At 43.7% G+C, this 230,686-nt stretch carries 184 protein-coding genes, 1 tRNA gene and 2 pseudogenes; 76 read left to right on the top strand and 111 right to left on the bottom strand.

Features of this window, described 5'->3' with window-relative positions:
* Positions 1 to 43 precede the first annotated feature (43 nt).
* From JMX50_RS03820 to JMX50_RS03810, 3 genes are all read right to left on the bottom strand, one after another.
* Entirely contained in the window at positions 44 to 946 is a 903-nt protein-coding gene (locus JMX50_RS03820) for a formylglycine-generating enzyme family protein (protein WP_227670897.1), read from the bottom strand.
* Between the two features lie 209 nt (positions 947 to 1,155).
* On the bottom strand, positions 1,156 to 2,685 hold the full coding sequence (nirK, locus tag JMX50_RS03815; RefSeq protein ID WP_227670896.1) for a copper-containing nitrite reductase: 1,530 nt from the start codon (positions 2,683 to 2,685) through the stop codon (positions 1,156 to 1,158).
* Positions 2,686 to 3,058: 373 nt separating this feature from the next.
* Positions 3,059 to 3,715, bottom strand: a complete 657-nt coding sequence (locus tag JMX50_RS03810) for a DedA family protein (protein WP_201628498.1) — start codon at positions 3,713 to 3,715, stop codon at positions 3,059 to 3,061.
* A 358-nt stretch (positions 3,716 to 4,073) separates the two neighbouring features.
* Here JMX50_RS03810 and JMX50_RS03805 point away from each other — a divergent pair, with 358 nt between their 5' ends.
* The gene (locus JMX50_RS03805) at positions 4,074 to 4,382 is read left to right on the top strand and encodes a hypothetical protein (protein ID WP_201628497.1); all 309 of its coding nucleotides are present in this window, start codon (positions 4,074 to 4,076) and stop codon (positions 4,380 to 4,382) included.
* Between the two features lie 150 nt (positions 4,383 to 4,532).
* On the opposite strand, the gene JMX50_RS03800 is transcribed toward JMX50_RS03805, so the two are convergent.
* Positions 4,533 to 5,234, bottom strand: a complete 702-nt coding sequence (locus JMX50_RS03800) for a hypothetical protein (protein ID WP_201628496.1) — start codon at positions 5,232 to 5,234, stop codon at positions 4,533 to 4,535.
* A gap of 298 nt (positions 5,235 to 5,532) precedes the next feature.
* On the opposite strand from JMX50_RS03800, the gene JMX50_RS03795 reads away from it, so the two are divergent.
* Positions 5,533 to 6,477, top strand: coding sequence for a bestrophin family protein (locus tag JMX50_RS03795; protein ID WP_201628495.1), 945 nt, complete (start codon positions 5,533 to 5,535; stop codon positions 6,475 to 6,477).
* Between the two features lie 145 nt (positions 6,478 to 6,622).
* On the opposite strand, the gene JMX50_RS03790 is transcribed toward JMX50_RS03795, so the two are convergent.
* On the bottom strand, positions 6,623 to 7,036 hold the full coding sequence (locus JMX50_RS03790; protein WP_265088580.1) for a di-heme oxidoredictase family protein: 414 nt from the start codon (positions 7,034 to 7,036) through the stop codon (positions 6,623 to 6,625).
* A gap of 238 nt (positions 7,037 to 7,274) precedes the next feature.
* Between JMX50_RS03790 and JMX50_RS03785 the strand changes: the two genes are divergently transcribed.
* On the top strand, positions 7,275 to 8,027 hold the full coding sequence (locus JMX50_RS03785; protein WP_201628493.1) for a hypothetical protein: 753 nt from the start codon (positions 7,275 to 7,277) through the stop codon (positions 8,025 to 8,027).
* Between the two features lie 208 nt (positions 8,028 to 8,235).
* On the opposite strand, the gene JMX50_RS03780 is transcribed toward JMX50_RS03785, so the two are convergent.
* The 9 genes from JMX50_RS03780 to pstS form a co-directional block, all read right to left on the bottom strand.
* A complete protein-coding gene (locus JMX50_RS03780; RefSeq protein ID WP_201628492.1) occupies positions 8,236 to 9,243 on the bottom strand; it encodes a glycosyltransferase family 2 protein in 1,008 nt (335 codons plus the stop codon).
* Positions 9,244 to 9,314: 71 nt separating this feature from the next.
* The gene (locus tag JMX50_RS03775) at positions 9,315 to 10,529 is read right to left on the bottom strand and encodes a hypothetical protein (protein ID WP_201628491.1); all 1,215 of its coding nucleotides are present in this window, start codon (positions 10,527 to 10,529) and stop codon (positions 9,315 to 9,317) included.
* Positions 10,529 to 11,887 (bottom strand): glycosyltransferase, encoded by a 1,359-nt coding sequence (locus tag JMX50_RS03770; RefSeq protein WP_201628490.1) that lies wholly within the window; start codon positions 11,885 to 11,887, stop codon positions 10,529 to 10,531. The genes JMX50_RS03775 and JMX50_RS03770 overlap by 1 nt, the downstream gene beginning before the upstream one ends.
* A 211-nt stretch (positions 11,888 to 12,098) precedes the next feature.
* Positions 12,099 to 13,829, bottom strand: coding sequence for a glycosyltransferase family 2 protein (locus JMX50_RS03765; protein WP_201628489.1), 1,731 nt, complete (start codon positions 13,827 to 13,829; stop codon positions 12,099 to 12,101).
* Between the two features lie 423 nt (positions 13,830 to 14,252).
* Positions 14,253 to 14,993, bottom strand: a complete 741-nt coding sequence (phoU, locus tag JMX50_RS03760; protein WP_201628694.1) for a phosphate signaling complex protein PhoU — start codon at positions 14,991 to 14,993, stop codon at positions 14,253 to 14,255.
* Between the two features lie 117 nt (positions 14,994 to 15,110).
* A complete protein-coding gene (pstB, locus tag JMX50_RS03755) occupies positions 15,111 to 16,037 on the bottom strand; it encodes a phosphate ABC transporter ATP-binding protein PstB (protein WP_413786811.1) in 927 nt (308 codons plus the stop codon).
* Between the two features lie 66 nt (positions 16,038 to 16,103).
* On the bottom strand, positions 16,104 to 17,018 hold the full coding sequence (gene pstA / locus JMX50_RS03750; RefSeq protein ID WP_201565612.1) for a phosphate ABC transporter permease PstA: 915 nt from the start codon (positions 17,016 to 17,018) through the stop codon (positions 16,104 to 16,106).
* A 103-nt stretch (positions 17,019 to 17,121) separates the two neighbouring features.
* Positions 17,122 to 18,072, bottom strand: a complete 951-nt coding sequence (gene pstC, locus JMX50_RS03745) for a phosphate ABC transporter permease subunit PstC (RefSeq protein WP_201628488.1) — start codon at positions 18,070 to 18,072, stop codon at positions 17,122 to 17,124.
* A 280-nt stretch (positions 18,073 to 18,352) separates the two neighbouring features.
* Entirely contained in the window at positions 18,353 to 19,498 is a 1,146-nt protein-coding gene (gene pstS, locus JMX50_RS03740) for a phosphate ABC transporter substrate-binding protein PstS (protein ID WP_201628487.1), read from the bottom strand.
* Positions 19,499 to 20,011: 513 nt separating this feature from the next.
* On the opposite strand from pstS, the gene phoB reads away from it, so the two are divergent.
* Positions 20,012 to 20,710 (top strand): phosphate regulon transcriptional regulator PhoB, encoded by a 699-nt coding sequence (gene phoB, locus JMX50_RS03735; RefSeq protein WP_201628486.1) that lies wholly within the window; start codon positions 20,012 to 20,014, stop codon positions 20,708 to 20,710.
* A 222-nt stretch (positions 20,711 to 20,932) separates the two neighbouring features.
* Positions 20,933 to 22,003, top strand: coding sequence for a phosphate regulon sensor histidine kinase PhoR (gene phoR / locus JMX50_RS03730; RefSeq protein ID WP_201628485.1), 1,071 nt, complete (start codon positions 20,933 to 20,935; stop codon positions 22,001 to 22,003).
* 43 nt (positions 22,004 to 22,046) lie between these two features.
* On the opposite strand, the gene JMX50_RS03725 is transcribed toward phoR, so the two are convergent.
* The 6 genes from JMX50_RS03725 to otsB all read right to left on the bottom strand — a co-directional run bounded on the left by JMX50_RS03725 (position 22,047) and on the right by otsB (position 28,089).
* The gene (locus tag JMX50_RS03725; RefSeq protein WP_201628693.1) at positions 22,047 to 22,745 is read right to left on the bottom strand and encodes a glycosyltransferase; all 699 of its coding nucleotides are present in this window, start codon (positions 22,743 to 22,745) and stop codon (positions 22,047 to 22,049) included.
* Between the two features lie 43 nt (positions 22,746 to 22,788).
* On the bottom strand, positions 22,789 to 23,463 hold the full coding sequence (locus tag JMX50_RS03720; protein ID WP_201628692.1) for a class I SAM-dependent DNA methyltransferase: 675 nt from the start codon (positions 23,461 to 23,463) through the stop codon (positions 22,789 to 22,791).
* An 82-nt stretch (positions 23,464 to 23,545) separates the two neighbouring features.
* Entirely contained in the window at positions 23,546 to 24,367 is an 822-nt protein-coding gene (locus tag JMX50_RS03715) for a PIG-L deacetylase family protein (protein ID WP_201628484.1), read from the bottom strand.
* Positions 24,355 to 25,506, bottom strand: coding sequence for an acyl-CoA dehydrogenase (locus JMX50_RS03710; RefSeq protein ID WP_227670895.1), 1,152 nt, complete (start codon positions 25,504 to 25,506; stop codon positions 24,355 to 24,357). The genes JMX50_RS03715 and JMX50_RS03710 overlap by 13 nt, the downstream gene beginning before the upstream one ends.
* A gap of 19 nt (positions 25,507 to 25,525) precedes the next feature.
* Complete coding sequence (locus tag JMX50_RS03705; RefSeq protein WP_201628483.1) at positions 25,526 to 27,184, bottom strand: alpha,alpha-trehalose-phosphate synthase (UDP-forming); 1,659 nt, start codon at positions 27,182 to 27,184, stop codon at positions 25,526 to 25,528.
* Positions 27,181 to 28,089: a trehalose-phosphatase gene (gene otsB / locus JMX50_RS03700; protein ID WP_201628482.1), complete on the bottom strand. Its 909-nt coding sequence runs from the start codon at positions 28,087 to 28,089 to the stop codon at positions 27,181 to 27,183. The genes JMX50_RS03705 and otsB overlap by 4 nt, the downstream gene beginning before the upstream one ends.
* 323 nt (positions 28,090 to 28,412) lie before the next feature.
* Here otsB and JMX50_RS03695 point away from each other — a divergent pair, with 323 nt between their 5' ends.
* From JMX50_RS03695 to JMX50_RS03685, 3 genes are all read left to right on the top strand, one after another.
* Positions 28,413 to 29,552: a M14-type cytosolic carboxypeptidase gene (locus JMX50_RS03695; protein WP_201628481.1), complete on the top strand. Its 1,140-nt coding sequence runs from the start codon at positions 28,413 to 28,415 to the stop codon at positions 29,550 to 29,552.
* A 155-nt stretch (positions 29,553 to 29,707) separates the two neighbouring features.
* Entirely contained in the window at positions 29,708 to 29,992 is a 285-nt protein-coding gene (locus JMX50_RS03690) for a YciI family protein (protein ID WP_201628480.1), read from the top strand.
* A 175-nt stretch (positions 29,993 to 30,167) separates the two neighbouring features.
* Entirely contained in the window at positions 30,168 to 30,542 is a 375-nt protein-coding gene (locus JMX50_RS03685; protein WP_201628479.1) for a hypothetical protein, read from the top strand.
* A 557-nt stretch (positions 30,543 to 31,099) separates the two neighbouring features.
* Here JMX50_RS03685 and JMX50_RS03680 read toward each other — a convergent pair.
* From JMX50_RS03680 to JMX50_RS03620, 13 genes are all read right to left on the bottom strand, one after another.
* Positions 31,100 to 31,798 (bottom strand): VIT family protein, encoded by a 699-nt coding sequence (locus tag JMX50_RS03680; protein WP_201628478.1) that lies wholly within the window; start codon positions 31,796 to 31,798, stop codon positions 31,100 to 31,102.
* A gap of 94 nt (positions 31,799 to 31,892) precedes the next feature.
* Positions 31,893 to 32,585, bottom strand: coding sequence for a ferric reductase-like protein (locus tag JMX50_RS03675; protein WP_201628477.1), 693 nt, complete (start codon positions 32,583 to 32,585; stop codon positions 31,893 to 31,895).
* A gap of 75 nt (positions 32,586 to 32,660) precedes the next feature.
* Entirely contained in the window at positions 32,661 to 33,764 is a 1,104-nt protein-coding gene (locus JMX50_RS03670; protein ID WP_201628476.1) for an FAD:protein FMN transferase, read from the bottom strand.
* Positions 33,765 to 33,817: 53 nt separating this feature from the next.
* On the bottom strand, positions 33,818 to 34,144 hold the full coding sequence (locus JMX50_RS03665; protein ID WP_227670894.1) for a hypothetical protein: 327 nt from the start codon (positions 34,142 to 34,144) through the stop codon (positions 33,818 to 33,820).
* The gene (locus JMX50_RS03660) at positions 34,134 to 34,685 is read right to left on the bottom strand and encodes a PepSY domain-containing protein (protein ID WP_201628475.1); all 552 of its coding nucleotides are present in this window, start codon (positions 34,683 to 34,685) and stop codon (positions 34,134 to 34,136) included. The genes JMX50_RS03665 and JMX50_RS03660 overlap by 11 nt, the downstream gene beginning before the upstream one ends.
* Positions 34,686 to 34,767: 82 nt before the next feature.
* Positions 34,768 to 36,213, bottom strand: coding sequence for an ATP-binding protein (locus tag JMX50_RS03655; RefSeq protein ID WP_201628474.1), 1,446 nt, complete (start codon positions 36,211 to 36,213; stop codon positions 34,768 to 34,770).
* Between the two features lie 59 nt (positions 36,214 to 36,272).
* Positions 36,273 to 36,947: a response regulator gene (locus JMX50_RS03650; RefSeq protein WP_201565587.1), complete on the bottom strand. Its 675-nt coding sequence runs from the start codon at positions 36,945 to 36,947 to the stop codon at positions 36,273 to 36,275.
* Positions 36,948 to 36,969: 22 nt separating this feature from the next.
* On the bottom strand, positions 36,970 to 37,578 hold the full coding sequence (locus tag JMX50_RS03645) for a cytochrome b/b6 domain-containing protein (RefSeq protein WP_201628473.1): 609 nt from the start codon (positions 37,576 to 37,578) through the stop codon (positions 36,970 to 36,972).
* Between the two features lie 269 nt (positions 37,579 to 37,847).
* Positions 37,848 to 38,564: a PAP2 family lipid A phosphatase gene (locus JMX50_RS03640; protein WP_227670893.1), complete on the bottom strand. Its 717-nt coding sequence runs from the start codon at positions 38,562 to 38,564 to the stop codon at positions 37,848 to 37,850.
* Positions 38,561 to 38,968: a diacylglycerol kinase gene (locus tag JMX50_RS03635; protein ID WP_201628690.1), complete on the bottom strand. Its 408-nt coding sequence runs from the start codon at positions 38,966 to 38,968 to the stop codon at positions 38,561 to 38,563. The genes JMX50_RS03640 and JMX50_RS03635 overlap by 4 nt, the downstream gene beginning before the upstream one ends.
* Before the next feature lie 198 nt (positions 38,969 to 39,166).
* Positions 39,167 to 40,495, bottom strand: coding sequence for a sensor histidine kinase (locus JMX50_RS03630; protein ID WP_413786810.1), 1,329 nt, complete (start codon positions 40,493 to 40,495; stop codon positions 39,167 to 39,169).
* A 99-nt stretch (positions 40,496 to 40,594) separates the two neighbouring features.
* Positions 40,595 to 41,281: a response regulator transcription factor gene (locus JMX50_RS03625; protein ID WP_201628471.1), complete on the bottom strand. Its 687-nt coding sequence runs from the start codon at positions 41,279 to 41,281 to the stop codon at positions 40,595 to 40,597.
* 64 nt (positions 41,282 to 41,345) lie between these two features.
* Positions 41,346 to 43,085 carry a phosphoethanolamine transferase gene (locus JMX50_RS03620; protein ID WP_201628470.1) on the bottom strand — a complete coding sequence of 580 codons (1,740 nt, stop codon included), beginning with the start codon at positions 43,083 to 43,085 and terminating at the stop codon, positions 41,346 to 41,348.
* Positions 43,086 to 43,333: 248 nt separating this feature from the next.
* Between JMX50_RS03620 and JMX50_RS03615 the strand changes: the two genes are divergently transcribed.
* The 5 genes from JMX50_RS03615 to JMX50_RS03595 all read left to right on the top strand — a co-directional run bounded on the left by JMX50_RS03615 (position 43,334) and on the right by JMX50_RS03595 (position 49,175).
* On the top strand, positions 43,334 to 44,221 hold the full coding sequence (locus JMX50_RS03615; protein WP_201628469.1) for an ABC transporter ATP-binding protein: 888 nt from the start codon (positions 43,334 to 43,336) through the stop codon (positions 44,219 to 44,221).
* Between the two features lie 96 nt (positions 44,222 to 44,317).
* Positions 44,318 to 46,000 (top strand): ABC transporter permease subunit, encoded by a 1,683-nt coding sequence (locus JMX50_RS03610; protein ID WP_201628468.1) that lies wholly within the window; start codon positions 44,318 to 44,320, stop codon positions 45,998 to 46,000.
* 232 nt (positions 46,001 to 46,232) lie between these two features.
* Positions 46,233 to 47,225, top strand: coding sequence for an ABC transporter substrate-binding protein (locus JMX50_RS03605; protein WP_201628467.1), 993 nt, complete (start codon positions 46,233 to 46,235; stop codon positions 47,223 to 47,225).
* A gap of 73 nt (positions 47,226 to 47,298) precedes the next feature.
* Positions 47,299 to 48,441 (top strand): TIGR03364 family FAD-dependent oxidoreductase, encoded by a 1,143-nt coding sequence (locus JMX50_RS03600; protein WP_201628466.1) that lies wholly within the window; start codon positions 47,299 to 47,301, stop codon positions 48,439 to 48,441.
* Positions 48,441 to 49,175: an HAD family hydrolase gene (locus JMX50_RS03595; protein WP_201628465.1), complete on the top strand. Its 735-nt coding sequence runs from the start codon at positions 48,441 to 48,443 to the stop codon at positions 49,173 to 49,175. Before JMX50_RS03600 ends, JMX50_RS03595 begins: the two co-directional genes overlap by 1 nt.
* Positions 49,176 to 49,324: 149 nt before the next feature.
* Here the strand turns inward: JMX50_RS03595 and JMX50_RS03590 are convergent, their stop codons facing one another.
* On the bottom strand, positions 49,325 to 50,209 hold the full coding sequence (locus tag JMX50_RS03590; protein ID WP_201628464.1) for a LysR family transcriptional regulator: 885 nt from the start codon (positions 50,207 to 50,209) through the stop codon (positions 49,325 to 49,327).
* A 100-nt stretch (positions 50,210 to 50,309) separates the two neighbouring features.
* On the opposite strand from JMX50_RS03590, the gene JMX50_RS03585 reads away from it, so the two are divergent.
* The 6 genes from JMX50_RS03585 (at position 50,310) to JMX50_RS03560 (ending at position 57,662) form a co-directional block, all read left to right on the top strand.
* Positions 50,310 to 50,756, top strand: coding sequence for a PACE efflux transporter (locus tag JMX50_RS03585; RefSeq protein ID WP_201628463.1), 447 nt, complete (start codon positions 50,310 to 50,312; stop codon positions 50,754 to 50,756).
* Between the two features lie 390 nt (positions 50,757 to 51,146).
* Positions 51,147 to 52,907, top strand: a complete 1,761-nt coding sequence (locus tag JMX50_RS03580) for a TrkH family potassium uptake protein (RefSeq protein WP_201628462.1) — start codon at positions 51,147 to 51,149, stop codon at positions 52,905 to 52,907.
* Positions 52,908 to 53,019: 112 nt separating this feature from the next.
* Complete coding sequence (locus tag JMX50_RS03575; RefSeq protein ID WP_201628461.1) at positions 53,020 to 53,721, top strand: potassium channel family protein; 702 nt, start codon at positions 53,020 to 53,022, stop codon at positions 53,719 to 53,721.
* Between the two features lie 17 nt (positions 53,722 to 53,738).
* Positions 53,739 to 54,281 (top strand): DUF3124 domain-containing protein, encoded by a 543-nt coding sequence (locus tag JMX50_RS03570; protein ID WP_201628460.1) that lies wholly within the window; start codon positions 53,739 to 53,741, stop codon positions 54,279 to 54,281.
* A 54-nt stretch (positions 54,282 to 54,335) separates the two neighbouring features.
* On the top strand, positions 54,336 to 55,223 hold the full coding sequence (locus tag JMX50_RS03565; protein WP_201628459.1) for a hypothetical protein: 888 nt from the start codon (positions 54,336 to 54,338) through the stop codon (positions 55,221 to 55,223).
* Between the two features lie 219 nt (positions 55,224 to 55,442).
* Entirely contained in the window at positions 55,443 to 57,662 is a 2,220-nt protein-coding gene (locus tag JMX50_RS03560; RefSeq protein WP_201628458.1) for a PhoX family protein, read from the top strand.
* Between the two features lie 160 nt (positions 57,663 to 57,822).
* On the opposite strand, the gene hutI is transcribed toward JMX50_RS03560, so the two are convergent.
* The 4 genes from hutI to hutU form a co-directional block, all read right to left on the bottom strand.
* Positions 57,823 to 59,157, bottom strand: coding sequence for an imidazolonepropionase (gene hutI, locus JMX50_RS03555; RefSeq protein WP_201628457.1), 1,335 nt, complete (start codon positions 59,155 to 59,157; stop codon positions 57,823 to 57,825).
* A 201-nt stretch (positions 59,158 to 59,358) separates the two neighbouring features.
* On the bottom strand, positions 59,359 to 60,462 hold the full coding sequence (locus JMX50_RS03550) for a formimidoylglutamase (protein ID WP_201628456.1): 1,104 nt from the start codon (positions 60,460 to 60,462) through the stop codon (positions 59,359 to 59,361).
* Between the two features lie 103 nt (positions 60,463 to 60,565).
* Entirely contained in the window at positions 60,566 to 62,128 is a 1,563-nt protein-coding gene (gene hutH / locus JMX50_RS03545) for a histidine ammonia-lyase (protein WP_201628455.1), read from the bottom strand.
* A 55-nt stretch (positions 62,129 to 62,183) separates the two neighbouring features.
* A complete protein-coding gene (gene hutU / locus JMX50_RS03540) occupies positions 62,184 to 63,917 on the bottom strand; it encodes a urocanate hydratase (RefSeq protein WP_201628454.1) in 1,734 nt (577 codons plus the stop codon).
* A 284-nt stretch (positions 63,918 to 64,201) separates the two neighbouring features.
* On the opposite strand from hutU, the gene JMX50_RS03535 reads away from it, so the two are divergent.
* On the top strand, positions 64,202 to 64,933 hold the full coding sequence (locus JMX50_RS03535; RefSeq protein WP_227670892.1) for a UTRA domain-containing protein: 732 nt from the start codon (positions 64,202 to 64,204) through the stop codon (positions 64,931 to 64,933).
* Between the two features lie 17 nt (positions 64,934 to 64,950).
* On the opposite strand, the pseudogene JMX50_RS03530 reads toward JMX50_RS03535, so the two are convergent.
* The 5 genes and pseudogenes from JMX50_RS03530 to JMX50_RS03510 form a co-directional block, all read right to left on the bottom strand.
* Positions 64,951 to 65,657: pseudogene (locus tag JMX50_RS03530) on the bottom strand (DUF1003 domain-containing protein).
* A gap of 74 nt (positions 65,658 to 65,731) precedes the next feature.
* The gene (locus JMX50_RS03525) at positions 65,732 to 66,403 is read right to left on the bottom strand and encodes a c-type cytochrome (protein WP_201628452.1); all 672 of its coding nucleotides are present in this window, start codon (positions 66,401 to 66,403) and stop codon (positions 65,732 to 65,734) included.
* A 72-nt stretch (positions 66,404 to 66,475) separates the two neighbouring features.
* Entirely contained in the window at positions 66,476 to 68,092 is a 1,617-nt protein-coding gene (locus JMX50_RS03520) for a flavin monoamine oxidase family protein (protein WP_201628451.1), read from the bottom strand.
* Between the two features lie 73 nt (positions 68,093 to 68,165).
* Positions 68,166 to 69,566, bottom strand: a complete 1,401-nt coding sequence (locus tag JMX50_RS03515) for a cytochrome c (protein ID WP_201628450.1) — start codon at positions 69,564 to 69,566, stop codon at positions 68,166 to 68,168.
* An 84-nt stretch (positions 69,567 to 69,650) separates the two neighbouring features.
* Positions 69,651 to 70,265: a YceI family protein gene (locus JMX50_RS03510; RefSeq protein WP_227670891.1), complete on the bottom strand. Its 615-nt coding sequence runs from the start codon at positions 70,263 to 70,265 to the stop codon at positions 69,651 to 69,653.
* Between the two features lie 513 nt (positions 70,266 to 70,778).
* Here JMX50_RS03510 and JMX50_RS03505 point away from each other — a divergent pair.
* Entirely contained in the window at positions 70,779 to 72,143 is a 1,365-nt protein-coding gene (locus JMX50_RS03505) for an MBL fold metallo-hydrolase (protein WP_201628449.1), read from the top strand.
* A 117-nt stretch (positions 72,144 to 72,260) separates the two neighbouring features.
* Here the strand turns inward: JMX50_RS03505 and JMX50_RS03500 are convergent, their stop codons facing one another.
* The 3 genes from JMX50_RS03500 to JMX50_RS03490 all read right to left on the bottom strand — a co-directional run bounded on the left by JMX50_RS03500 (position 72,261) and on the right by JMX50_RS03490 (position 75,877).
* Positions 72,261 to 73,106, bottom strand: coding sequence for an IclR family transcriptional regulator (locus JMX50_RS03500; protein WP_201625588.1), 846 nt, complete (start codon positions 73,104 to 73,106; stop codon positions 72,261 to 72,263).
* Positions 73,107 to 73,301: 195 nt separating this feature from the next.
* Positions 73,302 to 74,567, bottom strand: coding sequence for an MFS transporter (locus tag JMX50_RS03495; RefSeq protein ID WP_201625587.1), 1,266 nt, complete (start codon positions 74,565 to 74,567; stop codon positions 73,302 to 73,304).
* Between the two features lie 155 nt (positions 74,568 to 74,722).
* Entirely contained in the window at positions 74,723 to 75,877 is a 1,155-nt protein-coding gene (locus JMX50_RS03490; protein WP_201628448.1) for an acyl-CoA dehydrogenase family protein, read from the bottom strand.
* 335 nt (positions 75,878 to 76,212) lie between these two features.
* Here JMX50_RS03490 and JMX50_RS03485 point away from each other — a divergent pair, with 335 nt between their 5' ends.
* From JMX50_RS03485 to JMX50_RS03460, 6 genes are all read left to right on the top strand, one after another.
* A complete protein-coding gene (locus JMX50_RS03485; RefSeq protein ID WP_201628447.1) occupies positions 76,213 to 76,989 on the top strand; it encodes an enoyl-CoA hydratase in 777 nt (258 codons plus the stop codon).
* Positions 76,990 to 77,054: 65 nt separating this feature from the next.
* The gene (locus tag JMX50_RS03480) at positions 77,055 to 78,647 is read left to right on the top strand and encodes a 3-hydroxyacyl-CoA dehydrogenase (protein ID WP_201628446.1); all 1,593 of its coding nucleotides are present in this window, start codon (positions 77,055 to 77,057) and stop codon (positions 78,645 to 78,647) included.
* A 92-nt stretch (positions 78,648 to 78,739) separates the two neighbouring features.
* On the top strand, positions 78,740 to 79,942 hold the full coding sequence (locus JMX50_RS03475; protein ID WP_201628445.1) for a 3-oxoadipyl-CoA thiolase: 1,203 nt from the start codon (positions 78,740 to 78,742) through the stop codon (positions 79,940 to 79,942).
* 65 nt (positions 79,943 to 80,007) lie between these two features.
* Entirely contained in the window at positions 80,008 to 81,729 is a 1,722-nt protein-coding gene (locus tag JMX50_RS03470) for a fatty acid--CoA ligase (RefSeq protein ID WP_201628444.1), read from the top strand.
* 109 nt (positions 81,730 to 81,838) lie between these two features.
* Positions 81,839 to 82,309, top strand: coding sequence for an acyl-CoA thioesterase (locus tag JMX50_RS03465; protein WP_201628443.1), 471 nt, complete (start codon positions 81,839 to 81,841; stop codon positions 82,307 to 82,309).
* A 125-nt stretch (positions 82,310 to 82,434) separates the two neighbouring features.
* A complete protein-coding gene (locus JMX50_RS03460; RefSeq protein ID WP_201628442.1) occupies positions 82,435 to 83,466 on the top strand; it encodes a hypothetical protein in 1,032 nt (343 codons plus the stop codon).
* A gap of 124 nt (positions 83,467 to 83,590) precedes the next feature.
* Here the strand turns inward: JMX50_RS03460 and JMX50_RS03455 are convergent, their stop codons facing one another.
* Both JMX50_RS03455 and JMX50_RS03450 read right to left on the bottom strand, forming a co-directional pair.
* Complete coding sequence (locus tag JMX50_RS03455; RefSeq protein ID WP_201628441.1) at positions 83,591 to 84,127, bottom strand: peroxiredoxin-like family protein; 537 nt, start codon at positions 84,125 to 84,127, stop codon at positions 83,591 to 83,593.
* A 47-nt stretch (positions 84,128 to 84,174) separates the two neighbouring features.
* Entirely contained in the window at positions 84,175 to 84,873 is a 699-nt protein-coding gene (locus JMX50_RS03450; protein WP_201628440.1) for a haloacid dehalogenase type II, read from the bottom strand.
* A gap of 210 nt (positions 84,874 to 85,083) precedes the next feature.
* On the opposite strand from JMX50_RS03450, the gene JMX50_RS03445 reads away from it, so the two are divergent.
* The gene (locus JMX50_RS03445) at positions 85,084 to 85,683 is read left to right on the top strand and encodes a TetR/AcrR family transcriptional regulator (protein WP_201628439.1); all 600 of its coding nucleotides are present in this window, start codon (positions 85,084 to 85,086) and stop codon (positions 85,681 to 85,683) included.
* A 160-nt stretch (positions 85,684 to 85,843) separates the two neighbouring features.
* Here the strand turns inward: JMX50_RS03445 and JMX50_RS03440 are convergent, their stop codons facing one another.
* From JMX50_RS03440 to JMX50_RS03370, 15 genes are all read right to left on the bottom strand, one after another.
* Positions 85,844 to 86,398, bottom strand: a complete 555-nt coding sequence (locus JMX50_RS03440; protein ID WP_201628438.1) for a carboxymuconolactone decarboxylase family protein — start codon at positions 86,396 to 86,398, stop codon at positions 85,844 to 85,846.
* Between the two features lie 243 nt (positions 86,399 to 86,641).
* Positions 86,642 to 87,448 carry a sterol desaturase family protein gene (locus JMX50_RS03435; protein ID WP_201628437.1) on the bottom strand — a complete coding sequence of 269 codons (807 nt, stop codon included), beginning with the start codon at positions 87,446 to 87,448 and terminating at the stop codon, positions 86,642 to 86,644.
* Positions 87,449 to 87,498: 50 nt separating this feature from the next.
* Complete coding sequence (locus tag JMX50_RS03430) at positions 87,499 to 88,140, bottom strand: CDP-alcohol phosphatidyltransferase family protein (protein WP_201628436.1); 642 nt, start codon at positions 88,138 to 88,140, stop codon at positions 87,499 to 87,501.
* Positions 88,141 to 88,190: 50 nt separating this feature from the next.
* Positions 88,191 to 88,835 carry an ATP-binding cassette domain-containing protein gene (locus JMX50_RS03425; RefSeq protein WP_201628435.1) on the bottom strand — a complete coding sequence of 215 codons (645 nt, stop codon included), beginning with the start codon at positions 88,833 to 88,835 and terminating at the stop codon, positions 88,191 to 88,193.
* Positions 88,836 to 88,881: 46 nt separating this feature from the next.
* Complete coding sequence (locus tag JMX50_RS03420) at positions 88,882 to 90,642, bottom strand: ABC transporter permease (RefSeq protein ID WP_201628434.1); 1,761 nt, start codon at positions 90,640 to 90,642, stop codon at positions 88,882 to 88,884.
* Positions 90,639 to 91,958, bottom strand: coding sequence for an ABC transporter substrate-binding protein (locus JMX50_RS03415; RefSeq protein ID WP_201628433.1), 1,320 nt, complete (start codon positions 91,956 to 91,958; stop codon positions 90,639 to 90,641). Before JMX50_RS03415 ends, JMX50_RS03420 begins: the two co-directional genes overlap by 4 nt.
* A gap of 52 nt (positions 91,959 to 92,010) precedes the next feature.
* Positions 92,011 to 94,215, bottom strand: coding sequence for an FAD-dependent oxidoreductase (locus JMX50_RS03410; protein WP_201628432.1), 2,205 nt, complete (start codon positions 94,213 to 94,215; stop codon positions 92,011 to 92,013).
* A 434-nt stretch (positions 94,216 to 94,649) separates the two neighbouring features.
* Positions 94,650 to 94,880 (bottom strand): hypothetical protein, encoded by a 231-nt coding sequence (locus JMX50_RS03405; protein WP_201628431.1) that lies wholly within the window; start codon positions 94,878 to 94,880, stop codon positions 94,650 to 94,652.
* 412 nt (positions 94,881 to 95,292) lie between these two features.
* The gene (locus tag JMX50_RS03400; RefSeq protein ID WP_201628430.1) at positions 95,293 to 95,976 is read right to left on the bottom strand and encodes a response regulator; all 684 of its coding nucleotides are present in this window, start codon (positions 95,974 to 95,976) and stop codon (positions 95,293 to 95,295) included.
* Between the two features lie 107 nt (positions 95,977 to 96,083).
* Positions 96,084 to 98,894 carry a DUF4118 domain-containing protein gene (locus tag JMX50_RS03395; protein WP_201628429.1) on the bottom strand — a complete coding sequence of 937 codons (2,811 nt, stop codon included), beginning with the start codon at positions 98,892 to 98,894 and terminating at the stop codon, positions 96,084 to 96,086.
* A gap of 31 nt (positions 98,895 to 98,925) precedes the next feature.
* A complete protein-coding gene (gene kdpC, locus JMX50_RS03390) occupies positions 98,926 to 99,669 on the bottom strand; it encodes a potassium-transporting ATPase subunit KdpC (RefSeq protein WP_201628428.1) in 744 nt (247 codons plus the stop codon).
* Positions 99,670 to 99,690: 21 nt separating this feature from the next.
* Positions 99,691 to 101,829, bottom strand: a complete 2,139-nt coding sequence (gene kdpB / locus JMX50_RS03385) for a potassium-transporting ATPase subunit KdpB (protein ID WP_227670890.1) — start codon at positions 101,827 to 101,829, stop codon at positions 99,691 to 99,693.
* Positions 101,830 to 101,956: 127 nt separating this feature from the next.
* On the bottom strand, positions 101,957 to 103,669 hold the full coding sequence (kdpA, locus tag JMX50_RS03380; RefSeq protein WP_201628427.1) for a potassium-transporting ATPase subunit KdpA: 1,713 nt from the start codon (positions 103,667 to 103,669) through the stop codon (positions 101,957 to 101,959).
* Entirely contained in the window at positions 103,669 to 103,749 is an 81-nt protein-coding gene (kdpF, locus tag JMX50_RS13315; protein ID WP_193005043.1) for a K(+)-transporting ATPase subunit F, read from the bottom strand. The genes kdpA and kdpF overlap by 1 nt, the downstream gene beginning before the upstream one ends.
* A gap of 411 nt (positions 103,750 to 104,160) precedes the next feature.
* Positions 104,161 to 105,714 carry a TerC family protein gene (locus tag JMX50_RS03370; protein ID WP_320157650.1) on the bottom strand — a complete coding sequence of 518 codons (1,554 nt, stop codon included), beginning with the start codon at positions 105,712 to 105,714 and terminating at the stop codon, positions 104,161 to 104,163.
* Between the two features lie 550 nt (positions 105,715 to 106,264).
* Here JMX50_RS03370 and JMX50_RS03365 point away from each other — a divergent pair.
* The 9 genes from JMX50_RS03365 to JMX50_RS03325 all read left to right on the top strand — a co-directional run bounded on the left by JMX50_RS03365 (position 106,265) and on the right by JMX50_RS03325 (position 116,586).
* On the top strand, positions 106,265 to 106,849 hold the full coding sequence (locus tag JMX50_RS03365; RefSeq protein ID WP_201628426.1) for a TetR/AcrR family transcriptional regulator: 585 nt from the start codon (positions 106,265 to 106,267) through the stop codon (positions 106,847 to 106,849).
* Positions 106,850 to 106,914: 65 nt separating this feature from the next.
* Entirely contained in the window at positions 106,915 to 108,345 is a 1,431-nt protein-coding gene (locus tag JMX50_RS03360; protein WP_201628425.1) for an MDR family MFS transporter, read from the top strand.
* A 306-nt stretch (positions 108,346 to 108,651) separates the two neighbouring features.
* Positions 108,652 to 109,149 carry a BLUF domain-containing protein gene (locus tag JMX50_RS03355; RefSeq protein ID WP_227670889.1) on the top strand — a complete coding sequence of 166 codons (498 nt, stop codon included), beginning with the start codon at positions 108,652 to 108,654 and terminating at the stop codon, positions 109,147 to 109,149.
* Between the two features lie 194 nt (positions 109,150 to 109,343).
* Positions 109,344 to 110,048 (top strand): 2Fe-2S iron-sulfur cluster-binding protein, encoded by a 705-nt coding sequence (locus tag JMX50_RS03350; RefSeq protein ID WP_201628424.1) that lies wholly within the window; start codon positions 109,344 to 109,346, stop codon positions 110,046 to 110,048.
* Positions 110,045 to 111,037 (top strand): FAD binding domain-containing protein, encoded by a 993-nt coding sequence (locus JMX50_RS03345; RefSeq protein ID WP_201628423.1) that lies wholly within the window; start codon positions 110,045 to 110,047, stop codon positions 111,035 to 111,037. Before JMX50_RS03350 ends, JMX50_RS03345 begins: the two co-directional genes overlap by 4 nt.
* Before the next feature lie 2 nt (positions 111,038 to 111,039).
* Positions 111,040 to 113,493, top strand: coding sequence for a xanthine dehydrogenase family protein molybdopterin-binding subunit (locus tag JMX50_RS03340; RefSeq protein WP_201628422.1), 2,454 nt, complete (start codon positions 111,040 to 111,042; stop codon positions 113,491 to 113,493).
* A 117-nt stretch (positions 113,494 to 113,610) separates the two neighbouring features.
* Entirely contained in the window at positions 113,611 to 114,975 is a 1,365-nt protein-coding gene (locus tag JMX50_RS03335) for an XdhC family protein (protein WP_201628421.1), read from the top strand.
* A gap of 39 nt (positions 114,976 to 115,014) precedes the next feature.
* Positions 115,015 to 115,707 (top strand): nucleotidyltransferase family protein, encoded by a 693-nt coding sequence (locus tag JMX50_RS03330; RefSeq protein WP_201628420.1) that lies wholly within the window; start codon positions 115,015 to 115,017, stop codon positions 115,705 to 115,707.
* Between the two features lie 195 nt (positions 115,708 to 115,902).
* On the top strand, positions 115,903 to 116,586 hold the full coding sequence (locus JMX50_RS03325; protein ID WP_201628419.1) for a hypothetical protein: 684 nt from the start codon (positions 115,903 to 115,905) through the stop codon (positions 116,584 to 116,586).
* A 196-nt stretch (positions 116,587 to 116,782) separates the two neighbouring features.
* Here the strand turns inward: JMX50_RS03325 and JMX50_RS03320 are convergent, their stop codons facing one another.
* The 3 genes from JMX50_RS03320 to JMX50_RS03310 all read right to left on the bottom strand — a co-directional run bounded on the left by JMX50_RS03320 (position 116,783) and on the right by JMX50_RS03310 (position 119,655).
* Complete coding sequence (locus JMX50_RS03320; protein ID WP_227670888.1) at positions 116,783 to 117,130, bottom strand: hypothetical protein; 348 nt, start codon at positions 117,128 to 117,130, stop codon at positions 116,783 to 116,785.
* Between the two features lie 331 nt (positions 117,131 to 117,461).
* Entirely contained in the window at positions 117,462 to 118,934 is a 1,473-nt protein-coding gene (locus JMX50_RS03315) for an ATP-binding protein (protein ID WP_201628418.1), read from the bottom strand.
* 1 nt (position 118,935) lies between these two features.
* Positions 118,936 to 119,655 (bottom strand): heavy metal response regulator transcription factor, encoded by a 720-nt coding sequence (locus JMX50_RS03310; protein WP_201628417.1) that lies wholly within the window; start codon positions 119,653 to 119,655, stop codon positions 118,936 to 118,938.
* Positions 119,656 to 119,991: 336 nt separating this feature from the next.
* Between JMX50_RS03310 and JMX50_RS03305 the strand changes: the two genes are divergently transcribed.
* From JMX50_RS03305 to JMX50_RS03260, 10 genes are all read left to right on the top strand, one after another.
* The gene (locus JMX50_RS03305) at positions 119,992 to 120,318 is read left to right on the top strand and encodes a hypothetical protein (RefSeq protein WP_201628416.1); all 327 of its coding nucleotides are present in this window, start codon (positions 119,992 to 119,994) and stop codon (positions 120,316 to 120,318) included.
* Between the two features lie 147 nt (positions 120,319 to 120,465).
* The gene (locus JMX50_RS03300; protein ID WP_201628415.1) at positions 120,466 to 120,738 is read left to right on the top strand and encodes a hypothetical protein; all 273 of its coding nucleotides are present in this window, start codon (positions 120,466 to 120,468) and stop codon (positions 120,736 to 120,738) included.
* 74 nt (positions 120,739 to 120,812) lie between these two features.
* Entirely contained in the window at positions 120,813 to 121,406 is a 594-nt protein-coding gene (locus tag JMX50_RS03295; RefSeq protein WP_201628414.1) for a c-type cytochrome, read from the top strand.
* 164 nt (positions 121,407 to 121,570) lie between these two features.
* Positions 121,571 to 122,203 (top strand): DUF411 domain-containing protein, encoded by a 633-nt coding sequence (locus JMX50_RS03290; protein ID WP_201628413.1) that lies wholly within the window; start codon positions 121,571 to 121,573, stop codon positions 122,201 to 122,203.
* 148 nt (positions 122,204 to 122,351) lie between these two features.
* Entirely contained in the window at positions 122,352 to 124,067 is a 1,716-nt protein-coding gene (locus JMX50_RS03285) for a copper resistance system multicopper oxidase (RefSeq protein WP_201628412.1), read from the top strand.
* A gap of 31 nt (positions 124,068 to 124,098) precedes the next feature.
* Entirely contained in the window at positions 124,099 to 125,073 is a 975-nt protein-coding gene (locus JMX50_RS03280) for a copper resistance protein B (RefSeq protein WP_201628411.1), read from the top strand.
* A gap of 27 nt (positions 125,074 to 125,100) precedes the next feature.
* Positions 125,101 to 125,586, top strand: coding sequence for a DUF305 domain-containing protein (locus JMX50_RS03275; RefSeq protein WP_201628410.1), 486 nt, complete (start codon positions 125,101 to 125,103; stop codon positions 125,584 to 125,586).
* 129 nt (positions 125,587 to 125,715) lie between these two features.
* Positions 125,716 to 125,892 (top strand): hypothetical protein, encoded by a 177-nt coding sequence (locus JMX50_RS03270; protein WP_201628409.1) that lies wholly within the window; start codon positions 125,716 to 125,718, stop codon positions 125,890 to 125,892.
* Positions 125,893 to 126,006: 114 nt separating this feature from the next.
* On the top strand, positions 126,007 to 128,664 hold the full coding sequence (locus JMX50_RS03265; RefSeq protein ID WP_227670886.1) for a copper-transporting P-type ATPase: 2,658 nt from the start codon (positions 126,007 to 126,009) through the stop codon (positions 128,662 to 128,664).
* A gap of 194 nt (positions 128,665 to 128,858) precedes the next feature.
* Positions 128,859 to 129,026, top strand: a complete 168-nt coding sequence (locus JMX50_RS03260; protein ID WP_201628408.1) for a hypothetical protein — start codon at positions 128,859 to 128,861, stop codon at positions 129,024 to 129,026.
* A gap of 223 nt (positions 129,027 to 129,249) precedes the next feature.
* Here the strand turns inward: JMX50_RS03260 and JMX50_RS03255 are convergent.
* The 3 genes from JMX50_RS03255 to JMX50_RS03245 form a co-directional block, all read right to left on the bottom strand.
* A tRNA-Arg gene (locus JMX50_RS03255) sits at positions 129,250 to 129,325 on the bottom strand.
* Positions 129,326 to 129,397: 72 nt separating this feature from the next.
* On the bottom strand, positions 129,398 to 130,240 hold the full coding sequence (locus JMX50_RS03250) for a hypothetical protein (RefSeq protein ID WP_201628407.1): 843 nt from the start codon (positions 130,238 to 130,240) through the stop codon (positions 129,398 to 129,400).
* Positions 130,241 to 130,306: 66 nt separating this feature from the next.
* Positions 130,307 to 130,873 carry a hypothetical protein gene (locus tag JMX50_RS03245; RefSeq protein ID WP_201628406.1) on the bottom strand — a complete coding sequence of 189 codons (567 nt, stop codon included), beginning with the start codon at positions 130,871 to 130,873 and terminating at the stop codon, positions 130,307 to 130,309.
* Between the two features lie 545 nt (positions 130,874 to 131,418).
* Between JMX50_RS03245 and JMX50_RS03240 the strand changes: the two genes are divergently transcribed.
* The 3 genes from JMX50_RS03240 to recD all read left to right on the top strand — a co-directional run bounded on the left by JMX50_RS03240 (position 131,419) and on the right by recD (position 142,936).
* Entirely contained in the window at positions 131,419 to 135,951 is a 4,533-nt protein-coding gene (locus tag JMX50_RS03240; protein WP_201628405.1) for an exodeoxyribonuclease V subunit gamma, read from the top strand.
* Between the two features lie 74 nt (positions 135,952 to 136,025).
* On the top strand, positions 136,026 to 140,627 hold the full coding sequence (locus JMX50_RS03235) for a UvrD-helicase domain-containing protein (protein ID WP_201628404.1): 4,602 nt from the start codon (positions 136,026 to 136,028) through the stop codon (positions 140,625 to 140,627).
* A 101-nt stretch (positions 140,628 to 140,728) separates the two neighbouring features.
* Entirely contained in the window at positions 140,729 to 142,936 is a 2,208-nt protein-coding gene (gene recD / locus JMX50_RS03230; RefSeq protein WP_201628403.1) for an exodeoxyribonuclease V subunit alpha, read from the top strand.
* A 98-nt stretch (positions 142,937 to 143,034) separates the two neighbouring features.
* Here the strand turns inward: recD and JMX50_RS03225 are convergent, their stop codons facing one another.
* Together JMX50_RS03225 and JMX50_RS03220 are read right to left on the bottom strand one after the other, a co-directional pair.
* On the bottom strand, positions 143,035 to 143,598 hold the full coding sequence (locus tag JMX50_RS03225) for a hypoxanthine-guanine phosphoribosyltransferase (RefSeq protein WP_201564134.1): 564 nt from the start codon (positions 143,596 to 143,598) through the stop codon (positions 143,035 to 143,037).
* A gap of 90 nt (positions 143,599 to 143,688) precedes the next feature.
* Entirely contained in the window at positions 143,689 to 144,357 is a 669-nt protein-coding gene (locus JMX50_RS03220) for a hypothetical protein (RefSeq protein ID WP_201628402.1), read from the bottom strand.
* A 301-nt stretch (positions 144,358 to 144,658) separates the two neighbouring features.
* Here JMX50_RS03220 and JMX50_RS03215 point away from each other — a divergent pair, with 301 nt between their 5' ends.
* The 3 genes from JMX50_RS03215 (at position 144,659) to JMX50_RS03205 (ending at position 147,865) form a co-directional block, all read left to right on the top strand.
* Positions 144,659 to 146,338, top strand: a complete 1,680-nt coding sequence (locus JMX50_RS03215) for a carbon starvation protein A (RefSeq protein WP_201625566.1) — start codon at positions 144,659 to 144,661, stop codon at positions 146,336 to 146,338.
* Positions 146,339 to 146,471: 133 nt separating this feature from the next.
* Positions 146,472 to 146,786 (top strand): cory-CC-star protein, encoded by a 315-nt coding sequence (locus JMX50_RS03210; protein ID WP_227670885.1) that lies wholly within the window; start codon positions 146,472 to 146,474, stop codon positions 146,784 to 146,786.
* Positions 146,787 to 146,842: 56 nt separating this feature from the next.
* The gene (locus JMX50_RS03205) at positions 146,843 to 147,865 is read left to right on the top strand and encodes an ArsA family ATPase (RefSeq protein ID WP_201628401.1); all 1,023 of its coding nucleotides are present in this window, start codon (positions 146,843 to 146,845) and stop codon (positions 147,863 to 147,865) included.
* A 60-nt stretch (positions 147,866 to 147,925) separates the two neighbouring features.
* Here the strand turns inward: JMX50_RS03205 and JMX50_RS03200 are convergent, their stop codons facing one another.
* The gene (locus JMX50_RS03200; RefSeq protein WP_201628400.1) at positions 147,926 to 149,554 is read right to left on the bottom strand and encodes a DUF3482 domain-containing protein; all 1,629 of its coding nucleotides are present in this window, start codon (positions 149,552 to 149,554) and stop codon (positions 147,926 to 147,928) included.
* A 56-nt stretch (positions 149,555 to 149,610) separates the two neighbouring features.
* Positions 149,611 to 151,050, bottom strand: coding sequence for a DUF2868 domain-containing protein (locus tag JMX50_RS03195; RefSeq protein ID WP_201628399.1), 1,440 nt, complete (start codon positions 151,048 to 151,050; stop codon positions 149,611 to 149,613).
* 237 nt (positions 151,051 to 151,287) lie between these two features.
* On the opposite strand from JMX50_RS03195, the gene JMX50_RS03190 reads away from it, so the two are divergent.
* Entirely contained in the window at positions 151,288 to 152,058 is a 771-nt protein-coding gene (locus JMX50_RS03190; RefSeq protein ID WP_201628398.1) for an SDR family oxidoreductase, read from the top strand.
* A 63-nt stretch (positions 152,059 to 152,121) separates the two neighbouring features.
* Here the strand turns inward: JMX50_RS03190 and JMX50_RS03185 are convergent, their stop codons facing one another.
* The 10 genes from JMX50_RS03185 to JMX50_RS03140 all read right to left on the bottom strand — a co-directional run bounded on the left by JMX50_RS03185 (position 152,122) and on the right by JMX50_RS03140 (position 166,692).
* Positions 152,122 to 153,639 carry a bifunctional 2-methylcitrate dehydratase/aconitate hydratase gene (locus tag JMX50_RS03185; RefSeq protein WP_201628397.1) on the bottom strand — a complete coding sequence of 506 codons (1,518 nt, stop codon included), beginning with the start codon at positions 153,637 to 153,639 and terminating at the stop codon, positions 152,122 to 152,124.
* 232 nt (positions 153,640 to 153,871) lie between these two features.
* Positions 153,872 to 154,462, bottom strand: a complete 591-nt coding sequence (locus tag JMX50_RS03180) for a GNAT family N-acetyltransferase (protein WP_201625976.1) — start codon at positions 154,460 to 154,462, stop codon at positions 153,872 to 153,874.
* Positions 154,463 to 154,580: 118 nt separating this feature from the next.
* Positions 154,581 to 156,428: an ABC transporter ATP-binding protein gene (locus JMX50_RS03175; RefSeq protein WP_227670884.1), complete on the bottom strand. Its 1,848-nt coding sequence runs from the start codon at positions 156,426 to 156,428 to the stop codon at positions 154,581 to 154,583.
* A 110-nt stretch (positions 156,429 to 156,538) separates the two neighbouring features.
* Positions 156,539 to 157,807, bottom strand: a complete 1,269-nt coding sequence (gene prpF, locus JMX50_RS03170) for a 2-methylaconitate cis-trans isomerase PrpF (protein ID WP_201628396.1) — start codon at positions 157,805 to 157,807, stop codon at positions 156,539 to 156,541.
* Between the two features lie 62 nt (positions 157,808 to 157,869).
* Positions 157,870 to 158,361, bottom strand: coding sequence for a hypothetical protein (locus JMX50_RS03165; RefSeq protein WP_201628395.1), 492 nt, complete (start codon positions 158,359 to 158,361; stop codon positions 157,870 to 157,872).
* 184 nt (positions 158,362 to 158,545) lie between these two features.
* Positions 158,546 to 161,179: a Fe/S-dependent 2-methylisocitrate dehydratase AcnD gene (gene acnD, locus JMX50_RS03160; RefSeq protein ID WP_201628681.1), complete on the bottom strand. Its 2,634-nt coding sequence runs from the start codon at positions 161,177 to 161,179 to the stop codon at positions 158,546 to 158,548.
* Positions 161,180 to 161,471: 292 nt separating this feature from the next.
* Positions 161,472 to 162,599 (bottom strand): 2-methylcitrate synthase, encoded by a 1,128-nt coding sequence (prpC, locus tag JMX50_RS03155; protein ID WP_193031173.1) that lies wholly within the window; start codon positions 162,597 to 162,599, stop codon positions 161,472 to 161,474.
* Between the two features lie 156 nt (positions 162,600 to 162,755).
* Complete coding sequence (gene prpB, locus JMX50_RS03150; RefSeq protein ID WP_201541503.1) at positions 162,756 to 163,646, bottom strand: methylisocitrate lyase; 891 nt, start codon at positions 163,644 to 163,646, stop codon at positions 162,756 to 162,758.
* 406 nt (positions 163,647 to 164,052) lie between these two features.
* Complete coding sequence (locus tag JMX50_RS03145) at positions 164,053 to 165,345, bottom strand: NRAMP family divalent metal transporter (protein WP_193031177.1); 1,293 nt, start codon at positions 165,343 to 165,345, stop codon at positions 164,053 to 164,055.
* A gap of 303 nt (positions 165,346 to 165,648) precedes the next feature.
* Entirely contained in the window at positions 165,649 to 166,692 is a 1,044-nt protein-coding gene (locus JMX50_RS03140; protein ID WP_201628394.1) for a LysR family transcriptional regulator, read from the bottom strand.
* Between the two features lie 257 nt (positions 166,693 to 166,949).
* On the opposite strand from JMX50_RS03140, the gene JMX50_RS03135 reads away from it, so the two are divergent.
* Positions 166,950 to 167,999 carry a hypothetical protein gene (locus JMX50_RS03135; RefSeq protein WP_201628393.1) on the top strand — a complete coding sequence of 350 codons (1,050 nt, stop codon included), beginning with the start codon at positions 166,950 to 166,952 and terminating at the stop codon, positions 167,997 to 167,999.
* Between the two features lie 167 nt (positions 168,000 to 168,166).
* Positions 168,167 to 168,946, top strand: a complete 780-nt coding sequence (locus tag JMX50_RS03130) for a hypothetical protein (protein ID WP_201628392.1) — start codon at positions 168,167 to 168,169, stop codon at positions 168,944 to 168,946.
* Between the two features lie 129 nt (positions 168,947 to 169,075).
* Here the strand turns inward: JMX50_RS03130 and JMX50_RS03125 are convergent, their stop codons facing one another.
* Positions 169,076 to 169,960, bottom strand: coding sequence for a LysR family transcriptional regulator (locus JMX50_RS03125; RefSeq protein ID WP_193031186.1), 885 nt, complete (start codon positions 169,958 to 169,960; stop codon positions 169,076 to 169,078).
* A 194-nt stretch (positions 169,961 to 170,154) separates the two neighbouring features.
* On the opposite strand from JMX50_RS03125, the gene JMX50_RS03120 reads away from it, so the two are divergent.
* The gene (locus JMX50_RS03120) at positions 170,155 to 171,282 is read left to right on the top strand and encodes an alkene reductase (RefSeq protein ID WP_191690031.1); all 1,128 of its coding nucleotides are present in this window, start codon (positions 170,155 to 170,157) and stop codon (positions 171,280 to 171,282) included.
* A gap of 147 nt (positions 171,283 to 171,429) precedes the next feature.
* Complete coding sequence (locus tag JMX50_RS03115) at positions 171,430 to 171,645, top strand: hypothetical protein (protein ID WP_201628391.1); 216 nt, start codon at positions 171,430 to 171,432, stop codon at positions 171,643 to 171,645.
* Positions 171,646 to 172,025: 380 nt separating this feature from the next.
* Here JMX50_RS03115 and JMX50_RS03110 read toward each other — a convergent pair whose 3' ends face one another.
* Positions 172,026 to 172,499 (bottom strand): hypothetical protein, encoded by a 474-nt coding sequence (locus JMX50_RS03110; protein WP_201628390.1) that lies wholly within the window; start codon positions 172,497 to 172,499, stop codon positions 172,026 to 172,028.
* A gap of 248 nt (positions 172,500 to 172,747) precedes the next feature.
* Between JMX50_RS03110 and JMX50_RS03105 the strand changes: the two genes are divergently transcribed.
* Positions 172,748 to 173,422, top strand: coding sequence for a hypothetical protein (locus JMX50_RS03105; protein ID WP_201628389.1), 675 nt, complete (start codon positions 172,748 to 172,750; stop codon positions 173,420 to 173,422).
* Between the two features lie 150 nt (positions 173,423 to 173,572).
* Here JMX50_RS03105 and JMX50_RS03100 read toward each other — a convergent pair whose 3' ends face one another.
* The 7 genes from JMX50_RS03100 to JMX50_RS03070 all read right to left on the bottom strand — a co-directional run bounded on the left by JMX50_RS03100 (position 173,573) and on the right by JMX50_RS03070 (position 182,487).
* On the bottom strand, positions 173,573 to 173,989 hold the full coding sequence (locus JMX50_RS03100; RefSeq protein WP_201628388.1) for a hypothetical protein: 417 nt from the start codon (positions 173,987 to 173,989) through the stop codon (positions 173,573 to 173,575).
* A 60-nt stretch (positions 173,990 to 174,049) separates the two neighbouring features.
* Positions 174,050 to 174,793 carry a zinc-dependent peptidase gene (locus JMX50_RS03095; protein ID WP_201628387.1) on the bottom strand — a complete coding sequence of 248 codons (744 nt, stop codon included), beginning with the start codon at positions 174,791 to 174,793 and terminating at the stop codon, positions 174,050 to 174,052.
* A gap of 96 nt (positions 174,794 to 174,889) precedes the next feature.
* Positions 174,890 to 175,882, bottom strand: coding sequence for a RhuM family protein (gene rhuM, locus JMX50_RS03090; RefSeq protein WP_201628386.1), 993 nt, complete (start codon positions 175,880 to 175,882; stop codon positions 174,890 to 174,892).
* Between the two features lie 85 nt (positions 175,883 to 175,967).
* Positions 175,968 to 177,068 carry a helix-turn-helix transcriptional regulator gene (locus tag JMX50_RS03085; protein WP_201628385.1) on the bottom strand — a complete coding sequence of 367 codons (1,101 nt, stop codon included), beginning with the start codon at positions 177,066 to 177,068 and terminating at the stop codon, positions 175,968 to 175,970.
* Between the two features lie 218 nt (positions 177,069 to 177,286).
* On the bottom strand, positions 177,287 to 179,368 hold the full coding sequence (locus tag JMX50_RS03080; protein ID WP_201628384.1) for a hydantoinase/oxoprolinase family protein: 2,082 nt from the start codon (positions 179,366 to 179,368) through the stop codon (positions 177,287 to 177,289).
* Positions 179,369 to 179,408: 40 nt separating this feature from the next.
* The gene (locus JMX50_RS03075; protein ID WP_201628383.1) at positions 179,409 to 181,172 is read right to left on the bottom strand and encodes a hydantoinase B/oxoprolinase family protein; all 1,764 of its coding nucleotides are present in this window, start codon (positions 181,170 to 181,172) and stop codon (positions 179,409 to 179,411) included.
* A gap of 364 nt (positions 181,173 to 181,536) precedes the next feature.
* Positions 181,537 to 182,487, bottom strand: coding sequence for an EamA family transporter (locus JMX50_RS03070; RefSeq protein ID WP_201628382.1), 951 nt, complete (start codon positions 182,485 to 182,487; stop codon positions 181,537 to 181,539).
* Between the two features lie 182 nt (positions 182,488 to 182,669).
* Here JMX50_RS03070 and JMX50_RS03065 point away from each other — a divergent pair, with 182 nt between their 5' ends.
* Positions 182,670 to 184,082 carry a PLP-dependent aminotransferase family protein gene (locus JMX50_RS03065; RefSeq protein ID WP_201628381.1) on the top strand — a complete coding sequence of 471 codons (1,413 nt, stop codon included), beginning with the start codon at positions 182,670 to 182,672 and terminating at the stop codon, positions 184,080 to 184,082.
* Between the two features lie 11 nt (positions 184,083 to 184,093).
* On the opposite strand, the gene JMX50_RS03060 is transcribed toward JMX50_RS03065, so the two are convergent.
* The 4 genes from JMX50_RS03060 to yghU all read right to left on the bottom strand — a co-directional run bounded on the left by JMX50_RS03060 (position 184,094) and on the right by yghU (position 190,340).
* Complete coding sequence (locus JMX50_RS03060) at positions 184,094 to 185,338, bottom strand: DUF819 domain-containing protein (protein ID WP_201628380.1); 1,245 nt, start codon at positions 185,336 to 185,338, stop codon at positions 184,094 to 184,096.
* Positions 185,339 to 185,587: 249 nt separating this feature from the next.
* Entirely contained in the window at positions 185,588 to 187,252 is a 1,665-nt protein-coding gene (locus tag JMX50_RS03055; RefSeq protein WP_201628379.1) for a DEAD/DEAH box helicase, read from the bottom strand.
* 597 nt (positions 187,253 to 187,849) lie between these two features.
* Complete coding sequence (locus JMX50_RS03050; RefSeq protein ID WP_227670881.1) at positions 187,850 to 189,124, bottom strand: DUF1176 domain-containing protein; 1,275 nt, start codon at positions 189,122 to 189,124, stop codon at positions 187,850 to 187,852.
* 334 nt (positions 189,125 to 189,458) lie between these two features.
* Positions 189,459 to 190,340, bottom strand: a complete 882-nt coding sequence (yghU, locus tag JMX50_RS03045) for a glutathione-dependent disulfide-bond oxidoreductase (RefSeq protein WP_201628378.1) — start codon at positions 190,338 to 190,340, stop codon at positions 189,459 to 189,461.
* A 454-nt stretch (positions 190,341 to 190,794) separates the two neighbouring features.
* On the opposite strand from yghU, the gene JMX50_RS03040 reads away from it, so the two are divergent.
* The gene (locus JMX50_RS03040; protein WP_201628377.1) at positions 190,795 to 192,171 is read left to right on the top strand and encodes a DHA2 family efflux MFS transporter permease subunit; all 1,377 of its coding nucleotides are present in this window, start codon (positions 190,795 to 190,797) and stop codon (positions 192,169 to 192,171) included.
* Positions 192,172 to 192,308: 137 nt separating this feature from the next.
* Here JMX50_RS03040 and bfr (JMX50_RS03035) read toward each other — a convergent pair whose 3' ends face one another.
* The 3 genes from bfr (JMX50_RS03035) to JMX50_RS03025 all read right to left on the bottom strand — a co-directional run bounded on the left by bfr (JMX50_RS03035) (position 192,309) and on the right by JMX50_RS03025 (position 193,938).
* Entirely contained in the window at positions 192,309 to 192,791 is a 483-nt protein-coding gene (gene bfr, locus JMX50_RS03035) for a bacterioferritin (RefSeq protein WP_201565891.1), read from the bottom strand.
* A gap of 77 nt (positions 192,792 to 192,868) precedes the next feature.
* Complete coding sequence (gene bfr / locus JMX50_RS03030; protein WP_201565893.1) at positions 192,869 to 193,357, bottom strand: bacterioferritin; 489 nt, start codon at positions 193,355 to 193,357, stop codon at positions 192,869 to 192,871.
* A 389-nt stretch (positions 193,358 to 193,746) separates the two neighbouring features.
* A complete protein-coding gene (locus JMX50_RS03025) occupies positions 193,747 to 193,938 on the bottom strand; it encodes a bacterioferritin-associated ferredoxin (RefSeq protein WP_149489495.1) in 192 nt (63 codons plus the stop codon).
* Positions 193,939 to 194,224: 286 nt separating this feature from the next.
* Between JMX50_RS03025 and JMX50_RS03020 the strand changes: the two genes are divergently transcribed.
* The gene (locus JMX50_RS03020) at positions 194,225 to 194,545 is read left to right on the top strand and encodes an ArsR/SmtB family transcription factor (protein ID WP_201628376.1); all 321 of its coding nucleotides are present in this window, start codon (positions 194,225 to 194,227) and stop codon (positions 194,543 to 194,545) included.
* Positions 194,546 to 194,800: 255 nt separating this feature from the next.
* Here the strand turns inward: JMX50_RS03020 and JMX50_RS03015 are convergent, their stop codons facing one another.
* The 5 genes from JMX50_RS03015 to JMX50_RS02995 form a co-directional block, all read right to left on the bottom strand.
* Positions 194,801 to 195,523, bottom strand: coding sequence for a sulfate/molybdate ABC transporter ATP-binding protein (locus JMX50_RS03015; RefSeq protein WP_183618246.1), 723 nt, complete (start codon positions 195,521 to 195,523; stop codon positions 194,801 to 194,803).
* 81 nt (positions 195,524 to 195,604) lie between these two features.
* Positions 195,605 to 196,573 (bottom strand): sulfate ABC transporter permease subunit CysW, encoded by a 969-nt coding sequence (gene cysW / locus JMX50_RS03010; protein ID WP_227670880.1) that lies wholly within the window; start codon positions 196,571 to 196,573, stop codon positions 195,605 to 195,607.
* Complete coding sequence (gene cysT, locus JMX50_RS03005) at positions 196,573 to 197,457, bottom strand: sulfate ABC transporter permease subunit CysT (protein ID WP_183618248.1); 885 nt, start codon at positions 197,455 to 197,457, stop codon at positions 196,573 to 196,575. The genes cysW and cysT overlap by 1 nt, the downstream gene beginning before the upstream one ends.
* 226 nt (positions 197,458 to 197,683) lie before the next feature.
* A complete protein-coding gene (locus JMX50_RS03000) occupies positions 197,684 to 198,787 on the bottom strand; it encodes a sulfate ABC transporter substrate-binding protein (protein ID WP_201628375.1) in 1,104 nt (367 codons plus the stop codon).
* A gap of 304 nt (positions 198,788 to 199,091) precedes the next feature.
* On the bottom strand, positions 199,092 to 200,273 hold the full coding sequence (locus tag JMX50_RS02995; RefSeq protein ID WP_201628374.1) for a sulfate ABC transporter substrate-binding protein: 1,182 nt from the start codon (positions 200,271 to 200,273) through the stop codon (positions 199,092 to 199,094).
* Between the two features lie 382 nt (positions 200,274 to 200,655).
* On the opposite strand from JMX50_RS02995, the gene JMX50_RS02990 reads away from it, so the two are divergent.
* On the top strand, positions 200,656 to 201,189 hold the full coding sequence (locus tag JMX50_RS02990; RefSeq protein WP_201628373.1) for a hypothetical protein: 534 nt from the start codon (positions 200,656 to 200,658) through the stop codon (positions 201,187 to 201,189).
* 92 nt (positions 201,190 to 201,281) lie between these two features.
* Here JMX50_RS02990 and JMX50_RS13310 read toward each other — a convergent pair whose 3' ends face one another.
* From JMX50_RS13310 to sat, 3 genes are all read right to left on the bottom strand, one after another.
* On the bottom strand, positions 201,282 to 201,665 hold the full coding sequence (locus JMX50_RS13310) for a transposase family protein (RefSeq protein ID WP_413786809.1): 384 nt from the start codon (positions 201,663 to 201,665) through the stop codon (positions 201,282 to 201,284).
* A 34-nt stretch (positions 201,666 to 201,699) separates the two neighbouring features.
* Entirely contained in the window at positions 201,700 to 202,113 is a 414-nt protein-coding gene (locus tag JMX50_RS02980; RefSeq protein WP_201628372.1) for a transposase family protein, read from the bottom strand.
* Positions 202,114 to 202,200: 87 nt separating this feature from the next.
* Positions 202,201 to 203,469 carry a sulfate adenylyltransferase gene (gene sat / locus JMX50_RS02975; RefSeq protein ID WP_201628371.1) on the bottom strand — a complete coding sequence of 423 codons (1,269 nt, stop codon included), beginning with the start codon at positions 203,467 to 203,469 and terminating at the stop codon, positions 202,201 to 202,203.
* A gap of 267 nt (positions 203,470 to 203,736) precedes the next feature.
* Between sat and JMX50_RS02970 the strand changes: the two genes are divergently transcribed.
* The 9 genes from JMX50_RS02970 to JMX50_RS02930 all read left to right on the top strand — a co-directional run bounded on the left by JMX50_RS02970 (position 203,737) and on the right by JMX50_RS02930 (position 217,506).
* The gene (locus JMX50_RS02970) at positions 203,737 to 205,428 is read left to right on the top strand and encodes a nitrite/sulfite reductase (RefSeq protein WP_201628370.1); all 1,692 of its coding nucleotides are present in this window, start codon (positions 203,737 to 203,739) and stop codon (positions 205,426 to 205,428) included.
* A complete protein-coding gene (locus JMX50_RS02965; RefSeq protein WP_201628369.1) occupies positions 205,421 to 206,017 on the top strand; it encodes a DUF934 domain-containing protein in 597 nt (198 codons plus the stop codon). The genes JMX50_RS02970 and JMX50_RS02965 overlap by 8 nt, the downstream gene beginning before the upstream one ends.
* Before the next feature lie 65 nt (positions 206,018 to 206,082).
* Positions 206,083 to 206,721, top strand: coding sequence for a phosphoadenosine phosphosulfate reductase family protein (locus JMX50_RS02960; protein WP_201628368.1), 639 nt, complete (start codon positions 206,083 to 206,085; stop codon positions 206,719 to 206,721).
* Positions 206,722 to 207,036: 315 nt separating this feature from the next.
* The gene (locus JMX50_RS02955; protein ID WP_201565907.1) at positions 207,037 to 207,987 is read left to right on the top strand and encodes an acetyltransferase; all 951 of its coding nucleotides are present in this window, start codon (positions 207,037 to 207,039) and stop codon (positions 207,985 to 207,987) included.
* 277 nt (positions 207,988 to 208,264) lie between these two features.
* A complete protein-coding gene (gene cysG / locus JMX50_RS02950; protein ID WP_201628367.1) occupies positions 208,265 to 209,881 on the top strand; it encodes a siroheme synthase CysG in 1,617 nt (538 codons plus the stop codon).
* 236 nt (positions 209,882 to 210,117) lie between these two features.
* Positions 210,118 to 210,663, top strand: coding sequence for a DUF3841 domain-containing protein (locus tag JMX50_RS02945; protein ID WP_201628366.1), 546 nt, complete (start codon positions 210,118 to 210,120; stop codon positions 210,661 to 210,663).
* A 137-nt stretch (positions 210,664 to 210,800) separates the two neighbouring features.
* Positions 210,801 to 212,351 (top strand): exonuclease SbcCD subunit D C-terminal domain-containing protein, encoded by a 1,551-nt coding sequence (locus JMX50_RS02940; protein ID WP_201628365.1) that lies wholly within the window; start codon positions 210,801 to 210,803, stop codon positions 212,349 to 212,351.
* A gap of 91 nt (positions 212,352 to 212,442) precedes the next feature.
* The gene (locus JMX50_RS02935) at positions 212,443 to 216,396 is read left to right on the top strand and encodes an AAA family ATPase (RefSeq protein WP_201628364.1); all 3,954 of its coding nucleotides are present in this window, start codon (positions 212,443 to 212,445) and stop codon (positions 216,394 to 216,396) included.
* Positions 216,397 to 216,450: 54 nt separating this feature from the next.
* Positions 216,451 to 217,506 carry a WG repeat-containing protein gene (locus JMX50_RS02930; protein ID WP_201628363.1) on the top strand — a complete coding sequence of 352 codons (1,056 nt, stop codon included), beginning with the start codon at positions 216,451 to 216,453 and terminating at the stop codon, positions 217,504 to 217,506.
* Positions 217,507 to 217,661: 155 nt separating this feature from the next.
* Here the strand turns inward: JMX50_RS02930 and JMX50_RS02925 are convergent, their stop codons facing one another.
* Positions 217,662 to 222,551, bottom strand: a complete 4,890-nt coding sequence (locus tag JMX50_RS02925) for an NAD-glutamate dehydrogenase (protein ID WP_201628362.1) — start codon at positions 222,549 to 222,551, stop codon at positions 217,662 to 217,664.
* A gap of 485 nt (positions 222,552 to 223,036) precedes the next feature.
* Here JMX50_RS02925 and purD point away from each other — a divergent pair, with 485 nt between their 5' ends.
* Both purD and JMX50_RS02915 read left to right on the top strand, forming a co-directional pair.
* Positions 223,037 to 224,362, top strand: coding sequence for a phosphoribosylamine--glycine ligase (purD, locus tag JMX50_RS02920; RefSeq protein ID WP_201628679.1), 1,326 nt, complete (start codon positions 223,037 to 223,039; stop codon positions 224,360 to 224,362).
* Between the two features lie 503 nt (positions 224,363 to 224,865).
* Complete coding sequence (locus tag JMX50_RS02915) at positions 224,866 to 226,275, top strand: ABC1 kinase family protein (RefSeq protein WP_201628361.1); 1,410 nt, start codon at positions 224,866 to 224,868, stop codon at positions 226,273 to 226,275.
* A 173-nt stretch (positions 226,276 to 226,448) separates the two neighbouring features.
* Here JMX50_RS02915 and JMX50_RS02910 read toward each other — a convergent pair whose 3' ends face one another.
* Positions 226,449 to 227,111 (bottom strand): DUF938 domain-containing protein, encoded by a 663-nt coding sequence (locus JMX50_RS02910; RefSeq protein ID WP_201628360.1) that lies wholly within the window; start codon positions 227,109 to 227,111, stop codon positions 226,449 to 226,451.
* A gap of 248 nt (positions 227,112 to 227,359) precedes the next feature.
* Here JMX50_RS02910 and JMX50_RS02905 point away from each other — a divergent pair, with 248 nt between their 5' ends.
* Positions 227,360 to 227,572: a DNA gyrase inhibitor YacG gene (locus tag JMX50_RS02905; RefSeq protein WP_068405332.1), complete on the top strand. Its 213-nt coding sequence runs from the start codon at positions 227,360 to 227,362 to the stop codon at positions 227,570 to 227,572.
* Between the two features lie 64 nt (positions 227,573 to 227,636).
* A complete protein-coding gene (locus JMX50_RS02900) occupies positions 227,637 to 228,818 on the top strand; it encodes an aspartate aminotransferase family protein (protein WP_201628359.1) in 1,182 nt (393 codons plus the stop codon).
* A 116-nt stretch (positions 228,819 to 228,934) separates the two neighbouring features.
* On the opposite strand, the gene JMX50_RS02895 is transcribed toward JMX50_RS02900, so the two are convergent.
* Together JMX50_RS02895 and JMX50_RS02890 are read right to left on the bottom strand one after the other, a co-directional pair.
* Complete coding sequence (locus tag JMX50_RS02895; RefSeq protein WP_201565011.1) at positions 228,935 to 229,834, bottom strand: LysR family transcriptional regulator; 900 nt, start codon at positions 229,832 to 229,834, stop codon at positions 228,935 to 228,937.
* Positions 229,835 to 230,069: 235 nt separating this feature from the next.
* Positions 230,070 to 230,686: pseudogene (locus JMX50_RS02890) on the bottom strand (DNA polymerase III subunit gamma/tau); the annotation flags it as partial.

Below are 230,686 nucleotides of genomic sequence, written 5' to 3'. Positions count from 1 at the left end.
GTTAAAAGGGTAATATGTTAAAAGGGCGCTTTTTTGAGGTAAATTAATTACTAGCGCAACGAAAACCAAGACTGCTAACCGTGTATTTGGCTTCTAAGCTTGAGCGAAAACCATAACGCATAAATGCCGCATAATCACTTGGGTCGACCGCACCTGCTGCGCCCGAGCCGCAAAACATCTGTTGGTTCAGGTTGCTGTCTGAACGTGATTCGCCAGTGACTAAGCTATTGTTAAAATTCTCTGTCCATTCCCAAATCAAACCGTGCATGTCTTTTACGCCCCAATAGTTAACAGGGCTTTGTCCGACATCAGCAAGTTGGTCTTTGCTACCAGATGATTTGCTATACCAATCAAGGATGCGTTGGTTGTAGCGGGTCTCCAAGCTACCGTTTTTATTGGTCGTAGAAGCCTGTGCGACATATTCCCACTGTTCAACGGTTGGCAAGCGCTTGTTTTGAGCGCGGCAATATTGATTGGCGGCATACCATGACACATTGACCACAGGCTGACGAAAATCAGCCTTTTTAGGCACAGAGATATCTTTGGTATTAATCCAGTGTTTTAAATAACCGGCATCGGCAAAAATAGGCGCAATCGCCCGTTGGCGAAACTTTGGGTTTTCTTTTAAAAACTGATAAAACTGTATGTTAGTAACTGGTAACTCATCAATTTTGAATGTATCGACTGCCACTAACGGTGAATTTTTACTCAAATATAACGGACGATAAGTACCGGGCTGAATGGTCAGCTCTTTTGCTTGCGCTTGTGTGCTCATAAACCCAAAGTCTGTTGTTACGGTCAGTACGCTAACGACCAATAACAGTGCTAGCGGGCGAGCAGTCGTATTCAGAATCTTTTGGGTGTTAATTTTTAAAGTTTTGTTTTTGTAAATTTTAATGCTGCGAGTGTTGCTTTTGTGAGTGTTAGTGATGTGAGTCCATAACATAACTAATCTCCTAGTAGTCCCAAAAAAGGGCGGGGCGTATAGCAGTCAATCAAGCCGTTATTCATTTAGCCATTTAGTCATTTAGTTAATGAGCCATTTAGTCAATAAACCACTATCAAAGCTTTCTGTTTTTAAAGCTTTATTTATAGTGACGGTGCCAAACTCTGATTGAGTCAGACACCGTTTTGATGTAACGATAGAATATTTGGTTATTTACGAGCGGCTTTGACATCTGCTGGGGTGACTTCACCACCTTTATTGCCCCAACTATTGATGATATAAGTGACGACGTTAGCGACTTTTTCATCATCTAAGGCGACCGCTGGCATGACACTGTTGTACTCTTCACCGTTGACGGTGATTTTGCCTGTCAAGCCATGCAAAATAGCATTGATAGCACGTTTGGGGTCTTGGTTGAGGTAGTCTGATTTGGCCAAGGGTGGGAATGCTTTTGGTATACCAGCACCATTTAATTGGTGACAGGCCGCACAGTTACTGGCATAAACAGATTCACCCATTTTAATTCTTTCTTGCTTGTTGGTAGCGGTCACTACGGGAGCCGGTGCATTGGTTTTGCCAATGCTTTGCGCCGCTGAGCCTTCAGGTAAATAGACCTCTTCACGTACTTTTCCAGAGTAGATTTTTGCATTTTCAGGACCTTCGACATCGATGATACCAAGTGCCCCTTTGTTAAATGCTCGGAAAATAGAGTGGTCAACCATCACAAGTTCACCTGGTACATCTACCTTGAATTCGGTAATAGCCGCGCCACCTGCGGGGATAAGCGTGGTTTGAACATTATGGTTCTCAGCGCTACCGCCTTCCATATTTACCTTATCAAAAATCTCACCGATGACGTGGAAGGATGAAACCAAGTTAGGACCACCGTTACCGACAAACAGACGAACCGTTTCACCAACTTTCGCTTTAAGCGCGTTTTCACCTGTTAGCGCACCTACTGAACCGTTAAATAACACGTAGTCAGCTTGTTCCTTCACCGCTTTTTCCATATCAAAAGGTTGTAACCCTTTATCACCATAGTTACCTTTGGTGTAGAAATCGCCTTGCATCACGTAGAATTCACGATCAACTTTTGGTAAGCCTTCTTCTGGCTCAACCAAAATCAGACCGTACATACCGTTTGCGATGTGCATTCCGACGGGCGCTACCGCACAATGATAAACGTATAAGCCGGGTTTTAAGGCTTTAAAGTTAAACTCAGAGGTATAACCAGGTGAAGTAAAGGAAGAGGCGGCACCGCCCCCTGGACCAGTCACGGCGTGTAAATCAATATTGTGCGGCATTTTAGAGTCAGGATGATTTGACAAATGAAACTCAATTTCATCACCTTGACGCACGCGAATAAACTGTCCTGGTACCTGACCGCCAAACGTCCAGAAATTATACTCAACGCCATCCGCTAAGCGCATGGTTTTTTCCACAGTTTCCATTTTTACGATGACTTTTGCTGGATAGTCACGATCGATGGGTGGAGGCACATCAGGCGCATGGGTGATAATAGCGTCAATCACTGGTAACTCACCATTTTTAGTATTTGGCGCCTTGCTATCCTTTTTGGCTTGAGTAGTCTCTGTTGTGGTTGCAGTAGCATCATCATCAGGGGTTGATTTATCACAACCAACCATCCCTGCTGTGCCAAGAGCGAGTAGACATGCTAGGGCAAGCTTAGAGTAGGTAAGTGATTGATGCTCAGAAGATGTTGAATTAAAAAGGCGCATAAGACTCTCCAAAAATTAAAAATAAGTGGCTCATTTAACAAAGCTCGATTTTTATTTCTTCTAATCATCCCAATGTTAATTGTGATGAAAAGCAAATATCACTATCAAAACAAAAAAATTAAATAACAACATTATAAAAGTTGCGAGCTTCTAAATTGGCTTCTATAAGATTCATTTTAAATGAATGTTATAGAATAAGCGAATTATTCCAGTAAGATTTATTCACGCTTTTTGTACTGGCGAGTTATGAATTTAGCTAGGTATTTTTACAATTTAGTGCACTAGAAAGTAATGTTCTGAATAGTCTAAACGTTGAGAGTTTTTAACCTCTTAATCAAGCGTAATTACCGGTTCGACAGTAAGAAAAGCTTTTTTAACGCTCATTACTATTACTACTACTGTTTTTATCATTCGTACTTTCTTGACTGGATAAACGGCGTTTAATAAGTAAACCAATCACAGCGACCACTATCAGTATGCCGATTGCTTTGGAGTAAGGTGCTAACATGCCGGCGACGGCGTCATAGTTTTGACCTAAGTAATAGCCCGCTAAAGCCAATATCGCTGTCCAAATACTAGCCCCTAAAGCCGTCAATGCCAAAAAGGGCAATAGCGCCATTCTATTCATGCCAGCTGGGATAGAAATCAGCGAGCGCACCCCCGGCACCATACGTCCAAAAAACACTGCCATCTTGCCATGTTTATCAAACCATGCATTTGCCGCGGTGATATCAGCAGGCTTTACAAACAGATATTTACCATACTTTTCCGTAAATGCGACCAAACGCGGCTCATCAAATACGCGACCCACATAGTATAAAGGCAGCGCACCCAGCACCGCCCCAAGCGTACCGGCCAATATCACCAAAATAATGCTTAAATCGCCTTTGGCAGCGGCAAAACCAGCGGCTGGCATGATGACCTCAGAAGGGATAGGTGGAAAGATATTTTCAGCAAACATGGCAAAAATAATGCCAAAGTAACCGAATTTTGCCATGATACCGAGTACCCATGCACTCATTTGATCCATTGTAAAGACTCGCTCAAGGTTGGAATAAAGAAACAATAAATCATACGGGCATTTATCAAAATTATTTGTACTAAATTACGGGCTTAGTATGTATTAAATATTGCTAAAAGTCCGTCATTTAATGCGTTTATCTGAGAGCGGTCTGAGGACAGAGCGCAATCTGTACAGGCTTAGTATTTTATTTATCTTAATAAATAGTTAATAAAAACACACAAGAAGCTTCTATTTACTGTCAAGTTTATGGCATAAGGTCGTCTTAATCGTGCTTATTTTAGACTATTGATATTTCATAAAGGTTTTTTAGCACAAAAAACCTCATTAAGCGTTTAGTATTTAGAGAGCTATCAAGGAGATTAAGATGAATAAAATAACAGCAAATGTAGGATTAACCAAAGCGCGGCAGGCGTTATGGATCGCATTGTTTGCCAGTATTGTCGGCGTTACGGCTTGTAGTAATGAGAGAGAAGATGTGGCGGCAGATTCGACCGAAGTGACAGATGATGTGGCTGTCGACGAGGCGAGTGAAGAAGGTACTGAAGTTGTCGAAACGGGTATGACCGCAGATGGAATGTCGGGTAATGATGGTGAGCAGAAAGGCGATGACACTGTGACTGTCAACGAGAGTAATGCAAATTTGGATCAAACCCCAGCAGATGGCGTGCAGTAAATACTTAAATTACTCAAGCTTTTGACGGGCAAGTTTTAAATGTTCAAGTGTTTGATTTGAATAAGTTACTAAAAAAGAGCTGCAAATTGTTTGCAGCTCTTTGTATTTCAGTTTTATTAAAACTATAGCTCTTTAGAGATAGTATGATAACTATCGACTGGTAAAGGTAATTGTTTTAGCGCCATTAGAAGATGGTTGGCTGATGGTTACTTTACTGTCTAAGATATCGCCGCGCGCATTGATTTTATAGCATTCTGACGAGCTGCCATTAGGATCGTTATTGAGCAGCAGATTGCTTGAGGTTTCTATACAAAACCACGCGGTATTATTGCTGTCTCTAGTCAAAGACCAATCTTGATTATAAGTGCCTATTTTTTTACGCATACTTCTATCAGCGTAAACGTCTTCAGTAATCAATTTGCTTGATGAGCCAACCGTTGCCATTTTGGGAATGGTTGTGGTCTGATTCGACAGTGAATACTTACCTGAGCTATCAGTGAAACCATGGAATACCAATGGATTAAGGGTAAAGTAATTAATGGCGACCGATTGATCAGTGACTTGATTATTTACTTTGTTAATGGTATTTACTTCAGCGCCTTGTACTTGTTTATTATTAAAGACCATACTGCCTTTGGGCGTAACTTTGATATCCGCAGAGGCCGTTTGATTGCCGACGGTCGCCACTAAGCTCTGGCTACGGGCTTTGGTATAAATATTGAGCATGGCCGCTTCAACTGGATATTGAGTGACGATGTTGTTTGAATTGCCCGGTGTGGTGCCACCGTTCATACCACCCGCACAAGCGCTTAAGCCTACCGATACAGCGACAAGTAATCCTAATTTTTTCATGGTGTATTCCCTCGATTTATTTAACTTCAATTTATTAATAAGTGATAGACCTATCTACTATAATCGAATTTTTAAGCGATAACATCTGCTGTGTATCCCTGCGCCTGCTATCCTTACATCATTATAACAACCGATGATTTTGCAGAAATTTATTGAATAAATGGGCGATAAGAACTACTAGCCAATTAAAACAGGATTAATAGGTGTTTTTGCTGTTCATACCTACTTAGTCTGTTATCATTTCGTCCTGCAAAAACGATAGTTATTTTCTATAAGCACCATTCGTTAGGACGTTAAAATGATCGTCAAGCAAAAGCCAAGCGCCATCAAACTGCTTTTTACCTTGCGTGGCTCCATCCTGCCAAAGGTCTATCCGCAGATTTTGCTCATTAGTTTGATTAGTGCCTTTATCACCAATATTCAGCATGGGTTTCCCAGCTCGTTTTCTTCTTACAGCGTCGCGCCGTTTACCTTACTTGGGATAGCCTTATCGCTGTTTTTAGGTTTTCGTAACAATGCCAGTTATCAGCGCTGGTGGGAAGCTCGTGGGCTATGGGGTCAATTGGTCTATGATACGCGCAGCTTTACCCGTCAAGTGCTGTCTTATATAGATGAAAGCAGCGAAGAGGGGCGAGAAAGTGAGGAGGGGCGAGATAGCCAGCGCCGATTGGTGTATTTAAGCATTGCTTTTACCCATGCCTTACGTCATCGACTGCGTGACAGCTCGCCTTGGCAAGATGTTGGGCGTTTTGTAGAACCTATCTATCATGCCAGTATGCAGCAAGCGCAAAATTTACCAGATTATCTACTGCGTTTGCTAGGTAAGGAGCTTGGCTATTGTCGGCGGCAGCGCTTGACCTCAGAGCATATGATACAAAATATGGATGAGCGCCTAAATTCGATGACGGTGGTTTTGTCCGCTTGTGAGCGTATTCATAGCACGCCATTGCCGTTTGCTTATACGTTACTGGTGCATCGCACGACGTATCTATATTGCTTTATGTTGCCTTTTGGTCTGGTTTCTTCTTTAGGCTGGGTGACGCCCTTGATTTGCGGCGTTATTGCTTATACCTTTTTTGGTTTGGATGCGCTAAGTGAAGAGTTGGAAGAGCCTTTTGGATTGGCGGCCAACCAATTACCGCTGACGGCCTTATCTCGTACTATCGAGATTAATTTGCTAGAAGCTTTGGGCGAAACCGAGTTGCCGCCGAATATCACCGCTAAAAATGGCTATTTACAATAAGTGATTTATAATAGGTAATTTGCAAAAATCGCTCTGTTATAAATAGCGTCTGCGGCAGTAGAATATCGGTTGCCAAAAAATATACTGCATAAAAAAGACCACTCAATTGAGCGGTCTTTTTTATTTTACCTTGTTATCATTACAATTAAATGCTGTTTAAAAAGCTTAGCAGGGTTTGTTGTTGTGTGGCAGGTAATTGCCTAAAGCGTGTCTTGGCGCTTTCTGCTTCACCGTCATGCCAAAGTATCGCTTCTGTCAAACTGCTGGCGCGACCATCATGCAAAAACCGTGCTTCTGGGTCACGCGCCACAATACCAATACCCCACAATGGCGGTGTACGCCACTCATAGCTTTCGGCATTTTTTTCCTTGACGCCGTCATCTAAGCCTCTGCCCATATCATGCAGCAATAAGTCGGTATAAGGATAAATGGTTTGCTGGGCGAGTAGCGGAAAGCGCACACTAGCGCCCGTTTTTTGTTTTGGCGTATGACAGCTTGCACAGCCCACTTGGGTAAACAGCTGCGCGCCTTTATTAAAGGTCGATAAAGTTGATTTGATATTTTAATGATAGGTGTTTTTTATATAGAAGGGTGGTTAATGGTTTTATAGGGTGAATCGTAGAGCAGCATCCAAGGCAGGCGAATAAATATTATTGTTAGATAGGCTTTTATCTATGAAAAAGTAAGGTATATTAAGGAGGAAAGTAACTCATTTATACAGACTTGAATTTTTGAAAATTTGGTTCAATAACAAGCTATTAACATCATAATCAACCGCCCATAATTATGAGGATAATTTGAATAAAATAAGCAAAGAAGCCGCTGCATTTACGGCCTTGCCACTCAACATCCAAAACGCGTTAAAGCAAAATAAACGCATCGTCTTTATCGCCAATAATCCTTCTATCAGTATTGATAAACTTGAGCAGTTATTACGTTCGGATGATGTTTTGGTATTATTTAACCATTTCATCCACGCTGAGTTTTTTGCCAACCATCCGCTAGCCAGTAGCCTGCCTAAATTGTTGTTTTTTCGCCAAATTGGGGATAGTAAACTGCATTTTGGTTTGCCACCGAGGAGCAACAATGTCGCGGTGATGAAGCGCATGGCAAAAGCGGCACCATTAGGTATTTTACTGAGCAATCAGCCTTATCAATTTCCTTTGCCCAGTGATGACCCAAGTCCCGATGATGACCCGATTGATGATGATCGCATACTGACGTTGCCACCAGCAGTGCAAGTGTTGTTGCAAGATGCGGCGCATCATAGCGTGTTATCGGAGCGCCATCCGGTCGTTGACGACTATCCTTACTTTACAGATATTCACTCTTCAGCCCCTTCGTCAGGATTTTTGTTGTATCGCTTGTTGCTAGCGGCGCGCGAGCATGTGCAGCTAGTGCAAAAAGCACCGCTACCGCTACAATTATTAATGATAGGTTTTAATGACAACGATAAAACGGCGCACTTTTGGCAAGGGCATAATTGGGAATTTGAGCGCCATGAAATGAGTTCGCCGCCGCCAGAGGTGGAGATCATACGCCAGTATTAGGGCATGTCCTCAATTCAAGCGCTAGACATCTAAATGGGCTAAAAATGGCCAAACTTCGTCAAATAGCTGGGTAATATCCCGATATTAACGGCGCTATTTTCCTTGTTTGACGGCAATTTATCTCATTTTTATCACCATTTTTTAAATGAGAACACACCCTAAGTATGGATATATCTGTTCGAGCATTTGCTGTTGTAACAAATGCCCTCTAAACGTAGGCGGCATCGGCACAATAAGCCAGCTCTATCTCTTTACTGCTAGGTTGTCGTAACAGCGTAATTGAATTTGATTGCTCGTTCGTCCAATCAATTAAGCCCATTTCAGAGAACTGCTCAAGCCAGCCGCCCATAGGCCAGCATTGCCATTTTTGATAAAAACGATTGGCATTGATGATAATACTTTCTAAATGATTGAGAGGCGGGCGATAGACAGCGTGCTGCTGATGATAAATAAGGTCGGCGGTCAGATAAAAATCGATATCTAACTGACGGGCAGTAAACGCAAAGTCGGTATCTTCTGCGCCATAACCGGTGTACTGCGTATCAAAACCACCTATTTGCTCAAACTGTTCACGTTTAATCGCAAAGCATAAACTCCAAAAAGCGCCGTAGTCATTTGTTTTTTTAATAGCTGTCGGTGCTGACTCAGTAGAAATCGATTGTTTCGCATCGAAGTTATCACGATAAGGATTATAAACAGACAAACGATTCAAGTAATCATTAGTCAGCGCGCCCTTTTGCAACTCTAAGCTTTCCTCGTTTGATAAAGGTCGCGTCAGATAGCGCGGTTGTCCCATAAGTAGGGCGTTTGGATACTGGTTTAACTTTGCGCTTAGTTGTTCAATAAAGCTCGGCGCTACGATGCAATCAACGTCCAGAAATATCAGCGTCTCATGAGTAGCACGCGCGGCGCCAATATTGCGATTATGACCGATATCAAATTCGGTTTTGTCCGATTTTTCTAACGTTTGATGGTCTGCGCTGTCCACTAAATCTACAGTTGTGGGAATCTTGACAATGTTTAAAGCAAAATCAGCCAGATGTTTGGGGTCAGCATCATCATTGACAATAATGACTTCGTCGGGCTTAACGCTGCCATTCGCAAGGCTACTGAGCAGATTATACAGGTGACGATTGCGTCCATAACAAGTCGTAATCACCGTTACCGGCACATGCTCAGAAACCGCATTAGGATTGGTGGTGGGTTTTACGGTCATTGTTTGTCAGCGCCTCTCGTATTAATTTGGCTTTTATGTTTTTACTACGACGTTATTGATAACTATTGCATTTAACGTTCAGGCTTTAATGTAAGCTGCGGCAGCAACCATTGTTCAAACCAAGCTTTAGTCGTTCGATACTCGGCCGTACTCTGCATAAACGCTTGGGCTGTAGGTATAGATTTTTGCTTAAGCGTTGCACTAACAGGCTTTGATAAGGAATGGGTTTGAGTGGATTGGTTAGCCGTTTCTCCACTTAGCTTATGTGTGCCGCTTGCATTTATTAACGCTTTAAATTGCTGCCAACTTAATGCCCGTCCTTGGGCTATCAACGCCTCTGCCATTACCTCTTGCTCTTGGTGTGGGCGGTCGTCAGGTAGGACGACCAGCGCCGTGGCATAATCATAGGCTTGGGCGACGGCATTTAGACCGCAAGCCATCAGTAGATAATTGCTATGTTCGATAAATGGCGTTACATCATTTACGTCGGCTGCGATGTCAACATAATGCCGTTTATCATCGTCGATAGGACCAAGCGATATAATAAAAGCATGTGGTAAAAGCTGCCGCAGCTCGGGCAGTTTTGCATCAATAGCTTGATGTCCGCCGTAGCCTTTAATGACGGTAACGATAGTTGGCGTATTTTTACCCTCTAGCATTGAAGAGAGCGCTTCTTCATCAGTAGTAAGCTGCATTAAGGCTTTTATAAAATCTTGGTAATTTTGCGCATTCCTTTGCTCAGTGTTGATAAAATCAAGATAGAGGGTTTTTTTAGCCAGCCAATCAGGTGTCATCGCAGATTCTAATGTGCGAGGATAAGGGGCAAGTAAAGCAAGCGCACCAGCGAAAGCGTTTAGATGCGGCTCATCATCGCGAATACCAGGCAGTCTGATATAAAGGTAAGGAACACTGGCGGCGCGGCATAGCATTGCGACTTCAACGCTGACATCAACAATCATCAAATCAATGTGCCGCTGATGGATGGTATCCATTATTTTATGGCTGCGCTGCTGAATATCGCTATTACCCACGGGCGAATAATGTAGGCTGGCTGGTTGCCAATATTGTCCTGCGCGCCCAGCGAGTACATCATCTGCACGCTCATCCTCTGCTGGCAGTCGTACAATTTGCGCCTCATCTATAGCCGCAAACGTATAAGTATCAGATGTTACGCTAGTAAATACCGTTAATTGCTGTCTTGCTTCAGCGGGTAATAGGGCAGCAAGCTTATCGATTTGGCGGCAATGCCCTGAGCCGTGATGATGGGCATAATAACCAAGCCGCATTATCCTCGCTCCATCATGTTATTTAAGCAGCTGCTTGAACCGATTATCGGCTCTGCTTTATTGTCTTTGCCCTTTTTATGGTTAAATGAATTCAGTTTTAGATTTGCATCTGTTGGAGTTTCAAGGTCTTTTTTCTGCTGAATTTTCTGCTGCTCGCTTTCTACTACTGCCGCTCTATACAAGGCTAAATAGCCTTCTACCATGGCTGCTACGGAACAAAACTGTAAGGCGCGTTCTCGGCAGGCTTGACGTGAGATGCTTTTAATCTTAGTAAAGCCTTTGATAAAAGCGTCTTTATCTTCCTTAGCGACGATAACGCCAGTATTTGGTGTAACAATCTCAGCGCTAGCACCGACATCAAAGCCAATCACTGGTGTACCGCAGGCTAGGCTCTCAGCCAGTGTCAAACCGTAAGGCTCATCCCATGTGCTGGTAAATAGCATGGCAGTCGCTTGACAAAGGTAGCGATTTACCTCGTCTTTGGTGACATGACCGACATAATTAAACAGTCTTTGCGCGCCATTTTCACCATCCTGAGCCAATAGTGGTGCGACTTGTTCATCAAAATACGCTTCGTTGCTTTTGGGACCAGCAATAATGAGTTTTTTCCCAGCTTCCATACAGTATTGCATGGCCAAATGTGTGCCTTTTTCGGGGCAAATACGTCCAAACCAAAAATAAATTTCATCATTTTCACGGGTAAAATCATCCATAGATTCAATATTGGCGTCAAAGGATTTTACATCAATGCCGTTATAAACCACCGTTGAGGGCACAAACTCTGAAAAAAGCTGCTGTTGGTGTTTGCTGATAGCGGTAAACTGGGTGGTTGTACCGTGGCGCAAGGTCAATAGCGCCAAACGCAATTGCGGGAAAATAGGCGTATGAAAGGTCGTAAAAAACCGCGCGCCAAACGCTTGACCGGTCATCATCGGTATATGATGCAGGCTGTGATTATGCACGATGTCAATCTCACCACGTTCATTGCGTTCAATAATATCGCGTAGGACATCTTGATAGACCAAATACTGATACATCTCCTCGCGGCTCATTCCTAAAGTCTCATGCTCATTCGGATAGACGGTGTTATCAAATTTTTCTCGGGTTAGCATTGGGACGAGGCGAGCCTGCGTTTGACTGTCTTGATGCGCATAAAGTAAAACCTCATGGCCTTGGGAGACAAGCTCATCACATATAAGCTGAGTAATCATCTCAAGCCCGCCAGCAAAGGGTTGAGCAATAGGGTATAAACAATGAGCAATCATCGCAATACGTAAAGGTTTATCAGCTAACAGGGCAGGGCGTTCAGCATCATTATCAATAGAATCTATAAAATTAATAGGATCAGCAGCGGGCATAAGCACCTCAAAGTAAAACGAACGATTATTGTAAATAAGTAAAAAAGGGAGTCTTAATAAAACAAATGCTTAAAACGCTCTAAAACGCTCTAAAACGCTCTAAAACGTTGATTCGCTATCAATAAACTGCTGCAGGCGTTTTTAAGCACTATTAAATTAATACGCTAAATTTTGAATTAATAAGCTGAAAATAAATGCCTAAAGCCAATCATTAAGAATTAATAATTTTTTTATCTTCAAATACCGTATGGATTTCAGGTTGTAATGGCTTTAGACTTTTGGTTTGTTTACGAGGCTGATTAATAGCCAAGGCAACCGCAGGTTTAGATTTAATGCTAATACTAGACGGATTTTTCTTAGGAACCGTAAAGTTATCAAATGCCACTTTTGCTGCGCCAATTTTTAACGTACAAATTATCAAAGCACAGATAAATAATAGCGGAGAATAAAGCGGCGAAAACGGTGCCACTATAACGGCAGTGATGATGTTGAGTAGCAAAATAAGCTTGGGTAACGCCACCACATTTGCACGACGTAATGAGCTTTGAGTACGAATGTATTCTTGCTTTGGCGTGCAGACAAAGGGTTTTTCGCTACCCCATAACACGGGCAACCACGATAGTGCTCCAAGCTCCCAAAAATTTAAATGCATGAACCATGCCCTGACACGCATTTTGATACTAGACTCATGGTTTTGACTGAGCTGTTTATTCAGCGGCGCTTTATCCTGTAAATATGCCCATAATCGCCTTATGATAAAAACGCCATAGCTGGCATAGACTAAGTACAAGGGCGTGAGTAGGGATATATCAGGCGTGGCGTCCGAAAGTTGAGCTTTTAGAAGTGCATAGCCAAGGATAAATAAGGTCGCTATCTGCAAAAAAATAAATAAACCGGTGAAGTTTATCCAAGCGCTTAGCTGAGATAAATGCGCACGCGCATATCCTAAACGTTCACCCATATTTTTTAGGTATTGGCTACTGATAGCGGATGAGTCAAAAGAAATAACTGGGCGGTTTATGTGTTCAACCGTTTGTCGCGTGCTTAATGATTGAGTGTTTACGGTCTCTTGGGGGTTGGTTGGCCATGCTATCGAAAAATAGTTGCTTAACACCTGCATATTGCCATAGATCCAGCGCCGACGTTGACACATCAGATCATTTAACGAGGTAGGTAATAGGCCAGTCGCAATGACTTCTGGTATGAACTGACTGCGAAACCCTCTTTTATGCATCAATACACCCATTTGTGCATCTTCGGTAATCGAGGCACCTGACCAACCGCCTAAGCTCAAAAGATCGGAGCGACGTATCACCGCATAAGTGCCTGTTGATAGTGCACGCTTACGATTAAAGGGACGGTATAAATGATGATTAAAATAATGGTTAAGCTCACTGTGCGTGTCCAATTGCCCAGCACTGCGGTAAAACTGGGGGAACTGTAAAAGCGTATGGTTTGGATATTGCTTAATAGCATTGGCAATCGAGTCTCTAGCGTGGGCCAAGGCTTGGTAATCACTGTCGACCACCACAAGGTGAGAGCAGTCTGGATTCATAAGACCCAACGCCAAATTTAACGCGCCTGCCTTAAAACCTGCTACCGCGTCGATATGATAAAAACGCACATTGAGTGCTGGATCTAGACTGGCGCAGAAAGCTGCCACAGGCTGATACATTGACGTATCTGTATTATTGTTATCAATAATAAGTATCTCATCAGTCGCCTGTTTTACAGCCAGCAAAGATTGTATGGTCGCCATCACCAGCTCTGGTGGTTCAGACCGGGTCATTAACTGAAAACTTAAAGTAGCATTAGGAAGGGCAGGGGCAGCTTTATATGAAAGCCTTTCACGTAAAGAATCGTTTTCCGGATACGGCTTTTTAGGGGAAGCCATAATAGCGTCTAGTATCGTTTTATAAGCCACTCCATTATTGACCATCATGATTTGTCCTTAGTTATTATTATTCACGCTATTAGTTAAATAATGACAAAAACCGTTTTATTCCATTAGAAATAGTAGCGTTATAAAAATATAATTAGACGCTAATGAACGGGTGCATATTTATTATTTGAATAATCATAACTCAGAGCATAGTAAGAACTTGATGGTTAAGTGTTTAAGAATACTTAATAATGTAAGGCTAGGTAAATATTGTAAAAATACAAGCAATTCAAGTGCTTATTTATATATAGGTAGAAAAAATACGGTTTATATGAATAGCGTGAAGACTTTAAAAAAGGCGAGGATTTGAATAGAGTTGATGGAAAAGTGCTCAGAAGTTAAATGCTGAACTTAAAAATGCAAAGAGCGTGTTGAGCATGATGGATATATATCCAAAATGCTCAACACGCTCGTCAAGATGGGCTATTTACTCTGATTACTCATGCCAGCATCAGTCGTTTGCTGAACGATTTGTTCGACTTGCATAAAGTCCGTATGCCGCACATCTTTACCGCTGGTGCAAAAAATAACCAGCTCAGCAATGTTGCGAGCATGATCGCCCACCCGTTCTAGGGCGCGCAATACCCATAGTATATTAATCACCTTAGACACATGCCGGCTGTCCTCCATAATATAGGTCATCAAGGCGCGCGTGGCCGATTGGTACTCTTCATTGACCGCGGTATCGCTTTGCAATACTGAAAATGCCTGCTGCGGATTCATATTTGAGAAGGCGTCAATCGCATCGAGCAGCATCAAGCGTACCTGATTGGATAAATGCTGAACCTCTGAATAACCTCTTGGTGACGCGCCATCTTCAATCAACTGGCAGGCCATACGGGCGATTTTTTCTGCTTCGTCGCCGACACGTTCAAAGTCGACAATGCCTTTGCTCAGCGCCATTACTAAACGCAAATCATTGGCGGCTGGCTGGCGCTTGGCGACTAACAAAATAATTTGCTCATCGATTTTAATCTCTAACTGATTGATCAGATAATCATCTTCAATCACTTTTTTTGCGGTCGCCTCATCTGCGGCTATCAAGGCGCGTGTCGCAACCATGACTTGCTCTGCTGCCATATGACCCATTTGCATAAACAGCTCAATCACGTCATGTAAGTCATTATCAAAACTCTTTGATAAATGCTTTGCCGTTATCGCCATGCTTACCTCCTTAATCGAATCAGTCTTAATCGTATTGGTGTTGCTCATAAAAATATTGCCAAAATGAGTAGCGTGATAAATGACTGCTAGAAATGATAGCTTTAAGCGAACAGCGACTTAGCCATAACGACCGGTAATATAATCTTCAGTCGCTTTTTGTGCTGGGTTGGTGAATATTTGATCTGTTTCACCCATTTCTACCATGTCTCCCAAATACATATAAGCGGTGTAGTCAGAGACGCGCGCGGCCTGCTGCATATTGTGGGTGACGATAGCAATGGTATAGTCGTTTTTTAAATCGGTAATCAAATCTTCAATCGCGCCAGTAGAGATGGGGTCGAGCGCTGACGTTGGCTCATCTAATAGCAAGACTTCAGGCTTCGTTGCTACTCCGCGGGCAATACAAAGTCGCTGCTGTTGACCGCCTGATAGTGACAATCCTGAGGCTTTGAGTTTATCTTTGACTTCCAGCCATAACGCTGCTTTTTTGAGTGCCCACTCGACACGCTCATCCATCTCTGCTTTGCTCAGCTTTTCATAGAGACGGACGCCAAATGCGACGTTGTCATAAATGGACATCGGGAAGGGCGTGGGCTTTTGAAAGACCATACCGACACGCGCACGCAGTAAGTTAACATCCATGTCTTTGGCCAAAATATTTTGGCCATCAAGGGTAATTTGACCTTCAGCATGCATGCTTGGATACAAGTCATACATACGGTTAAAGGTACGTAGCAGCGTTGATTTACCGCAGCCTGAGGGACCAATAAAAGCGGTGACCTTTTTTTCTGGGATATCGATATTGATGTTTTTTAACGCTTGAAAATCACCATAATAAAAGTCCAAATCGCGAATGGTAATCTTGGCAGGCGGCATATTGTCGGGCATGTCCGCCATGGTTTGCTTGATAAGATGGGCGATATCTGGCTGTTTATGCTGACCATGGTTAAACATAGCGTCATCTAGTAAACGGCGTTTGCTGCTGGTATCTGTCATCGGCTTAGTCGCTTTTCTCTCTAATACATCAGTCATAATGGTATCCATCTGTTTTAAAGTTTTGTTAAATGGGGGTGTTTTTTTGCTCTTAACTGTGCGTTTGTTAGCCTTAAATTATCTGCTATAGTCTTTGCCACCGATAAAGCGGGCGGCGATATTTAAGAATAATACTGTCGCAGTAATGAGCAGCGCCGCCGCCCAAGCCAGTGCATGCCAGTTGTCATAAGGGCTCATGGCAAACTGATAAATCGTATTGGGTAAGTTGGCCATCGGTTGGCTCATATCGGTACTAAAGTATTGGTTGTTTAGCGCGGTAAATAGCAAGGGCGCGGTCTCACCGGTAATACGCGCAAAAGCCAGTAGCACACCGGTAGTCAGACCGGCTTTGGCAGCTTTCAGTGTCACAGTACTGACCAGCTTCCATTTTGGTGTGCCGAGTGCGTAAGCAGCTTCGCGCAGGGTATTAGGCACTAGGTTTAGCATATTTTCCGTCGTACGCACGACAATAGGAATCACAATCAGCGCCAATGCCAAAGCACCAGCCCAACCCGAAAAGCTCTGTCCTTTGACCATCAAGGCATAAATAAACAGACCAATCACGATAGATGGGGCCGACAATAAAATATCGTTTAAAAATCGGGTGACTTTACCCAGCATACTGCCATGTGAAAATTCCGCTAAATAAATGCCAGCCATCATGCCTATTGGCGCACCAATCGCCAAGCCCGAAAAAGCCAACATCACTGAGCCAACAATGGCATTACGTAGACCGCCTTCACCCATCGGTGGCGGGGTATCTGCCATAAAGACAGGCATCTCAATTAAACCTTGAAAGCCTTCAACAAACAGCGTAATCAAAATCCAAATCAGCCAAAACAAACCAAATACAATCGCTGATAAGGCAAACCCAAGTCCCAATCTATTGATAAAACGGCGCTTGTTATAAAGACGCTTGTTGTAGCGGTCTTCAAAGCGTACAGAAGGCTGGCTTGGCTGGGTCGTTTGAGTAGTGACTGGTGCTAAAGTCATGAAGTGTTTGTCCTTCTTAGGTCAAATAATGGCTGCAAATGGCATGTTTCAGTTTGTTTAGGCTTGTTTTTATTTGCTTTGTTGGCTATTTAAAATAGGGTGTTTAATTACCTGCTTTTTGGTCAATACGCATGAGCATCAGCTTAGATATTGATAAAACGATAAAGGTAATTACAAACAATATTAAGCCTAAATGTAATAATGACGCTAAGTGCAGCTCACTTGACGCTTCGGCAAACTCGTTGGCCAGCGCTGAGGTAATAGTCACCCCAGAGGTAAATAGGCTTGGGCTGATATTGAAAGCATTACCAATTAAAAAGGTAACGGCCATCGTCTCGCCAAGCGCCCGACCAAGTCCCAAAATCACGCCACCAACCACACCTGCTTTGGTATATGGCAAGATAATTTTGAACATCACCTCCCACGTGGTGGCGCCCATGCCGTATGCCGATTCTTTTAGCAGGTCTGGCACCACAGAGAAAACATCGCGCATAGTAGCGGCGATAAAAGGAATAATCATAATTGCCAGTATTAACGCGGCGGTAAACATTCCCAATCCCATCGGCGCACCGGTAAAAACCTTGCCAATAATAGGTAGGGGGCCAATATTTTCAATAAACCAAGGCTGAATGTGGTCACCAAAAAACGGCGCAAAGACAAACAAGCCCCACATGCCGTAGATGATAGAAGGGATACCTGCCAGCAGCTCGATAGCAATACCCAATGGCTTTTTCAAAAAATTGGGGCAAAGTTCCGTTAAAAAGATAGCAATCCCAAAGCTGACTGGTACGGCAATACAGATAGCGATGAGCGAGGTGACCACCGTTCCGTAAATGGGGGCAAGTGCACCGTATTGATCGTTTACCGTATCCCAGTTATTGCTGGTATAAAACCCCAAGCCAAACTCAGTGATACTTGGCCATGCGCCGACAATCAATGACAGCATGATGCCACCAAGCGACAAGAGCACCAAGATTGCAAATGCTTTGGTGGCATTAACAAAAACCGCGTCAAAGCGTTTTTGTTTTGCCAGTTGGGATTTTAGGTCTGCCATAAAAGCCTCTGTTGTTTATCGCTCTACTTTTCATTATGTTAATGATGAATGGTGTTAACGCTTGCTAGTGTGAAAGCTTGATTGTAAAAAACCTTAGGGGTTTTAGCTTTAGCGTCTTACCGTAATAAACTGTGTCATCTAACAAGCAGCCATTAAGCTCATTACGGCTAAGACGTCACCAAGCAAACACGCTTTTCAGTATTTGCTTGATGGCATTAGTTAGCTTATTCTCGACTGGCTTCTTCTCGAATTAATAAACCTTGAATTAATAAGTTTCGAGCTACTGTGCTGAGGTATAGACAGGCTTACCTTCGCTGTCTACCACCTCGTTCCATTTTGCTTTAAATAAAGCCACAGCCGTATCAGAAAAAGGCACGTAATCGAGGCTCATCGCGTCATCATCGCCCTGAGCATAAGCCCAGTCGAAGAAGTTAAGGACGCCTGCCACTTGCTTAGCATCTTGCGGCTGTTTGTGGACTAAAATAAAGGTCGCAGCAGCGATAGGCCATGCTTGGTCGGTCTCAGAGTTGGTGATGACTTTATAAAAGCCTTCTTGCTTTGACCAATCAATGTCCCCAGCGGCGGCGAATGTTTCCGCAGACGGTTGCACGACGTTGCCGGCCGCATTTTTCAGGGCAACGTGTGACATGCCATTTTGCTTAGCATAGGCATATTCAACGTAGCCGATAGAGTTTTTCATACGCGTCACATAGCTTGAAACGCCTTCGTTACCTTTACCGCCCGCACCGGTTGCCGAGGTTGGCCATTTCACGGTTTTATCGACGCCAACGCTGTCTTTCCAGTCGTTTGACACTTTGGCTAAATAATCGGTAAAGTTAAAAGTCGTACCCGAACCGTCTGAGCGGAACACTGTGGTAATGGCGGCGTCAGGAAGGGTTAAATCAGGGTTCATGGCTGCGATGGCAGGGTCATTCCATTTGCTGATTTTGCCAAGATAGATGTCAGCGAGCATTTTCCCATCGAGCTTTAATTGACCAGGTGCAACGCCATCGATATTGACGATAGGTACCACGCCGCCGATAACGGTCGGGAATTGAATCAGACCGGCTTCGTTTAATTCAGCTGGCGTCATTGGGGCATCAGATGCCCCGAAATCAACGGTTTTTGCGACGATTTGTTTGATACCACCCGATGAACCAATCGACTGATAGTTCACTTGACCGCCTGTTGCTTTATTGTAGGCATCTGACCATTTAGCATAGATAGGCTGCGGGAAAGAAGCGCCCGCGCCGGTGATGTTCATCGACACATCGTCTGTCGACTGAACGCTTGCGCTGTCGGTAGAGGCGGTGGTTGATTGCGCCGAAGTAGCCGGCTTATTGCTTTCATTACTATTGGGGGTTTGATTACAAGCAGCTAAGGTAAAGGTACTCGCGACTGCTAAAGCCATTAATGAATAACGCATTATTTCTCCTAAAAAGTAATCAGATTTAAGTATGGGGCGTTTATGAATAACAATGTCGCTGCCCAGGTTTTTAGTAATGTATTGCTAACGATGTTTGGTTAGCAAGGTTTTGCTACAAAGACGCTCGGTGGTCAATGAGCACATTGTGCCGAGCAAATATGACAGTTTGATGAAATAAGACATTTTTATGAAAAAAGTTGGTCAATTAAAAACGCAGCCTAATAAAGCAGTCGTTTAAGCGCATTGCAGCTGCTATCTAGCGCAAAATTCGTTATGATGAGCCGTTGGTTCTTTTTGCGGCGTAAGGCTTTAAGGCTAAGTTTTTAAAGCGCCATTTTTAAAGTGCAGTGATTAAAAAGTCATGTTTGAGCTGCAATGTTTAAGGCGCAGCATTTAACGTATCGAGTCACTGTGTCATCAAACTGTCATAATTAAGCCGTTTAATGGGCAGGCGTTGATAAGGGCTTAGTATTTTTTTTCCAATTTTTTGTCTTTCAATAATGAGGCGATGGTATGCGCAATGAGCAGATTTTGATTGTCGAAGATGAACCTGCAATTCGTGAGATGGTGGTAATGACGCTAGAGATGGCGGGCTTTGAGAGTTTACAAGCGGCTGACGTTGCAGAGGCGCATCAACAAGTGGTAGACCATAGACCCGCGTTGATTTTGCTAGATTGGATGTTACCGGGTGATAAAAGTGGTATTGATTTTTGCCGCATGCTTAAAAGCGATGAGATGCTGGCTGAGATACCGGTGATTATGCTGACGGCCAAAAGTGAAGAGGATAGCAAGGTTCATGGCCTTGATGCGGGCGCTGATGACTATATGACCAAACCCTTTTCAACGCGTGAATTAATCTCCAGAATCAAAGCCGTGTTACGTCGTAGTCGTGCCCTTAGTAGTGATAAGCCAATTGAAATAGGCAAGCTTAGCCTAGATCCCAAAAGCCAGCGTATCACCGCTGATAGTAAAGTCATTGATATCGGGCCGACAGAATATCGCTTGCTGGCGTTTTTTATGAGTCACCCCGAGCGTGCTTATACGCGCACCCAGCTGTTAGATCAGGTCTGGGGCGGCAATGTCTATATCGAAGATCGCACGATTGATGTGCACATCCGGCGTTTACGCAAATTACTACAGCCTTATGATTGTAGTGCCTTGATTCAAACGGTTCGCGGTACAGGTTATCGGTTTTCGAGTCTGGTTGAATAACGCTATCGATTTTGAAAAAATAACCCATTATTTACAAGGCAGCTTACAAGGTAGTTTATAAGGTAGCGAAATAGCGGTAAGAACATTCAGTGCTAAGAGTCATAAATATTTAGAATAATAAGAACTAAGAAGCATAAGTACTGAGAATATTTGGTGCTAAGAATAGTCAGTGCTAAGAATAAGTGCTAAGCATCATACTGGTAATAAAAAAGAGAGAAATACATGATAACGCCAAGGGACATTGAGCAACAGGACATCGAGCAATACTCCACCGATCAGCTGAAAAAAATCAGAAGTGCCTTACGCGCATTGCGAGATGCGGTTATCTTGCTAAATGACGATGATGGTTTGGAGTGGTGGAATCAGGCCGCCGAGGATTTGTTATTGTTGCAGTCAGCGGATCATGGCAAAAGTATTTTTGACTTTATTAACGTTCCTGAGTTTCGGCAATACTATCAGAGCATGGTGACACCCAATGATGGTGTACATATGAAGTCATGGCAAGACCCTAACCGTTATCTTAAATGTGAGCTCACGCCTTTTGGCGATGAAAAGCTGCTGATTATTTATGATGTGACCCGCTTACAACATCTAGAGCAAATGCGCCGCGACTTTGTGGCAAATGTCTCGCATGAGTTACGAACGCCATTGACTGTACTGATGGGCTATCTGGAGAATTTTTCAGATCAGGAAGATATGCCGCGGCAATGGCGACGCGGCTTTGAATTAATGACGCAGCAGACCGCGCGCATGAATAGAGTGGTCAATGACTTGCTGCTGCTGTCTCGGATTGAAATCGAAGAGACGCATGAGCTGCATTATATTGATATGACCAAGCTGCTTACCCATGTCTATGACGACGCACAGGCTTACAACCAAGAATATGGCCATACGCTGCATTTACAGATAGATACCTATGATGGTCTTTATGGCTCGGAGATGTATTTGAACAGTGCGTTATCCAATTTGGTGATTAATGCGATTAAATACACGCCAAAAGCAGGTAATATCGTCATCAGCTGGGCAAAAACTGCAGAAGGCTGTCGGTTTGCCGTCACCGATGATGGTATTGGGATTGCGCCGGAGCATGTCGCACGGTTGACCGAGCGTTTTTACCGAGTGGATAGCGGGCGCAGCCGTGCAACAGGGGGTACGGGGCTGGGGCTGGCGATTGTAAAGCATGTGTTATATCAATATGACACGACTTTGCAAATTGAATCGTCAGAAGGCAAAGGCTCGACATTTAGCGCCGTTTTCCCCGCCGCTCATATTCGCTCTGCTCCTATAAGCTAACTGCTAAACTCGTAGCCGTTAGCAGGATTTTTAAACATTACTGTCAATTATTAGTTTCTAAATTGGCTAAAAACGCGGCAAAACCTTCTGTTGCTCGAGCTTGTAAGCGGCTGCTAGTAATAACTCGAACGCGATTGCTCCAAGTGATGGCATAGCCTTTACTCTCAAACCTTTTTACCAAATCGACATCTTCGTGGCAGCGTAATGGCGCAAAACCACCAACGGCAAGATAAGCCTCAGCGCTAAAACTTAAGTTTGCCCCATGAATATGACGATGTCCCATTTTATCTTGATAATGAGCCATATAATCCTCGCGCGTCTGCGGCGTTAAATGCGCCCAACTATCAACGCTCACTACGCCGCATATCATATCAGTAGGCTGAGTGTTGATATGGGCGATTTGCTGTATCAGCCAATCTGAGGTGACGACTGAATCAGCGTCTGTACAGGCAAGCCATGTCGCGCCAGAGGCGATAGCATGGCGAATGCCTAAATCCCGTACTTGTCCCACACATTGGTAATCACAGCATAGATAGCCACAGCATAGATAATCCACGTCAGCGCTCTTGACCCGCATACTTTCAACCAATGTAAGCGTATTATCGCGACAGCTATCGAGCACGACAAGCATAGTCGCGGTAATGGTAGAAGGCAGCTGCTCAATGGCAGTTTGCACCGATGCTAAGCATTTAGTAATAGTCATTGCTTCGTTATGAGCAGGAATGACAATGCCAATTTTCATATCATCCATATATCCGCCTAGGTTTACTCGTTGTCATATCCTCTTATACCAAGTTCTCTTGCATGGCGACTGATTTGGGCGAGTACTGCCAAACGTCTAATAAAAAATCGCTATCGTTAATTTCACTTTGATGGGTAAAGGCTGAATTTTTAGTATCGATGTGCTGTCCCTGCTTAGGTTCTACCTCATTACTTACTTTGTTAAACGCTTGGCATAAACGTTGATGTACGGTTTCACCCGTCATCACAAAGCCATCAATGGCATAACGCCAATGACAGCATAGTAATGTACCACCTACAGTAAGGTTTTTCTGAATCCAAGTAATAACTGTCTCAATATCATTGGGCGATAAATAATATAAAATTTCACTAATAATAATTAAATCAAAGATTGGCTGAGCAGTCGGTAAGGCGTCAGGAATGACTCCTTGTATGACATTTACATGCGCGGACTCTGCCAAATGTTGTTTTGCAAGCTGAACTGCTTGGCTATTACCGTCCATACTTAACAAAGCATGGCAGCGAGGCGCAAGTAACGCACTAAACACGCCATTTCCGCAGCCTAATTCAATGGCATTGTGATATTGTGCTTTTGGTAATACAGCAAGACACATATCGCGTTTACGCTTTTCGTACCAGCGGGTCTGATACTGCCAAGGGTCATTATTATCGCTATATAAAGCATCAAAATAGGTTTCTGCATAGTTGGCAGCTTGCATTTGCGTATCAGTATGGGAGCAGTCAGCCGTTTTATTTTTAGAAACCATTGAGGGCTTTGCAAAATCTATTTCCGGCGTAGATTTATGGTATTGGCTCATATAAATAAACCTCCCATGGTTGGCTAATTCTGGCAATGGTTTGAGCCGATAAAATGGGCGGATTGCCTGTACTTTCATCAATGGTAATTTGGCTGGTAAAGCAATGAATGGCTTGGGATTTACGCTTTAATTGTTCGGGCGTTAAATCTACTTTGAAAGCACAGCTCCAAGGAATAAGGCTGTCAGCAGGTGTTGCCCAATGCCACGCCCAAATTAATACTTGATAACAGGCTAAACGGTGCTGCTTGGCAAATGCAGCGACCACTTGCCCTGTTGCCTCGTGGTCAGGATGCCCGTCGTGAATAAAGGGCGTTACCAAAACATCCTCAGGTTGAATAATTGCTGCTAATTTTTGGTGAAACTGTGCCTGCTCAGCAAACACGTCGCCATCGGTTAGATGCATAGAAATAACCTTGACTTGATGAGATATACCTAATGCCTCTAACGCTGCAATGCTTTCTTGCGGCCTGATAATATCAAGCGCTTTCGGAGGATAAATCTGCGAGTCAGGATGGCTTTGCGTGCCATTGGTTACATGGACCAGTAGGATTGGATTACCATTATTGGCTAAATGTTGTAGCAACCCACCGCAGCCCAAAACCTCATCATCGGGATGTGGCGCAAAAATACACACCCGCTGATGCGCCGGAAAGCTTGTCGCTACATTTAAGCGCGGCATGTTTTGCAGCCCTGACCAATTTTGCCAAGCGTCGCAACTGGTGCCATCACCTTCAATAACGCGGTCACCAACAATCGGATGGTTGTTTTTTATAGGTGCTGGCTTACTAGGAATTACAGTTGCCATATATTTTCCTGCCTATTTATAAAGTCACTGGTGTCGTCGTTAGTCAGTGTGCTAGCGGATTCACTCGCTAACATACTAGACAGCTCACCGATTTTCTGTAAATCAAAAGCGCCATGACTTTGGCGAATAAATACGGTTAAATCGGCAGATAATCTGGCGAAATGAGGGTTATTACAAAACGGTGCGGCGCCCAATGCTTGCCCGACGACCTCTATAACCTCGCGAGCTAATTGTTCAACGTTTGACCTTAATTGGCGGATGGCAAGCTCATGGCTTTGTGTTGGTTCATTATCTATTAACTCAGCAAGATGATGAAAGTATTGCTGAGTGACAGCCAGTGCTGTGCCAATTTGTCCCAAATACATGGCTTTATAATCGTTTGGTTTTTGCTGATAAGCGCTGATTAAATAACTGGCGAGACAAGTCGCCGCCCCATACCAGCAAGCAGCAACGCCAGCCGCACCATGCCAAAATCCTACGCGTTCTAGATACGCATTTGCCGCGCCAACGTTACTGGCTACTACCTGATCGAGATGTATGGTTGCCGTATCAGTAGCCTGCATGCCGACTGCTTGCCATGCACTATTATCAATCTTAATGCCATTTTGATGCATATCCACCATAAGCAATTGCGCCTGACCATCCTTATCGCGATAAGTCATTAGCCCATGGTCAACAATATTTGCGCCTGAACACCATGCTTTTGTACCGCTGACTTTGTCTTGCTGATAGCTCAGAGGATGACCCTCTGCTGCCCAAACCGCCCATAATCCTTGTGTTGCTTGCTCATAGCTCAGTTCATATAAAATGCTTAACGCGTCTAAATGCGATTCAAACCATTTGGCAATCGTTAAATCTACACTGGCCACATAAGCTAAAATTTGCCAACGAATCAATGTGTTTGAGAAGGTGTTTAAGTGAGCCTTATCAGCTTTGTATTTATCTCCTTTGATACTTCCAGTGCCGCTGGCAGGATGAGGAATTTTATCGCTATAGCTCACTAAGATTTTTAATATCTCATGGCGCAGCTTATCGGTTATCAGCCATCTGCTGCTGTCTTGATTACCAGTAAATATGATATTTTCTATGGCAGATTTTATGTCTGATAATAAAGGGTTTTTTGCCTCGAGCGCGAGCATAAGGGTCTCCTAGTTATTTTTATGAGCCAGACATTTGGACGGCTTCTGGGGAATCGCTGTCTGTTTGATGTCCTTTATTATCATATAAGTTATCTAAATATAGGTCGTCTAAAAAGCTTTGCTGCCAAGCATGTAAATTCTCTTGCTGCAATCCTTGTAATAATGCCTGATAGCGGAACTTTCGCTCTCCTAGTGGCATTATTAAGGCGGCTTTTAAACCCTCTATGATGCTTTTTGGCTGGTGCGGATCGATAATGACCGCTGCTTGCATTTGCTCGGCTGCTCCTGCATAACGTGATAGCATCAGCACCCCAGGATTATCAGAATTTTGGGCAGCAATATATTCTTTGGCGACCAGATTCATACCGTCTTGCAGCGAATTTACCCAACCGATATCACTTTGGCAAAATGCCGTCATCACGGTCTCATGGCTTAATACTTCTTCGCTATAATCAATTGCTTGCCAAGAATCTGTATTAGGCAAAAATTGCTGGTTAACGTTATAAACCGCTTGTTTAACTTCTTTATAAAGTCGCTGATAAGTCGGTAAATCTAAACGGCTAGGGCAGGCAATTTGTAATAATTGCAGCCGATTTTGATAGGCTGGATATTGCTGTAAAAAGTCGCGATAGCCCGAAAAACGCTCTAATAAACCTTTGGAATAATCAATCCTATCAACCGCAATAATACGCTGTGAGATGGGCTTTACCGTATCGTTATTCTGAATATGCTTGATAGATGATAAGGATAAAGGTGAGAATAAATGGCTAACCTGCTGCTGAATCTTTGTGACATTGACGCCGATAGGATAGGCATTAATTATTAAAGTATGCTGGGGTTTTAACTCTAAATGAAGTTTCAATTGCGTACCAGATGCAGTATGCGCTCTAGTAACAGACTGTTTGGAGTATAAAACGTTGATGGGTAAAAAATCTAAAAGACTGTTTTTTACCAGACTATCTTCGAAAGGGTTTTCTTCTACCAAATTCTCTTCGACAAAGCTATCTTCTAAAAGGCTATCTTTTAAATAATGCTGAAAAACGGCAAGACAATGGGCTTTATCTTGCTGAGTTTGGGTGCCAAGCACATCATAATGTGCCAAATGCTTAATCAGCTCACAGCTTTGAGCAAGCCGTTGCCAAAAGGCTAATGGCGCAAACGGAATATGTAAAAAAAAGCCAATACGATTTTTTATTCCAAGTTTCTTACAATGATAAGCCACACTTAAAAAATGATAGTCATGCACCCAAATCACATCGTCAGGCTGAATAATGCTCTTTAATTGTTGAGCAAACAGGCGATTTACATCTTGATAGCCTGCATAGTCCTCTGGTGCTTGGCTAATTAACTCAGGTTGCTCATGCAGCATTGGCCACAGCACATTATTGGCAAATCCGCAGTAAAAATGCTGATATTGTTGGGTGGTAAGGGCGGTGGTCATATAAGTAACTTCGGCATGCGTTCCTTGCATACGAGGACTTGCTATAGCAGCTTGTTTATAATTGCTAAAGTTATTGATTTCACCGGCATCAGAGCTATCAATAATGGCACCATTCCAACCCATCCAGATGACTGAACTGCCCGTTAACATATCTTGCAGCGCTACTGCCAGCCCGCCTGCCATAGGATTATTATCGGGCATCTTTACTCGGTTAGATAAGACGATTAAACGGCTCATATCAGTTGCCTCGAATGTTTGCTGACTATCTGAACATTGGAATTAGTTAGGTCAGACAATAGCGTGCTGCGTTTTTGACAAAAAGTTAAAAAGCGCTCAAGTAAAACTGTTACGTCATGAATATTATTAACATAATAATGGGCGCACGTTGGCTGCTGGTACTCGTTACCTACCCTGATACCCATGCCTTTGGTTAAATGGATTTTTTCTATGAATCGCTTGCTGCCTTGTACGGCAACAAACCCTGCTTCATCGGTTATATCATCACCGATAAAAATAGGGCATAGAGTATCATTGGTCTGCATTTGTTTTAATAAGGTTAAAATTGCAGTGCCTTTATCGGCCTCTTTGGGCGCTATCTCCCACACGTATTTGCCCTGTTTTAATAACCAATCAGCATGATTTTTTGACGTGGTTGACATAATGGCGTACGCCACATCAGCTAACGCAGGATTTTGCCGATAATGTAGGGCAATAGAATAAGGTTTATCTTCTATTGTCAAATCATCGTAAGGCGTACAAGATTGACGAATAGCCTGCTTAATGGCGTTCAGTTCAATAAGGTTAATCTGCGTAAGGCTGGCGCTGATACCATCAAATGCCATTTCTAATCCATGGGTTGCGGCAATGGGCAGCTTTATAGGAGATAGCATTTGCTTCGCTTCAGTTAGACTGCGTCCGGTGACAATAGCGATGTTGACGCCATGACTTTGTATTTTTTCTAAAAGTGTTAGGGTGGTAGTAGGAATGAAGCTGTCTTTTGGATTCAAGGTAAAATCTGCAAGCGTGCCATCTATATCTAAAAACAGGCAATAGCCTTGCTGAGGCGATAAGTAATCGGCAAAGTGCTTGGGTGAGATGTATATAGGTGCGCTATGCACGCTGGCGCTTCTTCCTGAAGTCACATATATTCCTTTATTTATCTTTGGTAATAGAGCAGCAGATTTTGCTTTAAGGCGCACGAATTATTGAAATAAAATGTCTACTACAAGCTAATATGTGTTTGATGTTCGAGAATGTACGAATTTACGGTGTTCTCTTAGTTTCTAGTTATACGCAATCCAAGAATCAAGCTAATAATAAAAGAACAAGCGCTATAATAAGCAACCAAACTTGATCACGAGTGTGCCATAAACTCCGTTACACTATGATGGACAACCTATTGAGTTTAGTATAAGTTTTTTTAACATAAGTCTTTAAATTTACAAAAAACCATTAAGGAAAGATTATGCATATCACTGCAAATTTTGACGCAGGTAATATTGACGTTATTAGTCTAGAAGATAAAAAAGATATCCAATTAGCGATTCGCCCAGACGTTGGTGAAGAGTTTTTCCAGTGGTTTAACTTTCGTCTATCAGGTGAGATTGGCGAGCAATATGTGCTCAATATTGTCAATGCAGGGGAGGCGTCATACCTTGAGGGCTGGGAGAATTACCAAGCGGTTGCTTCCTATGATCGGGAGTACTGGTTCCGTCTGCCAACCTCTTATAAAGACGGCAAATTAACCATAGTGGCAGAGCTTGAGTGCGAGACCATTCAAATTGCGTATTTTGCCCCTTACAGTTATGAGCGTCATCAAGACTTATTGGCAGCCGTACAAATGCACCCATCAGTGAGTGTAGAGCATTTAGGTGAAACCCTTGATAAGCGCGACTTAACCTTGGTAAAAATTGCTGATGGCGATAGCAGTAGTGATAAGAGCAAACGCAATATTTGGATTACCGCGCGTCAGCATCCGGGTGAGACGATGGCGGAGTGGTTGGTAGAGGGGTTGTTATATAGCTTATTAGATAGTGATAACGCCACTGCTAAGCTGTTATTAGAAAAGGCTAATTTCTATATTGTGCCAAATATGAACCCTGATGGCAGTGTGCGCGGACATCTACGTACTAATGCTGTCGGAACGAATTTAAACCGTGAATGGTTAAATCCAAGCTTAGAGAAAAGCCCTGAGGTATTCCATGTCATTAATAAAATGCAAGCAACGGGTGTGGACTTGTTTTATGATGTGCACGGTGATGAAGCGCTGCCTTATGTGTTCTTAGCCGGCTCGCAAGGGACGCCAAGTTATAACGACCGTCTTGCGCGTTTACGTGATAAATTTTCAGACGTATTAAAGCTCGCCAGTGCCGATTTTCAGTCTGAGTTTGGCTATTACATCGATGCGCCGGGCACCGCGAATATGACCATCGCCACCCACTGGGTAGCGGAACGGTTTGATTGTCTGGCCAATACCTTAGAGATGCCATTTAAAGATAATGATAATGTACCTGATGCAAACACAGGCTGGTCACCAGAGCGTTCAATTAAGCTAGGTGAAGCCTCGTTGGTTGCCATGCTGGCGGTCGCGGATGATTTGCGTTAATTATTGATGTGTCATATTTAAATCATATATTTTATTAGACTTCTTGCATAAGTCGTCGCCAGTCTTTGAAACTCTGTTATTAGAAATCAATAGAATGGGGCTTTTGTAAGAGGTCTATTATCTATAAATTTTAATAAAAAAAGATGCTATTAAAGATGATTGTGACTACTTTAACTTATAAAAAACCTCTATCCGAAGTCCAAAAGTATTTAAATGAGCACATTGTATTCTTAGAAAAATTTTACGCTAAGAATATTTTTTTAGCATCTGGTCGTAGAGACAATCGTATCGGTGGCGTTATTATCGTATTCTCTAACGATCTGCAAGAAGTTAAAGAAATCATGGCACTAGACCCGTTTTATAAGCATGAAATAGCGGATTATAGTTTTATGAGATTTGAGCCTACAAAATATTTGGATGAAATTAAAAAGTTCGTTTAACAGAGTTTATATTAAGTTATTTTTACGCAAAAAATCACCGGCATAGGTGCTCGAAAATAGACTTTTCGTACACGTCAGAACTTGACAAAACATGACATAAAATCAGAGGATAAAAACGACAGCTCGATGCCTTTACAGCGTACCAATCACGATTTAATACTCACAAAGAAATAATATGAAAAACATAATCACATTGTCACTAGCACTATGGCTCACAGCTTGCAGCTCAGACAAAGTTGAACAAGTAGCAGCTGATAGCGAGCAAGCGGTTGCTAATGAGTTTACAGACGCTCAAAGACAAGAAATAACTGATTACTTTTTGAGTGATGAAGAGCCGACCGTGCTAGATGCTACATGGACAGATGACAGGATACTCAAGATTGGTGTGAAAGATGATGGTAGCCGTCGTGATGGGTTTGCAGAATATGCTTGTGGTGAGATAAATAATCAATTTGACGCTAAAGAACAAGGCATCTGGGTTCAGATAATCGACTACAACAAACTTATGAAGACTAAAGAGTGGGTTAAACTTGGCGAGGCTCATTGCTAAATAAAGAGCGATTGTTGGTATTGAGAATAAATAAATTCAAGAAATCCCGTAAAAACTGGGTATACAGCCCACAGTCTGTGTTTTAGTATAGGAGTCAAACTGCAATTTCAGGACAAGTCACCTTGTCATTTTGCGGTATATTTCAAAGACAGAAATTGAGCAGCCTTATCCATCAAAGGTTAAGGCTGCCAGTTTGGTTCACTGCGTAGGAGTCACACTGCAAAATCGGTCAGCATCAAGATCACTACAGCATCCTGAAAAATCTAATCGCAAGCACCGCCGTTAATATAAGAATCAGACCGCATACCGATAATGACTGCAAGATAAATTTCTTATCATCCATGATTAATCACCATATATTCTTTTGTATGAATATACAGGTTAATTATCTTTTTGTGTGAAAAAACACTCGTGCTAAGTACATCATCAAGTACGCTGGTAGCGACCATCAATAAATAAGCATTTTAATATCAATAGCCTACAGCCTAAGGTTCAAGTCCTCACTAGGGAACCTCTCTTTGCTTCTATAAGAGAGGTTATAGTAACGAAGACAGAAATTAAACCGCGACACCAAACAACCCGCCGATAAACGAAGTTGCCAGCATAGCCAATACACCCCATATTACTACCCGAGCAGTAGCAGGAATGATAGGGGCACCGCCCAAGCGTGCGGATACGACACCAAGTAAAATTAAGCCTACGACAGTCAACGAGGCCAACGACCATACTAATGTCTCTGCTGGCAATAGTAGAATACCCATAACAGGGACGATGGCGCCTACTATGAATGATAAGGCAGAGGCAATAGAGGCTTGAAGTGGCTTGGCGGTACTTATGTCAGTCAAACCAATCTCATCACGCGCATGGGCTTCTAGGGCGTCGTGCTCAGTCAAAGCCACGGCAACTTGATGGGCTAAGTCTTGCTCAAGTCCACGCTGCTCATAAATTTTCGTCAGCTCAAGAAGCTCGCGCTCAGAGTTATGTGTTAACTCATGATGCTCTTTTGCCAAGTCCGCTTTTTCAGTATCTGCCTGTGATGACACGGAAATATACTCACCCGCCGCCATTGACAAAGCACCCGCAGTCAATGACGCAAGCCCCGTCAGTAGTAAAGTCTGGCTATTGGCGTTTGCCGCAGCAATACCAACCAATAAACTGGCGGTAGAAATCAATCCATCATTTGCACCGAGAACGGCTGCTCTGAGCCACTGGCTACGGTTGCTTAAATGCACTTCATCATGAATAGAAAGGGACATAAATAACCTCAAAAATAACTAAGCAAGAATAATAAACCAAAAATAATGAACCAAAGATAGTGTATTACAGTTTACCCTGTAAATTGCTCAGAGATTAGCTAACTTGCCTTAACGCATATAAACGATAGGCAATCAGTACAAAGACCACTGTCTGACTACCGGCATAAAACAATAATAGCGCTAGCAGTCGGCTATCAGAGCCCACCATAAACACATGGATACTAATGCCCATATAAGCTAAAAAGGTTAAAAAATGCAACCATCGCCATGCTGATTGACCCATGTATTTTTTAAGGTAGAAGCTAAACGCGCTGATGAATAAAAACCAAAATCCCAATTGTCCTAATGCGACACCGATACGGTCAGTCTGAAACCCAAGCGGTAATAATACCTGCCAAATATTCAGATTCATATAGTTATCAGCCAATAAAATAGCCGCATGAAAAGTAGCAAAACCTACGGCGAGCAAGCTTAAATATTGATGTAATGCAAATACTTTTGCCGCATTAAAATACCGACATAGGCGCGTACTGAGCAACAAACCAAAAACAACTGCCAACCAAAATAAAGCATAGGCAATCACACCACTTGCGCGCGACAGATACCAAAAGTGCTTATCTGTGGTCATAAGGATTTGCGATAGGCTTTCTCCCCACAACGAAAAGGCATAAACGCCACCGACTATGCCAGCACTTAAAATAAATACTGTCCATAGCGCCTGAAAGACTTTCTTAGTTAATTTAACTATCAAGTGATTGCTAGAATCAGGGTGAGAGTCAGTATGCATGGCTATTCTCCAATCAAGGTAACAACTTAAGATAGTAAAACCTTAAATAATAACGACTTAAATATTTTTTATGGATTAAATGGCAATTAAGTTTGGATGAATGGCGGGTGAAGCCGTGACCTTATAATCAGTATCGACTAATACGGCGGCAATATGCTGTTCGGACAGCCATTGCAGCGCTTTTTTCGCGCCTAGGATGACACAGTATTTGGCATATACCTCTGCGGTCAGCGTATCATCAGCAAGTATGGTGGCACTTAAAACGTCACTTTTTGCAGGACAAGCATAATAAGGGTGTATCAAGTGATGTTGCCAATGGCCTTTATGCCACCAACGGCGATAGTCTTGACCTGAGGTTGCAACAGCGCCCGCACTGATATGAATAATGGCGATATCTTCTTCATCTTGAACCTGCTGGCTATCAGCAATATAGGGTTTGGCGATAGCAATGGCCCATGTAATAGGTTTGGCAAATTTTTGCTCATTTGGCACACCAATCGCTATGTCGCCTCCCATATCAATTAAGCAAGGCAATTGCCAGTCAGAGCGTTGACTGATGTATTCGGCCAATTGCATCGCGCACCATCCTTTGACATAACCATTTAAATCGAGAGCTGTGCCAGTCGGGAGAAATACTTTGCGCTGTCCATGAGCTGACGTGCGAAGCTTGATATTTTTTATGGATTGATTGGCAGCGTCGTTTTTAGAAGCATCAGAAGTATCTTGCAAAGTCGGCTGAGCAGTTTGCACAGACGGCGTCGGTTGTTTTGCTAAGGTCTCAAATGAGTGTTTATAGCCAATATCCCACAGGGTGTTTAGTAATGTTGGGGTGACTAAGCCTTGGGTTTTTGGCACAAAAGCAATGGCGCTTTCTAAAACTGCAAACAATTCTGGGCTGATATCTGTCCATTGATTGGTATGACTATTGAGTCTCATCAGCTCGCTGGTGTTATCAAAACGACTGAATATATGCTCCCACTGCAGCAGTTTTTCTTCTACATAGGCTTTAACCAAAGCGATTTTTTGGTCAATTTTTTGGTCTATCTCTTGGTCTGTGTTGCCTTGCGTTTGCTGCAAGCTTAATTGCGTAATATTTAGACTGATTTGGACGTGACAACCCATCGCCGGCAACATAAAGGTCGCTAGTTGTGGCGTGCTGCTATTCATATTTGCTTGCATAAGAAGTCCTTAGTTGCACGATTGGTCATCATCTTAAGCCCATCATTTTTTATTTATCGAGAAGAGCGGGTACGAGCGACAACCGCTATCGCTTCAACCGCTGGGCTTTCTACTTCATTCACTTGTCTTAATTGCGTGATATCAACGCCACTTGGGGTTTGAGCCACTATGACGTTAGGGTTTGAGATGCTAGTGCTGACAGGAATAGCGGTGCTGGCAGGTAAACTATCGGCTTCTTGATCAAGTAATATGAGCCAACCTGCCATGGTGCCAACGACCGAGACGATGAGAATGCTATTTTTAAACGTCGCAATAGGATCGGCTTTTTTCAGGTTTTTATGAGTGGCTTTAGTAGCAGGTACGTTAGAATTAATCATCATAGTCATCCTCATCGTTATCATGCTTATAGCTCGTAGCAATCAGACGCTCGCTTTCTTTATCGTATTTATCCTTATGCTTTTTCTTATGGTGTTCCACCTCATCATTATCGTGGTCTTCGTATTTATCTTCGTCATCATCATAATCAGAATAGTCGTCATTAACAAAGGCAGCACTGGTGTTAACAGGGTTCAAGATAGAGCCGAGATTGGCATCAATATAAGTGGTGTTGGTATCTAAGCGCACCTCATAGGCGACGGCACCGTTGTAGTTAACCAGCTCTGGAGTCGCTTGTAGGGTTGCATTAGGAAGGTTCTGCTTGGCTAAGGCGATTGCTTGGTCGCTTGTAAGCATTGCAGCCGATAGCGGCTCAATAGCAGTGTTCTGTTTAACAGCAGCAGTCAGCTGATTGGTGATATTTGCTGCTGATAAGACATCAGTAGAATCTGATGACGCTGTCGTTAATGCGATGACACCGCCAAAGAAGACCAGTGAAGAGGCACCGATAGTCAATAACAAGGGTTTTAATAGTGGCAGGCTCATAAGTTGTACTCCGTATGAAATCATGAGGGAATACAAGTAGCATACGCGGTGAAGATTAACTCAAACTTAAGACAAGGCGGCTTTATTTACTGATAGTGACCATAAAGCCGGTTTCTGGAGAAGGGCGGTTGGCAAATGCTAAGTTCAGGTTATGTAGCTCGACAATCCGATTGGCAATAGATAGACCTAAGCCGCTGCCCATTTGGCTTTGACCAGCTGGTCGATAAAAGCGTTCGCTGAGCCGTGCTAACTGCTCAGGCGCGACGCCATTGCCATTATCGAGCACTCGGATAGCATTTATATCTAGCTGTAATTCCACCAAAGCGCCTTCTGGGCAATAATGAATGGCATTCTCTAAGAGGTTGCGAATTAATAATTTGAATAAGGTGGGGTTTACTAGAATAGGTAAAATATCGGCAGGATGGTCACACAGCACCGTGCGCTTGAGTTGGATATGTTTTTCCCGTGCCAGCCGATTAACCTCACTAAGTACTTCGTCGGTTAAAGCCAGCCAATCAGGTTTTTCTAATTGTTCAGCAGGCAGGTGTTGCTGTGGCTCTATTTTTGCTAACGTCAAAAGTTGCTCAACCAAGTGATTGGCGCGCTCAATACCCTCACTGATTTTTTGAGTGTGATAGAACAGTTGGCTATCGTCCTCTATCTCTGACAGTTGCAGTAATTGCTGTTGTAATAAATCCGCTTGTAACTTTAAGGCGGCAAGCGGACTTCGTAGCTCATGTGACGCATCAGCCGTAAAGCGTTGCTCACGCGCTAAAGTGTCAGCTACTTTTACAAATAACACGTTTAAAGCGCTCACCAAAGGCTGAATCTCTTTAGGAATATCTGCTGTGATGGGGCTGTCATCTTGTGGCTGACGTTGTTCAAGCTCGGCGCTGACCTCTGTTAAAGGTTTAAAGCCACGGCGAATGAGTAGAACGACAAGACCCATGAACGCCAGCAACCCAATCAACATAGGCAGTAGCTGCACCGACATAGTCTCAACAATCATTTTTTGGCGAGAATCAAGGTTTTGACCAACCGCAATCACGCGGCTTTCGTGCTTATCAGAATGTTCATCGTGAATATAAAACAAGCGCCATTGATGGTTAAAAGGGTTTAAGCGCTGATAGGCATGATGATGGTCTTCTAAAAAACCATGTTGATCGGGGAGAAATTTAAATGACTGCCCATTTTCGTCCGCCATGAGCAGCCGACCGTCTTTATTCCAGATGGCGAACCCCATGTAATCATCTTCAGCCTCACCAAGATCACCGGATAGCTGCTTACTTTTTAAGTGATATATTTTGGCAGAGCGTGACTGTTTCTTATGGTCATCATCGTCATCGTCGTCATGTTCCTCGTCAGCAGATACCCCGATTAAGTAACGGGCGACTTGCGTGATTTGGGTATCATTCATCTCATTGATTTCATGCCACAGTCGCCAAGCGATAAAGCTGGAGGTGAGTAACCAAAGCAAAGGCAGTCCAATCAATAAGGACGTCAGTAGTCGTTGTTGGATGCTTTTCATAGGCTCACAGGGCAAAAGGTGACGGAGGATTTTAAGTTTAAGTTTAAGCTTTTATATTACTATAGATGATTGTAGGTGGGATTTAAATAATAACCCACCCCACGTTTGGTTAAAATAAAATCATTGCCAAGCTTTTTGCGTAAATGATGAATATGTACTTCAATGGCATTACTTTCTATATCTTGTTGCCATCCATAGAGCTTGTCCTCTAAGCTTGCCCGACTGTGAATCTGCTTAGGATGCGTCAGCATTTGCTCTAGTATCGCCACCTCTTTAATCGTAAGCTCAATAAGATTGCCTTGATGGTAGAGTTGTTGGCTATGCGGCTGATAAGTCACGTTACCGTAGCGAATTTCAGGTTGGCTACGTCCTTGACTGCGCCGCATCAGTGCTTGCAGACGAGCGATAACTTCATCCAAGGCAAAGGGTTTAATCAAATAGTCATCAGCCCCTGCATTGAGTCCGGCCACGCGATTGGCGATGGCATCGCGAGCAGTGATGATTAATACAGGGGTGTCTATCTGTTTGCCGCGCCAGTTTTTTAATACTGTCATACCGTCGCCTTGCGGCAAGCTTAAATCTAACAAAACCGCATCAAACATATTATCTTGTAATGCCAGCTCACCTTGCTTTGCATTATCGAACCAATCGACCATCATTCCATGACTTTTTAAACCCAGAATAATACCGTCGGCGATAGTGCTATCGTCTTCTATGAGTAATATACGTGCCATATGCCATGCTCCATCATTTTGCTTATTCTGATTTAGAGGGTTCATCTACTATGGTTTTATTACCAGTAATCATGGCTTTAATCAGATTCTGTCGTTGCCAGTAACTCATGACAAGCGCCGCGATAACGTGTAGAGGAACCAATAGATACAAGCTATTTGCTAATAATTCATGCACCTCTTCAAGAAAATCTTCGTTACCCATCATTCCTGATTCCATCAGATAGCCTGTGATTCCAAGCCCTATAATCGCCGCCCATAATGATAGCATCATAATAGCGGCCAATGGATTATGACCAAGATGCTGTTTATCGGTACGACGGATGCTGAGTGCTGATAAATGGCGCTTGATACGTAAAGGAGTAGGAAAGAAACTGCTAAATCGAGCGTAGCGTGTCCCTACAAAGCCCCATAATAAACGTATGACAACTAACCCCACGACAGTATAGCCAACGTATGCGTGCAGCTCGCTACCGTCTTCTGTAAACAATAGGTTTGCAATAACACCAATAGCGACTGCCCAATGGGTGATTCTGACAAGGATATCCCAAACTCTTACTTGCTTCGTTTTAGACGGTTGTGAAAAGGGTTTACTTGCGTCGTTGGTTATACCGCTATGATTGTTCTGGCCCATCATTATACCCCGCTTAGTAGTCAGTTTATTTGCTGGCGATAACACGCTATTAAAATAAACGTGTCTATCGCGATGAGGCTAGATTTATTGTAAATAGCCTGTGTTAGCACTATTAAAACAAACCAACCTTAAGCTGAGCTTAGAGGGCAATAGAAACTTGAGTGATAAAAGATAGTATTTGATGGAGGGTATAAAGAGTAAGGGTTTGCGTTGCCAGAATTTATTGATTTTAATTGAATGCGTTTTAAGAAATTATCTTATTCTGGGAATTAATGAGTAGTAGACCTTTTAAAAAATATGCTGGCAAGCGCGCAGGCTATCGTCAATGACAATAGCATCGACACTAAGGTATGACTGAAAAAATGGTCGCCAAAGAGCATTTTGTAAAGTCCCATTGTCCAGCCTAAAACAGTGACCGCTGCAAATATTTTATAGCGATACTTATGCAGAGTAGGTAAAAATGCTAATCCATATAAAGAAAACCCTGCACTTGCATGGGCGGCTGGGAAGCACTTGGCTGGCGTGTTCGCAACCATATTTTGCCAAAGGTTAAGATAGGGCAGCTCACCACTAAACAGCGTCAAATGATTGGGGCAGCTAACATGGGTGACACCTTTTAATAAGGCAATGCTGGTGGGTACTAAGATAATAATAGTTAGTAGATAACAGATTTCCCGAGCTGGTAGGGGAATCATCAATCTATGAGGTTTTACGGTATTTAGTGACAGGTTTGCATCGACAGGTTGTTTATATCTAATGATTAACACAATCAGCAAATAAATCGCCAATACAATTAACAAAGCTTTGGGTCCATCATAAAAAATAAAGGCATAAGGCTGAGCGCCTTTTTCCAAAAGCCAATGTCCGTTTAGGTAGAAAAGCTCGCTAATACGCACATCTAACGCGCTATGCTCAAATGTTAGCGCTGCAATAATGGTTAAACACAGTAGCTTTAACCAGACCCAATTAGCTGAATAGGCTTTCAAAGTACCACACTCATTAACGCCATTGACCATAAGACGAATAGTAGCAGTAACGCCAAGAATTGTGCCGCTGAACCGACATCTTTGGCTATTTTAGCTAAGGGGTGCTTTGCCGTTGACGTATGGTCGACACTGGCTTCAATACCGGTATTAATAAGCTCGACAATCAAAGATAAAAACGAGGCGATGACTAGCATCATTTTGATACTGGTGCCAAAAGGCATAAATATAATGACAGTGAATAAGATTAGATTGAGCCATAGCACTTGTCTAAACGCTGCTTCAAATTTATAAGCCGCTTTAAAACCATCTAGGGAGTACCCTGCGGCGTTAACGATACGAGAAAGCCCCTTTTTACCTTTTGCATGACTGGCAAAGCTATTAGCTACAATGAAAGTATGAGGCATTTCTAGGTTTTTAGAATGGGAGTTTGTTTGATTGTTACTGATATGAATGGGGTTGACTTGGTTCATATTGGATTCTTAATAGTCTATTAAAATCAGTGCATACGGTAGATTTCGAACCATTTAAAAAGAGTAAATGGAACCAGTGAGCACTGAGTATAAAATAGGGCGTATTAAGAAAGCGTTAAGCTTCTCCTAAAACTATTGATAATAAATACTAAAGGTACTGCCGCCTGTAGTATTGGCTTGGTGGGTTAGCTTCCAGCCCATATGCGTCATAATGCGTTGCACAATACTTAGCCCTAAACCTGTACCTTCAATCTTATCCGACTGCTTATCATTATGCGGTAACTCTAAACGCTCAAATCTCTCATATAGCAATGGCATCATGGCTTCAGGAATGCCAAGACCTGTATCGGTGACGGTGATTTTCTCAGCGTCAATACTGATAATAACTTCCCCTTCGTCGGTGTATTGAAAGGCGTTTTTTATCAAGTTTCCTAATGCCATTTTTAGCAGTTCAGGTCGTACGTAGGCGAAATATTCTTGTTCAGCGACGACGGTGCACGTGACTGACTTGTAGCGTAACAAGTACTTTAAACGCTCAGCTTCATTAACCGCAATATTGTTGATAGGCGTCTGCGGTGTGTCCAGTTTTTCAGGTGCACGAGAGAGTAATAGCAAAGCGGTGATAATCTCAGAGGTTTCTTTGGCGGTATTGCTAATGCGATTGGTAAATTCGCTCAAGTGACTGTCGTCGGCCAATTGTGATGCCAGTACTTCTGATGCGCCCATAATAATGGTCAAGGGCGTGCGCAATTCGTGGCTGACATCACCGGTAAATAATTGCTCACGCTTTAAGTACTGCTCAAGCTTTTGGTTTTTCTCATCAATGGCGCGTGCCAAAACGCCAACCTCGGATGGCAGATGAGTCAGTTGAGTTAGGTTTTGATGGTCGGTTTCTACGGCTTTTTTTAAGTCTAATAAAGGCTTGGTGATTTGCCTTGAGGACAGCTGAGAGAATATCGCAGCAATGAGCAGGCTTAAAATAACAGCAACTCTTAAGGCGTTGGCAAATATGTCTTCTAATTGCTCAAATATGGCCAAAACGGGATAGCTTTCCATCACCAATTCACTGTCTTCTAAATAGGTTAAAAGATAGCGGTGATTGTTTTTATGATAGAGGAAAAAATGCAAGTTGGTGTTGATACTGCCTGCTTCGGTATCTACGGTGACCGGCGTTTCTTGCACCGTATCAGTTGCCATGGCTTTTAGATTAGCAGGTGCATTATCATAGTCATAGATTTTGATACCGGGGTTGGCAATATAAACCGGCTGCTCACCTTCTTTTTCCTGACTGAGTGCCAATTGTTGAATCAAGCGCGCTTTGACCAGCTCTTGCTCGAGCTTCATTTCAGCATACATAAAAATACTGACGAAAGTGGCGCAAAGCAATAGGGCAAATAGAAAGTAGGAGATGCGAAATTTATTGGCGATGGAGTCGATGCTAAACATTGTCTTTACTAACATGGTATTTACTTCTTAATGACAAGCAGTAGGTAGAACGAGATGAAAGAGTAGCAAGAGCATTCATAATAGCGTTGAGTCGCTCAATCTTATGATCGTCTTTTATTCTTTGTCCGGATCGATAATTTGATAACCAATCCCAGGCACAGTCACTATCATTGTTTTATCAAACGGCTTATCGACTTGTGCGCGTACGCTATGCACATGGGTTCGCAGCGCATCGCTACTTGGAATATCCTCACCCCATACTTTTTCTTCTAACTCGTTTTTGCTGACCACTCGCGGCGCCGCGCTCATCAGTATCTGTAATATCTTAAACCCAGTTGGTGTCAGTTTTATAGGTTTGCCCTCACGAACAATCGTGTGTACTTCCGTATTTAAAGACAGTTTGCCGACTGTGATACTGTGCTCAAAGTGACTGTCTTGATGGCGGCGTATCAGAGCTTTTATGCGTGATTCCAATTCAACCAATGAGAAAGGTTTGACCAAATAATCATCCGCGCCACTATCGAAGCCTGCCACTTTATCCGAAATAGTATCGCGAGCAGTCAGCATCAATACGGGGGTTTTATCATGCAGCTCCTCTCTGAGCTTTTTACACAGTTTGGTACCATCCATACCCGGTAGCATGACGTCCAACAAGATAACGTCATAACGGTTATTCGAGGCGAGCGTCAAACCACTAATACCGTTATGAGCATTGTCCAGCTCAAAGCCCTTGTGCTCAAAAAAAGCGTAAATATTGGCGACAATATCAGGATTGTCTTCAATAACGAGTATCTTGTACATACATGTCTCGTGCATAAATGCCAACAGGGCGCTAATAAAATAGGTTTAAAAATCCTAAAAAGGTCTAATTGGCAGCCTTAAAGAAAGTCGGTGCGGCAGCTACCTCATCGGTCGTAATATCAAAAAAGCCAAGTAAGGTTGGGGTAATAAAATCATGAGATACGGGCTGCTCAATCATGTTAGCAAGGCTGCTTTTATTGCTGCTAGTGCTGTCGATGCCATTACTCGCAGGTGACCAGACAATCACCGGCACTTGCTTTTGAGCATTTGGCGCCATACTGTACGGCAAGCCATGCAAGTAGATATTGTTTTCACCCAAACTTTCTCCATGATCGCTGATGTATACCATCACCACATCATAATCCTGCTCATAAGCTTTTAGCGTATTGATAACGTTATTCAAAAAATAATCAGTATAACGAATCGCATTATCATAGCCATTGATAATAGACTGACCATCACATTTAGACAGCTCATTGGTCATACAAACGGGTTTAAAAACTTCAAAGGTTTTAGGATAGCGTTTGTAATACTCAGGACCGTGATTACCCATTTGATGCAATACGATAAGCGTGTCTTTTGGCAATGTATTCGAATTTACTGTATCGGGCTTTACTGGTGATGCCTCTGGCTTTACCAGTTTATCAAAGCCACTAAGCATACCAATATCACGGCATTCGCCATCGCAATCAGGGTTAAGTTTAGGCGTTTTATAATCCTCAAAAGTCACCCTATCGGCGACGCCTTTAGAGCTAGAATTATTATCACGCCAAATGACGTTGACGCCTTGTTTATGCAAGGTATCAAGCACATTTTCATTATAGTCCGCACTACTGGCATCGTAATCCTTTCTATTAGCATAGCTGAACATGCATGGAACCGAATAAGCGGTAGAGGTGCCGCAGGAGGTTGCATGCTTAAAGCTATAAATATCTGGCTGGCTAGCAAGCAGTGGCATAGTCTCACGCTGATAACCGTTTAAGCCAATATGGTCAGCGCGAACCGTTTCACCGACGACAAATACCATCAATTTAGGTTTTGCAGTAGGTGTGCTATTGCTAGCGACGGGCGTGGTGCGTTTGGCATCTGTTGCATGCAGGATTAAGGTGTCAGGACGACGCAATTCATCGACGTAATCGGTGCCAAGTTTGACCACAGAATAAATAGGGGTAATAGGATTGGTATAACTACGCACCACTTTATGTTGGCGAAAAAAGGTGGCGTATTGGTCGCCAAAGGGTAGTAGGCAGATGGCTATTAATAGGATAGAGAGTATCAAAGTAAGCGCTCGTTGCCATAATGCGCGGCGTAAAGGCGTACGCTTGATACGAATGTTAGCAATGATAATAGCTGGCAATACTCCTAATAAAAGAACGCGAACAAAAAAACTCGGTGCCATCAAGCCCATCGCTTCTGCTTGGTCGGTCTGCATGCTATTGACCAGCATATTATGATCAAATATCGTTCCATAGCCATCGGTAAAATAACCACATACTGCCGCTATTAATACCATCGCAATCAGCACTAACTTTGCGATTGGCCGATAACACAATAGTTGCAGCACTAGCCATATCAATCCAAACAGTAAGCCTGTGATAGAAATCATAAAGCCAATATTACTGCTAAAAGGATAAATATTTAACACTTGCTCAAAAAAGCTCATATTGGCAGTAGCCACCAAATATAGCGCAACGATAACAATAAGATAATTAAGATGAATTTCACGATTAAAGTATCTGCTAATGATGCTTTTTTTGGTATCAGCTTTAGTGGCATTGGTGCTAAGTGCTTGAAGTGTCAACATACACAGACTTCTCAACAGAGTTATAGGGAATATATATTCCTTACATTAACAACTAGCTTGTTAAGAAGACGTTAAGGTGACGGGGTCAAATAATGGGTTGTTGATATTAAGAAAACAAAAAATGCCAAAACCTTTTACGCGATTTTTTATCATTTTTTTCATCGAAGTGTCATATCTGCTAGATACACTGCTGACCTATCCAAGATAAATAATTAAATTTTTAATCATAAGCGATTAGGTGAGTGGATATGTTAGAGCTAAGACACGTTACAAAGAGATATGATGATAAGGTGATATTCGAGGATCTTTCACTCAAAATTAACACGGGTGAGATAGTTTCAATCTTAGGGCCATCCGGCTGTGGCAAGACTACTTTACTGCATATGATTTTGGGCTTAACTGACATTAGCGGCGGCCGTATTGCCTATAACGGCGAAGATATTACCCGCGTCTCTATGAGACAAAGAGGCTTTAATATCGTCTTTCAGGATTATGCGTTATTTCCCAATCTCAATGTCAAACAAAACATCGAATACGGTCTGCGTAACAATCCTAGTGTCAGTAGACAACAAGAAGTCGATGAACTGATCGATTTACTCGATATTAAGGCGCACCTAAGTAAGCGTATTCATCAGCTATCAGGCGGTCAAAAGCAACGTGTTGCGCTGGCTCGTACGCTGGTCATGAAACCCAAAATATTATTGTTAGATGAGCCTTTATCGGCATTAGATGGGGTAATTAAGGAAACCGTCAAAGAGCGCATTCGTGAGATTGCCGTGCGCTATCAGCTGACTACTTTAATTGTCACCCATGACCCAGAAGAGGCGATGACGTTATCTGATCGCATCCTACTGCTATCAGATGGCAAAGTGGCGCAATTCGCTGAACCCGCTGAAATCATACACAATCCTGCCAATGATTTTGTCACCAACTTCATTCTCAATCAGCTCAATATCAAACGTCGCAATATCTTAAGCTTATTTGCCAACGGTATATCTGAAGCTGATCCGCTAAGTAAATACACTCAAACCCAAAACTATGGACAATATGAGGCTGATATTAGCCCTCGTCATACTGATTCTAAAGTTATCACTGTCCATGATAAGCAAAAGTCAAAAGATACGGTGAAAGGCTGATTTTGTAACAGCTTGCAGTGACTGAATCGGCAACTGAGAGACTGACTATAGCTGTCATTCAGTAAAAACCTGACCATTTGATTGTTTTGGACGTTTATGAAGCTTAGTAATCCACCCCAAGCAAAAGCCATTTGGCTATTTGTGACGATTTTATTCATCGCTTTTCTGTTTGTACCCTTAGGTAAAGTGCTGGCGTTATCATTAAATGTCGGCGATGGCATTGGCTTAGATAACTATAAAAGTATCGCAAGTAGTGATAGCTTTAAGCAGGTGATGTTTAATAGTTTTTTTGTGGCGACGGTAAGTGCTCTGAGCGCCACCATGCTCGCTTTCATCTTAGCTTATACCGTGCATTGGACTAATTTACCGAAGGGCTTTAAAAAGGTTATTAAAGTTGCCGCCTTATTGCCCATGTTATTGCCAACGGTGACCTATGGCTTTGCCATTATTTATACCTTTGGCAAGCAAGGTTTGCTGACGCAAATACTCGGCTTTCAGCTGTTTGAAAATATATACGGCTTTCAAGGAATGTGGCTTGGCTATACCATTTATACCTTACCCATCGCCTTTTTATTACTCAATAACACCTTTCAGTATTTAGACAAAAAATTCGTGATCGTCTCAGAATTAATGGGTGACTCGTCTCTGCGCCAGTTTGATATGACGGTTATTCGCCCGTTGATTGGTACTTTTGCGGCGGCAATGATTCAATGTTTCTTTTTAGCCTTTACGGATTTTGGTATCCCAGCGTCCATTGGTGGGCAATATAAAGTCATCGCCATTGAGCTTTATACACAAATATTAGGCGCGTCTCCTTCGTTTGAAAAAGGGGCGGTGGTCGCACTGTTTATGCTCATTCCATCGGTATTGAGTATTGCCATACTCTGGTATGTCGCGCGCTTTAATATCCGCTACGATTCGGTTGAAAATATCGACTTGCCTTCTTCGAAAATCAAAGACCGAGTATTAGCCGTATTATCGAGCGTTATCTTGTTTTGCTTACTGATGGTCTTTGCGGTGATATTTATCATTCCATGGATAAAGACATGGCCTTATCAAATGCAATTCAGCACGGAAACCGTCAGCAAGGTTTTAGAATCTGCCAATCTAATGCGCGTCTATAAAAACTCACTCATCGTAGCGGTATTGACGGCTATCTTCGGTACCTTAATCACTTACTTTTCAGCGTTATTATGCGAGCGCTCAGGTTTATTCAGAATTGGTAAATTCAGTATCCAGAGTTCAGCTTTGGTCACCAACACCGTACCAGGGATGGTCGTGGGAATTGCCTATCTTATGATGTTTTCAGGCTCAGCAATTGCCAATACTATTTTTATTATCGTGATAAGCAACATCATTCACTACTTCGCCACCCCTTATCTGATGAGTAAAAACGCACTGGCTAAAATGAACTTAGGCTGGGAGACGACGGCGAGTTTATTGGGTGATTCATGGTTTACGACCCTGCGGCGCATTGTGATTCCCAATTCATTTTTTACCTTAATTGAAGTGGCCTCGTTTTATTTTATCAGTGCCATGGTAACGATTAGCGCGGTTATCTTTATCTCTGGTGCCAAAACCATGGTGCTCACCACCAAAATCGTAGAGCTACAGCATTTTGCACGCTTTGATGAGATTTTTATCTTATCGCTCATGATATTACTGACCAATATCTGCGCCTTGATACTGTTTGCCATCATTCGTCATATACATAGCCGACGACTCTACGGGACACCGAAAGCAACGGACGAAACGCTTGTTGCGCCAACGACGGCTTAAACATAGTTATAGGCAGTTCAAAATAAAAGGGATACGTTAAAAATTGCGTTCAGCTGGTATAAATTTTTCTCGCTTGCTGTGCGCTTTACACCTCAGAGGCTTCAAAAAATTCATCCCAGCAGTACTGTGTTCTTTTTAAATTGAAATGACTATGGCAATTAATAGCCAATCGCTATCGAACATATAAACAAACTCTAATCATTAAAACTCAATAAAATCTATAGGATAAAAAATGTTTTCATTAAAAACGTTAATGATAGGTCTCACGTGCGGAATGATTTTGACCGGTTGTAGTTCAGCTTCTTCAGAGGGAAATAGCGCAGAGGAGGTCATCATCTATAGCAATGCCGACGAAGAAGCGGTAGAAGTCATCCAAGAAGTGTTAAACGAAGCAGGGTATGAAGGGCAATATATTTTTCAATCCTTTGGCACCGGTGAGCTTGGCGGGCGTTTATTGGCTGAAGGTAAGAACATAGAGGCAGATTTGGTCACCATGAGCTCATTTTATTTAGAGAGCGCGCAAGCAAAACATTCGATGTTTAAGGATGTCAGCTTTGAGGTTAATCCCCAAGTAGCGGTTCCTAGTTACTATGCACCCATTCTAAGCTTTACTGGGGCGATTATTTTAAATACCAAAGAGATGGCTGCGCAAAATTTGCCTAGACCAACCAGTGCCAAAGATTTGGCAAAACCCATCTATAAAAACAAAATTGCGATGGTTGATCCCAATGGCTCATCGACCGGTTGGTTGTTTGTGCAGAATATTACTGCTACGTATGGCATGGATGCCGAGGGGCAAACCATCATGAATCGTATTCGTGAAAACGCCGGACCAAATTTAGAATTATCAGGTTCAGGTCCATTAAAGAAAGTAATGGCAGGTGAAGTGCCTATTGGCTTTGGCATGCGTCATCAAGCAGTTGTTAATAAAGCAGAAGGATTGCCTATTGATTACATCGATCCTAGCGAAGGTAACTATACGCTGAGTGAGTCGGTGGCTGTCATCGATAAAAGAGATAAAACCAATCCGAATGCAATGAAAATGGCCGAAATCATCGTCAAAAATGCGCGACCACAGCTGTTAGAAATATACCCAAATATCATCTATGACGGTGAAACTGTTGCATCTGAGAACCAAATCAAAAATGTAAAAACCTATGCTGAGCCGCTTACCGCTGAGTTATTAGATAAGCACAGGGCATTTTTCCACGGTCAAAAGCTATAAGCGTTGCAACCAGTGCGAGCTAAATTTGAGATATAAGTTCTAATTTTACATTCTAAGAATAAGGAACATCAAAGTGCAGTTAACAAGCAAATTGTCTGAAAAAAAATACGATGTAGTGGTAGTCGGTGGTGGCATTGTCGGCCTTGCCAGCGCTTATGCCGCGGTTAAAAAAGGACTGAGTGTCGCACTGGTCGAGCGTGAGTCACAAAATAAAGATGCCTCAGTACGTAACTTTGGTTTTGTCACCGTGAGTGGGCAGCAAAGTGGCGAGCATTGGCAGCGAGCCATGCATACGCGTAATATCTGGGCAGATATTGCCCCCAAGGTAGGCATCGACGTCGAGCATAGTGGTCTGCATATGCTTATTCAGCGCCCAGAAGCGATGGATGTCGCTGAAGCTTTTTTACAAACAGAGATGGGCGGATCTTGTCGATTGCTGACGCAAGCTGAAATAGCAGAAAATACCCCTTATCTTAAAGACAGTTTAGGTGTGTTATATAGTCCTCATGAGCTCAGAGTCGAATCAAAAACTGCCATTGGCAAACTGGCGAATTGGCTAAGTCGAGCGCATGGCGTAGATTTTTATAATAAAACCACTGTGCATTCCATCGAGCTACCTATGGTTCATACCAGTCGTGGTACGCTGCAAGCAGAGCATTGTGTCGTCTGTCCCGGTATAGATTTGCATAGCTTATATCCAGAGACTTTAGCGCAGGCTAAGGCCAAACTTTGCACGCTTAATATGATGCGTGTCATGCCAAAAAAAGCATTTAAGCTAAATGCAGCGGTAATGTCGGATTTAAGCTTTGCTCGTTATGATGGATTTGCCCAATTACCTGAAGCCCAAAGGTTAATCTCATTGCTGGATAATATTCAGTCAGCTGAGCGCAAAGCAGGCGTTCATCTAATCGTGGTGCAATCCGCCGATGGCTCTCTCATCATTGGTGATAGCCATGATTATAGCGATAAGGAGTTGCCATTTAGAGATGTGCGAGTTGATGATTTAGTCATTAACGAGTTCCATCAAGTCATGGATGTTGGCGAGATTGATATCGTGCAGCATTGGTTAGGTGTTTATCCCAGCGGTGATAACGTAGTTTTTAAAGCCTCACCAGAAAAAGGCGTGGTTGTCGGCTCTGTCACTAGCGGCACTGGCGCATCGACAGGCTTTGCATTTGGTGAAGAGTTAATTCATTTCGTATTGGAGTCAAAATAATGAGTACAGATATTAATAGTATTAAAGAACAATTCGATCATATCAAACTATGTATTTTCGATATGGCGGGCACTACTGTCAGTGAAGACAATCTCGTCTATAAAACGGTACGTGATGCGATCAATCAAGCGCTTAGCGATGACGATAAAGTGGATAAAGAAGTTGATTTAGATATCTGCTTAGAATTTGGTGCTGGCAAGGAAAAACGCCAAGCGATCAATGACATACTGAATGAATTGGACATCGCTGAGGATGAGGTTGAACCACTTACAGACGCAGCCTTTATAATCTTTAAAACCAGTTTGGCAGAGGCTTATACAGCAGATACTTTGGCTACCTTTGATGGCATGCTGGAGCTGTTTAATAAGCTAAAAGCCAGTGGTAGAACAGTGGTTTTAAATACGGGCTATGACGCAAAGACTGCCAATAAGATATTAACTATTTTAGGGTGGTCAGTAGGTCGCGAGATTGATGCACTAATTACAGCTGATGATGTGGTGAATGGTCGCCCTGCGCCAGATATGATTACGCTCGCGATGGATAAGTTTGGTATTGAGGATTCACAGCAGGTGTTAAAAGCAGGGGATAGTGGCATCGATATTGAAGAAGGGAAAAATGCCAATTGTGGCTTATGTATAGGCGTATTGACTGGCGCGCAGACCAAAGCACAGCTTGAAAAGTCCTTGCCAGATATAGTATTGGATAAATTGACTGATCTGGCTCAGTTGATTTAAAAACAATCTATAAGGCAAGTCTATAAAGTAATACTCTGCTGAAAGCCTTCTACGTTATGTAAAAATAGCGAAGAGGGCTTTTCACCATTTTAACGAATGAATAATTGATAGGGTATCAGCCCTTGATTGATAGCTATAAAGAAAGGCTATTATGCTTGCTGGTCTAAGGTAATAACCGCCTGCTTTAACCACGTGCCAGCCTTACCTAACGGCTTTTCTTTATGCCAAATCAGCTCAACCGCAACGGGCCAACTGTGCTTATCAAAATCCAGTTTTGGCGACACCAAAGAGCCATCCTTTAACGCATCAACGATAATATGCTCAGGCACCAACGCCCAACCAAGGTTACGTTGCACCAGCTCAATAATCACCCACTGACTCTCAACCCACCATACATCGGCGGCAACCCGTAGGCGTGATTTTTCTTTACTCTCGTTGCGCGTTGCAACAATGAGCTGACGGTATCTTTTTAAGTCCTCCCAGCTGACCACTCGGTTTGCTATATCATGTTCAGGCGCACAAACCATCTTAAGCGGAATCCAGCCTAAGGTATGAAAACTAATAGCCGATGGCAAATCCTCTTGGCTCCACATAATACCCAAATCCGCGCGCTTTTCTAAAATCAAACGACTGACATCTTCCATGATGGGCAGCAGCAATTCTAACTCCACAGTAGGAAACAAGTTATCAAACTCATCGAGCAATCGCGCCAGCCACTCTGATGGATAGAGATCATCGACTGCCAGCACCAAACGGCTTTCGACACCTTCACTTAAGCTTTTGGCCACCCCGAAGAAATGCTCGCAGCGCTCCAGTATTAAATAAGCTTCAGCTAACAGCCGTTTACCTTCCTCAGTCAATTCAGGATAGCGACTATTTCGAGTAAATAACACATTGTCCAAGTCGATTTCTAAATTTGCCACCGCCGCACTAACCGATGATTGTGCTTTGCCAAGCCGCCGTCCTGCTGCCGAAAACGAGCCCGTCTCTACCGTTGCCACAAATGCTTGTAGTTGCTCTAAAGAAAAGTTCATGTATCGGTTTTTCCTATAGACAGTAACTTTGATCTATTAGTTTAACAGATACAATAGAGTCAACTAAGTACTATGAATGTATATTCTATAAGGATTAATTATGCGAACTCATAGAGATCGTATACGTCACGCTGTTGGATTTGAAATAATTGCATTAATACTATCCATTCCCATTATGAACTTCTTTTTTGATTTTGACATAAAAGATATCGGTGTTATTGCCATCGTAGGCTCTATCATAGCGACTATATGGAACTATGGTTTCAATATTGTCTTTGATAAAGGCATGGTAAAGTTTAAACGCAGCACATTTAAGACCCCAGCGATTCGAGTGCTTCATGTACTGCTATTTGAGGGTGGTCTGCTGCTTCTATATCTGCCCATGGTCTCATGGTATCTTGGCATTAGTTTATGGCAAGCCTTTATTATGGATGCGTCATTGGTTGGATTTTATTTGGCTTATACCTTTTCTTATAACTGGGCTTATGACAAGATTTTCCCGATACAGTATTTTAAATATGTAAAAAATAGCGCGGTTTCTATATAAGTCGAGCTAACAATAATTTAGGTTATGTCTGATATTAATAACTGTTATAAAAAATCGGTGTAAATAAGTGCTGTAAATAAGTGCTAAAAAAGCTTTCAAGCTATATATCTTATAGCTTGAAAGCTTTTTTGCTTTAAGGTTAAGCAAGTCTGTATATGACGCCTGTGCTTGGTATCGATTTTGAAATCCTAGTCATTTTATTCAAAAAATATAGATTGCCTATCGGTGCAGAATAATTGTATTCACAATAAAGGCTGCGAGGTTAGATATTGAACAAAAGACAAGCATAAAAGATGTCATAACTGGTTACGATTCTTTAAAAACAGTCTTAGTGGATGGCGAAAAAAAGGCGTATAAGTATTATCGTTACTCCTTTCATGGAATTAGGCTATGCATCCAGCCCTACCGTATCGGCTGTTGAATAAGTTCACGATTGTTATTGGCGCCATTGGCGTTGGAATTGCCTTAGTCGATAGTGGTTTTACGCTCACGACATGGCTACAGCATATTTTTCATATTTTTTATTTAACGATTATTTTATTGGGTTTTGTGGCCACGGTAGGGCGCTATATGCGCTCAAAGTCACGATTGTCGGTCAATAAAGTCGCGGTTTTCGATTTACTAACCAGTATCGCTATTGTTGTGCTATTGGCGGTGCATTTCTTTGAGCTGGCGCGCTCCGGATTATCGATGCCGGTAGATGGTTTTATTGCGATTAAGATTGCTGTTTTTGTCACTTTTATCCGTGAGATATCGGACAATAACTTTAGCCTTAATCGGGCTTTTTTAAACCCAGGTCAATTTTTTATCTTAAGTTTTTTGTCCGTGGTATTGGTCGGAGCATTGCTGCTGATGATGCCCAATGCCACCACTGAGCCGATATCCTTTGTCGATGCGCTATTTACGGCCACCAGTGCAGTCTGTGTGACAGGGCTGATTGTGGTGGATACGGCGACCCGTTTTACCACGTTTGGGCAGCTGATTATCATCGGGCTGATTCAAATTGGCGGTTTGGGTATTCTGACCTTTGTGACCTACTTTAGTTACTTTTTTAAGGGCGGCGTCAGTTATGAGACGCAGCTTAGTATCAGTGAAATGAACGTTTCACGAAGGATGGGCGATATGGTCACCACCCTTAAGTCCATTTTATATGTGACTTTTGGGGTTGAGGCACTGGCTGCGATTTTGATTTATATTAGTATCTATGATTTACCCGGGATGAGCTTTGCAGAAAGACTGTTTTTCGCGATATTCCATGCCATCTCTGCTTTTTGTAATGCAGGGTTCTCGACCTTTAGCGCCGGCTTATACGATGAGTCACTGCGCTTTAACTATCCTTTACAGCTTATCATTAGTACCACTTTCTTATTTGGCGGCATGGGTTTTATCATTGTCGTCAATCTATTGCGCTTTCTGCGTCACCGTGCCCAAAGGGCGATTTTCCAAAATGATCCACGTTACGGCTATCAGCCGTGGCTACTGAGTATCAATAGCCGTATTACGTTAATTACCTCTGGCGCTTTATTGTTAATTGGTGTGGTCGGGGTCATGCTGTTTGAATATAACGGCATCCTTGCTGAGCATCAGAGTTTTTACGCTAAGCTAATCACAGGGCTATTTACGGCGGCAACTCCGCGTACCGCAGGTTTTAATATTGCCGATATGGATGCGCTTGCGTTTCCGACTATTATGCTGACGATTTTTTTGATGTGGATTGGTGCTTCACCAAATTCTACCGGCGGTGGTATAAAAACCAGCACCTTTGCCATTGCGGTGTTAAATACCTTGAGCTTAGCCCGTGGTCAGACCAAGGTTGAAGTGTTTCAGCGCGAGATTGCTGACATCTCTATCCGCCGGGCGTTTTCCATTATGTGGCTGTCTTTATTTGTGATTGGCATGGGGGTCACCCTTATCAGCTACGATCAGCCCGAGCTTGATTTGATTAAAGTCATTTTCGAATGCTTTTCTGCCTATAGCACGGTTGGTTTGAGCTTAAATTTAACCACCGAGCTATCGACCTTTAACAAACTTGTCGTTTCGGTGATTATGTTTGTTGGGCGGGTGGGGATGTTGACGATATTTATTGCCTTACTTAAAAACAGATATCAGCGTAACTATCGTTATCCGACTGAAGAGATTACTATCAATTAACTTAATGTTAATTAAAAAATGTTAATTAAAAATAATAACTTATAACTCATTAGGCATTAACTAAATACGTCGCAATTGCTCTTTTCGAATGGCATGAGTGACAAGGAATATTATGAAATATATCATTGCAGGTTTGGGCAGTTTTGGTTCTTCGTTAGGCATAGCGCTGACGAGCCAAGGTCATGAAGTCATCGCCATTGATAGCAGCATGCAAAAAGTTGAAGCGTATAAAGAAGCCATCACTCATACTATCTGCATGGATGCCACCGACGAATATACGGTCAATGGCTTGCCTATTATGGATACCGATATAGTGGTGGTGGCGATTGGGGAAAACGAAGGGGCCAACATTATGGCAACGGCGTTGTTTAAAACTTTAAAAGCCAAGCGCTTAATCAGTCGTAGTATCAACCCCTTACATGAAAAAGTACTGCAAGCGATTGGGGTTGACGATATTTTTCATCCTGAAAAAGAATCGGCGATGCGCTGGGCAAAACGGCTGTCATTGCGCTATTTCGTTGATTCTTTTGAATTGACTGACAACTTTAGTATTGTCGAGATTGCTATTCCTGCTCCTTTGATTGGCAAACAAATAGCGACATTACAGCTAGAAAATAAGTTTAATATCAAGCTATTGAGTACCATGCGCTATGAGCATTATGAAGACAGCTTTGGCCGTCAGCGAAGCAAACCCAGTATTCAGGGATTGGCCACACCAGAGCAAGTGCTACAAGAAAATGATGTGCTAGTGGTATATGGCGCTAACAAACATATCAATACTTTTTTACGTAGTGTAGGGGTTAAAGTACACTAATCGCTAGGGATAACGTTATGAATAAGTGCTGCATATCCGTGCTATGTCTTACCAGTCTCATGCTGTTCAGCGGCTGTGATGAGTCGAAACAAAACCCAAATGTGATGTTTTCAGAGAAGCATCAAGACCCCATTCAAGAGCTTGAGAAGCGGTCTAAAAAAGTCGATCACAGCCAGTTTGGCTATAAACAAACCTTTTATGTGCCGATTTACTCAGATATTTATACCGATAGGGATAATCGTAAGGTTTTACTATCAGCAACTTTGAGCGTACGCAATACCACCTTAAAAAAATCACTCTATATTAATAAGATAGATTATTACAGTACCGATGGCGACCTTGTAAAGTCGTATTTAAAAGAACCTATCGAGCTGCCCGCTATGGCGACGTTAAATTATATCGTCGAAAAAGAAGAGGATAAAGGGGGTTCTGGGGCAAAGTTTATCATTGAAGTTGAAGGCATGGATGAAACCGTCAAGCCCGTCATCGAGGCGGTAATGATTGGTAATTTTAGCAATAAAGGCTTTGCTTTTAGCACGCAGGGTACGCCGGTTTTGTAGTGATGGTTGTTTATGCTTTATTAATATGGATAATCCAAATTTAGGAGAGTTGCCATGTTAGATTTTACCCAAGGCTCATCTTTAGCAACTATTAAAACAGTACTATTTACTACTGTATTGCTCGGTACGGCGCAACTGCTGGCAGGCTGTGACTCGCAGCCTGCAAATTCAAATAAAAATGATAATGCCCCGTCGCAAACGGATAATATAGATAAAAATACGGCTGAGAAAGATAAGGCGTCCATCAATTCTAGTTCTATAAGTCCTGCGCCTATAAGTCCTGCTAATGTGGATAAAGCACAGAATAACGAAGCAGAAAAGTTATCTAATGATAAAACCGTCAATCCATCAGGCTACCAAAAGCTAAGCTTTGGGCAGATTATTACTCCTGAATTACTAAATGAGCTAGGACTGAGCAAAGAAAAAACTGACAACGAGCAATGCTATTACGTCAGTAATCCAGCCCTAAGCTATGTGGATAAAGAGTACGGTAAACGTGCCTCTGTGCTCTATCAAATCATCGATAACAAAGTTGCTCTTATTGCTATTCAGGATCCAAACATACCCTTTTATACAGACATCCATGTTGGTGATTCAGTGACAGAGGTGATGAAAGCGCATAATAACGAGCTGAATTATGAAGTCGATAAGTATGCGGTTGATGGTGACTACTATAGCCTGATTGCTAACGTTAACTTCGAGGTGCTAAAAGAGCCACAACTCGGAGAGTTGTTAAAAGCCGAAAACATCAAGCTGAATAATGAAGAAGACAAGTTGCCCATACAGATTGAATATCATATCAAGGGCGGTCAAAAGCTGAATGATTATAGAATTAACTCAACAGAGTGGACGGCAGACAAGCAAAGTTTATTAAAGGGAGAGGTCGAAAGTATTGATATTGGGTTACCAGATGCTATCTATTTGGTCGAAGGTTGCTCTTAAGGCGTAAATATAAACAACGTAGCGCTTTATATACTTAGATTAACATATCAAAAACAGCATGGTTTGTTATAGATTATTATCTAAAAATTTGTCATCAAGTTGTCATGGAGTTTCAGTAGACTCAAACATAAATCGTATTTTGGTCGTTACAACGATAACGCCGCGATATTTTTTATGCCAAATCAGCCTACTAAATCTAGCCTAACAAGGTGACTGAACATGACCTCATTGAATAACAAGCAAACGCTTGCGCACGAAGTTGTTGAAGACTCTAACCCGACTGATAATATCGACTTTCAAACCATTATTAATCGCCGTATGAATCGCCGCAGTATCCTAAAAGGTGGCACAGGGTTGACGGCGGCGGCGTTTTTTGGGGCCCTACCTTTGGTCGGCTGTAGCGACGATGATGATAGCAATTTACCTGTTAAACCCAGCGACGATAACAGTGCCGCTATTCCTGCGCAAGGTGACTTAAAACGTCCTGAGACTTTGAAGTTTACAGCCGTACCGCATTCAAAAGCTGACACGATGAGCGTGGCAGCAGGTTATAAAGCCGAGATGATATTACCACTAGGCATGCCGCTGATATCTGGTATCGATGATTGGAAAGACAATCGTGAGCAGTCCGCTGAGTCGTTTGAGTGGCGTATGGGTGACAACCATGATGGCATGTGGTTTTTTGGTAAAAACGGCAATGCATACGACGCCAAAGCGTCAGAGAACGGTTTGCTAGTCATGAACCATGAATATGTAAACAGTAGTGAGCTGAGCCCGTTTGGTTATCATGTCATCCAAGATAATAATGCTGCGGCAATTTTTCAAAACCGTCGCCTCGCAAGCGACGTGCGCCGTGAGGTCAACTGTCATGGGGTCGCTGTGGTTGAGATGCGCCGCCGCGCTGATGGTATGGGTTATGAGATGGTACCCAATTCGAAATACAATCGCCGCATTACCAGTAGTACGACTGCCCAATTAACAGGTCCTGTTGCGGGATCTGATTTGGTTAAGACCAAGTTTGATCCGACAGGCTTTCAGACTCGCGGTATTAATAATAACTGCGGTGCAGGTCTCTCACCTTGGGGCACTTATCTGACCACAGAAGAGAACTTTTTAGGCGTATTTGCCCGCGGGCAAGATGCCAATCAATTGAGCGCTGGACACAACTACGGTCGTGAGCGCTACGGGGCGACAGAGGATTTCCCCGGTTGGGAATATCTGTGGCATACGCCTGATGCCAAAGATGCTGCTATCCCTGACGAGTTTTCACGTTGGGATATGACCGCCGTCGGTGCCAGCGCTGCCGATGACTACCGTCATGCATTCAATACCTTTGGTTATATCACCGAGATTGACCCTTTTGACCAACATTCTATACCGCAAAAACGCACGGCATTGGGTCGTTTTGCTCATGAAAACTGTGCCTATGCGCCTGTTGAACAAGGTAAACCCGTGGTCTTTTATATGGGCGACGATGCCCGTGGCGAATATATTTATAAGTTCGTCTCCAAGTCAATGTGGTCAAATGCTGATATCGGCGGCGGCTTAAAAGCGGGCAATAAATATTTGGACGATGGCACGCTATATGTTGCTATTTTTAATGAAGATGGCAGCGGGGCGTGGAAAGCACTTGTCCATGGTCAAAATGGACTGGATGCCTCTAATACTGTCTTGCCGTTCCATGGACAGGATGAGGTGTTGGTCTTTGCCCGTGCCGCTGCTGATGTCGTTGGGGCGACTAAGATGGATCGACCTGAATGGGTATCGGTCAGCCCGATAACGGGTGAGGTATATGTGACCTTGACCAATAATAAATATCGCGGCGTAAGTGATGATCAACCGCTCTCAGCGTCGAATCCACGCAGCTATCAAGTTGGCGGCAAAGTGCGCGGTAATGACAATGGTCATATCATTCGCTGGGCAGAAGCAGGTGGCGATCATGCGGCAACAAATTTTGAGTGGGATATTTATTTGTTTGCTTCGCCAAGTGATTTGTCAGCGGAGAACTTATCACAGCTAAATGACAACAACGATTTATCATCGCCAGACGGGCTGTATTTTGATCCGCGCGGGGTGTTATGGATTCAGACAGATGATGGCGCTTATACGGATACCAGCAGTTGTATGTTGCTCGCGGCACTACCGGGCAAAGTCAGCGATGGTTCGCTTATGACCACTTCAGCAGGGCAGCAAACCCGAGTCGGCATGCCTGCCAGTAATGACAATATCAAACGCTTTTTCGTCGGTCCTGAGGGCTGCGAAGTGACTGGTATCACTATGACACCAGACTTTAAAACCCTCTTTATTAATATTCAACATCCAGGCAATAGCTGGGGCGCCGTCGCGGGTGGCAGTACCCCGCGCTCAGCGACGGTCATGATTACGCGTGAAGATGACGATGTGATATTGGCTGAGTCATTTGATACCGCAACCACTTAAAACCAGTAGCACTTAAGAATCCTCTTAATCTTCAACAAAAAAACCAATATGCTTGATATTCTTTTATCCGTTTATAGAGAATAAGGATGCAAGTATATTGGTTGTTGTGTTTTTAAACGACGGTTTTAAGAATATATTATGCGTTCAGTTATTACTTCGATTAGGTATGCCACTGACCTTGAACCATAACACCTGCAATAGGATTTAGCCCCATTTGATAAGCTAGGTCAGCAGGGCGCGCGATATCCCATAATACCAAATCAGCGTCGTAACCCACTTCTATTTTGCCTTTTTTGGCTAGACCTAACGCTTGTGCCGCATGAACGGTTGCGCCTGCCAACACTTCTTCAGGGGTTAAGTAAAATAGTGTACAGCCCATATTCATCGCTAATAACAGCGAGGTGAGTGGCGAAGTGCCGGGGTTGCAATCTGTTGAAACGGCAATCGGAACTTGGTGTTTACGCAATTCTTCAATCGGTGGCAACTTAATATCACGCAGCGTATAAAAAGCGCCCGGTAATAGCACGGCAACTGTGTTGCTTGCTGCCATTTTTTTAATATCGTTTTCTACTAAATGTTCAAGATGGTCGCTTGATAGCCCTTGGTATGCTGCTACCAAAGCACTAGCGCCTATGTTTGAGAGCTGCTCGGAATGCAACTTAACTGGTAAGTCTAATGAACGAGCGACTTCAAAGACGCGCTTAATCTGCTCAGCAGTAAAGGCGATGTTTTCGCAGAATCCATCGACCGCATCGACCAAACCCTCGCTATGCAGGATTGGCAACCACTGGCAAACTTGTTCGATATAATCATCCGCGCGGTCCTTATATTCAGGCGGTAGGGCATGGGCGGCCAAATAAGTGGTGCTAACATGAATGTTGTGTTTATCACCGAGTGCGCGGGCGACTTTTAGCATTTTGCGTTCAGTTTCTAGGTCCAGTCCATAGCCAGATTTGATTTCGACACTGGTCACGCCTTCTTTGATGAGCGCGAGCAGACGTTTTTCACTTTGCGCAAACAATTCTTCTTCGTTCGATGCGCGGGTGGCGCTAACGGTTGAGACAATGCCGCCACCTTGTGCCGCGATATCTTGATAACTGGCACCTTGCAATCGCGCTTCGAACTCGTTGCTGCGGTTACCGCCATAAACGATATGGGTATGGCAATCGATGAGTCCGGGCATGACCCAGTTGCCATCAACGTCTTTGATTTGATCGCTTTTATAATGAGTAAGATGCGGCTTTATTTGCTCATGCGTACCAACCCATGCAATTTTGCCGTCTTTGATACCGATAGCAGCGTTTCCTAATTGACCATAAGGTGTGCTTTCATTCTGATTGTTGTTTTGATCACTGCTTTGATTGGCGCTATAAATATCAAACCCGTATAGCGCTGAAAAGGTGGCGAGATTGGCATTGATGATGATGTGGTCAAATGATGTCAGGGTGGAATTGTTTATAGGCGTTTGGTCTGTAGGATTTGTAGTATTAGTCATGATGTGCTCCTGCTTATTTTAGTTTAGAGCTAGCAATTTTGAGTAAGAAGCTACAGTCAGTTCAAATAATAGCGTTATAACTACTATAACGTGCTACTAGAGTAAATTTTCCTTGCTTGCTGTGCCTACGCAAACAGAGGCTGCGAAAAATGTACTCTAGTAGCACTGTAACTTGTTTATAATGAACTGACTGTATTTCGTCTATGTTAATAGTAGATGCTGCTCGATAATAGTCGCTAATAGTCTTGCCGCAACTTTACAGCTGCGTCCATCAACATCAAAGGTCGGGTTAATCTCGGCAATATCAGCCATCTTTACTTTGCCTGATGCCATGATACGTTTGACCGCGCGCTCAACGAAACTGAGCTCGATACCATAGGCGGCGGGCGCACTGACCCCAGGAACGACGCTCGATGGTAAGCAATCCATATCAATAGTTAAGTAGACCACATCAACTTCATTGATAAAATCCTCTATTTGAGCCGCAATTTTTTTCCATTTTTTATTGGTGCAATCTTCATCACTGATAATGTGTACGCCTAACTGCTCAGCACGGTCGAAGAGCGCGGCAGTGTTGGAAAACCGACTGACGCCGATACAGCAATAGTTAAATGGCTGACCCTGTTCATCAAGGTGCTCGGAAATCTGGCGAAATGGCGTACCAGACGTGGCGACATCAGATTGACGAATATCTAGATGCGCATCAAAGTTAATCACCCCGATGGTAGACATTGTGCTTGCATCATTTTCAACATTGCTTTTGACATGATTTTCGATATTGCTAACGTCATTAGTAGACTTATAGGTTTCTGATGACAGCGCTTGCCACAATCCTAAAAAGCTGCCATAAGCAATGGCATGACCACCACCAAGCCCGATAGGTAGACCGCCTTGCTGGATAATATCACTTATCTTATCGGCATATTTTACTTGGGCTTGTTCAAGGGTACGCTCGGCAAAATCATCATTATCATGACAATGGATATCGCCAGCATCACCCAGCAGGGTTGGTAATTGACCCTCATAGCGTTGTTGTAACTCAGCGATGACCGGCAGCGCCGCAAATGCCTGACGAATCAACGGCGGCGCAGCTCGTGCACCCACGCGTCCTTGATTACGTCTGACGCCTTGGTCACAAGCGAACCCGACCAACCCAATGTGCTGGCCGTTTTGCTGACTGGTGCTATCAAAGGCATAAGGCTGCGCTATTTGATACCAGTAGCAGGCGCGCGCAGACTCAAACGGCTCTGCACGTCCTGTCCACCGACTCATATCAGCTGCAGTGTGGCTAACGGCTATTGTCATTGTAGACCTCCTTTCATAATATAAAACCTGAATCTCAATTTAGTATGGTCTACACCAATAAAATTAGATAATTGAGAGTGGGTTTTAAATATATAAAACTTTCCTATTTAGACTCGTACCAATCGCTACGCAGTGATTGCCAATATTCGGTGAGCGTGCCATCTAGTACTAGTTGCTTTGCTGCTTCAATATCAGGCGCTAGGTAGCGGTCTTTATCATAAAAAGTGACTTGCTCGCGTAGTTTCTGATGCGCTGTCTGTAACGGCTCTGAGGTATCTAGTCCACGATGGAAGTCGATACCTTGACCAGCAGCCAATAGCTCAATGCCGATAATGGTGGCGGTATTTTGCGCCATCTCATATAGGCGGCGCGCGCAATAGGTTGCCATCGATACATGATCTTCTTGGTTGGCAGAGGTTGGAATACTATCGACACTGCCTGGATGGGCGATAGACTTGTTTTCTGAAGCCAGAGCCGCTGCCGTCACATGAGCAATCATAAAGCCTGAGTTCACCCCAGCATTGTCAACTAAGAATGGCGGTAAGCCGCCTGACAAGGTTGCGTCAATCAATAAAGCCACACGGCGCTCAGACATAGAACCAATCTCAGCAATCGCCAAGGCTAAAATATCTGCGGCAAAGGCAACTGGCTCAGCATGGAAGTTACCACCTGAGATAGCAACAGGGCCATCATCGTTGTTAAAAATAAGTGGGTTATCAGTTACTGCGTTAGATTCAATTAATAAAGTCTTTCCTGCTTGGTTAATGATATCAAGGCAAGCGCCCATGACTTGTGGTTGGCAACGCAAGCAATAAGGGTCTTGTACTCTATCGTCTTGCTCGCCATCATGCGATGCGCGGATAGCACTGCCTTTAATCAGCTGGCGATGCGCTTTAGCGATTTCTATTTGACCATGATGACCACGCACTTCATGAATACGTGCGTCAAATGGGGCATCTGAGCCTTTGGCGGCATCAATAGACATGGAGCCGACGATGGTGGCTGTTTCGAGTAAATCTCGTGCTAAGAAATAACCCCGTAATGCCAGTGCCGTTGAGACTTGCGTACCGTTGATAAGAGCAAGACCTTCTTTTGCCGCTAAGGTAATGGGCTCAAGACCATGCTGCGCTAACGCATCAGCAGCGGGTACTTTTTTGCCGTCAACATAGACGTCGCCTTCGCCCATCATGGCCAGCGTCATATGCGATAAAGGTGCTAAGTCACCAGATGCACCAACGGAGCCTTTAGCCGGAATATTTGGCGTAATTTGATTATTAATTAAGCCGAGTAGGCTATCGACCACGACGCGGCGGACGCCAGAAACGCCTTGCGCGAGGCTTGCAACTTTCATCACCATAATCAGTCTAACCACGTTGTCTGGTAGCGCCTCACCCGTACCCACTGAGTGAGAAACGATAAGGTTACGCTGGAGTAGCTCAAGCTGATCATCACTGATACGGGTTTTTGCTAATAGGCCAAAACCGGTATTGATACCATAAGCGCTCTTATCACGCGCAATGATGGTGCGTACATCTTCATGCGAGGCATCTATCGCTTCATAAGCGCTTTCAGGTAGTGTCAATATGACAGGTCGCTCATAAATATCGCGCAACATCTCGAAGCTTAATTGGCGTGGGTGTAGGGTTAGTTTTTTGATAGTGGTCATACGAGTTATCCTAGTTATATAATTATTTATTTTTATAGTGTAAAAGTGGTTTGTTCTATTTAATCATCGGTAGATTTAAGCCATAGTCTTTCGCTGTTTTGATAGCCAGCTCATAACCTGCATCCGCATGACGCATCACACCTGAGCCGCAATCATTGACCAGTACTCGCGCCAAGCGCTTGGCAGCCGCATCTGTGCCGTCAGCGACGATGACCATGCCAGAGTGCTGCGAGTAACCCATACCAACACCGCCGCCATGGTGCAATGACACCCAGGTGGCGCCGCCTGCGACATTGAGCATGCCGTTTAATAGTGCCCAGTCAGATACCGCATCTGAGCCATCTTTCATGCTTTCTGTTTCGCGGTTTGGGCTGGCAACAGAGCCAGTATCTAAATGGTCACGACCGATAACGATAGGACCTTTTAGCTCACCATTTTTAACCATCTCATTAAAAGCTAAGCCTGCTTTATCACGTTCACCAAGACCTAACCAGCAGATACGTGCTGGCAAGCCTTGAAATTGAATGCGTTCTCTCGCCATATCAAGCCAGCGATGAATATGTTGGTTTTCTGGGAACAACTCTTTGATTTTTTGATCGGTTTTGTAGATATCTTCTGGATCACCTGATAATGCGACCCAGCGGAATGGCCCTTTGCCTTGGCAAAACAGCGGACGAATATAAGCAGGAACAAAACCCGGAAAATTAAAGGCATTTTTTACCCCTTCATCAAATGCCACCTGACGAATGTTATTACCATAATCAGTCGTTGGAATGTCCATTGCTTGCAAGTCTAGCATCGCCTGTACGTGTACGGCACAAGACGCGGCGGCATCTTTAGTTAAGGTGGCGTGTTGGTCTGGATTTTCTTGTGCCGCTTTCCATTGTTCAACTGTCCAGCCACTTGGCAGATAGCCGTTGATTAAGTCATGAGCGGAGGTTTGGTCAGTGACCAAGTCAGGTTTTATCTCGCCTGCATTGGCGCGTTTGACCATCTCAGGCAAGATGTCTGCAGCATTACCAAGTAGCGCGATTGAGACGGCTTCACCCGCGTCCGTATGTTGTTTAATAAGCTCATAAGCATGGTCAAGATTGTCGGCTTGCTTATCGACGTAACCCGTACGCAAACGGAAATCAATACTAGACTGCTGGCACTCGATGTTTAGAGACGTCGCACCAGCAAAGGTCGCGGCTAGTGGTTGCGCGCCGCCCATACCACCAAGACCAGCGGTCAAAATCCAACGTCCTGCCCAGCTGCCATCATAATGCTGACGACCAGCTTCGACAAAGGTCTCATACGTACCTTGCACGATGCCTTGCGTGCCGATATATATCCAGCTACCAGCGGTCATCTGGCCATACATAAATAAGTCTTTACGATCAAGCTCATTAAAATGCTCCCACGTTGCCCAGCGCGGGACAAGGTTGGAGTTGGCAATTAATACGCGCGGCGCATTTTCATGAGTTTGAAAGACGCCAACCGGTTTGCCTGATTGCACCAATAGTGTCTCATCGTCTTCTAATTCTTTGAGTGACGCGAGTATTTGATCATAGCTTTCCCAGTTACGGGCTGCGCGTCCGATACCGCCATACACGACCAAGCTTTTTGGGTTTTCGGCCACATCAGGGTGTAGGTTATTTTGCAGCATGCGATAAGGCGCTTCGGTCAGCCAACTTTTGCAGTTTAATGTACTGCCAGTAGGTGCAGCGATATTGCGACTCTCGTCACGGCGGGTGAATTTATTATTGTTGCTTGTGGCGTTTCTGCTCAATCCATTATCGGTAATCATATTCAAATCCTTGTGATTGTTTATACAGTTTGCTGGTGACATTGTAGTAGTAGCATTATTAAGTATAATGAATAAGTTGTATATACAAATTATCAAAGATTATTTTCTCATGCAAGCATTTTTTTATAAATAGTTGAATTATTTATAAGATTACTTCGTTCGATAGGTTGTTCTCATGGTGATTATGATAATTGTCATGATATTATGTTGGCACTTTTACAGCTGTATGGTTACACAATCGAAGACGACGGTTGAAGACGAGCATGACAAAGGTGAAACGTGACATGACAAAAGCAGTCCCAGCATATCAGCGGATTAAAAACGCAATTTTAGATAATATCCATTCTGGAAAATGGCAGGCGGGCGCAGCTATCTCTACCGAAATGGCCTTGGCAGAAGAGTTTGGGGTATCGCGGATGACAGTGAATCGCGCCTTAAAAGAACTAAGCGAGGAGTGGGTATTAGAGCGTCGGCAAGGGTCGGGGACATTTGTCGCACAGCAGCAGTTCAATCATACCTTTGTAGAAGTGCGCAATATCGCTCAAGATCTAAAGTCGGCCAATCGCGACTATCAGGCACAAGTGGTGAGCAAACGCGCTATTACCGCGAGCATGTTAGATGATGAAATGCGCCGTAAATTTGATATTGATGCACATGAAGTTGATAGTACTGAAGCGGCTATTTTATATGAAGTAAAAATCATCCACTTTGCGGATGGTCAGCCGATACAGTTTGAAGAGCGTTGGGTCGATGCGACAAAAGTGCCAGAATTTATTGAGCAAGACTTTAGTGTGGTCAATACCAGTGATTATCTCATTGCTAAGAGTCCACTTGAGCGTGGTAGCTATACCATTCGAGCATTAGCAGCGCCTGATGAGATTGCTGATGCACTACAGATTGCCCCGCAGTCACCGACGTTAGTATTGTGTCGTCAGACTTATTCGGCTGGTCAAGTATTAACCTTTGTGAAGATGTGGCATGCAGGCGATCGTTATCAGTTCTCGGGAGAGTTATAGTTTTTATTGAGGTTGTCCTATTGCTTTTTGCTCATTTCAGATAATAAGTCGAGTTGTATTTCTTGTATCTCAGCGAGTCTATCCCATTGATGCATTAAAAGATGATCCAATTTTTCATGCAAGTGTTGGATTTCAAGCTCAGCTTTTAAGTTAATTTGATAGTCATTTTCTGAACGTAACCGGTCTTTGGTTTCTTGCCTGTTTTGGCTCATCATAATCACAGGTGCTTGAATGGCAGCGATACAGGATAATATTAAATTCAATTCAATAGAATAAACGGGTAGGGATCAGCAGGACGGGCGACCATCACCACAGTATTGACGATGATCCAAATGGCTAGAAAAATAGCAAAACAGATGAGAAATGACCAACTACCACCAAAGGTTGCAATTTTATCTGCCAATCGTTCACCGAAAGTCCATTTTTGCTCTAGAGTCTTATCAATATTTTTGGTGATGAGTTCATGCTGTTGCATGCTTTTAATCAATTCAGATTCAAGAACGGTCACCTCGCCTTTTTCAGACGTTAGCGATGAGTGCACATACTGCATTCGATACTTACTTAAATCATTTTGGCAAATATAATCTGTAGGTAAGCATTCAGGGAAGTCCTGCAAAATGTCTTCTGTAATTGCCTGTCGTATGGTGCCTATAGGGGTAAGGGCTTTTATAGGATAATTTTGCCCACAGACAATACAGTGATAAACGCCACTTTTTTTATTCATCGCCATATTCCCTTTCATCGCTATATTCCTTTAATGAAGCTGTTTTTACAATAAAACCATTTTTTATAATAAAACTATTCACTAGGGTCTGCACCCGGCGGGAAGTCATGACGTAGCTGCGCGACATTGGCAGCAGTCACTTTATCTGTAAAACCATTTAAATCACTGTGTACATATTGAGTGACCGCTGCAATTTGCTCATCATTCATCATGCTATGAAAGGCGGGCATACCGCGCAAGCCATTGATGACGACGCTAATAATGTAGTATTTAGACTGCATCTTGCTGTTGTTCGCGAGTGGCGGATAGTAACCCGCTCCTTGTGCGCCTTCGCCTTTAGACATATGACAGCCTGCGCAAGAGTCGTCGTAAAGTTTTTTGCCATCATTACTAAAAAACCCCGTTTTACCTTGTGCGCTGCCTTCAAATTTGGTCAGCCACTTTTGCAAATTTGTATCATCACTCATCTTTGCTATCGAGCTGACATCGACAATATTCATGGGCGGGCGCGTAAGTTCTTCTTTGGACATATAAACCGCGCCCCAAGCGCCATTATTACGGCTGGCCTGATTGTCAAAACTGTCATCCAAGACCATCGCCGTTGCTTGCAGGCTAGCAATGGTAGGAGCGCTGCTTTTAGTATGTTGACTACAGCCTGATATAAAAGCCGTGCCACTTATTATTAATATAACCGGCAAGTGAGATGACTTATATAAGTTTAAATGCTTTGATTTTACTATTATCATGCCTGCTTACCTTAATTTTATACTGACTAAATACTGTCTGCTAACCAATGATTCTAAAAGTTGTTTATTAAACTAGCCTAGTTTTTTGGCTTTTTGATGTAAGCGTTTGGCGGCATCTAGACCCGAGAGTATGGCGCCTTCTTGCCAAGCAGGAATGTGCGAGCAGTGTTCGCCTGCTAATACAATTCGGTGGTCGATGGCACATAACGTATCGTAGTATTGCTCGCGGCTTGACTCACTCCAAAGCCCATAGCAGCCAAGTGACCAAGGGATACGATGCCAAGCGACTGAAGTACCCGAGCGAAACTCTTTGGTATATTGCGGATGAATGCGTTTGCCATATTCTAATGCCGCGTTGATGCGCTCTTTTGGCGTTAAGGAGTTAAACTTATAAGACGCTTCGCCAAAGCCATAAGCGCCAAGTAACACGCCCGATCCTGAGGTAAATAAATCTTGTGAAGGATAAGAGATTTGGGTAATCGGCAGATCAGTATAAGTGATACCGCCATAAATCCATTCGTCCTCCTCCCAAAAGCGCCGTTTAAACTCAAGCCCGACTTTAAAGGAGCTATCGTAAGGGACAGCCGCCATCGCTTGCTTCATCGGCTCTGAGACATTGATATCAATTTGCGTCAATACTGACAGCGGAATATTGCAAATACACCAATCGGCGCGAATGCTTTTAGTGCTACCTTCAGAATTACTGCTTTTAGCGTTAGCTGTATCGACATAATCAACGGTAACGCCGCTTTCATCTTGATGGATCTTAGTAACTTTGGCATTAAACGTAATCATATCGCGACACACGCGGGTGAAAGCATCGCCAATTTTCCCCATACCGCCAACAGGCTGGAACATCGCGGGTTGATGCACGTAAACGGTATAGTTGGTGTAGAGATCTGCCCACATGCCTGAATCTAATAGTTTATGCATCGGTATCGGTGTTGAAGGCTTGGCAGCAGGCATGAGTCCGCCACCGGGATAAACGCTATAGCCGCGATGTTTACTGGTCTCGGCGCTTTTGACATAACGATAATTATTATCCAGCACACCCCAACCTTTAAGACCTTTTAATAGTTTTTCTTTATCCTCTTGAGTAACGGTATCATCTAGGCGGCCTTTATTGACGGCTTTGGATAATAGCTCAGAGACATAGCCACGAATATCGCTTTGCACTTCACCCAAGCGCTGCGGTGCGCCATTAAAATGATTGGTACGGTGCAAATAGGCGCGGTCATTGGTTTGGATAAATGGTTGCAGGGCGACATTAAACTTTTTGCAATAATGAAACACCGCATAGTGATGCACGGGCAATCGCCAAGGTCCACCGTTGAAGTAATTGCCTTTTTTAAAGTCGCAAGTGACTTCTTCGCCGCCAAGCTCGGTATATTTATCGCCGCTATTTAGCGTCCAGCTGCGTCCGCCACCACGATTTTGGTATTCAAGTACCGTTACTTTATAACCTGCTTTACGTAACTCGTAAGCTGCTGTAAGCCCGCCCAATCCTGCACCAAGGATAACGATGCTAGCGCCAGCAGGTGCGCCTTTCAGCTCTATCTCTTGTTTAAAGCTCGACTCGGAGGCGAAACCTAATGCAGTCATCGCTTGATACATAGCGGTTGCGCCAGCGGTTTTACCTATCATTGCGAGCAGTTGTCGCCGTGTCGGGGAGGACAGCAAGTCTTTCATTTAATCATCCTTATCGGGCTTATCATAAGTAGTAACGCAATGAGAAAGTCGGGAGGTTTGGGTTTCTATAGGTTTAGCGTTTCTCTTTGATTACACGTTTAACCTCTGCAGCAGTGACTTCGCTACTAGGCAAACCGCCGAAATTGACGCGTACATAATTGGCAATACTGGCTATCTGTGTATGGCTTAAGTCTTTCTTAAAACCGGGCATTTTGGGCGCCGTGTTAAAAGCACCTTTTGCGCCAAAAGCAATCACGCCAATAAGCGCGTCAGGCTTAGCACGGCGAATGCTACTTAAGCCAACGATGGATGCATAACGGGCATCAGGCTGCGCATAACCGTCAACGCCATGACAACTAGCGCAGTGAGTGAGATATAAAGATTTTGGCGAATCGCTACTATTAATAGAGCTGGTGCTTACGCTACTAGTAGCAAGGGTCGCATTGGCTTTTGCCTCGGCCAGATGGTCTTTTTGCTCAAGTAAGTTATAAGTAATAGAAGGGCTGATAGGATTTGGCAGCTTTGCAACGTTGACGGGTATCAAATAATCATCCGTCTTAATGGCGGGTACGACTTTTAGATAATTGGCCATTGCGCTCAAATCTGCATCTGTAAGATAACGCATACTATGAGCAACCGCTTCCGCCATAGGCCCGCCCGCGTAGGCACGTTTATCAAGCTTGCCAGTACGCAAATAGATGACGATGTCGCGCTCACTCCAACGCCCAATACCAGTCTCATTATCAGGAGTGATGTTAGGCGCGAACCATTTACCGAGTGGTGCACCAGAGAGATAGCGAGCGTTATCAAGACCTTGGGTGAGATTGCGCGGCGTATGGCAGGTACCGCAGTGCTCTAGGTTATTAACCAGATACTCGCCGCGCTGCTGAATTGGCGTCAGATCATCACGATTCTCGGTAGCGGGCACATTGATAAGATTCCAAGCCAGCATTAAGCTGCGAATGTTTAAAGGGAAAGGTAGATGAGTTGTTTTTTCAGGCGGTTTGTCGACGATAGGAACAGTCTGAAAATAAGCAAATAAGGCACTGATATCAGCATCGCTCATGCCGTGATAAGACGGATAGGGCATAGCGGGATACAGATGATGGTTAGGAGAGCGACCTTTGCGTAGTGCTTTCTTAAGGTTAGTTTCGGTATAGTTGCCAATGCCATAGCGCTTGGACGGCGTGATATTGGTCGAATAAATATCGCCGATAGGCGTTTCGATGGCCACGCCGCCGCTGTAATCCTCGCGGTGGCACGCCATACAGTCAGCAGTTCGCGCCACATAAGCGCCGCGATTGGCTAAATCGCTGTTACTAGGGCTGACATTAGGCAAGCTAATTCTAGCAGGCAAGTCAGTTATAGAAGGGTCTATATCTTTAGCCATAGCAGCGCTCGAATCAGGGCTGTAGGTCGCGCTAAGAATCAAGCTAAATGCCAATGCTGACATCGTGATAGAAAGTGGCTTCATAATATCCTTATAACCCTAAGCAAATAATGCCTGTCAATCATCCTTGATTGCTCTTACTAAAATAAAACTATTTGCCCGTAATAGCTACTGTTTCATCGCTTCAACCTCAACGTTTAAATCAAGATTTTTGCTGAGACCAAACCATGAATATTTATTTATATTCCAATTGGTTCGGTCTATCGTGGTGGAAAACGCCCCAATACAAACCTCATTTTTGGCAGTAGCGCTTAGATAACAGTCGAATGCATTGGCAGTGAGACTGATAGGATGGGTCACACCATGTAAGGTTAAATTGCCATCGACACGCGTCACCTTACTTTTATTAAAGTGCCAGCTGGTGGATTGAAAGTGAGCAGAGGGAAAGCGCTCTATATCGAAAAAATCGACCCCTTTTAAACTTTTGCTAAAAATCTTACTGCCCGTATCCAAAGAGTTAATAGGTATAATTAATGAGATATCACCTGCTTTTAAAATTGCATCGTATTGCAATTGTCCTTTGACCTGATAGAAGCCGCCGGTCATAGCAGGACTTTTAAAACGTTTAATAGCAAAGCTTACCTTTGTGTTATTCGGATTAATGATATAACTGGCCGCATAACTACTACCTATGGTGTTCACCATAATTAATAATATTAAGAACATCGATAAGTAGCGGCTTTGTTTAATCTCTAATTTTTTATTCCTTAATATAGTGCTCATCGCCAGCTTCCTTTTAGTATTTAGCCGTAAGTATTCATCCATAAATGACGAGCGTAATCGATGCTTTTAGCCAGTCTAGTCTAGAAGAGGGTTAGGAGTTAGCAGTTGAATAAGAGTATAGGCTGGATGTTATTAAGAAAGCGTTAAGATAGTTTAATGAGAATGCTATAAAAATATAAGAAAGCGTAAAAGACGCCATTTTTGATAGACATGTCTTCGCTGAGAATATCGTAATAATTCTAAATTTCCGCAAGTCGTTAGCCTTGGCTATAGATACGAAAGAGCAACTACGAAAGAGAAATTATGAAAGGCGAATTGTTAATATGTGTTGTTGTATATTGATATATGACAATTATTCGTGCTAGCTTTAAAAACAGCTAATCATTTATCGTATTTGAGGTTTTCCAATAAAAACCGCTTTATTTTAAATTGATTATTTAAAATAATTTGTTTGCGCAAAATCAAATGCAATCTGCGGTTGAAAATTGGTCTACCTCAAACAAGGAGGCAGCTATGCTGCTCGAAAAAATAAAAACACCTGGTCTTGCTCATCTGTCTTATTTAGTGGGATCAGGTGGGCAAGCGGCGGTGATAGATCCACGTCGTGATTGCGCGATTTATGTGGAGAAAGCTCGCGCAGCAGGTCTTGAAATTACCCATATATTTGAAACCCATCGCAATGAAGATTTGGTTTCTGGCGCCCCCATTTTAGCAAACATGACAGGGGCGACCGTATTGCATGGGCCTAATCCTGAACAGCCCATAGTCTATGCTCAAACAGTACGTGATGGTGATTGCTTCACCATTGGTCAGCTTAAAATCCAAGTGCTAGAAACGCCCGGCCATACCGATGATCACCTTGCCTACGCGCTATTCGATACTGCTTATCCAGACAAGGCGGTGGGTGTTTTTACAGGTGATGCTTTATTTGTGGGAGATGTTGGTCGAACTGACTTTTATCCTGAACGGCGCGAGGAAGTCGCGGGTCTGCTGTATGATTCACTACAAAAAATACTGGCGCTGGGGGATCAGGCGATTATATATCCCGCTCATGGTGCGGGATCTGTGTGCGGCTCTGGCATGGCAGAACGCGAGTTTTCTACTGTTGGCCACGAGAGAGTGAATAACCCACGTTTACAGATGACGGATCGTGAGGCCTTTATTCGATTTAAAGTCAGTGAAAACCATTATCAGCCGCCGTATTTTAGGCTGATGGAGCGGCTCAACATGGAAGGTGGTGATGCGCCACCGCCGGTGATGCGCCCGCGTCATCTGTCGCTAAAGCAACTTCAAAGCTGCACGGCTGACCATCTGATCGATATTCGCGAGCCGATGGCGTATGCTGCTGGTCATTTTCCGCGGTCAATGAGTTTGCCTGTCGGCATGATATCTGCTTTTGCTGGCTGGTTCATTCGTGAAGGGGAAAGTATGGTGCTGATTGCCTCAGATGAAGAGCAGCTTGCCACGGCAATGGCGCATCTGGTAAGAATCGCCTTTGATAACATTATGGGTGGTTATGTTGGCGTAGTACCGGCAGCGGCTCAGGGTCAGGAGATGCAACGAACCCCTATGATAGATACCGCTGAGGTTGAAGCACGTTTGATGAATAATAAAGGCAAAGAGGACAATAGCTGGACACTGCTTGACGTCCGCGACGCTGACGAGCGAGCTGCTACAGCGATTGAAGGGTCACAGCATATTTATGTCGGTCAACTGAACGAGCGCTGGCACGAACTTGATAAAAGTCATCACTATACTCTGATGTGTGCCAGTGGCGCGCGGGCGACGGTAGCCGCTGGGTGGCTAGCAAGCCGAGGGTTCGATAATCTTGATATTTATCTCGGCTCTATGGGTGCATGGAAAGCAGGGCATGATTGATATAAAGTGGCTTGCATATTTATTGAAAATTGAATAGGGATATTAAATATACGCGACCATAGTCACTGAATCCATAGTCACTGAATCCATAGCCAATTAACAACCAATAGTGCCGTCTTAGCTGATATAAAGGTTGTCTTCAATACTGTTTTTCATATGCAACAGACGTGGGGCGATATCTTCCTCTAGTTTGTCACGGCTAAGGACAAAGTTTGGTGCGCCGCAATTAAAGGTCAGTAGACCTTCAGTCGGATGCATCAATGCCGTGGCAACTGCATTGACGTCTTTTTGCCATTCGCTAATCGAAAAACAGTACCCATAATCATCATAATCTTTAAAGGCTTTGTCCAGTCCTCGCCTAATTTTTAGCCAATCATCTTTATGCTTAGTACGAATAGCATCAAGAATAAACTCTTGCTCCGCTTGCGGCATACTGGCCAAACAGGCTCTTCCCATTGAGCTTAAATGAATAGGTAAGTACGAGCCGACATTGCGCCGCATCGTAGTGGTGCTTGAGCCTTGTACGACATTGAGATATACCATCGTCAGGCGATCACGAGTTGCCATAGCAACGGCACTGTTAGCATAATCTGCCAGCTCTTCCATGTACGGCGTGACCAAATTATTGATAGAGATATTCGCCATCATTGTATAGCCAAATCCCAACACACCTACAGAGAGTTGATATTTACTACTGTTCGTCGATTGCTTTAAATATCCTAACTTGACTAAGGTATAAGTGAGACGCGTGATTGTGCCTTTCGGAAGCCCTGTTAATTGGCTTAAGTCTTGGTTGCCAAGATAAGGACGCTGCGGGGTAAAACAACGCAGCAGCTCAAGTCCTCGAGCCAAAGCGGTGACAAATTGCCTGTCATTTTGATCTCTCATCTCTGCAATGGGCTCTAGCAATTCAATATGCGTTGTATTGTTAGTGCCTTCATCCATAAGGTTTTTAGTTGTCATATATTATTTTTAATCTCAATCAAGTTAATATAAATATGATAGTAAACGCACTATTTACCGTACTTTATAATCAAAAAAAGGATTCTAGGCTAATAGTAGTCGGCATCTTTAATCATACTATATTAAAGATGCCATTAAATTCTTAACACAGTTATTATAAGCTATTTCGCTATGCGGTATATATATTGAGTAATATTACGCCTTTTGTGGGTCGTACTGTTGTTCTTTAATGAACAAGGTTGGGATAAGACCACATAAGAAGTACGCGCCTGCCATCAGCAACAAACCTGCGCCGATAGAGTTTTGCATGGCCATATAACCAATGGCGACGGGCGCAATAACCGAGCCCAAGCGTCCGATATTGAATGCCCCGCCAATAGCAGTACCTCGAATAGCAGTAGGAAAGCTTTCTGTTAAATAGGTGGCATTGATAGCATAAGGGATGCCATATAAGAAACCAAAGGTTAACATGAGCCAACCGATGTTTTCGGGGGTATGGAAATATACCAATACTGGAATAAAGAGCGCCGTACCCATAGTACCGAATGCAAAGACTATTTTACGCCCAATTTTATCAGCTACTAGACCTGCCACGACTTTAGCAAACATCATGGTCAGATAAGTGCCCGCCATATATAGCGCCATCTCTTTAAATTTGATGCCCAATTCAGTTTCTAGATAAGAAGGTAGCCAGTTGCTGACTCCGAAATAGCCAAATAGTAAAAGACCTGAACTCATTGACCATAAGATGAACATGATGCGATGTTTGGGATTTTCAAATATGGCTTTATAAGGATTTTCAGGTTTTTGTAGCGAATCTTTTGCACCGCTGAGTTTAAGAGCACGTGCCGCTTTCCAAGAATTTGGTTCAGGTATAAGAAAGTACATGGCTATCGATAGAATAATAGGTAAAAACGTTAACAGGTATAGTGTGCGCCAACCATAACTTGGAATAATCCAAGCTGAGATGCTGGTGATAACCAAAGACCCTAAGGTAAAGCCTGTCATCAATGCAGCAAGTACCGTCGTTCGATGTTTGGTAGGTACCATCTCAGACATCAAGGTATTGGTAGCAATATATAAGCTGCCAAGACCCAAACAAGCGGTGAATCTTAATGCTACAAACTGCTCATAGCTTTGCACAAATCCACTAAAGCCAGACAGAAGGGAGAAGAGCGCTGTCGCAAGCACGATCACACGCACTCGTCCAAAACGGTCACAGGCCCAACCACCAAAAAACCCACCGATGGCCATGCCAAATAAGGACCAACTGCCTAAAGCACCCGCTTGTACATTGGTCAACCCAAATTCTAGCTTTATACTTGAAAGTGTAAAGGCGAGAATACCAATATCGGCTCCATCACATAATAAAACTAGAAAACAAAAAAAGAAGGCCAATTTCCAAGGCTGTTTTTGCACAGGAATTAAGCTCGGATTTGAAATTATAGCGGCACTTTTCACAATTTATATCCTTATTGTTGTGAGAGTAAAAGACTATGAGCATATGGGTATAGTGACGTTACTCAGGTATCTGCATCCCAGCAAATACCTCAATACGCTTTAATAATGTAAATACTTGTTACTAATCAAATAACTAGCATTTAAATAAGTGAAAACTACTCGCTCACCTCTTTAATCATATTGCGAGCAATGATGATTTGCTGAATCTGAGTAGTCCCTTCATATAAACGATATAAGCGCACATCACGATAAAAACGCTCAATACCATAGTCGGCGATATAACCAGCACCGCCATGAATTTGCACCGCTCTATCAGCGACGCGGCCGCACATTTCAGTGGCAAACATCTTGGCACATGACGACTCGGTAACGACGTCTTTACCTTCATCGCGCAGGCGTGAAGCATCTAATACCATAGATTTGGCCGCATAAATCTCCGCTTTTGAATCAGCAAGCATCGCTTGAATAAGTTGGAAGTTGGCAATCGGTTGCCCAAATTGCTTACGTTCCACCGCATAACGTAGCGCATCATCTAGCATTCGAGTAGCTGCTCCGGTACTTGCGGCGGCGATATGTAAGCGCCCTTTATCAAGGACTTTCATGGCAGTTTTGAAACCTACACCTTCGACACCACCTATCAAAGCACTAGCAGGAACGACGCAGTTATCAAAAATCACATCACAAGTATGAGCGCCTTTTTGCCCCATTTTTTTGTCAATTTTGCCAAGCGTAATACCAGGGGTATCGCTCTCAACGATAAATGCTGAAATACCGCCAGACCTTTTATTGTCAGGGTCAGTGCGTGCCATGACGGTAAATATACCGGCTTGAGGGGCATTGGTGATATAACGCTTGGTGCCATTAAGTACATAGTTGTCGCCATCTTTAATGGCTGTGGTTCGGAGTGAGGCAGCATCTGAGCCTGACTCTGGTTCGGTCAAGCAAAAAGAGCCGATGATTTCACCACTGGCAAGTCTTGGCAGATATTTTTGTTTTTGTTCTTCGGTGCCATCAATCACAAGACCAGAGGAGCCGATACCGTTATTTGTCCCTATTAATGAGCGAAAAGCGGGTGAGGTGCGTCCTAATTCAAATGCCAGTGTGACTTCTTCTTCCATAGTAACGCCAAGCCCGCCGTACTCTTCGGGAATGGTCAGTCCAAACAGCCCTAATTCACGCATCTGGCTGAAGATCTCTTCTGGCAGACGGTCGTTTTCTGCTACCCAATCTTCTTTCGGTATCAATTGATTGTTTACAAACTGACGAACAGTTTGGACGATATGGTCGAGTACTTCCTTGTCTCTAATCATGTAGTTCTTCCTTGTTGAAATAATATCTAATATTGCTAATAGGGACTTTATGGTTAATTCGAACAAACAGCATAATGGATAGTTTATTAAATTACAATACTTTTGGTTTAAAAAACCGCAATGCGGTATTTATTAAGGGTGAATATCTTTGATTTAGGGTTTATTTCTAAATTTAACTGGGTTTTTCTCTTCACAAATGGAAATAAACAGTATATATTGGAACTGGATATCGCTATGCGGTATTAATTATCACAATTTTAAGGTGTTTTAAGGATTGCAGTATTTTGCTTAAGGGCACTGTTTAAATTAAAGGACACTATTTAAAGGATGGCATCATGGAAGAGCAAATAATTTTAATTGAGCAGCAAGTAAATGGCATTTGCGTGATAAGGCTTAATCGTCCTAAAGTTCGAAATGCTTTAAATACCGAATTACGTCAGAAACTGGCAGATATTTTTATCCAATTAAACGATGACCCTCAGATTAAAGCTATTGTGCTGACGGGCGGTGACAAAGTGTTCGCCGCGGGCGCTGATATTAATGACTTTTTAACCGCAAAAACGGTTGATGTGTATCTCCGTCATAGCGAACGTTATTGGGATGCCATCACCAATTGCCGTAAGCCGATTATTGCAGCGGTCAATGGTTATGCCCTTGGCGGCGGCTGTGAGCTTGCTATGCATGCCGACATCATCGTCGCTGGTAAGTCGGCTAAGTTTGGACAACCAGAAATCAAAATTGGATTGATGCCAGGAGCAGGGGGCACGCAGCGGCTGTTTCGCGTGATTGGCAAACATAAAGCCATGAAGCTGATATTAACGGGCGACATGATAAGTGCTGATGCAGCGGATCAAATGGGATTGGTTTCTGAAGTGGTCGAAGATGAAGAGACTATCAAACGTGCTATTGAAATCGCTGAACAACTCGCAGGGTATTCACCGATTGCGTTAACCCAAATCAAAGAAGTTGCCAATCTCGGGGTGGACATGCCGCTACAAGCCGCATTGGCTCTAGAGCGTAAAGCCTTTCAGATTTTATTTGATACAGAAGATCAAAAAGAAGGGGCGAAAGCTTTTTTAGAAAAACGTAGTGCTGAATACAAAGGACAGTAGCTTGTTGAGACAAACATAGGCATAGCTAAATCAATTTTCAAAACGAGAGCATATAAAGGATTATTATGACCGTGAACACATTGGCCATTATTGGTACAGGCATTATGGGTATGGGTATCGCCCAAATCGCAGCGCAAGCGGGCATTCAAGTACTTTTATTTGATGCCAAGGCAGGAGCTGCTGAGCAAGGACGCCAATCTCTTCAAGCGACACTCGAAAAACTATCGGCTAAAGGCAAATTTACCGATGAGCAGCTACAGTCTACTTTAGCCAATCTGACCGTGATTGAAGAGATAGCTAAAATTGCCGAGGTAGATGTCGTAATCGAAGCGATTATCGAAAATTTAGAAATAAAACAACAGCTTTTTAAACAACTAGAAAGCATTGTTCCTGCTGAAACGATTTTGGCAACCAATACTTCATCACTAGCAGTGACCGCGATTGCCTCCGATTGTGAGCGCCCAGAGCGCGTAGCAGGATTTCACTTTTTTAATCCAGTACCTTTAATGAAAATCGTTGAAGTGATTCCGGGTATCTCTACCAAACCGTCAGTGGTCGAGACGCTTACGGCTTTAGCTAAACGCATGGGGCATTTAGGGGTAGTGGCAAAAGATACCCCAGGGTTTATTGTCAATCATGGCGGCAGAGCTTATGGTACGGAGGCCTTAAAAATACTAGGCGAGGGAGTCGCTAGTTTTGAGGATATAGATCTTATTTTACGTGAAGGGGCTGGCTTTCGGATGGGACCGTTTGAGCTGCTTGATCTCACCGGTATCGACGTATCGCATCCAGTTATGGAGTCTGTTTATAACCAGTATTATTCTGAGCCTCGCTATCGTCCGCATCCCTTAACCCGTCAAATGCTAATAGGAAAAAAGCTTGGTCGTAAAGTTGGTGAAGGTTTTTATCACTACACAGAAAATAAAAAACAAGATGGTCAAAAAGTAACAGTAGATCCTTCCAAACAATTACCTTTTAAGACAGATTTCGATATCTCAAACCTCTCAGTTTGGATTGGGGCGGATTTAGCAGAAGATAAAAAACAGTTGGTTGATTATCTAAGCGCTAACGACATCACTATCGACGATAACGATAAGCCAAACTCTGACAGTTTGATATTACTGGCTATTTATGGTGACGATACCACCAATGCGGCTATCCGCTATCAGGTTAATCCTAAACAAGCGGTTGCCATCGATATGCTGACTGACTTATCCAAGCATCGTACTCTCATGCCAAGTATCGTCACGCAAGATAACTTTATAGCGCAAGCTTATGCCCTATTTGGTAGAAGTAATAAATTCGATAAAAGCTCGGATGAGGGCTCAAATGTTGCTGTCGATGCCACACTAATTACCGAAAGCACGGGTTTTGTGGCGCAGCGAGTTATTGCCATGGTGATTAATCTAGGTTGTGATATTGCGATGCAAGGTATTGCCACACCAAAAGATATCGACAATGCCGTCAAGATTGGATTGGGTTATCCCTATGGTCCTATCTCATGGGGGGACGAGCTTGGTGCCTCGCGTATTTTACTAATTTTACAACGTATTCATGGGTTAACGGGTGATCCACGTTATCGTCCTAGCCCATGGCTGCAACGCCGTGCCACCCTAGGTGTTTCACTGTTTGCTCAGCAAAATAATTATTCAGGTTAATGGCGTATTAATGACTTAGCGCGCCCAGGTGTACAGTTGCTAAGCCCTATATTTTATTCAGAAAAACTCTCAAAACACAACAAGGAACAGTTATGTTAGACGCCTATATTTATGATGGATTAAGAAGTCCTTTTGGTCGCCACGCAGGGGCATTAGCCACCGTACGTCCTGATGATTTGATCGCTACAGTGATGAAGAATTTAATCGAAAAGCACCAACTGCCTAACGATATCTTTGATGAAGTATTGATTGGTAATACCAATCAAGCCGGTGAGGACTCACGCAATATCGCCCGTAATGCTGCGCTGCTAGCAGGGTTAGATGTCAAAACACCCGGTCAAACCGTCAATCGCTTATGCGCTTCAGGACTATCGACCATTATCGATGCCGCTCGTAGTATTACTTGTCATGAGGGGGATATATTTTTAGCAGGTGGCGTTGAGTCAATGACCCGCGCACCCTTTGTTTTTGCTAAGACCGAAACGCCTTTTAGTCGTGAATTTAAAGTATTTGATACGACCATTGGCAGCCGATTCCCCAATCCTATCATCGAAAAACAGTTTGGTAGCGATAGCATGCCGCAAACGGGCGATAATGTCGCTCGCAAATACGGTATTACTCGTGAAGAAGCAGACAAATTCGCAGCAGCCTCACAAGCTAAGTACCAAGCAGCCAAACAAGCTGGGTTTTTCGACGATGAAATAACGCCAATTATGGTATCGCAAGGTAAAAAGCTGCCAGAAAAAGCGATATTGGATGATGAGCATCCTCGCGCCAGCTCTACTGTTGAGGCGTTACAAAAACTTAAGCCTTTAAACAACGAAGGTGTCGTCACAGCAGGCAATGCGTCAGGTATTAATGATGGCGCAGCTGCGCTGATTATTGGCTCAAAGCAGGCAGAAGAAAAGTTGGGCTTTAAGCCTATTGCCAAGATTCTTTCATCTGGTGCCATGGGTGTTGAGCCTAATATTATGGGCGTAGGACCTGTTGAAGCCATTAAACTGGCATTGAAACGTGCTGATTTGACCCTTGATGATATGTCCATCATTGAGATTAATGAAGCATTTGCCTCGCAAGTACTCGGCTGTCTAAAAGGTTTAGACATTGATTTTGATGACAGGCGTGTCAACCCTAATGGTGGGGCGATTGCTGTCGGGCATCCGCTGGGTGCATCAGGGGCAAGACTTGCGTTAAGTACGGCGCGTGAGCTACAGCGTACGGGCGAAAAATACGCCGTGGTCAGTTTGTGTATTGGCATTGGGCAAGGGCTTGCCATGGTGATAGAACGAGTCTAAGCATTTTAAGCTACCTTTACTATTACTGCCCTCGCCATACTATTTTATTATCAAGGACGACAATAATGACTTCTATACTTAACCAACATGAGGACTACCAGCAAGCTCAAGAAGCGTATGGTTTTCCTTTGATTATCAAACAGCTGCTAAATCGTGCAAAAATTGCCTCTACTGATCAAACCATTAGTTATGCCGACAAGGTCACTTATACCTATGCTGAATTTTTTAAGCGGGTTAATCGCTTGGCAAACGTCCTTAAAAACATGGGGTTGCAAGCAGGTGACGTGGTTGCGGTTATGGACTGGGACAGTCATCGTTACCTTGAAGCGTATTTTGCCGTGCCGATGTCTGGCATGATTTTACAAACGGTCAATGTACGCTTGGCCGAAGATAAAGTGCTGTATACCATCAACCACGCCAAACCCAAAGTCTTGCTCTTAAATGCTGAATTTGAGCCAATGGCGAAAAATTACCGTCATGAAGCGCCTTCTATTGAGAAGATTGTTTGGCTCGATGATACTGGCTTTGATGATGCTGAGTATGGCGAAGACGATACAAAAAACGGTACAAAAACTGAGCAAGTTAGCATGCCAGATTATGTCGAAGGTGAGTATGAAGCCATGCTAGCAGCTGCCAGCGATGCGTTCGACTTTCCAGATTTCGATGAAAATACCATCGCCACCACATTTTATACCAGTGGCACGACGGGTGACCCAAAAGGGGTTTTCTTTACCCATCGACAGATCGTATTACAGACGCTGGCAAGTACGCTAGCATCCGCGCTAAACGCTGAAGGTCAAGGCGCGCGCTACAATGATGTTTACATGCCAATGACGCCATTATTCCATGTGCATGCTTGGTGCTGGCCGTATGGGGCAACCATGATAGGGCTTAAGCAAGTATATCCGGGGCGCTATCTAGCCCCAATGTTGGTGGACTTAATCGAGCAGCACAAAGTTACGCTTTCACATGGTGTTCCTGCGATTTTACAAATGCTATTAAAAGAGATGGCCGCACGAGGACGTAAGTTTGATGGTCTGAAGTTGTTACTCGGTGGCTCAAAGCTGAATGAAGGTTTGGCTAAAGCGGCCATTGAAAGCGGTATTGAGTTTATGTCTGGATTTGGCATGTCAGAATCGTGTCCTGTGCTATCTAGAGCGGTATTTGATGATAAAACGGACTCGATGGAAATGAAAGAGCAGCTTAATTATCGTTGTCTGTCTGGCTCACCGATTATGCTCGTCTCAATGGAAATTTGGGATGAAAACGGCAAAGCTTTACCAATGGATGGTGAGTCGACAGGGGAACTTGTGATTCGAGCACCATGGCTTACTCAAAGCTATTTCAAAAACTCAGATGCTGGTAATGAGCTATGGCGCGGTGGCTGGATGCATACTCAAGATATCGCCTCTATCTCCTCTGACGGTACTCTAAGCATTACGGATCGATTAAAAGATGTGATTAAGTCTGGTGGTGAGTGGGTATCCTCGCTTGAAGTTGAGACCATTTTATCCTTTCACCCGAGTGTCGCTGATGTTGCCGTGATTGGAGTGCCAGATGAAAGATGGGGCGAACGACCTTTAGCATTAGTGGTTTTAAAGCCTGAATATGTAGACACCAAAGCGGATGACATTTTAGCCTTAGGCCATCAAGCCGTAGAAAAAGGCCATTTACCAAAGTATGGCGTGCCAAGTGAAATCAAGTTTTTAGTGGAAATGCCAAAAACCAGTGTGGGTAAGCTTGATAAGAAAAAAATGCGCATGATGTGCGCAGAAAAACTGATTTAATTCAAAAAGGTCTTTCAATGACTTTAAAACAATCATTCAAGCTTACTGATAATTTTAACGTGTGTATTAATAACATGTATGTTTATTGGTATGACGAGACGAGAAAACTATGAAGGCTTTAGCTATATTACCGGAAATACAAGAGACACTGAATAAAGACAAACACCATCCCATGCATGGCTTTGCGGTTATCTATTCTCAACAAGTAGAGTGGGGCGATATGGATTCCTTTGGTCATGTTAATAATGTGGTCTATTACACTTATGCCCAAAACGCTCGTATTTACTATAACAGTCAATTAAATCTATTTAATGAAAATACCTTTTCAGTCATGGCAGCATCATCCTGTCAGTATTTTAAACCGGTGACTTATCCCGATACTTTGTGGATTGGGGTTCGAGTGAAGAAAATTGGCAATGCCAGCTTGATTCATGAATATACCTATTATAGTACGGTGTTAAATACCATCGTTGCTAAGGCTGAGTCCGTGTTGGTATATCTTGATAAAGCCAGCGGACAAAAGAAAAATATCGATGAAACAAAAAAAGCCGCGATTAATGCTTTTGAAAGTTTTAATTAAATCAGGAGGCAAGTTTTTTATATAAGGATATGGTGCTGGTATTTATAAGACTAAAAAATGCGGTAGCAGTAGAGATTTAAAAGGATTGAAATGGATTTTAAAACAAAACAAGGAATGTATAGATCATGCTTTATATCAAAAATTTGTCTTTTGGTTTGGTTGTCCTTGGGGTATGCGTACAGGCACAAGCCATAGAGCTTGTCACAAATGGGGACACCACTTTAAGTATCGGTGGTTATGTTAAAGCCGAAGGTATCTTTTATTCTCCAGATGAAGGCGAGTCTGAGTTCAAAGGAAATGCACGGCAAACTCGGATTAATCTCAAAACCACGAAGAACGTAGAGGATAAAAAACTAACGGGTTTTATTGAAGGTGATTTTTATGGTAATGCTGCAAATGGTGGTTCAGACTTGCGGCTGCGCCATGCGTATGTTCAGCTCGATGATTTGACTGTAGGTAAGACATGGAATGGTCAGTTCTTAGCGGTTTACCCACTTTTGACTGAGCAGCTCGACTTTAAAGGTACGGGACTGGGCACCATCTCTGGTGGTGGCGCTGATATTCGTCCAGATTTAACTGTACATTACACTCATAAGGGGCTTCGTTTTACAGCTCAAGACCCTGTTTATGATGAAGCCAACCTGCCTGATATGGTGGTCAGCTATAAAAATAACATATCTGATCTGAGCTATAACTTAGCAGTCACGGCACGTGAGGCTAAAAATGGAAACGATTCAGATGTAGGCGTCGGTGCTTCTTTGGCGGGTAAACTCAAACTGGGTAATGACTCATTACATGCGAGCGTATATAACGGTAAAGGGATGGGAGCTTATTCTACAGTATGTGTCGGAAAAGTCCTTGGGGCGACCGGCGCTTCAGATTGTGACGCAGAAGACGGCAAGCTTATATCGCAAACTGGCTTTACGGTAGGCTATAGACACAAATTTACCGAGAAGCTTTTTAGTAACCTGCGTTATGGTGAGATTAATGTCGATGATGCGTCTGATACCTCTGTAAATGTGAAAAGCATCAACCTTATCTATAATTATTTACCCGATCTGGATTTTGGTATTGAATGGAGAGATCGCAGTGATAAGACCTTATCATCAGTAAAAGAAGGTCAGCAAGTTGAAATAATGGCCAAATATAATTTCTAAGCTAAAGGTTGCTAACACTGGATAGGATATAGTGCTAGCAACCTTTTTGTTAAAACGTTAATCCAAGCTATAAGATTTACCAAGCTAATTAAACATAGCGTTCGCTAAGTTTTTACGCCTATCATTACTCATGTGTGCCACGAATAGGATAATCGTTTTCTCGAATAAGAGACAAGCCGTTTGCAAGGGCTTCAAGCTCAGGTCTGACAAACGGAGCGTTCGAGATGTCTATGATTTGAATTTCCCCTTCAGCATTAATCACGAACACCCCAGGCTCGGCAAAGGGATGATCGGTTTCCTTCTCTGAGCGTGGGTCAGAGATGTACAGACCTAGCGTCTGCATCTGCTCAATCGTCAAACCATAAGCTATCGGAAAGCTGATAGTTAGTTTTTCTAAATGCTCCTCTAACTGCTGTTTACTATCTCCTGATATGGCAATGATATCGACACCAGTATCAAAAAATGCGCTTTTTATCGTCTCTAACTGATTGAGGTACTTGGTACAAATGGGACAATGCTTACCGCGGTAAACCACTACCAGTTTCCAATCATGACCATTTTCAGGCTTGCCTAATGATTTTATCTCACCATCTAGCATTTGTACCTGTATATCAGGAAATGGAGTGCCGGCGCGAAGTTTTTGGCTGTTATCTGATTGCATGGTGTTATCCTTTGACGTTTTATATTAATGGGCTTGGCATAAATCTTTTACGATATTTGACTTTGAGCAATGATTTGTTCAGCAATGCTAATAAGGTCTGCCGCTATAAAGTCCGGCGTTGGTACTTTGGCGGCGGGCAGTAAGGCATTATAAGATCGCGTGACAAATGCTGCCTGACAGCCCGCCGCTTGCGCGCCAATCGTATCCCAAAGATGACAGGCAACAAGGCAAAGGTCTGCCATCTCTACAGATAATATATTTGCCACCATCTGATAAGTTTCAGGTGCAGGCTTGAATTTTTCTACTGTCTCAACGCTAAAAGACTGCTCAAAAAACTCACTTAATCCTGCCTGTTCAAGTGGCGTAGGCGAGGCCCTAGTGGCTGAATTGGTCAAGGTTACTAGCCTAAACCCTGCGTCACGTAGTTTGGTTAAGGCTGGTGCAGCATCAGGATGCGCTGGCATCTCATTCATACGCTGCTTAAATTCATTAATATCGCTATCTGTCAGCGTAACGCTATGTATATCGGCTGTCATCTGTAATGCACCAACACCAAGCTCGCCAAAAGGAGTGTAAAGATTCGACAATGTCATGGTTTGCGAATAAAGCACCAATTGGGCAAACCATTCCCTTAATATTCTATCATCACCAAATAGTCGAGCAAATAAAGGCGCGAGGCTATCGATATCGAGCAGCGTCTCATTAACGTCGAATACGATGACTGAGGGTGATGGATTAGACGGCATAAAGGCTCCTATATATCGTGATAGATGCTGTCCGCAGCTTTATAGTTAGGGGGGGATGGTTCTGACTGCGGGTAACATTGCAGAATTGGTTCAATTTACTTTAACTGGACTTGAGTAATCATTCAAGATAAAATTGAGTAATTACTCAAATAGTACAGCCGTGCTTATTTCATCATTTGAGGTCATGGTTTTTAAACATGGGAATATATTATGTCACGTACCGCACTGTATAACCGTCAGGAAGCTTTAGAGCGAGCGCTAAAGCTTTTTTGGCAAAAAGGCTTTCATGCCACATCTTTAAAAGATATTGAAGAAGCACTCGATATGCGTCCAGGTAGCATTTATGCTGCATTTGGCAGTAAAGATGGACTGTTTCAAGAAGCATTGGATTATTATGCTCGATTGGGTCTGACGGAGCTTGAGCGTATATTAAGCCATCACGAATCGCCTTTGCTCGGGTTGGCCGCTTATGTGCGTCAGCTCGGCGGCATACGGGACAAGGAGCTGCCAAGTCAGGCCTGTATGTTGGTCAAAAGCTTGCTCGAGCTTGGCGCTCGTGAACAAGCAGCGCTACAAAAAGTTGAAATGCTGCTGGCAGGCATGGAGACGCGCTTTATCGATTGCTTTAGTGCCGCGCAGCAACTTGGTGAGCTGTATAGTACGCTGGATGCGACCAGACTAGGGCGACGCTTACAGGCTGAAGTCATGGGGCTACGCGCCTTTGCCCAGCGTGATGTCGATAGCGAGGCAGTACATGCATTGGCTGAAGATATGGCATTGTCTATAGAAGCGCTGCGCCTTGATGGCTAAGCTAAGACAATAACATACCAAGGTATAGTTCTTTATCCTAATAAAAGGGCTGTATGATGATTACCATACAGCCGTAAATGCTATTACTATTACAGAGCTGAAGCCAAATCCTAAGACTAAGCGAAATCCTTAGCTTAGCTATCCTTTAACCAATCTTTTACTAGCTTACTTTATGCCATTCAAACTTTTGGAAAGGCTTGTCGATTGGCGTGTTGGCCAAATGGTTGGTGTAGTTGCTCATGACTTTTTGCGCCGCTGCAAGTACCACTTCTAAAATATGACGTTTGGTAAAGCCTGCATCCAAGAACGCTTGTACCGCCTCGTCATTGACGTTACCACGATCACGAACGACCGATAGCGTAAAGTCGCGTAATGCTTCTAGTTTTTCAGTTGCTAATGGCGTCTCGTTACGCAAGGCTTCGGTGATTGCGTCGTCTACTTTCATGCTTTTGGCAATGCCTGTATGGGCAGGGACGCAGTAATGGCACTCATGCTCGACGTTGATGGTTTGCCAAACGACCGTGATTTCTTCATCATCAAAACTGCTGTCTAAAAACAACTGATGCAGGCGCTGATAGCCTTCGAGCAAGCCAGGCGCTTCAGCCATGACGGCATGTAGATTAGGTACCATGCCAAATGCCTTGATAGATACATCAAGCAAGTCTTTGCTTTCTGCTGGAGCGGTGTTTTTGTCGTGTAGGGTAAATTCAGTCATATAAAAGTCCTTCTAATAGTAATTAATGAATGGTTTTAGTAATCATATGAAGTGAGGTACTAGAAAATAAACCATATATATTTGAGTGAACGCTCAATTTGATAGATAGGATTTTATTAAGTAGCTCGACAACTGCGACCACTATAAATCATTTTGAGCAAACGCTCAAATTATAATTGAATGAACGCTCATTTATTTGTAAGTGTGATTTACATTCAAGGATGAGTAGATGAACGCAAAACTTTATTTGCGTTTAAATGAATGGCCTTTAAACGGCATTACGAGCAATCCCCAAAGTGAAGCATTCTGTTTAGGTGAGGGATATTCTTTTAAGCCAATATCTAGCTCGTTATCAGGCTTCTGCGCAGCGCCTTTATAACTACCAAAAATCCAATCCCACCAAATAACGCTAAAACCATAGTTTGAGTTGGTTTCACTGACGCGTTGGCTGTGGTGGATACGGTGCAAAATCTGCGTCATTAATATTAAGCGCGCAGGTTTTTCGATCGCAGGTGGCAAGCGAATATTGGCATGGTTAAACATCGCTAAGCCATTTAGGGCAATCTCAAAAATCAGTACCGCGATGGCAGGGACGCCCAACAAGCTGACGGCAACGAGCTTCACTAAAATGCTTAAAACAATTTCAATAGGATGAAACCTAAGCCCTGTACTGGCATCAACATGTGCATCAGCGTGATGAACTTTATGCAAACGCCACAGAATAGGCACGCGGTGGAATAATCGATGTTGCCAGTAAATGATGATGTCGAGCAATATTAAGCTTAATATGATGACAACAATGCTTGGCAAATCGATAATATTGAATAAGCCAATTTTATGCTGCTGATTATAAAGTGCCACAGCCGTTAGACCGACAGGCACGGCTAGACGAGCAATAACGGATGACGCAAACACCAAACCAAAGTTAGCGAACCAGCGTTTACTGCTTTTGATCGGCGCTTTACGTGCAGGCATGCGCCACTCAATCAGCATCATAATCACTAAAATGCTCAAAAAGAACCCAAGACGCCACCATACTTCGTTAGTCATTACTTACCTCTTGAGGGTTCACACCAGCAGGATATTGTGACCATATTTTTTTATTTTGAACCGACTATGGCATCAGTCTCTAGCTGCTTGAGGGTATGATAGCCACCATGGATACGGGTAAAAATCGTAATCGCGCAGGCCGTTGCAAAAATGCCAGCGAGTAGTACAAAGTGCTGCGGCCAAAGGCAAAAGGCAACAAACAGCGCAATAGTCTCAGTACCTTCCGTCAAACCGTTTAAATAATAAAAGCTTTTATATTTGAACTGTGGTTTATCCAGTTTAAACTTTTCGGCAGCAATGGCAAACGCCAAAAAGCTAGAGCCTGTGCCGATAAAGGTAGCAAGTAATAACGCACCTGCAATGGCGTTCTGTTCAGGATTTGCCAAGATAAAACCCAGCGGCACTGCTGCATAAAAGAGAAAATCAAGCGTAATATCTAAGTAGCCGCCTGCGCTTGAGCTTTGCTGTGCATGGCGAGCTAGCGCGCCATCAAGACCGTCAAAAATACGATTCAGCGCAATCGCTGCCAGTGCGCCATACCAAAGCTCAAACGCAAGTAATGGTAAGGCTAACATGCCGATTAAAAAGCCCGCTACCGTGAGTTGATCAGCCGTAATGCCGCGTTTGTGCAATACAATTACCACAGGGGCTAGTATCGGCTTAATCATGGGCGTAAGAAATTTGTCTAGCATGCGCTTGCCTTTTATATTTCGCTTTGGTGTTTCAGATTAGAGTTCTAGAACTACAGGTCTAAATGAATAACTTTACCCTTTGCGGCCTCAGCATCGCTATGATCGTGCGTGACCATGATAGCAGGGAGCTTATGAGTGCGAATTTGCTCAAATACTAGTTGGCGTGTATCTACTCTTAGCTGGGTATCGAGCTTGCTAAAAGGCTCGTCTAGTAGGATCGCTTTTGGCTCGCTGAGCAAGGTGCGCAGTAGCGCCACTCGTGCTTGTTGTCCGCCCGATAAATTGTCAGGATGGCGACTTCCCATGCCGGCTAATCCCACTTGTGCCAGCGCCTGTTCTATTTTTTCACTACGCTGTTTTCTATCTCCTGTCTTATTGCTTTTAGGCATCGCAAAAGCAATATTACCCGCTACTGATAAATGCGAAAACAGTAGGGCGTCTTGATACAGTACCCCAATATGACGCAGGTGCGTCGGCAGATGGCTTACGTTTTTATCATTTAACCAGACCTCACCAGTAGCGGTAAAACCGTTTGGTAAAGTACCTGTTAGCCAGTTCAATAAGCTTGATTTGCCACTACCAGATGGCCCCATGACAGTCAATATTTCACCACCAGAAATCTGCTCATCTAGGCTGAGGAGTAGCGTGTCTTGTCGATATAACTGTAAGTCTTTTATCTGTAAAGAGGATTGCATCAAGGACCCTTTAGTTACTTTTAAAATAAGTTGATAGATGTTATTTCTAACGAGTGCCACTTTTAAAGAAATACTTCGGCAATACCCACGCCAATATAAAGCCAATTAACGGCAGTGCCATTTGGATGATGGCATACACCGCACTGGTGCGCCTACTGGCACCATTTGCGAGAGTCACAGCTTCGGTAGTGATGGTGGCGATACGTCCACCACCTGCTAACAACGTCGGCAAGTATTGACCAAAGCTAATAGCCAAACCAAGGGCGATAGCAATTAACAGCGGCGCAAATAATTGTGGCAATTTCACCTGCAAAAATACTTTTGCTGGGGTCGCCCCAAGGCTTGCGGCTACATGAGCAAAGCGCGGGTCTAGACGCCTGTAGCTACTGGCAAGCGATAAAAACACATAAGGCAGTACAAAAAGCAGATGGGTAAACGCCACATTAAAAAACGCCGTTTGGTTATTCACCAATTGTTGCAACCACACCAACCCAAATAAAAAGGCAATACTGGGCACTAACAGCGGCAAATAGATAATAAAACTGGTAAATGTTGAAAGAGATTTTTTACTTAATTGCTCAGCTTCCAAACATAACAATGTCAGCACAATGGCAAATACGGTACTCACGATACCGATAGCAAGAGTATTAAATAATGGCGTGCTCATTTGCGTAAAGGCACTTTGAAAATGTAATAACACCAACTGCTCTGGCAATACGGCTGGAAAGCGCCAAAAACCAGCTATTGACCACATGACCAGACCAATGAGCGCTAGCAAAATAAAGCCAATCACCACAGTGGTCAACGCTGCGGTAATTTTTTGCCAGAGTGCATCGGCATAGTTGCGCTTGCCATTTATCAATGTGCCATTAAAGCAAGCTTTTATCGCTCTCTCAGCGCCGAGCCACAAGGCGATTAAGCTACCCGTCAACGCCAGCTGTAATAATGCGCCTGCCGAGGCTTTTATACGTAAGTTTAAATCCACATCGTTAAACCATTGCATGATAGTAACCGCGAGCGTTGGCGGCGTGTTTGGACCGAGTATCAATGGCATCTCTACGCTGGCACTGGCATAGGCGAGCACGGCTAAGATAGGCAAACGTAAAAAAGGATAGAGGATAGGGAGTACGGCTTTAAAAAAGGCAGTGATGGGATAATAGCCGAGATTTAGCGCAATTTTATACTGCTGACGCAGCTTTCTACCAAGTTCTGGTTGTGCCAAAGCGCCTAGTGCCATTAATAATAAAAACGGCAGCTCTTTTAAGGTTAAACCCAAAATGATACTGATGCCGTAGGGGTCATGCGGAAAGATACCGTTTGGCGCCAATTCCCAGCCGCTAAGCCACGGTGAAATAAGGCGTGAAAACATACCAGAAGGCGCAATTAAAAAGCTAACCGCAATGGCTGCCGCTGCATGAGGAATGACCAAGATTGGACTCAGCAAGCGCTCAATACGGGTCAACCAAACGCTATTAAAAAATGCCGCCAATATCATTAAAGTCATGACAAAAGCGAGTAACGTGCTGATTAATCCAGTAGCGATGCTTAACGCTACCATTTGGGTAAGACCCGGCGTCTGCCAAAGATTGTTAAAGCCTTGTAGACCAAAAGTCGTTTGCTCAAGTGCAGGTACCCAGCTAAAGGCAGGTAACAGCACACTGAGCAAACCACCGAGTACGGGTAATATTAGCAGTAGCAGTAAAAATTTCGGACTCAAGGATACAATGCGCGTAAATAGGTCTGTTTTATAAGGATCTATCGTTCTAGTGCTTGAATCAGCCGTTTTATTATTAGAATCTTTACTCATGGGCTGACCCCATAACGCGCCTGCCAGCCTTGCATAATGGCATCAACCCAGCTTGGATGTGGTTCATTTACGGTACGTTTTATCGCGTCAACCGGTAGGGCGCTCGGATGGGGTTTGTTAGTCTTGAATAGCGCTTGTTGCTCAGGGTCGAGCGTAGATTGGACGAGTACGGTTTTATCACCCCATATAGAAGGCGTTTGTTTTTTGGCCTGTGCTTCTGGGCTTATCAAGAAATTTGCGACTAACTGCGCCGCTTGCGGATGGCTGGCGTTATAAGGAATGGCCACAAAATGGGTGTTACTTAAGCTTCCATCACTCATGGCATAGCTACGAATACTCTGAGGTAAATCATAACGCTGCACGGCCGCAGGAATTTCAGGCGCGGAAAAGCTAAATGCTAAGCTAAGCTCGGTATCATCGACCAAACGCCGCATGTGCGCGCCCGTTTGCACAAATTGCTCACCCTTGCGCCATAGAGTGGGATGCAAATCATCGAGAAACGTCCATAAAGGGGCTAATATCATATCTGAATTTTGCTCAGTGGCTGGCAAGTTGAGCTGTGCTTTTGTGTTTTCGCCTGTGTTCGTATCCTGCTTTTCATGCAGCATGACTAAAGCGTATTTTAAAAAACTCATTCCTAAAAAGTCAGGCGGCTTTGGATAGCTAAAACGCCCGGGGTTTTGCGCCGTCCAATTGACCAGCTCATTTAAAGTGGTTGGTGGCTTATTCGTTGATAAACTGTCGTAATAAAAAGTCAGTGAGGCTTGACCCCATGGCGCTTCCATACCATTGGTTGGCACACCAAAATCAAAGTTAACGGCAGGATTATTCTCTGGATCGGTCAAGGCAAAGTTAGGCAGCTTGTTCGCCCATTGTTTCAGCAATAATGAGTTCTCACTCATGGTGGCAAAGTTTGCGCCATTTATCCAGATGAGATCAACGCTGCCTTCATCATTATTGTTGGCAGACTTTTCCGCAAGTACGCGACTGACGGCTTCACTGGTGTCGCTTAATTTCACATGGACTAAATTGATATTATATTTATCATCTACTTGCTTAGCTGCCCACTGTAGATAGGCATTGATCTGCGGGTCACCGCCCCATGCATAGAAGTAAACGTCTTGGTTTTTACCTTGCACCTCTATCTGCTGCCAAGATGATAAATTTTGATTAAGGTCATCGGTAGTGAGTGAGGCAGTGCTTGCTGATATGCTTGAAGAAATAACTGCACAAACGCTAAGCGCCATAGCATAGGCGCTATAGCGGCTTAGATTTTTTAGCGTTGGCAAAGCTGGTAAAGATTTAATAACGTACATTTAAGTTTCCGTTATGATTACATATTTTTAGCGCAGTTGATAAAAAATCTACTTAACCTCGACGCCATGTATGGTATTTCTCAAGCCAGTTTAATACTGTTTCAGGCGCATGATTGCGCTTCCATTCACCAGCCGCGTATTTATTGCCCTCCGCCCATGTCGGGTACATATGAATGGTGCCGAGTATTTTATTTAGCCCTAAGCCATGTTTCATCGCTAATATAAACTCCGGCATGATATCCCCAGCATGCTCAGCGACGATGGTCACGCCGAGTATTTTATCTTTACCTTTTGGCGTAATGACTTTGATAAAGCCAGCGTTGGCGCTTTCCGTCACCGCACGATCTAAGTCTTTAAAGTCGTAGCGGGTAACCTCAAAGTCGATGCCTTTTTCAACAGCCTCTTGCTCATTTAGGCCCACGCGTGCGACTTCTGGATCAATAAAAGTCGTCCACGGAATCACACGGTAATCTACTTTAAACTTCTTTAGATGTCCAAATAAACCGTTTACGGCGGCGAACCATGCCTGATGGGAAGCCACATGAGTAAATTGATAAGGGCCGACGACATCACCAGCAGCGTAAATATTGGGGTAGAGAGTTTCTAGATAGTCATCGGTCTCGATGGTACGTTCAGTTTCGATGCCCAAATCTTCAAGCCCATAGCCTTTTAAGCGCGCACTGCGTCCAACGGCACAAAGCAATTCGTCATATTCAATAGCGATTTCTTGTTTGTTTTGACTGTCTTGCTTATCGGTACTGCTTTGCTTATCTATATTATCGCCTTGCGCTTGAACGATAATGAACTTTTTACCATCGCGAGCTTCACAGCGAATCGCTTGATGCGAGGTTAAGACATTCACGCCACTCTCGACGAGTACTTGCTGTGCAAATTCAGAGACTTCCACGTCTTCTTTTTTCATAAGACGCGCGCCTCTTTCGATTTGGGTGACATTTGAGCCTAAGCGTGCAAAGGCTTGCGCCAGCTCAGAGCCGATTGGCCCGCCGCCAAGGACGACCAGTTTTTTCGGTGCTTCTTCTAATTCGGTAAACTTATTCCATATGGTGTCGCTGGTCACATAGCCGGTTTCTTCTAAACCGGGCAAGTCTGGTACAAATGGACGCGCGCCAGTCGCGATAACGATGGAACGTGCGGTGAGTGTTTGCGTGCCGCCATCGTTTAGCGCAATCTCTACCGTCCATGGGTCGATAAATTTAGCGTAGCCTTTTAATACTTCGACACCCAAGTCCGTATAACGCTCGACGCTATCGTTTGGCGCGATATCAGCGATGACTTTATGGATGCGTGTCATGACGTTTTTGAATGAGAACTCTGGTGGTGTATTTTCTAAGCCGTAACGCTCAGCATGGCGCATCTGTTCTGCGACTTTTGCGCTTTTAATGAGGGCTTTACTGGGTACACAGCCATAGTTTAAGCAGTCTCCACCCATCTCACCCGCTTCGATTAAGGTCACTTTTGCTCGGACGGTCGCCGCGATATAGCTGGTGACTAGCCCGCCAGCACCAGCGCCAATCACAATCATATTACGGTCGAATTTTTTAGGTTTGTTGTAGTTTTTATAGACGCGGCGCTTTTTTAGCATATTCAATATCCCTTTTGCCATTAATGGGAAGAAACCTAACAACGCAAATGAGACGATTAAATTAAACGATAAAATCCCTGACAAACTGTCAATTTGCGCCAGTTGCGTACCGGCATTAACGAATACAAAAGTGCCCGCGAGCATACCAACTTGGCTTACCCAGTAGAATGTCCTCGCTTTAATCGCGGTGACGCCCATGAGTAAATTAATCAAAAAGAACGGAAATATCGGCACCAAGCGCAGGGTAAATAAGTAAAACCCGCCTTCTTTTTCAACGCCAGCATCAATGGCTGCTAAGCGTTCAGGAAAACGCTGCTTAATCGTATCACGCAGTAAATAACGTGAGGTTAAAAAGGCGAGTGTCGCACCAATGCTAGAGGCAAATGAGGCGACCAGTAACCCTTGCCATAAGCCAAATAATGCCCCAGCTGCTAAGGTCAAAATAGCTGCACCCGGTAAGGATAGGGCGGTGACGACGACATAAAGTAAAAAGAACCCACCGATAACTAATAGCGGTGATTGCGCTTTATAGTCGTTAAATTGCGCCATCGACCCTTTTAAGCCGTCAAGCGTCAATAATTGATTTAGGTCAAAATGAAAAAAGCTTGCCGCTAATATCAATATTAACAGTATTAAAAATATTCTTTTAATCATGAAATGTCCGGCTAAATAAGAGTGCAAAGGGTATCAGTGATAGAATCTAAAAAGTATTATTTATAAGCACGTAGCGATGTCATTAGTCTTACTATAATCTACTTTTTCATTACGGGTGGTTATATGTTACTTTTTAGTTATATAGATAGACACCATATTGTTGAGAATAGCTGGCGGCTTTTCTAAGCTTAGAAAGGTTAATACTGAGTCCAAAATTTGCTATATTTTGAATGATTGCTCAACTATAGGTGCAAGAAACCCACCAAATATTGTATTTATGGATTGTAATGTTTTTTGAGTGATTGTTCAAATTATTATGATGTTTTTATGATGCTAATAGCATATGAGCGTCAGATATGGCTTTGCTAGTAGGCTAACGCAGCGCCGCAGCATAAAAATTAGTATGGTAAATAGCCAAAGCGGTATGTTTGCTACTAGGTAGGTTGTTGGCTAGCTGCATCCAACTTATTTAAAATGATTACTTCAACTTTGTCACTAATGGTCTTTAATTCCAGTCCGAAAGCATCCACGCGCTTGTTCATTTCTTCTTCTTCATCTTCGGTCACAAGGTCAGTTCTAAACTCTTCGATTGTGACTAATCGTTCTCTCAGAGAGTTTTTAATTAGCCCTAGCTCATAAACTGACAGTTCCGTGTCATCACGCATCGTGCATCTCTTATATTCAAAAGGATTAAGGAGTATTTTCCGATTACAGCATTAGGAGGCTAATTACACAGTTAAAAGTGAATCAACAGTACATGATTTTAGGTATACAAGTGTACACATCTGTGATTAAACCTGTCAATCCACAAATTGGAATATACAACACTGTAAAATGCACCTATTTCATATAACCAATACCCCTAAATCCCTAAAAATTGAGGTAGGTCGAGGAAACCGCAGAGATATTAAATGATGAGAGGTAAACAGAAACAGGGCTTAGCCCGATGCGAGACGTAGGGCAATATCTATAACAGCAATTTTTAAGCAGTGATTGACTCTGTAAATAAGGATAACTGTGATTTATAAATCATTAATTAACGAGAATTTTGATAATAATACTATTTGATAGTGATAGCTATTTGGGAATATGCAGCTTATAACCAACGCCAATTTCAGTGAAGAAATAACTAGGTCTAGAAGGGTTGTCCTCTAGTTTTTGACGTAAATTTGACATAAATATACGCACATAGTGCTCTTGGTGGTTGTGACCTTTACCCCATACTTCGTTTAGCAGTTGCTGATGCGTCATGACCTTTTCGGCGTTTTTAATGAGTACAGTCAGTAAGCGATATTCAATCGGGGTTAAATGAATGTCTTCGCCATTTTTCTTAACGTGCCGTTGTGCCAAATCAATACTGACATTGCCTAATGCTAATACAACCGGTGCCTCATAACCGGCTTGCCAGCGGCGCATCTGGGCGTTGACCCTAGCGATTAGCTCGCCCATGCTAAAGGGTTTTACCAAATAATCATCGGCACCTAAATTTAAAGCTTTGATTTTATCTTGCTCGTCACTGCGCGCCGACAGTACTAAAATGGGCAGCGATGACCACGCCCTAATGTCTGAGATGACATCGCAACCATCCGCATCTGGGAGACCTAGGTCTAATATCAATAAGTCTGGGCGGCGAGAGGCCGCTTCAATTAGTCCGCGTTGCGAGCTATCGGCAGCGTAGACTTGATAGCCTTCTTGCTCCATCGCTGATTTGATAAAGCGGGCAATATGGGCTTCGTCTTCAATGATTAAGATGGTTTTCATGGTAGGGTATTTGCTACTTATAAGGGAAGCTTGAGGCAGTAATGAGGTAATGAAATAATGAAGTAATGACTGCGCCCAAGTTTCTAACAATGTTGGAGAGACTGATTTTATAAGCTTTCAGAGCTAGTAGTTGTATTTGTAGTTATGTTTGCATCTATGATTGTCTCTATCTGAGTCACATTTGATGTAAATTTATCATCAAATATATCTAGATTTTCTAAAGGCTGCCACGGTAGCACTATAACAAATTGCGCACCGTGCGGTTGTATATTGCTCGCGCTTAGTGTGCCGCCTAAGTGCTGGACCAAGTCTCTACTGAGCGCCAGTCCCAATCCCAATCCTGTTGTATTACTTTCACTATCACCGCGGGTAAAACGTTCAAATATTTGCGCTTCCATCCCTAATGGCAGCCCTTGACCGTTGTCGGTTACCGTTATTTGGTAGCTTTGCACGGTTTTATTGTTTTGCAGGTTTTGAGTGTTGGGCTGATTAGTGAGTGTCGCTTGAATGGTGATAGTTGCATTGTCTGAGGTGTAATTAATCGCATTGGTCAGCAGGTTGTTTAAAATCCGTGCCAAGATTAATTCATCGGTATAAATAAAATCGACTGCACTGGCCACGTCTATTTTGACTTGCCGATTTTGTAGATACGGTTCAAGTTGGCGTATATTACTACCGATAATCTCTTCCAAGCTTACCCATTGCTTATTGAGTTTCATACCGCCAGATTGCAGCGCCACATAATCTAAGATATTGATGACCAAACGCTGAATGACATTGGCTTGCTGTTCGATATCGATAGCCAGCTGCTTTTGTGCAGCAGGTGCTAGGTTTTGGCTGGCAAGACAAGCGGCCAATCCTGATAGCACGGTAATCGGAGTGCGAATATCATGAGACAACGCGGATAAGAGCGAGCCGCGCAGACGTTCTGACTCCACTTTGATAAGGGCATTTTGTGCAACTTTGGCGTAATAAACACGCTCTAAAGCTAAAGTAATTTGGGCGATAGCGACATCGAGGGTACGTTGTTGTTCCGGTTGATTAAAATTATCGGTATCGGTTGGCATCAGTGCCAATACCGCCAGTACCTGACTTGAGGTCGCAAGCGCCCGATAGTGCATAGGATTGGCGGCCAGCGTATGGGTCGCTAGACCCGCGCTTTCTTTATGATCAAACACCCATTGCGTCACATTCCAATTAAACTCTGAGGGGATGCTCGATTCTGAGACGACAGTCAATTTACCGTCAGCATTGGGCATCGCTATGAGCGCTTTACTAGCGATATGCTTGGTCAGCCAAATAATAGCTTGATTGATGATTTCTTCATTTTTGCGCGCCGCACTGAGACTTTGTGCCAAATGACTCATAGAGATCGCTTGTTGCTCACGTCTACGGGCATTTTGCGCCTGAAATCGTAGTCCAACCGCTAAGTTATTGATAATCAATGAGACGACAATCATCACCGCAAAGGTGACTAAGTACTGGACATCGCTAACACTAAAAGAAAGCTTAGGCTCTACAAAAAACAAATCAAAGCTGATGACACTTAATAGCGCCGCAAAGATACCAGGGGCGCGCCCAAAGCGAACCGAGATGAACACAATGACTAGCAAATATAGCATCACCACATTGGCTAAATCAAACCAGCGCGTCAGGGCGACTAGGCTGACGGTGACGAGCGTACAACCTAAAACAGCCATCAGATAACCGATGCGATTGTCTTTAGAGGCTAGGGCGGCCATATCCCAAGTAGGCAGTTGTCGTTTGCTACGGGGGCTTTTTGTCTGTGTAGCTTGATTGACCAATATCAAGTCTAAATTGATATCCTGCTGTGAGATCTGTTTGACCAATGATTGATTATAATAAAACCTAGAGTGATTCTGGCCGATAATAATACGCCCAATATTAAATTGATGGGAATAACTGACCAAACCTTCAGCGACGCTAATAGCGCTGATGATTTCTGTCTTGGCGCCCAACTCATCTGCTAAGCGTAATGCCTCTAAAATGCTTTGCTTATTTTTGGACAGCTCATGGGCATTTCGCGGCGTCTCGACATAGATAACATACCACTGCGAGTGTAAACTGCTGGCAAGTCTGGCGGCGTGACGAATAAGGCGTTCGCTATGCGCGCGCGTACTGATGCCTACTAATAACTGATCGGTGGTATTCCAGATAGATGAAATACGCGATTGATTGCGATAGTCTCGCATATCGGCATCGACTAGGTCAGCAGTTCGACGCAATGCCAGCTCGCGTAGGGCAATTAGATTGCCCTTTCGAAAGAAGTTTTCTATCGCATGTTTGGCTTGGCTTGGGATATAGACCTTACCGTCATGCAGTCGCGATAATAGCTCATCGGCTGGCAGGTCGACCAATACCACCTCATTGGCCTGATCAAAGAACCAATCGGGGATGGTTTCTTGTACCACGACCCCGGTGATTTGATTGACCACATCATTCAGGCTTTCTAAATGCTGAACATTAACCGTGGTATAGACGCTGATGCCTGCCTTTAATAACTCCTCAACGTCATGCCAGCGCTTTGGGTGTCTGGAGCCTGGGATATTGCTATGCGCCAGCTCATCAACCAATAAAATATCTGGATGCCGCGCTAAAGCCCCATCAATATCAAACTCCACCAAGGTTTGCTCTCGATACTCAACCTGACGTAACGGCAGCATTGTCAATCCATCTAACAATGCTGCTGTCTCACTGCGGCCATGAGTTTCTACAATGCCGACTAAGACATCCAGCCCATGCGCTTGGTCTCGATGGGCGGCAGAGAGCATGTCATAAGTCTTGCCAACGCCTGCCGATGACCCAAAGAAGATTTTTAGTTTACCTCTGCTGCGCGTATTTTCTTGCTGCTTTATTTGCTGCAGTAAATCTTCTGGATTGGGGCGCTGCTCACTCATGCTGATGCTCACTGCTGGTTAATGGGTTGACTCATTTAACGACTGCCATCTCATCTAAGGCTAAGTTGACCGCCAATACATTCACGCGCGGTTCGCCGAACAGATTGAATTGTCGCGCTTCTGTATGCTCATCGATGGCTGTTTGGACTTGTTCAGCGCTGATGCCACGTATACGGGCCACTCTGCTGACTTGCCATTCGGCTGCCGCCGGTGAGATGTGCGGGTCTAAACCACTGCCTGACATCGTGACCAAATCAAGAGGGATAGGGGCGGTGTTTTGTGGATCAGCGGCTTTTAGTCTTTGTACTTGCGCATCGACACCAGTCACTAATTCAGGATTTAAAGGTCCCAAATTACTCCCCGAAGATTGCGCGGCATCATAACCGTCTCCTGCTGCTGAGGGGCGCGTCCATAAATACTCTGGCTGATCAAAGCGCTGACCGATAAGCGCAGAACCCACTAAGCTGCCATTGTGTTCTACCAAGCTGCCATTGGCTTTATCCGCCATGGTCACTTGGGCAACGCCGGTCATCAATAAGGGGTAGCATAAACCTAAAATGAGTGCCAAGGCTATAAATAATAATAGCGCAGGTTTGAGCATGGGCATACGGGCAGTACTATTGTCCAATATAGAATTGTCCGATGCAGAAAGGTTGTTTTCATCCGCCTTTTTTTCATCCGCTTGGTGGTATTTAGAGTCAACAGGAGAAATAGATTGTATAACGTTGTTAGATTGCACAGAGTTATTAAGTGGCATAGATTTATTAGGTTGCATAGTCGTCATCCGTATCGTTGGTTATACCAAGTGCAAGGCATTAATGAGCATATCGATTGCTTTAATACCGACAAAGGGAAGAATCAGCCCGCCCAAGCCGTATATCAGCAAGTTGCGCCGTAATAGATTGATGGCAGAATCAGGTCTGTAAGTCACGCCGCGCAGCGCCAGTGGAATGAGAAACACAATAATCAATGCGTTAAAGATAATAGCCGATAAAATCGCGCTTTGAGGGCTGCCCAGTTGCATAATGTCCAATACCCCAAGCGCAGGGTAGGTGCTGGCAAAGGCGGCTGGAATAATGGCAAAGTACTTGGCGATATCATTTGCCAAGCTAAATGTCGTTAGTGCGCCGCGAGTCATCAGCATCTGCTTGCCGGTTTGCACCACTTCAATCAGCTTGGTCGGATTTGAGTCCAAGTCGACCATGTTGGCCGCTTCTTTAGCTGCTTGAGTGCCACTATTCATAGCAACAGCCACATCCGCTTGCGCCAGTGCCGGTGCATCATTGGTGCCATCGCCGGTCATGGCGACTAGCTTACCTTGACGCTGGTAACTACGAATTCGCTCAAGCTTTTGCTCTGGGGTTGCCTCCGCCATAAAATCGTCGACGCCCGCTTCAGCAGCAATGGCCGCCGCCGTCAAAGGGTTGTCGCCCGTAATCATCACGGTGGTAATGCCCATCTTTCGCAGCTCGGCAAAGCGCTCTTTTATGCCGGATTTGACCACATCTTTAAGCTCAATGACGCCGAGCAACTGCTGATTATCGGCGACCAGTAGCGGCGTACTACCACGGCGAGCCACTTCCTCTACTTGTTGCTGTAGATTAGTAGGTAAGATGCCGCCTTGAGCTTCTACCCATTTGACGATGGCATCAAACGCTCCCTTGCGGATATGGCGCTGCTCGATATCTGTGCCACTCATACGGGTTTGAGCGGTAAATTCGATGGTGTCAAACGGCAATGCTTTCCATGTGTTTTCATCGATATCAAATCGGCTTTGAGCAAGCTTGACGATACTGCGACCTTCTGGTGTCTCATCGGTCAATGAGCTGATCAGCGCCACTTCCGCAAGCTGGCTTTCTGTCACCCCTTGCGCCGGTATAAATTGTGACGCTTGTCGATTGCCGTAGGTAATCGTACCGGTCTTATCGAGTAGCAAAACATCAACGTCGCCTGCCGCTTCTACCGCGCGCCCAGAGGTCGCGATGACATTGGCCTGCATCATCCGGCTCATGCCCGCCACGCCAATCGCTGACAATAGACCGCCAATGGTCGTCGGTATCAAGCAGACCAACAGCGCCACTAAGACCACAATGGATATCGGCTCGCCATTGCCCGAAGACAACACGGCAAACTGTGAAAAAGGCAATAAGGTCACACATACCAGTAAAAATATCAGCGTTAGCGCCACCAATAAAATGGTCAACGCTATCTCATTTGGCGTTTTAGTGCGTTTGGCACCTTCTACCAAGGCAATCATACGATCCAAGAACCCTTGTCCAGGAGCTTGGGTGATACGTATCATTAACCAGTCAGATAACACCTTAGTGCCACCCGTCACCGCATTAAAATCGCCACCACTTTCACGAATCACCGGTGCAGACTCGCCAGTGATTGCGGATTCGTCAACGGATGCTAAGCCTTCTATGACTTCGCCGTCAGCAGGAATGATCTCGCCTGCATTGACTAGAACGATATCGTCTTGCTTAAGCTCAGTTGCCTGAATCATGGTAGGTACAGAATGCCTGTCAGTGCCCGCAAGCCTGCGAGCTTGCACATCCTGACGCGCCTGTTTTAGACTGGCCGCTTGGGCTTTACTACGTCCTTCGGCTAACGCTTCTGCAAAGTTTGCAAACAACAGGGTAAACCATAGCCAAAAGGTAATGGATAGGGTAAAAACAATGCCAGCTTGCCCTTGAATCAACATCGTAATGGCTAAGATGCTGGTCAGTAGCGAGCCAATATAAACCACAAACATCACCGGATTGCGCCATTGCACTCTGGGATCAAGCTTAAGTAAAGCGTCTTTTAAGGCGGGCTTGATCAAAGCAGGATCAAGGAGGCCTTGCGCTGGTTTTTCGGGTAAGTTTGAATGATTGGGGTCTTGCTGCGACTGCAAATTTGCAGCCTGTGTATTAGGGTCTGATAAAACGCTCATGCTTTGTATTCCTCACGTAATCATAAAATGGGTCGATTCATTATTGGGTAGCGAGTCATGTTATTAGTAATAAGTTAACTAACTAACTAAATAACGACTCGTCTAATGCTTGCCTATACTTAATCGGCTAGCCTCCCAACATCCAAATCTGCTCTATGATGGGTCCGAGCGCTAAAGCAGGGACAAAGGTCAGGGCACCAATCATCAGCACTGTGCCGACCAAAAGCCCGACAAATAATGGTGTAGTGGTTGGCAAGGTGCCGCTATTAACCTCTAATCTGGGTTTCTTGGCCAACGATCCTGCTAAAGCCAGCACCGGAATAATCACCCCAAAGCGACCAACCAACATCGCCAGCCCAAGCATAGAATTATAAAATACAGAGTTGGCACCCAAACCTGCAAAGGCAGAGCCATTATTGTTGGCCGCCGAGCTAAAGGCATAGAGCACTTCACTAAAACCATGAGCACCCGGATTGAAGATGCCGGCTTGCCCACTGGTCGTCATCACACTAATAGCGGTGCCTACTAGCACCATCGTTGGCGCGGCCAATAACCCCAAGACCACCATTTTCATCTCAAACGGTTCGATTTTTTTGCCAAGATATTCGGGAGTACGCCCAATCATCAGCCCCGATATAAATACCGCCAAGATGGCAAATAGCAGCATACCGTAGAGACCTGCGCCCACACCGCCAAACACCACTTCGCCCAATTGCATTTGCAACATGGTGCTCAGTCCACCGAGGGGCGTAAATGAATCATGCATGGCGTTGACCGCTCCGCACGAAGCAGCAGTGGTAATCGTGGCAAACAATGACGTGGCAACAATGCCGAAACGCACTTCTTTGCCCTCCATGTTGCCGCTCACACTGGCATCGGTAAGGCCTTGAACTTGTGACGCCAACCAAGGGTTGCCGGCAAGCTCGCTGCTGACCGTCAAAGAATACATCGCTATAAACAAGACCGTCATAGCACTTAAGATAGCGATACCTTGTTTGAGGTTGCCGCTTATTTTGCCAAGACAAAAACAAAGCGACGTTGGGATAAGGAAAATAGCCAACATTTGGATAAAGTTAGAAAAGGGGGTGGGATTCTCAAACGGGTGAGCAGAGTTGGCATTAAAAAAGCCACCGCCGTTGGTGCCGAGCATTTTAATCGCTTCTTGCGAGGCAACAGGACCCAAAGCAATCGTTTGCGACTCACCTTGCAAGGTCTGCACATCGGTATACATGGATAGCGTTTGTATCACGCCTTGGCTCATCAACAGCACGGCTATAATTGCTGCTATCGGCAGCAAAATATAAAGATTACAGCGCCATAAATCTATCCAAGCATTACCCAGATGCGCGCTCTTTTTAAATACCAGACCACGCATTAGAGCAAAAGCCACCACGATACCGGTTGCGGCTGATAAGAAGTTTTGCAACGACATGCCCATCATTTGGGTTAGGTAGCTCATGCTACTTTCGCCGCCGTAAGCCTGCCAATTGGTATTAGTAATAAAACTGATGGCGGTATTCATCGCCAAGTCCCACGTGACGCCTGACATATTGGCAGGGTTTAGCGGCAAGTGTCCTTGCACCAACTGCAAAACAAATAACCCCAATAGTCCAATGAGGTTAAATAGCACAATGGCGCCAGCGTACTGCTTCCAATTCATACCAAAAGCAGGGTTGCCTTTGGTATCTTGACCGATCATACCCAGCGTCGTAAAAATACGGGATTCAAGCCGAGAGACGGGGGCTTGCATCCTTTGCAGCAGGTAACCTGATAGAAAATATCCTAAAGTAAATAGAACGATTAGATAAATAATCAGCTGTGATAGCGCATATATTGTCATTAAAATGCCTCCGGTTTAATCAGCACATATAACAAATAGATGAATAAACCGAGGGCTAGAAACCCTGCAAAAACTTCCATGACACTCTCCAAAAACGCACAATGAACCATGAATAATGAAGATCAGCGATGGTTAGACTGATCTTTTATTACTTCTTTATTGCTTACTTCTTAATAGCAACAGTATGCCGAGAGAGGTATAAAAGTGTTGTCAAGATAACGCGGTGGGGTATAAAGAAAGTATAAAGATGGGCAGTGTTAAAACGTAAGATGAGCAGAAAGCCTTAATTTTTAAGGCATTATTTAGATGTTTTTTAGAGTGCGGATATTGCTATAGGCTAGCAATATATTTGGCGGGAGCTAATAAAGTGGCTTCACTTTAAAACAGATACAGTGCGACTGGGATGAATTTTCCGTAGCCTCTGTGATAAAGGTTATAGCTAGCACGCTTAGTACTAGCTATATAAATAATTGATATTATTAATAATTTTATTAAATAATCTCTTTTGCAATTTTTACCAAAAGAATTCTTGCAGACAGCATTTCTAACACAGTAAAGGTATAACCTTCGCTGCTGACGTGTTCATTCACTTGCGCGATGCCATCGAGTTTAAAATTGATATAGCCACCGATGGTCAGTTGCTCGGCATCTGCCAAGAGGTTTGGCTCATTTAGTTCAAGGCGCAACTGATCCAAGCTAATAGTGCCCTCAGCTATCCAGTGGTCTTCTTGTTTAAAAATCACTAACGTCTCATCTTCGTCGGGAAACTCACCGGCAATCGCTTCAAATAAATCCAAAGGCGTCACCAGTCCTGCCACTTGCCCATACTCATCGACTACGATGGCCAAGTTACCTTTGGCATTCTTGAGTAAATTGATAAGACGCAAATTATCAATGGTGTCAGAGACAAAAACGGGCTGCTGCTTGCTGAATAAAGGCGTTAGAGCCAGATGGATATCGTTAGGTTGTTTGTCGAGTGCCGCTAAGATATCTTTGGCCCGTACGACGCCGAGCACCTTGTTTAACTGTCCTTGGCAAATAGGCAATAAGCTGTGCGGCGTGGATAATACTTGCTCGCGAATCTCGTCTAGACTGCCTTCGATATTCACCCAAGATATCTCTGAGCGCGGCGTCATAATGGTTTCAACATCACGTTCGCCAAGCGCCAGCACCCCACTAATCATGTAGCGCTCTTCTTCTGCAAAAGGGATAGTCTGTACTGAAGTATCGTCTTCTGTGAGCGACTCTTCCTCGTGATTAGCGGTTTTGCCGCCCATCAGTCTTAAGATATTATCTGCGGTTCGGTCGCGTAGCGGAATGGCGCTCTCATATTTCGTACGGTTACGCTGCATGAATTGATTAAAGGCTTCAATAATAATAGAGAAACCAATGGCGGCATATAAGTAGCCTTTTGGAATGTGAAAGCCTAAGCCTTCAACGATCAAGCTAAAGCCGATCATAAGTAAGAAGCTTAAGCAGAGGATAACGACAGTCGGGTGCTTACCGACAAATTCCGTTAAGGTTTTGGCTGCCAAAACCATCACCGCCATCGCCACAATAACCGCGGCCATCATCACTTCTAAATGCTTGACCATGCCGACTGCTGTGATGACCGCATCAAACGAGAACACGGCATCTAGGATAACGATTTGCGCAACGACCGCGGCAAAGCCTGCGTAGACTTTGCTATTATTATTGGTCTCAAGCTTACCTTCTAGGCGTTCATGTAGCTCAAGCGTCGCTTTGAGTAATAAAAAGAAGCCGCCGACTATCAAGATCAAATCTCTGACCGATAAATCAAACGCGCCATAACTCACCACAGGTTCAGTCAAAGTTATGAGCCATGACATCACAAACAGCAGGCCTAAGCGCATAATTAATGCAAGACCAAGACCCAGATTGCGCGCTTTACTGCGTTGATGCGGGGGCAGCTTATTAGCGAGAATGGCAATGAAAACGAGATTATCAATACCTAAAATAATCTCAAGACTAACCAGTGTGAAGAAACCAAGCCATATCGAAGGATCGCTTAGAAGCTCTATCATTTAATTGAATACTCTCTATTAAAAAGGTTTAGGGGCTATTAATACATTCATGATTGAAGCGTAATAGTGATTGTTGTGATTGTTGTGATTGTTGTGATTGTTGTGATTGTTGTGATTGTTGTGATTGTTGTGATTGTTGTGATTGTTGTGATTGTTGTGATTGTTGTGAATTTTTAGACTTAAGCGGAAATTTTATATTTAACGTGTTCATGGTACGTTTACTGAACGCTGATAAAACGATTGTATAGAGAAAATACTAGAATGACATTATATTAATTTTGAACGCTTATAGTACCAAGAATGGAAAGTGACCAAGCATGATAAATGACCAATGTCATTTGTTCTTTAGAAATACTCCCAAATTAATATCTATTTTTAAGATAAAAACACCCAACTTGGTTGGGTGTTTTTTTTGTATTTTTTGTTGTATACAGAATACAGAGGACATTTACCATTGTCATATTTTTAAGACATTGACATAGGTTGGTTTCATCTCTACCATACGCTCACTAATAGACCAGTTGTTATAATTTTAAAAAAGGGTTTGGTCATGAATAAAAAAGTAAAATCAAAGGACGTTCTTATTGAGACGGCATCACGTCTTTTTAAGGTACGGGGATACTGCGGCGTGGGGCTTAACGACATCATTGAAGAGAGCGGGATTCCCAAAGGCTCGCTGTATTATTACTTTCCAGAAGGCAAGGAGCAGTTGGCCATTGCCGCGATTGAAAATACCAAAAAACTGGTGATGGAAGATATTAAGCAGGTCTTTGATGGTACTCCTAATCTAGCTACTGGCAATCTAATCGAGGCCTTGCAAGCTTATGTCTATGAATTATCGAAAGTATTCGGTGATGGTGGTGATCCGATTGGTTCTCCGATTGGCACCATTGCTGGAGAAAAGCATTCTACGAGTGAGCCAATCCGATTGGCGTGTGAAGCGACTTTCAAGGATTGGCAATCTCTTTATACAGAGAAGTTTGTTGAAGCAGGCTATCCCAAGGAGCAAGCCACCAGTTTAGCCACCGTTTTCCATGCACTGACGGAAGGCGGCATCCTGCTAGCGTTAACGATGAAAAGCGGCAAACCACTGGAAACAATCGCAGAGCAAATCCCTTCATTATTTATAAAATAATTTACTGAGAAATATCCACTTAGCGTATCAAAAATTGATTCTGTTAATAATCATAGAGAGTTTTAATGTCTAGCCTTGCAATGGAACAAAGTCAAACCGGTATCAAACCAATCCCAATTTTAATCGCCTTTTTAATCGCAGGGTTCGTCGGATTATTTAGCGAAACAGCTTTAAATATGGCGCTTGGCAATTTAATGATTGAATTCAATGTCATTTCTTCGACAGTACAATGGATAACCACAGGTTACTTATTGACGATGGGAATACTCATTCCCGTGTCCGCACTACTCATTCAGTGGTTTAGTACTCGGCAGTTATTTGTGGCATCACTGCTGTTTTCCATTGCCGGCGCGATAGTCTCTGGTATGGCACCCATTTTTGAGGTATTACTCTTAGGACGTGTCATTCAGGCTATCGGTACGGGCTTATTAATTCCGCTTATGTTCAACACCGTATTAGTGATTTTCCCTATTCATAAAAGAGGGACCATTATGGGGTTGGTTGGGCTGGTGATGATGTCAGCACCGGCTATTGGACCGGCCACTGCGGGGTTAATCATTGAGGTCTTGAGTTGGAATTGGATTCTTTGGCTGCTTATTCCGTTTTTGCTTTTTTCATTGGTATATGGATTGCTCTTTGTGCAGAACGTTACGACTCTGACAAAACCTAAAATAGATGTCCTTTCAATCTTGTTATCGACGATTGGCTTTGGTGGCATCGTATACGGCTTTAGTATCGCAGGGAACAAAGGCTGGGACAGTCCAGTGGTCATTAGCACCCTGATAGTTGGTATCATGTCTCTGATCATATTCTCATCAAGACAGTTTAAACTCGATAAGCCCATGTTAGATTTGCGCACATTAAAATATCCTATGTTTACCTTAGCCTTATTGAGTGTCTCGGCGACATTTATGATTATTTTATCAAGTATGATTCTATTGCCTTTATACTTACAAATTGGACTTAGCTTAACGGCGCTTACGGCGGGTCTGATACTGATGCCAGGGGGCGCGTTAAATGGCATCCTATCTCCAGTTGCAGGGCGTGTTTATGATATGTATGGTCCAAAATGGCTACTGACTCCGGGCTTTATCATCATGATTATCATGCTGTGGTTGCTATCGAATGTGACTACCGAAACTACTATTCCTATGGCCATCTTTTTGCATTCAGGTCTTATGATTGGTGTGACATTCGTCATGATGCCAGTGCAAACCCATGGTCTAAATGCGCTACCCAAAAACCTATATCCAGATGGAACCGCGTTGATAAACACCTTACTGCAAGTATCGGGCTCAATCGGAACCGCGCTTGCCATCACGATAATGTCTACTTCGCAAAGCAACTTCTTAAAGACGGTTGCTGATCCATCAGATCCGTCTTTAGTAAGTACGTCATTAACTGCTGGTGTACAAACGGCATTTATTTTGGGCATTGCCTTAGCGGTTTTCGGGCTGATGATATCGTTTTTTATCAAGTCACCAAAAGCTGATTAAGATAGCTACCAGTAACGTATCGCCATTTATGATGACGCTAATAAAAGATGTCATGATAAATGGTTTAAAATGTATGAAAATCATTAGCTTACGCGCTTAGAATTTAGGTGCTTAAAATTTAAGTGCTTGAAATTTAAGTGCTTAGAATAAATGCCAGACAACATAAACCTGTGTTTAACCTACATCTCTTATACAGGTTTTATGATTATAGCCAGTAACCTTGTTCCCTATGGTGTCTTAGCCTTATGGTGTCTTAAATAGGCATAACTAATCAAATGACAATAATCGTTTATTAAAAGGAAACTAATGATGGAACCAAAGCTGGCCAATCTTTCAGAAAAAAATACTCTAGATACACAGCATGGCGAGCGTATTCTCTTGCGCCTAACTTATATCAGTCGTTATAACACCGATAATGCGAATATCGAAGTCGCACGAATCCTTGAGCAAGCGCGACGGAACAATGAGCGCAATGGTATTAGTGGCGTATTGGTGATGAATGAGGATTATTTCCTCCAGAGTATTGAGGGTGCAAGACCTGTTATTAATGAATTGTTGGCAAAGTTAATCAAGGACAATCGCCATTTTTCGTTTCAGATCGTTGATTGTCGTGAGGTTGAACAACGGCGCTGGGATAAATGGTCAATGAAATACTTAACGCCGAGCGATGAGAATAAAGAATATATGCAGAAGTTCTCAGCAAGCAATGAATTTAATCCTTATCTTATGAGTACTTCTCAAATTATGAATTTTATTGAGACACTAGCAAAACTTCAAGAACAACGCGCCTCTGAAGAGAAATAAATCTAATAAAATCTGCTCGAAATAAAAACAAGAGATTCGTAGCTATGGGTGGCTGGGGTAAGTTTAACAGTAGATAAGGGTTTTCTAAAACTACGTCCGTTGTACATTAATAACATTGCTCTAACATATCGTTTGTAGACTAATGACGACTTACCCTCTAAGATTTTCTTATCTTTTGCCAGCGGGAAGCCAGCATGTATAACTTAACATTAACGATTAATCAGCAGGATTATGAGTTTGATACTCTTGACCCGCGCACGACACTACTTGACGTTTGTCGTCACCATTTACATATCACCGGACCCAAAAAAGGCTGCGATCATGGGCAATGCGGCGCGTGCACCATGCTTATTAATGGGCGACGAATCAATTCTTGTTTGACATTGGCGGTCATGCACGATGGTGATGAGATTACCACCATTGAAGGTATTGGACTACCTGAATCGCTATCAGAATTGCAACAAGCTTTTAAAGATCATGATGCCTTTCAGTGTGGCTATTGTACGCCTGGGCAAATTTGTTCAGCAACGGCATTGATAGAAGAAATCAAGCAACAATGGCCAAGTCATGTCACTACTAGTTTGCAAAATCCCAATGGGCTGCTAGTACAAGAGATTGCTGAGCGCATGAGTGGTAATATCTGTCGGTGTTCAGCCTATCCTAATATTATCAAAGCCATCTCACAGGTACTCGAAAACCAACTATCAGATTCTTCTTCAGTGATTAACGATACACGCAATAATGAGGCAGCGGCTCTAACTATTAGCGGTATTTGGTCACCACCGCCAAGCGAAGCACAAATTGGCAATCAGTCCATAGTAAAGCCGACTGTCCATGCCGATGTTCCCAATGCTGCCTATGTTCCCGATGCTGCCAGTGCTAAAGGAGAACGTTCATGAAGCGCTTTGAATATATCCGTGCTCTTGAACCGCAACAAGCCGTGATGTTTGCTACTCCTAAAGACGCTTCATTTATTGCTGGTGGCACCAATTTATTAGATTTAATGAAGATTGAGATTGAGACGCCTCAAAAATTGGTTGATATCACGCGCCTTGAATTAGCAGCAGTCGAACCTACTACTGATGGAGGTTTGCGCATCGGTGCTTTAGTCACCAATAGTGACTTGGCCGGACATCCCTTAGTCACTGCAGGCTATCCTGTATTAGCACGGGCAATGTTAGCAGGTGCATCAGGGCAACTGCGTAATAAAGCAACCACAGGCGGAAATCTATTGCAGCGTACCCGTTGTTATTATTTTTATCAGCCAGATAGTCCATGCAATAAGCGCAATCCTGGTTCTGGTTGTCCCGCTATCAAGGGTGAAAATCGCCCACTTGCCATCTTAGGGACGAGTGACGATTGTATCGCCCAGCACCCATCAGATATGGCGGTAGCGATGCGCTTACTTGATGCCATTATTGAGACGCTTAAAGAAGATGGCACCACGCGGCAGATTCCGATTAAAGACTTTTATTGTTTGCCAAAAGATACGCCCCACATTGAAACCGTTTTAGAGACGGGAGAGCTGATTACTCATATTGTTCTCCCAGCGCCCATGAAAGGGATGCACACTTATGACAAAGTCCGTGATCGCGCCTCTTACGCCTTTGCTTTAGTGTCCTGCGCGGCAGTAATCAACGTCAACGCTCAAGGGAATTTAGAAACCGTACGTTTGGCATTTGGTGGTATTGGCACTCAGCCTTGGCGTAATGAAGCGGTTGAAGCCTTACTTACGGGTACAGACGGAAACCTTGATGTTATTTCGCAAGCGGCAGATTTATTATTAAAAGATGCTAAGGGTCGTGGTCAAAACGACTTTAAGATATCGCTGACGCGGCGCTTGTTAAAACAAGTCATTCAGCGCGCATTGACGGCTAAGGGAGCATAATCATGTCATTATTGGACTCAGTACTGCCATCAGAACCCACCAAAAAAATGACCATGGATCATCCAGTTGATTCTCTGTTTGATGAAACTGCCAGTCAATTGGTTGGTAAACCTATCAATCGTGTAGATGGTTCCTTGAAAGTCAGTGGACAAGCGCCTTATAGCGCAGAATTTTATATTGAAGGGCAGGTTTACGGCGTCTTAGTGGGTGCGACCATTGCTAAAGGCAAGGTAAAGCACATTGATAGCCGTGCAGTAGAAGCGCTTCCTGGCACTATTAAAGTGGTCACTGACCCCAAACATTTTTTGCGTAACGCTCAGCAAGGCGGCAAGAAAAAAGCTCCTACTCAGGGCGCTGCCGAGATTTTTTATCATGGTCAGCCAATAGCTGCCGTGATTGCTGAAACTTTTGAAGCGGCTACTGAAGGCGCAAAAGCCCTCAAGGTGACTTATAAAGACGAGACAGAAGATGCCGTCATAGATTTTGAGGCAGCGTTAGAAAACGCCCATTCAGTCAATGAGGCGGAAGGCTCTGATAAAAATCACAAACAGGGGCATCCGGAGCAAGGACTTAAAGAGTCAGCGGTTTCGTTTGATCAGATTTATCATACGCCAAGCCAGAGTAATTCGCCCATGGAGCCACATGCCACATTGGCTTATTGGGAGGATGACAAGTTAATCATGTATACCTCCAACCAGATGTTGTCATCTTGCAAACAACAAGTAGCAGATGCCTTAGAGTTGGATCCAGATAATGTACAGCTGATAGCGCGTTATGTTGGCGGCGGCTTCGGCAGTAAACTTGGTATTGCCCCTGAATCGATTGCCGCGGCCATTTCTGCAAAAGAGCTCAAGCGTCCGGTATTGATTGTGATGACTCGTCCACAAGTCATGGAAACCACCATCAGACGCTCAGATACGCGTCAACGTATCGGCATTGGCTGCGATAAAAACGGTATTATTAATACCTTTATCCATAATACCATCACCAGTAATTTACCCGGCGAGAGCTTCTTTGAGCCCACAGCGTTGTCTACGCATTATTTATACCGCGGCGAAAATCGTCAGGTCGACTATCAGATGGTTGATGTCAATAAAGTCCTATCAGGTTCTATGCGCGCGCCTGGCGAGGCCGTCGGATTAATTGCTGTTGAATGTGCGATGGATGAGTTGGCCATTCAGTTAGATATCGATCCGATAGAGCTGCGCCGCCGTAATGAGCCGAAACAAGATCCCAGTAAAGAGATACCTTTTTCAACTCGGCAACTGATTGCCTGTATGGAAAAAGGGGCTGAGCAGTTTGGTTGGGAGAAGCGCAATACCGTGCCTGCCAGTCGCTTAGAAGGAGATTGGTGGATGGGTATTGGTATGGCCGCCGCTGCTCGTGGTAATCAGTTAAAACTCTCTCAAGCACGAGCAACCCTACAAGTTGATGACTCAAAAAAGCTTGGGGTCAAAGCTATTATTGAGACGGATATGACCGATATTGGTACGGGCTCTTATACCGTATTTACCCAAGTGGCTGCTGACCTTTTGGGTCTACCGGTCGACCATGTTGAGATGAAGCTTGGCGATACCAGTCTGCCGCCAGCCGTTGGTTCTGGCGGTAGTATGGGCGCAGCAAGCTCAGGAAGCAGTATTTATCTGGCGTGTCAGCAATTGCGCGAAATGTTGGCAGATAAAGTCGGCCTATATGCTGACACCATCCAATTGCATGATGGGCAGATTAGCAAAATAGGTGAGCATAAAGTCACAGTAACAGAGACTATCATCGAATCTGGTAAAAATGCTGCCACCGAGCTTGTAGATAAATTAACAGAAAAGACGAGCGTCTCTATCCCTGAAGCTGTATTGGAGCTCTTGCCAGAAACACAGAAAGCTAAACAAAGTAGCTATAATTTTAGTCATTCTAAAAGCTATTCACTGGCCGATATTGTTGCGCAATATGACGACCGAAAGCTCAGTGCTAAAGGCAAGATTAAACCGGGTAAAAATGAAAAAACCCATCGTCAATCCTCATTCGGCGCTAACTTTGCGGAAGTCGCTGTGCACCGAGTGACGGGTGAGATTCGAGTCAAGCGCATGACAGGTGTTTTCGCCGCTGGGCGTATTCTTAATCACAAAACCGCCACTTCACAGTGCTATGGCGGCATGGTGTTTGGGATAGGTTCGGCGTTGATGGAAGAAGTTATCCATGACAAGCATGACGGGCGCTTGTGTAATCATGACCTTTCTGAATACCACATTCCTGTCAATGCTGATGTACCGCAACTAGAAGTTATTTTGCTAGAAGAAGACGACCGTTATACCAATCCGATGCACATCAAAGGCATTGGTGAAACGGCGATTTCAGGCGCAGCGGCAGCCATTGCCAATGCTATCTATAACGCCGTTGGTATTCGTATTCGCGATTTCCCAATTACCTTAGATAAACTTATTGACCAACTGCCAGATTGATTGTTATCAAATACTGTCTTACTTTGTTTCGCTGAAAAACCCGATTAAATAACGGGTTTTTTTAACGTATTCTCTAAGGTTTTTTTAAGTCTATATTTTAAGTTGATAAGAGGCATTATGAATCAAATCGCTGATATCCTAGAGCTTGCCACACAAGCGATACAACAAAACACCGATGCCGTATTAGCCACTGTGGTGCGTACAGAAGGCTCGGCGTATCGGCAACCGGGTGCGATGATGCTGATATGCGCTGATGGGCGTTCGGTTGGGATGATTAGTGGTGGCTGCCTTGAGCCGCATATTATCAAACGTGCCTTTTGGTTAACTCGTCATGGCGCGACTGTGCAGGCCTACCAGACAGGCGATGATATTGGATATCATAAAAATAGCGATTCTGATTCGACTGTTGTAAAAGACGTTAGTGTTAAAGATGAGGATATATCTGAAGATGATTTTTTAGAGGGCGAGCTCAATTTTGGCTTGGGTTGTAATGGACGAGTGCATGTGTTGTTTGAGCGTTTAGCGACAGCAATACCGCTATTGGATCTAATCCGTCAGGTTCGTCACACTCAGCAACCGGTAACGATTGCCACTCTTGTTAGATCGGATAATAGCGAAAACGGAGCGCTCGACCTGCAAGTTGGTAGCCGTGTTTATTTAGATAAATATTTAAAAACAAGCAGTCTGACGGATATATATTTGAACCACAACATGGCAGGCGACGCGGATACTGTTATAAATAATGTGTTGTTAAAGGCGATTAAAAAATTATCAAAGCATCAGTTTCATAAAAAAGATGCTGGATACCATGCTGAATATGTTGAGCTGGCAAACGATTTAGAGTTACAAGCTACAGCTAATCGTCAGTATGAAAGCGGGGCAGAATTAGTGTTAAAAACCGGTCACACGGAGTGGTTATTGCAGCAGATCTGCCCACAAATACGATTACTGATTTGCGGGGCAGGCAATGATGTTATACCACTGGTGACAATGGCAAAGCTGCAAGATTGGCATGTCACCGTCATAGACAGTCGACCGCAATATGCGACGCGTCTGCGCTTTAGCCAAGCAGATAGCGTGCTATGTTTACCCTTGGATGATATCGAAACATTGCTCAAGCTTAGTGCTGGCGCCGCCGTTGCTGTGATGTCTCATAGTCTGACCCAAGACCGCGCTCGACTTGCCGTGCTACTAAAACATTCTGCTCACTATCATTATCTTGGGCAATTAGGGCCTCGCTATCGTACTGAACGTTTAATCAAAGAGATTGGTGAGACAAGTGCTAACCCGCATATTTTAGCGGATGGTATTGATAAATTGCATTATCCTATCGGCTATAAATTGGGCGGAGATGGACCAGAAGCATTGGCACTGAGTATCATGGCGCAAATGAGTGCGGTAATGCATAATCAATCCCCTCAAACCATGAGCCCTAGCAGCCAAGAACAGCGTAGCAAAACTGATGTACAAGCACCGGCATAATCATAGTCATAAACATCGCTAAGATAAGGGAGGATATAGATGCTTATTACAAATAGTCGTAAACCTAGTCATAGCCATGCCGTTATTCTCTTAGCAAGCGGACTTAGTCGACGCCTCGGTCAACCAAAGCAGTTATTAAATAAGAATAATGAGTCGCTAATTTGCTATATGACTCGCCTTGCTATGCTGACTCAGCCTAGCCTTATAGTGATCGTGGTTCCTCAAAACCAGTCAGCGATTTTAGATTCGATTGCTGATTTAACCGATCAGCTAAATAGCCTCCAATCATTGATTAAAATAGTAACGAATTCATCACCCGAAAAAGGGCTAGGCGAGAGTTTATCCATTGGTATACAAGCCTTAGCTACGTTTGATGGTTTATCTGTCAATTCGGTACTAATCATGGGCATTGATCAAGTGTTATTGGACAGCGAACATTTGAGCAAGCTGTTGGCAGGTAAACACACTGTCGTTGCTAGTAGTTATAGCCCTTTAGATGACCATCATTCTAAGATTGCTAATGAAGCCCGTATTATTGGTCTACCTATTGTCATTGATTACGAGCGTCTTAAAAACTGGCAATCGGCTCTGATAGGTGATAAAGGATTGCGGCATTTGATTAGAGCGCTGCCATCCAATCAAATCAGTACCGTTGATAATCCTAAACTAAGCCACGATATTGATACGCCCGCACAACTTACCTATGCTAAGCAAAAACATTGGATTGATTAGTAGTGTTAAATGCTGTCACTTGCCGCAATCGCGTTTGTGTAATGGCCAGTAGCCAATGACTGGATTAGTAACCGAAGTTCCCGCAGCATTTCTAACCAATTTAGAACAAAACAATCTACATTGAGATACGCAATATAAGATGGTCCTGACTTATGATTGAGTGTAAATATACTTCACTAACAAGGATTAGAAATCATGTCAAACCAGCCTACTGATAACGATAACATCAAGAATGCCCTAGAGTCGCTTGAAAATACAACGGAAGCGCCTTCAAATAATGAAGTGACGGGTGTTGAGGTTTTAAAAGGCGATAAAGTAATGTATGAAGACGGTGATTTTGAAGATTACAATGCCGAAAAACAGATTGAGTCTGATAAAGAGGGTAAATCTGCCAAAGAAGATAAAACTAGCAACGAAGATGAATCTAACGAAAAAGATGAATCTAGTGAAGATGATAAGTCTGAAAAAAATGATAAGTATGGTGCGACGATAGCTAATATCTACCAATGGGCGTCTAAGCTTAAGGATGAATTTATCTCTGATAAAGACGGCAAATCTGATTCTAATGAAAAAGAGAATTCTGATAAATCCGATAAAGATGATAAGCACAGCGCAACGATAGGTCATATCTATCAATGGGCGTCTAAGCTCAAAGATGATTTTACCTCTGAAGCCTCTAACATGACGCATGAAGTTTCTGAAAAAGCGCTCGCTATGATGCTTAATAGGCTTGTGGACGGGGTAGAGGCTGAGCTAAAAGCCTTTGATAAGAAGGTAGAAGACTCTAAAGAGTCAGTGCCTAATCTAGCCGAGGAACGTAGTAAAATTTCCGATAAAAAAGACAAATACCAGAGTATGCTTGATCAACTACGAAACTAATTGGCACCAAAAAATTATAAGTTGCTGTAACATCAGCTTATAGACGTAAAAAAAACCTTGTATGCTTTACGCTACAAGGTTTTTTGTGAACCGCGCCGACTATATCGGAGGCTGATTTACTTGAGTCAGGCAGCGCTGCCTGACAGATTAGAGGTCTTGCCCTGTGTATATTTAGACTTCTTTAGAGCTGTACATCTTAACTGGCAATTTTACGAACCAGTAAAGTAAGTTTGTCGTTGCCATTACCAACAGTCGCTTCCTTATCATAGGCAACTGTCGTTTCATGTTCAGTAAGATTGTCACCAGCTTTAACAATCGTAATTACTTTAGCAGTATGCTCATTAGATGGCTTTACTGTCAGGTTATACTCAAAATCAGTGCCAATGGCGATCGATGCCATCTCCTCAGCATTTACCAGCATCACAGGTGACGCAATTAACTCACCATCTTTAAATACAGAAGTAGAAACCTTATAAGCATCGGCGGCAAAGCTTGATCCTGACGCCAACACAGCAGCTAATAACAGACCTATTTTTACTTGCATTCTAATGTCCTTGTTTATAATAAACTTAAGAGACAGCGATGGTGATTCTTAGCTATTTCTTTGAGTGAATATTGAGCAATGTGTGTAGCCAGCTAAAAGCGGACTGTATTTCATGCATTCTATGATAAAAGCGTTATACATTGAAAGTGATATATTAACTCTTTAGCGTATTTAAAAATCTCGATGCATGTACACCACGAATTACACTGTGACTGTTTCAATGAGCAAAGCCGTTGATATTATTAGCCTACAGCCTGATATTCAAGTCTTCACTAGGGAGTTAAGTATATTCATGATCTACACTCCAAATGCCATAGTATGAAGGTGTTTACTACCTGACCATCAACAATTCTACAGCAACCTCAAAACAATACTCATCTTTGATAGTAATGTTCACCTTACCTTTATGAGCATTAGCAATGGCCTGAACGATGGACAATCCTAGCCCTGTCCCCGAATGCTGATTGCCCGTCTTATCATGACGATAGAAGCGCTCAAACAGCTTATCAGCTTCAATCTGATCTAATGGTTTGTCTAGACGATTGGTCATAGTTATTCTTAACCATAGCTGCTTTGAGGGTTGAATATCGTCTTTTGCCGCATTAAGTAAATTGTTTGAAGTGAGGACGGTAGCGGATATCAGGATAGCGCTGTCACTAGCCGCATAATAAATCGCATTTGACATCAGATTGGCAAACAGCCGTTGCAATAAGCCTTCATCACCTAGTACTGTTTTAAAATCACCCGATTTCTCAAAAGTTATCTCACGATCTTCGGCAATCATTTCATAATAGTCTATCAGCTTTGTGAGTAGCCTCTCGGTATCGACATCACTGATTTGTGAATCACTCAGCTCTTTTTGGGTTTTTGCCAGTAGCAACATATTGTTAATCATGGCGGACAACTGCTCTAACGTATCGTGCTGATGATGCAATTGCTCGATGTATTCGTCGCCTTCTCTTGGCTTGGTTAACATGACCTGCGTTTGCGTACTCAGCGTCGCTATTGGCGTGCGTAGCTCGTGGGCGATATTGTCTGAAAACCGTGACAACGATTCAAAATTACTTTCAAGCTTGACCATCATCGAATTATAAGATTCTGCGAGTGGTCGCAGTTCTAACGGCATATCGCCAACCACCACTCTTTCATCTAACCTTTGAAGATTTATGCCTTTCATTTTTTGTACGATAGTAGCTAGAGGAGCAAAACCCCAATATACACTTAATGCCGCTATTGAAACCAATAATAAGGTGATGGCTATAAGTATCAAGCTTAGCTGGCGATTAAACTCGATAAGATATTGATGGTGCACATCGATAGGTAGAGCAATAAATGCCAGAACCTCTTGATTTTCAATGATAATTGCTCGGTAATGCCTATTGTTTATCTTAATCATAAACTGCTGATCGTGATGATCCTGCCATAGTGGTAACAAGCTAAAGTCGGTCGGTAAGTCATGGAGGAAATTACTGGGATCACTAGATAATAATTTGCCGTTTTTATCTGATATTAAGGTTTTTAAATCATAATCTAGCCAAGAAGAATGCAGGTGATTGTCATCAATGAGTGATTGCGACTTTGACACTGTCAATGGTTCTATATGATCGTCCAGATTAACCATGCGTTTGCGCAGGTTAAAAGCCGCATGAGTAATGATTTCTGAGTCCATTTGCTCAAAGTGTCCACTCACAGAGCGCTGCACCCACGCATAGATAATGATCTGAGAGATAATAACGAAGACCGTTAGCAAGAAAATAGTTCGCCATAGCAGTGACCAGCGCCGGTTTGTGAATTTATAGTTCATGTTATTTAGAATGGTCTCCGCCCACGCCACTTTGAACCTCAGTAGCTAGCGCCTCTAATCGATAGCCCATCCCGCGTACCGTGTGAATCAGCTTTATATCAAATCCATCGTCTATTTTGATTCGTAAACGTCTTATAGCCACGTCAATGACATTCGTATCACTGTCAAAATTTATGTCCCATACTTGCGAGGCAATCACAGTACGTGGCAGTACTTCACCTTGGCGTTCTAGGAAAAGTTGTAATAAAGCAAACTCTTTGGCAGTCAGTTTTATGATGGTATCACCTCTATATACGGTACGTTTGGCAATATCCATTTTCAGGTCTGCTACATGTATGACTGAGCTTTTATAATCCGATTGATTGGCACGGCGCAATAGGCTTTTTATTCTAACAATCAGCTCAGCAAAAGCAAAAGGCTTGGTTAGATAATCATCGCCACCAATTTCAATACCTTTAATCCGATCGCTTAAATCATCTTTAGCCGTTAAAAACAAAACAGGCGTATGCTTGCCAGCGGCACGGTAGCGCTGTATCAGCTCAAAGCCACTGACGTCAGGCAGCATGACATCCATCAGCACCACACTAAAATCTTCAGTCATTAACGCATGATAACCATCCAAACCTGTCATATGATGATCCACGATGAAACCGGCCTCAGTTAAGCCTTTCTTAATATATTCTCCAAGTTTTTCCTCATCTTCTACTAACAGTACTTTCATCGTCGCTTTCCTTCATATCATTATGGTTGTCAACAGCATATTACTAATGTTGTTGGCTTATCAGCCGTATGTTTATCAAAAACCCTTGTGCTAACAGCGCTCTTTGGATAGAGGCAGATGCTGGCATTTGGCTTTAATGACAAGCAGATGACAAGCAGATGAAAATAATATGTTGTTCCTAACAAACATGTCATGTCCGTGTCATCTAGCTGTCAGCCCACATTTAGTATTCTAAATAAACGCCGCATAGAGGCTAGTCTCTGATACAGACCGCTTCTACAAGTTAAGCGATTATCTTACTTAAACAGCTTATTATTTATCTTCAAAGGGTCTTATATGAAAAATTATTGTTCATTAAAAAAAGTAGCTTTACTTTCAGTATCGATGTTAGTGGGCATGTCAGCGGCCAATGCGCATACCACACACTTAGATGCTTCTGTTCTTGGTAATTGTGATGCGGTTACTCGTTTTGCAAAGAACGCAGATCATAACGATGCACAGATTTCTAGCGCGCAAATGAAAGGCTATGTTGATGCGAGAGTCGCGTGTCAGATACAGCATCAAGATCAGCACTTGCAGTCTGAAAAATATTTTGTGAAAAAATATGGTAGCGATCGTGATAGAAATGCTGAAGCTATATTAAATGAATATGTCGCGCATTAAAATCGAAAGCGATGAGAATGACAACATTGTAATCTTAACGTCATCTACCAGTCAGAATGAATAACGTATCATTTAGACTGGTTTAACGGCTTTACCCTTAATCACTTTACCTTCAATAGCTTTTAATCCAATCAATAGGAATTAACTATGTCAAATTTTAAATTACTGTCTAAATCAATCGCAATGACGGCTATCGCTCTTATTGTATCAACCTCAGCGATGGCGCATGACCCAAAAATGCATGCTGAGAAAGACCAGATGAACTGTGAAAAAATGCAAAAGCATATGCAGATGATGGAAAAAATGGATCATAGCAAGATGGACATGAACGACCCCGCCATGAAAGCCATGATGGCTAATATGGGAAAAATGAAACAGATGTACCAAAAACACTGCGTGACTAATGACAGTAAATCTTAAGAATTTCAGCTCTGTTAATCAGCTCTGTTAAATAATAGTCAACACTTAACGGAAATAAATTTTTAGGAAAATAGATGAAATTTTTATTGGGTGCGCTCTTTACCGTATTTGTGACAATCACTGGCGTGTTTGCGGTTGTTAGCAGTGGCGTTGTCAGTGTGGGCGCAGACCAAGAGCATAGCCCAATGATGTATAGCTTTTTAGAAACTGCGCGCAATCGTTCTATAGAAAATGCCAGTAAAGATATTGTGGTACCAGATTTAGAGAAAGTTGACATGATCAGCTCTGGTGGCGCGGACTATAAGGATATGTGTGCAGGCTGTCACTTGTCTCCAGGAGTGGCACAAACTGACTTTAGCGAAAGCTTATATCCAAAGCCGCCCAACTTTACTAAGGCTGACATCGTCAAACGCTATCAAACTGAGGATGGTGCACAGCAAAGCTTTTGGGCAATCAAGCACGGTATTATGGCATCTGGAATGCCTGCGTGGGGCGCGTCCCATGATGACGATAGAATGTGGGCAATGGTCGCTTTTATCAGATCGTTACCTGAATTAAGTGAAGCTCAGTACACCATGCTAACCACGAGGATAGATAGCGATATTATGGACATGAGCTTTGATGGTGATATGGATATGTCAGAAGATGGCTCTGGAATGCAGCATTAACCTTGTTTAGATATGAATGCGTCATAAGTAACGGTTGTCGTCATTAACAATGCAGTACCGAACAGTGCTGCATTTAACGTTTGTAGTTAAGTATATGAAGCTACAAATATAGGGTTCAGTTTTTAGAATATCGAGCATAACCATAGACGCTTAGGAGTAATTTAATGAGACGTTACATACACGTGTTTTCTAATGGACATAACTGGTTATCCGGTCGTGTTCTTTTATGGGTGGTGACAGCGGCATTACCCTTCACAGTAGCTGCTTGTAGCCAATCTAATACCAACGTCTCTGACTCGCAGTCAATACAAGCTGAGCCTGTTGCTGTCCAGAACGTACAAAATAATAAATCAGCTCCGTCAAATGCTCCCGTTAACAGCTCGTCATCATTACTCAAAAACGTCTCAGCCACAGTGTATAAAGACGCCAACTGCGGCTGCTGCAAAGAGTGGGTAGGCTATGCAAAAAACAATGGATTAAGCGCGACCACGCACGATGTTGCAGATGTATCCTTGTTCAAAGAGCGATATGGCGTACCACAGAAAATGCGCTCTTGTCATACCACCGTTACCACCGACGGTTTTGTCTTTGAAGGCCATGTCCCTGCTAAACACATGGCTCAGTTTCTGGAAAATCCTCCTGCACAAGCTATTGGACTGGCCGTACCGAGTATGCCGGTTGGCAGCCCCGGTATGGAATATCAAGATAAATTCATGCCTTATAAAGTGATGCAGCTTAACAAAGACGGTACCACAGAAGTTTATGCCGCTATTGATTCTCCTCAGCAGCAACTATAATTTTGATGGTTGTTTTGGCTGAGATCTGGATAAATTGAATGTGAGTAGCATCAAAAGCGGCTTAATAAGATTCCCAATCGTAATTGACGTATCGTTAAATATTATAACTATAAGCTCACCATCTCTCAAATTGAATTAGGTCATCATTATGAATAAACAGAACATACTGAACCGCCGGCGTTTTTTGACAGGGTCATCTACGCTACTTGGCGCGTCTATGCTATCGACGCTACCGACCATGGCCAGTAGCGCATTGGGACACTCAAGTCGCTCAGGCAGTCAGGGCGCTACTATCAATAGTGACCAAAACACTCATAAAGTGCCTGTATTGACAGGGAAAGAGTTTGATTTATACGTCAGTAAACAGTCCGCTATTGTTAATGGTAAAAAGAGTATGGCAACGCTCATCAATAATTCACTGCCAGCACCGACGCTAAAGATGCGTGAAGGCGATACGGTAGTGATACGTGTTCATAATCAGATGGATGAATCAACCTCTATCCATTGGCATGGATTGCTGGTGCCTTTTGAGATGGATGGGGTACCGGGTATTAGCTTTGATGGCATTCCTGCAAACAGCACCTTTACTTATAAATTCAAACTCAAACAATCAGGCACCTATTGGTATCACTCACACAGTGGCTTCCAAGAACAAACCGGTATGTTGGGTGCCATTGTGATTGAACCTAAAGGGCGTGAGGGTCATCCTATCGACGAAGACCACGTGATCGTGCTCAGTGATTGGACCAGCCGCAACCCGCATAACCTCTTGAAGCTGCTCAAACAGCGCGCCGACTTTGACAACTATCATCTGCCAGACTTCAAGAAGCTACTGTCTGATATCGCTGAAACGGATATGAAAACCGCGTTTGATAAACGCAAAATGTGGAATCAGATGCGCATGATGCCCACTGATTTTACTGACTTGTCGGGCGAAAACACCTTCACCTACCTTATCAATGGCAAAACCACCGCGGCTAATTGGGCACAAATCGTCAAGGCAGGACAGCGCGTTAAATTACGCTTTATCAATGCTTCAGCGCAAACCATCTTTGATGTGCGCATACCCGGTCTCAAAATGACTGTGGTGGCAACCGATGGTATTGATGTCGCACCCGTTGCGATTGATGATTTTCGTATTGGCGTGGCTGAGACCTATGATGTCATTGTCACCCCAACCAAAGATGGGCATACCATATTTGCCCAAAACATAGATCGCTCAGGCTATGTCGCTGCGACGCTTGCCACCAAAGAAGGCGCTTGTGCGGCAACGCCTACTATGGACAAAATCGAATGGCTCACCATGGCAGATATGATGGGCGCTATGGGTGCTGATGGTTATAAAGCCAAGCATGCCAAAACTGAGTATGACTTCAAATCTGACATGCGTGTGGACAGTCCACGTATGAACCTTGATGATCCCGGTATTAACCTGCGTAAAATTAATAGAGAGGTGCTGAACTATAGCCAGCTGCGCTCTGTCGATGAGGCAATATTTGCAGAGCAGCGCAAACCTACCCGAGAGATCGAGCTACATTTAACCGGTAACATGGAGCGCTATATCTGGGCGTTTGATGGGGTTAAGTTTAGTGATGCGACACCGGTTAATATTAAGCCGGGTGAGCGCGTGCGTATTACCTTAGTCAATGACACGATGATGAACCATCCGATGCATTTACATGGGATGTGGAGCGATTTGCGCATGCCTAACGGCGAGTTTCAGGTGCGCAAGCATACTATTATGGTGCAGCCGGCACAAAAAATCAGCTTTGATGTCACAGGAGAAGCTGGTCGATGGGCATGGCATTGTCATCTGCTCTATCACATGGAAGCCGGTATGTTTAGAGAAGTGGCGGTCATTTAAGCAAATCTTTGATTGATAGGTGAGAGATGAGATGAAAATACATAAAGTAGGTTTACGGTTCGCTGGGGCATCATCGTTGGTACTGCTGGCATCATCATTCGCTAATGCTGCTGACCCGTCCACTGCTAAAAAAGACATGATGATGTCAGACATGGATCATAGTAGTATGGATATGTCTGGTATGGATCACAGCGGCATAGATATGTCGGATATGGATATGTCCGATATGGATCATAGCAGTATGGATATGTCCGATATGGATCATAGCAAAATGGATATGTCAGGTATGCAAGGTGGTAAAGCGCCAGCTGATGCGCGCAGTCCTGACTATTCAAACGGCGTTCCTTATGGACAGTATGGTAAGCCTATGATGATGGGTGATATGCCATTATGGGGCGTTTCTGTAGATGATTTAGGTTATCAGTTTGATGACGATCAGATTAATTATGAGGTTGGTGCTTGGTATGGCGTAGATGAGCGCCGCCTCTCTTTGCGCAGTGAAGGTAGTGTTCAAACCAAAGATGATAAAGAAATTGATAGTCTGACCTCATTGTCTTACTGGAAGCCGCTAAGTATTTTTTGGAATGGCGAGGCCGGTGTTGCTTATGATACCGAAAATGACAAACCTGCCATTATGGCGGGTATTGTTGGTACTATGCCTTACTTTATTGAAACTGATGCCAGAGCTTATCTGTATTCTGATGGACAAGTTCGATTGGACCTTGGCGCAGAATACGAGTGGCGCTTGAGCCAGCACTGGGTTGTGATACCGGAAGTAGGACTAACAGCCTTTAGTAAAGAAGACAGCGACAATCATATTACCAAAGGTTTTAACGAGATGGAGGCTGAAGTGATGCTCACTTATGAGATATTCAGTCGCCAACTGGCGCCTTATGTGGGTGTGAGTTATGAGACAGCGCTTGGCAGTGCTCGAGATCAGCGTCGTCAACATAATGAATCGGTTGATAGCAGCAGTTTGACTGCAGGGGTTAAATTCTGGTTCTAATATTATTAATATAATAGGAGATATACTATGAATGCTTCAGATCAAAACAACATGAATCATCAACAGGGCATGAACCCTTATGTCAAGTTCACCTTGATGATCGTGACGTCTACGATTGTGATGTACATCATGATGTATTTCAATACTTATGAATGGAGTCATGTTTACTTTAGTGAAACCCGAGCTTATATGGCGCTCTACATGGGTGCGGGTATGGCTGTCATTATGCTGGCCTTTATGGGTAATATGTACAAAAAAACCAAAATTAATTTGATGGTTTATGGGCTAAGTGTATTGATGTTTGCCATCGGTATCTGGGGCGTGCGCTCTCAAGCAACCGTGAATCAAGTCGATTGGATGCAGGCGATGATACCACATCACTCGATTGCTATTTTGACCAGCTCACGAGCAGATATCGAAGATCCACGCGTGCGTCAGCTTGCTGACGATATTATTAAGGCACAAAAGCGTGAAATCGCTGAGATGCAAGCGCTTATTGAAGAGTTGGAATAAACAGTCATAAATTTTGAGCATTTTGTATTAGGTGTCATTAAGTAAGCAGCCTATTGAAAGGTGTACGTACATACGCTAGTACTATATCATTACTAATACTAAGGAAATAATAAATAAGGAGTCTTTGTAATGGTTATTATGATGCACGGTATGATGAACGCGCCTATGCACGGCATGATGAATGGATCAATGCATGGTATGGGTTGGGGAGGATCTATTATCTCCCTGTTGTTCACGGTACTCGTTTTTGTGGTACTGATATTAATTATTATGTCGCTGATCAAATATCTGCGTAAACCAGACTAAGTCTTATGCTTAACTAAGTTGTTAGGCATATAAAGCAAGAGTAGAGACAACGGCTATCAGCGGTTGATATTACGGATTCAAAATCTCTACTCATGGTCTTCAAGGAGTGGTTTTATGAAACATATTGACGATACTCAATCTATGAAAGGCGGACAGTACGATAAAGTACCTGCTGACTATAGTGGCACAATCTATACCTGCCCAATGCATCCCGAAGTCAGAGATGTTGAAGATAGTGGCTGTCCAATATGCAACATGGCACTCAAACCTGAAGACGAGGTCGCTAACTCAAGCAATAATAATCACGACCATAACCATAACCACAGCCATGCAGATGGTCATGGAGAAGGCGCGGACAGCGGTGAAATAAAATCTGTCAAAGGCGGACAGTACGATAAAGTACCGGAAAATTATAGCGGTACGATCTATATCTGTCCCATGCATCCAGAAGTGAGAGATGTTGAGAAAAGCGATTGCTCTATATGCGGTATGTTTCTTAAACCTGAAGACGAAATTGTTAAAGAGATCGCTGATTCCAAAGACAATGAAGACAGCCATTCACATTGTCATGGGAAAGATACTGACCGTACCGAGGTAAAGTCCGTTAAAGGCGGCAAATTTGATAAAGTGCCAGCTAGCTATAGTGGTACCGTTTATATTTGTCCGATGCATCCAGAAGTGAGAGACGTTAGGAATAGTGGCTGTCCGATATGCGGTATGGCGCTCGAACCTGAAACTGTCACTGCTGGTGAAGAAGATACCGAAGAGCTCGATGATATGACACGGCGCTTTTGGATTTGCACCTTACTTACCTTGCCGCTATTTATTTATGCCATGAGCGATATGTTTGGGATAAACCTAGATCAAATTGGCTCAATTGATATCTCTGGACAACTTGGTCAAATAATACAGTTAGTGCTTGCTACTCCGGTTGTACTTTGGGGCGCAGCACCCTTCTTCGTTCGAGGCTGGCAGTCTATCAAAAGCCGCAATCTGAATATGTTTACCTTGATTGCGCTGGGCGTAGGCGCTGCTTATATTTTTAGTATTGTCGCGACCTTTTTTCCGGGTATTTTTCCAGATAGCTTTAGAGATGGCGCTGGTCAAGTGGGGGTGTATTATGAAGCGGCAGCTGTCATTGTCACCTTGGTGCTACTGGGTCAAGTATTGGAGCTAAAAGCTCGAAGTCAAACTTCAGGCGCGATCCGAGCGTTGCTTGAGCTCGCACCGCCAACCGCAAGACGTGTTGATGAAAACGGAGAAGAGAGTGAAGTCTCACTTGATGAAGTCGTCAGTGGTGACCAGCTAAGAGTTAGACCCGGTGAGAAGCTGCCTGTAGATGGTACTGTGCTCGATGGTAATAGTAATGTTGACGAATCAATGGTCACGGGTGAGCCAATCCCCGTATCAAAAGTACAGGGAGATACAGTGACGGGCGGTACGGTAAATGGTACCGGAACGCTATTGGTCGAAGCGGTGAATGTTGGAGCAGATTCAGTATTATCCAAAATTGTGCAAATGGTTGCCGCAGCCCAACGTAGCCGCGCGCCTATCCAGCGCTTGGTTGACAAGGTAGCAGGTTGGTTTGTACCTATTGTTATTGTCACCTCCATCGTAACCTTTATTGTCTGGGCGATATTCGGCCCTGAGCCTGCTATGGCCTATGCAATGGTTAACGCCATTGCGGTGCTCATTATCGCCTGTCCTTGTGCGCTCGGACTGGCAACGCCGATGTCAATCATGGTTGGTACGGGAAAAGGCGCGCAAAACGGCGTCCTTATCAAAAATGCCGAAGCACTAGAAACGATGGAAAAAGTCGATACTATCGTTGTTGATAAAACTGGAACGCTAACCGCTGGTAAACCTGAGCTGACTGCTATTGATGCGCTGGCAGGTCAAGATGAGGATGAGTTTTTAGCGCTAGTAGCTGCCGTAGAAAGTGCCAGTGAGCATCCTTTAGCAGAAGCTATCGTGAAAGCGGCGCAAGATAGATCACTCATTATTCCTAAAGCTAGTGATTTTAATTCAACGACTGGCGAGGGCGTACAGGCTGTGGTCAACGGCAAACAAGTCGCGATCGGTAACTCAAAGCTTATGGAGCGTTTAAATAGCTTCGATCAGGATTTGTCTACTAAAGCTGACGTCCGTAGAAAGGATGGTGAAACGGTCATGTTTGTGGCTATAGATGGTAAAGCTGCTGGTATTATTTCAGTTGCTGACCCTATTAAACCAAGCACCAAGGAGGCTATTTCACTGCTTCATGATGCGGGACTAAAAGTCGTCATGCTAACGGGCGATAATGAAAAGACCGCGCAGGCAGTCGCCAATAAATTAGATATCGATGAAGTTCATGCCGACGTCTCACCAGAGGACAAAAACCGCATCGTCAAAGAGATGCAAGACAGCGGTAAATTGGTGGCGATGGCAGGGGATGGCATCAACGACGCGCCCGCATTAGCGCAGGCTAATGTTGGTATCGCTATGGGTACCGGCACTGATGTGGCGATGGAGAGTGCAGGGATTACCCTGCTAAAAGGCGACTTAATGGGTATTGCAAAAGCCTATAAGCTTAGCCACGCCACCATGCGTAATATCAGACAGAATCTGTTCTTCGCCTTTATCTACAACGCACTTGGTATACCGATTGCTGCTGGCGTGCTATATCCTGTGTTTGGGCTTCTTCTTAGTCCTATGATAGCAGCGGCTGCCATGAGCTTGTCGTCAGTATCGGTGATTGGTAACGCACTGAGATTGCGTACTTTGGATTTATAGTGTGAATATTAAAAAATCCCAATATTCACAACCTCATCTAAGTAAGATACTAAATTAGATAAAGGCTGCAAAAGCTATATAGTATAGTGTTGGCAGCCTTTTTTAATGTATATTTTTTCTAAAAAGTAAGTGCATATACTTAAGACTCTGATATTTTATTTGATCTATACGAAAAGCTATGTGCAGGCAAAGTCTTGCATTGGGCAGAGGTTGAGCAGTTTGTCATTGTCTTTTATGCAAGGAGTAAGTCTAACGCGCCTATTAGCAATATCTGTAAACCTGCCATTGAGTGTTGGCAAAAGCGTTACATGCTCGCCCGTGGACAAGCCAAGATGCTGCTTGAACGTAGCAAAGCTGCATAGGATGCAACTCTACAGATTATAAAAGTTATAAGACAGAGCGAGACGCGATCGAGATTTTCAAAAAGGATCTGACCATTTTTAACGACCTTATCCCAAACCATTTGGGATAAGGTTGTAAAGGTGCTAGCAGGTAATCACAAGCGCTTAAGAAAGACATTTGACGAAGTACATAAAGAGTTTGAATGGGTTTAGGTAATGCGAGGTTATGTCTAAATACAATAATTGGTGCGCTTACAGGGACTCGAACCCCGATCGATCGCTTAGGAGGCAACTGCTCTATCCTGTTGAGCTATAAGCGCATAATGGAGTGCTATTGTAGAAAAAACCTATTACAAAAGCAATGAGTAATCATTAAGCAGCGGGCTTCATGCTCACTTACCATTGCTAAGGACGTCGGCGACATCTACTTTCAGCTCGCCTGTTGCTTGTTTGGCGCCTGAGCTCGGTTTGAATAAATTATCCATATCGTTCTTATAGCCATCGATATTGTTATAATCATGCTGGCTTAAGATGTCTTGTCCGGTACTTGAAAGCAAAAAGTTTCTAAAGTTAATAGCAGCAGGGTTTGGCGTCAATACAACGCCATCTACTGCTTGCGTATCTTGTAACGCATAGCTAAATGAGATAAGGCTGCGGGTATCGGTATTGTCACTTTTAGCTTGAGTTGCCACTTCAGTATCAGTCTCATTATTTTCATTAAGACCATCTTTCGCTGTTTCCTCTTGAACACTATTATTTTTCACTTTATTTTGATTGTGCTTATCTTGAGCCGCCTTTAATTGTTCTTGCAGTGGGGATAAGCGCTCTTTTGACAGCTTGCTATTAGCAATAATTATATCAGTATTCACGACATAAGATGCGCGTTCATCGTCAGTGCGATGACTGTCGGCAAATTCACTGTCAGATAGCGTTAGAAGGGCCGCGGAAGTAACATAGTTTGTGACTATCTGCACATGCGGATAGCGTGATTGAAAGGTTGTGATAACAGCATCTAAAGGCACTTGTATCTTGTCTTCTGCTTGTATATGCAAGGTGCTTTTGGCAATGGCGTTTTCATCATCTGCTGTCGCCGTTGATGCATCATTATCATTTGCCATAATAGGCAGAGGATCCATGTTTTTACGATTGCTGGTCCATAACCAAGTAAAGATGGCGATAAAAATAATTAGCAGCAGTAAAATAAGCCCGGCTAATAGCAGCTTGTAGTCTCTCATAAGTTACCGCTCTTTTTTTTGGTTAAAGTAATCAATGATTTAAATGAATAACGAATGGTAGCAAATTTACTCGTGCTGATTTAACACCTCATCCGCCAAATCTGCCAGCATATCAGCAAAAATATCTGTCGCTTCTACTGCAGCAGCTGTTGTTTGTTGCTCGCTACTTTTTTGTTTAATAGGGCTATTTTTCTTAATGCTGCTAGCGTTATTTAATGGCGCAGCTTGGTAGTTTGAAGGGGAAACCGTCTGCTTGTCAATCGCTTTTGCCACTGCTATTTTGGGCGCTACCGTTTGGTGCGCGGCTAAAGGCGATTCACCTGTCGCAAGCTTATCTTTGAGCCATTTAAAACCATTTGTCTCCCACCATGCCTCAAAGCGTGGTAACGTACTGCCGCGAACCGCCGCTGGCAAGTTTAAAGTACGCAGTTTTTGGGCGAGCACGGGGTCGCTAATGGCTTGATGAATACTTAAGTAAAGCGAGCTGCTATCATCGGTATAGGGCTGTCTGTTTTGCCATGACCTATCATCAATTTTCATGCGCGGCAGTGCCCACAGCTCACCGCGATAGTATACAACATATAAACGTCGTTTAGGATGGACGAAGATGGCATCAATGGGACGCAAAGGCATAGTATTATAGTATCTCGTCAATATAAAAAGATTAAATAGTTAAGTATCAACAACGGTAAACAGCGACATAAGACAATCAATTAAGATAATAATATCTTGTCTTGTAGAAAAATAGTCTTCAAGCAAATTAAGCGGCGTAATGGCACGACACTGACTGTCGCGCGGTGTTTCTACCGCGATGAATAGACTGGTAAATAACCGGCATCAATGGCACACTAATATCCGCTTATTTTACAATTTCTCAGGCTTATGATTAATAAGTCGCTCGTCGTTAACCGTTGCTATTATTTTTATGCGGCTATTTATTAGATTACGCTCAGTATGCTAGCAGAAATACAGTGCAGTAACGACCTAGAAACATAGATTGGTGAGTACTGCTTGTCGCATTTCTTAAACGCCATCGATGTGCGCTGTCTACTGAGAAGCTACTATAAAGACGGCGCTATAATAGTCAGCCATACTTCTCAACGTTAATTTTTCTTAATGTTACTTTTTCTTAACGCCATTTTATTATTCACCTTATTAATTCAATCAGACTATTCTTTATGTTTAAAATCATTCAGTCCCACCGTACCGAGCTTTTGGTTGAGCAGTTGTTGGAGGCTTATAAGTCCAAAAATCAACCCATTTTTGAAGAGTTTGTGGTCATTGTGCCGTCAATGGTACTTGGTGATTGGCTAGATAAGTCTATTGCAAGTCAAGCGGGTATTAGCACCTTAGTGACGACGACGTTTTGGGGTCAGTATCAGTGGACATTGATGCAGGATGTGTTAAGCCGTCACAATGCCTATTTGTTAGAACAAAACCCTGATGCGGCAACCCTCAATGTGCCTGAGGTGGCAGTGCTGTCACCAACGGTAATGCAGTGGCGCTTGTTTGGCTATTTGACCTACTATCAAGAGGCGATTGTCGCTGATGAAAAACACCCAGTTCATCCGTTGCTAGCGTCTTTAATCGATGAGCCGCAAGAAGAAGTTCAGCAGGACAGTGCACGACAAGACAACGTACAACAAGACAATGTACGACAGGATAAGGCGCAACAAGATGCGCGTATTTGGCAGCTGGCAAGTGATTTGGCGAGGGTGTTTAACCGCTATTTGACCCATCGTGAGGACTGGTTGGACCTATGGTCACACAATAAGCCGCTTAATGTAGATGCGCTGATAGCAGATAAAGATGCACTATCCCTGCGCTTCGATAAGTATGCGCGTGGCACGCCTGAGTGGTTGGTGGCGCACTATGTAGAGTTAGAGGTCGCGCAGCGTTTCTTATGGTCGCATTTGTTTGCCGATGTGCATCAGCACCGTGTCGCGCTTGAGGATACCTTTTGGTCAGCCTTAAAAGAAAACAAGGCGAATGAACGTGCTCAGCTGCCAAAAGTTCTGCGTATTTTTACCATTCAGCAATTGCCACAAACCGAGCTCGACTTTTTACAGCGCTTATCACAATACATGAATATCACACTGCTGCACTACAACCCATCCAAGCTGTTTTGGGCAGATATTGTTGATAAGTCGTGGCTACAGCGTCAGCAGATTATTAACCCTGAAAGCGTGTTTTTACGTGATTATGGTCACAGTTTGCTATCGCGTTTGGGCAAACAGTCACGTGATACCTTTGCGATGCTTGCTAATTTATCGGGTAATGAGCAATACCAAGATGCACTCGTCGAGTGGCAGGATATTTTTAATGAGGGCGATGATGGCTTAAGTGATAAGTTTGGTATTGGCTTTGATGACAGCGCTCACTATGTGCAAGATAGCGCAAGTTTATTAAGGCGTTTGCAAAATGATGTGTTGATGCTGGATGAGCAGTCTACCCAGCAAGCGACAGCAGCAAAAGTCTCGCAAGCAGTCAGTAAACAATTAGAGACGGGCTCTGATCAAGACGAGCAAGAGACACCATGGTATGACGATGAAGTGTTAGAAAATAAACGCTTTGAGAAGGAGCGTTTTTGGGCAATGTCTTCGCAAGATAATAGCCTAAGCATTCATTCGTGTCATAGTTTGCAGCGTCAACTTGAAGTACTGCGTATCATGATTGGGCGCTGGTTGAATGAACCGCTAAAATCTGGTGAGAAAAAACGCCATATATCCGATATTGTCGTTTTGCTACCCGATGTTGAGCGTCACCATGCGCTGATCAGCTCTATTTTCGTCAGCGGTAAAGGTCAAGACGGTTTGACCCTGCCAGCAAAAGTGACGGGTGTTGTCGATGCGGATATTCGCCAGCTATGGGAAGCCATTATTGGTTTTTATAAGTTATTAGGCAGCCATAGTGCCCGCTTTGAAGCGGCAGAGGTGCTTGATTGGCTGATGCTGCCACCGCTGTATGAAAGTTTTGGCTTAACCCATGACCAGATGAGCCGTGGCTGTGATTTGCTGGTAGAGGCAGGCTTTATCCGCGGCTTTGATGAATGGCATCTTAAACAAACCCTAGATAGCAACGACTATGACTACCGATTTACCTTTGCTCAAGCGCTAGATAGATTAACTTTGGGTCTGGTAATGCCAGAGGCCAAATTGAGCAATTGCTTATATCCTTTGGCACAGGAAGATTGGCCAAGCACAGCCTTGCCAGAGATGAGTTTGCCGCTACCGCAAGTGAGCCTAAACGATGCGATGATTGTTGAAGCGCTTTGTCGTATTTATGCCGGTTTGACCGCGCGCCGTGATGATCATACACAAAAACTAAAAGCGGAGGATTGGCTCGATCAGATTGAGACGCAAGTCATTCACCGCTATTTCGGTGATGTCGATCAAACCCGTACGATGCGCGCCATCTATAACGCTATGAATGGCTTTAAATCAAGCCTGAGAGCCAATCGCCACTATAGACAGTACGCCAGTAGCGATAGTGTCAGTAATGCTAACAAAAAAGAAGTAGAGCAAAGGCTGGCAGGCGTTGAGCAGTTGCCATTAAAGCTGAGCTTTATGCTGGACAGTATTGAAGCGGAGCTTGAGAGTCAGCAGGTCAGTGCCGAGCCGACTGGGGTGATTACCTTTGGTCGATTTGGTGCGTTAAGAAACGTGCCTTTTGATTTGGTGGTGATGCTCAATATGGATCTCTCTGAATTCCCTGGGCGTGATCTTGATAATCGCTATGATTTGATGAAAGCCACCAATGCCCGCCGCGGTGATAGAGTCAGTGAAGATGATGATAATGGTGCGTTCTTAGACGCATTGCTGTGCGCGCGCAGCGCTTGCTGGATATTTTATAACGGTCAAAGTCTGACAGACACCCACGAGCACCTGCCAGCCAACCCAGTCAGTGAGCTATTACAGTTTTTGCAAGGTGAGGTGCAGTGGCAGGTCAACTCGCTTGAAGCGTTAGACACATTGCCTGAGAATGTTGACTCTACCACCGAGAGCCTTAAGCGTTATTTACCTAAATTGATTAAACAGTGGCTGGTGACGGAGCATCCAGCTTTGCCTTTTCATGAGAGTTTGTTTGAAACAGACATTGAAGACGCAGATGTTGCTGAGCAAGCGTCTGACACTCCTAAGCTCAATTTGAATGAAAGCGCAGCTATCCACACTGACAATAATATTCAAGACAACAGCCTTATTGATAATGCAGATGAGCTAGATGTTCTTTTGAATAAAGCCATGCGCAAAACCAAGCTTGCGCAAAAACGTCAGTTTCCGCCTGCGCCGCTTTGGCAAGCGGTGTTTCATACCTTAAAGGGTAGAACATCTAGTGAGCATGCAGAACTGGTTGGCTTGCCTACCAAAGCACAGTACGAATCAATCGCTCAGCTACTTGGTCAATCTTTAGGTCAGTTAGGACAATTAGACAATCAAACCTTAGATGCATTGGCTGAGATGCTGTCATTAGAAGCGACAGCTGTCTCCAGTGATTCTGCTGCTGTAGGTGAGCCTACTAAAAAGGCACTTTCCGAAACTGTATTTAATATTGGAGAGATAGACGTTGAAGGGGTATTGGCCTATCAAGTGCGTCATCCGGCCAAGGCATTTTTGCGTACTCAAAAGGTACATGTGGTGCAAGGCGAGGAAGCAATGGCACATCAAGAGCCGCTATTCCTAGACAGCCTGACGACCTATCAGATTAAAGAGTATTTGATTAATGAGCTGGCGAGCGATGCCGCCAATAACAATTCTGATAGCTCAGCTCAGCAAGACAGCCCAATATTGATGTATCAAAAAATCATGCCAGCAGGTGTAGCGCGCCAAACGACCTTGCCCAATCAACAACAAAAACTGCAACAGCAATGTCAGGAATTTAAAGAGCAGCTAATTGCTAATGGCTTGGATGATGCCCCGATATTAGAGGAGAGCGATATAGGTGGTTTGCAGCTACTGACCCCAACCACCGAGCATCCCGTTCAGATAGAGCTAGCGGCTGTATTAAATGATACTGATAATGCGCCATTACTGAAGCTATTGCCTCAACTCATTAAAATAAAAGGCTCAGTACCAATATCAGTAGCAATAAATGCTAATAACAATCGCGCTAATCTACAGGCTGGCGTGTCCTATGCCGAGCAATCCCCCAAGCAGTGGTTAAACATACTGCCCAATTCTGCTAGCCCCAAACATTTAATCAAGTTTTGGTTGTCGCATTTGTATTGGCAAGTTGCCAGACGCACTACTGCCGAGCAAGTCGTATTAAATGATGGGGTGAGTATTTGGCGTTTTAATAAGCCCAACTCACAAGTCAAAAAATATGAAAAAGTAACCGCCTTTAAGCTAAACCCTATTGTGTATGAAGATGCCGTAGCTGAGCTCATAAAGTGGGCGATGTTTGGCAAGCTAGCAGGTCAAGTGCCGATTACCTTATTGCCAGAATATGGGCTCAGTTATCTTGATAAGTGTACAAAAGCGGAAGAGAGTGAAGATGAGATTGGCAGCTATTGGCCAAAACGCGCAGACTTCTCAGATTGGCTAAGACCTAACTATCATGTAGACACGGTATACGATACCTGCTCGCAGCATGCCATTTGGCAATATGTACTGCGTGATCAAGACGCGTTTAAAGCCTTATCAGCAGCATTAACGACGTTAGCACAGCCACTGTATGAGCCGATGTTTACTGCCCTACAAGGTTTAGATAGTTAGCTGGCTAGTTGGTTATTCAAAACGGTTCGTTTTTTGCCCTTTGGCTTAATTAATAATAAAAAGTGTACGCCCCTATGACAGAATTTACCGCCACCACTCACATGATGGACATTTCTACCCAGCCACACTCATCCGCCGAGTACCTGAATGAATCGCCTCACTTATTTGATACATATCAGGGTATGACTGACAGTGATGTTGCGAATGACGACATGACTAAGCCTAAGAATAAGGCGGATGTGATACCAGCGGTTGATGTTGCATTGACGGGTCGGCATCTTATCGAAGCGTCAGCCGGTACTGGTAAAACGTGGACACTAACTGGCATTGTACTGCGTCTGTTGATTGAAGCACGGCGTGCGCCAGAGCAAATCATTGCGACGACCTTTACTCGCGCCGCTGCAGCTGAGATGCGTCAGCGCATTCATGATCGTTTGGTGGATTTTTATCAGCTGCTGCAATGGGTGAATAGCCTGAGTGCTGACCCCGCTAATAAAGAGAGTTTGTATCCGCATATACTACAGGTGACACCTGATAAGGATAAGGATAAGGATAAGGATAAGGAGGATAAGCAAGCAGTCAATAGCTCAAATACTGATTCAAACGCTGAAACAGATGCTGATGAACTAAATCAAGACATTGTTTATGACAGGGTTCATGACAAAAAAGCCGCTGCTGAAAAGTGCGCCCAAGCAAAAAAAGATCGTGAGGATTGGTTGGTCGCTCAGGCTAAATATGCGCGTTTAGATGACATCATGCAAGACCCTATTAATCTGCATTTGGTCGGCTACTTGCTTGATCATGTATACAGCTATCCCATGACGGAAGCCATTCGACGCACGGCGCTGGTATTAACCACCTTGGACAAGCTGTTTGTCGGTACCCTTGATAGTTTGGCGCAGAAATGGTTGAAGGAATACAGTAGCGAGACCGGTCATCAGCAAGGCATGGCTATTATTGAAGACAGCAGTATTGAGCAAGTGACGGACAGTATTATTCATGATGAACTGCGTCAGTTTCAAAGTAGGCTGTATCATGAGCAGCCTAAGCTGTATGCATTGATGGATCAGCAAGGTAAGCTGACGGCGGTTGGCGATCATAAAAGTTATGTGACTCGGTCGCTTAATTTTATCTCTGCGCCGATTAATGAAGTTGTGAGCAGTGATTTTTCTTTTGAGGGTTATGAGCGGCTTATCCACAGTATCATTGAGCGCAGCGATGAGCTTGATGCTTTCTTTAAGCCTGACGGCGAATATTATGAAGTTCCCAAAGGACAGTTGCAGAATAACAGAGAGTCTTGGCCGAAAATCATTCAAGTGTTAGAAGAGTCTGGTCCAGCCGCTTATAAGTTCATATCAGACAAAAAAACTTATACTGGAAAGTTAATTGAAGCTTTTCAGAAAACTGATGATATAGGCAAACAGTTTTACAAGCCAAAAGACGGGGAAAGAGTTAATTTAATATTTAATGAGTTACAGGTGGTTCGTGACTTTAAACGGTATATTGAAGAAAGTAAAAAGCTTGATGAATACATCATTACTGTCTTAGCCAATCTAAATCGCCATATCGTGCTGGCGGTACGTGACAGGCTGCCGGTTATCTTAGAAGAGCGCGGTGAAACCACCTTTAGCTTGCAAATGGTACGTTTGAACCAAGCATTAACCGGTCGGCAAGGAGAGAAGCTGGCGCGTTATATTCGTCATCACTATCCAGTGGCATTGATTGATGAGTCGCAGGACATCAATGGCGAGCAAGCCATTATGATTGAAAGCATTTATTTGCCGAAGCGTAAACCGTCGGCCAATGACAAACGAGCTAATACCAATAAAGCCAACCATGAGTTTTTGTTGTTGGTGGGTGATCCTAAGCAGGCCATTTATGGGTTTCGCGGCGGTGATGTCGCCAACTACAATTATATGAAAGCCCAGTTTGATAAAAGCAGCCTTTGGACGCTCGATATTAACCGCCGTTCAAACGCCAGTGTGATTAATGCTCTAAATTGCTGGTTTGGTATGCCTGCGCCTGTGACTAATGAGAATAGGCTCGCACAGTTAGGTAGTGGTATTTATTATCAGCACATTAAAGCATATAAAGAAGAAAATCAGCTGTCTTGGTTTAATGAGCCAGACATACTAACCAGTGACCTAAATAGCGATTTAGTGAGTGACGTGCTCTCTGCTCAGCCAGTGAGTGTGTTGCACCTGCCTTATGATAAGGACAAAGAGCTTGAGTACGATGAGCATGAAATCACAGCGCGTCATATTGCGACCTTACTCAGCAGTGGTCAGACATTAAAAGGCAAACCGATTCAGCCGAGCGATATCGGCGTGCTGGCACGTGCCAAAAAAGACTTAAAACGGGTCGAAGACGAGCTAGTAAAACTCAATGTGCCGACCTTGACCACCAGTGATGTCAGTATCTTTGAAACTATCATGGCAGAGGATGTGGCAGCGCTGCTGAGTGCCATGCTATATCCGTATCGTCATGACATGATTAATCGGGTGCTGACCAGTCATTTGTATGGCCTGAGTATAAAAGATATCAAAGCCATGATGACTGACCATGAGTCAGGGGTTGTAGATTTAAATAGCGCTAATACAAAAGCCGTTGATAATAAGAAAAGCTATCAAGACTTTATTAGCTATTTAAAAGAAGGCACACAGCGTTGGCAGCACTTTGGTATATTATCGGCCATGCATTACTTGTTAGATCAAAGCCCTGTGCAGCCGCAAGGCGTTTGGCAAGCATTAGCAGCGCATCCAGAAGGCGCGCGTCATATTATGGATTTGCGTCATGTGATGGATATCTTGGCACAGTATGGTATCGGCATGGGTGAATATGAGCTGCTAGCCTGGTTTAGACAAAACATAGATACCGCTCCTAGCAGTGATTGGGCTAAGCAGTATCCGCTACCGACAGAGTCTGGCGTGCAGCTGATGACCATTCATAAATCAAAAGGGTTGGAGTTTCCCATTGTTTATGTGCTGGGTATGGGCGATGCCAGTAGGAAGTCAGGTAATAAAGAAGAATATGGATTGTATCTCTATAACGCGCAACAAAACCCTAGCCAGCAAGATGATACTCAACAAAATCAGTCAGCGCTAGCTCAGCAATCGACAGGCAATCAGCGCCGATTCTCGCCTGTACAAGGCTCTGCGACCACAGAGGGCTACTATACCGATATGGAGACGCAAGAGGGCTTTGATGAGATGCGCCGGCTTGGTTATGTGGCATTTACTCGCGCCAGTGAGCAGCTTTATGTGGTGCTGCGAGATCCCCATAATAAAACAGGGTTTGAATTAAAACCGGTGTTCTACTGGTTTGATTCACCAGAGCCAAAATTTGAATTGCCTGATAGACTCAAAGGCACCATAGGTATGATTAGAGGGCATAAGGTCAATGAGTTCTATAACGATAACTGTGCTACAGCTAAAATAAGCTCATCAATTAATAATGGAGCGCTTGCCTCGATTAAGCCCAAAACAGAGCCGATTAAGTATGATGATTTTTCAGAGGTTATGAAAATTAATTACTTTTATGGTTGGGCTAAAACCAGTTTTACCGCCTTAGCCCGTCAGCTAGATGAATCAACGCAGACAATGGCTATCATGGATGAGCGTATTGATGATGCGATAGATATTGATATGACCGAAACCTCAGTTTCAGTTGTGCCATCATTGAATGATAATGAGTCTGCTGAGCAAGTCGATGAGCTAAGTCTCAAGCTAGAGGATGATATTCGTTTTACTTTTGTGAAAGGTGCCAATGCGGGTACATTTTTGCATGAGATATTTGAAAAAATTGATTTTAATAATAAATCGCAGTGGTCTCAGGTTATCGATAGAGCGATCAGTAGCTATCAGCTGCCACTGGTGTATAGTAGCGCTGAAACCCAAAGCCGTCGATTACAAGCGAAGAAGCAAGAGCAAGGAGATGAGGGGGCATTTGATCCTGAATCATTTAATCCTGACTCGATAGATGCTAGCAAGCATGAGGCTCTCATTGGCTGGATTGAGGAGGTGCTAGATGCGCCGCTATTAGCGTCCAATCAACCGTTACGCTCTATCGATGCAAGTCAGAGGTTCGCTGAATTAGAGTTCAATATGGGGCTGTCAGAGCGTTTTAAAGCACAAGATATTAATAGACTCTTTCAACAGTACCTGCCTAATGAAACCGACAAACATGTCAATCTTGTTCCGCAAAACAAAGCGCATTTGTATCGTTATTTACGTGGTGAGATCGATTTGGTGTATGAGCATGCTGGCAAGTATTACGTCGTCGACTATAAGAGTAATTTTTTAGGAAATAGCCTAAGCGATTATAATGAAAACACCCTCAAGCAAGCAATGTCCAAAGCAGGATATTGGTTGCAAGCAGCGATTTATCAGGTGGCGTTGCATCGATTCTTATCTATGCGGATTAATGACTATGCAGGCAATGAAGATAAGTATTTGGGCGCGGTGGAGTATGTTTTTTTACGGGGCGTATATGATCCAGCTGCCTCGTTAGCTATTAAGGCAGCAGAAGAGGCTAATACGCTTGACGGTAGCAACTTAATGCATAGTAATTCAATAAAGCATAAATCAATAAGCAGTGCACGCTATGGATTAGTGACTTGGGACATTCCTATTGATTTTATTAAAGCCCTAGATGCATTGTTTGGCATGCCAAGCTAGCAGGCTATACAAAATGCATAAAATAACGGGTTTGATGCAACAAATTACTATAGCGATTAATCATATAAATATAGAGAAAAACAGACCATGAGTAATAATCTATGAATAATAATAAGAGCAGCGCTGCTATTAGCTTACAAGAAAGCTGGGCCAGCAACATCAGTGATTATATTTTGCTGCGCCGTCAGCAAACGCATTTAGCGTATAACGTAACCGATGCCAAGCCTAATACTGATAGCGCAAAAATAGATAAAACATCAGATAGTGGCTTATTTACGGCTTTATTCACTATGTTGGCGACGCATTTAGAAGAGGGACATACTGTACTCACCATTGAGGAAACTGAGCATGAAGTACCGCTGAGCGGTCAAATCAATGGCGAGCTGGTGACACTATATGCTTGGCAACAGCAGCTGTTAGAGATGCTAGCAACGCCGATTATTGCCTTGATTGATACTCAATCAGAGGTTCAATCAGAGGTCGATATTACGGCTGAGCCATCAATATTTGTATTGCTAGAGACTTTGTTTGCTAAGCAAGACCAGTTATGGGCGCAGCTGGCACTCAGTAATCATGAAAAAGAGATGTTGGTTAAAAGGCTTGATGCAGTAGCGGCACTCTATCAGTTATTGAAAAATAGCAACTTAACGTTTTTTTCTAAGTTAATCGATGAGCACACTTTGTTCGCTAGCGTTAATGCTAACGTAAACAATAATGAAAATAAAAATAGCCTAAGCAAAAATAACCAACCTATCGTTTATCAGCTTATCAATAACAAAGAGGCTGATAAACACAACGCAGCAATCACTTTTTGGTTACACAGAGCTTGGCAAGCAGAATTTAACTTAGCCGCGCGCATCAATACTATTTTAAACCAGCAGGTAACACCGCTAGAGATAGCAATACCCGAAAACCTTCATGAACATCAGATAAAGGCAATTAATGTCGCTAATAACAACGCCTTTAGCATTATTACTGGTGGGCCAGGCACAGGAAAGACCTACACCGTTGCTCAGCTAGTGATTGCACTGCAACAGGCAGCAGAGAGTGGGGCAGATGCGTCTGAAAGCGTTAGGTTCAGTACTGACAGTGCCAGCTTGGCATTAGCAGCACCAACTGGTAAGGCTGCACAGCGCATGCAAGAGTCTCTGCAGGCAGCGTTAGACGCAGCGGATGTTGAACTACAGTTGCAAGAGGCAAAAACCATTCATCGCTTATTAGGTATCGGTCGGACGGGCAGACCGCGTTACGATGCCAATAATCCACTTGGCGAAGATATTATCATCGTCGATGAGGCATCGATGCTAGGGGTGGAGCTGGCGAACTATCTTGTGAGTGCGGTAAAGCCGGGCGCAAGGCTCATATTGTTAGGAGATGCGAACCAGTTAGCAGCGGTAGATGCAGGGGCGGTATTGGCTGACTTGTGCCGTATTCCACTATTACAACCCATTCATGCAGAGCTAACAGAGAGTCGTCGATTTACAGCAGACTCGGGTATCGGTAAGCTTGCTTATCAAATCAACAAAACGGAGACAGATACTCATGCTATTTGGCAGTTGTTAAAGCATGATAAGGCACTGAGCTTTCAATATGTAAATAGCATCAACACCTTACAAACTGAAGCTTCTCTAGATAATAAGATAGAAAATAGCCTAAGTAATAATAAAGATATCTCAAACCTCACCTTAAATTACCATCCCTACACAAACAAAATCAAAACGTTGCTGATAAATACGATAGAAAAATGCATGCCAGAATCAGTTAAAGATACCATTGCTTCATTAATGGAAACCTTTAATCAGTTCAGGGTGTTAACTGCCGGCCATAATGGCGAGTGGGGCGACCATTATATTAATAATTACCTTACTCAATGGCACCTTACTGAGCTTAAGCTACCACTGGGTCAAAACACATGGTTTCATGGTCGTCCTGTTATGGTTCTTCAAAACAACTATGAGCTAGGATTATTTAATGGCGATATTGGTTTTTGTTTGCAAACTGGTGATGAGCGTAGTGGACTCGAGGTGTTCTTTGAAAATAAGAAGCAGGGGATAGCCGTCAATCTACTTAATGAAGAGGTGATTGCCACCGCCTATGCGATGACCATTCACAAATCGCAAGGGTCTGAGTTTGATCATGTGGCCATTACTTTTGATAATAGTCATGCAAGATTGCTAAGCAAAGAGCTTATTTATACCGCTGTGACCCGTGCCAAAAAACAGGTAACCATATATAGTACGAAATCTGCTTTGGAAAAGGCCGTCCAGACACCCACTGAGCGTCATACGGGTTTGGCATTACAGTTTTAATTGCCCCTGACTACAATCAAAGCAATAAGCAATAAAAAAGCACCCAGTGGGTGCTTTTTTATTATGCGATACATTCAAAACATTCAACCAAAGAATGACTAGATTTTGTCTTCTTTAATAGCATAGATACCAGGCAAATGACGCAAGTAACCATGGAAATCCATACCACAGCCATAAACATAACGGTCTGCGACATTAATACCAACAAAATCAACGTCAAAGTCTGCAACCTTGCGATCGTGCTCTTTATTAAGCAACACGCAAGATTCGATAGATAAAGGATTCTCTTTACCCAATTCTTTAACGATGGCTTTTAGCGTAATACCTTCGTCAAAAATATCGTCAATTAATAAGACGTGTTCGCCCTTGATGCTCACATCAGGCTTAAATTTCCAATCAAGCTCATTCGTACCTTCATTATCACGATAGCGTGACGCATGGATATAATGCATGCGATGGTAGAACGTCAGATGCGTCAATAATTGACCGGCTGGGATAAGTCCACCGTTCATAACGACCATAACGATTGGATTTAAACCGGCATAATGTAGGTTGAGCTGGGCGGCAAGGCGCTCATAAGCAGCGGCTACTTCGATACTGCTGATAAGGCACTCTGAGTTGCGCAGGGTTTTTTCGATTTCTTGATTACTAATTTGGGTCATGAGTTGCGCCTTCGATAAAAGTGCCGCCTATTTTAGCAAATTTTAGCAAATTTGCCCAACACTACAGTCTTAATAAAAATATAATATTCGTTATTCAGGCCTTTTTACGATAAAAGGACGATAATAATTGGCCAAACGGTTCAAAGAGCTGTCCGGTAAGTCAGGTAATAGCTTGTTTAATGCCATAGACATGCCTTTATCGATAGCTGCCTTTGCCATTGGCACAGACTTGCGTTTAATCATGCCCAATTTTAACGTATCAGCATAGCGGCTGATAAAATGCGTTAAAGTCTCTTCGTTTACCGTTTCAAGTGCTTTTTTAAACAGCGCTCTATCAACGTGCTCAGGCGTAATCGCCGCAAAACCGTCATCAATGGTTTTGGCATCTGCCTCTGACAATTTAAAACCGATGCGCTTGACGCCTTCGTTATCAATGAATGTCGCTTGATCCCTTAAAAAATGAAAACTTGGCATCACTTCTTCATTGTTCTCTTTACCCAACAAGATATTGAGTAGGGTATCCGTCGCACGCTCGATGGTGCCAACGATTTTACGCATAGAGGCTTGGCGCTCAGGGTTTGGAATAATATCTACCAATCCAACCAACAATTTATCAGTAAGGTCACGAGCCGTTTGATGGGTCAGGGCATCACGATAAGGGTAATAGTCTACTTTTTCGTTTGATTCAACGACTTGCTCTGCCTCAATAATTAATTCTTTCAATTTATCTGAAGGTACGAATCCAAAATAGTGTGTCATTCTAACTCCTTTATTTGTTGTTTTTAACGTCTTATCAACGTTACATCCCTCATCAAATCAGTTACTATTTAAAAAGAATACTAAGAAAGGATTCAGGCAATTGGTACTCATTAATAAAGTGCCTCAATCTTAAAATACCATGCTTTGTTGGTCAGTAATAATATGGCGAAGATGCTTCTATTTGCCTAATAACGGGTGCTCTGAGTCGCTCACCGCCCACTAATCTAGCATATTTTTAAGATTTTACTTTAAAAAGCTTGAACTTATAAGGCTATCTAATACTTGTCTAGGGAGAGATAAGATGAATAGTGCTATTGTACTGTTGGTTGCGGTTGCCGCCATGCTTTGCGGTTATCTGTTTTATTCAAAATTTATCGCCACCAAAATTTTGGCATTGGACAACAGTCGTCCCACGCCAGCGCATACCATGAAAGATGGGGTAGATTATATCCCCACCAATAAATACGTGCTATGGGGGCATCATTTCACCTCGGTCGCAGGGGCGGCACCGATTATTGGTCCTGCAATTGCGGTTATTTGGGGCTGGGTACCCGCCATTATCTGGGTCGTTTTAGGCACTATCTTTATGGCTGGTGTCCACGATATGTCTGCCATTTGGGCCAGTATGCGTAATCGAGGTCAATCGATAGGTTCTATTGCGGGTACGGTCATGGGCACACGTGTGCGCAGCTTAATGATGGTGGTTATCTTTTTATTATTATTAATGGTCAATGCGGTATTTGGCGTTGCTATTGCCAATATGATGATAAAAACCCCATCTTCGGTGCTGCCTGTTTGGGGCGCTTTAATCGTAGCGTTTATCATTGGTCAGTGTATTTATCGCTATAAGATGAATCTGGTTTGGGTCTCCATCATTGGGGTCACCGCTTTATACGGGCTTATCTATCTCGGTCCTATGTTCCCTATCGTATTACCTGAGACTTTTATGGGTCTACCGGATAATGCGATCTGGATCCTTATTCTATTTGCTTATGCGGCAATCGCGTCTTTGTTGCCTGTTTGGATGCTACTGCAACCGCGCGATTACATCAATGGCTTACAGTTATTTGTCGGTTTAATTTTATTATACGCTGCCATCTTTATTGCTACGCCGAACATTGTCGCGCCAGCAATAAACACGGCATTGCCAATCGGCACACCATCTATGCTGCCTTTATTATTTGTGACCATTGCTTGTGGTGCAATATCAGGCTTTCATGGTTTGGTGGCGACGGGTACGACGTCCAAGCAAATTGATAAAGAAGAAGATGTACGCTTCGTTGGTTATTTTGGTGCCATGGGTGAGGGTATGCTGGCACTTGGTGCGATACTTGCGGCAACCGCAGGCTTTGCAACCCTTGGCGACTGGCAAGCCGTTTATCAAAAATTTGGCGACGGCTCGATTGGTGCCTTTATTGATGGCGGTGCAACCATACTAAATGCCGGTGTTGGCATTGATATGGTGTTATCACAGACGATGCTGACGGTAATGGCAGCCTTGTTTGCCGGTACTACGATGGATACTGGCGTTCGATTACAACGTTATATCTTCCAAGAATTTGGTGAGATTTATAAGCTGCCGGTATTAAATAAAAGTGTGGTGGCAACATTTCTTGCCGTTGGTAGCTGTCTGTTACTAGCATTTGGTGCTGGTGGCATTGATGGCGCGGGCGGTATGATTATTTGGCCGCTATTTGGTACAACCAACCAGCTCATGGCTGCTTTAACCTTGATGATTGTGACTGTTATCTTGTTACGTAAAGGCAGACCTGTATGGTATACCTTAGCGCCATTATCGTTCTTGTTGGTTATGACCGTTTTTGCGTTATTGATTCAGCTAAAAACATTCTTTAATGACGGTAATTGGCTGCTTATCATTATGGATATTATTATCTTGATAGCCACGATTTTAGTGACATTTGAGAGTTTATCAGTACTCCGTAAAGAATGGACGTTACATAAAGGAAAAAGCAACCTTTAAAAGTGATTCCTAATTGATATTAAGATAGATATAAAAAACATAGGTATAAAAAAACGCTAGCAGCAATTGCTGGCGTTTTTTGTATGGTATAGGCATGATAGATAAGAAAGAATAAAGAGAGTATGAGAAAATCATGGAAGATAACAAGACACCAAATAACCTAGAAAACATGCCAGACCGTCTAAAAGACAACCAATCGTGGTGGCAACGGTTTGTGGCAGGACTGAATGAGTTTTATAATGCACCATATCGTCAAACGATGGCACGTGCAGCGCGTGACGAAGAAGATTTCTTTATGCTGCTTATGTTTGCTGAGAGCCTCGGTATTGATAACCCTGCCAGCTTTTATACACTAGAATTGCAGCCATTATTTTTAGAAAATTTCCACGAATGGCACACACGCATGGGTATGGATAGATGTCCGTTTGACCACGTTGGTTGCTGTTAGTCGGATGCTAATTTATTAACCGTTCCGTTCCATTGATTCAATATTGAGACACGAGTATGGCTTTACGTCCTCTGCACAAACTAATAGAACAACTGGCAACTCAGCCGATTATATTCGTCGGTGGTAAAGGCGGTGTGGGTAAAACCACCACTGCCGCGGCACTTGCCAGTTATTATGCTAGCCAGCAAAAAAAGACCTTAATTGTCTCAACCGATCCTGCCCATAGCTTGGGTGATGTGCTTAATATACGGTTAAGCAACGAGAAAACAGCGGTAACTGCTTATCTTGATGCTATCGAGCTAAACCCTGATGTCATCGTCGATGCGCATTTTGCCCAAGTTGAGCGTACCATCAGTGCTTATGCCAATCCCGATATGATGCCCAAAATTCGTGAGCACCTACGCCTATCAAAATCTGCGCCAGGTGCACAAGAAGCTGCCATGCTCGAGTCCATGTGTCAGCATTTAGTCAGCGCAGCGGATGCCAATTATGAACATATCATATTTGATACCGCGCCAACCGGTCATACACTGCGTTTATTGGTCTTGCCTGAGATGATGGGCGCGTGGACAGATGGGTTATTGGCGCAGCAAAGGCGGCAGGCTAAATTGCGCTCGGTCGCGAACCATTTAGACAGTCACAATCAAAAGAGCAATAAAAAAGACGTCGATAATGATGTACCGAATCCATTTGCTGCAAAAAAATCTGATCGCTGGGAGCAAGCGGTATCCGTACTGGAAAAACGCAAAGCGCTGTTTCGTCAGGCAGGAATATTGCTGCATGACCGTAGCCAAACCGCGATTGTATTGGTAATGACTGCCGATGTACTGCCATTGGCAGAGACCAAACGCGCTATCGAACAGTTACAGGATAGTAAACTGCCGCCAGCAGCGATAGTGGTCAATCAACTGATAACACCAATACAAGCTGATGAGTTTTGGCAACATCGTGCCGAGCGCCAGCAGCAGCTAATGCATGATATTGAAAAGAGTTTTACGAATTATCCGCTGTATCCAATTTATCTACAGAAAACAGATGTGCGCGGTACTGGTGCATTAAGTACTTTACTAGAGGCATAGTTATATAAAAATAATTATATAAAAATAGCCCCATAAAGAAATGTTGTTACTTAACTGGTATTATTCAGCCCCACGTGACTGTAATTTACTTGCCAGCGACCACGCCATATCTGCGCGTAGTAACTGAGCCTGTTCAGACTTACCGCTACTGAGTGATGACCACTGCGGTTTGCCACGGGCTTTTTTGAGCTCACTTGGCAATTTATGTGTCGGCCATGGTGTGACAGTATTGCTTTCGTCATCTAACGACTGTTCAATACTGGATTTCTCACCTTTATACAGCAATTGCGTGGCATCAGTTGCTGCATGACCACGGTGACGCAGAGCGGTGAGTAAATCTATCGCTCGAGTGGCGAGCAAGGTTAGGGTGGCAGGGTCGATATACAAACGTTTTACCCCAGTGATTCTATCAGCGATGCTACTGGTATTAGACAGTAGCCCACCTGCGATACCACCTATCGCGGCACCCAATCCCAACGTCGTGCCTAATGCTGCCGCATCAATACCCAATCCTAGTAACGCGCCAGCCGCAGCGCCTGATGTGGTGCGAATGCCATAACTTTTGAGAAGCTCGGGGTCGAACGGGTCTTGCTGATACGCTTGTAATTCAAGTGGGGTTGCTGCCACGGCATTATCATAAAACTTATATAAATTGAGTAGGTTGTGCTGCATCGCCCGTTCACTTTGTCTAACGGCCTCTTGCATTTGTTCCAATACAGGCAGTGGGTCATCATCTTCATTAATCTCATGGACGAAAGCGGCGACATTTAACAAAAAGTCGGCAATGATGATATTGGCCTCATCATAGAGTTGCTCCCAGTTCTCCGTACGACGCGTCATCAGTTGCTCAAGCATCTCCGAGTGAGTGAGCATGGTGGCGAGGTTTTGCCATAGGCGCATTTCATCTTCAAATTCAAACGCCACTGAATCAAAACGGGTCGAGATGTGCAGATTACGTCTGGCTAGCATCGTTTGCCAGTCATCGATATTGGCATCCTGACTGTCCGTAAAGTTGAATACCGGCATCACAGGTATCGCGGCCCACGATAAAATAGCCAGCTCGTCTTTGTATTTACCGAGTACTGGCTCACGCGCATCGACGACATAAATGGCCATATCGCTTGCCAGCAACTGACGGATAACTTTGGCTTCTTGGCTATAGTCCTCATTGCTAGTTAGCGCATCACCGCCTTGGGCAATGTCGGCTGCCAAAAACTGCTGCAGGCGCTCAATACCATCACGGCGGCTGGCCGTATTGTCTTCCAGCCAATCCATCAGCCCTGAGGCATCTTCTAGACCAGGGGTGTCATATAGTATGACCAAATCTTCACCGGTTTGGCTATCTGTTAGTTTGGCTTGCTCCACATGACGCGTGGTTGCAGCCTCGTTCTTGACCTCACCAAAATAGACATCACGTAATAGTGTGCGCAGGATAGAGGTCTTACCCGTATTGGTATGACCAACGACTGCTAATTTGAGCGCTGCACCACTGGCTATCGTCGTTTTTTTGCTAGAGCGCGCTGTCAGATTTTCAGATTCATCAGCAGAATAATCTATGGGGGTGGTATTAACATTGTCCTGAGTAGATGCTGTTGCCTCTGGGTTCATTAGGTTGCTGCTAGGGTCGTCTTTTAATGCCTTGTCAGCAAATAAACCGACGGGTTGACCATTGGTCTTATTATTATCCATCTTATGATTCCATATCATTTGTATAAAAGCTATTGAGTAAAGCTAATAGCATAACGCTACTTAGTATCCACCAGACCAATTTTTCGCGCAGAGAGTGCGGTTTGCCACTGTTGATAGCGAACATCTTGATTTGCCGCCACCTGCTCCGATGTTTTCTTTTTTAAATCTGCCGTACTTGAAACAGCGTTATTTGAAATATCAGCATTAATATTAATACCATTGTCAGTCAAGCTGGTATCACCAAGCAGTTGTACGATGAGCCCATCTGTCGCATGTTCTGCGATACGATCGAGTTTACGTAGGGTGCCACGGTCAGGCAGGGCTTTACTATGAATACCTAATAACACCTGCACTGGGTGCTTATCAAGATAGCTTGTCAAGCGATCCATATCATCGCGATCATCAACGATACCGAAATCCTCTATCTCACTATTATCATTAATATTGGCATCAAGACCCTCAAGCCACCAGCTATCCTGCTCTGATGGGTATTCGAGTAAAGCCACCAATTTCTTGCCAGTACTGACCATCGCTTTTGGGGCGATAGGAGCGGGCGCTTCCTTAAAATCATCAGCATCAACCACATGACGCTGCCAAAAATTCAAAATCTTTTGATAATAAGGCTGCTTGATATCCAAACGCATCTTTTTACGACGGAACATCAACGCGCAAAACGCCCAAGCGATTGCTCTAGGTACAATACCGTACATCAGCAGACTACCGACCAATAAGCCTGCCCATTGCCGCGCAACAGAAAGCGGCATCGCATCGGTTACCAAGCGACTCTGAACGATAGCGGTACTGTCTGGCACACCAAACCCTACCATGCTTGGCAGCCAGCCGAGTATCTGAGTCAACGTGATAAGCGCCTGATCAGACAGTAGTGTCGACTCCCAGCTAAAACTGTACTGACGCACAATCAATAAAAACACAATCGCCAGCAGCATGCCGGTTAATGTAGCGAGCCACAATTGATGGCTAAAGCGCCCCAAATACCAACGCATACCGCTGTGCTGTAATTGACGCTCGTACAAGTCAACAGCCGCCTTAGTCACATCATCTTTGCCACGGATGAGATAGCTAGGACTGACAAAATTGGCAAACCAATTCGAGGACTGTTTGCCTTGATTGATTAGCGTCATCACAAGCCAGCCTAAGAGCATAACGGTATGAAAGCCAAGCAGACAGACCAGCACATAAAAGAAGTTAACCACATTGGTCTGAAGTAGGGTAAACAATCCCAAAAATCCTGAGATGCACCACACCACGCTCATGACCACCATGATGCTCTTTATGCGACCGTCAATCTTACCGAGCACACGTGCCAGCGCGCCGTTACTATCGATACGCGAGGCGCGGCGATGCAGTTTTTGGATGGGTTTTCCATCCTCACCTTGCAGTTTTTCAGTAATCAGTAGCGGGTCAGTAGCAAAAACATGCTGCTGCGTCTCAAGCGTACGTACCAGCTCAGTTAATTGGTCTTGGGGTGATAGCATAGTGCGATGATATCCCTATAAAAGCGTTGGTTTAAAAGTATAAGTATGATTTTATTATGTCAATGCTTACTTAAAAATGTTGAGTATTCTACCCATTAGTGATTATTGTAGCTCATATAGCGCGGCGATAACTTCTATTATTCTTAGCGTTTTATCATAGTAAATGTAAAGTAAACGCGCCAAAATGGATTCAGGTGAGTAATAGATAATAATACAGAGAGCAATAAGGAAGACCTTGTGAATAATAAGAATTATTTAATTATTGGCGGCACCGGTGGTATTGGTCAAGCGATTGTGAAAGAGCTACTACAACGGATTGCTAATGAACAAAGTGATGAAAATATAGGAAATGCAAGGGTATATGCGACTTATCACAAAAGTCAGCCTGACTTTGCGGCAGATAATTTGTATTGGCTACCGATGGATGTGAGCGATGAGGATAGTATCGAACAAGCCATTGCTGATATTAAGCAGCAAACTTCCCATATCGACTGGGTGATTAACTGCGTCGGCTTATTACATACAGCACACAATCAGCCAGAAAAAGCATTACGACAACTGGAGACGGACTTCTTTTTGCAGAGTATGCAGATTAACGCTTTAGCAAGTTTGCTGATTGCCAAGCATATCAGGCCATTACTCGCAAAAGCTGAGCGTGACGCTGACCAGCCTGCCATTTTTGCGACCATATCAGCCCGGGTTGGCAGTATCACTGATAATCATCTGGGCGGTTGGTACAGCTACCGTATGAGTAAAGCGGCACTGAATATGGGTATGAGAAATTTGAGCATTGAATGGAGTCGGTCGCTAAAGGATGTCTGCGTGGTCGTCATGCAGCCAGGTACCGTCGATACCCAGTTATCTTCACCCTTTCAAAGCAATGTGGCTGACGAAAAGCTGTTCTCGCCAGCCTATAGCGCCAAGCGTTTACTGGAAGTGCTTGATAGTATGAGCGCTGCCCAATCTGGCAGTTTTGTCGATTGGGCGGGTGAGTCCATAGCTTGGTAAAAGATTGGTAAAAACACGATTCATCAAAACAAAAAGGCGCTGAATTATTTATGCGCTTTAAAATTAATTAGCGACAAATAAATCCATAAACTCATTAACAGGGGTTTCCTCCAAGCGTTGTTGGTCATCACATAGCGCAAAAATATCCGCACAGCGACTGTCAATAAAACGCGTTGCCAAACTGGCTCGGAACTTTGCTTCTAATACAGGGATGCCTTCTGCACGGCGGCGTTTATGGCCAATCGGGTATTCGACAGCGACTTTATCAGTACTACTGCCATCTTTAAAGAATATTTGAATGGCATTGGCAATCGAGCGTTTGCTTGGGTCATGATAATCTTTTGAATAATCGGTATCCTCTACGACAACCATCTTACGACGCAACTCATCAATCAAAATATGATGCTGTTCATGATAGTCGTCTTCGTAGTTTTCTGCCATCAAGTCGCCCGTTAATAAAGGTACGGCGACCATATATTGCAGACAATGATCACGATCAGCAGGATTATCAAGCGTGCCTTCTTTAGAAATGATTCGAATGGCTGAATCATGGGTAGTTAGGACGATTTTTTCGATCTCATCAATCCTATCGTCGATACGCGGATGCAGAATGACAGCCGCCTCACAAGCGGTCTGGGCGTGGAACTCGGCAGGGAAGCTTATTTTAAATAAGATATTTTCCATCACATAACTGCCAAACTCACGCTGAAAGGTAAAGCGACGTTCGTTTTCAGGTTTGAGTGCCAAGTCTTTATTGGTATGGCTAAATAGCACATCATAAAAGCCCCATTGCGGCGCAGTAAGTGCCCCTGGGATACCCATCTCGCCGCGACGGGTGATATCGACCAAGCGTACCGCACGACTGGTCGCGTCACCTGCCGCCCAAGACTTACGGCTACCAGCATTTGGCGCATGGCGATAGGTACGTAATGCTTGTCCATCGACAATCGCTTGCGAGATGGCTGCCATGATGCGCTCGCGTGGTAATTTATAGAGTTTGGCAACCACTGCTGTCGAGGCGAGTTTTACTAGGAAGACATGGTCAAGCCCAACGCGGTTAAATGAATTGTCTAAGGCGAGCACGCCTTGAATTTCATGCGCCATAATCATCGCTTCTAACACGTCGCGCATGGTGAGCGCAGCGCGACCTTGGCTGACGTTCTGCTGACTGATATAGTCCGCCACAGCCAAAATCCCGCCTAAATTGTCCGAAGGATGACCCCATTCGGCAGCAAGCCATGTATCGTTATAATCAAGCCAGCGCACCATACAGCCGATATCGAAGGCCGCTTTTATAGGGTCGAGTCTATGGGAAGTGCCGGGGACGCGCGCGCCATTAGGGGTAATCTGATCGGCGCAATCGGGTCCTAGGTGCTTGGTACATTCAGGAAAGCGCAATGCCAGTAGTCCGCAGCCTAGCGTATCCATCAGGCAGTAGCGGGCGGTATTCCAAGCATCAGCGCTATTAGGCGAGTCGTTATCGATAGAGTAATTAAGCACGTAATCGGCAATTTTTTGAATCTCATCGTCGTACTCTGGACGAATATTGCTCTCTACGGTGGCATTTTGAGTGTTAGACATAATCGTTACCCCTTCCTTGAGTCGAATATTTTAGCGATTAAACATTAAGCGATGCGCTTTAACGGTCTATTAGTTAGAGTTTCTATTAATAAACCATTTGTTAATCAGCTATCCATCAAAAATAACATACTCAATATCGAACAACAGTGAAGTCGTGTAAGACTGTTTTATCGTTTAATAATCTTTGATGAATCTATTCAAGGTAAGGTAAAGGTAAAAAGACGCGCGGCCATCAAATCATGAGATAAACCAAACCGACAATGAATAAAAGCGCCAGTATCAAGAGTAAAAAGCTGAGGATGCTACTTACCATCCCTGAGCTTTCTTTTTTTACTTTTACTTTTTTAATGACGGGCAACGCCATGGTGACATGCTCAAGGCCGTCTTCAAGATAGCGCTCACCTTCAGCAATAAAGCCGAGTGACTCATAGAAGTGTAGCAAATAAGTCTGGGCGGAAATGATAATGGTTTTTTTACCATACTTTTTACGGCAGTACTTGATGGCCTCAAGCATTATTTGACGGGCAACGCCATTGCCTCGGTGCTCTGCTAGCACCAAAACTCTGCCAATCGCAGGTATGGGACCTGAAGGGTTAACCGAGGATCTTTTATGATTAAATTGCGGCGGGATAATGCGGCAATAGCCAATCAAGGCTTCATTTTGATGGGCGACCAGATGTAAGCAATCAAAATCTACTTCGTCCATATCTTGATATGGGCAGTTTTGCTCGACCACAAATACTTGTGAGCGGGCTTTTAAAATATGATAAAGATCAACGGTGGTCAGCTCATCAAAGGTTTTTATAGAAAATTCACAGGTCATAGTCAAATAGCTTCTAACGATTTAAAGGGCGTTCATAGGGTAACAATATAAATTTTAAATATTCTAAATATAGCAATAATGCATCAAAGACTGAGCATTATAACGATTTCGCCCTGCATTAACTATTTAAGGTTTGACTGATTTTATCTAAATTCAAACTATCAGACATGGCATTGAATATCTCATAGTATTTACCGTGATTGGCATAAAGCTCGTCGTGCGTGCCAGTCTCCATCACACGGCCATTTTCAATCACCACCAAATCATCGGCATCGATAATTTGTGAAATATTATGCGAGACGATAATCACCGTACGGTCTTTTTTAATTAAATCTAGGCTGTGCTTAATCTGCTGGGTGGCGATGGCATCAAGACTGGCGGTTGGTTCATCCAAAAATACAATCGGTGGGTCTTTTAAAAACATACGTGCCAGCGCAATACGCTGCTGCTGACCGCCAGAAAGCAGTTTGGCCTCACTTTCATAACCTTCAGGCATGCCAAGGATTTGCTCATGAATAGAGGCTTGTTTGGCGGCGTCAATAATTTCTTCATCGGTGGCATCCATCGCTCCATAACGAATGTTGTCGGCGATGGTCCCTGAGAAAATATGGTTTTTTTGTAGTACCAAGCCGATTTGTTCACGCAAATTATGGGTGCTGTAGTCTTCTAGATTGCGACCATCAAGACAAATAGTGCCGCTACTGGGGTCATAAAACTTGACCAATAAATTAATAATGGTGCTTTTACCTGCGCCACTTAACCCAACCAAAGCGGTAATGCGATTGGGATAAATATTAAAACTCACATCATGCAGCGCCTGCTTGCCATTGGGATAGGAGAAATTGACATCTTTTAGCTCAATATGACCTTTTAAGTCGGTACATTTGACTTTACCTTCGTTCTCAATCGCTTGGTCATCGTCCAAGATATCAAAGAAGCCTTCCGCATACGTGAGGGCGTTGTTAATTTGATCGTAAATGCGGTGCAATTCGCGAATGGGAGCGGCGACGTTTTGAAATAGTAAGATATGAAACATAATCGCGCCAATGGTCATCTGCCCATTGAGCACAAAATACGAGGTCAAAACAATAATGACGACCACGCCGATTTGCTCGATAAAGGTTTTGCCAGCGTTATACATAAACGCGATACTGCGGATACGTAGCTGATTGGCGGTCATATCCTTTTGGATTTCCCAGTGCTTATCGGACTCAATCGGCTCACGAACAAACGACTTAATAACGGTGATAGAGTCAATAATCGAGATTACCAAGCCGCTTTTGGTCTCACGGTATTGGCGCATTTGTTTGCGGAATCCTTGCAAACGATTGGCTTGGCGCTGACTGACAAAAAAGTAAATCGGCACGATAACCAAACCGACCATACCGACCCAAAAATTGGCATTAAACATAATGATTAATGACACGATGGCACTGGCAAACAGCGGTAGCATATCAATAAAGAAGTTTTGCACCAGTTGCGTGAGGCTGCTGACACCCAAATCAATACGGGTTTGCAGCTTGCCGCTAGCGTTCTCATCACTGGTATAAAACGCCATTTTATAAGACAAAATACGGTCGACCACTTTTTGAGACAAATCACGCGATAAGTTAATACGAATACGCTCACCAAAGTAGCGCTGACCAAAGGTGATGATGACGTTTAGTATCTCTTTCACCAATAAAATCACACTAATCAGCGTGAGTAGTCTTATGCCTTCTACCCATGGGTCGGGCAAATCGACAATATTGGTTAAGGTATCAATGGTATATTGCAATACAAAGGCGTTAACCTGCGCGGTAAACGACCCTAATACCGTTAATATCAAGGTTAAAATGAAAAGCCCTCGATAGGGCCTTGCAAACTCTCCCAGCCTTTTTAGGATAGACCATAGCAAAGCCCCCCGTTCTGCTTTCTTAGTGGGAGGCTTATTGTCTAGAGGAACACGGCGTGGAGAAGTACTCATAATATTAAGGCGCTATTTAATGTCAGTTAAATCATTACCATTGATTGTAGTACATTTTATAAATAGACCGCTATTATAAAGGCTTTAATTGGTAGCCTAAAATCTGCTGACTAAAAACTATCATTTGGCACAAAAACTTCACCAACCATAATTCGGCGAGCAGAGCGGCTCATGGAGACTTTTTTGGCTTCCCAGCGACCAGCGACTTGCTCGGTTTTTCCGCCGACGAGTAGCGTTCCTGATGGATGGCCAAAGCGCACTTCACCTAATTCGCTACCACCAGCTGCTTCATTGACCAATGTACCTTGGGTGGTCGCTGCTGCGGCAATCGCCACCGCTGCTGTACCCATCATCGCATGATGCAATTGCCCCATACTCATGGCGCGTACCACTAAGTCAATCTCATTCGCCTCAACTGCTTTGCCACTTGAGGCGCTATAGCTTTGTGCAGGGGCAACCCAAGCAATTTTTGGGATATGCTGACTGCTTTGTGCTTCAGAGACGTCTTTAAATAAGCCCATTGCAACGCCACCTTCAGCACGGATTGCCTCCAACTTAGCTAAGGTTTCGCTATTACTATTGATGTCGCCTTGCAGTTCCGTACCAGTAAAACCCAAATCTTCTGCTTTCATAAAGATGGTTGGAATACCGGCACTGATAAAGGTGGCTTTGACGCTATCGGTATTTAGACCACAGCCAGACACATCAAAATCATCGATTAGATTGTTGGTCGGGAACATATCACTAGAGGAATCAACCGGGTCGATAAATTCGATTTTGACTTCGGCAGCAGGGAAGGTGACACCATCCAATTCAAAGTCGCCGGTTTCTTGCACTTGTACTTTGCCTTGCTCATCTAAGTAAACAGGCACATGAGCGATAATGGTTTTACTAATATTCTCTTGCCAAATACGCACTTCGCAAATGCCGTTGCTCGTATTATTACTGACACTAGCTTTCACTTTAGCCGCGTCAATCAAGCCCATATTAATCGCACAAGCGCCAACCGCAGCGGTTAAATTACCACAGTTACCCGCCCAATCAATCATAGGCTTGGCGATATTGACCTGTCCAAACAGATAATTGACATCGTGGTCTGTCTTATCAGACTCAGATAAGATGACGGTCTTAGAAGTGCTAGAGCTACCATTGCCCAAGCCGTCAATTTGCTTACCATAAGGATCAGGGCTACCGATGACCCGCAATAGAAAATTATCGCGCGCCTTGCCAGCAATTTGACAGCGCTCAGGTAAGTCGGATAATTTAAAAAATGTACCTTTTGAGGTACCGCCGCGCATATAGGTGGCAGGGACAGAGACTTGTGGGGCAAATTTTGGTGTGTTTTTTAAAGGTGTATGTTGTGAAGTTGATTGGGTCATTAGGGGAAATCCTTTAATTAATTCTCTAATATTATTTTCAAAAACATGGTTAAAAGTAATGATTAAGGTTTACCGAGTGAGTTTACGCCACCAGTAGAATTGACTGAGGCTATACTCAGACCAGTGAGCGTGCGCTTAATATCAATAGCATCATGCGTTTTACTGCTGATTGAGCCTAGCGTATTCATTTGAACATCGTTGATTTCATCATAGCTCACATGAGCTTTAGACCATGGGAAGCCTGTCTTCACTGTTAGATTTTCGAGGTGACCTGAGGTATTGGCTTGTAGGACAGTAAGTGCTGCCTGAGATTGTTTTATATAGCCACATATCTCATTTTTACCACCTTCTACTTCCCAAGCGCCGTTACCGGTATCGTGATTAATAGATACTTCGACATCATCGCTATAGTTATCACAAGCGGCTACCGGATCTTGCATAGCTAAGGCGTTATGCTCAGCCAAAAATTTTTCTACATTATTTGATGATAAAAGGTAGTAACTTTGACCAAGATAAAGGACAACACACGCAATAAACAATTTTAACCAGCTCATAACAACCTCTCTTAATAGGAAAATATAAATCGTTATTATGCCGAATTTCCTAATAATTGTTGAATAATTTACAAGCTTTTTGATGTCGTGGTTGTCAGTTGATAATAGGATGGCAATAATTAAAAAACCGATGCCGTATAATTTATACAACATCGGCTCTTTAATTATTTAACACTCATGACACTTACACAATATCTAGCGTGCCATCGATAAACTCTTTGGCAAAGCGCTGTAGCATACCGCCAGCGTTATACATTTTGACTTCATCAGCGGTATCTAAACGACAGATGACAGGTGCTTTATCAACGGCGCCGTCTTTACGATGAATCACTAACGTCATCTCACCGCCAGCGGATACTTCGCCTTCGATATCAAATACTTCGGTGCCATCGATATTTAGGGTGTTACGATTGACACCTTCTTTAAACTGCAAAGGTAGTGCACCCATACCAACCAAGTTTTGACGATGGATACGTTCGAAATCTTCAGCGACGACGACTTCTACGCCAGCCAGACGTACACCTTTGGCAGCCCAGTCACGGCTTGAGCCTTGACCATAGCCGTCACCGGCGATGATGATTAGCGGCTGCTCGCGGTTCATATAGGTTTCAATCGCTTCCCACATGCGCATGACCTGACCTTCTGGCTCAACTCGGGCTAATGAGCCTTGGATAACGTCACCGTTCTCATCGCATACCATCTCATTTAGCAATTTAGGGTTAGCAAAGGTTGCACGTTGGGCGGTTAAATGGTCGCCGCGATGGGTCGCATAAGAGTTATAGTCTTCTGCTGGCAGACCCATAGTATCAAGGTACTCGCCAGCGGCTGAGTCACCCAAAATCGCATTAGACGGTGATAAATGGTCAGTGGTGATATTGTCACCAAGCACCGCTAACGGACGCATGCCTTTTAGCTTATTCATCGCCGCCATTTTGCCTTCCCAATACGGCGGACGACGGATATAAGTGGTCTGCTCGCGCCAGTCATAGAGTGGGCTTAATGCTTTTCCGGTGTCTTTTTTGGCTTCATCAAACATCGGGATATAAACGGCATTAAATTGCTCAGGCTTCACGGCTTTGGCAACGATAGCATCAACTTCGTCATCATCAAACCAGATGTCTTTTAGATACACGTCATTGCCGTCCGTGTCTTTACCCAACGAGTCTTTTTCAATATCAAAACGGATATTACCGGCGATAGCATAAGCAATCACCAGTGGTGGCGACGCTAAAAACGCTTGCTTGGCATACGGGTGGATACGACCATCAAAGTTACGGTTGCCTGATAGTACCGCGGTGGTAAATAGGTCACGCTCGATGATTTCTTGCTCAATCTTAGGATCAAGCGCGCCACTCATACCATTACAGGTAGTACAAGCAAAGCCAACCACATCAAAGCCGATTTCTTGTAGCTCAGGCATCAGACCGGCTTCTTCTAAGTACATTTTTACCGTTTTTGAGCCGGGCGCTAAAGATGATTTCACCCAAGGCTTACGCAATAAGCCTTTCTTATTAGCATTACGGGCGACAAGGCCAGCAGCAACCATATTGCGCGGGTTAGACGTATTGGTACAACTGGTAATCGCGGCGATAATCACCGCGCCATCTGGCATTAAGCCATCTTTTGGTTCAGGTAATTTATCACCTTCACCGTGAGCAATTCCTTTCGCAACCAAGTCTGTGGTTGACACGCGCGCATGCGGACGTGAAGGGCCTGCCATATTACGGACGACAGCCGATAAATCAAACTCAAGCACACGGTCATAAACTGCATTTTCCATGCCGTCAGCCCATAGACCGGTTTGCTTAGCGTATTGCTCAACCAGTTTAATTTGAGCCTCAGAACGACCGGTTAGGCGTAGATAATCGATGGTTTGCTCATCGATATAGAACATCGCTGCGGTGGCACCATATTCTGGGGTCATGTTTGAGATAGAAGCACGGTCACCGACGCTTAATTGGCGTGCACCTTCACCGAAGAATTCGATATAAGTAGATACCACGCCTGCATCACGTAAGAATTCAGTCATCGCGAGTACCAAATCGGTACCAGTAATGCCTTTTTGCAATTTGCCGGTTAGCTTAACACCAACGTAATCTGGCAGGCGCATATAAGACGGGTTGCCTAGCATGACGCTTTCCGCTTCAAGCCCGCCCACCCCAATTGAGATAACGCCTAAAGCATCAACCATCGGGGTATGACTATCAGTACCAACCAAAGTATCGGCAAACGCCACTTGTTCACCAGCTTTATTTTGTACGACTTGTACAACCGGTGACATTTTTTCTAAGTTGATTTGGTGCATGATGCCGTTACCGGGCGGTACGACGTTGACGTTATCAAAGGCATACTGACACCAGTTGATAAAGTGAAAACGGTCATCGTTACGGCGCTCTTCGATAGCACGGTTTTTCTCAAAGGCGTTTTCTTCAAAACCTGCATGCTCAACGGCTAGTGAATGGTCAACAATCAATTGCGTTGGGACGATTGGATTCACTTTTGATGGGTCACCGCCTTGCTCAGCGATGGCGTCACGTAGACCTGCCAAGTCAACAAACGCAGTCTGACCTAGGATATCATGACAAACGACGCGAGCAGGATACCACGGAAAATCTAGGTCTTGCTTGCCTTCGATATGTTGCTTGAGCGCTGCGGTTAAATCTTCTGGTGGGCAGCGGCGTACCAAGTTTTCACACAATACTTTTGAGCAGAACGGTAGCTTGTCATACGCGCCAGCTTCGATATTTTCGATGGCTTCACGGGTATCAAAGTAATATAAATCTGTGCCAGGTAATGGCTTTTTAAAGGGTTCATTCATCGGTTGTACAAGGGCGTTGTCCATAAGTCACCTTTAGCTGTTGGCTGGTTGCAATGAGGGCTACTCGTAAAAGAGTTTTTGATAATTTTGATAAATAATTAATTTTGATAAAAAGAGCGGTTCTTTTAGCAAAGCATTATCTAGCGTTGATGATTAAGCGCTAAAAATCAGCTTTACTAAAAAAACGAGGTTCATTAGAAAAATATGGCTAAGCGCATGAGAAGTAATTGTAGGATGCGCCTTACGCATTAATAAGACAGCACACCCTACAAACCTTCTATATCACGAAAAATTAACGCGCACTCATCTCTGGTACTGGGCGCAATTCTTCACCAGTATATTCCGCACTTGGGCGAATGATACGGTTATTGGCACGTTGCTCAAACACGTGAGCAGCCCAGCCTGTTAGACGCGAGCAAACAAAGATTGGCGTGAACAGTTTGGTTGGAATACCCATAAAGTGATAGGCAGACGCATGGAAGAAATCGGCATTACAGAACAATTTTTTCTCGCGCCACATGACTTCTTCACAGCGAACTGAAACAGGATAAAGCACTTCATCACCAACATCGGCGGCCAGTTTCTCAGCCCAACCTTTGATGACGACGTTACGTGGGTCTGATTCGCTATAGATAGCATGACCAAAGCCCATGATTTTGTCTTTACGCGCCAGCATTGCCATCATCTCAGACTCTGCTTGGTCAGGAGAGGTAAAGCCTTCAATCATATCCATCGCCGCTTCATTGGCGCCGCCATGTAAATGACCGCGTAATGAGCCAATCGCGCCAGTGATACAAGAATGAATGTCAGATAGGGTAGAGGCACACACGCGCGCAGTAAAGGTTGATGCGTTAAACTCATGCTCTGCGTACAATATTAATGAGACGTTCATTACCTTGGTATGCAGCTCGTTTGGTTTTTCACCTTTGAGCAGATGTAAGAAATGACCGCCAATCGTATCGTCGTCGGTTTCAGTTTCGATGCGCACATTGTCATGGGTAAAGCGATACCAGTAATTGATGATTGATGGGAATACCGCCAGCATACGGTCGGTTTTATCGTTCTCTTGTGAGAAGTCAGTTTCCATCTCAAGGTTACCAAGCATCGAGCAACCGGTACGTAATACATCCATCGGATGGGCGTCCGCAGGAATACGCTCAAGCACATCTTTTAATGCTTGTGGTAAACCGCGTAAACCTTTCAATTTAGTCTGATAAGCATCAAGCTCGCTTTGGGTTGGCAAGTTGCCGTATAGAAGCAAGTAGGCCACTTCTTCAAAGATGCATTTGTCAGCCAGCTCTGATACATCATAACCACGATAAGTCAGACCTGAGCCTGATTTACCAACCGTTGATAATGAAGTCTTGCCAGCGACTTGACCACGTAGACCTGCGCCTGAAAGTTCTTTCTGTGCTGCCATGCTTAAATTCCTTTTATAGGTAGCTTTTTTGAGAAAGCGTTAATAAGGGTTTCGGTATTATTAAATAGCCATCAATAAAACTGAATATCAATGATATTGCTAAATTGCTAAGATGTTCACTGATGGCTTATTTGCATGTTTGTTGATTATCTTTACTTATTTACTATCGGCAAATAATTTATCGAGCGTTTGCTCAAACTCATGATAGTTTAAGAAGTCATAAAGCTCCATACGGGTTTGCATGGTATCGACGACTTTTTCTTGCGTGCCATCATCAAGCAGATGCTGATAAACGTTTAATGCCGCTTTGTTCATCGCACGAAACGCTGACAATGGATAAAGTACCATATCAACCCCAACTGCATATAACTGTTCGGTAGTATAAAGGTCGGTTTGACCAAACTCAGTCATATTGGCAAGGACTGGAATATCGAGTACATCGGTAAACTTACGGTACATCTCGATATCCGTCAATGCTTCGGCAAAAATCATGTCAGCACCAGCTTCTTGGAAAGCAACCGCGCGCTCAACCGCTGCATCAAGCCCTTCAACAGATAGGGCGTCTGTACGAGCCATAACCACAAAGTCTTTATCCGTTTTGGCATCAAGCGCCGCTTTTAGGCGATCAACCATCTCAGAGATACTAACGATTTCTTTATTTGGGCGATGACCACAGCGTTTTTGCGCAACTTGGTCTTCGATATGTACCGCTGCAACGCCTGCTTTTTCCATTTTCTTAATGGTTTGGGCGATGTTAAATGCGCCGCCAAAGCCGGTGTCGATATCGACCAATAATGGTGTATCAACCGCATCGGTAATACGGCGTGCATCTTCTAAAACGTTATCAAGGCTGGTCATACCCAAGTCCGGCAGACCAAATGAGGCATTGGCCACGCCAGCACCAGAGAGGTATAACGCTTGATGACCGACTTGGGTTGCCATCATCGCCGTATAGGCGTTAATCGCGCCAGCAATCTGTAGCGGTTGGTTGTTATCGTTTTTTTGTTTCATTGCACTGCGAAAGCGAGCGCCTGCTGATAAAGTCATGTCGTAGTCCTTACGTGGAGGGATAATCTTATTAATATGAGGCAAGGTGTTATTGTTGTGCCTGATTATACCCAATTATCCATGATTACAAAGCGGTGTTTTATATCTTTTTATTAATAATATTTAACATAGTTATTAATTTATTTAAATATATTCAAATTATGAATAGCTATATCCAATTTTTAGAGATTTACTGAGATTACTATTCATATTGCTAAAGTTACAAAATCTTCGCCATACTATTATTTACATTTAGTTACAAATAGCTTGGTTTTTTAATCTACTTATGCCTTTGGCAATAAATAATAAATGAGAGGTCTTATAAATAAAAAGCCCTGATAGCTAAGCTAAAAGGGCTTTTATGATAAAAGGCTTTCTAAGTACTTTTAATCAAAGTTAACCAGAATTAACCAAGGAATCCTGCAAGATTGGCTAGGAACAATAGCGCAAAACCTGCTAAGAATATCAGTCCTGCAATGGATAAGGCATTCATACCGGCTGATATTTTTTGATGACTGCGTACCAGTGAGTAGTTGAGCCAACCAAAGATAGGCGCAGAGACAAACGCCGATATCATGGCAAATTTCAGCATTGAGCCTAATTGTCCGGTAAAGAAGGTGATAATCACCAGTCCGCCACCAATCGCATAAGTGGTCCAAAAAGCGATTTGCTTCTTATTAATCTCGCTTTGACCTTTAATCAAACGCCAGCATTCGGCATTGGCACGGCCATAGCCATCAGCACAAGTAATGGTAGTACCAAACATACACATAAAGGCGACGAACGCGACCAGTAGTCGTGACCATTCACCAATGGTTGCCGTATACATATTTATCAGCTGGTTGATATAAGCGCCACCGACCAATTCAATCTCTTGACCTGAACCATACTGAACAAACACCCCTAACGCTAAGAAAAACAGCGCCAAAATAGCCGAAACCGCATAGCCAACGTTAAAGTCCAATAAGCCTTGGCGATGCGTGGTGTTGTCAGCTTTTCTTTTTGCTGAGGTCCACATCGAGGTAATAGCAGCAAACTCAAGCGGCGCTGGCATCCAGCCCATCAGTGCCACAATGAAGCCTAAAGTTGCAAGATTCCAAGGAGAGGCGGCAACAAAATCCACCGCCATAACCGTTGGCTTGCCCGCGGCAATCACAACCGCTGCTACCGTGGCTGACGTCAGGGCAATCATAATCCACTTAGTCACGCCATCGAGCAGCTTATAATGACCGGCAATCAAAAAGAACCATGAGACCGCAACGATGATTAAAGCTAAGCTCATGGTGGATAGACCAAGAGAGGCGGGTAGCATAAAGCCCAATATCACCGCTGCAATCAAGGATACCGCACCGGTACTAATCACCGCTGATAGGATAGAGAGGAGAAAGTAAATCCAAAGATAGGCTTTTGAGCGTTTGGCATAACCTGCGATTAAACTCTCGCCGGTGTCATAAACATAATCAGTACCGAAGCGAAAAAACGGGTACTTAAACACGTTGGCCAGAATAATCATAATCGCCAGCTGCCAGCCATAAAGTGCACCAGCCTGTGTCGATGAAATCAGATGCGAGCCACCGATAGCAGCGGTCGCCATTAAGATACCGGGTCCAAAAATCCGCCAGCTAAATCCTTCTTGCTGCGCGGTCACGGTAGCGCCATCGTCCGTGGCGCTCGGGTTGTTGAGTGGTTGTGTGGTCATGAATACCTCGAAATGGTTAAAACGGCAAATTATCACTTACCTGTGTCAGCTTGCCAATGATCATGAGAGAAACGATTTATCAGATAGCTAAATATAAAACGATTCGTCTTGTCTCGACTTTAGCATAATGCTGCTAGACAGGATAATTATTATTACTAATAGTTGGCATGCCCATTCTCGATAGTTAGCATAATAAGTTATGAATATCAAGGGTTTTGAGCAGGTATTTTTTGCCGGTTCTTTATAACACAATACGCCGCCGATATCTGCCATTTGGCGCTATTTAGAGCGCTTTCATGCGCTTTAACGCTGTAAGGTAAAGCTTTGCTTACGATAAGTGATACCGCGGCGCTCATATACCTGATAAATCGCGCTCAGTAGGTCAGGGATTTTAGGGTGGACAAAGTCTTTGAGGGTATGCAGGTAAATAGGAGAGGTGGCGTTTTCATGCAGCAGGCGTCGATAGACGATCTGCTCAGTACGCACCGTTTTTAAGCTGGCAGGTACCAAGGTAATACCTTCGCCCGCGGCAACCAAGCCGAGCGCCACTTGTAAATCACTGACGGTGGTGGTCATAAATGGCGAGATGCCATATTGGGCAAACAGATGTAGCAAGGGTTCGGTCACCGGTTCAAGAGAAGGCTGCTCGTTAGATGACTGTTTATGTCGGCTGCTGCTTTTATCAGTAGCAGCGATATGGTTAGTGGAGTTGCTAATAGGCGTATTAATAGGTTGGGTGGTCGTTGATATAGGCAGGTGGGTTTGATGGTATAAAATCAAACGGTTATTTGCCAAATCAATCAGACGTTGCTCATCAATATGAGCGAGCGCATGCGCTTTAGAAAGCGCCACCATATAACGCTCATGACGCAATAATATCTGCTGAATCCATGGGTCTTGATGGGCAAAGCGCCCAAAACCTATGTCAATCTCACCAGTTTTTAAGGCTTCGATTTGCTGATAGGAGCTGATATCCTTGAGATTGACCTCAATATCAGGATTGGACTGTTTTAGCTTAGCGATGACTTCGGGTAATAATCCATATAGCACCGATGGCACAAAGCCAATATTTAAAGCAGTACTTGGCGCCGATAAGCGTTGGGTCATGCTAGTAACTGTATCAATTTCTGTCAGTATTGCGCTGATTTTATCGTAAAAGAAGACACCCGCTTCTGTCAGATGTAGCGGTCTATGATAACGGTCAACCAACTCCACCCCCATATCGGTCTCAAGCTGCTTGAGCAACCGGCTGAGCGTCGGCTGTGACAACCCTGTTTTGGTGGCAGCGGCGCTAAAGCTTCTTAAGTCCGCGATAGCAATAAAAGCATTGAGCTGTTTTAAATCCATATTGTGATGCCCATCTGTCTATGACGCTTATTTAACCGGATATGTTGGCTATTTTATATAAATAGGAGGAACAAGCGTAAAATTATACTTGAAGGAGAGCAGGCGACCCACTATATTGTGTGGTAACGATAGTGTTACAATTTAGCAAACAATTGATGTAAATTAGCCATACCAACAAAACCTGCAAACAAGCTGTATTTACCCTCATTCTAGCAATTTTCTATTTTTCGTGGCATTAACTGTTCTGGTATCACTTCATGAGCGATAAAAAAAGCAACCAAAGTGCGGATTTAGAGGCCAATTTAGCGAAAATTGCTAATGCTAAGCCACGAAGACGTTCGCGTAAAGACAATATTTATGAGCGCTTTATCACGCGTGTCGAAAATGTAGACAGCAGCGATAATAATACCAATCGCGAACAAGCGAATGTCAACGACAGCAAGCTTGCGCCATTAAAACCGCTAAAAAATGCCGATAAGCTGTCATCATATGAGCCTTTGAGCGCCGCAGAGCTGGAATTATTTGCTAGCCAGCAAGATGAGTTACAACAACAGAGCAGTCTACAGGGAACGAATGCCTCAAGCACGGGTGTTAATTTAGACTTTTCCGATGAAAATGAGAGTTTGGGTAAAAGTCGTGCAGCAATAGCTGATATAAATGACTCATCAAATACTGAAGCAGATGACGACTATGCAGACGAGGCTAATAACCCTACTGCCAGAGAAACATCTTCATTTTCTAGTACAGCGCCTTTAGATGATGCAAATCGCATTTCTGAAAGCTATGAGAAAAATGAAAGTATTGATATTAAAAGTCTTGATATCAACGATATAGCCACACAAAGCTCGACTATATTAATCTCAGCAAAAGATAAGAAGCTGGCAAGTAGCAAAAAACCGCTTATCATCGGGATGGTAGTTGGCTCATTATTGATTGCAGCGGTCGTATTGACGCTTATCTTTACCGGCTTCTTATCAACCAACACATCGACTGAGCTGGCGCTACCTGCTAATGCTGGCACGCCTAAAAGCAATAATGACAGCAGTGGCAATAAGGTAGCTACAGCAAGTAATACGCCTGATACTGGTAATCAGTCGACCGTAGATACTCAAACCAGTGTACCAAGCATTGGCAATAAAGACCTTGATAATAAAAACACTGCCAAGAATAAACAAGGTGCCAATGGTCAATCTACAGCGGCCACGACCAATAATTCAGAAAATGAATCGGCATCTGAGCCAGCTATTACATACGAGGATTTTAGAGAAGAGTCACAAAGTACGTTATTTCGTGAGACCAACGATTAAGATGACTTAATATGCTAAAAAGGCATTAAATCTGTGCTTTTATACCGTTTATCCGCTAATCCTAGCGCTCATACCAAAAACCGTTGCATCGTATCATAGGTTACGTATCATCATATAAAGACGCGGATATATACCGCTAATCACATATATGGATACGGTACTGACTTATGAGCCCCTCAAGTAATGACATAAATCCTGATATCGCTACAAAGCTGCCTAGCAATAGCCTTAACAGTGATGATGTTATCTTGAATATCGAGGGTCGAAAGCGTATGCGTCGGCCCTATGAGCGCTACATGCAGCAGCAAGCCATGCAACAATCGTTAGAAAATACTGCAGCTGATGTGACTATGGTACATAAGCTACATAAGCAGAGAGAGAACCATCAATCCTCAGATATCATTCATTCTAACGAAACGGTCACCTCTCACCAATCAACTTCTCCATTTTGTGCTGACACAGCTAAACCTACAAAGAAACCTAGAAAGAGTAGCTCGCTTAATCATGCCAAGTTTCTCAGTGTCATGGCTATCTTTTGCGCTGTCTTCTTGCTTGCCGTATTTGCCTTCAATTACTTACTCTCAAAAAATTCTCAGGTACCACTAGGAGTTAACAGCGCGTCAGTTGCTAAGCAAATGAATGCAGACTTAGTAACCGACCCTAATTCTATTCCTACTTTCATTGCACCACGAGATGAGACAAAAAGTGAAAAGCAAAATGGTAATGAGCAAATCAATACTATGAATGCCATAAATGCTATAAAAGTTAAAACAACGCTTAGTGAGCATGATTTTAGACAAGAGGCGCAGAATACCTTATTCCGTGACTCAGAAAAACAGGCCAGCCAGAAGCCTGATATTGCGACTCAGCCAGAAATCAACCCACAGGATTTTAAAGCAGAAGCTAAGAGTATCTTGTATCGGGATGATACTAAAGCAGATAAATAATCTGAGACGGTCTTAATTTCAACGCCTATCTCAGATTATTGGCTAAAACAGACGTGAGTCATATGGCATAAGATATGGCGTTGGTCTAAATTCTCAATAAGACAAGTTCAAGATTGGCTAATCCTATAACTATAAATTTCGTAATTGCTCAATTAACCAGCGATGTATACCACTGTCACTGGTACGTGGATGCCATGCTGCGATTACCTTAAAGGTAGGCGGCAATGCTTCGATTTCAATCTCTTTGACTTTATTATTTGGTAATAGTCGCGCAGGGTAAAAGGCTATCATGTCGGTGGTGTGTAGGATATCTGGCACGGCTGAAAAGCTAGGAACTGACATCACAATATGGCGTTTAAGCCCTTTTTCTGCAAACCATTGATCATGCGATCCGCGCAAATTGGCCCGCGAAGGCGATACCACCAGCTGCGGGTGTGCGGCAACTTGCGCCAGTGTGAATATCTCTGTTGCAAAGGTGTTTTTATAACCCGTCACACATAAATGCTGTTCTTCAAATAGCGTCACATACGATAAATTATCAGGGATAAACTCTGGAAAAGTAATCAGCAAATCAAGTTCACCTGCCGCAATAAGCTGATTGATATTGTCTGAGGCAAAATCTCTCACTATCAGCTTTAAATGAGGCGCTTCACGGCGTGTGATACTAAACAACTGCGGCAATAATGCCTGCGTCGCATAGTCGGTTGCACTAATCGTAAAGACGCCTTTGTAGGTTTGCGGCGTAAACACTTCTGGCTCTAACAATACTTCCAACTGTTTTAATATCTCGTCAATCGGTTGCCGCATCGCTAGTGCTTTTGGTGTTGCCACCATGCTATTGCCTTGACGAATAAACAAACGATCATCAAACAAATCCCGTAGCTTACGCAACTGCTCACTAATCGCTTGTTGCGTCAGTCCCATTTTGCGCGCAACTTGCGAGAGATTTTTTAGATCAAGTAGTGCCTGCAATACTCTAAGCTGCTTGATATCTAGCCGATTCATACCATTCATAACACTTACCATTAATAGTTGTACCCTAAACAAGAAAGGCTTGTTTCTAATTGTACCTATAAAACTCTATGCTAACCAACATTACTTAAGCAGCCCATTAAACCTAAAAATAGATTCAGTGGCTCAAAAAATACGCCTATCCGTTTGCTTTAAAAGAGAGTGTTATGAAACAAGCTATGCTAAATGTGCCAAAAATGAAAAATACCAGTGCGTTATTTTCATCTGTACAACTTGGACCTTATACCCTTAAAAACCGTATCGTGATGCCGCCTTTGACGCGCTCTCGTAGCACGCAACCTGACAATATCCCTAATGATTTAATGGCAAGCTATTATGCACAGCGCGCCTCAGCAGGTTTTATGGTAACTGAAGGTACACAGATTGAGCCACGAGGCCAAGGTTATGCATGGACGCCGGGTATTCATTCACCAGCGCAAATTGAAGGCTGGAAAAAAGTCACGCAGGCAGTACACGCTAAAGGCAGTATTATTTTTGCGCAGCTTTGGCACGTTGGCCGCGTGTCTCACACCAGCTTACAACCCAATCAAGCGCAGCCTATCGCTCCATCTGCCATTACTGCCACTAACGTCAAAGTATTTATTGAGACAGGTCCAGGCGAGGGTGCTTTAGCCGACCCAAGTGAGCCACGGGCACTGAGCACAGAAGAAGTTGGTGAATTGGTCGCTATGTATGCACAAGCCGCGCGCAACGCACTAGAAGCAGGTTTTGATGGGGTAGAGCTACACTGTGCCAATGGCTATTTGGTAAATCAGTTTATCTCTGAGCATAGCAATACACGTGATGATCAATATGGTGGTTCGTTGACCAATCGTCTGCGTTTTTTAAAAGAAGTGGTCGCTGCCGTCAGTGAGGTGGTTGGTGCTGATCGTTTAGGCGTACGTTTTGCGCCTTTATTTGCCAGCACGGATGAGACTCGTGTGTATCTAGGCTTAGTAGAAGCAGATCCTCATCATACCTATATTGAAGCGATTAAGGTGCTTGAACAGGCGGGTATTGCTTACTTATCTATTGCAGAGGCTGATTGGGATAATGCGCCTGATTTGCCAGAGCCTTTTTACCAAGCCGTCAGAGCTGAGTTTTCAGGGCGTATTATTTATGCGGGCAAGTATACTGTGCAGAAGTCGGTCGATATATTATCTAAAGGTTATGGGGATTTATTTGCTTTTGGTCGTCCTTTTATTGCTAATCCCGATTTACCTGAACGCATAGCCAATCATTGGCCACTCAATGAGGCAGATCCTGCCACGATGTATGGTGGCACTGCCATTGGCTATAGTGATTATCCTCGCTATCAAGAATAGTCAAAAAAGTAGTGCATAAAACAAGGTCGATCACGGCCTTGTTTTCACCGCAGCAAGCGATGGGTATAAGCAGTGCGATGACGCTGCAAAAATGCATATAATTTTAAAGATATTCTATTTGTCAGTATTTATCAGTTGGTAGACGCAATGAATAAAAGTTTGAAAGACAGACTGATACGCATATTAGTAGGATATGTCGGACTTTATCCGACGCTCTTAATCGTATTAACGTTATTAAAGCCTGCGACTCATGGTTTAAGTCTGCCAGTGGTGGTATTGATTGAAACCATAATACTCGTGCCGTTGACGCAGATGGTGTCATTCCCACTAGCAGGCTGGCTCATTGAGCGTTTAAGAAGGTAGCAGTTGTTGCTCTTTGCCTAGTTTGGATATGGGTTTTTAATATTATTGATTGAGATGATAAATGATTGATGGAAGGGGTTGGTTTATAAATCAGATAAATAAGTTATCTAGATTTCAGCTGGGTATTAATAACGCAATAAAATAATCTAAAACCCTTGCTATCATTAACGTTAAAACAGTCTATTTAACATAATATACATTATGCGAAAACAAACCAACGGTCTTAAGGGTAAAGCAAATAATATTTTAGACACTGCATTTTAGACACTGCGATTTTCGAATACTTCCATTGATTTATATTTGTACTTATTCAAAAATATTTTTATCGGCATTTAAAATTAATATCAGTCTCGGCACACAATCAATATTTCAGATTTCAGTTAACGACAAGCGTTTTGCAAATGCTCTCGTAAAGATGAACCGTCCTCATCTAAGATAACGTCTGCCACTTGGCAGGTAGAATCATCACAGGACAATTCATAATACACATCATTGCCTTGCGCCAAGCTGACTTGAACCAATCCTTGCGTGGTCACTGAAAACTTTTTCTCTTGCCCATAGTCAGGATCTTGGGAGCTCCACAGCACGTCATAACCAATATGACATGAGGTTTGCTCTCTAGCAAAGTAGTCTTGCTCAAGCCGCATGGCCGCCTGTAGCTCTTGGTTGCCATATTGTTGTAATACCACCGGATAATCTTGACCCTGATTATTCACATCTTGCTGGTACATATCAGCGATGGTCGTGACTTTCATGGCGAAAGCCGTCTGCAAGGCCTCTGTTAGATTGGCGGTCGCAGAAATAGCAGAAAACCCTAGGAATAGCATCATTATAGAAAATAGTGTCTTCTGCATGGCGTCCTCCATCTGCTATCACATATTTAGTAGTATATTCATTAAAACACATATAAACTACCACTTTACTGCACAATTGTGTTGGTAAGGTTTATCGGACAAAAACCTTGTTTACACAGCACCATTATTAACTTTGAGCAGTTATGAGTACTATTGATGAGTAAAACCTCATTTAACTCAGTACTTATTTAGGTCTCAGGTCCAATGCCGCTATTATAATTTTAATAAGCTACGATAAGGATATTCTTATGATGCCGTCATCTCGTTTTAATATTTTTCAGTCAGGTTTTTATAAATTAACGACTGCTGCATGCTTTGTCTCCCTACTTGTTGCGACTGGCTGCTCATCTTCTGCTGAATCCAATGTCAAAATACCCAATCAGCAAAATGGTAATACCTCAGCGCCTATCGTTTCTGATGCCAGCCAGCAAACACTTAGACAGCAAGCTTTGCGTATTCAGCGTGCCCTAGCGAATGACGACTTTGCGCGCATCACCAATGATATCCATCCGACGCGCGGCGTGCGTTTTTCAATGTATGCCTACGTGCGCCCTGAGACCGATAAAGTCTTTAGCCGTGAACAATTCGCCCAATACTTACAACAAGCCAAAATCCGTTTTACTTGGGGTGATTTAGATGGCTCTGGCGACACATTGGTGATTCCGCTACCAGAATACTTAGATACGTGGGTCGCTGGTGAGAAATATAACAATGCCAGTATCAGCGTTAATGAGTTTAAGCATAACGGCAGTATGATCAATAACTTAAAAGAGATTTACCCCAATTCGGAGTTTGTTGAGTTTTATCATAAAGGCTCAGAGCAATACTCTGGTATGGACTGGCGTATCCTACGCTTAGTGTTTGAAGAGTACCAAGGCAAACGTTATCTGGTCGCTATCGTCAATGAACAATGGACGGTTTAAATAACCTTTACCTGTAAAAACAAATGCTTACAGTCATAAAAATCAATAAAGGGCAGTGTTATTAAATCAATACACTGCCCTTTTTATGGTTTTTTTAAGCTATTAAACGGATAATTAAGAAATTAGCGACTGAAAAATCCGTAAAAACACTTATAAACTGAGTAAACATTGATGATTTTTATAGGTCATATAGAAGGTAGTAGCAGTACCCTTATCCTCTTTGCTTTCATATACTGGATAATCATACGCTTCCTCAAAAACGCCCTTATAACTATCTAGTTTATCCATACCTTTTGTAGTTAAATCTGCTTTGTTGTTTATATTCATTAAATGATAAATGTCACTATAATCAACCCCTTTTTGTCTCATCTGCATAATATTGAAAGCAAAAGCTGACTGAATTGAACAAAACTCTTCATTATCAGATATATTTTGGACTTTATCGAGGGTTGAATCTATATATACTCCTAATTCTTGCAGCTCTTTAGGATATTGTGAGGGAGTATTGATAGCATAGGCCGGATGCGTTATCAGCAAAGCATAAATTAAAATTAGCAATTTTTTCATGAAATTCATATTCTCGTAAGTATGGTTTTTTCTAATCTCTTTTACCAAGACACCTTTCATTCATAGCGGCGTTTGGCGAAAAAATTTCACCATTATCTCGTAAATATCAGGGTAAGCGTCGACCAGCTTTTGCGGCGTTTCAAAGAACACTTCGCTGAGCACCGCAAAAAACTCCGCAGGATTGGTCGCGCCATAACGGTCGAGACCTGATTTATGATGGCTTTGAAAATCCTCAAAATCTCGCGTCATAATTTCAGTCCAGCGCGCAGGATCCATATCCGGTTGCAGCGGCGGAAAGCCATTAGCACGACCATTTAGCATATCAAGTTTATGCACAAACTCATGAATGACAACATTGTGACCATCGCGCTCGCCTGAGTGTTTAGCATCCTTCCATGACAGAATAACAGGACCGCGCAGCCACGCTTCGCCGCTACGGTGCTGACTGCCCTCATGGACAACCCCCAACTCATCCACGGTGGTGGTTTCGCTTTTGTAAGAACCCGGATAAATAATAATGGCCGACCAGCCAGCGTACCACTCAAGGCTTAGGTTTAAGATAGGCAGGCAAGCTTGTAAGGCGATAGATTGCTTGACCGCATCGGTAATCTCAAAACCCTGCGCGCCAGTAATTGACTTATCCGCCAAAAACAACGTCGCCAGCTCAAACAAGCGTGTTAGCTCATCCTCGTTTAGCCTCTCAAGTATCACAATACGCTTGGCAGCTTGCAGCCAGTCAGCATGGGTAAACTCGCTGTTGTCCAAGATACGCTGCTCGCGCCAGTCTTTTATCATGCTAAACATATTGAATTTCCTTTAATTTCGTCTTTAGACTGTACTTTTTATTATTGGCGTTATGTGTTTTAAGGGGTTAAGTGATGCTGACAATAAGCCTATTTATCAAGATTCTAACGACAACATATTCATAATTAATTTAATTAAGGTTTCTTTTTGGTTGGGGTCAGATTCAGCGACCAATAACGTTAATGCGGCAAGGCCTGTGTTATTAATAACCATGTCACCTTTATCATTGAGCAGTCGATTATTACGATGCAGAAAATCTACAAACAAAAAAGCGCCGCTGCGTTTATTGCCATCGGTAAAAGGATGGTTTTTGACCATAAAGTACAGCAGATGCGCCGCTTTACTCTCGATAGTCGGGTATGCAGGCTCGCCAAACACCGTCTGCTCTAAATTACCCAGTACACTATCCAAACCATCACCGCGAGGCTTAGCAAATAGTTCAGTCGCCTCGCCCCTTGCTATCAGCTGCGCTTTTAAATCCGTCAGCGCTGCCATTGCCTCAGTCGGACTGGGTAAGATACCACCATCTTGCCCTGCAGGATTATCAAGTAAACCTTCATCATAGCGCTGTAACCATAAGAATGTCTGTGTATAACGGCTGATAATCTCAACCAAGCCGCGACCTTCATCGGTTTTCAGCTCGGGACTTTGCGCGGTTTTTCTAATTAAGTTTAACGCTTGTTGTAGATCGCTCGAGTTTTTATCAAAGCGCTCTTGATTGAGTGTATAGCCTTGAACCAAGTATTCACGTAGGCGCTGGGTTGCCCAGCGTCTAAACTGCACACCTTGGGGAGATTTGATGCGATAACCCACTGAGATAACCACATCTAAGTCATAAAACGTCACAGGGCGATCAGAATTTGCAATATGCATTTTTTGCATATTGCTTTTTTCAGCAATTTCTTCATCGTTTATAGCATTGGCAATATGACGCGAAATCACTGACTGGTCACGACCAAACAACTCGGTCATTTGTGCTTGCGTGAGCCAGACAGTCTCTTGCTCGAAGCGAACGTCTACCTGCGCCTCTCCATCAGCGCTTTCATAAATCTCTACTTTTGCTGTCTTATCATTCGTCGCATCAGTCATCTTGGTTTTTCCTTAACTTAATATACGCGCTTATGCTCAATTCATAAATCATACAGCGACTGCATAACAGAGTACATAACAATGACTATCCTGTGCTTGGAGTATCTCGCGGCGTATAACCGAAATGCTGCTTATAAATACGTGAAAAGTAACCTTGATCGCTATAACCGACCCTATGCGCCACTTCATCGATGGTCACGTAACTTTTGGTTTTTAAAATATGATTGGCCTGCTTTAAACGTAGCTCTTTTACCCATTCCGAAAAACTATAGGGCAACTCAGCAAAAAGCTTATGCAAGTATCTGACCGATATATGACAAGCAGCAGCGACCATCGCTGGGGTTAAAACGGGGTTTTCTAGGTGCTGATGGACGTAATGCTCGATGCGCTTTAGATGTACCGACTGTATGGACGAGCTGCTACTCATCATCACCTCTTTCGGGGCGCTTAATGTCAATACAATAAGGTTAAGCAGCTGTTGCTCTAGGATTTTAACCTCTAAAGCCGCCAATCTATGTTGTTGAATCAGCTCTAATATCTGCCTGATTTGAAAAACCAGCAACCTGCCTGCCCCTTCATCAATAGACAGACTGCGGGCAAACTGCCGCTCTATAGTGCCCATTTGCGGGGTTAATAGCGCCAAAGGCACCTTAATCACATATAACGACACTTGCTGCAGATGATAAAACTCATAAGGTAAGTTTGATAATTCAATAAAGAACTGACCCGGGCTTGAGGTTAATTGGCGATTTTTTTGCGCAAAACGGACGCTACCGGTCACAGGAAAGGTGATTAAAATACTGTCGTCGCTACTATTGTCCTTAACGCCGTCACTAGACTGATTGCTTACTAAGCTGCGTTTATAATGCACGGTATTGGCATGATAATGAGACACGCCGATATCCAAAAGCTTGGCGTGTTGCAAGTAACCAGAAAACTGACTTGGCTGGCGAAAGCTGACATGGAGATCAAAATAGGTGTCATTGATGGTGCGCTTCCAATCAAACGCGTCTAGGGTTTGAGGAGCACTTATAGCAGGCGTTGAAGATATTGGCGAAAATGGGGTTAATAGTGGTGATGATATTGCCGAATTTGAAATAGAATGGTCCCCTATAATGTCTATGAGACTATCGCTGTTTGCTGTGCTATTAGCATTGGTATTGTCTGTATCGCGACTTGCATTCATCCTTGAATACTCTATGAATAAAAAATGAGCGGTAATCGCTGCTTATACACTAAGCGCTATTTGTAAGCATTTTATTAGATGCTAAGCGGTTATTTTTATATCATAAACGCATTATTACCCTGATGTCTAAATATGATACCTAAAACAAACATCAGGCATTAAACGAGGTTTAATGCCTGATGGGAAAACGATAAAGCGATAACGCTGAAAACAGCAAGCTAAGCGGCTTTGGTTAGCTTATAAGTGCCCGTCTCATGCAATTCTGCTTGCCAGCCTTTTTTAATCACAATCGTGGTGGTTGGCTCTTGAATAAGCGCCGGCCCTGCAATCAGCGCCCCTGCCCCAAATTCCTCACCATTATAAATAGGCGTATCAATCCATTCATATTCTTGATCCATGATCATCTCACGGCTGCCAACTTGCGCCTGACTGATATCACCTTGTTGCTTAGCAAGCTCTGGTAGCTTGGGCTTACTGATTTTACCGATGACAGCGACTTCGATATTGACCAGCTCGACCTTATTGTCACGCTCATCATAAGTATAGAGCTCTTTATGACGATGATGAAAGGCTTCTAGAATCGTTTGCACGCTATCGGCATCAAGCTTGCCATTGGGTATCAGTACATTACACTCATGCACCTGCCCGACGTAGCGCATCTCCATGGTGCGCTCGATGATGATATCGTCTTCTGCAAAGCCATCTTCTAGCAGCTTTTGCACGCCCAAGCTTTCTAGCTCATGTAAGGTGGCATTGAGTGACTGTAGCTCTGAATCTGGCGCAATAATCATCATCTGCGTGGCCAGATAATTATATTTAATATCAGAGATGATTTGACCAAAGGCGCAGAGACAAGAGGCAATCTTTGGTATCAAAATAGTACCAATACCCATCTCTTCTGCCAAGTCAACAATATGCATACCAGCAGCGCCGCCGGCACAGATAAGCGCAAAGTCGCGAGGGTCATAGCCTTTTTCAATGGTAATACGGCGAATACCGTTTGCCATATTTTGGTTGACGATGGCACTGATACCAAAGGCTGCATGTGCCAAGTCAATTTTTAGTGGATCGGCGATATGTTTTTGTACCGCTTGCAGCGCTTTGTCTTTATCCAAGGTAACACAGCCGCCTAGCACCGCATCGGGCTCTAAGTAGCCTAAGACCAGATTGGCATCGGTAACCGTTGGCAACTCACCACCTTTACCATAAGAGGCAGGACCTGGGGTCGCGCCAGCACTTTGTGGACCGACCTCCAACATACCAAAATTATTCACATGACCAATAGAGCCGCCGCCCGCGCCTAGCGTTTCGACATGAATCATCGGCACGCCAATACGATTGCGTAAAAAATCAATATCACGGTTTAAGCTGGTTCGACCAGATTTGGCCATAGTGATGTCAAAAGACGTACCGCCCATATCAACGGTAATAATATTATCAATACCAAAGGCGCTGGCAATATATAAACCGGCTTGCGGTGCTGATGCGGGTCCTGAATTGATGGCATTAACTGCTCGTTCGCGCATGATGTTACCGACGGCAAGTCCGCCATTTGACTGAAAGTAACGAACAGGCTGCTCAGCGCCGAGCGCCTTAAAGTAATCATCAATCTTATGTACATAAGACGCCATAACGGGGCTTAAATAGGCATTAACTAGTGTCGTTGAGGTACGCGTATATTCCTTAATCTGCGGATATACTTCACTACCGCAGCAGACAAACACCCCCGGCATATGCTGCTCAATCAGCTCTTTGGCACGCTGTTCATGCTGAGTATTGCGGATAGACCACACAAAAGAGATAGCAACCGCTTGTACGTCTTGCCGTTTTAACACTTCAATCGCATCGAGGATATCTTGCTCATTTAACGGCTCGTGTTCAGTGCCGTCTGCTAAGATACGACCACGGATAGGAAAGCGGCGGTCACGCGTAGCAATCTGCGGCGCTGGCGGGTAACTGGCATCATAGCGATGCCCTTCTTCTTTGTGCCCTAAGCGTATCTCGATACTGTCTTCATGCCCTTTGGTACATAGCAAGCCCACTTTCACGCCCGTCATTTGAATCAATGCATTCAGTGCAACCGTCGTACCATTAATACACAAATCGCAGGCTTGAATGATGTCTTCGATAGGACGGTTAAATTTGTTGGCAATTTGCTGTAGACCATTGGCAATGGCTAAGGTGCCATCTTCTGGGGTCGATGGCGCTTTAAACAGATGAATGTCACCGGTTTTTTCTGCCAAGACAAAATCTGTAAAAGTCCCGCCAGCATCAACGCCAATACGAAAATCGTTGTTCATAAGTCATCCTTAACTCAATCATGAAAGTTCAATGTGTGTTTTATGCGGTTATCTGGCGGCGTAAGTACTCAGTCTCAGCTTCATTGAGCGCCAGAGTTTCTGGGTCAATTACCACGCCGTATTCAATCTTTGCCGCAGAGATTGAGATAATCCTTTCTTGTACATCCTTGATGACCGCTTGAATATCGCGATCAAATGAGCTGCCGTAGCCGCCGCCACCCGGATTGGTATTGCGCGCGCGTTCACCCGGCGTGATTTCCGTAACGGTGTTTTTTCTATATAAGTCCGTTTGTCCGTCTTTATGTAGTATCTCTAGACGCCCAACTTTCAGCTCGGGTGAGATTTGTTCCGCGCCGCCGGCGCCCATAGTAGGATGCTGACGACCTTCGCCAAAGGCAATAACCGTCATAGTATGGTCTAATGGCTCAACTTCCCAAACCGTACCACAGCCGCCGCGATACTCGCCTGCGCCGCCACTGTCTTCTGCCAAGCCATACTTATGGATTAAGATAGGATACTGGTACTCTAACAGCTCAATATCTCCCGAGCTTAGCGCCCCAAAGCAGCTTAATGGCCCACAAGCATGCCAGCCATCCATTTGCTGGGTGGCACCTGCGCCTGAAATAATAGATGCCAAAATCATGGTGACGTATTGCTCGCCAGTTTTTGGGTCGATACCAGCGATATTAATCCCTGATGAATGTCCCCAAGAGGCGGTAACGCGCTCAGGTGCCGCCGCTTCAAATGCCATACGTACCGCATCGGTCAAAGTTTCCATCGGCGTGGTCGTACAGTTGACATGCGGTGCAGGTTCTTTGGCATTACATAAGGTGCCATGCTCACCCAAATCAACGGTCACACATCGATATAAGCCTTCGTTATACGGCGGCTCTACTTGGGCAAACATCATCAGCCCAAGTAATACCCCTGACATCGAGTTACCGGCATAAGAGTTGATAAAGTAAGGGACTTGCGGCGGACTGGTGATTTTAATATGTACGTCGCTGTCTTTGATGACAATGTCGGCGCTGATGGTCATATCACCCAAGCCATGACCTGAGTCTTCTAACACCGCCTCGCCATGATAATCGCCATCTGGGATAGAGGAGATTAATGAGCGCATATGGTGGTCAGCCATGTTCTTTAGCTCTTCAATCGCGCCGCGCACCGTTTCAACACCGTATTTGTCTAGCAGCGCAATCATATTACGCTCGCCAACGGCACACGCGCCATACTGAGCATTAAGATCGCCTTCTTGATTACGGCGTGAGCGCATATTACTGTGTATGAGGTTAATCACATCACGACGTCTGACGCCTTTTTCCCAAATCTTAATGGGCGGAATGCGTAAGCCTTCGGCATATATCTCTTTGGCATCAGGGTTATAGCCTGCTGGCACAGGGCCACCGATATCAGTGACATGACCTTTACAAACCGTCCAAAAGACCAGCTCACCTTTATAAAATACCGGCTTATACATACAGCAATCTAAGATATGGCTGCCCATCATCACAGGATCGTTATGATAAATGACATCGCCTTCATGAATGTCATCACCATAATATTCGGCGACGGCTTTCATGGCGGGCATGAGTGAGCCTAAATGAATGGGAATATCTTGCCCTTGCAAAATCATCTCAGGCAAATGATCAAACAGCGCATTACTGTAGTCATGGGCTAAGTTAAAGACACTCGAACGGGCAGTTTTTTCTAAGGTGGTTGTCATCTCACGCTGCGCCGTTTCTAGGGCACCACGTACGACAGACAAGGTAATAGGATCTATAGAAGGGTGAGCGTTGCTCATGAAAGACTCCTTGTCGAGAAATTTGGGTCAGAAGAAGCGCATTTATATAAGAGAAATAAAAGAATATACCGGTCTATATGACCATTTATCCTTACCCTTCAGCGCGCGCTTTATCTGGCTTATCATCTATCCTAATGATCAAGCTTTTTCACTATAGCGAGGTTTTGGCAAAATAGATTGACTGTCCGTGCAGAGTTTTTGACTGTGAGTGTACAGCTGTAGCTATAAGCAGCCTGTTTTCATCTTTATCATAGTGGGATATAAAGCGTTCAGAATAGACAAAAAGAGCAATGCTTCATATGTGATGCACTGCTCTTTTTGTCTATTCTTACTAACCCTATAGGAAGCTATAAGTTATTTACTACTATGCGTGCGCAGACTTCCTGCCTAGACCTATCTTCACATTAGCCAAAATCAGTCCAGATAAGATGAGCACCATTGCTAGCATCTTCCACCATGTAACCACTTCTCCTATGAGCAGCACTGAAGTCGCCATACCGAATACGGGCACCAGTAAGGCAAATGGCACAACCTTAGAAGCGATATTTTTACTAAGCAAATGCGCCCACAATCCAAAGCCGATCAGGGTTGAGACATAGACGATAAATCCAAGCGATAACCAAGACTTGAAGGACGCCTGCGTAAATGTTGCAAGCGTCCATGCCTCATTTTCAAATAACAGAGAAGATAAAGTCAAAACTACACAAGCAATCAGACCGCCCCATACCACTAGTGATAACGCAGATAGTGCCGATGTTCTATTTGAAGCTTTGTTGTTGCTATTAACAGGCAAGGCAGTAGAAATATTACTAGTACTTTGCTGCGTTGAGGCCTGTTTTGAAGCGATATTGCCAAAGCTCCAACCTATGGCTGCAATCAATATGCAGATAAAGCCAACCAAGGGCATATCACCGCCGAGATTTAGCGCAATCACACCCAAACCTAGCACACCAACTAACATACCTATAATCTGCATACGACTCACAGGCTCACCTAATATGACATACGCCAGCAAGACGGTAATAAAAATTTGAACTTGTAACAACAGCGCCGTCAAACCTGCTGATGCACCCAAATGCATGGCGGTAAATACAAAAGCATACTGCATAACAAACGTACCAATGGCATAGATAAATAGCGTAGGGTTGAATTTGGGCGGTTTAAGGAACAGAACCAACGGCACGGCAGTAAAGAAAAAACGTAGAGCGGTTAACATCAGTGGCGGAAAGCTTTCGAGCGCCCATGCAATAAAGGTAAAGTTTACACCCCAAATAAAGGCAACCAATACAGCTAGAGCGATGTGTAGAAGGGTCATAGGCTTATCCTAGAATAGCTATTATTAGTTCTGAGTTGTTATTAATGTTTGAATATTAAGAATCAACTATAGTTTAAATGCCCATAACAGACCCGATACAGTTTTACGAATGGTGAACAAAGTGTATAGTTACTTTTAACGTTACAATTAATCATGACATTGAAGAGATAAGCACATTCATTATGGTCGAAACCTATACGCTCAATCCAAATTTAACCAAGACTGCCGCCGTCGCTGAATGGTTACAGCAGCGTATTGACTGGCAGATTTACCTGCCCAACCAACGCGTACCCTCGGTGCGAAAGTTAGCGAAACTATTAAATATATCAAGCTTTACGGTGGTACAAGCTTATGAGCAATTGGTGGCTACCAGTGTGCTAATTGCTAAGCCCAGCTCGGGCTATTATGTCAATACGCAAGCAAAAGTAGTTCAGCCGAATGATGATAAAAAAGCAGTCGTTAAGCACCGAGTAATAGATACGCGCTGGCTGATACAGCAAGTTTTTAGTGATATCCCGCATCATCGCTCGCCGGGGGTGGGAACATTACCGAGAGACTGGGTACGTAATGATAAGATGGAATGGGCCATACGGCAGGTAACCCAGCAAGCCGATAGCTTTATCTATGATTATGGTAATGTTCATGGCTATTTGCCGCTACGTCAGCAGCTGGTTCAACACCTGCATACGCTGGGCATGCACACTCATATCGAGCACATAATTACTACGGCAGGATTGTCGCAAGCCGTGACCATGGTGGCGCGGCTGCTTACTCAAGCTGGGGATACGGTTGTCGTTGATGGGCCGGGCTGGTATTGGCTATCAAGCTGTTTGCAACAACAAGGATTAAACGTCGTCTCTGTAGAACGTGACCATCAAGGGCCTAATATTGAGCAGATGCAAAAGCTGTTTGCGACGCATCGTCCCAAGCTCTATTTGACCAATAGCGTGCTGCATAATCCGACCTCTTGTAACCTGCATCCTGCCCGCGCGCACCAAGTACTCAATCTTATTCATGAGTACAATGCTTATATTTTTGAGGACGATTTATACGCCGCATTTGTACCGGGTGGTCAAGTGCTGCGTTATGCCAGCCTTGATCAGTTTGAACGGGTGTTTTATGCGACTGGGTTTTCAAAGTCAATGGCGTCAGGCTGGCGCGTTGGCATGTTGGTCTGTCCTGATAACTATATCGATGATGTATTGCGTATTAAAACCTTAAGCAATTCAAACACACCAGAATTTGGTGAACGGGTTTGTCATCATTTATGGACGCATGGTGAGTATCGCCGGCAGATTAAAAAAGTGCAGCAGCATTTATATAGCGCTCATGAAAGAATGCGCCAAGTATTACCAAGGATAGGACTTATCTATCCTGAGCATACACAAGCAGGTATCTTTGTTTGGGTAGACACGGGGCAGGATACCAGCCAACTGGCATTAGATGCCTATAAAGAAGGTTGGCTGGTCGCACCGGGGCAATTATTTTACCCAGATGCCCGCGCCTCAACCCATCTGCGACTCAATGTATCGACAACTGGCGATGAGTTTTTGAGGTGGTTGGGTGATTATCTGGATAAAAGCTGTCAATACTGATAAAAATACTATCACCCCACCACCAGCCGCATCATCTGCGTACTGATATAACCACCAAAGGTACCCACGGCATAGCCTAAAATACCCAAAAACACGCCAACGGGTGCTAGTGACGGGTGAAATGCTGTGGCGACAATCGGTGCTGATGACGCGCCGCCCGTATTGGCATTGGAGCCGACTGCTAAAAAGAAAAACGGCGCACGAATCATCCTAGCGACCGCAAAAACAATCACGACGTGGATACTCATCCATAACAGACCAATGAGTAGCAAACGCCACTGCGAGACAATACCGGCGAGATTGATTTGCATACCGATAGCGGCAATCAAGACAAAGATAAATACCGTACCGATTTTGGAGGCGCCAACATGATCAAGGCGACGAATTTTGGTAAAGGAAAATACTACCCCTATTAAAGTGATAATCACCACCATCCAAAAGAATGAGCTGGCAAAGCTATACTGTACCGCCCAACTGTAAGGGGCAAAGAAGCCTGCTATTTGCCCGCCTACGAAATGCGCCACCCCAACCATGGCGAAACACAAACCAAACATCACCATCAAATCATTTAAAGTGGCTGGGCGCGCATTGTCACGCTCATAGCTTTCAACTGCGGCAATCACTTTATCAATACTACTGCTATCCGCCCGTAAAAACTTATCTATCTTAGCGCTGTGCTTGGCCATGACCAGAATAGCCAATAACCATAGTGAGGCATTGGTAGTATCAACCAAAATCATCATGCCAAATAAATCATCACTGACGCCGAACAGCTCTTTCATCGCCGCTTGGTTTGCCGCGCCGCCAATCCAACTACCCGCGACCGCTGAAAATCCGCGCCATAAGGTATCGTCGGTAAACATCTCAGGTGATATCCATTTAGCAATACCTAAGCTTATGGGACCACTGATGACGATGGCAACACTGGCGGCGAAGAACATGGCAATCGCTTTCCAGCCTAAGCCTAAAATTTTAGGGACATCCATCGATAAGGTCATGAGCAGCAAACTGGCTGGCAACAGATAGGTAGCGGTAAAGCCATAAATCTGTGAGCCGATGCCATCAGCGAAGACGCCTAGGCTGTTTAGCGTGGCTGGAATAAAGCAGCACAGCACAATACCCGGCAACACCGCATAAAAACGTCGCCAAAACTTACCGGGCAGCCCTTGGGTATAAAAAACCAGACCAATAATGGCCATGATAATGCCAAATGCTAATGGCAGATTGTCAATTGCTAAATAAGAGATGTCGGGCATCAGATGGCTCCGCAGCACACGATGAATAAAAGCTTGTCAGTATAGACAAGGCGAAAAAGACGCGCAAGCAACGATCTCGCATTGTTGATTTTTTATCGATGTTTTATCATTGACATAGAGCCGCCTTACTATAAAACCATGACGCACAAAAAAGCCAGATAACAAGTATCTGGCTTTTTATGTTAGGTTAAATGGCTAGACCAATAGCATTTAATCAAATGCTATTATTGACCAGTCACGATAACAATATTACGAGTTGTTACTACGGTTGCCGCCGCTTGAGCGACCTTGACCACGGCTGTCAGCACGACCAGCTGGGCGACCTTGGCTGCCGCTTGGACGACCACGACCCGTTGCAGCACGTTCACCGCGTGGAACGCCATTGCTATCACCACGGCTAGGAGCACCAGTGCGCTTGCCTTGATACGGCTTGCCACCTGAACGCTCATTTGGTTTACCAGATGAATCACGTGGCTTACCTTGATAACCGCTGTCATTGCTAGCGCGTTGACCAGTCGGTGCGCTGTCGCTTGAACGACCACGAGCATTAGCAGGATTGCCTTGATAGCCACCACCCGCGCGACCACGGCCTTGACCGTTACCGCCGCCACTTGAGCGTCCGCGACCACGGCCACGACCATTACCTTTGTTTTCGCTAGGTACATAAGTCTTCTTAGGCTCCATACCTTCGATGACCGATACTTCCATTTTGCGATCTAAATAACGGTTGATAGCGTTTAGCTGTGGACGATCATCCATGCTACATAGGCTGATGGCAATACCCGTACGACCGGCACGGCCACAACGACCGATACGATGCACGTAGTCTTCTGTTTGACGTGGCAAGTCATAGTTAATGACGTGCGATAGTGCTGGCACGTCAAGACCACGAGCAGCAACGTCAGTCGCTACTAAGATTTTACATTTACCATTACGCAAGTCTTGAACGATACGGTTACGCTTGCTTTGTGGCAAGTCACCATGTAAGAAGCTGGCTTTATGGCCTTGCTCTTGTAGGGATTTGGCTAATTTTTCAGTACTACGTTTGGTCGCAGCAAAGATGATGACTTGTTCCATCTCTTTATCGCAAACAATTTTGTCAAGCAAACGGTTTTTATGATCAAAATCGTCACAGTAATACACTTTTTCTTCGATGTGTGCTGATTCAACTTTGATTGAAACGCGCTCCGGGTTTTTGGTGAAGCTGGCAGCAATCTTGCCAACAGGACCATCCCAAGTTGCTGAACACATGATGGTTTGACGGTTATCAGGAGCGGCTTTCAAGATATCGTTGATATCATCAGCAAAACCCATGTCAAGCATACGGTCAGCTTCATCAAGTACCAAAACTTCTAGGCTTGATAAGTCAACGCGGCCCGCATTGATATGGTCAAGTAAACGACCAGGAGTCGCAACAATCACTTGCACGCCTTTTTTCAAAGCAGTAATCTGACCATTGTAAGGGGCGCCGCCTACTAATGGCACACAGAACAAACCGCGCATATCTTTAGAATACGTACGCACACTGTCATGTACTTGCTGAGCAAGTTCACGCGTTGGCGTTAGGATAAGGGCTTTGGTTAATTTGTCAAAGCTAGTGGCACGGCTTAAACGGTCAAGTACTGGGATAACAAATGCCGCTGTTTTACCACTACCGGTTTGCGCTGACAATAATAAGTCGCGACCCGCTAGAGCAAAAGGAATGGCTTGTTCTTGAATAGGTGTTGGATGGGTATAACCACTGCGATCAAGCGCGGTCAAAATTGGCTTGGCAATATTAAGTTCAGCAAAAGTGATTTTGTTTTCTTCAGCAGCGTCAGTAGTAGCCGCTTGATTATTAGTATCGGTATTTGGGGTATCAGTGCTTTCGATGATGCCGTTTTCAGCGGCGATAGCAGATAAGATGTCAGTCATAGTAATCCTTGGTAAGTATAAGCTGCTGTAAATTCAGCAAGCTTGATGCATACCACTGATAACCGTTCACCACGCTGCATTTATAAAACAATTATCTCACCCTAAAAAAGGCTTAACAATCAAAAGCCAAGCTTATAAAGCTTGTCAATATTATAAAGGCGTTCGTGCTGTCTGACGTATTTTGGTGGTAGTGCCGAGTGTCTCATCCTTGTTCGTTAAAAGCGCATTATCCATGCTTTGTCCAAAGCAGATAAAGGCTGGTAACAACCAATCTAGCCCATATATGGGTTCGTAGATAAGATATGAGTCAAAAATAACGTGTTTTTCAATATGTATATGAAGGGTTATTTAAGTACACAAAATCATCGGCAACAATTACTTATGGTCATCCTAGACCCAAAATCGCAGGCGATGTTATCAATCTCATAATTCACGATAGTCTAAGCTAACGTGGCGACGCAGTATAGCATAACAAAAATGCAAGTAGTAGCTCTTTTTCTGTTTATTAGCAAAATAAGGGCTAGAACTGCAAATATATGCTTAAAAACTGATGTTAAACCAAGCCTTTAAGCAAGTTGCTGTTTTCATCCAATTTAATTATGTACGTGACACTTTTACTTCCGTCACATAGGTTGGTAATTGCCAAGCACCGCCTACCTCTATCAAGCGACACATGCCTGTGGTGCTTTCATGGCTCTTCTCAAAAGCTTTGCCCGTCCATACCCAGTCGGTTTTAGATAAGCAGTCACCAATCCCGCGGCCTTTTTGCACCGAGGTTAATTTGCCATTGCTATAATCGGTTGCACTGGTCGTCACCAAGGTCGGCTGATAAGGCTTAGTGTCATTGAGCACCCAAGCGCCCATGCCAGTGTTATAAGCACCCATCCAGCAATCATGCTGTACGAGCAGCTGCTTGCTATTTAGACGGCTGACCCGCCAAGGTGACTTATCTGCTAAGTTTGGGCAATCTGTATCTGCATCCTTCATGGTGGTCTTCATCAGCTCTGCTAACTGCGATGAGCGCATGACAAACTTTCTCTTACTGCTAGAGATGGCTTTAGGGTTTGGCGTGACCAAGCGTAGCGCGGGTGCTGCTTTAGGCGCTAAGACACTGCTATTAGATTTGCTTGCGCTATCGGTACTGATAAAGGCACTTGACGTCCCTACTCGGCCCTGTGCTTCATCGGCTTTGAGCATGACGGCACTGGCACCTTTATCCGATAGCTGCCAGCGCGTATTGCGAATCACCAGCTCAATCTTGCTTGATTTAGTCAAGGCATCAAGTAGCGCGTTGACTTGCGCTGAGGTCAGCTCTGCATGACCTGCCGCCACCGAGTAAGGCTTGGTTTCTCCGTAATCTCTATCATTAATAAACAAGGATATACGATGGCGGTTGCCAAGCTGCATCAAGGCCTTTGCTGAGCTTTCTTTTGCGCCGCCAAGTTTGACCTTGCCATCGACTGTGGCATTGGCACCTGCGCGGCGCACCAATAATAACGACACCGGTAAATCGCTATTATTCTCTGCTTGGTAACCTGCCAGCCGGCAAGTACGGGTATTATCGCAAGCCACTTGCCAGTCTTGGTTGCTAAAATCAACAGCCGCGCCAGCCTGCGCCGCTGAACTAAATAAAGCCGTGCTAATGGCTGCAAATAAGGGTAATAAAATTTTCTTTGTCATCAATAAGGGTGTCTTTTTTGTTTTTATAGGATTCATTGTGCGATGAGTGCTATCTGTTAAGAGGTTGGATTTTTTATGGCGCTGCTGATTGGCATTGCTATTGCTGCTACTATTGTTACTACCACTACCATAGTTAGCATGACCAGAATCAACTGTCATCTCACGCGTTAAGGGTGATGATGCACGCGTCATCTTATTATTATCCTTCATAATCATTACTCATTAATAGAATAAATATCAACACCTGCCCATTAAGGCGGTGGCTGCTATCTTAACGTACCAATGTTTCTATCTGTTATACTAATGTACCATTATGTAAAGACGGAAGCATAGTGCTGATTCAATATATAGACAAGTATATTTGGAATAAAGAATATATTATACGGAATATAGCAAGCAAAAGGTTAATAAGCAAATTGCCTATTAACCTTTTTTATTGAACTATATGATGAGTGAGCTATCGTCAATAATCGTTGAGATAGACAGCTTAAAATACATGCTTAAGTAATGAGATTCAGTAATGGGCTTAAACAATAGGCTTAAGCACTAAATCTACCGCGCGTTTAACCGCTGGACGTTCGGCAATTTTTTGTGCCCAACGCTTTAGGTGCTTATACTCCTCTACTTGTAAGAACTCGGCGGCATCATAAAGCTTGCCAAGTACCAGTTGACCATACCATGCCCAGATAATCATATCGGCAATATTATAGTCAGACTCCGCGTTGCCACACATATACTCGTGGTCTTTAAGATGCGTATCCAAAACATCAAGCTGGCGTTTGGTCTCCATCGTATAGCGATTGATAGGATACTCTAGCGGTTCAGGTGCATAAGCATAAAAATGCCCGAAACCGCCACCTAAGAAAGGCGCGCTACCCATCTGCCACATCAGCCAAGACAGACAGTCTGCGCGTGCTTTACCCTGCTGCATCGGGATAAACTTGCCAAACTTTTCTGCTAAATATAATAAGATAGCGCCCGACTCGAAAAGTGCAATAGGCTCGCCCGCCTCTGAGTTATTTACAGTAGCAGAATAATCTACCAGCGCAGGGATTTTTGAGTTGGGGTTGATAGCGACAAATCCTGAGCCAAACTGATCACCCTCAGAGATGTCGATTTGATAGGCGTCGTACTCAGCGCCTTTAATATTCAGCTCAGTAAGCTCTTCTAACAGGATATTTACTTTCACGCCATTGGGCGTATTCAATGAATACAGCTGTAAAGGCGCATCGCCGATGGGCAGTTTTTGCTCATGGCGCGCGCCAGCCGTTGGCCGATTGATACTGGCGAACTTACCGCCATTTTCGCTGTCATTTTTCCAAACTTTAGGCGGAGTATATCCGCTAGCATTGTTGTTTTGAATGTTGTTGTTTTTATCATTACTTGCTTGATTATTATCATTACTCATAAGGTTACCTACTTTTTTTATTGCTTTATTATGTGTTGTTTGATTGCTCTTTACCGCTACCTACTATAGCGAGGATTGATACTTTGATTAAAGCCCTGTCTTGTAACCTGTATTTTCACAGCGCTCCTGTAACCATCCTTTCTTTACCTTCTTTTAAATAATGTAGAGGTATTTAAAGTTAAATTTCTAATGACTGGGCGTATACCGTTACTTTGCTACTCTTTAACTCAAAGGTAGTTGTTTTTATACTACCCACACCTTAGCGGCTTTTTAGAGACTTGGTTTTTCAGAAATATAGTTTTCTAGACACATAGTTTTCTAGACACATAGCTTTTTATAAACATAATTGAAAATAGTTAAAAGACGCTCTAATCGGCACTTTTAATACACTCTTAAACCCCTCTTTTAAAAACTGCGCTTAGCAACAATGGTCGTAAGATATGGTGATGTCAATATGGTAACCCTAACCCCAACGCAAGATAAATACCTGCCCTATGTACTAGCGGTGGCGTTATTTATGCAAATTTTAGATGCCACCATCTTAAATACCTCCTTGCCACAGATGGCGCAAGCGCTTGGGGAATCACCGTTAAAAATGCAATGGGCGGTCATCAGCTACGCGTTAACCCTCGCAATTTTTATTCCTATTAGTGGCTTTTTAGCCGATAAATATGGCACACGGCGGGTGTTTTTATACGCCATTATCATCTTTTGTATTGGCTCGCTATTGTGCGCCGCTTCACCGACATTAGATTTCTTAATTGGTTCACGCATCGTACAAGGTATTGGCGGCGCGATGATGACCCCTGTGGCGCGTCTGATACTGGTCAAATCCTATCCGCGCAATAAGCTCTTAACCGTGATGAACTTTGCGGTGATACCGGCGTTAATTGCGCCGTTAGTCGGACCGGTATTGGGTGGTTATATTGTGCAATATACCAGTTGGCATTGGATATTTTTAATCAATATCCCGATGGGCGTTTTTGGTTTTATCATGGGTAAAAAACTGGTGCCGGCATTATTTGAGGATACCAAACGTTTAGATTGGACAGGGTTTGCTTTGTTTGCCGCAGCCGCTTGTGGTTTTACCCTTGCGGTAGAATTTGGCTCACAGACAGGTCGAGGGCTTTACGGTCTGCTACTTGGATTAGGCGCAAGTCTATTGATAGGCGCTTATGTGTGGCATGCTAAACGCCGCGCAGCACCGCTATTTCCCCTAAGCTTGTTTAATATTCGTACCTTTCGTATTGGTATTACTGGTAATTTATTCACGCGCTTAGGTATCAGCGCTGTACCTTTCTTATTGCCACTATTGCTACAAGTGGTGTTCGAATACTCGCCATCGCAAGCCGGTTGGCTGCTTGCGCCCATTGCCGTTGGTGCAATCGGTATCAAACCTTGGGTCAGTAAAATCATTCAGCGTTTTACCTACCGTAAGGTGTTGGTGGCTAATACCTTTTTAATCGGTGTGCTTATCATTGTATTAGCGCAGTTTAACGATGCCGCAAATTGGATTTGGTTTATTCCTATCTTGACTGTCATGGGTGCTTGTAACTCAATGCAGTTTAGTGCGATGAATACCATTACCATCGGTGATTTAGAAGGCACGCAAACCAGTAGTGGTAATAGTTTAATGGCTGTCAATCAACAACTGGCGATTAGTTTTGGTATTGCCTTTGGTGCGGCGTTATTGAATCTGCTGCGTGAGCGCTTTGAGCTTGATACCTTGGTGGCATTTCAAACCACCTATTGGATACTCGGTATCATCACCATTCTCTCGGGATTATACTTTTTACGCCTTAAACCTCAAGATGGTCGCGGCTTGTATTAAGTATCTATCTCAGCAGAACGCCCCTACTTTATATTGAACTGACTGTCTGTTAGACACAAAAATGCCAGTGCATACTAAGAAGTCACTTTAAGACTTTTCTTAGTATGCGCTGGCAGGTATCAGCACTTTTTATAATTTTAAGGCGCTTTATCGTCATCCATTTGCGATTGGATATAGTTTTCAACGCCCATATCTTTAATCAAGTCCTGTTGCGTCTCTAACCAGTCTTGATACTCTTCATTACCGTCTTTTAAGCTGACGAGCAGCTGGCGCGAGACATAGTCACGCTTGCTCTCACATAAGGTGATTGCATCGGTGATAATATCGAATTTCTGCTTCTCTAAACGCAGATTGCAATCGATAATCTCTGGTACATCTTCCCCAACTAACACTTTACCGAGTTCCTGCAAATTTGGCAGACCATCTAATAGCAAAATACGCGCAATCAGCTCATCTGACCATTTCATCTCAGCAATCGATTGCTTATATAGTGAGTCATTTAACGACTCTAAGCCCCAATGACGTGCGATACGTGCATGCAAAAAGTACTGATTGATGGCTATCAATGACTGACCGAGCACTTTATTCAGCGCACGGGTGATCTCTTTATCCCCTTTCATTTTTCTCTCCCTATATTCATTATTATTTTATTACCGATAGTTTTAACAAGTGTTAAAGGCGCTTAGTAAATGAAATACTAAACAATATCAGGAGACACTTCTGCCATCTGGCTTTGCAAATAGTTGGATAGACCAATCATATCAATCAGGCGCAACTGCTGCTCTAACCAATGAGCATGATCTTCTTCGGTGTCTTTGAGCTGCTCAACGAGCATCTCACGGGTGACATAGTCATGCTCTGCTTCACAAAGCGCAATGCCGTCTTTAAGGTGCTGCTGTACCTGATACTCTAAATTGAGATCGAGCTGCAACATCTCAGGAACCGTCGACCCAATATTAATCTCGTTGACGCTCATCTTAGGCGTACCGCTCAACATCAAAATACGGCGGATAATCGCTCGGGCATGCAGTGTTTCATCGTGCATCTCATGGCTGATACGGTCATACAGTTTGCCGTAATGCCATTCTGCGTACATCTCAGAGTGAATGAAATATTGGTCACGAGCTGCAAGCTCACCACCTAATAAAAAATTTAAATAATCAATGACCTTTGGGCTGCCTATCATCACCTATACTCCTGTATTTTTATTTATTTGCGTCTACATTCATAATAATACATATATAGAAAGTACTATTAGTAAACTAATCAGTAAAGATTAAAACCAACGAAATGTCTTACCAAGTAAGTCAGATATAGTAGCATACGGGAATAACGGCGCTTGTAACGATATGAACTAAGAATAAGATTCTAATTGAGAATCGTAATTAACTCGCATAACGAGCCTTAGTGTTTGAGAGTTTTAACGAGGTTTTTCATGCACTTATTTAATAAAGTTAACAAGGGATGTTAGAGAATTTAAGATAAATAAGTGCAGATAGTAGCTGTCATTGAGTACTGCCCTGCTACGCTTTTTATTGATAGCAGGTCATCAATCGCAAAGTCTACAAGGAGTGCTTAAACGGCATAAGCCAACGCATCAAGTTTGGCATGATGTTCATCAAGGTAGTCATTGACCATAGGTTCGCAGCAGCCACAGCAAGTCGCTACATCAAGGGTATCTTTTAAACCGTCTAACGTATCAATGCCTGAGGCAATAGCGGCTTTAATTTGTTTTTCTTTGACGTCGTTACAGATACATACGTACATGTGCTGGCTCCTACATAAATGTCAATCTTGTTATTCGTTATAATAACGATAATTATTACCATTTACAATAGTATTTGAGGTATTGTTCAGTCACATCGTTATTACTACAGGGTCATCTTACCCTTACTTAATCCATGTAACTGCATATAACCTTGAGTGTAACTATAACGTACCAAAGGTAGTAAAATGGCGACGAACTGTAAATTTGCTCATTTTTTAATCGATTTTACAGATGACTGCTGTTATATTGACCCCCTATTAACTAAATCCATATTGGAATTGTTCTATGTCTAATAATTCTACGATACAACCGCTTGAGTTATTTAAAGTATTGTCTGACCCAACGCGCTTAAAAATCTTCCAAATCTTATTTAACAAAGAATCGCGCTGTGTGGGTGAATTGGTAGAAATACTTGACCAACCGCAGCCGACCATTTCGCGTCACTTGAATCATTTGAAAAAGCTGGGTATTTTGAGCTGTGTTCGTGATGGGACATGGATGTGGTATGAAGTGTCTGATAATCTACCAGAATGGTGCCAAGAGATTTTGGAAATCACCTATAAGCAGATATCGACCAAAGACATCAATATGCCGAAGCCTGCTTAGCTTGATACTAAGAGCAAGAGGTATTGATATAGTTAGTTCAAAATAAAATCGATGTTAATAGTTGTGTGCGACTGGTCTAAACTTTCCTTGCTTACTGTTATCACAGAGGCTACGAAAAATCAATCTCCGTCACACTGTATCTGTTTTAGAGTGAAGCCACTATAATCAATACTTCAGCGCATAAAAAAAGACCTATAAATTATAGGTCTTTTTTTGTTTTCAAACTTTGTCTTAAAATACGCCTTTAGATCTAAATTAGACTAAGTCTAAAAAATCACTCACAAAGGCGTTGGCTGGCTGGTGAATCAGCTCCTCTGATGTGCCTACTTGCTCAACGCGACCATGGTTCATCACCACAATCTCATCAGATACCGCCCGCGCCTCTTCTTGGTCATGCGTCACCATGATGCTGGTAATACCCAGCTCGTGGTGGATATTCTTTAGCCAAGTGCGCAGCTCTTTACGTACCTTGGCATCGAGTGCCCCAAACGGCTCATCTAACAGCAGTAATTTTGGCTTAACAGCAAGCGCTCGTGCCAGCGCAATACGTTGACGCTGACCGCCTGATAACTGATGCGGATAAGCATTGGCAACTTGCGGCAGCTGTACTAAGTCTAGCAATTCTGCAACGCGTTTATTGATATCCGCCTTACTTGGGCGCTCGTTTTTTGGTAATAAGGTTAAGCCAAAACCGACATTATCGGCGATGTTTTTGTGGCGAAATAGCGCATAGTGCTGAAACATAAAGCCAATATGGCGCTTTTGCACCGGTGTATTGGTGACATCTAACTCATCAAATAATATCTGCCCTGAGTCTGCATACTCAAGACCAGCAATGATACGTAGCAAGGTGGTTTTACCGCAACCTGAAGGACCAAGTAAAGTGGTCAACTTACCTGTTGGTACAGTAATATTGATATCATCTAAGGCGGTAAAGTTACCGAATTTTTTATTAACGTTGCGAATCTCGATGCTCATAATGGGTTCTCTTATTATATTTTTGGCTTAACGTCTTCATGTGACAGATGGCTTGTTAACGACTGCTTTATAGCATAGCGCTTATAGACGACCGCTACTTTCTGCCAAGGTTGCATCTTTAGGGTTTGATGCATTGCTAGCATTACCAGCATTGGCACTAACTGGCAACTCAGGCACAGTTGCTAAGCGCTCAGACTTGGCAAATTTTCGCTCTTGCAGTTTGGTCATTACTTGTTGTATTAGCAGCGTCACCAGCGCCAATGCAGCAAGTAAGCTTGATAAGGCAAAAGCGGCAGTAAAGTTATAATCGTTATAAGCAATCTCAACCAATAGCGGCATAGTGTTGGTTTCACCGCGAATATGACCGGAGACCACGCTCACCGCACCAAACTCGCCCATTGCCCGTGCATTGGTCAAAATCAAACCGTACAGCAGCGCCCATTTGATATTCGGTAGCGTCACATGCCAAAAAGTCTGCCAACCTGTCGCGCCTAGCGTCAATGCTGCTTGCTCCTCAGAGTCGCCTTGGGTTTGCATCAGCGGTATCAGCTCACGGGCGACAAACGGAAAGGTGACAAATAACGTCGCTAGAATAATCCCTGGTACGGCATAAATCACCTGAAATCCCATGCTCTCAAGCCAGCCACCAATCGTAGAATTCAGCCCGAACAACAGCACAAACATCAAACCTGCAACCACCGGCGACACCGAAAACGGTAAATCAAGCAATGTCGTCACCAGCTGCTTACCTTTAAATTGATAACGGGTCACGAGCCACGCAATCGCAATACCCATCACCATATTAATCGGCAACACAATCGCCGCGGTAATCAAGGTTAATTTAATCGCTTGTAAGGCTTCAGGGTCGACCAGTGAGGCAATATACAACTGCCAACCATTTTTAAAAGCTTCATAAAAGACCGCGAACAGTGGCACGACCAACATGATGACCATAAATAACACCGCGATGGTGATAAAGGTACGGCGTATCCATGGCGTGTCTTTAGTCGCTGGATTGCTTTGGTAGTCGTAGCTATTAGAGATTTGCATTAGCGGGCTCCTACGCGGCGCGACAGCTTCCACTGTACGATATTAATGGTCAATAAAATCACAAATGAGATCAGTAGCATAAAGAGTGCAACGGCTGATGCGCCTTGCACATCAAACTGCTCAAGCTTACTGATAATGATTAGTGGCAAAATCTCAGACTGCATCGGAATATTACCGGCGATAAAAATCACCGAGCCATACTCACCAGTGGCACGGGCAAACATCATGCCAGCGCCCATCAGTAAAGCCGGCAATAGCTCAGGTAAAATCACCTTACGAAAGGTCGTAAAACGATTGGCGCCCAATACCGCCGCTGCCTCTTCAAATTCAACAGACAATTCTGCCAATACAGGTTGCACAGCACGGACGATAAAGGGAAAGCTGACCACCACTAAAGCGAGCCAAATACCTAATGGCGTAAAAGCCACTTGAATATCAAACTTAGCAAACCACTGCCCGATTAAGCCATTAGGCGCATAAAGGGTGGCAAGCGAGATACCCGTAACGGCTGTCGGTAGTGCAAATGGTAAATCAACCAACGCATTAATCAGCGATTTACCCCAAAACTCGTAGCGCACCAGCACCCAAGCAACCAACGTGCCAAACACCATGTTGGTGAGCATCGCCAAAAACGACATCCATAAACTGAGTTTGATAGCAGCGGTGACTTGCGGCTGAGTAATAGTCTCCCAAAAACCCGTCCAGCCCATCTGCGTTGTGGTATAGGCCATCATGGCAAACGGCAGCACCACCAGTAATGATAAGCTAAAGACAGTGATGCCCATGCTTAGCCCAAACCCTGGTAGCACATTGCGCTGGCGCAAGCGTGTCAGCCAACCTTTTTTATTGACAGGTTTGCTGGCAGGAGAAGTTGTTGCACTCATAGTGATGTCCTATTGCCTAACTGATGGCACTTATTTGTTGCTCGTAAGCACCACGTGATATCAGATGTATTTATTATTGGTCTGCTTAAGCGATAAAGGACACAGCGTGGGTAGCCATGTCCTTTATGTGCTCGGACGTTACTCTAAAGCTGACTGCTTAAACGCTATTTAATATCAAGCTCATAAAAACTTTATAAATGGTTTACGCAGTCAGCGTACTAGCGGCTTACTTTGGTGCATTAATGGCTAACTGATCGAACACGCCGCCATCGCTAAAGTAAGTGCTCATGATTTCATCCCATGTGCCAAAGGCATCATTTGGACGGAAAGTATCGATAGGTGGCAATTTATCGCTGTTCTTATCAAGGACACTTTTCACGCTTGGGCGCAGATATAAATTGGCTGCCAATTGCTGAGCAGGCTCGCTCCATAAGTAATCAAGATAAGCTTTTGCCGCATCGGTGGTGCCTTTTTTATCGGTAACGGTCTTCACGACAGCGACTGGGCTTTCAGACTTAATAGAGTATTTAGGATAAACGATATCCACTTTACCCAAACCAAAATCGGTCGCTGCTAAATTGGCTTCGTTTTCAAAAGTTACCAAGACATCACCGATACCGCGCTGAACGAAAGTCGTCGTCGCTGCACGTCCGCCATTCTCGTAGACTTTGACGTTTTTCAGCATGTCTTTGACGTAGTTTTTGGCTTGCGTTTCATCTTTATTAAAGGCATGTAAACCATAACCATAAGCGCCTAAGAACGCATAGCGACCATTACCCGTGACTTTTGGGTTGGCCATGACAATCTCAACGCCTTCTTTGGTCAAGTCTTGCCAATCGTTAATGCCTTTTGGATTGTCTTTACGTACTAAAAATACGATGGTACTGGTAAAAGGTACGGCATTATCTGGAAACTTGCTTTCCCAATCTGACTCAACCAAGCCTTTTTTCTCAAGTAGCTCGATATCAGAGCCTTGGTTCATGGTCGCCACATCGGCTTGCAAACCATTAGCCACCGATAATGCTTGCTTACTTGAGCCACCATGTGATTGCTTGATTAAGATATTACTGTTTGGGTTTTCCGCTTTATAGTGCTCAACGAATAATGGGTTGTAGTCTTTATAAAAGTCACGTGCCACATCGTAAGAGACGTTTAATAGCTCAATATCTTGCCCTTCGGTAGTGGCTGGCGTGCCTTCTGCGTTGGTTGCTGGCTCAGTCTTTTCGCTATTGCTACAGCCTGCGATACCCAACGTAAGCGCCACACCGGCGATACTTAGTACGCTAAGCGTTTTGTTTTTATATTTATAACCTGTGGTATATGATGTCATGGCTGCCTCAAAAGGGATTGGTTAGTGAATGCAAGTATGCTAACAGCGCCAGCTTATTATGTTTAATGATGAATATGCGTATGTTATTGCCAAAACGGAATATAGTATTTATAAAGACAAGGTTATCAATAACTTAAACACGATAAGCAATAGATAACCTTAAAAATTTTATAAATTAACACTTTGGCTTCAAGACATTTATTCATTATTATTTATGGTCATTTAGCGCTTTAACCACTTATAAACGGCTTTATAAAGCGTTAAAAGGGTTAAAGCAGCTAATAAATGGCTTAGGCGCTGTCCGTTACTTTACCCGCGCTAGTTGATCAAAACGTCCACCATCGACAAAGAACGTCTCCATGATACTGTCCCAATCCCCAAACACGGCAACCGGCTCAAAGGTTTGAATATCCTTTAAAGTGCCTGTATGGGCTGCGAGCACCTCTTTGTTGCTCGGACGCAAATACATCTGCGCCATCAGCTCTTGCGCCGGTTTATCCCACAGTGTTTTTAGATAAGCAGTTGCCGCAGTAGTTGAGCCTTTTTTCTCAGTCACCGAACTGACGATTGCCACTGGATTATGGATGGTGATGGAGTAGCTAGGATAAACAATGTCGACTTTACCTTTGGCATGCTGAGTGGCGACCAAATGTGCCTCGTTTTCAGTGGTAATGAGTACATCTCCTAGCCCGCGTTGTGTAAAGCTGGTGGTCGCAGCGCGCGCACCATTGTCATAAGTCACGACATTGGCGAGCACTTTTTTCATAAAAGCATCGGTTTTTTGTGGTTGAGTGACCGATTCTTTAAATTGGTGCAATCCTGAGCCATAAGCGCCTAAAAAGGCATAGCGCGCCGTACCGCTGGTTTTCGGATTGGGCATTACCACGTCAATATCCGCACGCGCCAAATCTGCCCAGTCTTTAATGTTTTTTGGGTTGCCGCTACGTACCAGTAATATCATGGTGGTGCTATAAGGAACGGCATTATCAGGAAACGCTTCGCGCCAATCTGCTTTTACCAACCCCTTTTCAACCAGCATATTCATATCGCTTTCTTGGTTTAAAGTCACCACGTCCGCTTGTAAACCATTGGCGACCGACAGCGCTTGTTTACTTGCGCCGCCGTGCGATTGTTGGATATCAACGTTGCTATTAGGGTACTGTCCCTGATAGATACTGGTAAATAGCGGGTTGTAGTCTTTATAAAAATCACGTGAGACATCGTAAGAGACGTTAAGTAGGCTGATATTTTGCTTATCACTTGCCCCACTATTTGTACTATCGCTCGCGCCGCTTTGGGTAGCTTCGGTAGGATTACAGCCGGTCATTAGCATGGCAACGGCGAGTACACCGCCCAACTTAAAGCTGAAATTAAAACGACCAGCGGCAAGCTTTGATTGCCTGCTTTTATTGTCAATAAATGCTTGAGCATTAATCAATTCAAGCTTATTAGATACTTTTTTAATGCGTCGGTTCGTTGCTTGCATAGCGGCTCTCGATAATGTTGATAGAAGCATTTCTTAAAGTATTGGCCACCTTATAAAGGTTTATAATCCTTTTGATTCGATTCTATGGATGATGAGCGTTATGCTAACAGCCTGCGAGGCAAACGCTTAGTGACAAATGCGCTTATCGAGTTATTAACTTGGCATAAGTAATTTTGTTAGTTATTCTAAAATGTTTATTTTTCCTGAGTATTTTTGCGATATAGTGATAAGCAGACACTTTTGAGTAAGTTATGGTATTGCTTACTATCTAGACGAGCCTTTATGTAAGCGATATTATCTCTTAGCTTCTTGTATATCAGGCGTTGCACTCATAATAGGCAGCTCTACCCCTTTTACTAACTTCCTTATCAAAGGTACTTAAATGATTATGTCTCCACCTCGTTATGCTCGCCACTCACGATTTTTTGCCGTCATTTTAACCACCTCTGCAGCTTTACTTGCCTTAAGCGGCTGTAATAACATGACGCCCAGCGTAAATAACCAAACCACTAAGCAACCGAACGCTGCCGTCACGCCAGCTGTACAAGCAGTCGTTGGAGACTATGCTTCTGAAGGCTATCACAAGCGCGCACAAGGTTCTGATTGGGTTGGGGTGATGGTACGAGCAGATGACGCAGACAACGGCGACCAGATTAATATTCAGGTAAGGGCGCGTAGCGATGTGAAAAAACCAAGCTGTCATTTTGATGGTAAGGCGATATTAATGGGTCAAGACGATGCGCACGGTGTTATTTTCCAAAGTAAGGTCAATGACAGTACGGCATTCTTTCAATTTAAGGACGACACCTTGTCTATTGATAGCCAAGATAAATACGCCCTGAATTATTTTTGTTCGGGTGGTGGCTCAATCGTTGGCGAGTATCAGAAGCTTGAGGGAGATTTAGAGCTGCATTAACCGCTTGAATGGTTGGCTTTAGATATTAAAAAAGGTGTCAGACGTTTAATCTGACACCTTTTTTAATGCTTTTATTAGACCTCTTGCAAAAGTCATAAGCTAAGCTCGAAATTAACAATACTGGCGAATAGCTTCATTCTAAGATCGTAGCGCTGACGACGGTTACGATATTTATGAGCCACGATTTTGAACCGTTTGATTAAGCCTATTTTGTGTTCAACCATAATGCGAAACTTAGCGAGATACTGATTGGCTTGTTTGCAGAGCTCTAACAATTGACCCCCACGTGGCTTTTTAAAGGGGGTGAAGCTCTGTTCATGTAACTTTGCAATGCCCTGATAGCCACTATCCCCTAATAGCTTAGTGTCACAAGGAAGCCAGTCGGGACAAGTATCTTTATACAACTTAAAATCGTGAATAGAGCCTTTGGACGTTTGAACATCTAATATTAAGCCTGTTTTCCAGTGGACGATCACTTGCGCTTTTAAGGTGTGTTGTTTCTTCTTGCCGCTATAGTAGTCTCTTTGGTTTTTTTTGGACGCTCAATAGGGGTTCGGTTGCATCGACAATGACGACTGACCAATTGATGTCGTCATCGACTCTACTAGGCAGCTTTTTAGGTAATTCAAACTTGCCTGAATTGATAAGAACATATTCTACTTTACGAATAATACGGCTAGCAGAAGACTCATGAATACCGAAGTCCATACTGATGTGGTACAGCGTCCGGTATTCACGCCAATAAGTAAGGGCCAGTAATATTTGCGCCTCAAGACTAAGCACGATTGGTCTACCTGATTTGGTCTTTTGGGTTTCATGCTGCTGCATGGCCTCAAGCATTTCATAAAAGGTCGCTTTATAAATACCTGTATAGCGTTTGAAGCCTGCGTTATTTTGTTCGAGTAGCTTATCTATGTTTGGCATGGTTCTTAGCCAGTTGTGAATGTATGAGTTATTGTAAAATCCTCTGCTACTTTTGCAAGAGGTCTATTGATGACGATAAAATATTACTTAAACCGCAGATGCACCGACTAATTTCACCTCAGCACGTTCCTCTTTTGCGATACCAGCATAGTAATTGCGTAAAATCTCTAGCACTTCTGGACGGCTAAAGTTCTCTGGCACATCGAGATCTTCTGATAGCGCTTTACGTAGCTTCGTGCCTGATACTTTGACATGCTCAGACGCTTCATGCGGGCAGGTCTTATCAGAAGCCATGGCGTTACAAGCATTGCACCAAAACGTCCAACCAATTTTTAACGGCTGCGTAATCAGATCGTCTTTACCGACATATTCAAAGATAGTCTGCGCATCAAAGGCACCATAATAATCACCAACGCCGGCATGGTCACGACCAACAATCAGATGACTACAGCCGTAGTTTTGACGGAATACCGCATGTAGTAGCGCCTCGCGTGGTCCGGCATAACGCATATCGAGCGGATAACCGGCTTGAATGACGGTGTCTTGTCTAAAATAATTATCAATCAAGGTTTTAATCGCTTCTTGGCGCACTTCAGCTGGGATATCACCCGGTTTGAGTGCCCCGAGCAATGAATGAATCAATACCCCATCGCAAATCTCGATAGCAATCTTGGCTAGATATTCATGTGAGCGATGCATTGGATTACGCGTTTGGAAAGCGGCAACCGTTTTCCAGCCTTTGGCATCTAGTATTTCACGCGTTTCAGCAGGGGTTTTATAAATCTCTGGATATAAGGTTGGGAATTCGCCCTCGCTCAACACCTCAACACTACCTGCGATATTAACCTCACCTTGGTTGAGTACTTGCTGTACACCCGGATGCTCAGAATCTGTGGTGGTAAAGACTTGCTGACACTCATGGGCTTTATCGATGATATAAGTCTCTTCTACCGTTAAGATGCCCATGATTTCGCCATCTTTCGCCACCAATGCGACTTTATCACCTTGGTTTAGGTTATCGGCAGTCGCTTTAGGCGCTGATAACGTGATGGGAATCGGCCAAAACAAGCCAGCATTGTCGCCACTTTGCAAGCGCATATCATCAACCACCCCTTGCCAATCCGCCTGATTCATAAAACCATTTAGCGGCGTAAAACCGCCAATACCGAGCATAATCAAATCGCCACGCTCACGTGAGCTCAAAGTAATAGTCGGCAAGCTGCTGGCAAGTTTCAATGCTTGCTTGCGCGCGTCACCTTTTAATAGTAATGGCTTAAGATCCTTGCTACCGTGCGGCGGAACAAGTTTAGAGGCTTGTTGATTAAAGTCTTCTTGATTGGCGATAGATGATGTCATATTGATTTAGAACCTTTATAGGTAATGATGAAGTAGTGATGAAATAAGTCGTGATAAATTTGATAAGCATAGGCTACCTAACTTTCGTTATGAAAATTTATGCTGACTTTGGATATACATATGTCTTAAAGGAATTTATGTTTGCAGACGCAAGCTTATATGATGTGACTCTGAATTGTTTACCTTGCGACTGGCAATAAGATCGATTACACACGCCAATCATTTTCGTCGCCGCTTTTATGTTTCAAACAAAATTGAGATTACGTCATGTATCAATACAATTACGCTGACCAAACCTTGGTAGAAGAACGAGTCGCCCAGTTTCGCGACCAAACCGAACGGTTTTTGGCAGGCGAGCTGCCAGAAGAGCAATTTTTGCCGCTGCGTTTGCAAAACGGCCTCTATATCCAGCGTTATGCGCCGATGTTGCGTATCGCTATTCCTTACGGTCTGCTTGCCAGCTACCAATTGCGTAAGTTGGCGGAGATTACCCGTAAATATGACAAGGGCTACGGGCACTTCACTACCCGTACCAATATGCAGCTGAACTGGCCAAAACTTGAAGAAGTGCCAGATATTTTGGCAGAGCTGGCATCGGTACAGATGCATTCTATTCAAACCTCTGGTAACTGTATCCGTAATACCACCACCGACCCTTATGCCGGCATTCATCAAAATGAGATTGCCGATCCGCGTCCTTATTGCGAAATCATTCGCCAGTGGTCGACCTTTCATCCTGAGTTTGCTTTTTTGCCACGTAAATTTAAGATTGCCGTTATCGGCACCGATAATGACCGTGCAGCGACGCAAGTCCACGATGTTGGTTTGCATTTAAAGAAAAATGAGGATGGCGAGCTTGGCTTTGAAGTCCTAGTTGGTGGTGGTCTTGGTCGTATCCCAGTCCTTGGTAAAGTGATCAACAAGTTTTTACCTCGTCAGCATCTGCTTAGCTATTTAGATGCCATATTGCGCGTCTACAACCTGCATGGCCGCCGTGATAAAGGCAGTAAATACCGATCACGTATCAAGATTTTGGTCGATACCTTGGGCGGACCTGCGTTTGCCAAATTGGTCAATGCTGAGTGGGAAGCACATACCAAGGACGGGCCACTGACGCTGACGGATGCCAACTTTGAGCATGCCAGCAGTTTCTTTAGCGAGCCTGATTATGTGACCTTTGATGCGCTACAAGCACAGTCTGATTTGCAGCAGCAATTGAGCGCTGATAAGGATTTTGCCAATTGGTATAACCAAAATACTGTGGCGCATAAAGTCGCTGGTTACCGCGCCGTTGTCATCTCCTTAAAAGCAGGATTGGTCGATGGTAAATACGTCCCATCAGGCGATGTCACTGAGTCACAGATGGACGCGTTGGCTGACCTTTCGGACAAATATAGCTTTGGCGAGCTGCGCGGTACGTATCAGCAGAATTTAGTCTTCGCTGACGTGCAAACCAATCAGTTATACGAGCTATGGCAACAGCTGTCTGAGCTACATTTAGCTAGACCTAATATCAACACCCTAACAGATATGATTGTCTGCCCGGGTTGGGATTATTGCTCGCTTGCCAATGCCACCACCCATAATATCGCTGAGCAAATCGAGAAGCAGTTTAGCGATTTGGATTATCTCTATGATCTTGGTGATATTCGCTTAAACATGTCGGGTTGTATCAATGCTTGTGCGCACCATCATACGGGTGATATCGGAATCCTCGGTGTCGATAAAAAAGGCGAAAACTGGTATCAAATCAGTCTTGGTGGCAACTCGAGTAACGATGCCAAACTTGGCAAAATACTTGGCCGCTCCGTCCCTACTGAAGCGGTAGCTGACACCATTCAAAAGATCGTTGACGTTTATGTCGATTTGCGTGCCACCACCGATAACGATGTAGAAAGCTTTGGCGAATTGGTTGAGCGCGTCGGTATTGATCCCTTTAAGGAGAAGGTCTATGGCTAATCACCATATTTTGGATAGTCAGGGCGTCGATATTAGCCATAACGATAGCTGGCATGCGTTAACCACTGAGACGCTGCCAGATGGTATTGCCTCAATAGAGCTCACGCTACTTGAGCTGCTGCAAAGACAAGAAAAACCTGATGTCTTAGTACCACTGGCTGACCTATTAGATGGTTCAGGGTCGCTAGCAACGGGTTTGGTCAAAGAGGTGTATGAGCTGATCAAACAGCATAGTAGCCGTGTTGGATTATGGGTGACCGCTGATACAGATACGAATGCCTTGGCAGCGCTCAGTGAGCTGCTATTAAAGCAGGATCTTATCGTCATTCATGTGCCCAAATTCGCTGATGGACGCAATTTTAGCTTTGCACAAACCTTGCGCCAAATTGGCTATCAAGGTGAGATTCGTGTCGCTGGCGCGTTTGGCCGTGATCAAATTGCTTACCTATTACGCGTAGGCGTTGACAGCTTTGTGCTCAATGAACATGACTTACAGTCGGACTTTAATATCTCACAAGCGTTTACCGCCCTTGGCAGTAGCTACGATGGTCGCAATGCCGCCGCACTACCAATGTTTGCGGGTGCTTAAGGTAGCATCAACCATAAAACTTATTATTAATCGTTTTTATATTCACAACAATTGAGGAATCCACCATGAGCCAGTTACACCCAAATCTAGATATCGACCAAGCCAACCAAGACCTGCAAGGCAAATCATCAGAAGAAATCGTTGCGTGGGCACTGACCCAAGCGAAAAACCCAATCATCACCACCAACTTCCGCCCTTACGAGTCCGCGATTTTGCACTTGGTCGCCAAGCAGCGTCCGGATATCACTGTACTATGGGTAGATTCAGGTTATAACACCGATGCGACGTATCAATTTGCCAATAAAGTTATTCGTGATTTGAATTTAAACGTTATCACTTATATTCCTAAGCAAACGGCAGCCTATCGTGATGCGACTATGAATGGTATCCCAGGGATTGATAATCCGCAGCATGATGAATTCACTGACCAAGTAAAACTTGAGCCATTCCGCCGCGCGCTAGATGAGCTAAAGCCTGATGTTTGGTTTAATGCCATTCGTAAAGATCAAACGGAATTCCGCCAAGGTCTTGATGTGCTTAGCTTATCAAAAGATGGCGTGTTAAAAGTAGCGCCGTTATTTGAGAAAAATGACGCTGATTTAGACGTGTATCTTGAAGAGCATAATCTACCAAACGAGTTTGATTACTTTGATCCAACGAAAGTAGAAGAAAGCCGTGAGTGTGGTCTGCACACGCAGCTATAAGTACTTAGCCAGTAATTAATCAGCAATTCAGTACAAAGCCAGTAATATTAAATAAAAAAAGCGATGACATTAAAATCATCGCTTTTTTTGTGTTAACTATGGTGATTGACATGAAAATCAATACGAAAGTGGCGTTCTACAAGCGTTTTGATTAAAACATTAACGTTTCTTTAACGTCTTATTGTTTAACATTGAGGTATTCTATGGCTTGCCTTAGTGGGCTGCACGTCATTAAGCTGACTTTTTAAAGCCAAATCATGGACGAAGTTGCCCAATCCTTATAGGCACTCGCGCTCATCAATATGGATATTTGTTATGCCCTTTATAAAAAAAATTGATTCATTCTATGAAAAACTGCACGATAAGCTGCCAGCTGTAGGTAAAGCAGCCTCTTTTTTGACTGGTACTGGTGTCCTCACGGCCAACAGTGCGATGGTTGGTCTGCCTATTTGGAGCTTAGGCGCGGCAAAAGTATTGACTGGAGCGAAAGCTGCTGATGATGCATTAATTGCGATTACCAAATACTGGATTAATAGTAATAATGCCGTGATTGACCACGCGCTACCCCATAAAGACTGGCGCATTAATCTGCCCGACGATTTGAGCGAAGACAAGCAGTATCTTTTGGTAAGCAACCATCAATCGTGGGTCGACACCAGTATCGTGCAATATATCAGCCAAGATACGCTGCCTTTAACGCGATTTTTTACTAAGTTTAATCTGATTTACATCCCCGTTATCGGTCAAGCATTTTACTTCTTAGACTTTCCGATGATGAAGCGTTTTTCCGCCAAAGCGATGGCAAAGAATCCAGAACTTAAAAAACAAAATCTCCTTGAGGCTAAGCGTGCCTGTCGTCAATTAAAAGACAAACCCTTTGCGCTATTAAACTATTTGGAAGGGACCCGCTTTACTAAAGAAAAACATGATAAGCAAGGCTCACCTTATCAGCATTTGTTAAAACCACGCGCTGGCGGTTTGTCGTTGGCACTGAATGCCTTGGGTGATGAGTTAGATTCTATTTTAGACATTACCATCGTCTACCCAGACGGCGCGCCTGACTATGATGATTTATGGAAGGGCAATATTCGCCGCTTGGGCGTCGATGTGACTCGCTTAACCATACCGGACGAATTATTTGCGGCCATCATGGATGGCGGTTATGACCGTGACGAGACCACTAAAAAGATGATGTTTGATTGGTTAGAGGATATTTGGCAACAAAAAGATGCGCGTATTACTAAGATGCTGAGTGAGTTTGAATAGAATTTGCAACCCGTTAAATGTCGTTATCGCCAATATCTAATGCCAGTTATCATGTAACTATTATCTATCAGCTACTAACCACAAGCTTAAAAGTTAGCTTGTGGTTTTTTATTCCGTTATTCTGCACTTTCATTCCTCACCTATTCCACATCCTAGCAAAAATCATCAGTAACATGACAAAAACGAATATGTTAATGCCAATTCACTGCATGAGATGTAGCGCGTGATACCTCATAATGGTGGCATATTTCATATTGATTGAATCATTGGTGATGCTATGAACACCTTTCCGCTATTTTTTAAATTAGAAGACCGCAAAGTGCTGATCGTTGGTGGCGGTGATGTCGCGCTACGTAAAGCTGACTTGCTCAGCCGCGCAGGTGCTGCTATCACGATTCTTGCGCCAAGTATCAGTACTGAAATACAAGCCTTGCTCAGCCACACTAAGTACAAAGCCAAGCACAAACTCATTTATGAAAACTACAATAAAGCTTATATGATAGGTGCACGCGTTATTATCGCCGCAACGGATGATGAAACCCTCAATCATCAGATTCACGCTGATGCTAGCGAGCTTAATATTCCGGTAAATGTGGTTGATACCCCGCATTTATGCGACTTTATTTTCCCTGCTATCGTTGACCGTAATCCCATTGTGATTGGCATTTCATCTAACGGTAAAGCGCCGGTGCTGGCACGTTTACTGCGTGCACGTCTTGAAACTTTAATTCCGCAAGGCTATGGCAAACTGGCCAAGCTTGCTGGTGAGTTTCGTAGTGAGGTAAAAACAAAAATTCCAACCCTTACCGGACGTCGCCAGTTTTGGGAACGCGCCTTTGAAGGTCAAGTCAGTCAGCTGATGTTTGCCGGTAATGAAAAGGAAGCGGCTACCCAATTGCAAGCGGATTTGGATCATACAGCCGCGGCAGTAGCTATCAGTGCGGAAAATGCAGTAGACAATGTATCTTCAGAATCCCAAACCGTAAAAAATACAATGGGCGAAGTTTATATCGTTGGTGCAGGCCCCGGTGATCCAGAACTGCTTACCTTTAAAGCGCTTCGCCTCATGCAGCAAGCCGATATTGTCTACTATGATGCGCTAGTATCACCGCAAGTATTGGATTTATGCCGCCGCGATGCCGATAAAGTATTTGTCGGTAAAAAGCGTAGCAACCATGCCGTTGCTCAGCTTGGTATCAATGAGCTATTAGTCAATAGCGCAAAAGAAGGTCGCCGTGTGGTACGGCTAAAAGGTGGCGATCCCTTTATCTTTGGGCGTGGCGGCGAAGAGATTGAAAGCCTACGTGCGCACGGTGTGCCTTATCAAGTCGTACCCGGTATTACCGCCGCCAATGCCGCTGCTAGCTATGCTGGCATTCCACTCACGCACCGAGATCATTCGCAATCGGTACGTTTTGTCACTGGGTTTTTGAAGGCTGGCGCCCCCAATAGCAACTTTAAAAGCTTTTTAAATACTGATGAGACCGTGGTGTTTTATATGGGTTTGCATTCGCTGGCACGTTTGACGACAGGTTTAATTGACGCTGGGCGTAGTAGCGACACCCCAATTGCCATCGTCTCCAATGCCAGTATGCCCAATCAACAAGTATTAACAGGTACGCTTGCCAATATTGTTGAGTTGCAAGAAAAAAGCCAGTTGCCCACGCCAGCGCTACTTATCATGGGAGACGTAGTTGCATTGCATCATGATTTGGCTTGGTATAACCACAATAACCAAAATGTTAATAACGAAGCTAGTAACTGGCTACGCGAGGGATCAGCTACTACGGATAAAGATTCAAAACAATTTACGAGCCAGCAAGCGCATGCGCTATCTATGGTCGCTAACTTGGCACCGGCTGATGATGGTTTGGAGCAGTTGGTGATTGGTTAGGTTTTATTATTACTTTCTAAAAAGCTAAGTCCTACCGATAATATATTGGCAGGGCTTTTTTATGCGCTTGCAACAGAGTAGAAGAGCAAACCACCGCAATTCTTGCTAGAATAATCGCTGTCTTTTATTCATCATTAAGCTCAACTATGTCCACACCTACCGATACTAAGTTCATGTCTACTAAACCTTAACATACCTAAAAATAATTACTGTTATCACTATTGTGAGCGCTGAAAATGAAGTTTTGGTCTATTAGAACCCTTGAAGAATTAGAGATTCTATTAAGTGGTCAGCCATTAAGAACCGACTCTGATAAAGTAGATAAGGACCGTAAAGAGGCTTATCAGTGGATTTCAAAGCAGTTAAGTAAAAAGGTGACACCCCCGCAAGGTGTTGAGTATCCTATTTGGCTATGGCGATATTGGGAAGGTAAACAAAGAGCGAAGCCCGACTTAAGAGCTGGAGGGCATGTTGAGAGAGGATGCAAAGCGGTTAGGATTGAGTTAGAAATACCCTCTCATAAAGTACTACTCAGTGACTTTGACGGCTGGCATGCTGTACTAAACAATCACCACTTCTGTGAAACTGATGCAGAGTATAATTATTATGAACAGTATGAAAATCAGGAAGATAATGAGAATTTACTAAGAAAAAGCAAGGAAGCCACTTGGCTTAAGATTTTTTCGATAGAAAATCTGCCAGAGGATTGGGCCGTACAGGGCATTACTTGGGAAATCCTACCTGAATATATGGTTAATTATAAAATCTTCACAGGTCGTTAATGTAGGGCGCATCCTAATAAAGAGTCAGTAGTCAAAAGCGAGACTGGTAAATTATCATTTATGGTATGATTATTTAACTCTAAATCACTTATTGATTAAGCCATCCTCTTAATTATTTACGCGTTGTAATATCCTCTATGTCAAAGTCTACCGAATTGTCTGCCATCTCCAAACCCTTAACCATTTTACACACCTCAGATTGGCATTTGGGGCGTAGGCTTTATGGGCGCATGCGTTATGATGAATTTGAAGCGTTTTTAAGTTGGCTACAAGATACCATTAGCGCGCAAAAAGTCGATGTCCTTATCGTCGCGGGTGATATCTTTGATACCATGACCCCGAGTAACAGAGCGCAGGCGCTATATTATGAATTTTTGGGCAAAGTTTCAAAATCATGTTGCCAGCATATCGTCATCGTCGCGGGTAACCATGACTCACCTACTTTTTTGGACGCACCAAGCAATGTATTAAAATTCTTAAATGTTCACGTCATTGGCACCGCTTGTGAAGACTTAAACGATGAAGTCTTGGTTTTAGATGCTGCAGACGGTACACCGCATTGTATTATCGCCGCTGTGCCTTATTTGCGTGACCGTGACGTGCGTAGCAGTGCCGCTGGCGAGTCTGCGGATAGTAAAGATGCCAATGTCATCAAAGGCATTCGTGCCCATTATGATGAAGTCGCTAGTATTGCTAAAGCGAAGCAAGCTAAATTAGCCGAAGTGCACCAACGTCATATCCCTATCATCGCTACAGGGCATCTATTCGCCGCAGGTGGCACCACTACTGAAGACGATGGGGTGCGTGAGCTTTATGTCGGCTCACTCGGCAAAATCTCTGCTGATATGTTTGATGAAGGCTTTGACTATGTGGCACTTGGGCATTTGCATGTTCCGCAGCGCGTCGGTGGTCGTGAGAGTATTCGCTATTCAGGCTCGCCTATTGCGATGGGCTTTGGTGAGGCTAAGCAACAAAAACAAGTATTACTGGTACAGTTTGGCGCAGTAGAGAGGTCTTTATCTGAGAGTACTATTATTCAGCTTACTAATACAGTGACCACGATTGAAAAATCGGTAGAAAAAACCACTAAAAAAGTAGCCAGTCAGGCGACGGATTTTATGGACGATTTATTTGGTTTTGATAACACAGCAGAAAGCGAAGAGAATACGCAAAAAGCCTTTGAAGGATCAATTTCTAATCAGATAGACGCTATACAGAGTAATGATTCCACAAATAACTCTATTGCATCCTCCAACCTATTACATCATGACGAATCACAGCAGATGCAGGTTATTTCCCTACCCATCCCAAAATTTCAAAAATTGGCGCAAATCTCAGGCGACCTAGCTACTATTTTAGAAACCATTAGATCTATTGATCCAACTGAGTCCATTTGGTTAGAGGTTGTTTATACTGGAAATGAGATTGTAAGTGAGCTAAAAGAACAAATTAATGAGATGGTAGAAAACTTATCGCTTGAAGTACTGATAACAAAAAATGCTAGCTCCTATAATAAAGTACTTAACCAACAAAAGATCTCTGAGACCCTACAAGACTTAAATGAGGAAGATGTATTTGAGCGCTGCTTAACCGCTCACAATATTCCTGATGAGCAAAAATTATCTTTACGTGACGCCTATGATCAAATCGTTTATAACCTGCGTCATGAAGATACTCAGGCCGAATAATAGCAGCGCATTTTAGATGCCAGCCAACAATTTCTTCACTTTTCATCACCATTCTCTTTATAACTGCTCTATATAAAAATAAGACCTGCCCATGCGACTGATTGAACTACGACTTAAAAATTTGAATTCCTTAAAAGGCGAATGGCACATTGATTTTAATGACCCCGCTTTTCTAAATGAAGGCATCTTTGCCATTACTGGACAGACGGGCGCTGGCAAGACCACCATCTTGGATGCTATTTGCTTGGCTTTATACGCTCAGACACCGCGTATTGAGTCGATAAGTAAGAGTAGTAATGAGGTTATGACTCGTCAAACCGCTGATTGTTTTGCAGAAGTAGTGATTGAGATTAATAAAAATCGTTATCGCTGTCGTTGGGGACAACGCCGCGCACGTAATAAAGCTGATGGAAACTTGCAAGATGCTACTCATGAAATCGCTAATGCCGATACTGACAAAATTTTGGAAAGTGGAATAAAGAAAACTAAGGCACATATTCAAGACCTGATCGGCATGGATTTCAATCAATTTACCCGCTCCATCATGCTCGCACAGGGCAGTTTTGCCGCGTTTTTAAAGTCAGATATTGGCGATAGAGCAGCGATTTTAGAGAAAATAACGGGTACTGCTATCTATGCCAAGATATCGTTAAACGTCCATGAAAAAAAACGCTTTGAGGAAGACGTGCTTGGTAAGCTACAAGCGGGCGTTAATAGCCTATCGTTATTAAGTTTTGAAGATGAAAAGCTACTGGCAGCAGAGTTCGAAACCCTTAATCAACAGCAAAGCAAGCAGCGAAAAACTTTCAAAACCCTGAGCGAGCAGCTGCAGTGGCTGGATAATGTACAGCAGCTACAGCAAAATATATTAACTTATCAAAATGATTTTGCATCGGCTCAGCAGGCTCAGCAAGCCTTTACTCCAGAAGCGCAGCGCCTAGATATTGCTAATAAAGCCTTGGAGATTGATAGTCAATTTCGAGAGCTTAGCTATAGCCGAGAGTCGGTCAAGAGGTTGGGTTTCGAGCAGCAAGATTTGCTTAATAAGATTCCAACACAGCAAGAAGCGCTGGCACAAGCCACGACCCATTTAGATAATATCAATACCATTGAAAAGCAAGCCACGGACAATCTGCAGACCACCTTACCTATCATTGCAAAAACGCGCGAGTTGGATGCTGAGATAAGACAGCACTCCCATTCTTTGGCTGACGATAATCAACGTAAAGACGTCTTAGTCAATAATACGCAACGATTACGCCAAGAAATAGCCAGCCATGAACAAACAGAACAAGAGACCAAAGCTCAGCTTAGCAGTATAGAAAAATATTTTAGCGATTATGAAGAGCTAAACGATCTCGATACAGATATGGCGACCTTTGATAGCAGCTGTCGCCGACTAGTGGTGCTGCTAGAAGATAATGTCAGCTTAGCGGCGGATAAACTTGCACATGACAACCAATCAAGCCAGCTACAAGCTCATTTCGATAAGCTCTCTAAGCAGCAAGATGCTGATAAGTTGTTAATAACTGAGCAACGCGAGCAACTGGTCAGCTTACAACAGCAGCAAGACGCACTCATCGAAAAACAATCTCTCGCTAGTATGCGCGGCGAGCAAGAACAAATCGATCAGATCAATACTCAGATTGCGCAAGCCAGCTTTAAGCTACAGCAGCTGTCTGAGCTTGCGAGCCAAATCGAAAAGACTAAGTTCTCGCTGCCCACGCTAACCGAGGAACTAACGACCTTAGCAGGATTGATTGCTAGTCATCAATCAAATATTCAAGACGCTAAGCTTAAGAGGCAAGAAAAGCAAGAGCATCTGAGCTTACTACAGAAAGTCGCTGGGCTTGAGGACTACATAACAGAACTAGAAGATGGCTTGCCCTGCCCACTTTGCGGTGCGCATGAGCATCCTTATGGCAAACATCATCCATTATTAGACAATAGTCATACTGCTGATGACAATGCCGAGCAAAACCAGTCGTCCACAATAAAACAGACTAAGACGCAACAAACTCAGCAGCAAATAACTGAGCTAGAAACCGTTATTGATAACCTTGAGCAGGCTTTATCAGCATACAATATCCAATATGCCACCAAGAAAGAGATGCTTAACAACCAAGAGCAACAACTAGCGCCGCTACAGCAGCAATCCGAAATCTTACACGGCGATATTCAGTCGTACATAGCCTCATTATTTGAGGCTGAAAACAATTATTCTGAAGCAATCGCAGCAATTATCAATCCTCTTAATAAGATAGGCGATGATATCAATGCGATTATCACGAATATGGACCACTGCTTATCCTTATTAGACACCGCCAAACACAACCTCACTGAACATAAACAGTCTCTTAAAACCATAGTTGTCGAATATGAGCACCTAATTGAAAGTGCTGCAAAAATTAGCACTGCCATCGAAACCGATGAAAAGCAGCAACAGGCACTTAGTCATGACATTAATAATCTAACCACTGACATTAAGCTTAATTCTCAAAAGATTGATGGCATAAAAGATAAGATTGCCGCTAATTTCTCGGAGTTGGCGCCCCTGATGACCACCGTTTCATCTCTAACGCATAAATACCCAGCGAATAAATATAAAGATTATTTAACTACAGCGCTCAACACGGCAGACTTATCTGATGCACTTAAGCAATTGGGTAATAGTTTTGATGAGCAAACGGTAATAGACAGCGCAGACTATGACCGTCATATTGAAAAACTGCGTCAACAGCGCAGCGCTTTAAACCAGTTAAAACGACAATTTAATGAGCAGAAAGACCGCCAACAGCAGCTAACCAATACCTTAAGCAGTTTGACCGCGCAGATTGAAACCAAGCAAGCACAGCTTAGCAATGATGAAGCAGCGCTCAAAGAGCTAGAGAACTTAGTTGCTCATAAAACCAATGCTATCGAACAATTAAAGCAGAATAGAAAAGAGATTTTTACAGATAAAAATACAGACAATGAAGAAAATCAATTACGCCATGCGGTTGATGCAGCTAAAGCCAAGCAAGTAGTAGCACAAAGGCAGCTAGACACTGTACAGCAGACTCTAGAGCAATTAACGGCTAGAGAACAACAGCTAGACACAGAGCTACAAGCGGCGATGTCTACACTGAATACGCAGCAAAGCACCTTTACTCATTTGCTCGCAGAGTCACAGTTCGTAGATGAAGCTGCTTTTGTGAGTGCCCGCCTGCCTAAAGAAGCGCGTGAGTCACTACAGACACGTAAATTGGCGATTGATAATGCCCTGCAACAGGCTAAGTTACAGCTGGATAGCACCCAGCAAGCGTTAGAGCTAAAACTTGCCAATCCTATGACCGATGAAGACCGAGAAATACTTGCTGGCCAGCACCATCAAATACAAATAGATATTGATGAGTTAAGTCAAAAAATCGGTGCGATTGACCAAAAGCTTAAGGATAATGATAGCCAAAAAGGCCAACAAGCGGCACAGCTCATTGCTATCAATGAGCAAAAACAGAAGCTGCAAGTTTGGCAACAGCTACATACGCTCATTGGTTCCGCTGATGGCAAGAAATACCGTACCTTTGCCCAAGGCTTAACGTTTGAGGTCATGATTAGCCATGCTAACACTCAGCTACAAAAAATGAGTGACCGTTATTTACTCATTCATGATGACAGCAATCCACTTGAGCTTAATGTCATCGACAACTATCAAGGCGGCGATATTCGCAGTACCAAAAATCTCTCCGGCGGTGAAGGATTTATTATCAGCTTAGCGCTTGCGCTCGGACTATCACAAATGGCCAGTCACAACATCCGCGTCGACTCGCTATTTTTAGACGAAGGCTTTGGCACGCTTGATGAAGAGTCGCTTGATATTGCGCTCGATACCTTAACCAGCTTGCAGCAAGAAGGTAAACTTATTGGCATTATCTCCCACGTACAGGCGTTAAAAGATCGTATCTTAACCCAAATCAAGGTTGAAAAAATCTCGGGCGGCTTTAGCCAAATCAGTGGTCAAGGCTGTCGCCGAGTTGCCAATGCTACCAATGAAAAAGCCTCGTAAATTAAGACAGCAGTTAAGGCAGTTAATAAAAATTATGGTAATAAGGAAATAGCGATGACCAACAAATTAGCGCTCTTAACATGGGTATCTATTTTATCTATTGGTATGGTTAGTACTATCACCCCTGCCCACGCTACCATCAGCTGTGCCGGTTACTTACCCAATAGCTATTTTGAGCGTATCGAAAACAATAAGCCTTTTGCTGGCAAGTTGGTCGAACAAGCCGATAGCACGCAGCAATTACAAGAGTTAAATGGCAAGGTGTTACTAGACAATCTTACCGATGCTTATATATTGATGGACACTTATGTGCTTGCCAAACAGCATGGCAAATACGGCGTTATCAATGCCGCTGGCAAGATTATCGTGCCTTTTGAGTATGATGAGATTCAAACCGAACCGGATATTGCCACCAGCTTTATTGTCAGCGTTAAGTCATCAGATGGTAAGAGCAACGCCACCAAACAAGGTATTATCAATCGTCATGGCGACTGGATTTATAATCTGAGTGACGCTCATATCGAGCACGCGCACTATGATTCTGATTATGACCAAGATTATTTTATAGTGGATAAAAATAATGGTCTGATGGGATTGCTCGATGATAGAGGTTACTGGGCTATAAGACCGCAATATGATGCGATTAATCCGTTAAATGCTTGTACAGGCGAGCCTCTATATCTACAAGCTAGCCTGCAAAACAAAACCGCGCTGATTGACCAAAATAATGATGTCATCATTCCACTTGCTGCAAACCAACATATCGAAGCCTTTAATGCTTCCGCCAAGCCGTTGCTTTTTTTGCGTAGCACCTTAATTGCTGGTAGCAGCGCTATTGGCATGAGCGAAGATATTCAAGACGATATTGTTAGCGCCCAAATTATTGATGCTAATGGTAAGTTAATTCTCGCATCAGACGCACCGATTAGAAAACTGCTATATCATCAGCTCTATACTTATAAGCAAGCGGGAAAATTTGGCATTGTTAATGATAAAGGCAATGTGATACTAGAGCCCCAGTTTGACAGTTATCGTGATGATGCGAATGAAGTATGGGTTGAAAAGAATGGTAAAATGCAGCGTTTAAATACTTTCATAAAGTTAGATTAGTACTTTTGACATTTTTACTGCTCCTATTTTATTATGCCTATTTATCATTTGAGTATTAGAAAATAAAAAACCAACGTTAACTCATAACGGTGGTTTTTTTAATCAAACGATGTGCTTATTGTATATAAACACTTAGCCAGCTTTGTATTTGCTCACTATTTAGTTACGAGGCCACTAAGCTCACTCATTAACACCGATAATGTCGATAAGCTGATAGCACTTTCATCATTGCTATCCAATTTTTGCATCTCTGCCGTGACGACGTCAAGCTGGCTGGCATGACGTGATTTCCAGTCATTAAAGGCCTGCTTGGCATCAGCTTGCGTCAATAAGGTATCCATCAGCATGCGTAAGCTGCGCGAGACTTCGTTGACAAGGGCGTGACGCGCACGGCGATCCCAGTCATCTTGCTGCGGTAAGGTGGCGATATTATCCATCATCCAATCTAACTGCAAGACGTGATAGGCCTCAAAGTATAAAGTCGCAATCTCATCAACTGGGCGCTCATACTGCTCAGCCAATAGCGCGGCATCTAGGGCATCGACATGGTAAGGCAACATGGCAAACATCGCCGCATCATTAGCAGAGAGATCATCTGCCATTAAGCTTGTGGTATCTTCTTGCAAGTATTCTGAGAATTGCTGCTCGATAAAGCCACCTGCTTTGGTCAATTTCTCGACACTGTCCTCAAAGCGATTGATCATATCGGCAACTTGCAAATCTTGACCAAAGGCATTGATAAACCATACCACGCCATTTTCAAGTGCGTCACGCAGACGCAGCTCAAGCTCAAGCAGCAAGGTCGCATCAACTTGATTATCCAGCGACTCAAGCAAATCCCATGCTTTTGACACATGGAAGACGTCACGGGAAATCGCATAACCGCGCGCAATGGTGGCAAGCGTTTGTCCTGTTTCTTCATGTAGGCGGAATAACGCTTCGATACCCAGACGGTTCACGATACTATTGGTCAAATAAGTACTGATGATTTCACGGTGCAAGCGATGTTCTTTCATCTCATCAAAGAAGCGTGATGCCAGCTCATCAGGGAAATATTGACGCAGCTCATTGACGAAGTACGGCGCATCAGGTAAATCTGATGATAATAAATGATCATATACCCACATTTTGCCGTAAGCCATGACGATTGCCAGCTCAGGATTGGTGAGGCCTGTGCCCGCTTTTTGGCGTTTGGCAATTTCTTCATCGGATGGCAGATACTCAATCGCGCGGTCAAGACGACCCTCAGCTTCTAACATTTGAATAAAGCGTTGATGGTCGCTTAAGTTTGCCGCGGCGCGCAGATGGCTAAGCTCAAGCGCTTGCGGTTGTAGATAGTTTTGGCGTAGCACCAATTCAGCGACCGTGTCGGTCATAGACTCTAACAACTCATTACGCTGCTTGAGCGTCATGTCGCCTTGCTCGACCACTTTACCCAGTAAAATCTTGATATTTACTTCATGATCCGAGCAATTGACGCCGCCTGAGTTATCGATGGCATCGGTATAAATGCGACCACCCGTTTGTGCGTATTCGATACGCCCTTGTTGAGTAAAGCCTAAGTTGCCACCTTCGCCAACGACTGCCGTACGCAGCTCACCACCGTTGACGCGCACGGCGTCATTAGCGCGGTCACCAACATCGGCGTGACTTTCATTAGCACTTTTTACATAAGTTCCGATACCACCATTCCAAATCAAATCAACAGGCGATTTTAATAGCGCACTGATTAGCTCATTGGGCGCAAGGCTATCTTCACTGATATCAAATAGCGCTTTCATCTCAGGGCTAATCGCAATGGTTTTATCTTGACGTGAAAAGACGCCGCCACCTTGACTGATGAGCGATTTTTCATAGTCGTCCCACGTCGAGCGCGGCATCTCAAACAAACGCTCACGCTCGGCATAAGATGCGGCAGTATCTGGGTTTGGGTCGATAAAAATATGCAAGTGGTTAAAGGCTGCGACCAGCTTGGTATGAGTAGATCTGAGCATACCGTTACCAAATACGTCGCCGCTCATATCGCCGATACCAACGACGGTGAAATCATCACGGTTTTGGATGTCCATACCGCGCATACGGAAGTGACGTTTGACCGACTCCCATCCACCGCGCGCGGTGATACCCATGGCTTTATGGTCATAGCCAACCGAGCCACCTGAGGCAAAGGCATCGTCAAGCCAGAAGTTATACTCGCTTGATAAAGCATTGGCAATATCTGAGAAAGTAGCGGTACCTTTATCGGCGGCGACTACTAAATACGGGTCGTCCTCATCATGACGCACGGTGTTGGCTGGCGGGACAATTTGACCATCGACAATATTATCAGTAACGTCAAGCATACCGCGGAGGAACGCTTGATAACAGGCAATCCCTTCTGCTTGGAAAGCTTCACGACCATCGGCCATGGTTTTGGTCTTAACGATAAACCCACCTTTCGAGCCAACCGGTACAATCACCGCGTTTTTGACCATTTGTGCTTTAACCAGACCGAGGACTTCGGTACGGAAATCTTCCATACGGTCTGACCAACGCAAGCCACCGCGAGCGACTTTTCCGCCGCGCAAATGCACCGCCTCGACACGTGGCGAGTAGACAAATATCTCAAACATCGGCTTGGGTTTTGGTAAGTTTGGAATGTCTGCCGCTAAGAATTTAAACGACAAACGGTCTTTACGTTGCCCATCCGCTTCTCTTTGATAAAAGTTGGTACGTACCATGGCATTAATCAAGTCCAAATACCAACGGAAGATACGGTCTTCATCTAAGCTGCTGACACCAGCCAATGCGGTGGTAATTTGCGCTTGAATTTGACTGGTCTTGCTGGCACGTTCCTCAGTACTGTATATAGGATTCATCCGTGCATCAAACAGCTCGCCTAATGCGACACTAATAGCGCTGTTTTTTACTACGGTTTGCTGAATATAAGCACTAGAGAACGGGGCTTTTGCTTGCATCATATAACGCGACAAGGCACGCAGTACGACCACATCATAAGTGTCTAATCTGGTGGTCAATACCAACTCATTAAACGAGTCACTCTCGATACGCCCTGCCCAAATTTGCTTTAGGCTGTCTTCAAACTGCGCGCGTACTACTTGCATATCGATGGTATCGACATGTTCCAATACCAGCTCATACTCTTGCATCCAAATCGACTGCTCTGGCAAATCAAACTCATAGGTTTGCGCTGAGATGACCGATACGCCAAAGTTTTCTAGCACCGGTAATACTTTTGAGAGAATGACAGGGTCTTGGCGACCGTACAGCTTTAGATGTAGCTGATTGCTGGCATCGCCCGTTGACTGATATAAATGCCAAATCATGGGCTGCTCATCGCTCAAGCCCGCCAAACGCTTGGTATCTTCAACTGCCGTACGCGCATCAAATCGTTCTTGATAAGCCGCAGGAATATAGCTTAAGAAGCGGCGCATTAAGGCATTGGCTTGCTGCTCGCCTACATTATCAAGCAGCATTTTTTGATAATGATCGCTCCATGACTGCATCAGCGCCGACAGCTTATCTTGTAGCGCCGCCGTATCGACCTCATTTACTTGACCGGGGACTGTGCGCACATGCACATGAACGCGGGCGTGTTCTGACTCGTTAAATTCCGTCGTAAAGCCAGATGACATACCACCATAAGCGTCTTTTAGGACATTTTGTACTTTAATACGCAGTTCGGTATTGAACTTATCGCGCGGGATATACACCAAGCAGGACACAAAACGCTGATAATGGTCGACGCGGCTAAATAAACGTAAGCTTTTCTTGTCTTGCAATTGGCTAATGCCAGATACGATAGGATATAACTCTTCGACGCTGGCTTGAAACAGATCATCACGCGGTAGAGAATTAATCACGTGCATCATTTTATGATAAGCGTGACCGTCTCGCGGTAAATCTGCCATCGCCATGATTTTATTGGCTTTTTCACGCAGTAGTGGAATCTGCTGTACACTGAGCTGATAGGCTTGGGCGGTAAAGAGCCCAATAAAGCGATATTCACCAATCAATGTGCCATTAGCATCAAACTTATGAATACCTAAAAAATCCATATATACCGGACGATGCACCGGTGACACACGGCTTGATTTAGATAACATCAATATACGTGGCTCGGTTAGTAACTTTTTGAGGTTACTTGGCAGCTCATCAAAGCTCTTTGATAAAGTATCTTCACTACCACCGCGCAATAGCCCAAGACCGCTATCGCCAATGGCATATAAGTCTAAATTGGCATTGTCATTATTTTTGTGGCTGATTTTATGGTTGCTTGTATCGCTCTTATTATTCACATCGTCATGTATATTAATGAAACTACCGCCCTCTAAGCGGTATTCGCGATAGCCTAAAAAGATAAAACGATCTTCCAATACCCAATCCAAAAACGCTTGAATCTCTTGCTGTGAATAAAACACTTCTGGTAAATTTTGACCGGCCAGCTCCGCCTTTATATCCGTCAGCTTGGCACGTATCTTTTGCCAATCATCAACGACGACATCAAGGGTATCTATTTTTGCGAGCAGCATTTGTTGTAGCGCCGCCAACTCATCATTGTTTTGATAAGCAATTTCACAATGAATCAAAGACATTTTTGAGGTGTCACTTTCATGCGCGCTTTCGATATGGCTAATGTTGCCATTTTCATCGCGCTCAACACTCACAATAATATTGTAAGTACGATGGACATCGATACCTTCCGCTTCTAGACTCATCAAAAGCGTATCTACTAAAAAGGGTCTATCGTAAGCGACTATTTGAATAACGGTATGAGAGCTATGAAAATGCTGCTCTTCGGCTATTGGGTTTAAAATAGCGAGCTGCGGCTGACTGCCATCATAGGCTTTTAGAAGGGTAAAGTGATGTAGCGCCATTCCAGCCAAATCAATATTGCTGATATCTTTGGCGGCTTCTTGGTGCAAGCTCTGGTAATAGCTATGAATAAAATGGTCAAATAATGATTTGTCCTGTTGCACATAACTGGTGGCAATATCGCTTATCTGGCTGATCCGCTCTTTTGCGATATTTAGGGTGTTAGGCATATCCATTGTCCTTTGTTATAAGTTTGTTGTTCTCGTTTCTTCTATGAATGAGTTATTTCTACTGACTGCTTATTTAACATAGCTAGCCGGTTTAACATGACACTTAGCTATCTGGTATACAGTTAATTTCCCCTTTTTTTAATATTTTATTTAGCATTTATTGGCATTCCATGACTTAAATGGCATAAATAGCCATTTACTGGTCTTTATTATTTCTACTCTTTACTACTGCCAATCTATCAAAGTGTAACGCACCTCAGCGCATAGCTAAAGCGTACAACATCATTTCATGAATCACGAAGATGTCGATAACCTTTAATAATGAGACAATACCATTCTAATGTAGTCTAATACTTGCTGGCAGGTGGATACTCATGACAATCACGGCGTTTTTTTGTTAGAATACCGCACTATATTGAACCGTATTTTACTGGCTCAATACTCACTCAATATTATGACTTTTAATGCTAAGGGCAAGACGTATGATGAATATTTTGGTGATTGGCTCAGGTGGTCGCGAACATGCACTAGCATGGCAGTGTGCAAAAGACGACAACGTACAAAACATTTATGTTGCGCCCGGTAATGCTGGCACTGCCCTTGAAGCCAAATGCCAAAACGTCCTGTTAGAAGATGCAGCCGATGCTGATGAACACAGTGCGGTCATCGAATTTTGCCAAAATAACGCTATCGACATGGTGATTGTTGGTCCAGAAGCGCCATTGGTAACGGGTATCGTCGATGCTTGCCGTGCAGCTGGTATCAAAGCATGGGGTCCAACCGCTTATTGTGCGCAGCTCGAAGGCTCAAAAACTTTTGCTAAAGAGTTTATGGCGCAAAATAATATTCCAACGGCTGCCTATCAAGGGTTTACGGACGCTACTGCTGCTAAAGCCTATATCGATGAGCAAGGCGCGCCGATTGTTATCAAAGCCGACGGTCTTGCTGCGGGCAAAGGCGTTATCGTCGCTGAAACCATCGAGCAAGCGCATGAAGCGATTGACGATATGCTTGCTGACAATAAATTTGGTGATGCTGGTAGCCGCGTGGTTATTGAGCAATTCTTGCAAGGTGAAGAAGCCAGCTTTATTTGCATGGTAGATGGTGAAAACATCTTACCGATGGCAACCAGCCAAGATCATAAGCGTGCTTTTGAAGGCGATACTGGGCCAAACACCGGTGGCATGGGTGCTTACTCTCCTGCGCCAGTCGTTACTCAAGACGTTCATAACAAGGTGATGGCAAAAGTCATCCAGCCTGTTGTTGATGCGATGAAAGCCGCGGGTCATCCTTATACCGGATTTTTATACGCTGGGCTGATGATTGATGATGCGGGCGACCCGTATGTGATTGAGTTTAACTGCCGTTTTGGCGACCCAGAAACACAGCCTATTTTAATGCGCTTGCAATCATCGATGGTTGAGTTAGTCGCACAAGGGTTAGAGGGTAAATTACCAACCGAAGCCAATTGGGATGAGCGCCCTGCTCTAGGTATTGTCGTTGCTTCAAAAGGCTATCCTGAAACCTCATCAAAAGGTGATGTGATTACAGGCTTACCAGAATTAGATAGTGATAATAAAAAATCGGTAAAAGTCTTCCATGCTGGCACGGCTTTCTCTAATCAAGATGCGCTTAGCAATGAAAAAGAAGTCGTGACCAACGGCGGGCGTGTATTGTGCGTGACGGCATTGGCTGACACTATCTCTGATGCGCAGCAAGCAGCATTGACAGTGACGGGCGCGATTAGTTTTGATGGTGCGCATTATCGCCGTGATATTGGTCACCATGCGATTGCTCGCGAAAACGTTTGATACAGCTGAGCTGATTTAAACGTTAGATTTTAAAGCTCTGCTTTAAAAGATGCGTTTTAAAAGTTCTGCTTTAAGAAATCCGTTTTAAAACCTACAGAGTTTTTTATAATGATTCGACCTAGTGTAGCGCTAGGTCGTATTTTTTTGACCGCACTTTTACCTGATTCTTTTAATCTATTTTTTAATGACCGTTTTTCAATAGGTTGTTTTTGAAGCAATTGCTTTTAAAAATCTATCTTTGACCGCTTAGTGTTAGAATAAAGGTCATCAGAGTAAAGCGCCGCCAGATTTTTAGTGACTTAACCTATCAGTAGGATGAGCCGCTAATCGCTGTACCCATTAAAAGTCATGTTTTAGCTTACAAAGTAAGTGACAGCCTAAGCTCACGCGCCTCAAACTACCTCCCGTTATATGATACAATTTTGTACCAGTACGTCGCATCTCCCTTGTATTGTCGGTTTTGAACCCGCAAATCAATAGCAACCAGATGAATGATTATATTTATGGCAAATGATACTTCTAGACCTTCTAATAATAAGCAGTCTAATAACAGACAGTCCATCGACAGCCTAAAAACGTCAGGGTTTGAGCGTCGGATGTCTATTGCTAAAACCTCCTTAAATATAGGTCGTCGTTGGGCTGGTAATAGTGTGTCTGGTATGTTTTTGGACAAAGAAGCCCGTACGGCACGTAACCAAATTTTTATGGAAGAACAGGCCAATTATCTGGCAGAAGAGTTGGGTAAATTAAAAGGGTCGGTAGTAAAAATTGGTCAAATGCTGGCGATTTATGGCGAGCATATACTGCCACCCGAAATCACGCGTGCCTTGCAAACGCTCAATGATGATACGGCAACCTTAGCGTGGCCAAAAATCGAGCAGACATTACAGCAGTTATTGGGCGCAAAATTAAATGAGCTTGACGTCGACCCTATTCCTATCGGTACCGCTTCCCTCGCCCAAGTTCATCGTGCAACCGTATTGGCGACGGGCGAACAAGTGGTGTTAAAAATCCAATACCCTGGTGTGGCAGATGCCATCAATTCTGACTTGGCTTTATTTAAGCGTTTATTAAAAGTCAGTAATATTGTGCCGCAGACACGTGCACTCGATGCTTGGTTTGAAGAGATACGCGACCTGCTACATCATGAAGTTGACTATGAAGCGGAAGCTGCGACCACAGAGCGTTTTTATGAGCGCTTATTTGACGACCCGCGTTATATCGTTCCCAAAATTAATCGCACTTATTCAACCAAACGCTTGTTATGCATGTCTTATGAGCCAGGTATTACCGTTGTCTCTGAGGCGCTGCAATTATTGCCGCATGAGCGACGCAATGCCATCGGGCAAGCGGCCATCGAAATCATGATGCAAGAGATTTTTGTTTGGGGCGAGATGCAGACGGATCCAAACTTTGGTAATTACCTCGTTCATGTTGCTACTGACGAACACGAAATTGATAAACTGGTGTTGCTAGATTTCGGAGCCATTCGCCAATTCGATAACAACCTACTGACGATTGCGCACGGATTATTACGAGCCGGATATCGTCATGACCATCAAGCAATGAAACGTGCTATGACCGGTTATGATTTCTTTGATAGCATGAGTGATAAAGTCCGTTCCGATATTGCCTCATTGTTTTTATTGGCCACCGAACCTTTTAGTGACCCGGCATTGAATCCGGATATTCCTCTTGATTGTTTGGATGAGCAGCAGCGTTATATTTGGGCAAATAGTAAATTGCATACTCGCCTCTCAAACGATGCGACGCGAGCAATGCAGTCTTTCGAGTTCAATCTGCCGCCTAAAGAATTTATGTTTATCAGTAGAAAATTTATCGGTGCTTATACGTTTTTGACAGTGCTAGATGCGCATACGGATTCTAATAAACTGGTAAAGCCTTTTTTATAAGGTGAGAAAGTGATATTTTTTGGACCGCCCTTTTGTGGCGGTCTTTTTTATATTTTGCTTTTTTATTTGCTTAGGCTATTTTTTATAGATATCTTGATGAGGATATACATTTCTATTTTTTAACTTATCATTCTTTCGTAGTGTATATATAAATGCTTAGGCTATTTATCTTACTATGCTTCACTGCTCGCTTGCCATGTATCGAATCTGGTTTTATAACCTTCAGGCTTACGCATGTTTAGCTGCCAGCAAGTTTCACCGCGCGCCAAGTATTTAACTTCAAAGTGTGTGCGCTGACTATCGCTAGCTACTTTATGACGCGTATTCGGTAAGCACCAGACCTCATTGGCTTGCTGCTCTGCATTATCCATATATGCTTCTATATTGGTCGCCAGTATCACTTCTCCATTTACCTGCAAACGAGAAAGTAAGAACTCAAAGAAAGGCATGTTTAACCACTGCTGGTTAGGGTTATGTTGCTCAGGATTGGGATATAATATAAAGATACGTTCGATACTGTTTGGCGCAATGGCATGGACAATCCAAGCAATGGCATCAGCATGAATCGCATTTAGATTGCTTGATTTCTGCTGCGCTGCCAATTTAGCAAAGGCATCGAACTTATTACGTGTGCGCTCTATAGCTACCAGGTGCTTATCAGGATGTTGCAGTGCGAAGCTAAGGGCATGCTTGCCCTTCCCTGCGCCAATCTCTAACACCAAAGGCAGTTCAGCGTTGATCAATATATCGGGCACTATAAAATCACGTGGGGCTGAGAGTTTTTGTGGTTGAAAGGCACGCGGCTGCTGATGTGAAAGCTCAAGATTATGAGTCATCTACTATCCTTAAGGTATTTGTCATTTGTCATTATTCGACCACATGCTATTATATAGTCAATCCAGCCCAATAGTAATATAACGACCGTGCTCATCTAACGACAATTATTAATTGCTCAATGCAATTAATAATTGTCGTTAGATGACGTCTTGGTTTTACAACCTTTATTCATACTCGCTATTGATGAGCAGTGCTGTTGTCAATGACAGCATTTATTGATAGCCCATAGGATATACCCACTTTTATTATGACTGAATCTACTTCTAGCAACAGCGACCACAATACCAACCCCTTACCCAAAACCTATCCTTGTCCAGAATGCGGCAATCAAACTGCTTGGCAAGACAATAAATATAAGCCATTTTGTAGTCATCACTGCAAGCTTATCGACTTAGGCGCTTGGGCAAGTGAAGAATACACCTTACCTGCCGAATCGACGCCATTTTCTGATGAGCTCTAATCATCTAATTATTTCCGTTAAACTTTTAACCCTTTAACTCTTTATTATCCCAAGGATGTTTTACATGTCTGCTACTTACCTGATGCCCACTTATAATCGTCAACCAATCAGCTTCACCCGCGGTTCAGGCAGTTGGCTTTATACCAAAGATGAGACGCCTTATTTAGATGCCTTGACGGGTATCGCAGTATGCGGCTTAGGACACTGTCATCCAAAGGTGACTGAGGCTATTCAGCAGCAGGCGGCAACCTTGGTGCATACCAGCAATTTATTTGGTATTGATTGGCAAGAGCGCGCTGGCGAAGCCCTATGTAATGCGGCACAAATGGACAGCGTATTCTTTGCCAATAGTGGCGCTGAAGCCAACGAAGCAGCATTAAAATTGGCACGACTCTATGCGCATCAGCAAGGTTTTAAACGCCCAAAAGTCATCGTCATGGAACATTCTTTTCATGGGCGTACCTTGCTGTCGTTATCAGCAACTGCCAACCCTAAAGCACGTGAAGGTTTTTATACCTTGGATGAAGATTTTATCCGTGTGCCTTTTGGTGATATCGCCGCGATTGAACAAGCAGCTCAAGACCATGATGATATCTGTGCGGTATTTGTCGAGCCTATCCAAGGCGAAGGTGGTTTGAATACCGCAGCGAATGGCTTTACTTACCTTGAGCAATTACAAGCCGTATGCGATAGCCATAATTGGTTATTTATGCTCGATGAAGTACAAACCGGTAACGGTCGTACGGGCAAATACTTTGCCTATCAGCATAGCAATGCTCGCCCTGATGTATTAACCACTGCCAAAGGTTTAGGTAATGGCTTTCCAGTAGGCGCTTGCATGGTGCGTGGTCGCGCCAATGGCTTGTTTGGCGCCGGTAGTCACGGCTCAACCTATGGTGGCACGCCATTAGCAAGTCGCGTGGTACATAGCGTTTATGAGGTGCTTGCCAATGACGATATCATGGACAATGCCGTCACCGAAGGACAGTTTATCCGTGATGGTGTGGTTGAGGCGCTTGGACAATATGGCGTCAGCACTCGCGGCGCTGGGATGATGATTGGTATCGCGCTCCCTGACGAGATGGATTGTAGTAAATTGGTTGACCGCGCCCGTGATGAACAAAAATTAATCATCAACGTCACAGGTGGGCATGTGATTCGTCTATTGCCGCCGCTCAATATGACCCGTGATGAAAGCTCACAAGTGGTTGAGCGCTTGGTTAATTTATTAAAGCCTTCATTTTAAACGATTGATTTAATCAAAGTTTAAAGCTAAAAAAGCCTATAGATAAGTTATCTATAGGCTTTTTGCTTTTTAACACTTTAAAAGTAATTTAAATTAAATGTTATTAAGCGCTTAGTTTAATTGGCATGAAAGTACTTTTTTAATACCTCTAAGCAGCGGGTGATTTTTGCAGGCTGCTGATCACGGTTTAAAGTGACGGCATATAACACGAAACTTGGCAGCTGATAGCCGGTCAAAACTTCGACTAAATTGCCGTTTTCAAGCTCTTTTTTGACGTCCATTTCCATGATTCGAATCAAGCCATGACCTTCTTTTGCCAAGGTCATCGCCATAAAGACGTTATTGGTATGAATACGTGAATTCATCTTAATGCGGGTTTTTTTACCCGTTTCCGTTTGGGACAGCTCTAAATGATTGGCATCTTTCATAAGATCGATGCAAATCAATTGATGATCTACCAAATCTTTTGGGGTTTCAATCTTTTTATGTTGACGTAAATACTGCGGTGAGGCGACCAACAATTGACGCACATCAGATAACGGATGATTGCTTAACGTTGAATCATTGATATTTGGGCTCATACGTACCGCAATATCAATGCGCTCATCGATCATGTCGATATAATGATTGTCGGCGAAATACGTAATGCTAAGGTCGTCGTGCGCAGACATCCAAGTCGATAATGCCGGCAAAATATGATGTACACCCAGCTCAGGCGTCGTTGCAATACGCAAGCTACCAGCCAGCTCATCACGTAATTGATTGACCTTGATACGTCCTTGCTCAGCAGCGCTAACCACGTCTTTTGCCGCTTCATAAAAGCTGGCACCCGCTTCTGTTAAGCTAAGCTTACGAGTTGAGCGATGCAGGAGCACCACGCCCAGCTCATTTTCTAAAGAACGTATCTGCTGACTAACCGCACTGGTTGTAATACCCAGTTCACGAGCTGAACCACTAAAAGAGCCGTGTCCGACCACACTGGCAAACACAGCCATACCACGTAAATTATCTAACATATTCTCACCTAAGCTGCTTTTTAGTTTTTAATATAACTTAACCATTATAGCCGATTATCATAAATCTTACAGTTTTTTAATATACCTCTGACGGTCAATAAAGCAGATTTACTGCTTAATAAAACCAAAAATATCAAGGCGATAACATAATCTCGCCTTGATATTTTATTCACTATAATAGGTTTAGTAATTATCTAACTATTAAAATAACAACCATTATAAAACTACTGATTGTTTAATATAACTGAACTTTGCCCATTTTTCCTTCGCCGCGCTCAGTCAAATATTGCATGACGGGCGTATTGAGCAATCTAGACTCTGCCACTGCACGGGCTTGTATGAGGCGTTTTTGCTGACGACGTTCAGGCGTCTTATCGTCGGCTTGCATAATACTGCTATCTATCTGCAAGCTGATGTCTGCTTGCGTAAATTGTTCTTGCAGTTTTGCCGCCAGCTGCTGAAAGGTGGCTTGTAAATGCTTGCTATCCACTGCGGTGACAAAGACAGCTTTATCATTACAGTAGCCAGTCATCATACCTTGACGCGCCAGTGCCAGTTCATCTGGCGCCAAACTACCAGCTTCACGCGCACATTGTAACCAATAATCCCATTTGTCTGGCGTCCACTCGCCCGTCAACGGTTGCGGGGCGCAACGTAACAAGGTACGCGGATCATCAGCTTGCGCAGTTAATTGAGAATCATTTGCGTCAGGCTCAACAACAGGTTCAGGCTCAACAACAGGTTCAGGCTCAACAACAGGTTCAGGCTCAACAACAGGTTCAGGCTCAACAACAGGTTCAGGCTCAACAACAGGTTCAGGCTCAACAACAGGTTCAGGCTCAACAACAGGTT

The sequence above is a fragment of the Psychrobacter maritimus genome, assembly GCF_904846345.1.
Lineage (GTDB): Bacteria > Pseudomonadota > Gammaproteobacteria > Pseudomonadales > Moraxellaceae > Psychrobacter > Psychrobacter maritimus.
Note: the sequence above shows the minus strand (reverse complement) of the source record. Positions and strands in the feature narration are given on the sequence as shown.

Bases quoted from the DNA above. Each gene is read 5' to 3' on its own strand.
- JMX50_RS02955 (WP_201565907.1), top strand. From the start codon at position 207,037: ATGCCCTTTATAAAAAAAATTGATTCATTCTATGAAAAACTGCACGAT.
- JMX50_RS03320 (WP_227670888.1), bottom strand. From the start codon at position 117,130: ATGCAAGTAAAAATAGGTCTGTTATTAGCTGCTGTGTTGGCGTCAGGA.
- JMX50_RS03665 (WP_227670894.1), bottom strand. From the start codon at position 34,144: ATGATGATTAATTCTAACGTACCTGCTACTAAAGCCACTCATAAAAAC.
- JMX50_RS03165 (WP_201628395.1), bottom strand. From the start codon at position 158,361: ATGAGCTGGTTAAAATTGTTTATTGCGTGTGTTGTCCTTTATCTTGGT.
- cysT (WP_183618248.1), bottom strand. From the start codon at position 197,457: ATGAGTGCAACAACTTCTCCTGCCAGCAAACCTGTCAATAAAAAAGGT.
- recD (WP_201628403.1), top strand. From the start codon at position 140,729: ATGAATAATAATAAGAGCAGCGCTGCTATTAGCTTACAAGAAAGCTGG.
- JMX50_RS03415 (WP_201628433.1), bottom strand. From the start codon at position 91,958: ATGTACGTTATTAAATCTTTACCAGCTTTGCCAACGCTAAAAAATCTA.
- bfr (WP_201565891.1), bottom strand. From the start codon at position 192,791: ATGAAAGGGGATAAAGAGATCACCCGTGCGCTGAATAAAGTGCTCGGT.
- JMX50_RS03625 (WP_201628471.1), bottom strand. From the start codon at position 41,281: ATGTACAAGATACTCGTTATTGAAGACAATCCTGATATTGTCGCCAAT.
- JMX50_RS03590 (WP_201628464.1), bottom strand. From the start codon at position 50,209: ATGAACTTTTCTTTAGAGCAACTACAAGCATTTGTGGCAACGGTAGAG.
- JMX50_RS02895 (WP_201565011.1), bottom strand. From the start codon at position 229,834: ATGTTAGATAATTTACGTGGTATGGCTGTGTTTGCCAGTGTGGTCGGA.
- JMX50_RS03650 (WP_201565587.1), bottom strand. From the start codon at position 36,947: ATGGCACGTATATTACTCATAGAAGACGATAGCACTATCGCCGACGGT.
- JMX50_RS03310 (WP_201628417.1), bottom strand. From the start codon at position 119,655: ATGAAAGTACTGTTAGTAGAAGATGAGGAAAAACTTGGAGAATATATT.
- purD (WP_201628679.1), top strand. From the start codon at position 223,037: ATGAATATTTTGGTGATTGGCTCAGGTGGTCGCGAACATGCACTAGCA.
- JMX50_RS03175 (WP_227670884.1), bottom strand. From the start codon at position 156,428: ATGAGTACTTCTCCACGCCGTGTTCCTCTAGACAATAAGCCTCCCACT.
- JMX50_RS03435 (WP_201628437.1), bottom strand. From the start codon at position 87,448: ATGACTAACGAAGTATGGTGGCGTCTTGGGTTCTTTTTGAGCATTTTA.
- JMX50_RS03015 (WP_183618246.1), bottom strand. From the start codon at position 195,523: ATGAGCATCGAGATTCGCAACGTTAATAAAAAATTCGGTAACTTTACC.
- rhuM (WP_201628386.1), bottom strand. From the start codon at position 175,882: ATGACTGATGCGACGAATGATAAGACAGCAAAAGTAGAGATTTATGAA.
- JMX50_RS03770 (WP_201628490.1), bottom strand. From the start codon at position 11,887: ATGCCCGCTGCTGATCCTATTAATTTTATAGATTCTATTGATAATGAT.
- JMX50_RS02930 (WP_201628363.1), top strand. From the start codon at position 216,451: ATGACCAACAAATTAGCGCTCTTAACATGGGTATCTATTTTATCTATT.
- JMX50_RS03450 (WP_201628440.1), bottom strand. From the start codon at position 84,873: ATGCCGTCTAATCCATCACCCTCAGTCATCGTATTCGACGTTAATGAG.
- JMX50_RS03460 (WP_201628442.1), top strand. From the start codon at position 82,435: ATGCTTTATATCAAAAATTTGTCTTTTGGTTTGGTTGTCCTTGGGGTA.
- JMX50_RS03360 (WP_201628425.1), top strand. From the start codon at position 106,915: ATGTCTAGCCTTGCAATGGAACAAAGTCAAACCGGTATCAAACCAATC.
- JMX50_RS03635 (WP_201628690.1), bottom strand. From the start codon at position 38,968: ATGCCTCATACTTTCATTGTAGCTAATAGCTTTGCCAGTCATGCAAAA.
- JMX50_RS03145 (WP_193031177.1), bottom strand. From the start codon at position 165,345: ATGACCACACAACCACTCAACAACCCGAGCGCCACGGACGATGGCGCT.
- JMX50_RS02900 (WP_201628359.1), top strand. From the start codon at position 227,637: ATGTCTGCTACTTACCTGATGCCCACTTATAATCGTCAACCAATCAGC.
- JMX50_RS02910 (WP_201628360.1), bottom strand. From the start codon at position 227,111: ATGACTCATAATCTTGAGCTTTCACATCAGCAGCCGCGTGCCTTTCAA.
- JMX50_RS02990 (WP_201628373.1), top strand. From the start codon at position 200,656: ATGATTATGTCTCCACCTCGTTATGCTCGCCACTCACGATTTTTTGCC.
- JMX50_RS03195 (WP_201628399.1), bottom strand. From the start codon at position 151,050: ATGCTATCACCCCAAGACCAATTAACTGAGCTGGTACGTACGCTTGAG.
- JMX50_RS03025 (WP_149489495.1), bottom strand. From the start codon at position 193,938: ATGTACGTATGTATCTGTAACGACGTCAAAGAAAAACAAATTAAAGCC.
- JMX50_RS03140 (WP_201628394.1), bottom strand. From the start codon at position 166,692: ATGGATTTAAAACAGCTCAATGCTTTTATTGCTATCGCGGACTTAAGA.
- cysW (WP_227670880.1), bottom strand. From the start codon at position 196,573: ATGCAAATCTCTAATAGCTACGACTACCAAAGCAATCCAGCGACTAAA.
- JMX50_RS03445 (WP_201628439.1), top strand. From the start codon at position 85,084: ATGTCACGTACCGCACTGTATAACCGTCAGGAAGCTTTAGAGCGAGCG.
- JMX50_RS03680 (WP_201628478.1), bottom strand. From the start codon at position 31,798: ATGTCCCTTTCTATTCATGATGAAGTGCATTTAAGCAACCGTAGCCAG.
- JMX50_RS03535 (WP_227670892.1), top strand. From the start codon at position 64,202: ATGACAAAAGCAGTCCCAGCATATCAGCGGATTAAAAACGCAATTTTA.
- JMX50_RS03470 (WP_201628444.1), top strand. From the start codon at position 80,008: ATGACTTCTATACTTAACCAACATGAGGACTACCAGCAAGCTCAAGAA.
- bfr (WP_201565893.1), bottom strand. From the start codon at position 193,357: ATGATAGGCAGCCCAAAGGTCATTGATTATTTAAATTTTTTATTAGGT.
- JMX50_RS03180 (WP_201625976.1), bottom strand. From the start codon at position 154,462: ATGACCTGTGAATTTTCTATAAAAACCTTTGATGAGCTGACCACCGTT.
- JMX50_RS03710 (WP_227670895.1), bottom strand. From the start codon at position 25,506: ATGCTCGCGCTCGAGGCAAAAAACCCTTTATTATCAGACATAAAATCT.
- JMX50_RS02965 (WP_201628369.1), top strand. From the start codon at position 205,421: ATGGCTAATCACCATATTTTGGATAGTCAGGGCGTCGATATTAGCCAT.
- sat (WP_201628371.1), bottom strand. From the start codon at position 203,469: ATGACATCATCTATCGCCAATCAAGAAGACTTTAATCAACAAGCCTCT.
- JMX50_RS03570 (WP_201628460.1), top strand. From the start codon at position 53,739: ATGAATAAGTGCTGCATATCCGTGCTATGTCTTACCAGTCTCATGCTG.
- JMX50_RS03240 (WP_201628405.1), top strand. From the start codon at position 131,419: ATGTTTAAAATCATTCAGTCCCACCGTACCGAGCTTTTGGTTGAGCAG.
- JMX50_RS03595 (WP_201628465.1), top strand. From the start codon at position 48,441: ATGAGTACAGATATTAATAGTATTAAAGAACAATTCGATCATATCAAA.
- JMX50_RS03220 (WP_201628402.1), bottom strand. From the start codon at position 144,357: ATGACACACTATTTTGGATTCGTACCTTCAGATAAATTGAAAGAATTA.
- JMX50_RS03575 (WP_201628461.1), top strand. From the start codon at position 53,020: ATGAAATATATCATTGCAGGTTTGGGCAGTTTTGGTTCTTCGTTAGGC.
- pstB (WP_413786811.1), bottom strand. From the start codon at position 16,037: ATGGATACCATTATGACTGATGTATTAGAGAGAAAAGCGACTAAGCCG.
- JMX50_RS03485 (WP_201628447.1), top strand. From the start codon at position 76,213: ATGGAAGAGCAAATAATTTTAATTGAGCAGCAAGTAAATGGCATTTGC.
- JMX50_RS03725 (WP_201628693.1), bottom strand. From the start codon at position 22,745: ATGAAAATTGGCATTGTCATTCCTGCTCATAACGAAGCAATGACTATT.
- JMX50_RS03585 (WP_201628463.1), top strand. From the start codon at position 50,310: ATGCGAACTCATAGAGATCGTATACGTCACGCTGTTGGATTTGAAATA.
- JMX50_RS03325 (WP_201628419.1), top strand. From the start codon at position 115,903: ATGTCAAACCAGCCTACTGATAACGATAACATCAAGAATGCCCTAGAG.
- JMX50_RS03060 (WP_201628380.1), bottom strand. From the start codon at position 185,338: ATGCCCGACATCTCTTATTTAGCAATTGACAATCTGCCATTAGCATTT.
- kdpB (WP_227670890.1), bottom strand. From the start codon at position 101,829: ATGAGCGTTTTATCAGACCCTAATACACAGGCTGCAAATTTGCAGTCG.
- JMX50_RS02970 (WP_201628370.1), top strand. From the start codon at position 203,737: ATGTATCAATACAATTACGCTGACCAAACCTTGGTAGAAGAACGAGTC.
- JMX50_RS03080 (WP_201628384.1), bottom strand. From the start codon at position 179,368: ATGAACAACGATTTTCGTATTGGCGTTGATGCTGGCGGGACTTTTACA.
- JMX50_RS03355 (WP_227670889.1), top strand. From the start codon at position 108,652: ATGATGGAACCAAAGCTGGCCAATCTTTCAGAAAAAAATACTCTAGAT.
- JMX50_RS03070 (WP_201628382.1), bottom strand. From the start codon at position 182,487: ATGACCCTTCTACACATCGCTCTAGCTGTATTGGTTGCCTTTATTTGG.
- nirK (WP_227670896.1), bottom strand. From the start codon at position 2,685: ATGCGCCTTTTTAATTCAACATCTTCTGAGCATCAATCACTTACCTAC.
- JMX50_RS03280 (WP_201628411.1), top strand. From the start codon at position 124,099: ATGAAAATACATAAAGTAGGTTTACGGTTCGCTGGGGCATCATCGTTG.
- JMX50_RS02945 (WP_201628366.1), top strand. From the start codon at position 210,118: ATGAAGTTTTGGTCTATTAGAACCCTTGAAGAATTAGAGATTCTATTA.
- JMX50_RS03695 (WP_201628481.1), top strand. From the start codon at position 28,413: ATGCATATCACTGCAAATTTTGACGCAGGTAATATTGACGTTATTAGT.
- JMX50_RS03690 (WP_201628480.1), top strand. From the start codon at position 29,708: ATGATTGTGACTACTTTAACTTATAAAAAACCTCTATCCGAAGTCCAA.
- JMX50_RS02980 (WP_201628372.1), bottom strand. From the start codon at position 202,113: ATGCCAAACATAGATAAGCTACTCGAACAAAATAACGCAGGCTTCAAA.
- JMX50_RS03420 (WP_201628434.1), bottom strand. From the start codon at position 90,642: ATGAGTAAAGATTCTAATAATAAAACGGCTGATTCAAGCACTAGAACG.
- phoU (WP_201628694.1), bottom strand. From the start codon at position 14,993: ATGGCGATAACGGCAAAGCATTTATCAAAGAGTTTTGATAATGACTTA.
- JMX50_RS03370 (WP_320157650.1), bottom strand. From the start codon at position 105,714: ATGATAGAGCTTCTAAGCGATCCTTCGATATGGCTTGGTTTCTTCACA.
- JMX50_RS03520 (WP_201628451.1), bottom strand. From the start codon at position 68,092: ATGAAAGACTTGCTGTCCTCCCCGACACGGCGACAACTGCTCGCAATG.
- JMX50_RS03125 (WP_193031186.1), bottom strand. From the start codon at position 169,960: ATGAATGGTATGAATCGGCTAGATATCAAGCAGCTTAGAGTATTGCAG.
- JMX50_RS03515 (WP_201628450.1), bottom strand. From the start codon at position 69,566: ATGAAGCCACTTTCTATCACGATGTCAGCATTGGCATTTAGCTTGATT.
- phoR (WP_201628485.1), top strand. From the start codon at position 20,933: ATGATAACGCCAAGGGACATTGAGCAACAGGACATCGAGCAATACTCC.
- JMX50_RS03265 (WP_227670886.1), top strand. From the start codon at position 126,007: ATGAAACATATTGACGATACTCAATCTATGAAAGGCGGACAGTACGAT.
- JMX50_RS03410 (WP_201628432.1), bottom strand. From the start codon at position 94,215: ATGATTAAAAGAATATTTTTAATACTGTTAATATTGATATTAGCGGCA.
- JMX50_RS03705 (WP_201628483.1), bottom strand. From the start codon at position 27,184: ATGAGCCGTTTAATCGTCTTATCTAACCGAGTAAAGATGCCCGATAAT.
- JMX50_RS03330 (WP_201628420.1), top strand. From the start codon at position 115,015: ATGCTTATTACAAATAGTCGTAAACCTAGTCATAGCCATGCCGTTATT.
- JMX50_RS03270 (WP_201628409.1), top strand. From the start codon at position 125,716: ATGGTTATTATGATGCACGGTATGATGAACGCGCCTATGCACGGCATG.
- JMX50_RS03685 (WP_201628479.1), top strand. From the start codon at position 30,168: ATGAAAAACATAATCACATTGTCACTAGCACTATGGCTCACAGCTTGC.
- JMX50_RS03115 (WP_201628391.1), top strand. From the start codon at position 171,430: ATGAATAAAAGTTTGAAAGACAGACTGATACGCATATTAGTAGGATAT.
- JMX50_RS02940 (WP_201628365.1), top strand. From the start codon at position 210,801: ATGTCAAAGTCTACCGAATTGTCTGCCATCTCCAAACCCTTAACCATT.
- JMX50_RS03455 (WP_201628441.1), bottom strand. From the start codon at position 84,127: ATGCAATCAGATAACAGCCAAAAACTTCGCGCCGGCACTCCATTTCCT.
- JMX50_RS03630 (WP_413786810.1), bottom strand. From the start codon at position 40,495: ATGTTAGTAAAGACAATGTTTAGCATCGACTCCATCGCCAATAAATTT.
- JMX50_RS03050 (WP_227670881.1), bottom strand. From the start codon at position 189,124: ATGACGCGTGCATCATCACCCTTAACGCGTGAGATGACAGTTGATTCT.
- JMX50_RS03720 (WP_201628692.1), bottom strand. From the start codon at position 23,463: ATGCAAGCTGCCAACTATGCAGAAACCTATTTTGATGCTTTATATAGC.
- JMX50_RS03340 (WP_201628422.1), top strand. From the start codon at position 111,040: ATGTCATTATTGGACTCAGTACTGCCATCAGAACCCACCAAAAAAATG.
- prpF (WP_201628396.1), bottom strand. From the start codon at position 157,807: ATGACCCAATCAACTTCACAACATACACCTTTAAAAAACACACCAAAA.
- kdpC (WP_201628428.1), bottom strand. From the start codon at position 99,669: ATGCAACCTAATAAATCTATGCCACTTAATAACTCTGTGCAATCTAAC.
- JMX50_RS03780 (WP_201628492.1), bottom strand. From the start codon at position 9,243: ATGACCGTAAAACCCACCACCAATCCTAATGCGGTTTCTGAGCATGTG.
- JMX50_RS03235 (WP_201628404.1), top strand. From the start codon at position 136,026: ATGACAGAATTTACCGCCACCACTCACATGATGGACATTTCTACCCAG.
- JMX50_RS03405 (WP_201628431.1), bottom strand. From the start codon at position 94,880: ATGCGTGATGACACGGAACTGTCAGTTTATGAGCTAGGGCTAATTAAA.
- JMX50_RS03215 (WP_201625566.1), top strand. From the start codon at position 144,659: ATGAATAGTGCTATTGTACTGTTGGTTGCGGTTGCCGCCATGCTTTGC.
- JMX50_RS03660 (WP_201628475.1), bottom strand. From the start codon at position 34,685: ATGAGCCTGCCACTATTAAAACCCTTGTTATTGACTATCGGTGCCTCT.
- JMX50_RS03065 (WP_201628381.1), top strand. From the start codon at position 182,670: ATGGTCGAAACCTATACGCTCAATCCAAATTTAACCAAGACTGCCGCC.
- JMX50_RS03135 (WP_201628393.1), top strand. From the start codon at position 166,950: ATGAGCGATAAAAAAAGCAACCAAAGTGCGGATTTAGAGGCCAATTTA.
- JMX50_RS03055 (WP_201628379.1), bottom strand. From the start codon at position 187,252: ATGACTGACATCTTATCTGCTATCGCCGCTGAAAACGGCATCATCGAA.
- JMX50_RS03670 (WP_201628476.1), bottom strand. From the start codon at position 33,764: ATGCAAGCAAATATGAATAGCAGCACGCCACAACTAGCGACCTTTATG.
- JMX50_RS03610 (WP_201628468.1), top strand. From the start codon at position 44,318: ATGAAGCTTAGTAATCCACCCCAAGCAAAAGCCATTTGGCTATTTGTG.
- JMX50_RS02915 (WP_201628361.1), top strand. From the start codon at position 224,866: ATGGCAAATGATACTTCTAGACCTTCTAATAATAAGCAGTCTAATAAC.
- JMX50_RS03305 (WP_201628416.1), top strand. From the start codon at position 119,992: ATGAAAAATTATTGTTCATTAAAAAAAGTAGCTTTACTTTCAGTATCG.
- JMX50_RS03225 (WP_201564134.1), bottom strand. From the start codon at position 143,598: ATGACCCAAATTAGTAATCAAGAAATCGAAAAAACCCTGCGCAACTCA.
- JMX50_RS03645 (WP_201628473.1), bottom strand. From the start codon at position 37,578: ATGGGCCAGAACAATCATAGCGGTATAACCAACGACGCAAGTAAACCC.
- JMX50_RS03020 (WP_201628376.1), top strand. From the start codon at position 194,225: ATGTCTAATAATTCTACGATACAACCGCTTGAGTTATTTAAAGTATTG.
- JMX50_RS03675 (WP_201628477.1), bottom strand. From the start codon at position 32,585: ATGCATACTGACTCTCACCCTGATTCTAGCAATCACTTGATAGTTAAA.
- JMX50_RS03345 (WP_201628423.1), top strand. From the start codon at position 110,045: ATGAAGCGCTTTGAATATATCCGTGCTCTTGAACCGCAACAAGCCGTG.
- yghU (WP_201628378.1), bottom strand. From the start codon at position 190,340: ATGAGTAATGATAATAATCAAGCAAGTAATGATAAAAACAACAACATT.
- JMX50_RS03315 (WP_201628418.1), bottom strand. From the start codon at position 118,934: ATGAACTATAAATTCACAAACCGGCGCTGGTCACTGCTATGGCGAACT.
- prpB (WP_201541503.1), bottom strand. From the start codon at position 163,646: ATGACTTTATCAGCAGGCGCTCGCTTTCGCAGTGCAATGAAACAAAAA.
- kdpA (WP_201628427.1), bottom strand. From the start codon at position 103,669: ATGACAATATATGCGCTATCACAGCTGATTATTTATCTAATCGTTCTA.
- JMX50_RS03490 (WP_201628448.1), bottom strand. From the start codon at position 75,877: ATGATTAGAGACAAGGAAGTACTCGACCATATCGTCCAAACTGTTCGT.
- JMX50_RS03130 (WP_201628392.1), top strand. From the start codon at position 168,167: ATGAGCCCCTCAAGTAATGACATAAATCCTGATATCGCTACAAAGCTG.
- JMX50_RS03655 (WP_201628474.1), bottom strand. From the start codon at position 36,213: ATGAAAAGCATCCAACAACGACTACTGACGTCCTTATTGATTGGACTG.
- JMX50_RS03810 (WP_201628498.1), bottom strand. From the start codon at position 3,715: ATGGATCAAATGAGTGCATGGGTACTCGGTATCATGGCAAAATTCGGT.
- JMX50_RS03775 (WP_201628491.1), bottom strand. From the start codon at position 10,529: ATGCGGCTTGGTTATTATGCCCATCATCACGGCTCAGGGCATTGCCGC.
- JMX50_RS03285 (WP_201628412.1), top strand. From the start codon at position 122,352: ATGAATAAACAGAACATACTGAACCGCCGGCGTTTTTTGACAGGGTCA.
- hutH (WP_201628455.1), bottom strand. From the start codon at position 62,128: ATGACCACTATCAAAAAACTAACCCTACACCCACGCCAATTAAGCTTC.
- JMX50_RS03105 (WP_201628389.1), top strand. From the start codon at position 172,748: ATGATGCCGTCATCTCGTTTTAATATTTTTCAGTCAGGTTTTTATAAA.
- hutU (WP_201628454.1), bottom strand. From the start codon at position 63,917: ATGATTACCGATAATGGATTGAGCAGAAACGCCACAAGCAACAATAAT.
- prpC (WP_193031173.1), bottom strand. From the start codon at position 162,599: ATGGCAGCACAGAAAGAACTTTCAGGCGCAGGTCTACGTGGTCAAGTC.
- JMX50_RS03800 (WP_201628496.1), bottom strand. From the start codon at position 5,234: ATGAAAAAATTAGGATTACTTGTCGCTGTATCGGTAGGCTTAAGCGCT.
- JMX50_RS03040 (WP_201628377.1), top strand. From the start codon at position 190,795: ATGGTAACCCTAACCCCAACGCAAGATAAATACCTGCCCTATGTACTA.
- JMX50_RS03580 (WP_201628462.1), top strand. From the start codon at position 51,147: ATGCATCCAGCCCTACCGTATCGGCTGTTGAATAAGTTCACGATTGTT.
- JMX50_RS03425 (WP_201628435.1), bottom strand. From the start codon at position 88,835: ATGCAATCCTCTTTACAGATAAAAGACTTACAGTTATATCGACAAGAC.
- JMX50_RS03480 (WP_201628446.1), top strand. From the start codon at position 77,055: ATGACCGTGAACACATTGGCCATTATTGGTACAGGCATTATGGGTATG.
- JMX50_RS03440 (WP_201628438.1), bottom strand. From the start codon at position 86,398: ATGACTGAATTTACCCTACACGACAAAAACACCGCTCCAGCAGAAAGC.
- JMX50_RS03795 (WP_201628495.1), top strand. From the start codon at position 5,533: ATGATCGTCAAGCAAAAGCCAAGCGCCATCAAACTGCTTTTTACCTTG.
- JMX50_RS03210 (WP_227670885.1), top strand. From the start codon at position 146,472: ATGGAAGATAACAAGACACCAAATAACCTAGAAAACATGCCAGACCGT.
- JMX50_RS03350 (WP_201628424.1), top strand. From the start codon at position 109,344: ATGTATAACTTAACATTAACGATTAATCAGCAGGATTATGAGTTTGAT.
- JMX50_RS03200 (WP_201628400.1), bottom strand. From the start codon at position 149,554: ATGGATAATAATAAGACCAATGGTCAACCCGTCGGTTTATTTGCTGAC.
- phoB (WP_201628486.1), top strand. From the start codon at position 20,012: ATGCGCAATGAGCAGATTTTGATTGTCGAAGATGAACCTGCAATTCGT.
- JMX50_RS03765 (WP_201628489.1), bottom strand. From the start codon at position 13,829: ATGATGGTCAATAATGGAGTGGCTTATAAAACGATACTAGACGCTATT.
- JMX50_RS03395 (WP_201628429.1), bottom strand. From the start codon at position 98,894: ATGAGTGAGCAGCGCCCCAATCCAGAAGATTTACTGCAGCAAATAAAG.
- JMX50_RS03525 (WP_201628452.1), bottom strand. From the start codon at position 66,403: ATGATAATAGTAAAATCAAAGCATTTAAACTTATATAAGTCATCTCAC.
- pstA (WP_201565612.1), bottom strand. From the start codon at position 17,018: ATGACTTTAGCACCAGTCACTACTCAAACGACCCAGCCAAGCCAGCCT.
- JMX50_RS03465 (WP_201628443.1), top strand. From the start codon at position 81,839: ATGAAGGCTTTAGCTATATTACCGGAAATACAAGAGACACTGAATAAA.
- JMX50_RS03075 (WP_201628383.1), bottom strand. From the start codon at position 181,172: ATGAGCAACGCTCACCCTTCTATAGATCCTATTACCTTGTCTGTCGTA.
- JMX50_RS03365 (WP_201628426.1), top strand. From the start codon at position 106,265: ATGAATAAAAAAGTAAAATCAAAGGACGTTCTTATTGAGACGGCATCA.
- JMX50_RS03335 (WP_201628421.1), top strand. From the start codon at position 113,611: ATGAATCAAATCGCTGATATCCTAGAGCTTGCCACACAAGCGATACAA.
- JMX50_RS02925 (WP_201628362.1), bottom strand. From the start codon at position 222,551: ATGCCTAACACCCTAAATATCGCAAAAGAGCGGATCAGCCAGATAAGC.
- JMX50_RS03565 (WP_201628459.1), top strand. From the start codon at position 54,336: ATGTTAGATTTTACCCAAGGCTCATCTTTAGCAACTATTAAAACAGTA.
- JMX50_RS03295 (WP_201628414.1), top strand. From the start codon at position 120,813: ATGAAATTTTTATTGGGTGCGCTCTTTACCGTATTTGTGACAATCACT.
- JMX50_RS03605 (WP_201628467.1), top strand. From the start codon at position 46,233: ATGTTTTCATTAAAAACGTTAATGATAGGTCTCACGTGCGGAATGATT.
- JMX50_RS03250 (WP_201628407.1), bottom strand. From the start codon at position 130,240: ATGAGAGACTACAAGCTGCTATTAGCCGGGCTTATTTTACTGCTGCTA.
- JMX50_RS03095 (WP_201628387.1), bottom strand. From the start codon at position 174,793: ATGTTTAGCATGATAAAAGACTGGCGCGAGCAGCGTATCTTGGACAAC.
- JMX50_RS03505 (WP_201628449.1), top strand. From the start codon at position 70,779: ATGCTGCTCGAAAAAATAAAAACACCTGGTCTTGCTCATCTGTCTTAT.
- pstS (WP_201628487.1), bottom strand. From the start codon at position 19,498: ATGCGTTATTCATTAATGGCTTTAGCAGTCGCGAGTACCTTTACCTTA.
- JMX50_RS02905 (WP_068405332.1), top strand. From the start codon at position 227,360: ATGACTGAATCTACTTCTAGCAACAGCGACCACAATACCAACCCCTTA.
- JMX50_RS03205 (WP_201628401.1), top strand. From the start codon at position 146,843: ATGGCTTTACGTCCTCTGCACAAACTAATAGAACAACTGGCAACTCAG.
- JMX50_RS02995 (WP_201628374.1), bottom strand. From the start codon at position 200,273: ATGCAAGCAACGAACCGACGCATTAAAAAAGTATCTAATAAGCTTGAA.
- JMX50_RS03185 (WP_201628397.1), bottom strand. From the start codon at position 153,639: ATGTCTAACACTCAAAATGCCACCGTAGAGAGCAATATTCGTCCAGAG.
- JMX50_RS03245 (WP_201628406.1), bottom strand. From the start codon at position 130,873: ATGCCTTTGCGTCCCATTGATGCCATCTTCGTCCATCCTAAACGACGT.
- cysG (WP_201628367.1), top strand. From the start codon at position 208,265: ATGAACACCTTTCCGCTATTTTTTAAATTAGAAGACCGCAAAGTGCTG.
- JMX50_RS03085 (WP_201628385.1), bottom strand. From the start codon at position 177,068: ATGAATGCAAGTCGCGATACAGACAATACCAATGCTAATAGCACAGCA.
- JMX50_RS03290 (WP_201628413.1), top strand. From the start codon at position 121,571: ATGAGACGTTACATACACGTGTTTTCTAATGGACATAACTGGTTATCC.
- kdpF (WP_193005043.1), bottom strand. From the start codon at position 103,749: ATGGAAGTTTTTGCAGGGTTTCTAGCCCTCGGTTTATTCATCTATTTG.
- hutI (WP_201628457.1), bottom strand. From the start codon at position 59,157: ATGACTAATACTACAAATCCTACAGACCAAACGCCTATAAACAATTCC.
- JMX50_RS03110 (WP_201628390.1), bottom strand. From the start codon at position 172,499: ATGCAGAAGACACTATTTTCTATAATGATGCTATTCCTAGGGTTTTCT.
- JMX50_RS03500 (WP_201625588.1), bottom strand. From the start codon at position 73,106: ATGACAACTAAAAACCTTATGGATGAAGGCACTAACAATACAACGCAT.
- JMX50_RS03805 (WP_201628497.1), top strand. From the start codon at position 4,074: ATGAATAAAATAACAGCAAATGTAGGATTAACCAAAGCGCGGCAGGCG.
- JMX50_RS03715 (WP_201628484.1), bottom strand. From the start codon at position 24,367: ATGGCAACTGTAATTCCTAGTAAGCCAGCACCTATAAAAAACAACCAT.
- JMX50_RS03510 (WP_227670891.1), bottom strand. From the start codon at position 70,265: ATGAGCACTATATTAAGGAATAAAAAATTAGAGATTAAACAAAGCCGC.
- JMX50_RS02935 (WP_201628364.1), top strand. From the start codon at position 212,443: ATGCGACTGATTGAACTACGACTTAAAAATTTGAATTCCTTAAAAGGC.
- JMX50_RS03275 (WP_201628410.1), top strand. From the start codon at position 125,101: ATGAATGCTTCAGATCAAAACAACATGAATCATCAACAGGGCATGAAC.
- pstC (WP_201628488.1), bottom strand. From the start codon at position 18,072: ATGGCAGACCTAAAATCCCAACTGGCAAAACAAAAACGCTTTGACGCG.
- JMX50_RS03560 (WP_201628458.1), top strand. From the start codon at position 55,443: ATGACCTCATTGAATAACAAGCAAACGCTTGCGCACGAAGTTGTTGAA.
- JMX50_RS03820 (WP_227670897.1), bottom strand. From the start codon at position 946: ATGTTATGGACTCACATCACTAACACTCACAAAAGCAACACTCGCAGC.
- JMX50_RS03400 (WP_201628430.1), bottom strand. From the start codon at position 95,976: ATGAAAACCATCTTAATCATTGAAGACGAAGCCCATATTGCCCGCTTT.
- JMX50_RS03615 (WP_201628469.1), top strand. From the start codon at position 43,334: ATGTTAGAGCTAAGACACGTTACAAAGAGATATGATGATAAGGTGATA.
- JMX50_RS02960 (WP_201628368.1), top strand. From the start codon at position 206,083: ATGAGCCAGTTACACCCAAATCTAGATATCGACCAAGCCAACCAAGAC.
- JMX50_RS03100 (WP_201628388.1), bottom strand. From the start codon at position 173,989: ATGAAAAAATTGCTAATTTTAATTTATGCTTTGCTGATAACGCATCCG.
- JMX50_RS03430 (WP_201628436.1), bottom strand. From the start codon at position 88,140: ATGCTAGACAAATTTCTTACGCCCATGATTAAGCCGATACTAGCCCCT.
- JMX50_RS03550 (WP_201628456.1), bottom strand. From the start codon at position 60,462: ATGACAATAGCCGTTAGCCACACTGCAGCTGATATGAGTCGGTGGACA.
- acnD (WP_201628681.1), bottom strand. From the start codon at position 161,179: ATGAATGAACCCTTTAAAAAGCCATTACCTGGCACAGATTTATATTAC.
- JMX50_RS03475 (WP_201628445.1), top strand. From the start codon at position 78,740: ATGTTAGACGCCTATATTTATGATGGATTAAGAAGTCCTTTTGGTCGC.
- JMX50_RS03120 (WP_191690031.1), top strand. From the start codon at position 170,155: ATGAAAAATACCAGTGCGTTATTTTCATCTGTACAACTTGGACCTTAT.
- JMX50_RS03000 (WP_201628375.1), bottom strand. From the start codon at position 198,787: ATGACATCATATACCACAGGTTATAAATATAAAAACAAAACGCTTAGC.
- JMX50_RS03620 (WP_201628470.1), bottom strand. From the start codon at position 43,085: ATGTTGACACTTCAAGCACTTAGCACCAATGCCACTAAAGCTGATACC.
- JMX50_RS03300 (WP_201628415.1), top strand. From the start codon at position 120,466: ATGTCAAATTTTAAATTACTGTCTAAATCAATCGCAATGACGGCTATC.